This window comes from Epibacterium ulvae (assembly GCF_018678075.1).
Taxonomy (GTDB): domain Bacteria; phylum Pseudomonadota; class Alphaproteobacteria; order Rhodobacterales; family Rhodobacteraceae; genus Epibacterium; species Epibacterium ulvae_A.
In genome coordinates this window covers 1-180,953 of the sequence record NZ_JAHHIR010000025.1, presented here as the reverse complement: position 1 = coordinate 180,953, position 180,953 = coordinate 1, and the positions used below count along the sequence as shown (strand labels likewise).

Genomic DNA, 180,953 nt, shown 5'->3' with positions numbered 1-180,953 from the left:
GTGACCCACATCTAAACCGATCCCTTTCAGCTCTTCTGTCATGCGTGGGCGGCCATAGCTGCCCAAGCTCAGGCGCGATTGTTCTTTAATGTGCGCCAACGTCACCATATCGGACCGCTGCCTGCGGCTGGCAGGACGGTGGCGAAATGCTCGCAAGCCGCGTAGCCTTTTTAAGCACTTCCCTTTCCTCCTTGCGAATGCGGTTCTCACGCCGAAGCCGGTCATTCTCTTGGGTGAGGCATAAATCCTCTTTCGACACCACATCCGTGTCTCGCTGCGCCGTAATCCATTTGTTCAGCGTCGACATGCCAACACCCAGATCATCAGCAACCTGCTTGCGTGTCAGCCCACTCGTCAGCGCGATCCGCACTGCATCTTGGCGGAATTCGCCCGTCCGTTTCAGTCCCATAGTCAGTCTCCTTTGCTGAAACAAATGCTATCAAAGGAGCGGCATCAAACCGCGACAGGTCCAGGTTGCGTCGTTTAAGAAAGCTCTCTTTGGTGCCAAGTCCGAGAAGATCGACACTGCCCAATACGAGCTGGAACTCGAAGACATCGAGACCGCCATCGCGCAGGTGGAAGCCGAGGTCGACGCCGATGAACGCACAGCGCCCATGCGGTCTCCAAAACCTCACCAAACCAATCGCGGATCATTGCCCAAACATCTGGAGCGGGTGGAAGTGGTCATTGAACCCGAGCCCTCCTGCGCCTGCGGAACTGAGCGTCATGTCATTGGCGAAGATGTCAGCGAACGGCTGGATATCATCCCCGCCCAGTTCCGCGTGATTGTCACCTGTCGCCCCAAATACGCTTGTCGATCCTGCGAGGCGGGATTGCCCAAGCTCCTGCAGCGCACACATCATTGCGGGCGGCGTGCCAACCGAAGCAACGCTCGCCCATGTGCTCGTCTCATAATATGCGGATCATCTGCCGCTATATAGGCAGGTGAAAATCTACAGCCGCCAAGGGATTGTTCTGGACCGTTCAACCCTGATCGAGACCTGCAAAATCAACGGCATCTAGCCACACGCTTATCCGTGCGGCGTGCTCACAGCCATCGACGCGGGGCACAAACAGAAACGATATCGAGCAGCTACCCTGGAACTACGCAAAAACCGTATGCACTGCGAACCGCTTAAGCCCAAGGGTGCGGAACCGGCAATTGTTGCGGGACGGTCGACGCAATTTAGCAACGCTGCCCCATCAAATTGGCAGTCCCCTGGTCCTAGCCAGTGTTTTCTGTGAGTCGTAGGTGCGCGCAGACATTGGCCACTCGCTCCTACGCATTGGTTTAGTTGGCTTCTTTGATGGGTTCGCCAATCTCTTCGGGAACGATTTCAACTACTTCGGCGGTTCCCTCTTCGACCGTTTCAACCTCGGCCTCTTTGGACTTACCCTCCAAAGAACCAACAATCAGCGGCAACATATGCGTAGCCGTCGCACTTGTGATCTCAGGCGTGTCAGGCGTTTTCCAACTGAGCGTGTCAAAGCTTGAACAGTTTTCGCAGACCGGCACCCATTCGGCGTGGATGTGGTTACAATTTTCACAAACCCATTGGGGCCCACGCGGAGCGCTCAACGCACGTGCGAGCCACCCTTTGACGAGGCTGTCATCCGCACCTTCGCCACGTTCGATCGCAGCCATCAAGGTCAGAGCCCGCGCATCAGGCGCCCGTTCCGCCAAATCACCAAGAGCGCGACGCGCAGAAGGGAAATCCTCAGCCACGATCTGCAGCTCAGCCATAACAAGGCGCGTTTCATCATGTTTGGGGTTCAAACGCGCAAGCTGGTCAAACCGTTTGATACGAGCGGCCGGGGTTTCATTTGGCTCGATTTCCGCAAAAACATGGGCCAGATCCGGGTGCGGCTGTGCTTCCCAGGTTTTCTTAATGATACGCGCGGCCTGACGTTTCTTGTCCTTGGCGATATAGGCACGTGCGGCCAAAACCGCGGCCGGCACCAGATCCGGGGACAGACGGTTCGCTTCAATCGCCTGATCACGCTGCGCTGGCGTGGTCTCTTCATCCAGCAGCGTTTTTGAGGACGACAGAGCCAGAACAGCATCGCGACGTTTGAACACTTCGCGTGGCAAGGTGCCCGTCTTCAGCTTGGTCGACAAGGTCTTGCGAGCGCCAGCCCAATCTTGCGCCTGAGCTTGCAACTGCAGCAGCGTGTCTTGCACTTCTTCATGTTTCGGACGCAACGCCAGCGCTTTTTCCGCCAGAGCCAAAGCCGTCTCGGAATCACCTTCCGACAGTTTTTGCTTCATGATGCCGCGCACACCGACAAACCGCGTGGCCTGACCTGACAGAAGTCGCTTGTAGGCTTCGGCGGCTTTTTTGGTGTCGCCCGCCATCTCAGCCGCTTGTGCGGTGATCAGATCGGTAAGTTCAGGCTTTTCCAGGTAGCGTTCAGCACGTGCCGCTTTGGCCATGGCCTGGCGACCTTCGCCGGCGGCCAAGGCCATCAGACCATCTGCAAGCGCTTGATACCCTTTGCGTTCGCGCCCTTTGTCGAAGAAACGCGACAGCGCAGTTTCATCCCCATTGAGGAAGCGAATGGTGGCAACCAGAAGCGACGCGAGCTTCAAGACCAGCCACAAAACGACCAGCAGAACGCTCAGCGCCAGAACCGATTGCAACGCGCCAAGGGTATATTCAGTACCAGCAACGGTAATTTGCACCCCGCCGGAGGTTTCCAGCAGAAGACCAGCGCCATAAGCCAGCGCCGCCGCAATCGCTACAAAGATAAGATATTTGAAAAGAGACCATAGCATGCGGAAATGTCCTTAATTGGCGTTCAAGCTTTGGGAGAGTGTTTCGGCGGCAGTGAGCGTCTCTTGACGCGCAACAACGGCACCGATCCAATCCGCCATGGCAGAAGCGGCAGCTTCCGGGAGGGATGACGTTTCTTGCAAAGCAACCTCCAGATCGCCTGCGCGAACAGCCGCTTCGACACGGGACAAAATAGCGTCCGCGTCATCACCGTCACGTGGTGCAACCGAACGTGCACCCAAATGGCGGTTCACATAGTCCAGCAACCCGCCGCCAGCTTTATTTTCGTCCCGAACGGTTGCCAGCGCGTCGCGAGCAGAAGGCGCGAAACCCTCAGTCAGCGCGCTCAGCGTAAGGACACCATCCGCCGCGCGATCGGCCAGATCGGCGGGAACATCAACGCCCAGCGCCGACAATTCTTCGATCATCCCGCCAAAGGGTTGGCCGGAATCCAAGGCTGCTCGCAAGCGTGCAAGAACGGTTTGGGCACTGGCGATTTTGGCAGCGGCTGCACTGGCTTCTTCCAGCGCGTGTGCCTCAGCAAACATCGCCTCAACGTCACTGCGTTGCTGGGTAAAGCTTTCTTGCAGCTTCGCCATTTCGGCTTCGAAGGCCGCTGTCGCCTCAGGCGAGGCGGCGCTGGTGATCGGGCGGGCTTGCAGTTCCGTCAGTTTCGCTTCGAGCTCGGCCAATTTTGCCTCGATCGGAGCCAGATCGACGACTGTATTGCTCGTATCATTCGCAACCGCTTCCAGCGCATCAATCCGAATGCTCAACGGGTCCAAGTCAGGGATGACAATACCGTCGACCTGTGAACCGATCTCGCCCAGGCTGGACTGCATTTCAGATTGCGCGGCCTCAACCGCTTCAATCCGATCGTTTCCACCGCCGAGGATCGAGCCCAAGGCATCGGTCTGCGCCAGGCCAAATCCAATCCCGGCAGCCAAAATACCGCCCAGGACCGTCGGAACAAAACCGCCACGTTTTTCAATCACGCGTTCGATCTGAACCGGCGCTTCTTCCAGCGTGTCAAATGACACGCCTTCTGCGGGTGCTTCTGCCGCATCCAGCTCGGTCTCGGTCTCGGTCTCGGTCTCGGTCTCGGTCTCGGTAGACAGGCTCTCCGGGGCGTCGTCTTTGTCAACCGCAGGAGTTTCTACCGCATCAACAATATTGGACTCATCAGTCGTGTTGATTTCGGCTTCTCCCACCCCTGGCGTCGGCTCCGCCACTTCCTCCGGGTTTTTTTTGTTTACCACGCCGATTTCCCTTCGAATCTCAAAATCTTTTGGTTGAACGTCTGCGCGACACTACTGCGCACATCCGCCTGTCTCAAGCTATGCTAAGCGATCTGCGGCATTGCGAACCAGTTCCGCCATAGAAGCTGCATCAGGTGCCTGAGATATTTGCAACTCCATATAGTCCAAAGACTTCAACGGTTCCGCAACAGCTTCGCTCATCGCAATAAAAAAGATGTTTTCCGCTGTTTCGCATTCATAAGCAAATTGCTGCGCAGTGCGCGGGGAAAAAAGCGGCACTATGTGTCGTTTATTGTTTGAAAGACTGGTCCTAGCGTCCGCAGTCAGCGGCTGGAGGATCTGATCGTAAACAACATAGTGATCACAGCGGATCCCATTGTTCATCAATTGACCGGCGATGTCGCCGCGTGTGTGCTGACCGTGCAAGTGAACCAAGGGGCCGGTCACGCCATCGTCGCACAACAAAGTTTGAACCAATTGCCCCGCCGTTTGCCCCGCGCATGTGGCGCGCCAGCCGTGTTGGGTCGCGATCTCAGTTGTTCGGGCGCCGACGCAAAATGCATCCAACCGCGTGGGGTGTTCTAAGGCCTGGATCACGCCATTGGCCGACGAAAAGACCACGCCCCTGTATTTGGACCAGTCTGCGTCAAACGCCACCGGCACAATTTGAAGCAGTGGAGAGACAACAAGCTGCAGATCCGCGCGCAGATCTTCGGGCAGATCGTTCCAAAACTGCTCGGACGCAGCGATAGATCGGGTCATCAACAGGCAAACCATGCGCGTCCCCCGGGATTGTTCCAACGCGCCTAAGGTGGTAGCCCCCAATACAAATGGACGCAATGGTAGGGCGATGACTGAAACACTGACCGTTCTGGGAATCGAAAGCAGCTGTGACGACACGGCCGCCGCTGTTTTACGTGAAACAAAGGACAGGCGGGTCGAGATTTTGTCCTCGGTTGTGTTTGGACAGACCGAGCTGCACAGCGCATTTGGCGGCGTGGTTCCCGAGATCGCAGCGCGCGCGCATGCGGAAAAGCTTGATCATTGTGTGCAAGATGCGATGGCAACAGCATCAGTCACGTTTGCGGATCTGGACGTTGTTGCGGTGACGGCAGGACCCGGACTGATTGGCGGCGTCATCTCTGGCGTGATGTGTGCCAAAGGGATCGCGGCAGCAACAGGTCTGCCGTTGGTTGGTGTCAATCATCTGGCCGGGCACGCGTTGACACCACGTTTGACGGATCAGGTGCCTTATCCCTATTTGATGCTGCTTGTCTCAGGCGGTCATTGCCAGTTCCTGATTGCACGGGGCCCAGATGAGTTCACCCGGCTCGGCGGAACGATTGATGACGCCCCAGGGGAAGCATTCGACAAGACCGCGCGCTTGTTGGGTCTGCCACAACCCGGCGGTCCCTCCGTTCAGGCCGAGGCAGAAAACGGCGATCCAAAACGGTTCCGCTTTCCCCGCCCATTGATGGATCGCGCCGATTGCAACATGTCGTATTCCGGCCTCAAAACCGCATTGATGCGCGTGCGCGACCAGATCGTGTCAGAAAAAGGCGGTCTGTCCCGACAGGACCGCGCAGACCTTTGCGCCGGATTTCAGGCCGCCGTTGTGGACGTCGTCGTGGCCAAAGCAAAACGCGCGTTGGAGCAATACATGGCCGAAGCCCCCACCCAACCCACAATTGCGGTGGCTGGCGGCGTTGCGGCCAATACCGCCATTCGTGCAGGGCTTCAGACACTTTGTGCGGAGTTTCAGACAGCTTTTGTCGCGCCGCCCTTGCGCCTGTGCACGGATAACGCTGCGATGATTGCCTATGCCGGGCTTGAACGGTTCAAAACAGGCGCACGCGACGACATGTCATTGTCCGCACGACCGCGTTGGCCGCTGGACAAGACCAGCCCCGTCTTGATCGGGAGCGGGAAAAAGGGAGCCAAAGCGTGAGCATCTCTGTCTTGGGTGCCGGTGCATTTGGCACCGCGCTTGCGATCAGCCTGAGCCAAAAAAGCGACGTCACCCTGTGGTCCCGGGATGCCGAACACGTGCGTCACATGAACGCCACGCGTTTTAATGCGCGACGCCTGCAAGATGTGCCGCTCTCTGAGGCCATCACAATCACCGGCGACCTGGACTTGGCCTGCCAAAACCCCGTCTTGTTGCTGGCTGTGCCGATGCAACGCCTACGCGGTTTCCTTGAACAATCGCCGTCGCATTTTGCCAATAAGACCCTGGTTGCGTGCTGCAAAGGGGTCGAGCTTTCGTCCGGTCTGGGTCCCATTGGCGTTTTATCCCAGGCTGCGCCAACTGCGGTCCCTGCGCTTTTGACTGGTCCCAGTTTTGCGGCAGATATTGCACGGGGCTTGCCCACGGCTTTGACGCTCGCCTGCGCGGATTCGCACAACAGCAACACGCTGCAATCGGCGTTGACGACACCAAACCTGCGCCTTTACCGGACGACCGATACCATCGGGGCCGAATTGGGCGGTGCGTTGAAAAATGTCTTTGCCATTGCCTGTGGCGCGGTCATTGGGGCGGGCCTTGGCGAAAGCGCCCGCGCCGCGCTGATGACCCGTGGATTTGCAGAGATGCAGCGGATGGCCATAACGCTTGGCGCGCGGCCAGAAACGCTATCAGGCCTGTCGGGATTTGGTGATCTGACCCTCACGTGCAGTTCGTCGCTTTCGCGCAATTTTGGCCTGGGACTGTCGTTGGGACGTGGAGAATCATTTGATCCCTCCGTCACCGTCGAAGGTGCTGCGACCGCACATGCCGCGTTGGAAAAGGCAAAATCTTTGGGGATTGATATGCCGATTGCCCAAACTGTGGTGGCATTGCTCGATCAACGCTTGACGATAGCTGATGCGGCGGCGCAATTACTTACAAGACCGCTAAAAGAGGAATAAAATGCTAGTTGCTTTGATCGCCCGCGACAAACCCGGAAACCTTCAGGTCCGTCTGGACAACCGTGACGCGCATTTAGCGTATATCAAAGAGACCGGTGTTGTTGCCCAGGCCGGGCCATTGCTGGATCAAGACGGTGAAATGGTCGGCTCCCTCATTATTCTGGATGTTGAAGATATGGTCGCCGCGCAAGGTTGGGCTGACAATGATCCCTACGCCAAGGCAGACCTTTTCGAAGCCGTCGATCTGATCACATGGAAAAAGGTCATCGGTTAATGCGCTACTGGCTGTTCAAGTCTGAACCTTCGACCTGGAGCTGGGATGACCAGATTGCCAAAGGGGACGCGGGTGAAGAATGGGACGGCGTGCGCAACTATCAGGCCCGCAATTTCATGCGCGACATGAAACTGGGCGACCGTGGTTTTTTCTATCACTCACAAAAAGAGAAATCCGTGGTTGGAATCGTCGAGGTCTGCGCCGAGATCCACCCCGACAGCACGGCAGATGACCCACGTTGGGAATGCGTCGACATCAAAGCTCTGCGCAACTTCACCATGCCGGTGACTTTGGATCAGATCAAACACCATGAACTTTTGGCGGATATGATTCTTGTGAAGAATTCCCGCCTGTCTGTTCAACCTGTTTCACCAGAAGAATGGGCTGCCGTCTGTGCGCTCGGAGACACCGATCCCGCATAACGGCCCCGTAAAGAGGAGACACGTCTTTGGAATTGCTAAGCGTATTTATTGCCGCAGCTGTTGGTTTTGTCCTGGGAGCGGTTTGGTATGGGGCGCTGTCCAAACCTTGGATCCAGGCGTCCGGCGTAGAAATTGATGCCGATGGAAAACCCAAAGGCGGCATGTCACCGGTGATCTTTGCAATCAGTTTTGTGATTCAGTTGATCGTCGCAGGTATGATGCGGCACGTTTTCTCGCTTTCGGGGATCGAAAACGCCGGCGCGGGCCTGATTGCCGGAATTGGTGTGGGGTTGTTCTTCATCTCGCCCTGGATTGCGCTGAACAACATGTACGCAATGCGACCCAAAGCTTTGACTATCATCGACGGCGGTTATGCAACGGTTGCATGCGGCGCGATGGGTCTGGTGCTCGCGCTTTTGTAGCGTCGGGATTGGAGCAGCCAATCCTAAAAGCTTCGACCAAATAAAAAAGGGAAGGTTCCGGGACGAACAGAACCTTCCCTTCCACCCCGCGTGTCCCGTATCCACCACACGCGTATGAAATATTTGGCCTGCCATCCTGGCTGTACTTAAACCTACTCTCATGTGCCTTGATTCCGCAAAGCAATAGCATGGAGAATAAGTTTCAAATTCAGATGACAATCTGATGTCAAATCAACCGCCCAGCGCCGGTGCCCAGCCCGGGCGGTCGAGGTGCAGTAAGGCTTAGCTGTAGACAGCCTCTTTGCCGAAATGTTTGGTCAGCATGTAATAGACAACGGCGCGATATTTGTTGCGCTCAGATTTGCCATACGTCTCAACTACGGAATTGATCGCATCCATCAGCTCTGGACCATCGGCCAGGCCAAGCTTTTTGACCAGGAAGTTGGTTTTGACGGTTTCCAGCTCACTGTCCTGGCTGGATGCCACGGTAGAGGCGTCTGCATTGTAGATCGCCGGGCCGCATCCGATCGTTACCTTTGTCAGCAGATCCATGTCTGGTTCCATGCCGCATTTGTTTTTCAGATCGTCCGCATACTGCGCAATCAGATCGTCTCTCTTACCCATGTCTTTCTCCCAACCTTTTAATCGGTGCCTAACAATTGGCGATGGGCAAACATTAGGCGCAAATTTTTCAACAACAAAGGAAAAGATTTCACAGTATTTCCCCCAAGATTTGCACCGCAAAACGCATGGAGAGACATTGGAATGCAAAGGCGCCGCCCCTCGGTTTCGAAGGACGGCGCTTTGTTTGGAGCGATTTGTCTTTAGTAGCGGTAGTGCTCAGGCTTGAACGGACCTTCCGGCTTCACGCCGATATAGGCCGCCTGTTCCGGAGTCAGTTTCGTCAGCTTGGCGCCAACGCGACCCAGGTGCAGAGCTGCAACTTTTTCATCCAGATGTTTCGGCAGGATGTAGACTTCGTTCTTGTAGTTATCACCGCGCTGGAACAACTCGATCTGTGCCAGAACCTGGTTGGTGAAAGACGCAGACATCACAAAAGAGGGGTGACCGGTCGCATTGCCAAGGTTCAGCAGGCGACCTTCGGACAACAGGATCAAACGGCTGCCAGACGGCATCTCGATCATGTCGACCTGTTCTTTGATGTTGGTCCATTTGTGGTTCTTCAACGCAGCGACCTGGATCTCATTGTCGAAGTGGCCGATGTTGCCAACGATCGCCATGTCCTTCATCTCACGCATGTGTTCGATGCGCAGGATGTCTTTGTTACCGGTGGTGGTGATAAAGATGTCGGCGTCCAGCGCCTCTTCCAGCAGAACCACTTCAAAGCCGTCCATCGCGGCTTGCAGCGCGCAGATCGGGTCCGCTTCGGTCACTTTGACACGTGCACCCGCACCTGCAAGCGACGCCGCAGAGCCTTTGCCAACATCGCCGTAACCACAGACAACGGCAACCTTGCCGGCCATCATAGTGTCGGTGGCGCGACGGATGCCGTCGACCAGCGATTCTTTACAGCCGTACTTGTTGTCGAACTTCGACTTGGTGACTGAGTCATTCACGTTGATCGCAGGGAACGGCAGCTGGCCGTTTTTCTGCAATTCATACAGACGGTGAACACCTGTTGTGGTTTCCTCGGACACGCCCATGATCGCATCGCGGGTTTTGGTGAACCAGCCGGGGCTTTGCTCCATCCGCTTTTTGATCTGCGCTTTGATCACAGTCTCTTCTTCGGACTCGGGCACCGGAATGATGTCCTCACCCGCTTCGGCACGTGCGCCAAGCAGAACATAAAGCGTCGCGTCGCCGCCGTCGTCGAGGATCAGGTTTGGGCCGTCTTCGAACATGAAGGATTTGTCGAGGTAGTCCCAATGCTCTTCCAGCGATTGTCCTTTAATCGCAAATACTGGGATATCGGCCGCAGCAATGGCAGCCGCCGCGTGGTCCTGGGTTGAGAAGATGTTGCACGATGCCCAGCGCACATCAGCGCCAAGATCGACCAATGTTTCGATCAAAACAGCTGTCTGGATCGTCATGTGAAGCGAGCCGACGATACGCGCGCCTTTCAGCGGTTTGCTCTCGCCATATTCTTCACGCAGAGACATCAGACCTGGCATTTCGGTTTCCGCGATATTGAGTTCTTTGCGGCCAAATTCTGCCAGCGCGATGTCCTTGACGATGTAGTCCCCGGCCATAGTCAGCTCCATTCTGGTTTGGGTTTGCTAAGCAGGGCCTAGCACCCGAATGGTTTACAAGCAACGAACATGGCCTGAGTAAGCGCGAGATCTGGTCAGCCAGGAGTTCCAAGTGGCATTTTTGCAGGTAACGTATCAAAAAAGTCAGTTCCGGCCGCCACAACGCAGCTCACACCGTTTGGATATGTAACAAGAAGAGTGAAGGTCCCGGTCTCCTGTGAGGACCAAATCTCAAACAGGGCGTTTCCTTTTCGTCCACTGCGTATTCCCCCCGCCGTTAGATTTTCGGCATATTTGTCAAACAATCTCTCAATAAGTTTGGATCGTTCTGTACAGGTTCCAGCCGTCGCAGGCGGAGCAGTGGCCGCCATGCCAAAGATCATACATACACTTAACAAACGCTTGAACATAACAAGCTCCTTTCGCTAGAGGTCAGTCTTTAGAGAGGGCCTGAGTGAGAGGTCACACGGCTCCTCTCCCATTAAGTATTATGTGTCTTTTGAGCGTATCTTTCAATCACGCTGAGGTCACCTTTGTGTGGAACGCAGCGTCTCAGAATTAAAGCAGCGTTGTATTTCAACGCGTTATTGAAAAGGAATTGGCCAATGGCAAAAGCTCCGCGAGCCTGGCAAAGAATGCTGTCTGGGCGCCGATTGGACCTTTTAGACCCCACCCCGGTTGATATTGAAATAGAAGACATCGCCCATGGGTTGGCATTTGTTGCCCGATGGAATGGTCAGACTCAGGGCGATTTTGCCTATTCTGTGGCTGAGCATTCCCTGCTGGTGGAGCGGATTTACACACGACTTTGCCCCAAGGCGCCGGTGAAATGGCAACTGGCGGCCCTGCTGCATGACGCGCCTGAATATGTAATCGGTGACATGATTTCGCCGGTCAAAGCTGCCGTTGGTCCGGGCTATGGCGCGCTTGATGAACGTTTGACGGCCGCTATTCACATCCGGTTCGGCCTGCCGGCGCTTCTACCAAAAACGATCAAAGCCCAGATCAAACGCGCGGACAAAGTCAGCGCCTGGATGGAAGCGGTTCAGATCGCCAGTTTTTCCGAGAAGGAAGCCAACAAATTCTTTGGTCGGCCAAACCCTGATGTCATTGCAGATTTAAACATCGACCTTCGTCCGCCTGTTGAGGTGCGCGCCGACTTTGTCAAACGTCACGAAGAGCTGTTGGCCGCTCTCTAAGACTGGGAGTCCTGTGCAGCGCGTTCCGCGCGACGTTGGCGTCGCAAGTCACGAATGCGCTGCTGTTTGAACTTGGGCGATTCAACGTAGTTTTTGTCCTCGCGGATGCCTTTTTGGCGCAGCATGATACGCCGTTTTCGGCCTGTAACCGGCTCCCAACTTGCATCCTTGCTGATGAAACCTTCCCGCGCCAGTTCTTCCCCGATCACCTGGTGATCCAGCTCGCCGTGGCTCTCGCGGCTGGACCTTTGCTTGTTGACCGGCAGCCATTCTGTACGCAGCGCATTGATCACCAAGGGATCGCATTTGCAGAACGATTGGACGTTCTTCACCAATTGCAAGTTTGCGCCAGACTCGCGGCGCAGGATCATCGCGACCTGCTGATCCGGTCGACCAACCATCGCATAAAGATGCAGCGCCGAACCATCCGCGCCAATCACCTGACGTGCAGCTTTGTAACGTGCAAGCTGCACATCTAGACTGTGATCTTGGGGATGAAAAATCTCATACCCTTCGGCGCGCAGGCGGTCTTCCAGCTCTTCCTCACCAAGGAGCCCGCCTTTGCTCAGTCCAAGTTTAGAGCGCGATAAGTATATCCGGTCTGGTCCGTCTGGTTTGATATCACGGGCAAATCGGGCGTGGATCGCGTTGCGAAACTTTGGCGTTCCGGACACGATAGAGCCCAGCCCGAACCCCTGCCCCGGTACAACCAGCTCCTCAACCTGCATGGCGGACGTGGCCAATTTGATCGGTAGATCCGGCGAAAAACAGTGAATGAAATCCGTTTGAAACCCGCGGATGGCGACATCAGGATCGGGGCGTTTGGGGATAAACAGAACCCCATCAACAGGACGGTGCAATTCCGCCAAGGCCCAAAGGCGTGCTGCGCTTTCAACCAGGAAATGTCCGAAATGCGCCCATAGAACTCCGCCCCAGAGCCACCGCCCTTCGAGCATCGGACCCGACGGATTTGGCATTTCCGGCTGCGTGGTGATTGGACGATACCGGCGCCACAAGGCCCCTTGGGGACAATAGGTTCCGTCCTGATACAGAACACCGGCAGGCTGAACCAACGCGCTGATGGTCGGTGGTACAACATGTGCCTGTGCGAGCGTGATCATCGCCTCGGACCACCCCCCCTCAGGAGAGGGTTCTTGCAATGCATCACTCGTCACCATGGGAACCTTTATCGGGGGCTGCGTTTGGCCAGAATCCGCTGCAGAGTCCGGCGGTGCATATTCAAGCGCCGCGCGGTTTCAGAAACGTTACGATCACACAGCTCATAGACACGCTGAATATGCTCCCAACGCACGCGATCAGCGCTCATTGGGTTTTCCGGCGGAGGCGGCAGTTCATCGTCACTCGCCAGCAAAGCGTTCATGATGTCGGACGCATCGGCCGGTTTCGACAAATAATCCGTCGCGCCGATTTTCACCGCAGCCACCGCCGTTGCAATCGCACCATATCCGGTCAAAACCACAACCCGGCTGTCGGGGCGTTTTTCACGCAGGACTTCGACCACATCCAACCCGTTGCCGTCTTCCAATCGCAAGTCAACAACAGCAAACGCCGGCGGGCGGGCTGTGGCAATGGCTGAACCGGCTGCAACAGATCCCGCGGTCTCAACCTCAAATCCACGCTTTTCCATGGCCTTGGCCAATCGCCGCAGAAACGGCTCGTCGTCGTCCACCAACAACAGCGAATTGTCGGTCCCAATCAGTTCTGGGTCAGTTTCGGCCATATGCTCATTTCTCCCAACCGGTCAGTCACGGATGCTGACCACGATATTACGTAGCGCTTTCAAAGGTCAAACCCAACGCGGCCTTTAGGCGCTTTCGACAAAACAGCTCACACGTTCTGCCATGTCTTCCGCTGGCGCGTCCCGTTTGAAAAACTCAACAAAGCCGTGTTCAGGTAGAACCAAATAGGTGTAGGTTGAGTGGTTCACCAAATAATATTCAGGATCGCCATCCTGTTTTTGGTAGAATGTCTTGTACGCGCGGCTCGCGGCTTTGACTTGTTCGGGTGAACCCGTCAAACCGATCATCTTCTCATGCAGGTTAAATGCAAAGTCGCCGACCACCTCGGGTGTGTCCCGTTCGGGGTCGATCGAGATGAAAACCGGCGTGGTGGAGATACCGCCATCTGCCAAGAGATCCACCGCCTCGGCGTTGCGCGATACATCCAAGGGGCAGACGTCCGGGCAGTAGGTATAGCCAAAGTAGACCAGGGTCGGCTCGGTGATCACGTCGGTATCGGTGACGGTCTCCCCTTGGGCGTTCAACAGCTCAAACGCACCCCCAATCGCTCCGGCCCCGCCGGCAACTGCGCTGGCGCGACAGTTTTCAAACAGCTCAGTTGTCTGCTTTTGAGTGACCAACCATGCGGCCCCAAGCCCACCAACCGCGACAGTTGCGGCCAAAACGGCAAAAATACGAGTCATAGAACCCTCTTTCAATAAACGGCACGGGTCGATTGAACGTTTCCCTCGTGAGACCTATCAGTATTTGCAACAGTTTCAAGCGGAGCACTTGGTCACATGTCTGATACAAATATCGGCCTGATGCGCGGGCAGGAACGCAGCCATTGGATCCGCCTGCGGACGTTGATCATCCTCAGATGGGTTGCGATCTTTGGCCAGATCACCGCGTTGTTCGCCGCGCAATGGATCTTTGGCTTCAAGTTTCATATCGAGCTGACCTACATCACCGTCTGCATCTCGGTGCTGAGCAATCTGATCGCAACCTTTGCCTTCCCCGAGAACAAGCGGCTTTCTGAGTTTGAAAACCTGCTGATGATCCTCTTTGATCTGCTGCAGTTGGGGATCTTGTTGTATCTGACCGGTGGGTTGAACAACCCCTTTGCGCTGCTGGTGCTGGGTCCGGTGACCATTTCTGCCGCGATGATGCGGCTGCGTTCGGCGATCATTGTGGGTGTTACGGCCATTTTTCTGGTGACGGTGATGTCGGAAATCTACCGGCCTCTGCTGACCGCTTCGGGTGCGGAAATGCAGATGCCCGGCATTTTCATCTTTGGCAATTGGGCGGCGATTGTCATCGCGATCCTGTTTATCGGCGCCTATTCATACCGGATCAGTTCGGAAATTCGGTCCATGTCCGACGCGCTTGCCGCCACCCATATGGCGCTGTCGCGGGAACAGAAATTGACCGATCTCGGCGGCGTGGTTGCGGCGGCTGCGCATGAACTTGGCACGCCATTGGCCACCATTAAATTGGCCAGCGCCGAGCTGGTGGATGAGTTGGAAGACCAGCCAGCTCTGCGCGAAGATGCAGAGCTGATCCGCGACCAAGCTGACCGCTGTCGTGATATCCTGCGCAGTATGGGGCGCGCTGGGAAATCGGATTTGCACATGCGCCAAGCCCCCCTGTCCACGGTCATAAATGAGGCCGTGGAGCCCCATTCCAATCGCGGAAAGATGCTGCACATCGATGCGGAACCCATTGAAGGCGCAGATCTTTTACACCCCAAGATCCTGCGCAAACCAGAGATCATCCATGGGCTGCGCAACCTGGTTCAAAATGGCGTTGATTTTGCCGCCGCCAACGTTTGGATCGACGCGAGTTGGGATGACACCACCATCACGGTTACGATCAGTGACGATGGAAAAGGTTACCCTCCGCATCTGTTGGGACGGATTGGGGATCCTTTTGTGCGCCGCAAACGACAGGAGGGCGAACGAAAGGAACGTCCGGGTTATGAAGGCATGGGGCTTGGGTTGTTCATCGCCAAAACGCTTTTGGAACGCACGGGTGCAGATCTGAAATTTGCAAACGGCAGCGACCCTTACCAGGATTTTCTCGACCCTGCGTTGGCCCGGGGTGCTATTGTACAAGTCAAATGGCCGCGCAACAAAGTCGACTCCGAATGGGGCGGAACCTCGCCATCCGTCGGCAAGAACATACCGATAGAATTTTGATGCGTTCACTTTTAATCAACCGATTAAACTTCATTTAACCATTATGAAGAACGATGTAAGACAGATGAACAAATCGAGGCATAAACATGCAAGACATCGTTTCGGTTGAATGGCTGGCGCTCTTCGCGCTTTGTGCTGCAACTGCTACAATTGCGGTCTGGTGGTTATCACCGGGCACATATGCGAAACGTATGGAACATGACCTCTTGGTGGGTGATGGCAGAACTGACGCGGTTTTCTTATTCGACAACAACGCCTTGATCGGCTGGTCGTCAGGCGCAAGTAAATTCATTGGCGAAAATGCTGAGGAATTCAGCTGGTCCAACCTGCGCGATCAACTCTCCCGCAGCTACCCCGGTCTCCCCCAGTCCCCGACCTTCCTAAAAGATGTCGGTCCTTTGGTTCTGTCTGGCACGGCCGGCGCGGACAGTCGTGAGGCGCACTGCGAATGGATCGACGGTGTGACCCGCGTCCAATTGCGCCGCAGCACGCTGGAAGAACAGAATAAATCCCTGGACCAGGAGCTTACGACCCTGCGGGCGGCGGTGCATCAAGCGCCCTACCCCGTCTGGCTTCAGTCTGAAGAAGGCGACGTGACCTGGACCAATCTGGCATATGACGACCTCAGCCGCAAAATTCGCGGTCGCAACGCAGATTTTTCCAAGCCGATGTTCACCGACCTTGATGAACCCAAGGCAAGCGGCCGTCCGGAGCGGATTTCGATCACCCTTCCCGAAAGCGAAAAGAAACTGTGGTACAACCTGTCCACAACCGAGACCGAGGCCGGCTGGCTGTGTCATGCGGTTGATGTGAACGCCGTGGTCGATGCCGAGGTTGCACAGCGTAACTTTGTGCAAACACTGGCAAAAACCTTTGCCCAATTGTCCATCGGTCTAGCGATTTTCGACCGCAACCAACAGCTGGTCCTGTTTAACCCTGTCCTTATCGATCTGACGGCGCTGCCGGCAAATTTCCTCAGCTCTCGTCCGGATATGATGACGTTTTTTGACCGCCTGCGCGATCAACGCATGATGCCCGAACCCAAAAGCTATTCCAGCTGGCGCCACCAGATGGCCGACCTTTTGGAAGCCGCAGCCGAAGGGCGCTATCAGGAAACATGGTCGATGCCGTCTGGATCGGTCTATTCAGTCTCTGGTCGCCCCCACCCAGATGGCGCAATCGCGTTCTTGTTCGAGGACATCACCGCCGAGATCACGCTCACCCGCCAATTCCGGACCGAGCTGGAAGTCGGGCAATCCATCATGGATCAAATGGACGAAGCCATCGCAGTGTTCAACAAAGATGGCACCATGTCGTTCTCCAACGAATCCTATCACGCGCTATGGAATGTCGACCCCGACGCAAGCTTTGCCAAAGTGTCGATCATTGACGCCTGCAAGATCTGGCAGGATTTTACGGCGGCCACATCCGCCTGGGGCGCTGTGCGCGACTTTGTGCTTGGCACCGAAAGCCGCGATCCCTGGTGGTGCACGGTGAGTTTGCGGTCAGGCGAGAGCTTAACCTGCCGGGTCACAGCATTGTCGAACGGAACCACCCTAGTGCGGTTCCACGCATCCGAGCCGACCGCACTGCCCCCAGTTCAGCAACGCTTTCTGTCTTCCAACGCACACGAGTGACGGAACGCGCTTGCAGCGACAAGCGGACATGGCCATTTTAGCGCCATGACCGCTTTTTCCGTTTCTAAAGACATTCAAAGCCCCGATGACATGGCCGACATGGCCCGCAAAATCGCCGCGCATCTGAGCGCTGGCGATTGCTTGTTGCTGGAAGGCATAATCGGCGCCGGCAAAAGCCATTTTGCCCGCAACCTCATTCAAAGCCTCCTGCCCCAGCCCGAGGACATCCCCTCGCCCACCTTCACGCTGGTGCAAACCTACGACGGACCCGATTGTGAGATCTGGCACAGTGACCTTTACCGCCTGTCGTCCCTGGATGAAGTGTTTGAATTGGGTCTGGTAGAGGCCTTCGACAGTGAAATCACCTTGGTCGAATGGCCGGAAAAACTGGAAGACGTCGCCCCACCCCATGCTTTGCGTTTGAAAATCGACCTGAACGACACTGTTGAGGACGTGCGAACCGTCACATTTGAATGGAGCGACCCAAAGTGGACTCCCCTGTTGGAAAACCTATCCCATGACTGATCGTGTCGCATTAAAACGTAGCTTTCTGGACGCCACACCCTGGTCCGCCGCCAAAGTCGTCTCAATGACCGGTGACGCCTCCAACCGCCGTTACGATCGTCTTTATCTGGGTGGGGATACGGCCATCTTGATGGATGCTGCGCCAGAACGTGGTGAGAATGTTCGCCCTTTTATCCGCATCGGTGAACACCTGCGCACCCAAGGCTTCAGCGCTCCTGAGATCCTGGCGCGCGATGTTGAAAACGGGTTTTTACTGCTCGAAGATTTGGGTGATGACCGTTTCAAGGAGGTCTTGGAAGACGCGCCTCACCGCGAAAAAGAGCTGTATCGCGACGCAACCGATGCTCTGATCGCGCTCCATCAATGTCCATTGCTGCCGGATCTTCCTGCGTACGGCCCACAAAAAATGGTTGAGGTCTGTGAGCCTGTTTTCACGTCCTACTGTTTACATTTGACGGGCGATGTATCGACCGAGCATCAGACACGTTTCAACACGGCACTTTTTGAGCTGCTCACTCAATGCACGGGCGGGCCCGAAGTTTTGGTAGAACGGGATTTTCACGCAGAAAACCTGTTGTGGTTGCCCAACCGCGATGGTGTGGCGCGTGTTGGCATGTTGGATTACCAAGACGCAGCCTCGGGCCACCCGAGCTATGATCTGGTTTCGATGTTGCAAGACGCACGCCGCGACGTCTCCGAAGAAGTTGAGACCGCGATGATTGCCCATTACATCGACAAAACCTCAGTCGATCCCACCGCATTTACCACGGCCTATTGGGCGCTTGGCCTGCAACGCAACCTGCGGATCGTCGGTGTCTTTGCACGATTGGCGACGCAGATGGGAAAACCACACTACGTGGACTTTATCCCGCGCGTTTGGGCCCATATCGAACGCGCGTTACTGCGGCCGGAATTGGCCAAGATTGAACCCATCATTCGCGAAACCGTGCCAACGCCGACCACTGAAAACCTACGAAAGTTGAAAGCATGAGCGATCAAACCTTTCCGGTCATGATTTTTGCCGCCGGGTTTGGCACGCGCATGGGTCCGCTGACGGCCGATCGACCAAAACCAATGATAGAGGTGGCAGGTAGACCGCTGATCGACCACGCGTTGGATCTGGTGAACGCTATAGACGCTCCCACAATTGTGGCCAACACACATTATCTGGGGGATCAGGTCCGCACACATGTGGAGCCACAAGGCGTCCTGATTAGCCACGAAGAGCCGGACGTTCTGGATACTGGCGGTGGGCTGAAACAGGCGTTGCCTCTTCTTGGCGACGGCCCTGTTTTGACCCTCAATCCGGATGTCATTTGGTCAGGTCCCAACCCGTTGGAAACAGTAATCAACGCTTGGGATCCGTCCCAAATGGATGCGTTGCTGTTGTGTATTCCGTTGAAACGCACCATCGGACGCATTGGCTCTGGTGACTTCACCATTTCAGACACAGGCCGCCCGTCTCGTGGTGGCAATATGGTCTATGGCGGCGTTCAAATCATCAAGACGGACAGTCTACGAGATATCCAGGACGACGCGTTCTCGCTCAACGTTGTTTGGGATCGAATGAACAGTGAAAACAGGCTCTATTGTGCGGAGTACCCCGGAAAATGGTGCGATGTTGGTCGTGCGGAGTGCATTCCTTTGGCGGAAAATCTGATTGCATCTGATGTTTGAACCGAGTTCCGAGCCACGCATTTTTGCAGTTCCCTGCGGCGTTGATTTTCCCAAGGCGCTTGTTGACGGGCTGCTGGCCCGAAGCAATGGATTGCCACCGGAATCCCTGGCCAAGGCCCAGGTCATTTTGAACACAACCCGCATGGCCCGACGCGTGCGGCAACTGTTTGACACAGGTCCAGCGCTCTTGCTGCCGCAATTGGTCATGCTTGGTGATCTGACAGCAGCGGTTCCCCTGCCCGCCGCAGTGCCACCGCTGCGCCGCAGGCTTGAGCTTACGCAATTGGTCAGCAAATTGCTGGATGCGCAACCCGACTTAGCCTCCCGCGCGTCGCTCTATGATCTGTCCGACAGCCTTGCCACCTTGATCGACGAAATGCAGGGCGAAGGCGTGTCGACCGACGTGATCCGTGATCTGGATGTGTCTGATCAATCCGGTCATTGGGCACGCGCGCAAAGCTTTATTGGCATCGCTGACCAGTTGGTCGACCAGCACGATGGTTTATTGGACAAAGAAGCGCGGCAACGGTTGCTGGTCACCGAACTCATCACATCTTGGGAGATTGCGCCGCCACAACACCCCGTGATCCTTGCCGGCTCAACCGGGTCGCGCGGTACAACCTTGATGTTGATGGAAGCCATCGCGCGCCTCCCCCAAGGTGCCGTGATTTTGCCGGGGTTTGACTTTGACCAACCCCAAGACGTGTGGTCAGAGCTCGACAATCCATTGTCGTCCGAAGATCACCCTCAATACAGGTTTCACAAGCTTCTGCGGGATCTCGATTTGGCAGCGACCGACGTGCGCCCCTGGTCCGCAGAAATACCCGCCACTGTGGGCCGCAACCAGATGGTGTCTTTAGCGTTGCGCCCGGCTCCGGTGACGGACGCTTGGATGCGAGAAGGGCCAAAGCTGAAGGATCTTGACGCAGCCACCCGCGATCTCACCCTGGTGGAAGCAGAAAGCCCCCGCGGCGAAGCCCTGGCCATCGCATTGCGTTTACGACAAGCGGCGGAGGACGGGCAAACGGCGGCGCTGATCACACCAGATCGGATGCTCACGCGGCAGGTGTCGTCTGCCTTGGACCGCTGGGACATTCTGCCAGATGATTCTGCAGGGCTGCCGCTGCAATTGTCACCACCCGGTCGGTTTCTGCGACATGTGGCTGCGCTGTTCTCAAAACGGCTCACCTCGGACAAACTGCTGACATTGCTCAAACATCCGTTGACCCATAGCGGCGCTGAACGCGGGTTGCATCTGTTACACACCCGCGATCTGGAGCTGCATATTCGTCGCAATGGACCACCCTTCCCGGACCGGTTGAGTTTTGAAGCATTTGCTACGGGACGTGAGCTGACGGAGGGTTGGCTGGATTGGCTGGGTCACTGTTTTGCTGTAGTGGAAGTGGCCGAAGATTTACCTCTCACCCATTGGTTGGAACGTCTACGTGAACTGGCCGAGTTGATCGCGTGTGGCAGCCAGACCACCGGCAGCGGCGGGTTGTGGGAACAAAAAGCCGGCCGTGAAGCGCTGGCCGTGATCGAGAAACTCGAAGCTGAGGCGCATGTCGCAGGCGCATTGTCCGCACATGATTTTGCCGATCTTCTGGGGGCACTTCTGTCCCAAGGTGAGGTGCGCGACCGCGACGCGCCCTATGGGTCCAGCATGATCTGGGGCACGTTGGAAGCCAGAGTCCAAGGCGCGGATCTTGTGATCTTGGGCGGGCTGAACGAAGGCAGCTGGCCCGAATCCGCCAGTCCCGATCCCTGGTTGAACCGTCAAATGCGCAGCCAAGCGGGGCTGTTGTTGCCGGAACGTCGGATCGGATTGGCCGCCCATGATTTTCAGCAAGCGATCGCCGGGCGTGAAGTCTGGCTGACCCGCGCGCATCGAACGGATGAAGCCGACACAGTGCCGTCGCGATGGCTGAACCGGATCACAAACCTATTGTCCGGCCTACCCGATCAAGGCGGACCTGAGCATCTGAAACAAATGCGCGCCAGAGGTCATCAATGGCTCGACTGGGCGCGCGCATTGGAGAAACCAACACCGATTGCAGCAGCTGTCCGCCCCTCTCCACGCCCACCGGTGGCCGCACGCCCGCGCAAGCTCTCCGTGACAGAAATCCCGCGCCTGATCCGTGACCCTTATGCGATCTATGCGAAACATGTGCTACGGCTGAAGCCATTGAACAGCCTTGTGCAGGAACCCGATGCCTTGTTGCGGGGCATCGTTTTGCACCGGGTGTTTGAAGTGTTCATCAAAGATACCCTGAACGACGCCGATACGCTGACCACCGAACATTTGCTGGAACTCACGGCACGCGAATTGGCGCAGGATGTTCCATGGCCCGTCGCACGTAGCCTCTGGCAGTCGCGTATTCGACGCATTGCCCGGGATTTTGTCGAGGGCGAACGGATGCGACAAGACCGCGCCAAACCCATTTCGTTTGAGGCTCTGGGCCAAGCGCGGCTCGACCCGCTGGATTTCACCCTCACCTGTCGGGCGGACCGCATAGATGCCGATGAACGCGGGTTCTTGCACCTCTATGATTATAAGACTGGAACGCCGCCCACAGTTGCGCAGCAAAAGAAGTTTGAAAAGCAGCTCTTGATCGAAGCCGCGCTTGTGGAACAAGGCGGGTTCTCTGACCTCGGCGTAGGAGAGGTCCATAGCGCGACATTCTTGGGGTTAGGTTCAACACTGAAAGAGGTCGCCGCACCGCTCGACAACGATCCGCCTGCACAGGTTTGGGAAGAATTGCAGGCTCTGATTGCCGCGTATTTCGATCCTAACCAAGGGTTTTCGAGCCGTAGCATGGTGCACAAGGACGATATGATCGGGGATTACGACCACCTCGCCCGGTTTGGTGAATGGGATCGCAGTACGGATCCCACGCCGGAGGATCTGACATGAATACCCGCAACGCCGCATCCGAAGCGCAGTTTCGTGCCGCGCGACCTGATGCCTCCACCTGGCTTTCGGCCAATGCCGGCTCGGGAAAGACCAAGGTTCTGACAGACCGGGTTGCGCGCCTGTTGCTCAAAGGGGTGCAGCCGCAACACATCCTGTGCCTCACGTATACCAAGGCCGCAGCCAGCGAGATGCAGAACCGTCTGTTCCAGCGCTTGGGGGAATGGGCCATGTTGCCCGACGCGGCGCTGCTCGACGCTTTGCTTGATCTTGGTGTGGAGTTGGGCGACCAGGACCGCGAACTGGCGCAAGCCCGCACTCTGTTTGCGCGCGCAATTGAGACGCCGGGTGGTTTGAAAATTCAGACGATCCACTCGTTCTGTGCGGCGCTCCTGCGCCGTTTTCCGCTGGAGGCAAATGTAAGCCCGCAGTTTAGTGAAATGGACGACCGCTCCATCGCGCTGTTGCAGGGCGAAATTGCCGAGGACTTGGCCGAAGCAGAACCAGAATTGATGGATGCGCTGGCCAATCACGTCTCTGACAGCGACTTCTCAACGCTGACGGGCGCCATTGCCCAACGTCGGGAACACTTCAAAGGTGAGAACGACCGAGCCACACTTTGCGCCTTGTTCGAACTACCCGAAGATTTTGACCGCCTGGATTTGAAATCGCAGGTGTTTCTGGGTGACGAAGCGGATTTGTTGGAGCGGTTGCGGACCGTCTTGGCCTCTGGCGGTGCAAACGATCAAAAGGCTGCGGTCAAGCTGAAGGCCATTTCTGACCCTAATTTGACGGATTTACCGATTTTGGAGTCCGTTTTCCTGACGGGTTCTGGGGCAAAATCGCCGTTTACCGCAAAGATCGGCAGCTTTCCGACCAAAAAATTACGCACCGACAATCCCGATCTGATGGCCAAGATCGAGCCCTTTATGACCCGGGTCGAGGATGCGCGCACCAAACGTCTGGCGCTGGCCGCCGTCGAAAAATCAACGCTCCTCCACCGGTTCGCGGCGAAGTTTCTGCCCGAATATGAGCGGCGCAAACAGCTTCGCGGGTGGTTGGACTTTGACGATCTGGTTCTCAAGGCGCGGCAATTGCTGAACGATTCCGCCGTGGCGTCGTGGATTCTGTATCGGCTGGATGGCGGTATCGACCATATTCTGGTCGACGAGGCACAAGATACCAGTCCGGTGCAATGGGATGTGGTTGAGAAACTGACCCAAGAATTCACCGCTGGCGAGGGTGCGCGTTCGCAAATTGAGCGGACCATTTTTGTCGTCGGCGATATGAAGCAATCGATCTATTCCTTCCAGGGCGCCGACCCAGATGCGTTTCTTCGGATGCAGGCTGAATTCGGTCATCGTCTGTCCGAGGTTGGCTCGCAGCTGCAGACCACATCGCTTGAATATTCGTTTCGCTCTTCTGCGGCCATTCTCGGTCTGGTGGACGAAATTTTCAAAGACAGCCCCAATGCGGGATTTCACAAGGACGCGCTGCATCGGGCGTTCAAATCGGACCTTCCCGGTCGGGTCGACATTTGGCCTGCGGTTGAAAAGGTGGAAGAGGACGACGACAGGCATTGGACCGACCCCGTGGATCGCCCGGGCAAACGCCATCACACCGTGATCCTTGCGGAAAACATTGCGCAGGAAATCAAGCGCATGATTGACGCCGGTGAGACCATTCCCTGCGATGGGCCGGAACGCGGCACGTTCCAGCGGCGTCCGGTTCAACCCGGTGACTTCTTGATCCTGGTTCAACGCCGGTCCGAGCTGTTTTCCGAGATCATTCGCGCCTGCAAAGCCGCGCGCCTGCCAATCGCCGGCGCGGACCGTTTGAAAGTTGGAGCGGAACTGGCGGTCAAAGATATCGCTGCGCTGTTGTCGTTCCTTGCAACACCAGAGGACTCGCTTTCGCTTGCGGCCGCTTTGAAGTCGCCCTTGTTTGGCTGGTCCGAACAGGAGCTGTTTGACCTCGCCCACCGACGCGGCTCACCCTATCTGTGGACTGCGCTGCGCGACCGTGCAGAGGCCTTCCCTGATACAATGGCGGTTTTGAACGACCTGCGCGACAACACGGATTTTCTGCGCCCCTTTGATCTGATCGAACGCATTTTGACCCGGCACGATGGGCGCCGTCGCCTGTTGGGACGCCTGGGAGCCGAGGCCGAGGATGGGATCAACGCGCTGCTTTCACAGGCGCTGGCCTATGAACGGTCGGAAATTCCCAGCCTGACCGGGTTTTTAGTGTGGATGCAGGCCGATGATCTGGAAATCAAACGCCAGATGGGGGCTGCCGGCAATATGATCCGGGTGATGTCGGTGCATGGCTCCAAGGGTTTGGAAGCGCCGATTGTGATCCTGCCTGACACCGCAAAACGCCGCGCGCCTCGTGATGAAGAGATCATGGTGGCCGAGTCCACCCCGCTTTGGAAAATGCCGAAGGAACAGATGCCGCCGGTCATGCAGGCCGCGCGTGAGCATTCGCTGGAGAAACTCAACAACGAACGGCTGCGTCTGTTGTATGTGGCGCTGACGCGGGCCGAGAAATGGCTGATTGTGGCCACGGCGGGTGAACTGTCTTCTGAGGGGGACAGCTGGTATCAAATGGTGGAACAAGCCGCTCTTGCCCGTGGCGCAACTCCGCGCGACAACAAAGATCAGGGGCTGCGCCTAACCCATGGTGATTGGGATGGTCTCGATTTTGTTGAGGTCGCGCAGGACATCAAGGAAGAGGTGACGTTGCCGGCCCTCTTCACCCGTACAGCGCCTGAATTTGTCGCCCCTGCCCCAACGCTCAGCCCGTCGGAATTGGGTGGTGCCAAAGCGTTGAGTGGTGAACAGGGCTTGAGTGAGGAAGCAGCAAAGGCGCGTGGGACCAAGGTGCATCTGTTGCTCGAACATCTGCCCAAACATCCGCAACCCGAATGGCCGAATATTGCCAAACGTCTTGACATTGATACCACGACAGAGGCGGAGATTTACGCCGAGGCTGTGGGTGTTCTGGAAGCTGAGGATTTAAAACGCGTGTTTTCACCTGCTGCGCTGGCAGAAGTGCCAATTTCCGCGACTTTGGACGGTCAGCGTTTGCATGGGGTGATCGATAGGTTGATCGTTGCCCCCAATCGCGTTCTCGCCGTGGATTTCAAATCCAATGCCGTTGTGCCGGACAGCGCTGAGCGCTGCCCAGATGGGTTATTGCGCCAGATGGGGGCCTATGCGCTGGCGCTTTCGCAAATCTATCCCGAGCGAAAAATCGAAACCGCAATCATTTGGACACGCACTGCGACCATTATGGAATTACCACACGAACTTGTGTCGCGGGCATACTTCCAGCGTCTGGAACCTTGACGATCGGTTAAGCGCTACCTAGGTTCCGACTTCAGTTGCCAAACACTCAGGAGACAGTCTCATGTCCACCGTTGCCGTTACCGACGAGACCTTTGACGCAGAGGTCAAGAACTCGGATGTACCCGTTGTTGTAGATTTTTGGGCCGAATGGTGCGGTCCATGTAAACAAATTGGCCCGGCTCTCGAAGAGTTGGCTGCCGAATATGGTGACAAACTGAAAGTTGCCAAAGTTGACGTCGACAGCAACCCGAATGCGGCAGCTGCAATGGGCGTTCGCGGCATCCCTGCCCTGTTTATCTTCAAAGACGGCCAGGTGATTTCAAACCGCGCCGGCGCTGCACCAAAGGCAGCTCTGCAAAGCTGGATCGACGAATCCATCTGATCCAAGCGAGATCAACAAAACGAACGAAGGGCGCCAACTGAGCGCCCTTTTTTTTCATGCCTGAGACACAGAAAGCCCCGGCCTTTTCACTCGACAGCTGGCAAACAAAAAGCCGCCGGAAACCGGCGGCTGGATGTCGTCAATGCTGTTGCAAGCATTAGAACTGGTGATCGACGTCGTAAACCGTCAGCCCGATATCGTCGAGTTGTGTTGCTGTCAGGCGAGACAGTTCTTTGCGAGTCAGGCGCTTGTCGTTCCAGCGCGAGATTGCTTTCGTTGCAGAAATTACGGTGTCCACCACACGGAGAATAGAGACTGCTCCGAGCGGCGCGTGGGTGTTTGCAGTGGCTGCCATTGCGCAGATCCTTAAATGAAACAGCCGACCCCATGTCGGTTGTGGGCTCTGTGTACGCCTGGCAAGTGAGTCTCACAATTGCCCGTTTTTCAGGCCGGATCTGCGCTGAGCGCATAGCAAATGACCAGTTTGTAAACTTTGCGCAGCGCGCGGCTGCCACAGCCATCAATGCGGCGATAAATTCAGCCTCCCTTGTGCCCACGCCCATGTGAATCCATATAGAGACCAAGAAAAGCGGAGGAACAGATGGCAGACACGCAATTTCCAGGCTGGCACGGAACAACCATCATCGGTGTCAAGAAAGACGGCGAAATTGTCATTGCTGGGGACGGCCAAGTGTCCTTGGGCCAAACCGTCATCAAAGGCAGCGCCCGCAAGGTGCGGCGTTTGTCGCCCGGCGGCTATGATGTTGTTGCAGGCTTTGCGGGTTCAACAGCGGATGCGTTCACATTGCTGGAACGGCTTGAAGTTAAACTGGAAGCAACACCGGGGCAATTGGCGCGAGCCAGCGTCGAACTGGCAAAAGACTGGCGCACCGATAAATACCTGCAAAAGCTGGAGGCCATGTTGATCGTGACCGACGGCGAAGATCTGTTTGTGATCACCGGGGCCGGCGATGTTCTGGAACCGGAACACAATGTGGCAGCGATTGGATCCGGCGGCAACTTTGCCTTGGCCGCAGCCCGTGCCATGATGGACAGCGACAAAACGGCAGAAGATGTCGCCCGGTCCGCAATGGCAATCGCGGCGGACATCTGTGTGTACACGAATGGAAACCTAACGGTCGAAAGCATTGGCAAATGATCGGTCCTGATGATCTGCGCGCGGCAGTTGGATCTGGCCTGATCAGCGAAGCGCAAGCCGCATCGCTGAAAGCTTTGGCAGACACCCGCAACGGTGCTCGCAAAGATCTGGCAGAAGGCGATGAACCTTTTGAGCTGTTCAAAGGCTTCAATGAGATTTTCATTGTGATCGGCCTATGCATCCTGGCTTCTGGCTGGATCGGGGTGAATAGCATTGCGATGATTGGCCAGATCGGGGACGTGTCCGGACGGGTTGTCATTTCGGCTATCATCGCCGGCCTGATCTTGTGGGGGCTGTCGGAATACTTCATCCGCAGACGACGCATGGTTGCACCTGCAATCGCGCTCGCGGTTCTCTTTGCGGTGAATTCTGGAGCAGGTCTGAACGCATGGTTGGCAGCACCATTTATGGTGGCGCAAAACGACTATAGCAGCCTTGTTCTACCGCTCGCCCTATCGACGCTTGCAATTTTTGTCTTTTGGCTGCGGTTCAAAGTCCCCTTTGCCATGGCGTTGATTGCGTTTGGCGTGTTCAGCTTGGCCATATTGACCGGCGGCATCCAAGCAGGGGTCCCGGCCGAGTTCACGGATCTGTTCTTGCTCTCTGCAAACGGACCCTTTGCCTGGATCACGCTTTTGGTGGGATTGGCCGTGTTCTGCGTCGCGATGTGGTTTGATCTTAGCGATCCACACCGAGTGACACGCCGATCGGCACAAGGATTCTGGCTGCATGTGGTTGCAGCACCCGCTTTGGTGAACACAATTGCCCTGTCGTTGCTGGAACATGACACCGCAATATCGAACATCCTGTTGCTGTGCATTCTGCTACTGTTTGCATTTGTCGCGATAATCATCGACCGCCGATCCTTCTTGATTGCCGCTATCGGCTATATCGTCACCCTGGCAGCCACCGTTTTCGACGGAGAAGGGGCTGCGATGACAATCCTGGTTCTTGGCATTTTCCTGGTTTTCCTGGGGGCGTTTTGGACCAAGATCCGGGCGACACTTCTTTCACTTGTATCTGGCGTGCTACCGGTTCACCGGCTGCCGCCGTCACACTGACCAAGGTAAATCATGACAGACCTTACCCCACGTGAAATCGTATCCGAACTGGACCGGTTCATCATTGGCCAGAACGAGGCCAAGCGCGCCGTAGCCGTTGCCCTGCGCAATCGCTGGCGCCGCAAACAGCTGCCGGACGACATTCGCGACGAAGTCTACCCCAAGAACATCCTGATGATTGGCCCCACTGGCGTTGGTAAAACCGAGATCTCGCGCCGGCTTGCGAAACTGGCCCGTGCGCCCTTTATCAAAGTTGAAGCCACCAAATTCACCGAAGTTGGGTATGTGGGCCGCGACGTAGAACAGATCGTGCGTGATCTGGTGGATGCGGCGATTTTGCAAACCCGTGAATTCATGCGGGAAGATGTCCGGGCCAAGGCCCGCAAATCCGCCGAAAGCCGGGTTCTGGCCGCGATTGCCGGCGATGGTGCGCGTGAAGCCACCCTGAACATGTTCCGCAAAAAGCTGATCGCAGGTGAGCTGGACGACACCGTGATCGAGCTGGAAGTGGCCGATACGTCAAATCCAATGGGCGGCATGTTCGAAATTCCCGGCCAACCGGGCGCGGGTGCGGGCATGATGAACCTTGGCGATCTGTTTGGCAAAGCGATGGGCGGGCGCACCGTTCGCAAAAAACTGACCGTCTCCGAAAGCTATGACGTGCTGATTGAGGAAGAAGCCGACAAACTGTTGGACGACGAGCTCGTGGCGCGCACCGCATTGGAAACCGTTGAACAAAACGGCATCGTGTTCCTGGATGAAATCGACAAGGTCTGCGCCCGATCTGATGCGCGTGGCGGTGATGTCAGTCGCGAAGGGGTGCAGCGCGATTTGCTGCCCTTGATCGAAGGCACAACCGTCAGCACCAAACATGGCCCCGTGAAAACCGACCATATCCTATTTATCGCGTCGGGCGCGTTTCACATCGCCAAACCCTCGGATCTGTTGCCGGAACTGCAGGGTCGTTTGCCGATCCGGGTGAACCTGCGTGCGCTGACAGAGGCCGACTTTGTGCGCATTCTGACCGAAACCGACAATGCGCTGACTCGGCAGTACACCGCTTTGATGAACACCGAAAAAGTCGATGTCACCTTTAGCGAGGACGGGATCGCGGCCCTTGCCAAGATGGCCGCCGAGGTCAATCAATCGGTGGAAAACATCGGTGCGCGGCGCCTTTACACGGTTATGGAGCGGGTGTTCGAGGAGCTTTCGTTCACCGCGCCTGATCGTGGTGGTGATGCGGTGGTCATCAATGCCAAATTTGTTGCCGACAACCTCGCCGAGCTGAGCAAATCGAGCGATTTGAGCCGTTACGTGCTCTGACCCTGTACGGGTCGCACGTAGCACTGGACTTTGGCGGCGAGGCAGGTAGCCTCCCGCCAAAGGCCTTTAATTGGTGAGACGCATGCCACGAGTCGCCTCCGTTTTCGTTTGTCTATGTTTTGCGATCTTGTCGGCCTGTGCCCACGACAGGGGCGCCGCACCCATTATCCCAGCCGCCGCAGGGGTGGGGCAGCAAGAAATGATTTTCGGGGCAACAAGTCGCAAAGCCGAGGGTTCAGGGTTTGGGTCTGAGCGTTCTGCGACGTTGAGCCTGTTGGAAATGGAAATCTCCATCCCGCCTGAGCGTGAACGCGGAACCCTCAACCTTGGTGGGGCGGATCCGGATCCAAGAACCGATTTCGTGATTTCCGCGCAAACCCTTCACGACGAAGGTAGTTTTCGACGGCGTATCAAAAGCCATTTGAACAAGATCCCAGCGTATCAACGCGAGGTCACGATTTTTGTCCATGGTTTCAACAACACACATGCCGAGGCGGCCTTTCGCACCGCGCAGTTAAAACGCGACATCGAAATTCCCGGCGCGACGATTTTTTATTCTTGGCCCAGCCGCGGTGCGACGCTTGGCTATGCCTATGATGAAGACAGCGCGCTGTTTGCACGTGACGGATTGGAAAACCTGCTACGCGCCACCCATAACGCAACCGGGCTGCCGGTGATTATCGTGGCGCATTCTCTGGGCTCACAATTGACGATGGAAGCCCTGCGCCAGATTGAGATCAGCTCGCCCGGGTGGTCCAAACGCAATCTGTCCGGCGTGATTTTGATGTCGCCTGATTTGGATGTGGATTTGTTCAAAAGCCAGATCGCGCGGTTTCAATCGGTGCCGCAACCCTTTGTCATCTTTGCCAACAGCCGAGACCGCGCGTTGGGTATTTCACAGCGTATCCGTGGTACAAATACGCGAGCGCGTTTGGGCAATATCAGCTCGCTTGAGCAACTTTCGGATCTACCGGTCCAAGTTGTCGACACGTCGAATTTGAAACGCAGCCGCGATCTGAACCATTTTCCCGCCGCAAATTCACCAACCCTGATTGCGCTTCTGAGACGGCTCCGAGATCAGGCTGACGCGCAGGAACGTCGGCGCATTGAATTGGCGCGTCTGCTGCCGGGTGATGTCAGTCAACTGGGCGGCGCGGTGCGGGTCGAGCTTGATGAGGAGGCGGTGGAACAATAGCCTATCGATTGCGCCGCAGATACACGTAATAGGCCCCATCGCCACCGTGTGACAAATGCGCTGGCGTGACTTGCAAAACGGCCTGTGCCAGTGGGGGAAGTGCCAGCCACTGCGGAACTTTATGACGCAAAACACCGCGTGGAACCGGCATCGGGCCGGGCTCATCGCGGTCTTTGCCTTTGCCAGTGATCACCAAAACCAGGCGTTTTCCCGAAGCCTGCGCGGATAAAATAAACCGTGTCAGTGAAGGGTGGGCGGTGTCGATCCGCATCCCGTGCAGATCCAGCTTCCCCTCGGGCTTCAACTTGCCACGTTTCATACGGCGATAGGATTTTTCGTCCATCTGGACACCGCGGCTTGCCAGTGTGGTGGCAATTGCAGGCTTGATGTTGTTACTTTTGGCGCCCGACTTGGCTTTGGCCCCAATTTCAAACGGCTCCGCGCGAAACTGAACCTGCTTTTTGGGTTTTGGCTTTGGCAAAGGGGTAGGGTGCGGGCTTTGCGCAACCTCTGGATGCAGCCGCTCGGCCTGTTTAACGACCTTTTTCCAAAGGTCGATTTCTTCGTCAGTCAACTTCCGCCGGGTCATCAGAGATCTTCCGGCAAAAGCGCATATGCACGCTGAATTGGTAACAGGATGTACATGCGACCGGGATCGCGCAGCTTGCCGGCGGCCTGACCTGCCGCATCGCCAGTACCAAAGAAAATATCGGCCCGCTGCGCGCCTTTGATCGCGGATCCGGTGTCCTGGGCAATCATCAGGCGGCGCATCTTGTTCTCACCGTCTTTTTCCACCCAAACCGGAGCGCCCAGTGGCGTGTAGGACGGATCCACAGCAATACTGCGCAACGGCGTGACCGAGCGATTCATCGCCCCCAGCGGCCCTTTGGAGGTCCGCACTTGGTTTACTTCCCGAAAGAACACGTATGACGGATTGTGAAACAAAAGCTCCCGACCCGCAGACGGGTTTCGCCGAACCCAGTTTTTGATCACCTGCGCGCTGACTTGATGCGCCTTATAGACCCCTCGCCGCACCAGTTCCTGCCCAATAGAGCGGTATTCATGCCCGTTCGCACCACCATAACCGACGCGGGTAACGGATCCATTTTGCAGGCGAATACGGCCGGATCCCTGAATTTGCAGAAAAAACAGCTCAACCGGGTCATCGACCCAGGCAATTTCGAGGCCACGCCCATCCATAACACCGCTGGTCAAAATATCACGGCGCGGATACCACAGATTGGTCTGTCGGGATTCAGGCGGCTGGCGATAGACCGGATAGCGAAAGCGGTCAGTCTTGTACTTCGATCCGTTCAATTCAGGTTCAAAATATCCGGTGAACAGCGCGTTTTTGCCGTCCTCGACAATGACTGGACGAAAGAAGAGTTCGAAAAAGGCCCGCGCTGATCCAGCGGTTTGGGACTGCGCAACCGCGCATAATGTGCTCCAGTCGGGATCATCCAAATCGGGGCAGGTTTCCAAAAACGCTTCAAACGCGCGTTCATGGTCATCTGCGGCCCAACCATCCAGCTGGGCAAAATCCATCAGTTGAACGGTGGTCTCAGACGAGGCTCCGGTGGCGCTGAGGGCAGCGCCGCAAAGGGCCGAAAGGCCCAATGCTTTTCGGAGCGTCGAGATCATGCGTCTGTTGCAACCAACTGCCAGTTCGGATCATCTGCACCCATTGTACGGGCAAAGACCCAAGTGTCTTTTTGCTTTTTGACCGTTTTGGCATCGCCTTCGACAACGGCACCTTCGCCGTCACGGACCACTGATGTCAATTCACCCACAAACCGCATGGTGATTTCCGCCATAGAGGAGCCTTCGTCGAATGTCGCGTTCACCAACGCGGTTTCGCGAACACCAATAAAGCTTGCCTCGATCGTCAAACCTTGATCCTCACGCGCAGAGACCGCGTCAACAAAGCTGTCGTACAGCTCTTCTGCAAGGAAGGGTTGAATGTCGGCCAGATCACCGTTTTCAAAACCCATCAGGATCATTTCATATGCGCCGCGGCCACCTTGGACAAATTCGCTTACGCTGAAGCTGGGCTCAATGCGCTTCATCGCGGCCAATGCGCGTGCTTCTGGGCTGTCCGCTTCGACGTGATCGGTAATGTCACTGTCGGGGCCGCCTTCAATAACTTCAAGGTCTTGCGGCATGCGTCGTGTCGACTGAGACGGTGCGCGCGGCTTTTCAAATCCATCGCGTGTACCCAGAACACTTTTTAAACGCAGGATCAGAAAAATGGCAATTCCTGCCAGAATCAAAAGATTAATCACCGGATTGTCCATCTAAACCTCATGCGGGGCGTTCGTGCTTTGTTTGAAACCTTGCGGTTCTGATCCTATGTAGGTGACCGTGGGAGGCAAGTCTACCATCCCAAGTACGATACAAGGAAAGCGTGATGTATCTCTTATTGGCTTTTGTTTTGGTGCCGATCATCGAAATCGCCCTGTTTATTCAGGTTGGCGGGGCCATCGGCCTGTTGCCAACCCTGTTGATTGTGGTTGTGACCGCTGTTCTGGGCACCTGGTTGGTACGTAACCAAGGACAGCTAGCCATGGGACAGTTGCGCAATTCATTCCAGCGTTTGTCGGACCCGACCGAGCCGTTGGCCCACGGGGCCATGATCCTATTTGCCGGCGCGCTTTTGCTGACGCCGGGCTTCTTTACCGACGCGGTTGGCTTTGCCCTTTTGATACCACGCGTTCGCATTACGGTTTTCAACTACCTGCGGACCAAGATCACGATGGCGCAGTTTCACATGGGACCAGACCCACAAGGGTTTCAAAAACCCCAGGGCTTTCACCCCCAACGCGGGGCAGACGGTGACACCATCGATGGTGATTTTCGCGAGGTGGATCCAGAGCGCACACCCAGTGAACCGTCCAAATGGGTTCGCGGTCCAGGTAACGAATGAATGACAAATAGCCCAACCCGTTGTGATAGCGGGGGCAAGCTGCTAAGCACGTTCCGATCGTATTTCTAGGAGACTACCCATGGCTGAAAATGGCGCTGCAGAAGCCCCTCAGCAACCGCAGGTCCAAATGAAGATTTTGGGCCAGTTCATCCGCGACCTGTCGTTTGAAAACGTCATGGCGCAAAAGGGTGTTGTCGGTGAGGTTCAACCCGATGTGAACGTACAAGTCGCGCTGGACGCCAAAAAGCGTTCTGTGGACGATCAGTACGAAGTCATCACCAAGCTGACCGTTGAATCCAAGAACAAGGGCGGCGAAGGCACGTTGTTCGTTCTGGAACTGGAATACGTTGGTATTTTCAACATTTCCGGCATCCCAGAAGATCAGCTGCACCCGTTCCTTTTGATCGAATGCCCGCGCATGCTGTTCCCGTTCCTGCGTCGTATCGTATCTGATGTGACCCGCGATGGCGGCTTCCCGCCGCTGAACCTGGACAACATCGACTTTGTTGCGATCTATCGCAACGAGCTGGCGCGTCGTCAGGCAACATCCGAAGCTCAAGCACCTGTTGGCCAAGCCTAAGCCAGGTCGCAATTGAGTTTGAAAGCGCCGTCAGATCTATGGCGGCGTTTTTAGTTTAAGGTCTTCCACAAAGCCTCATCGCCCATCTTCTCGACAAAGGCGTCATGCGCTTCTTTTTCTGCGGCCGTCAGTCGCGGGGGCAGGGGAGTTGGACGTGCCGTTGGGCGCCAATCGTCGTCCATTTGGGCAGTCCCTTTTTGCTGCTCGGACGATGCAAGTCCAAAGTCAGGCTGGCGTCCTCCGATGAGCTCCAGATAGACCTCAGCCAGAATTTCGGAGTCCAAAAGAGCCCCGTGTAGGGTCCGGTTGGAGTTGTCGATCCCAAACCGACGACATAGCGCATCCAGCGTCGCTGGCGAGCCCGGGAATTTGCGACGCGCCATGGTCAGCGTATCAACTGCCTGATCGTTGGGAAGCTGACGTAATCCCATCCAACGCAGTTCGGCGTTCAGAAACTTCATATCAAAGCTGGCGTTGTGAATGACCATTTTGGAATCGCGGATGAAATCTAAAAACTGTTGTCCCACTTTTGCAAAAACCGGCTTGTCCCGCAGGATGACTTGGCCTGGTTGGGGTTGTTGCGGAGGCTCCAAAAGGTCGGGCCCGATACCATGCACGCCGAACGCCTCAGCCGGCATCGAGCGTTCGGGATTGATGTAGACGTGAAATGTCTCACCGGTAGGCATGTGATTGAACAGCTCAACCGCCCCGATTTCGACGATCCGGTCGCCGGATTCAGGGTCAAAACCGGTTGTTTCAGTGTCGAGTACGATCTCACGCATGGTTTTGGCCTTCCCGGATCTCCGTCAGGATCGCGCGCACTTGCTGTGCTGCGTGATCCTTTGTATCAGTCTCAATTTTGTAGTCCGCGCGGGCAAGCTTGTCAGCAATTGGCATCTGTTTCGCCAAGATCTGTTCAAATTGCACGGCCGTCATAGTTCCGCGCGCCAACACGCGGCGACGCTGTTCTTTGGCGTCGATAAAGACGCAGGCGACGGCGTTCATTTCGACCTCTGCTCCGGTTTCAAACAAGAGCGGGATATCAAAAACCAGAACGTCCGCCTTGGACATTTGTTTGAAATATTCGCGATTTTCACGAACCAATGGATGCACGATGGCTTCAATACGGGGCAGGGCGGTTGGATCGGCTGCAATAATGTGCCGCAGGGCTGCGCGATCAACAGCATCTGACTGGATCGCGTCAGGGAAAAGCTGTCTGAGCGGCGCAACAGCAGCCCCGTCTTGTGCATAGAGCCGATGAACGGCTGCGTCTGCATTCCAAATGTCACAGCCATGATCGGCAAAGATCGACGCTGTGGTGCTTTTGCCCATGCCGATCGAACCGGTAAGACCCAGAAGAAAGCTCATCCCAATATCGCAGCGCGCGATTCTGCGGTCACCTCGGGGCGCGTTCCGAACCAACGTTCAAATCCTGGCACAGCCTGATGCAGCAACATGCCAAGCCCATCAACCGCGACGCATCCAATGCTTTCCGCGTATTCAAGCAGCTCGGTCTTGAGCGGCGTATAGACGAGGTCAGTCACAACAGCGTCCAGGCGCAAACCGTCGAGGGGCATGCGAAGCCGCGACTTTCCTGTCATGCCCAGTGATGTTGTGTTCACCACCAGCTTGCCTTCTTCCAGCACATTGGGCGCTTTGATCCAGTCCACAACGCGGATCTTCTGGCCAAAGTCGCCCCGCATCTGTTCAGCGCGGTCGCGGGTCCGGTTGGTGAGGATGATGTCGTCTACGCCGGCCTCCAACAAAGAGGCGATGACAGCCCGGCTGGCACCGCCGGCGCCAAGAACCACAGCCGGGCCGGCCTTTGGATCCCAATCCGGCGCACCGTCTTTTAGGTTTGCAATGAAACCATAGCCGTCAGTGTTGTCCGCCAGGATTTTGCCGTCCGGTCGGAAGGTCAGCGTGTTCGCCGCCCCGATCAAGGTCGCGCGGTCGGTAATCTGATCTGCGATGTCAAACACGGCCTCTTTATGGGGGAGGGTCACGTTTGCGCCCACAAATCCCATTTTGGGCATCATGCGGATGACGTCTTCCAGATCGGAGGTCTCCACATGCAGATGCACATAATGACCGTCTATTCCGTATGTCTTCAGCCAGTGGCCATGCAGGAGAGGAGACTTTGAATGGGCAATCGGGCAACCAATCACACCGGCCAAAGGTACTTTTGAAACGCTCATTGCTCGATCACTCCCTGCAGTCCGAGGTAGTTGATAAGTTCGATCAGCGGCAAACCCAAGACATTAAAGTAGTTGCCTTCGACGTTGGTAAAGAGCCGCACGCCTTCTTCTTCCAGCTTATAGGCACCGACAGAATGTCTGATACTGTCCCAGTTGCGCGCAACATACCCCTGAAGGTAGGCATCAGAGCTCATCCGCATATACATCCGAACCTGACCCACATGGCGCCAAATAGGCTCGCCGCCGCGATAGATAACCGCGGCGGACAACAGCGTATGGCGTTTGCCCCGCAATTGGATCAGCTGGGCCAGCGCATCCTCGGGTGAGGTGGGTTTGGACAGGATTGTTCGATCAAAGTCCAACACCTGATCACATCCCAAAACAAGGGAATGAGGCTCTTTCCCACTTACCTTTCGCGCTTTAGCCTCGGCTAGGGCATCGGCAATGTCTCGTGGCGCGGCGTTTTCTGCCAGAAGCGCGTGTTTGATACTCTCTTCATCAACACGAGGGCGGACGACAGACAGCTCCAGACCCGCATTGCGCAGAAGTTGGGCTCTTATTTCTGAACCAGAGGCGAGGACGATGTGGGTAGACATGTGGAAAACCCCAAGCAAAAGACGGAGATGAATTTAGAATGGTTTGTATGGAATTCCCAGCTTGCCGCAAGTGGTGAGTAAAGTCGGAAATCTCACGCTTTCGCCGGCAGATTCGCCCCACGTGGACGAGGATAACTCAAATTCGGTGGATATGTAGGTTGCCGGCGATTCCTCCAAGAATTATCCCCATAGTAACCTTAGTAAACGGAACGTTAATATCGTTATATCTAAAGGGTTAAGAAAGGATTCACAGTTGGACAACCTGTCACGCTGTCATTTTATCCCACCTGAGGATAATCCGGTGTGAGACTCGATAATCCACGGAAATCGACCTGCCCTACAAAAACATCATCTCTCTTAAATATACTTATTTATTTAAGGGGGTCCGATCTCGGAAGGAAAAGACATGGATCTGACTGATCTAATGTTCACGCTCTACCCATATGCCAAATCGCTTCACATCATGGCAGTGATCAGTTGGATGGCAGGTCTTTTCTATCTTCCACGTCTTTTTGTGTATCACACCGAGCAGGCTGAGAAGGTGCAAGAATGCAAACCTGTATTTCTGATCATGGAAGAGAAGCTTCTGAAGGTGATCATGGGCCCAGCAAGCGTCGTGACATGGGTCGCAGGGCTATTTATGGTGTTAACCCCCGGGATCGTCGATTGGAGCTCTGTGTGGCCTTATACGAAGGGAATTAGCGTTATTGCCATGACGTGGTTCCATCACTTGCTTCTCCATCGCCATCGCGACTTCAAAGCTGAGAAAAACACGCTCACCGGGCGGCAGTATCGCATGATGAACGAGGTACCCACGCTGTTGATGGTGGTGATCGTGGTCTCAGTGATCTTCAAATTCTAACGGTTCGTTTGACTCGCCGCCGGCAAGCCCCTATGTAAGGCCCACGCGGGCCCGTCCGGGATTCCGTTTTTCCTATGTCTTCACATGAACGTCCCATATCGCATGGGCAAAGAGGCCGTGTATTTATGACCGTGCAAGCTCTTAATCTGTCCGATCTCAAGGCGAAAAGCCCCAAAGACCTTCTGTCGATGGCCGAAGAGCTTGAGATCGAAAACGCCTCGACCATGCGCAAAGGTGAGATGATGTTCCAGATTCTGCGTGAACGCGCAGATGAAGGTTGGGACATTGGTGGTGACGGTGTGCTGGAAGTCATGCAGGACGGGTTTGGCTTCCTGCGCTCGCCTGAGGCAAACTATCTTGCGGGTCCTGATGACATCTATGTCTCCCCGGATATGATCCGCCAGTATTCGCTGCGCACCGGTGACACAGTCGAAGGCCAGATCAAAGCTCCGTTGGAAAACGAACGCTATTTTGCATTGACCAACGTCACCAAGATCAACTTTGAAGAGCCTGAAAAAGCCCGTCACAAGATCGCCTTTGACAACCTGACACCGCTCTATCCGGATGAGCGCCTGAATATGGAAATCGAAGATCCAACCGTCAAAGATCGCTCTGCTCGTGTGATCGACCTGGTTGCGCCGATCGGTAAAGGTCAGCGTTCGTTGATTGTGGCGCCGCCACGGACCGGTAAAACGGTTCTGCTACAAAATATCGCGCATTCCATCGAACAGAACCATCCCGAGTGCTATTTGATCGTTCTGCTGATCGATGAACGCCCTGAAGAGGTGACCGATATGCAACGCTCTGTGAAGGGTGAGGTTGTGTCCTCGACCTTTGATGAGCCGGCAACACGTCACGTCGCAGTTTCGGAAATGGTCATCGAAAAGGCTAAGCGTTTGGTTGAGCATAAGCGAGATGTTGTAATCTTACTCGATTCGATCACAAGACTTGGTAGAGCATTCAACACCGTGGTGCCGTCTTCGGGTAAGGTTTTGACGGGTGGTGTTGATGCAAACGCCCTGCAACGTCCAAAACGTTTCTTTGGTGCGGCGCGAAACATCGAAGAAGGCGGCTCCCTGACCATCATCGCGACCGCCCTAATCGATACGGGCTCGCGGATGGACGAAGTTATCTTCGAGGAGTTCAAGGGCACAGGTAACTCTGAAATCGTTCTGGATCGTAAGATTGCAGACAAGCGTGTGTTCCCAGCCATCGACATCCTCAAATCAGGCACTCGGAAAGAGGAGCTTTTGGTTGACAAGGGCGATCTGGCCAAGACCTTTGTGTTGCGCCGGATCTTGAACCCGATGGGTACCACGGATGCGATTGAGTTCCTGCTTGGAAAGCTCAAACAGACGAAGTCCAACGGTGATTTCTTCGACTCGATGAACACCTAAAACCACGCCGGCAACAGGAGAAGCCGACAGATGGATACGATCTTTGCTCTGGCCTCCGCCCAGGGAAAGGCCGGGGTTGCGGTTATCCGTATCTCTGGCCCTTCTGCTTTTGCAGCCGGCACGCAATTGTGTGGATCCCTGCCGACCAGCGGAAAGACCTTGCGCCGTGTGCGCGACGTTACCGGCGATGCGCTGGATGACGCGTTGGTGCTGACCTTTGCCGGTCCAAACAGCTTCACTGGTGATGATGTTGTCGAACTTCACACGCATGGCAGCACTGCGGTGGTTTCTTCCGTCATGAACGCGTTGGATGGTATCGACGGCGTTCGCCTGGCTGAGGCCGGCGAGTTTACACGTCGCGCGCTGGAAAATGGACGCATGGACCTGACCCAGGTGGAAGGTCTTGCCGATCTGATTGATGCGGAAACCGAGGCGCAGCGAAAACAAGCGCATGTCATCTTATCTGGTGGCTTGGGACAGCTTGCAGAACGCTGGCGTGCGGATCTGATCCGCGCAGCATCTTTGATCGAGGTCACGATTGACTTTGCCGACGAAGAGGTCCCGGTGGATGTGACCCCAGAGGTCAAAACACTGCTAGTCGGCGTGGCTTGTGATCTGAAGCGAGAAACCTCAGGCGTGAAAATCGCAGAACGCATTCGGCAGGGATTTGAGGTGGCAATTGTCGGTGCGCCGAACGTTGGAAAATCGACCTTGTTGAACGCTCTTGCCGGCCGAGAGGCTGCGATCACTTCGGAGTTTGCCGGCACGACACGAGACGTGATTGAGGTTCGGATGGACTTGGCGGGATTGCCAGTCACACTTCTGGACACGGCCGGCTTGCGTGAGACCGAAGATCATGTCGAAGGCATCGGGATCGAACGGGCGAAACAACGCGCCGAGGATGCAGACCTTCGGGTATTTATCGCGGAATCCGACGAAGTTTTGGATGTTGCGATGCAAGCCGATGATATTCGCCTGCTGCCCAAGGCGGATCTGCGCGAGGATTTGACAGGTGCAATCTCAGGCCAAACCGGCGCTGGTTTGGATGACTTGGTGCAACAGATCTCGTCGGTTCTTTCTACACGGTCCGAGAACGCAGGGATCGCGACGCGCCGGCGACACCAAACGGCGATGGCATCTTCATTGGATAGATTGGAACGCGCCGATCAAATTTTGGACTCTGGCCCGGAGTTCTATGATATAGCCGCAGAAGAAATGCGATCTGCAATTCGTCATTTGGAAGCTCTTGTCGGTCGCATCGGCGTTGAGAATCTTCTGGACGAAATCTTCTCGAGTTTTTGCCTTGGAAAGTGAGAGGTGTTTCACGTGAAACATTCGAGCTATGACGTAATCGTTGTTGGCGGCGGCCACGCCGGCACAGAAGCCGCACATGCAGCCGCCCGAACTGGTGCGAAAACTGCATTGGTGACGCTGAAACGGTCCGGCATTGGTGTGATGTCCTGTAATCCGGCCATTGGCGGATTGGGAAAAGGGCATTTAGTTCGCGAAATTGACGCATTAGATGGCGTGATGGGTCGCGTTGCTGATCTTGCGGGTATCCAATTCAGGCTTTTGAATCGCCGAAAAGGGCCTGCCGTTCAGGGTCCGCGCGCGCAATCCGATCGGGCGATTTACCGAACTGAGATGTTGAAACTCACTGAGGGACAAAAAAACCTTGATATCGTCGAAGGTGAAGTGGTCGGGTTCCTCATGGATGGATCGGGCGTTTGTGGTGTTGAGCTGGTGGACGGGGTGGAGATTCCTGCCCACGCCGTGGTCCTGACGTCGGGAACATTCCTTCGTGGGGTTATCCATATTGGCGACGTGTCGCGGCCAGGTGGCAGAATGGGGGACAAGCCCTCCGTCAAGCTTGCCAACCAGCTATCGGAATTTGACTTACCTCTGGGGCGCCTCAAAACCGGCACTCCACCACGCTTGGACGGTCGGACCATCAAGTGGGATCTTTTGTCGGATCAACCGGGTGACGATGATCCAACTTTCTTTTCCTTCATGACGACCAAGCTCCATGCCAAGCAAGTGTCATGCGGGATTACCCATACGAACGAAAAGACGCATGAAATCATACGCGACAACTTGGAACGGTCCGCAATGTACGGCGGACATATCGAGGGGATCGGTCCACGTTATTGCCCATCGATTGAAGACAAGGTTGTTCGCTTTGCTGATAAGGACTCGCATCAGATCTTCCTTGAGCCTGAAGGGGTAGAAGATCACACGGTTTACCCCAACGGTATTTCCACAAGCCTCCCACAGGATGTGCAGGACGACTATGTTCATTCTATATATGGACTGGAGGATGCGGTGATCCTGCAACCCGGGTATGCGATTGAATATGACTATGTGGATCCGCGAGCGTTGAATTTGGAACTTCAGGTAAAGGACATTCCTGGTCTTTATCTTGCAGGTCAGATCAATGGGACCACCGGATATGAAGAAGCCGCCGCGCAGGGGCTTGTTGCCGGCGTCAATGCTGCGCGTGCTAGCTTGAAAGCAGATCCGATCCACTTCCTGCGGTCCAACAGCTACATCGGCGTGATGATCGACGATCTTACGACCAATGGTGTTGCGGAACCCTATCGCATGTTTACTTCGCGGGCCGAGTTCCGTTTATCCTTGCGCGCTGACAATGCGGACCAACGACTAACGCCGATGGGGCAGGAGATTGGATGTGTTGGCGAAACGCGTTCAGCGATGTTTGCGCAAAAGATGGAAAAGATCGGCAAGGCGCGCGACGTTCTGGACACGAGCTTCTTTACGCCAAAACAGGTTTCGACCGCAGGTATAAAGATCAATCAGGATGGAAAGCGCCGGTCCGGGCTGGACGTGTTGGCATTTCCGGATGTCTCTTTTGGCGATGTTGTTCCATTGATGGAAGAATTGGCCGGAACGGACGCGGAAATCCGTCTGCAAATTGAACGCGATGCGCTCTACGCGAACTACATTACGCGTCAGGAAAAAGAAATTTCGGCGATGAAGCGGGATGAGAGTTACCTTATCCCAAGAAGCTTTTCCTACGATGCGCTGGAAGGGCTTTCAAACGAATTGAAGCTCAAGCTGAATAACGCGCGTCCTCAGAACCTTGCGCAAGCCGCACGTATCGAGGGTATGACGCCGGCCGCATTGGCGTTGTTGCTCGCGCGTTTGCGGAAGTCGTCTGTGTTCAAGGAAAAGTCCGCATGAGTAAGTCGCGTGACCTGCTGGGTTTGAGTGTTTCACGTGAAACAATGGATCGATTGGAAGTTTTCTCGGACGTCCTGGTAAAGTGGAACCCGAAAATAAACCTTGTCTCGCGCCGCAGTCTTGAGGATTTGTGGGTTCGACATATCGTCGATTCGGTGCAAGTGTTCAAAACGGCGCCAGCTAAATGTAAAAGCTGGGTCGATATTGGCTCCGGCGGAGGCTTTCCGGGTGTTATCGCCGCGATTGTTGCGGCTGACGAAAGCCCCGAAACTCAGTTCACTTTGATTGAGAGCGATCAACGAAAAAGTGCCTTCCTGCGTAATGCCGCCCGTGAGTGCGACGTGCCCTTGAAAGTGATCAGTAAACGCATCGAACAGGTTGAGCCGCAAAACGCGGATGTTCTGTCTGCACGCGCATTGGCCGATCTGTCTGATCTGATGCTATTTGCTGAGCAACATCTCGCCCACGATGGTGTCGCGCTCTTCCCAAAAGGGGAGAACTGGAAAAAAGAAGTGGATAAATCCAAGAGCGAATGGCGCTTCGATGTGGATCCGGTTAAAAGTCTTACTGAATCCAATGCAGTCATCTTGAAAATCAGGGGAATCGTACGTGTCTGATCTCAGCCGCCCAATGGGGCCTCGGATAATCGCGGTAGCCAATCAAAAAGGTGGGGTAGGGAAGACAACGACGACGATCAACTTGGCCGCCGCAATGGTCGAATGTGGTATGCGCGTCCTGGTGGTTGACCTTGATCCGCAGGGAAATGCGTCCACTGGGCTCGGGATCGAGTTGGAAGAACGGGAACGGACCTCCTATGATCTTTTGGTGGAAGACGCGCCTTTGGCTGACGTGATCCGCGAAACTGATTTTGAGGATCTGTGCATCATTCCATCCACCGTGGATTTGAGCTCAGCTGATATCGAGCTGTTCACCAATGAAAAGCGGTCCTTCCTACTTCATGACGCGTTACGTCAGACGGCGATGGATGAATATGATTGGGATTATGTCCTGATCGATTGCCCGCCATCGCTCAACTTGCTAACAGTCAATGCGATGGTTGCGGCGCATTCTGTGTTGATCCCGCTGCAAAGTGAGTTCTTTGCCCTGGAAGGTGTGTCACAGTTGATGATGACAATCCGGGATGTGCGGCAATCGGCAAACCCCAGCTTGCGTATCGAAGGCGTGGTCTTGACGATGTTTGATCGCCGGAACAACCTGTCGCTGCAAGTCGAGCAAGATGCACGTGACAATCTGGGTGATCTGGTATTTGAAACAAAAATCCCGCGAAATGTTCGGGTCAGCGAGGCGCCTTCGTTTGCTTTGCCGGTTCTGAACTATGATACCAACTCCCTCGGCGCTAGAGCGTATCGTGCTTTGGCAGAGGAGATGTTGGGTAAACATCAAAATGTAGCGGCATAACGAGGCGGAGGCACAATAATGGCAAAAGAAAAAGGAAAACCCCGCGGTCTAGGTCGCGGACTATCGGCACTGATGGCAGATGTAAATCCAGAACCTGTGAGCACTGAAACACAGGCACCGCGGAACGCGGAAGTTCTCGTTCCTATTGAAAAAGTACAAGCAAACCCGGACCAGCCGCGTCGCCAGTTCCTGCAAGACGATTTGGATGACCTGACGGCGTCGATCAAAGAGAAAGGCGTTCTTCAGCCGTTGATCGTGCGTCCCCGTGGCGGCGGGTATGAAATCGTCGCGGGGGAACGCCGTTGGCGGGCCGCCCAAGCGGCGCAGCTGCATGAAGTCCCAGTATTGGTCCGCGACTATTCCGATCTTGAGATGATGGAAGTTGCCATTATAGAAAACATTCAGCGTGCAGACCTGAATGCGATGGAAGAGGCGCTGAGCTATAAACAGTTGATGGAAAAGTTCGGCCACACCCAGGAAAAGATGGCGGATGCGTTGGGCAAAAGCCGCAGCTATATCGCCAACCTTGTGCGTCTGCTACATTTGCCCAATGATGTGCAGCAGCTGGTCCATGAGCGCCAATTGTCTGCTGGGCATGCGCGCGCCTTGATCACCACCGACAATGCGTCCGATCTTGCGAAGAAGATTGTAAAGGGTGGCCTGTCTGTACGTGCAACCGAGGCGTTGGTCAAAAAGGCTGCTAGCGGTGACAGACCAGTTGTGGCACGTAAGCCCAAGAACTCGACTGGTGAAAAGGACGCGGACACCCGTGCCTTGGAGGATGATCTGTCTGCGGCTTTACGGATGAAGGTCTCAATCGATCACAAATCCGGTGGCGAAGCGGGCTCAATCACCATCTCTTATGCGAACCTGGATCAGTTGGATGATCTGTGCAACATGCTCAGCCGTTAGGCCGGGTCCAGATAAACAGCATGACCAAGCTCAGCGTGACGGCTTGAATGAGCAGGATATGCGTGGCCAAGTCTGCGACAACTGAAATGGAAAAGACGGCGGCGACTGATGCAGTGGCCGCCTTTTTTGCTCCGGGTCGAATGGCACCGCTTTCGTTCCAATCCACAATCATCGGCCCAAAGGTGTTGTGGTTGAGGATCCAAGCGTGAAGCTTGTCGGAAGATCGCGCAAAGAAAAACGCGGCCAACAACAGAAAGGGCACGGTTGGGAGGAGGGGCAGCACGACACCGATCGCGGCGAGCGCAACGCAGAGAATACCAAGGCCTGCAAATAAAATTCTCATATCAATCCACCAACAATTCCCGCAGAACAGCATTCAAAACCGCACGCCCTTGGTCCGTGGCTGCTAGCCGTCCATCTGAAATAATCACCATGCCGATTTCTGCAAGGTGATCGATGCGATCTTGGGGCAGGGCGTTGCCGCTAATGCGTGCAAACCGTGCGATGTTGATACCTTCGCGCAGGCGCATGCCCATCATCAGAAATTCAATTGCGGCGTCGTCGGCCGTTAAATGATCCTTGGCTGTGAAGCCGGACCCATCGAAAACTGATTTGAGCCATTCCCCCGGAGCGCGGAAGCTTTCGGTTGCGATGCGGTTCGCGCCGACAGTTACGCGGCCATGGGCACCGGGGCCGATGCCTACATAGTCGCCGTACCGCCAATAGATTTGATTGTGTTTGGATTCGGCGCCAGGGCGTGCGTGATTGGAAATTTCATACCCGGGCAGGCCGAAGTCGGCGCAAATATCCTGGGTGGCTTGATACATGTCGGCGGCCTTGTCATCGGTTGGAAGGTCGCGCAGTCTACCAACGGCGTAACGGTCGCCAAAGGCGGTGCCGTCCTCGATTGTTAGTTGATACAGCGAAAGGTGATCGATCGCCATGGCCAAGGCTTCCTTGAGTTCCGCTTGCCAAAGGTCCAGTGTTTGCCCTTGCCGGGCGTAGATCATATCGAAACTGACCCGGTCAAAACACCCACGCGCGATATCAAAAGCTTTTCGGGCCTCGGCGACTGAATGGATGCGACCAAGGCGACGGAGATCAAGATCGTTCAGGGCCTGAACACCCATCGAAATTCGGTTCACTCCGGCGTCACGATATCCCGCAAACCGTCCGGCTTCGACTGAACCGGGGTTGGCCTCCAGTGAGATTTCAATGTCATTGGCAAAGGGCCAGATCGCGCGCGCTTTTTCGATGACGCCTGCGACGGTATCTGGGTGCATCAGGCTTGGCGTTCCGCCACCAAAGAAGATGGAATTCAGTACCCGACCCTGGGTTCCTATGGCATTTTGATCCAGCTCAGCTTCGTAAGCGTGTAGCCAGACCTGTTGATCAATGTTTTTGGTAACGTGGCTGTTGAAGTCACAATAGGGGCATTTGGCCTGACAAAACGGCCAGTGCACATACAGGCCAAAGCCCCCGTTGCGCCAATCATCCACCGAAACAGCCCTGAATGAACTGGGTCACAGCGCGACCCCGATGGCTGATTCTGTTTTTCTCATCCTTGGACATCTGGGCGCAGGTCAAATCCAGACCTTCGGGAATGAACATGGGGTCATAGCCAAACCCATCAGCGCCGCGGATGGGCCAAGTCAATGAGCCCGGCATAACCCCTTCGAACACTTCGTCATGTCCGTCGGGCCAGGCGATCACAAGGGTGCAACGGAATTGAGCGGTGCGTGGGGCATCAGGACCCTTGTCGTTGATCTCATCGTTTGCACGAGCCATCGCCATCATAAAGTCACGGCCATTTCCGGTTTCGGCCCAATCCGCAGTATACACACCGGGTGCCCCATCCAAGGCATCGATGGTGATGCCGCTGTCGTCGGACAAGGCCGGCAGCCCAGTTGCCTGCGCTGCCGCATGGGCCTTGATCCGGGCGTTGCCGACAAATGTATCCTCGGTCTCATCCGGTTCAGGCAAATCCATCTCGGCGGCCCCAACGACGGAAACGCCAAAGGGGGCTATGATGTCAGAGATCTCTGACAGTTTGCCCTTGTTGTGGGTGGCGACCAAAAGACGGTCGCCTTCGAATTTGCGGGTCATAGGCATGCGGCCTTTTGCAATTTAGCCAGATCTGCGGTGCCCTTTGTCGCCAGATCCATCAACTTGTCCATCTGTTCACGCGAGAAAACAGAGCCTTCGGCGGACATCTGAACTTCGATCAATTTGCCGGTCCCGGTCATGATGAAATTCCCGTCTACACCGGCCTCAGAGTCTTCTGGATAGTCTAGATCCAGCACTGGCTGGCCTGCGTAGATCCCACATGAGACCGCGGCGACCGGGTCAACCAGCGGGTCGATGGTGACATCGCCGGCTTTCATCAGCTTGTTCACGGCAAGGCGCAGCGCAACCCAGCCACCGGTGATCGAGGCGCAGCGGGTGCCACCGTCGGCCTGCAGAACATCACAGTCGACGGTGATCTGGCGCTCACCCAAGGCCACGCGGTCAACGCCGGCCCGAAGGGCGCGTCCGATAAGACGTTGGATCTCAACCGTACGGCCACCTTGTTTACCGCTTGCAGCTTCGCGGCGCATCCGCGTGTTGGTCGCACGGGGCAGCATGCCGTATTCGGCAGTGACCCAACCTAGGCCGGACCCCTTGATAAAAGGGGGCACGCGTTCGTCGATTGTTGCGGTACACAGGACGTGGGTATCACCGACTTTGATCAGGCAGGAGCCCTCGGCGTGTTTGGTAAAACCCGTCTCAATGGTGATGGGGCGCATTTCGTCAAGCTGTCGTCCGGAGGGTCGCATAGGTCATCCTTTATCTGTTGCTGTTGGGATAGCCTTCGGACCCCTAGATATGCAAGGCAGATTGGTCATTTGCGTGGCGAAGGAGATGACAAGCCGGTGCAATCCGCCTATTTGTTTTTGAGATTAACGAAGACTACGGCCAAACTGTTTGCATGAGCGAAGAACAAAACATTCTTTCTGACCTGAATGACCGCTCGCGCGAAGTGTTCCGCACGGTGGTCGAGGCGTATATCGACAGCGGTGAACCTGTCGGCAGCCGCACGTTGACGCGATCCTTAAGCGAAAAAATCAGCGCCGCGACAGTGCGAAACGTCATGCAAGATTTGGAATATCTTGGACTGCTCGACAGCCCGCATATTTCTGCCGGCCGTATTCCCACGCAATTGGGGCTGCGCATGTTTGTCGATGGTCTGCTGGAAGTCGGTGACCTTGGCACTGATGACCGAGAGAAGATCGATGCAACTATGGCGCGGGACTCTGGCGATGTTGACAAGATGCTGGACCGGGTGGGGTCGGCGTTGTCCGGGGTCACACAGGGCGCATCGCTGGTTCTGACGCCCAAGCAAGAGGCCGAGATCCGGCACATCGAGTTTGTCTCCCTCGCACCGGATCGAACACTGGTGGTTTTGGTGTTCTCAGACGGGCATGTGGAGAACCGACTGTTTACCCCGCCGCCTGGGCAAACCCCGAGCTCGATGCGTGAAGCTGCGAATTTTCTGAATGCGCTGATCGAAGGGCGAACGCTCAGCGATATTCGCCACGACATTCAGGGACAGATCGACAGTCGAAAGCAACAGATCGACGTCCTGGCGCGTGATTTGATCGAAGGTGGTCTGGCGCAATGGGACAGCGCAGGGTCCGACAGCGAACGTTTGATTGTGCGGGGTCGGTCGAATCTTTTGGCGGAAGGTGGCGCCGAGGATGAGTTCGAACGGATGCGCAGCCTGTTTGATGATCTTGAACGTAAGCGTGACATCGCCGATTTCCTGCAATTGACCGAAGAAGGCGACGGCGTGCGCATTTTTATCGGTTCTGAGAACAAACTTTTTTCACTTTCGGGTTCCTCTTTGGTGGTCTCTCCCTATATGAACGCGGATCGAAAGATCATTGGTGCGGTGGGGGTCATCGGCCCGACGCGCCTGAACTACGGACGAATTGTGCCCATCGTGGATTACACGGCACAACTGGTCGGCAAAATCTTGTCCGACCGGAGTTAGAGGTGAAACATGGCAGAGCCGAAGAACGACGACTTTCTGGATGACATTGACGCAGCCGAAGCGGAAGAGCTGGCGAATGAAATCGAAGAGATCGATGATGAAGCGCTGGAGCTGGACTCGCTGCGTGCTGAACGCGACGAGCTGAAAGACCGCTTTATGCGGGCGCTGGCAGATGCTGAGAACTCCCGCAAACGCGGCGACAAAGCGCGCCGTGAAGCCGAGCAATATGGCGGCTCGAAACTGGCACGCGATCTGCTGCCGGTGTTCGACAATATGAAACGCGCGGTTGAATCAGCGACGGACGAGCAGAAAGAAGTCTCTGCCGCGTTGATCGAGGGTGTTGAACTGACCATGCGCACATTGCTGGATGTCTTTGGCAAACACGGTGTGCGGGTTGTGACACCCGAAGTGGGTGACCGCTTTGATCCGCAAGTACATGAAGCCATGTTCGAGGCACCCGTGCCTGGAACCAAAGCCGGCGATATTATTCAGGTCTCGGCTCAGGGCTTCATGTTGCACGATCGCTTGCTGCGACCGGCCCAAGTGGGTGTTTCCTCCACATCGGGCTAAGTCGCGCCTTGGGCGCGATGCCTTCGGCGAAAGTATTTTTGAAAAGATGAAAAGGCGGCGGGTCAATTTGCCCGCCGTTTTCCTATGTGGCGTTTGATGCGTCTTTGAGTTTGTAGAGAGCCTCAAGCGCTTCGCGCGGAGTTAGGTCGTCTGGATTGATATCTTCGAGCAGAAGATCGATGGTCGAGGGACCAGCCGCTGGTTTGGGTTGCGGTGCAGGGGCTGCGGCAAAGAGCGGGAGATCGTCGATCTGAATGGAGCCTTTTCCACCCTCGCGGCTGCTTTTTTCCAGCATGTCCAATACATCACGCGCACGTGCAACGACGGATTGGGGAAGGCCTGCAAGTTGTGCCACTTGAACGCCATAAGATCGGTCTGCGGCTCCTTTGCGCACCTCGTGGAGAAAGATAACCTCACCTTCCCATTCCTTGACCGAGACGGTGGCATTGTCGACGCCGGGGAGCTTTGAGGCGAGCTGGGTCAATTCATGGTAATGGGTCGCAAAAAGCGCGCGGGAGCGGTTGGTTTCATGCAAATGTTCCAGCGTGGCCCAGGCGATTGACAGCCCATCATAAGTCGCCGTCCCGCGTCCGATTTCATCTAGGATTACCAGCGCCTTGTCGTCGGCCTGATTGAGGATCGCGGCGGTTTCCACCATTTCAACCATAAACGTAGAACGGCCACGCGCCAGATCGTCAGAGGCCCCAACGCGGCTGAACAATTGACTGATCAGACCGATATGCGCACGTTCGGCAGGAACATAGCTGCCCATTTGCGCCAACAGCGCGATCAAGGCGTTCTGGCGCAAGAAGGTCGACTTACCCGCCATGTTCGGGCCCGTTAGTAGCCAGACCGCAGCCGTGTCCTCTGCCGAAAGATCACAGTCATTGGCCACAAAAGGATCGCCCCCTTGTTGACGCAAGGCGTGTTCCACAACCGGATGGCGGCCACCTGCAATGTCAAAGGCTCGGGTGGTATCAACCTTTGGCCGTGACCAGTTTTCTGCACGTGCGAGGTCTGTCAAAGCGGTGACCAAGTCGAATTCTGCCAAGCCACGGGCGGCTTGGTTCAACAGCGCGGCCTGGTCTAGAATTGCACCAGAAAGCACGGCATAGAGCCGCTTTTCACTCTCTAACGCCAGATTTCCGGCATTCAGAATGCGGGTCTCAAGCTCTGATAGCTCGACAGTTGTGAACCGCACTTGATTGGCGGTTGTCTGGCGGTGGATATAGGTTTCAGACAGCGGCGCGGACAGCATTTTGTCAGCGTGGGTCGCGGTTGTCTCAATGAAGTAGCCCAGCACATTGTTGTGCTTGATCTTGAGCGCGTTGATGCCTGTGTGTTCCGAATATTTCTGTTGCAGCGCTGCAATGACACTGCGCCCTTCGTCACGCAGGGTGCGGGCCTCATCCAACTCGGGATCATAGCCCGGCGCAATGAAACCACCATCACGCGCCATCAAGGGCGGCTCCGCGACCAAAGCCGCATCCAACAAGGCGAGCAAATCATCAAACCCCAGCAGTGCTTCACGCGCTTGGGCCATAAGGGACGGCAGGTCGAGGGATGCGCAAAACGCGGCAATGTCTTCGGCCTGGGTCAAACCATTGCGAATGGCGGCCAAGTCCCGTGGGCCTCCGCGCTCCAATGCCAGACGAGACAGGGCCCGGTCCAGATCCGGTGTCTTGCGCAAAGCATCCCGCAGGTCCTGGCCAAGGCCGGGTTGGTCCACCGTGAAATCCAGCGCCGCAAGTCGGGCGCTGATCGTGTCCAGATTGCGGGAGGGGCTAGACAGGCGCTGTTCCAACAAACGTCCACCGCCGGGAGTGACGGTTCGATCTACGACGGACAAAAGCGATCCGGCGCGCCCACCAGACAGCGAACGGGTGAGTTCCAAATTGCGCCGGGTCGAGGCATCGATTTGCACCACCCGGTCTTCGGCTTCCTGAACCGGGTGCTGCATCAGTGGCAGCTTGCCCTTTTGCGTGATCTCCAGGTAATCGATCAACGCCCCCATCGCCGAAACCTCGGCCCGCGAGAAGGTGCCAAACCCGTCCAATGCTCCCACGTTGAACAAAGCGCACAGACGTTTTTCTGCCGCCGTGCTGTCAAAGCTTGCTTTGCCTAACGGGGTGAGGGGGATCTTGTATTCTTCGGTCAGTGGCAGGCAGTGGTCATAGACCGGACCATCCGCGACAATCAGTTCTGACGGGGCCAGGCGGGCCAGTTCAGGTGACAGGCGCACACGTGGGATTGGCATCACGTGAAATGCACCGGTTGAGATATCAGCCCACGCCAATGCCGCCTCGTCCCGCAGTTCGGTATAGGACACCAGGAAATTGTGGCGACGTGCTTCCAGCAGGGAGTCTTCGGTCAACGTACCAGGTGTCACCAACCGCACGACGTCACGTTTTACAACCGCCTTGTAGCCACGTTTCTTGGCTTCGGCCGGGCTTTCGAGCTGTTCGCCAACGGCAACGCGAAACCCTTTGCGGATCAATGACAGCAGATACCCTTCGGCGGCGTGCACAGGCACACCGCACATGGGAATGTCCTTACCGTCGTGTTTGCCGCGTTTGGTGAGGGCAATGTCTAGCGCTTCGGCGGCGTTGACCGCGTCTTCAAAGAACATCTCGTAAAAATCGCCCATCCGATAGAACAGAAGAGCGTCAGGGTACTGCGCCTTGATGTCGAGATATTGAGCCATCATTGGCGTCACAGTCATACGAGTGTCCCCCGGAGTTTCGTTCCCCGAGATCTACAATGCGCGGAGTCCGAGGGAAACCCGTATGTGTGTCTGTGGTCGTTCGCTTAGTAAAGTCCCAGCAGGGACTGTGGCGCAGCATTGGCGATGGAGAGCGAGTTGTACCCCAGTTGTTGCTGCACTTGAAAGGATTTCAACTTGACGGCGGCTTCTTCTATATTCGTTTCGATCAGCGCGCTCAGGCCTTCTTTTGTGGCGTCAGCTTGCTTGGACAAGAACTCTTGTTGTCCTCCGATCCGAGAAGCGGCTGCACCCAGTCGTGCCGCGCCGTCCACGGCAAATTGAAAAAAGCCCTCAATCTCGCCGATGGCGGCCTGCGCGCTGGAGGCATCTGTGACGGCTGTTCGCCCATCAAGGTCAAAACTCGCACTGCCTTCCAAATCCAGAGTGTCGACGTCAATACTGCTGAGGGATGCGGGGCCACTGCCGGTTTGGCTCTGCGAGGAAGCGATCGAGAACGTGGTCCCCCCTGAGCCATTGATGTCGGATTTCAAAAGGTTAACACCGTTGAATTGAGATCCGGAGATGATTGATTCTATCTGGTCCGTCTTCTGCGACAGCTGGGCCTCTATCTTGGAGAAATCGGCCCCGCTGGTTGCGCCCAAAATTGCCAGCTGTTTCATTTCAATCAGGGTGTCCGAAATGAACTCGGCTCCTGCTGAAGCAACACTTAAAGTGGCCTCCCCCAAAGCCAGCGTATCCGACAAGGCGTCATATGTGCTGAGGTCAGCTTTCTGCAGTTCTGAAATCGCCCAAAGCGCGGCGTTGTCCTGTGGGCCGTTTACCTCTCGCCCGGTCGAAATCTGCGTCTGAGTGGTCTCAAGATTTTGGCTTGTCCCACCTAGCATCTGGAGCGCAGTCAAGGCGCCAGTATTTGTTTGAAAACTGATCACGGTTCATATCTCTCCAATTCGGAAGCTTTGGTAAAATGGTCCCTTTTTCGGACCATTTCCGGATAGTGAGAGCCGTTCTAGCTCGACCAGCGGACGTACTCACCGCATGGGCTACGTGTTAACTGGTTAATCGACCCGTTAAGGATTAATTTTGGATTGCAGCGCTGGGGTGTTTGAATTGTGGCAGCATTATGTCCAATAGTTCAAATGCAGAAATACATACTGTTACCGGTAACGTGCGTTGTAGCTGAGGCACTGATTCACTAAACCGTCTGGGACAAGAAGAGGAACGCCGCACGATGCCCAAAGCCAAGATCACCCGCGAAGAAGCGCTTGCCTTTCACCTGGAACCGACACCTGGCAAATGGGAAGTGCAGGCCACCGTGCCTATGACCACCCAACGCGACTTGTCGCTGGCCTATAGCCCCGGCGTGGCAGTTCCTTGCGAGGACATCGCGGAAAACCCAGAACTGGCGTATGACTATACTAACAAGGGCAACCTAGTTGCGGTGATCTCAAACGGGACCGCGGTATTGGGACTTGGCAACCTTGGCGCGCTAGGGTCCAAACCGGTGATGGAAGGAAAATCCGTTCTCTTCAAACGGTTCGCGGATGTGAATTCAATCGACATCGAATTGGACACCGAGGACCCGGATGAGTTCATCAACGCGGTGAGATTGATGGGACCGACGTTCGGCGGCATTAACCTCGAAGACATCAAAGCGCCCGAGTGTTTCATCATTGAGCAGAAGCTCAAAGAAGAGATGGACATCCCGGTTTTCCACGATGACCAACATGGCACGGCGGTGATCTGTGCGGCTGGCCTTTTGAATGCGTTGCATCTGTCGGGTAAGAAGATCGAAGACGTCAAAATCGTTCTGAACGGTGCTGGCGCGGCGGGCATTGCCTGTATCGAACTGCTGAAATCCATGGGCGCGCGGCACGAAAACTGCATCGTCTGCGACACCAAAGGCGTAATTTATCAGGGCCGTACCGAAGGTATGAACCAGTGGAAATCGGCCCATGCGGTGACCACTGATCTGCGGACGCTGGAAGAGGCGATGAACGGCGCTGACGTCTTCCTTGGCGTTTCGGTCAAAGGCGCTGTGACCCAAGATATGGTCAAATCCATGGCCGACAATCCGGTCATCTTTGCCATGGCCAACCCGGATCCGGAAATCACCCCCGAAGAAGCGCATGAAGTCCGCGTTGATGCCATCGTCGCCACGGGCCGTTCGGATTACCCGAACCAGGTCAACAACGTGCTCGGCTTCCCCTATCTGTTCCGGGGTGCGCTCGATATTCACGCCCGTGCCATCAATGATGAGATGAAGATCGCTTGCGCCCATGCGCTTGCCGCCTTGGCGCGCGAAGACGTGCCGGATGAGGTGGCGCTTGCTTACGGAAAATCACTGACCTTTGGGCGTGACTACATCATTCCAACACCGTTTGACCCGCGTCTGATCCACCGTATCCCGCCCGCCGTCGCACGTGCCGGCATCGAGACAGGCGTGTCGCGTCGTCCGATCGTGGACATGGATGCCTATGAGCTCAGCCTGAAAAGCCGCATGGACCCAACCGCATCGATCCTGCGCAGCCTGAACGCACGCGCGCGGTCGGCCCAATCGCGGATGATCTTTGCCGAAGGGGATGATCCACGCGTTTTGCGTGCTGCTGTAAACTACCAACGCTCCGGATTTGGCAAGGCACTGGTTGTGGGACGCTCGGACGAAGTCAAAGACAAACTTGAAGCTGCAGGCATGGGGGACGCCGTGCGCGAATTGGAGGTTATCAACGCCGCCAACTCCCCGCATTTCGAAACTTACAAAGAGTTCCTTTATGGCCGTTTGCAGCGCAAAGGTTTCGACCAGAAGGACATTCACCGTCTTGCGGGTCGTGATCGGCACGTATTCTCAGCCCTGATGCTGGCGCATGGTCACGGCGATGGCTTGGTCACTGGGGCAACCCGTAAGTCCGCTTATATCCTGGATCGTATCAACCACGTGTTTGATTCAGATGAAAATCAGGGCTCTGCCGGCGTGACGGCCTTGTTGCACAAGGGGCGTATTGTCTTGATTGGCGACACGTTGGTGCATGAATGGCCAAACGAAGAAGATCTGGCCAATATCGCTGAACGTGCGGCCGGTGTTGCGCGCCATATGGGCCTTGAACCGCGTGTCGCATTTGTCAGCTTCTCGACATTTGGCTATCCGGTGTCCGAACGGGCCGAGAAAATGCATCTGGCACCGGCTGTTCTGGACAAACGTGGTGTGGATTTCGAATACGAAGGCGAAATGACCGTTGATGTCGCGCTCAACAGCCGCGCGCAAGAGGCCTATCCCTTCCAACGTCTGACCGGGCCTGCAAACATCCTGATCGTACCAGCGCGCCATTCGGCGTCGATCTCGGTCAAATTGATGCAGGAAATGGGTGGGGCGACCGTGATTGGCCCGATCCTGTCCGGTGTGGACAAGCCTATTCAGATCTGTTCCACCACCTCGACTGCCAATGATGTTTTGAACATGGCGATCCTTGCTGCCAGCAACGTGGGGTAAACGCCTATGGCCATCTGGAATCTCGGGTCGATCAATCTGGATCTCGTCTACACCCTGTCGCGTTTTCCCGCGCCCGGTGAAACGCTTGCGGCAGACCAGGTCGACAGATTTCTGGGTGGTAAGGGCGCAAATATGTCTGTTGCGGCCGCTCGGGCTGGCGCGACAGTGCATCACATCGGTGCTGTTGGTCCCGATGGGGCGGAGATGGTTCAGAAGCTATCTGATTTTGGCGTTGATACCGCCAAGGTCGCGGCTGCGAACAGCCCAACAGGCCACGCGGTGATCTATGTCGTGGCGAACAAGGACAGCAAGGAGAAGGGCGAAAACCAGATCGTCCTTTTCCCCGGTGCAAATCAGGACCTAACGTCCGAACATGTCGAAAACGCCATGGCTGGCGCGACGGTCGGCGATATTTTTGTCACGCAAAATGAGACGAATATGCAGGTAGAGGCCTGCCGGCTGGCCGCGGCCAAGGGGTTGCGGGTCTGCTACGCGGCCGCACCGTTTGACGCCGGTGCTGTTGCCGCTGTGCTGCCGTATCTGGATTTTCTGATCCTGAACCAGGTCGAGGCGGAACAGCTGTTTGAGGCAACCGGGAAACGGGCCGAGGAGCTGGGGATCAAAGACGTGATCGTGACCCTTGGCGGAGACGGCGCACGTCACATTGATGGTTCAACCGGCAAGGTCTCCACATTCGACGCATTTGATGTGGAGGTCGTGGATACCACGGGCGCCGGCGATACGTTTACCGGCTATGTCTTAGCGGGGCTAGATGCGGGGCAGTCGATGGACGTTGCAATCAAAATGGCAAGCCGCGCCGCAGCCGTCATGGTTACACGGCGCGGTACTGCAGATGTCATTCCAACCTTGGCCGAGGCCAAGAGCGCAGACCTGAAATGAAAAAGGGGCCAAACGGCCCCTTTGACGTTAGTGATGATCAGCAAAAGGTGCCGCGTCACCCCAAAGCTGTTTCACACGGGCATCGCGACCACAGGCGGTGCGGTAGCGTTTGTAAGCCTCTGCCTGGCGTTTGGGGCCAAAACGGGTGATGATCAACTTGCTGCCTTTGTAGTAATCTTGGTGGTAGGCGTCAGCCGGGAAAAATGCGCCCTTGTCCAAAATGGGCGTTACAATAGTCTGCCCCAGTTCGGATTGCGCATTGGATTTTGCCGCGCTCGCCAGTGACTTTTCGCCATTTGATCCGACAAAGATCGCTGATCTATAGCTGTCGCCGCGATCGCAAAATTGCCCGCCAGCATCCGTTGGATCGATGGAGCGAAAGAACATATCCAGGAGGGAACGACGCGAGACCTGGTCGGGATCAAAGGTGATCTGCACCGCTTCATAGTGACCCGTGCCGCCGGCGGTGACCTGTTTGTAGTTCGGGTTTGACGCCTTGCCACCGGTGAAACCTGATACAGCTTCCAAAACGCCGGGCACGCTTTCGAAATCACTTTCGACGCACCAGAAACACCCGCCAGCCACGGTCAGTGTTTCGGGCTCAGCCGCGTGACTTTTACCCGTCCCCGCGACAGTGGCGACTGATACGGCAAGTGCCAAAGCAGCGAGTTTGATTTTTTCGAATGCGGTCATAGGAGCCTCCTGTTTCCTTTGCCTAAATGTGCAGCAGATGCAGGCAACGGCAACTCACAGCGGCGCGATGTCACGCACAGGTGAGAACGGGTCGAAAATGTCAGGAGTTCCAAAAGAAAAAGCCCGGCGCTTGGCCGGGCTTTGACAGGATTATTTCAGGCGATTGTTGCGCGCTGCCAAAAGTTTCAAGCGCAGCGCGTTCAACTGGATGAAGCCATCTGCATCTTTTTGGTCATAGGCGCCGGCGTCTTCTTCGAAGGTCACATGCGCCTCGGAATACAAGCTGTGATCCGACCAGCGGCCCACGGTTTTTGCCGACCCTTTATAGAGTTTCAGACGAACGGTGCCGGAGACATGTTCCTGGCTCTTGTCGATCAGCGCTTGCAGCATCTCACGTTCGGGCGAGTACCAGAAGCCGTTGTAGATCAGCTCAGCATAGCGCGGCATGATCGAGTCCTTCAGGTGACCCGCGCCAGAATCCAGGGTGATCTGTTCGATACCGCGGTGCGCTTCCAGCAGGACGTCGCCGCCCGGTGTTTCATAGATGCCTCGCGATTTCATGCCGACGAAACGGTTTTCCACGAAATCCAGACGACCGATACCATGCTTGCCGCCATATTCGTTCAGCTTGGTCAGGATGGTTGCCGGCGACATCGCCTCACCGTTGATGGCAACTGCGTCGCCTTTTTCAAAGGTGATTTCGATGAATTCAGGCGTATCAGGCGCATCTTCGGGGTGAACCGAGCGCTGATAGACGTAATCGGGCGCCATTTGCGCCGGATCTTCCAGAACCTTACCTTCGGACGAAGTATGCAGCAGGTTCGCATCGACCGAGAACGGCGCTTCGCCGCGTTTGTCTTTGGCGATCGGGATCTGGTTCGCTTCGGCGAATTCCAACAGTTTGGTGCGCGAGGACAGATCCCATTCACGCCAAGGTGCGATCACCTTGATCTCAGGGTTCAGCGCATAGGCCGACAGTTCAAACCGAACCTGGTCGTTGCCTTTGCCGGTGGCACCGTGGGATACCGCATCGGCACCGGTCTCTGCCGCGATCTCAACCAGACGTTTGGAGATCAGCGGGCGTGCGATTGACGTGCCCAGCAGATATAGCCCTTCGTAAACCGCATTGGCGCGGAACATCGGGAAGACAAAGTCACGCACGAACTCTTCGCGGATGTCTTCGATGTAGATGTTTTCCGGTTTGATACCGAGCAGCTCAGCCTTTTGGCGGGCCGGCTCCAACTCTTCGCCCTGACCAAGGTCAGCAGTGAAGGTGACAACCTCGCAGCCGTATTCGGTCTGCAGCCATTTCAGGATGATCGATGTATCAAGGCCGCCGGAGTAGGCCAGCACAACTTTCTTGGGCGCGGACATGGGTTTTCCTCTTGATCAGAACGAAAGCGCCCTACCGCTTTTTTGAACCAAGGGCAAGGTTTTCAGGGGTTGCAGCCAAATCGAGTTGCGGTAGACGGTTACTCGCATTCAACTTAAACAATACTGAAAGACATATTATGGCAAGTTTTGCGATATCCTGGCGGATCCTAATGCATTCACTAATGATGTTGATCCGAAACGCCGGCACCATGTTCAAGATTTTCACAGTGCCTTTTTTGCTCACCATCGTGTTGGTGATCGCGATTTTTGTACAAGTCCAAGGGGACGCGATGTTCCAGCTTTACCTTGGCAATTTTGGCGCGGCGATCGGGCCCATCCTGATGATCTTACTGTTCATCATCTTGATCAACTTGGTTTTGATCTGGCCAATTGTCACATGGCACCGTTTCGTGCTGCTTGAGACCCCGGTTGATTGGATCAACAAGGTCGAGATCTCGAGCATCTTTATGTACTTCTTTGGGTATTTGGGGGTGATGATTTTGGTTTTGATCCCAACCCTTTCCCTTTACTGGTTCCTCGGGGCGAACGCGACAGTGCTGTTATCCGCTTTTGGTTTTTTCCTAAATTTTGGCGTTTCAACCGTGATGACATGGATCATCTACCGAATGACACCATTGTTTCCAGGGATCGCATTGAGGCGTGAAGGCAATGGTCTTGCCGTGGCCTGGGCTGCGACGAGACCCGGTTCGGGCGCTTTGTTTGGTTTGGCATTGATCTTCGCCGTTTTCGGCCTGTTGCAAACCGGAGTTGCGCTGGTCCTTCCCGAGGGGGTATTCAGTGCGTTGAGCGTAGGGATTACGATCCTTTCATCCTTCCTGCATGTCAGTATCGCAACAACTATCTACGGCGTGTATGTCGAAGGTCGCGAAATCTAAAGCGGTCTTGCATTTTGCCTTACGCCTGCCCCTTGTCATAGGGGCAGGCATGCGCCAACAAAGGGCATGAGTGATTTTCGATCAGATGCCCGCACCGCAACCCAAGCCATGCGCGATGTATTTCCCGCAACGCCGCTTCAACGCAACGTTTTGCTGTCTGAACGGTTTGGGGCAGACATCTACCTCAAGCGCGAAGACCTAAGCCCGGTTCGATCCTACAAGATCCGGGGTGCTTTCAACGCCATGCGCAAACAACCCGACCAGGATTTGTTTGTCTGTGCGTCAGCCGGCAACCATGCCCAGGGCGTGGCGTTTATGTGCAAGCAGTTGGGGAAACGTGGTGTGATCTTCATGCCCGTGACCACGCCGCAGCAGAAAATTCAGAAAACCCGGATGTTTGGTGGATCCCAAATCGAGATCCATCTGACCGGTGACTATTTTGATGACACGCTCGCGGCGGCACAGGATTGGTGCGCAAGCCAGGGTGGACATTTTCTATCTCCGTTTGACGATGACGATGTGATCGAAGGCCAGGCCTCCATCGCGGTTGAAATCCAGGAACAGCTTGGGCGTGCGCCTGATCACGTTATCCTGCCCGTTGGTGGCGGTGGCATGTCGTCGGGGGTTGCCACATGGTTTGGCGATGACGTGCATTGTCTGTTTACCGAACCCCAGGGCGGTGCGTGTTTGAAAGCCGCGCTGTCTGCGGGCCGGCCGGTTGCGCTAGATCGTGTTGATACTTTTGTCGATGGCGCAGCAGTGGGCAAAATCGGGGAAAAGCCGTTCTCGCTGTTGCAGAATACACCTGCGCCGGATGTGCTGACATTGTCCGAAGACCGTATCTGCACAACCATCATCGAAATGCTGAACGTCGAAGGGATTGTATTGGAGCCAGCGGGCGCGCTTGCAGTCGAAGCGCTGGGCGATGTGCTGAGCTGGATTCGCGGCAAGACGGTTGTCTGCGTCACCTCTGGCGGGAATTTTGATTTCGAACGTCTACCTGAGGTCAAGGAACGCGCGCAGCGGTACTCGGGAATCAAAAAATATTTATTGCTTCGTCTGCCTCAGCGTCCTGGTGCGTTGAAGGAGTTTCTGAACATTCTGGGGCCGGAGGACGATATCGCTAGATTTGAATATTTGAAAAAGTCCGCCCGGAACTTCGGAACAGTCCTCATTGGGATCGAAACCAAAAAACCTGAGAATTTTCGCCGCATTTTTGACCGCCTCGACAGCAGCGGCATGGCGTTCACCGACATCACCAATGATGAGACATTGGCGCAGTTTCTGATCTGATGACTTCGGCGCGTGGCCTTAGCAATGAGAGGGAAGTTCCTCCAGAAAGACGGCTTTGGATTCGTCATAAAGCTTTAGAATAATTCCCAAATCCACACTGGCGCTGTCCCCTTGAGAAGACGCGCGTTCGCCCTCTTGGCAGAGGTTCGAAAATTGACGGAAGCCCAAATTCAGCGCAGAGCCTTTCAAAAAGTGTAAGTCCTGCTCCAGTTGGCTTTTGTCACCGGTGCGCAACTTATCAAGAACGCCCTCGACTTCTTCCAAAAAGATTTCTACGACTTCTTCAAAGTCGTCTGCGCCGATTTCCTCGCGCAGTTCCATTGCTCTAGACCAGTCAATCATGTCGGTTTCCCGTTCTATATCATCCGAATTCAGGACGGTGGTAATTTGACATCGGTAAAATTACAGTGAAAGTGCGATCTTTGATCAATTTTTAGATTTCATGGACTGTTAAAGGTCTACCAGGATAGTGCCAAGTGAGAACAACAGAATTATCCCTTTTTACGAGGTGCCCTCGGTGCTGCCAGACCTTAAAAACGACGAAGCGGAGCCGGTTGAGATGACTGGGTCGATCCGGCGCGTCCTGGTCGTTGACGATAGCCGACTACAGCGACGCATACTCGTAGCCTCCTTGAAAAAATGGGGTTTCGACGTTGTCGAAGCGGACAGCGGCGCGTCGGCGATGGAGATTTGCCAGGAAGAAGCGCCGGATCTGATCCTCAGTGATTGGATGATGCCGGGAATGAACGGTTTGGAGTTTTGTCGTAATCTACGGAAATTAAATACAGACGATTATAGCTATTTTATTCTTCTGACTTCAAAAAGCGAAAAAAATGAAATTGCCGAAGGTTTGCATTCCGGCGCGGATGATTTCCTGACAAAACCCGTAAACTCTGATGAATTGCGCGCACGTATTTCCGCGGGTGAGCGTATTTTGCGAATGCAGCGAGAACTTTCAGAAAAGAATAGAATTGTTTCTGAAACATTGGATGAACTCCAACGCGTATATGACGCAATTGACAAAGACCTGATGCAAGCGCGTAAAATTCAAGAGTCCTTGGTTCCGGAACTCCACGGCACATTTGGATCATCGGATGTCAGCCTGCTTTTGAAACCTTGTGGCCACATCGGTGGTGACTTGGTCGGCATGTTCTCGCCGGGTGTGAACAGACTTGGCTTTTACTCCATCGACGTATCCGGACACGGCATTACGTCTGCCATGATGACGGCGCGTCTGGGCGGATACCTGTCGTCGACGCACTTTGATCAAAACGTCGCGATGGAACAGCGGTTTAATCGATACTACGCGCTGAAATCACCGGAAGAAGTGGCTGGCATCCTAAACGCGCGTTTGATCGCCGACACTGGGATCGAAGAATATTTCACCATGGCGTACTGCACCGTCGATTTGCGCAGTGGGCTTTTGAAAATGGTACAAGCCGGGCACCCGCATCCGCTGCTGATCCGCAAGGACGGAAGCACGGAATTCATTGGACAAGGGGGCGTTCCGGTTGGCCTTGTTCCCGATATCGCCTATTCTCGCGAAGAAGTTGTGTTGGAAAAAGGCGACCGCCTTTTGCTTTATTCGGATGGTTTCACCGAAGCACGCCTTGAAAGCGGAGAGATGCTCGATGACGAGGGGCTCATCGATTTGGTGCGCAAGTGCGATGGCGGTCAATCCGGTCAGGAATTCTTGGACGAGATGTATTGGAACCTGACCGAGGTCATGTCCAAAGAATTCGGAATGGAAGACGACGTATCCGCGACTTTGTTTGAATACAACGGCGCATAAGTCCGGCCTTAGCCGAACAATTCCGCGACAAAGTGGCGATCGCCGTCATTACCCAATTCATGAACCGCGTCCTCAGGGTGCATCCAAAGCGCTTCGTGTCCGGGTTCCAACGGGGGACCAAGACGGCGAACAGGGTGCGCCTTGTAGATATGACAGATCTTTTCAGCCCATAGATCGTATTCCGGCATAAAAACGAACCGCCTGAAAACAGCCAGTTTTTTGGGTGCCGAGATCAGCCAGCCGGTTTCTTCATAAACTTCGCGATGCAGCGCCGGAATCGGTGCCTCGCCGCGTTCAATACCCCCACCAGGCAATTGAAAATCAGGGTCCGGTGCGCGTTGCAGCGTAAGCAATAGACGCCCGTTGTGGGGTAGGATCGCATAGGCGCCGGGGCGCGCACGGTAACGAATTCCCGATTTCGGGGGTTCTCCAAAACGGCGGATCATGGGACTGCCCTCTTCACACTTGGGGTGGTAAGCCTATATAGGCTCGATATGCCAAACTCCGGCGTCTAAGGAAACCCCATGACACTCGCCTCTAAAATCGCGTGGGACGATACAGTCCTGCCTTTCCAACTTGATGCACCTGACATGCGCGGCCGCGTGGCGCGTCTGGACGGTGTCTTGGACGGTATTCTGAAACAGCATGACTATCCGCAAAAGGTCGAGGCGCTTGTGGCAGAGATGGCGCTGCTGACGGCATTGATCGGGCAGACAGTTAAGCTGCAGTGGAAGCTTTCGTTGCAGGTCCAATCAAAAGGCCCGGTTCGCATGATTGCGACGGATTACTATGCGCCCGAAAAAGAGGGCGAGCCCGCCCGTATTCGCGCCTATGCAAGTTTTGATGCTGACCGGCTGACGGACGGCGATCCGTTTGATCAGGTTGGTGACGGCTATTTTGCCATTATGATCGACCAGGGCGAAGGGATGAAACCCTATCAGGGCATCACGCCTTTGGCGGGCGCATCCCTTGCGGCTTGTGCGGAATCCTATTTTGCCCAGTCCGAGCAGCTGCCCACGACGTTTAAACTGGAATTCGGCCTGTCGTCGGAACCCGGTGTGGACGCCCATTGGCGTGCGGGCGGGGTCATGTTGCAACATATGCCAAAAGCGTCTCCCTTTGTGGCAAACGAAGAGGGCTCGGGCGACGTTCTTTCCCCCACGGATCTGGTGTCCGACGATGAAGAAGAGAACTGGAGCCGAGTCAACATTCTTCTCGACACAGTCGAAGAGCTTGAGCTGATCGGCCCGTCGGTTGCGCCAAATGATTTGTTGGTCCGCTTGTTTCATGAAGAACAACCGCGGGTGTATGATGCCCAGATGGTTAAATTTGGCTGTACTTGTTCAGAAGAACGTGTGCGTCAAAGCTTGTCGATCTATTCCGCGCGCGATTTGGAGAAAATGACCAACGAAGCGGGTCGCGTGACGGCCGATTGTCAGTTCTGCAGTTCGCATTACGATATGGATCCCAAGACACTGGGTTTTGATGCGGACAAAAACGCAGGTGCATGAGTTGATCCAACAGGTAAAAGAGGCATTGGGACGGGCCGGTGAAGGCTCGTCCGACTTTGATCTCAATCCTGATGTGAAGTTACCACCAAATCGCAAGCTGCGCCCAGCGGGTGTCTTGATGCCAATTGTCTTGGCGGAATCTGGACCACGTCTCATCCTGACCAAACGATCCTCGGCCCTCAAACATCATCCGGGGCAGATCGCCTTTCCCGGGGGCAAGGTCGAAGACAGCGACAGTGGCGTCATCGCCGCGGCCTTGCGCGAAGCGGATGAGGAAATTGGCCTGCCGCCGCGATCCGTTCGTGTGTTGGGCGACCTTGCGCCACATGAAACGGTTACAAGCTTTCTTGTAACGCCAGTTGTCGCATTGGTGGAGCAACCGTTTCAACCGGTTCCTGAACCCGGCGAAGTGGCCGAAGTGTTTTCCGTGCCTTTGGATCATGTTCTGAATACCAAGAATTTTGTGATCCAGGGACGTCGTTGGCGCGGGCAAAGACGCTATTACTACACCATTCCCTATGGCCCCTATTACATTTGGGGTGCATCCGCCCGCATGTTGCATGCGCTGGCCAGTCGGATGGTTTGATGATGCGGATCGAGCAAGATTGGCTTTCGGTAGATACCACCCAACGGGTCTGCGCCACGTTGCAGGCCGACGGCGCGCAGGTCTATTTTGTGGGGGGCTGCGTGCGCAACGCCTTGCTTGGAGCGCCCGTATCCGACCTTGATATCTCAACCGATGCGCATCCCGATGCGGTTTTAGCACTGGCCCAAAAGGCCGGGATCAAGGCAATTCCAACCGGGATTGATCATGGCACGGTGACATTGGTGGTCGACGGGGTTCCATTCGAAGTGACCACCTTTCGCAAGGATGTCGCCACCGATGGACGTCGCGCGGTTGTGGCCTTTGCGCAGAATATGGAAGATGACGCGCGGCGTCGTGATTTCACGATGAATGCGATTTATGCGGATCCCACGGGTGCGCTTTTTGATCCGCTCGGCGGACTGCCGGACCTGCAGGCCCGCAAGCTGCGTTTTATCGGCACGGCGGCCCACCGCATCCAGGAAGACTTCCTGCGCACGCTACGCTATTTCCGGTTTCATGCCTGGTACGGCGATCCTAACGGCGGCATGGACCCGGACGCGCTGGCGGCGATTGCTGAAAACCTGGACGGGTTGGCACTGCTTTCGCGGGAACGTGTGACGCATGAGATGCTCAAACTTATGGCCGCTCCGGACCCGGCACCGGCAGTTGCGGCAATGCGCCAAACAGGCGTTTTGATGGCGCTTTTCCCGGGGTCGGATGATCGCGCCTTGGCTCCGGTTGTTCATTTGGAGGGCGAAGCCCCTTTTCCAGATGAAAACTGTGATGCCGTTTTGCGCCTCGCGGCATTGGGTGAACCGGATGTGTTTGTCGACTATCTTCGGCTGAGCAAGGTACAGGAAAAACGGCTGACCTTGCTGCGCAACACAGCCACCGGCACCCAAGACGCGGCGGAACTGTCGTATCGCCACGGGGTTCGGAACGCACAAGCAGCGTCCGTTTTGCGTGCCGCATTGCTGGAATCGCCCTTGTCCGTCGATTTGCAAGACGCATTGGTCAAAGGGTCGTCTGCATCCTTTCCGATCCAAGCCAGTGATTTGATGCCCGAAATCACGGGACCTGCGCTGGGCGTTGCGCTGAAAAAGCTTGAAGCCACGTGGATCGACAGCAGGTTCCAAATGGATCGCGACGCTTTGCTTTCGGCCCTCAAATAGCGCGAAATTGTACCGATTCTGCGCCTTTTGGTGACGAAGCAGGTTCTTTCCACTATTTCTGAACCGACCCAGACGTGCCGTCGTATTGTTAAACGGACACGTTAGGCTGATCCCATTCCTGTGCCGTGAAATATTTGGAGCCAGTCATGTTTCGCTTTTTTGAAAACCTGGTGCATCCTTACGGTGCCTATGATGAGACGGCACCCCCCCCTCAGACACTAGGCGCGTTTTTTCGCTACTATGCGGTTCCGTTTCGGAAACTGTTTTGGCTCACGGCGTTTATGTCAGTTGTCGTGGCCGCGATTGAGATTGGTCTGATCTTTTACATGGGGCGTGTGGTCGACATCTTGATCGGCGATCCGGCTGAGGTGTGGGAGACCTACGGGACCGAGCTGTTGCTTGTGGGTGCCTTTATCTTGGTGTTGCGCCCGATCCTGCAGCTTTTTGACGTCTTGTTGTTGAACAACGCGGTCATCCCCAACTTTGGAACCATCATTCGCTGGCGCGCCCATAAACATGTTTTGCGTCAATCGGTTGGCTGGTTCGAAAACGATTTTGCAGGACGTATCGCCAATCGGATAATGCAGACGCCACCCGCCGCGGGTGAGGTCGTTTTTCAAGCCTTTGACGCGATCACCTTTGCCACCGCTTACATCATCGGGGCCGCGATTATGTTGTGGTCTGCCGATGTTCGCCTGTTGGTGCCGCTGGCCGTTTGGTTGGTATTGTATGCTGGTCTTATGCGCTGGACGATGAGGCGGGTTGGTCCTGCAAGCCAGGCCGCATCGGATGCACGTTCCACGGTGACGGGGCGGGTTGTCGACAGCTATGCCAATATTCATTCGGTGAAGATGTTCGCCCATCACGATCGCGAACTGGACTACGCAAAAGAAGCCATCGAGGCGACGCGCACAACCATTCAGGCAGAGATGCGGATCTATACGACGATGGATGCGGTACTGGTCTTTTTGAACGGGCTGTTGATTGTCGGCGTGGTCGGTTGGGGCCTTGCGCTTTGGTTGAATGGGGGGGCGACCACGGGTGTTGTGGCTGCGGCGACGGCGTTGACGTTGCGCTTGAATGCGATGACCGGTTGGATCATGTGGGCACTGACCACGTTTTTCCGCCAATTGGGTGTTGTCGCCGAAGGGATGGAGACCATTTCCCAACCCATTGATCTGATGGACAAGTCAAATGCAAAACCGTTGGACCTGGTCGAGGGCCGTATCGAGATTTCAGATTTGAGCCACCATTATGGACGTGGACAAGGCGGGCTGGACCGGATTTCCCTGTCGATCAATCCGGGTGAGAAGATTGGCCTGGTGGGCAGATCGGGCGCAGGCAAGTCGACTTTGGTGAAATTGCTTCTGCGGTTTTATGAGGCCGAGGATGGCCAGATCAAGATCGACGGTCAGAACATTTGTGATGTGACCCAAGACAGCCTGCGGTGCAACATCGGCATGGTTCAGCAAGATTCGTCGCTGCTACACCGCTCGGTGCGCGACAACATCCTGTACGGCCGACCAGAGGCCAGCGAAAAAGACATGCTGGAGGCCGCGCGACAGGCCGAAGCGGATGAATTCATTGCCGATTTGCAGGATCCGCAGGGGCGCGCTGGCTATGATGCCCATGTGGGCGAACGGGGTGTGAAACTCTCCGGTGGTCAGCGTCAACGTGTGACATTGGCCCGTGTGATCCTGAAAGATGCGCCGATCCTTGTGCTGGACGAGGCGACCTCGGCCCTGGATTCCGAGGTTGAGGCGGCGATCCAGAAAACTCTGTATGGAATGATGGAAGGCAAGACCGTCATCGCAATTGCGCACCGCCTATCCACGATCGCCCAAATGGACCGAATTCTGGTTCTGGATGATGGAAAAATCGTAGAAGAGGGCTCACACACTGAACTTTTGCAGCGTGAAGGCCTATATGCACAGTTCTGGAGCCGACAATCCGGCGGTTTCCTGAACCTTGAGGCCGCGGAATGATATTCGACAACCTAATGAACCCCTTTAAGCCCGCTGACGGACCGCCGCCCCAGAAACTGGGTAAGTTTATGCTGTGGTGCTTGTCCGGGTCTTGGTTGGCGATGGGGGTCGCAACATTGTTTTCTGCGCTTGCGGGGGCCATGGAGGCCGGCACCGCATTCATTTTGGGGATGGTGATCGATCGGGCAATAACGAGCGGGCCGGAGGGGTTCTTTACCACAGCGAACTTCGCCGCGCTGGCTGGCGCGCTGGGTTTTTTCCTGATCCTGCGGCCGGTGCTGTTCGGCCTGTCCTCTGCGTCCAACTCGATCATTGTTGCACCAAATATCAACCCGCTGGTGCTGTCGCGACTCAACCGTTGGACGTTGGGCCAATCGGTCGGCTACTTCGACGATGATTTTGCAGGTCGGATTGCGCAAAAGCAGATGCAGACTGCAAATGCGGTGACTTCTGTCACAACGGAGATGATCAACGTTGTGGCCTTTGCTTTGGCGTCGCTGGCGGGCGCGATGATCTTGTTGGGGACGGTTGATATGCGCATCACCGGCCTGTTTGTGGTTTGGCTGATTGCCTATTTCGCGCTGATCCGCTGGTTCATGCCGCGCATCCGCAAACGCTCTGCCGCACGGGCAGGCGCGCGGGCGACGGTTTCTGGGCAAGTTGTCGATACGCTGACCAATATCCGCACCGTTAAATTGTTTGCGCATGCGTCCCATGAAGAACACAGCGCTCTGGATGCAATGGCCGTGTTCCGTGAGAAGGCCTTGGATTTTGGTTATATGTCGGCCGGGTTCCGTTTCAGCCTGATGGCGCTTGCTGGTGTTTTGCCTGTCTTGTTGATCGGCGCGACGCTGTATCTGTGGCACGTGGGGATCGCGAGTGAGGGCAATATCGTCGCCGCCGGCGCGGTGTCGATCCGTATTGCCCAGATGACCGGTTGGGTCAGTTTCACCCTGATGGCGATCTATTCCAATGTTGGGGAAATTGAAAACGGGATGACCACGCTGGCCGTCCAAAACCGCATCCCCGACACATCCGCCGCTGAGTTGCAGGTCACCAAGGGTGAGATCACCTTTGACAGCGCCAGTTTCGCCTATGGGCGGGATGTTGGCGGTGTGCAAGATTTGGAATTGGTGGTCAAACCGGCCGAAAAGCTCGGCATTGTTGGTGCGTCAGGTGCAGGTAAATCCACTTTGGTTTCGCTGCTTTTGCGTCTGTATGACACCGAAGCTGGGGGCGTTTTGATTGATGATCAGGATATCTCTGACGTCACCCAGGACTCGCTTCGTCGCCATATAGGCATGGTCACGCAGGAAACAGCGATGTTCAATCGCTCGGCGCGGGACAACATCCTGTACGGTCGGCCAGACGCTACCGAAGAAGAGCTGATTGCAGCGGCTGAAAAAGCTGAGGCCCATGGGTTCATTCAAGATCTCAAAGACGGGCAGGGGCGCACCGGGTACGATGCCTATCTTGGCGACCGTGGGGTGAAACTGTCCGGCGGGCAGCGACAACGCATCGCGCTTGCTCGGGCGATTTTGAAGGATGCACCGATTTTGGTGCTGGACGAAGCAACCTCGGCTCTGGATTCCGAAGTCGAAGCGGCGATCCAATCCGCGCTGAGCCGGGTGATGGAGGGTAAAACCGTACTGGCCATCGCGCACCGGCTTTCCACCCTCAGCGAGATGGACCGGATCATTGTGTTGGACGCTGGACGCATTGTCGAAACCGGTACGCATGACGAATTGCTGGCGCTAGGCGGACGCTATGCGCAGTTCTGGGCACGTCAATCGGGTGGTTTTATCGGTGCAGATACTGCGGAAGCCGCCGAATAAGGCTTTTGCGTTGTCGGCGGGTTCGTTATCACCGCGTTTATGACAGGCACAGATAGAACCACGACGACGATTAACCGGCTTGGCCACCAGGGTGATGGTGTGGCTGATGGCCCGATTTTTGCAAGCCGCTGCCTTCCGGGAGAGGTTGTGAGCGGTATTGTAAAGGGCCAGACGCTGACGGAGATCCGGATAGAGGATCCAAGCGCGGACCGGGTTCAGGCACCTTGTCGCCACTACAAGGCCTGCGGTGGATGTAGCGTGCAACATGCCGCGCCAGAGTTTGTTGCCGAGTGGAAGCAGGCATTTGTGCACAACGCTTTGGCCGCGCAAGGGATCGAGGCAGAGTTTCGCCCGATCCATACTTCGCCCGAACGTTCGCGCCGTCGCGCGACCTTTGCGGCGCGTCGCACCAAAAAAGGCGCGCTTGTTGGATTTCACGGCACCGCGTCAGATGTGATAACCGAAATCACAGACTGTATATTGTTAGACCCCGAGTTGATGGCGGCTCTGCCCTTGGCGCGGGAGTTGGCCATATTGGGTGCCAGCCGCAAAACTCCGCTTGCGGTCACGGTGACAACCGCGGGCGCTGGGTTGGACGTGTCAGTTCGAAACGGGAAGCCGCTGGACGCAGATTTGCGCATCGGTTTGGCGCAATTGGTTGGAAAATACGACGTGGCGCGCCTGACCTGGGAAGACGAGCTGATCGCGATGGAGCAACCGCCGACCCAAGTCTTTGGCAAAGCGCAGGTTTGCCCGCCACCGGGTTCGTTTTTGCAAGCCACCAAAGACGGTGAAACGGCACTGCTCAACGCGGTGTTGGAAATCACCAAAGGGTCCAAGCGGATTATGGATCTGTTTGCCGGCTGCGGGACGTTTTCATTGCCCTTGTCCGAGCGATCAGATGTGTATGCGGTCGAGGGTGAGCGGACCATGATCGACGCGCTCGACGCTGGTTGGCGCAAGGCGCAAGGGCTTCACAAAGTAACCTCAGAAGTGCGCGACCTGTTCCGCCGCCCGATGCTGCCGGATGAACTGTCCCCCTTTGGCGCTGTCTATGATGCGGTTGTTATCGACCCGCCACGTGCCGGGGCCGAAGCGCAGACCGTTGAAATCGCACGGGCCAAAACCCCTGTGATTGCCTATGTCTCTTGCAATCCGGTCACATTTGCCCGTGATGCGCGGGTTTTGGTGGATGCGGGGTATCGGCTCAATTGGGTTCAGGTGGTAGATCAGTTCCGTTGGTCGCCCCATGCCGAATTGGCGGCGTCCTTTACATTTGAAAACTGACATTGACAGGGAACCTGAAATCAATGCCCCTTCAACGCCTGTCCAATATCCTTGATAGCGTCGCCTTTGGTCGTTTCATCACCGCAGTTATTCTTATCAACGCTGTGACTTTGGGGATGGAGACATCGCCCGCAATCATGAGCCGGTTTGGCGGTATCATCGGCTCGCTGGACAATCTCTGCCTTATCATTTTTGTGGCCGAGCTTCTGGCGAAACTGGTTGTACGTCGATTGAAGTTCTTCCTGAACGGTTGGAGCATCTTTGACTTTGTAATTGTGAGCATCGCCTTGGTTCCCGGCGCGCAGGGTCTGTCGGTGTTGCGTGCATTGCGCATTTTGCGGGTGTTGCGGGTCATTTCAGTGGCTCCGCGCCTGCGCCGGGTGGTGGAAGGCTTCATTAATGCGCTGCCTGGAATGGCCTCGGTGTTTTTGCTGATGGCGATCATCTTCTACATCGGCTCGGTCATCGCGACGAAGCTTTTTGCTGAACAGTTCCCGGAATGGTTTGGAAACCTTGGGCGATCAGCCTATTCGCTGTTTCAGATCATGACCTTGGAAAGCTGGTCAATGGGCATCGTGCGACCCGTCATGGAGATCTACACCTATGCCTGGATGTTCTTTGTCCCCTTCATCATGGTCACAACCTTTGCCGTTGTTAACCTCCTGGTAGGTCTGATTGTGAACTCTATGCAGGACGCACATGGTGAAGAAGAGACGCAAATTACGGATGCTTACCGCGACGATGTCTTGACCCGACTGGAACGGATAGAGCAAAATCTTGCCAAGTTCTCGGACCAAGACTCAAAGAAGTGATTTGGGAAAGCGGTCAATCTTCTGTATTGGCAACTTGAGGCAAAAAAAAGAGCAGTATGATGGACAGACGCGCATTTGCAGCGAGCGCAGCGGCAAGCCTTGCTTTGGCCGCATGCTCAGATCAGAGCGGAAAGTTTCAAAACTATCACGGCCCACGGGTGACGTCAGTTGTCGTCAACAAAGGCGCCCGTCATATGTATTTGCTGAACAACAACGACATTCTGCGCAAATACAAAGTCGACCTTGGTTTTGCGCCACGGGGGCACAAACGGATCGAAGGGGATGGGAAAACCCCCGAAGGCCAATATTGGATCAATCGTCGTAATCCAAACAGCGCCTTTCACCTGTCCCTTGGGATTTCATACCCAAATGCGCAGGACATTGCCAAAGCACGTGCATTGGGAAAAAGCCCCGGCGGTGAGATTTTCATTCACGGGCAGCCCAATATTCTGCGTGATCGTAAACGCGCAGAGCGGGCAAGCGATTGGACAGCCGGCTGTATCGCCGTCAAGAATGGCGAAATGGAAGAAATCTATGCCATGATCAAAAATGGCATCCCGATCTTCTTGAACGCCTAAATCCGGACAAAAGGCGCGGGCATTCTGTCGCGCGCTCTTTGCGGTTTAGGTACCCATCACCAAAGTCCACCACAGTTTCCCATTTGGTTCCTGGAACCAGAAGAAACCCATATTGGCAGCTGTTGAGTCCAGAACAACCGACCGCGTTGTCGGATCTTCCATCCAAGCTGTCAGGGTTTGCACTTCGCTCTCATATGTTTCCGAGATGGCTTCGCCCACCAGCACGCCTGCAAACCCTGTACGGGCTACGCGGTCCAGCGGTGAAGAACCGTCCGAGCCAAAATGCCAAGGCCGGTTTTGCACCGACATATCGCGAGAATGGGTGGCGGCGGCAGCGTTGAGCTGCGCGTTAAGTTGAACAGGCGGTTGGCCTGCAGCCTCACGCAGGGCATTGACGGAATCCAGCATACGGAACTGGACTTTATCTGCGTTTCGGATGCGGTAAACGCCGCTGTTCGAACTGTCCACCTCTGTGGCCGTCGTACAGGCTGCGGCGATCAGAGAGAAACACAGCGCAAAGATCGAAAGAATTCGGGACATGTCGCACCTTGGATAATCTGCACATATTGCCTTTACCTCTCCTGTGGCGGATGCGCAAATGGGCTGGCGGTATAATGCCTGTCACAGTTCTGTTTGATTTGCGACTGAGGCATTCGCGCCATATTATATGCTCAACACTTCGTTACGACCTTTTGTAGGTAGAAAACACATGACCAAGTCCATCTTTGAGAACTTGAACCGTCGCCGTTTCCTGACGTCCGCAGCCGCGTTTGCAGCGACACCTGTTTTGGCGCAACAAACGGATCCTGCTGCAGAAACTGGCTTTGACCCCCTGCGTCCACCGCCAGAACCAGAGGCCCCGGTGGCACGCAATATCTCCGCGTTTCGTGCGAAAGAATGGCAGCCTTATTTCGACAATCTCAATCGTGGTGCGATTCTCGTGGATATCGACAGCCGCGCGCTTCACTATTGGTCCGAGAATGGGGAAACTTACAAATTATTCCCCTCTTCTGTCCCTTTATCCGACGATTTGACACGCCGAGGGCGAACTCAGGTCATTCGTAAGGTGAACGGTCCGAGCTGGGCGCCAACGCCTAATATGCGCAAACGCAACCCGGAATGGCCCGCCTTTATCCCGCCTGGCCCCGATAACCCCTTGGGAACACACGCTTTGTACCTAAGCTGGAAGTACTATCGTATCCACGGGACCCATGACACGCGCAAAATTGGCCGTAAATCGTCCAATGGGTGTATTGGCCTGTACAACGAGCATATCGCCGAACTGTTCTCACTTACGAAAGTTGGAACGCAAGTGTTGCTAATTTGACGACATAGGCTTTAGGCTGGGAACCCTAAGTGCAACAAGTGTTTGCATTTTCGCGACTGGGGTGATTAGAAAAAATCACGAAGTAAGTCTTGGCTGCGCGCGCTATTCCTGTGCGCATTTACTGGAGGTTAACATGAAGAAACTCGTTCTTGCTGCCGCTCTGACCGTAGCTGCTGGCGCCGCCGTTGCTGGTGGTCTGGCTGAGCCGATCGTTGAAGGACCGGTTATCGTAGAAGCTGCTGAAGGTTCGTCCTCGGGCATTCTGCTGCCGCTGCTGCTGCTGGTTTTGGTTGGCGCTGCTGTTGCATCGAACTAAGTTCGATACGATACATTCAAAAAAAAGGCGGTGGTTTTCCCACCGCCTTTTTTATTGCTCGGATGACCGATGTGGCGGCTGTAATTACTCCAGCCAGCCTTTCAGGTTCTGTTGAATGACATCGCCCAAGGCCGCGATGTGATCGTCGTCGTCGTTGAGGCAGGGGATGTACAAAAACTCTTCTCCGCCTGCATGTTCAAAACTCTCAAAGATCTCTTCGTTGATCTCTTCCAGTGTTTCGATGCAATCGGCTGAGAACGCGGGCGCGATCACCGCAATGTTCTTCTTTCCCTGACGCGCCAGCTCCGCAACATGTTCCACGGTATAGGGGCGTAACCATTCCTCAGGGCCGAAAACGGATTGGAATGTCGTTGTGATCTGCGTGTCGTCCCATCCCAGCCGCTCCTTGAGCAGTCGTGTCGTTTTCTGACATTGGCAATGGTAGGGGTCACCTTCCATCAGATATCGCTTGGGCATGCCGTGATAGGACACCACCAGAATGTCAGGGCGTTTTTCGGCCTTCTCATAGGCTTCTGTCACGGAACGCGCCAAGGCATCGATATAGGCGGGCTGGTCGAAATAGGGCGCAATGGTGCGGGCGGCGGGTTGCTGTTTCTCTTCCATCAGCGCACGAAAGAATTCGTCATTGGCCGTGCCCGACGTGGCACCCGCATATTGCGGATAAAGCGGCACAAAGAGGATCTTTTGGCAGCCAGCTTCAACCATTTTGCGGACTTTGGATTTGGTTGAGGGGTTGCCGTAGCGCATGCAGAAATCGACCATGACCTGATCGCCATAACGGTCCTGCATCGCGGTTGCCATTTTGCTGGTCTGGTCTTTTGTAATGGTCATCAGCGGGCTTTCGCCCTTGTCGTGGTTCCAAATCGACTTGTACGCCTCACCCGAGGAAAACGGGCGTTTGGTCAAAATGATCAATTGCAGCAGCGGCTGCCATTTCCATGCCGGATAGTCGATTACCCGCTGGTCGGACAGAAACTCGCTCAAATAGCGCCGCATCGGCCAGTAGCTGTAATCATCGGGCGTGCCGAGGTTGGCCAATAGGACGCCGACTTTCTCCGCCTTGATCTTGGGGTGATCTGCCGGCGCGTGGGCGGGGCAGGTGGCGGTGTGAGTTTTGTCCAGCATTGTTAAAGTCCTGTGCGGCCGAATTCCGTGTAGCTCGTAGATAAGACGATACTGTCCAAAAAACCAATTGGATCACATTGGCGCAGCGATAGTCTGAATTAATCTTTGTCCAGTGGCTCTTCGGATACTTTCAAGGCATCAGCCAGTCGCATCTTGGCGGATCCGGGGCGCAGAGGCTGTTGTTGAGCGTCCGACGGTGACCACCCGGTCAGGCACACAACCTCAAACGTTGCGGGCAGGCGTCCGGCGTCATTTGCGAAATGCGCACGATAAAACGTATCTGCCTCGTCAAAAACACGACGTGGCGTTGGGCGTCGCAGGCGTTGCGCCATTGCGTTGGTTTCACCCATGTCCCGCAGATCGCGACACAGGTGCCAGATATCGCGGTACTCGGCTGTCAACGGAACCACATCCGCCACCGGCAGGGCAAAGCCCGCGCGTTGCAGCAATCCGCCCAGGTCACGTACTTCTGCCATGGGTGCGATGCGGGGAGACAACCCGCCCATAACGCGCGTTTCAGCCTCGGCCAGAACAGCCCTCAGCTCATGCAGCGTGTGCCCGCCCAAAAGCGTGACCAACAACAATCCGTCTTCTTTCAAAGCGCGGCGACATTGGATCAATTGCCCAACGGGGTCGTTTGCCCAATGCAAGGACATGGCGTGAATGACCAGATCATGGGTGTTGGGTTCTAGGTCCAGAACATCCTCGTCCCGAACGATTGTGGCATTTTTGCTAAAATTTTCCCAAATTTTGACGAAACCACTAACGATCGCCGGCTTTGTAAAGGTCCTGTTAACCATCGTTAGCCGATCCTCAACCTCGTCACGGGCAAGTTGATGCAGGAATAGGGCATCAGGCTTGGTCCGGGCGCGATGGGCATCCAGGGCTTGGCGGTCGAACAGATCGGGCTGGTTTTGCGATGTTTCACTCATGAGGAATGTTTAGGATGTTGCACGCCCAGATTCAAACAGCTGTTTCGCTGGTCTACCCACCGCAGTGCTCGTGCTGCGATGCGATGGTCGAGAGCGACTTTGGTCTGTGTGGAACATGCTGGAAAGAGATGAATTTCATTTCCGGCACCGTCTGCGATGGTTGCGGATGTGCCTTGCCTGGCGAAAGCGACGGGTTTCGTCTGGAATGTGACCGATGCCTGTCGCACGCGCACCCTTGGAGCCAAGGCCGGGCAGCGCTTGAATACGCAGGCAAAGCCAAGGATCTGGTGCTGGGCTTGAAATACGCCGACCGCACCGATGTGGCCCGGATGGCAGCGGGATGGATGCTGCGCGCCTCTGCGCCCCTGTTGCAGGACAACCCGATCGTGACCCCGGTGCCGCTTCATTGGACCCGGATGCTGCGGCGCAAGTACAATCAATCGGCGCTATTGGCCGAAGCATTTGCTGAACATGGGCGGCTGGACTATTGGCCGGATCTTTTGAAACGGACCAAGATTACACCGTCGTTGGATCACAAATCAAAAGAACAGCGGTTCAAGACGCTGAAGAACGCAATCGCTCCGCATCCAAGGCATATGGAATTGATGCGCGGGCGGGTCGTTGTATTGATTGATGACGTTATGACGTCCGGCGCCACTTTGGCCGCTTGTACCGAGGCCTGTATGCGGGCAGGCGCGGCTGATGTGCGTGTTTCCGTGCTGGCGCGCGTCACGCAACAGTGATCACGGCAGTTTCCATCTAGAAATTACATTGGCGGCATCCCAAATTGGCTTGTAAAGACATGCCTATTCCAAATTGGAGCCACGAATGAAAGCCGTTGAGATCTACACATCGCCATTGTGCGGTTACTGCCATCAGGCAAAACGCTTGCTGAAACAAAAAGGCGTCAAGTTTTCCGAAGTCGACGTCCTGACCAGCCCAAAGCGCAAACAGGAAATGATCAAACGCGCCAATGGCGGACGCACTGTGCCACAGATCTTTATTGGTACAACGCATGTGGGTGGCTGCGATGAGCTCTACGCGTTGGAGCGTGAAGGCAAGCTAGACCCCTTGCTGGCGGCATAAGGGTAAAACATTTGCGTACTGCTCTGCTGCAGATGAAATCCTCTGATCAGCCCGAGGAAAATCTTCGGACTGCTCTAGGGATGATTGACGCCGCTGTGGATGGCGGTGCGCACTATGTTCTGACCCCGGAAGTGACAAATTGCATTTCCGGCAGTCGGACCCATCAAAAATCCGTTTTGCAGAGACAAGCGGATGACACATCGTTGCCTGCGTTGTGTGACGCGGCACAACAACACGGCATCTGGCTCACCATTGGGTCGCTCGCTGTGAAAACCGGTGATCCGGACGGAAGGTTTGCCAATCGACAGTTCTTGATTTCACCACAGGGTGAGATCACTGCGACCTACGATAAAATCCATATGTTTGATGTGGATGTCTCAGCCGAGGAACGCTACCGCGAATCTGATGGCTACCGTCCTGGCCAACGCGCTGTGATGGCCGATGCCGGGTTCGCTCATATCGGTATGACCATATGCTATGATCTGCGGTTCCCGTATCTCTATCGGACATTGGCGCAGGCGGGCGCGCAGATCCTGGTTGTGCCTTCGGCGTTTTCCACGGTGACCGGCGCCGTGCATTGGCATGCGCTGCTGCAAGCGCGCGCCATTGAAACCGGATGTTTCGTTCTGGCCCCGGCGCAGACCGGTCATCACGCGGCATCACGCGGGCCGCGTCGCAAAACCTACGGTCATTCGCTGGTGGTCGCGCCCTGGGGTGAAGTTTTATTGGACGCAGGCGTTGATCCAGGTGTGAGTTTCGTTGATCTCGACATGAAAAGTGTAGAAGAAGCACGTAGACGTGTGCCGTCCCTGACCCATGATAGAGAGTTCGACGAACCCTAATGGAAGAAACCACACCACTTGCCGTTGCGCTGTTCAGTGAAATCCTCATGGCGGACCAGTTGGCACGCGCGCGGTTGAGCCGCGCCTTGCCAAAAGGAATGGAGCTGTCACATTTCTCGGTGCTCAATCACCTTGCGGGGGTTGGGATGGAGCGTACGCCTGCACAATTGGCGAAATTGTTTCACGTGACACGTGGAGCGATGACCAACACGTTGAACAAATTGGAAGTCGCAGGCTACATCCATATCCGTCCGGATTGGGACGATGCGCGTCGGAAATTTGTGGCCATCAGTCCGGCGGGCCGACAAGCTCGTGATTCTGCCCTGGCTGGTATTGTTCCGATTATTTCCGAAGTGGTGAATGAATTGGGGGATGAACGTGTCCGGGCGACCCTACCGATTTTGCGGGAATTGCGCGCCAAACTGGACGCCGCGACCTAAGCAAAGGAAAGGGCGCTTTTGGGGAAGCGCCTTTGCGGATTGCTCCGCTAGTCAATTTTGTTGAGTTTGCCCGCTTCGCCGCGATCTTGTCCTCTCCCATCAAGAGTACAAGACCGCTTTGCGAGTGGTGGTCTTGGATCTCAAACCCCTGAATAAGAAACTAACCTTTCAAAACGTCATTGAAAATGGCGCAGATGTGACAATGCCTACCCAAAAGGATAGGCATTCAATTATAAATGCGCGTAAATTATTGAACTAATGCGATTAAATCACACTGCAGGCTTGGTGCTTGCCGTCGCGTAATTCACACTAAGATCTCGTTCAGAAAGGCTCCAACTCCACAAAATCGGGTTGAAAACGAACCCTTTTCTGTCCACCGGAGTCATCCCTGACTGGGCCAGTAGATCAAAAAGCTCATCCGGAGTGATGAATTTCGACCATTCATGCGTGCCACGGGGCAGCCAGCGCATGATGACTTCAGCGCCCACGATGGCCATCGCAAAGCTTTTGGGGTTTCTGTTGATGGTTGAGCAAATCTGCAGACCGCCAGGGCGCAGCAATTGCTGAATGGCGGTCAGATAGCTCAGCGGATCCGCGACGTGTTCGACCACTTCCATATTCATGACAACGTCAAAGTGCTCACCTGCTTCGGCCATGGCCTCGGCGGTGGTGTGGCGATAGTCGATGTCGAGCCCGGATTGCTCTGCATGCAGACGCGCGACCGGAAGGTTCTTTTCCGCAGCATCTGCGCCAATCACCTCAGCACCCAGCCGGGCGATCGGTTCGCTCAGCAATCCGCCGCCACAGCCGATATCCAGAACACGAAGCCCTTTCAAAGGGGAGGGATCATTCAGATTGCGACCAAATTCAGCGGCGATCTGGCTGGTGATATAGTCCAGCCGGCAGGGGTTAAGCATATGCAGAGGCTTAAATTTCCCGTTCGGATCCCACCATTCGGCGGCCATGGCCTCAAATTTTGCGATCTCAGACGGATCTACGGTCGTGTGAGGCGCTTGCATTCCTGTCTCCGTATGTTCTTTTAGCTAGTAGACGTTATATAGGCCTGTAATGGACAAATACCCTGACCAAAAGCGCGCAGTGCAATTTCTCTACCCGCCGATCGAACCTTTTGATCAGCGGATCATAGATGTTGGCCAAGGGCACCGCGTATATTTTGAACAATCGGGCAATCCGAATGGAATTCCGGTTATCGTTTGTCATGGCGGTCCCGGCGGTGGCAGCAGTCCCGCAATGCGCCGCTATTTTGACCCGCATGTCTACCGTGTGATTCTGTTTGACCAACGCGGATGTGGGCGTTCGCGCCCCTATGCGTCCTGCGAGGCAAACACCACCTGGCACCTTGTGGCAGATATGGAAGAGATCCGGCGCACCTTGGGGATCGAGCAATGGGTGCTGTTTGGCGGTAGTTGGGGCGCGACGCTTGCCTTGATCTATGCGCAGTCGCACCCAGAGCGGGTCACCCATATCGTATTGCGCGGCGTGTTCTTGATGACCCAGTCCGAGCTGGATTGGTTCTACAACGGCGGCGCTGGGCGATTCTGGCCCGAGACCTGGTCACGGTTCATCGGTCTTGTGCCTGAAAACGAACGTGGCGATCTGATCAAAGCCTACCACAAGCGGCTTTTCTCCGGGAATCGGAACGAAGAAGTGCGATTTGGCAGAGCTTGGTCCGCCTGGGAAAATGCATTGGCATCCATTGCCTCCAACGGTGTGTCTGGCGACCCACCCAGCGAATACGCCCGCGCCTTTGCGCGATTGGAAAACCATTACTTCATCAACAACGGGTTCCTCGATTTCGACGGGCAGATTCTGGCCAACATGGGTCGGATTTCGCATTTGCCGGGCAAGATCGTTCAAGGACGCTATGACATGATCTGCCCACCACAATCCGCATGGCGGCTAAGCGAATTGTGGCCCAACGCGGATCTTGTGATGGTGCGCAACGCCGGTCATGCTTTGTCAGAGCCGGGAATCAGTCAGGAACTGGTTCGGGCCATGGATAGTATCGCTGAGGAACAGCAAGAATGAACCGAATGGACCGCCGTGCCCTTTTTACGTCTGGTGCAGCAGCCGCGCTTTTGGCCGCGACTGGGACCTCGGTTCATGGCGCGCCACAACGTGGCGGTCTGTTGCGATTGGCGATTCCGCGCGACCCGGAGCTGATGCGCAACCTCGCGCTGCGCGCAAGCCACGACACGCTGGTGGAAATCGGACCTGACGGGGTGCTTCGCGGTGAGCTGGCTTCGGGATGGCGTAGTGATGCGCGCGCGCTGCGGTGGGAGTTCGATCTACGCCGTGATGCGCGATTCCAATCTGGTGCGCCAGTTGCGGTCAGTGATGTCATCGACAGCCTGACACAGGTGATAGAAGATATCTGGTCGATCCAGGCCGCGGGTCCAAATCGGGTCATCATTGAACTCAGCTCGCCAAATCCACATCTGCCCTATGTTCTGTCTGCGTCGGGCTGCGTGATCTCGCAGCGTGGTGCGACGGTTGATACGCTCGACCAAGGGGCCGGCAGCGGGTGTTACGCCATTACGCGCGCGAATGAAGGCCGTGATTTCAGGGCAGAGCGCATCGCCCATCATTACAAAGACCACCTTGCAGGATGGCTCGACACTGTCGAGGTCGCGGTGATCCCGGATCCCGCCATCCGCGCAGAAGCGCTGCGGGACGGATATGTTGATGTCGCGGCCTTCCCGGCGCAACAAATCTTGCGAGACCGCCGCGATTTGACCTTTCACCCTTCTGTCGAAGACATGCAAATCGTGGCCCATCACGGCGTCGGGGTTCCGCGTCAGGTTGGCAAGGTTTCCGCACTGGATGATGCGCGTTTGCTTGAACGCTGGTGGAAGATCTAGTCATATTCTGAGTTGAATAGGATTTAAAACCAGTGGCTTAGCGCTGCAATTGACGCAGGTTGAGGTTTTCCTTGCAGACTCAGGGGCAACCGCATATACACCTCTCCAACAGCGGCGCGTCGAACTTGGTTCGAAGCTCCACCGGGTAAGTTTAACGGGCCGCGCGCCCGTTTTTTTGTGTTTGGACCGCATATGACCAACGACCTGATCGCCAAAGCTGCCATAGACCGGCGCCTGGCTGAGATCATCTCTCCGGTGATCGAGGACCTGGGCTATGAGCTTGTGCGTATTCGCCTGATGTCTGGCAAGACCACGACATTGCAAATTATGGCTGACAAGCCGGATGGAGGCATCGAAGTTGATGGTTGCGCGGAGATTTCCAACGCAATCAGCGCAACCTTGGATGTTGAAGATCCTATTCTGGACGCTTATGCGCTTGAAGTATCGAGCCCCGGGATTGACCGGCCTCTAACCCGTCTCAAAGATTTCGACATGTTCGAAGGCTATGAGGCAAAAATTGAGACCACGGAACTGATCGACGGCCGTCGTCGCTTTAAGGGTGAGCTGGCCGGGATCGAAGAAAACGAAGTCCTGATCAATATTCAGGAACACGGCGAGACGGTTACAATTGGGTTGGATTTCGACTGGTTGAGCGATGCCAAACTGGTTCTGACCGACGATCTGATCAGCGAAATGTTGCGCCAGCGTAAGGCAACCGGTGCATTGAACGAAGACGCATTCGACGAGATAGAGACCGAAGAAGGGTCCGAAGAGGAGACGAAGTAATGGCGATTACCTCTGCAAACCAGCTGGAGCTGTTGCAAACCGCTGAGGCCGTGGCACGTGAGAAAATGATCGACCCCGGTTTGGTGGTCGAAGCCATGGAAGAGAGCCTAGCGCGGGCTGCCAAAAGCCGTTACGGCTCTGAGATGGACATCCGTGTTTCTATCGACCGCAAAACCGGTCGCGCCACATTTACCCGTGTGCGTACCGTTGTGGATGCGGACGAGCTGGAAAACTATCAGTCGGAAATGACGGTCGAGCAGGCCAAGCAATACATGTCTGAGCCTGAGATTGGCGCGACCTATGTGGAAGAAATTCCACCGGTGGAAATGGGCCGTATCGCGGCGCAATCTGCCAAACAGGTTATCCTGCAGAAGGTACGCGAAGCCGAACGTGACCGTCAGTACAACGAATTCAAAGATCGCGCAGGCACCATCATCAATGGTCTGGTAAAGCGCGAAGAATATGGCAATGTGATCGTGGACGTGGGTGCTGGCGAAGCCATCCTGCGCCGCAACGAAAAGATTGGCCGCGAAGCCTATCGCCCGAACGACCGTATTCGCTGCTTTATCAAAGACGTGCGCCGCGAACAGCGCGGCCCGCAGATCTTCCTGTCTCGGACAGCCCCTGAATTCATGGCCGAATTGTTCAAGATGGAAGTGCCTGAAATCTATGATGGCGTGATCGAGATTAGAGCCGTTGCTCGCGATCCGGGTTCCCGCGCGAAAATCGCTGTTCAGTCATTTGACAACTCCATCGATCCGGTTGGTGCCTGTGTGGGTATGCGCGGCTCGCGGGTTCAGGCGGTTGTCAACGAACTGCAGGGTGAAAAGATCGACATCATCCCGTGGAACGAAGATCAGCCTACATTCCTGGTGAACGCGCTGCAGCCGGCCGAAGTGTCCAAAGTTGTTCTGGACGAAGAAGCGGGCAAGATCGAAGTTGTTGTTCCAGAAGAGCAGCTGAGCCTGGCAATTGGTCGTCGTGGTCAAAACGTACGCCTCGCGTCGCAGCTGACCAGCCTAGACATCGACATCATGACCGAAGCAGAAGAATCGGCGCGTCGTCAGAAAGAATTCGAAGCCCGCACCGGCCTGTTCATGGCCACGCTGGATCTGGATGAGTTCTTCGCACAGCTGCTGGTTTCTGAAGGGTTCACCAACCTCGAAGAAGTTGCCTATGTGGAACTGGACGAACTGCTGGTCATCGACGGTGTTGACGATGGTACCGCGCAAGAGCTGCAAGCACGTGCGCGCGACTACCTTGAAGCGCAAGCAAAAGCCGCACTGGATGCTGCACGTGCCTTGGGTGTCGAAGACAGCCTTATTGAATTCGAAGGCCTGACACCCCAGATGGTGGAAGCTTTGGCCAAGGATGACGTGAAGTCGCTGGAAGATTTCGCTACCTGCGCCGATTGGGAATTGGCTGGTGGCTGGACCACAGTGGATGGTCAACGCGTCAAGGACGACGGTATCCTGGAAAGCCACGGCGTCAGCCTCGAGGATGCGCAGGATCTGGTTATGACCGCGCGCGTCATGTTGGGCTGGGTTGATCCGGCTGAGCTGGAAGCCGCCAAAGAAGATGCTGAAGAAACAGAAGCCGAAGACGGCGAAGCCTGATCTCAGGTTTTAGGAGAGTTTGAATGGGCCGTGCTGGTGCCACAACTGACCGAAGCGACGGGGCTGAGCGTAAATGCTTGGCAACGGGAGAGATTCAACCCAAACACGGGTTGATCCGCTTTGTTCTGAGTCCTGACGATGAGGTTTTTCCGGATGTGATGGGAAAACTTCCAGGCCGTGGTGTCTATGTCGCGTCCGAACGCTCTGCGCTGGAAGAGGCAATCAAAAAGAAACTCTTTGCACGTGGCTTCAAGTCTCAGGTAAAGATGCGCGGCGATCTTATTGACGAGATTGAAACGCAGATCGCACGGCGGTTGGTGGACCTAATCAGCCTTGCCCGGAAGTCTGGTCAAGCCATTGCGGGTTACGAAAAGGTCAAAGACTGGCTGATCAAAGAAGAAGCAAGGATCCTTTTGCAAGCGTCTGATGGATCCGCGCGCGGAAAGTCCAAACTGAGCACACCCTATAAGGGAAAATTTGTTGGTTGTATGACCGCAAACGAGCTCGGGATGGCATTTGGACGCGAAACTGTCATACATGCGGCCCTCGCCTCTGGTGGACTCAGCAAACGTGTTGTAGAGGAAGCGCAACGACTGCAAGGTTTGCGCGAATTGAAGGGCGGCAACGGCCGCACGGAAGGATAAAGAGCTTTATGAGCGATAATGACGGCAAAAAGACATTGGGTTTGCGTGGTTCCCGTCCTGGGAACGTGAAACAGAGTTTCAGCCACGGGCGGACCAAAAATGTCGTGGTGGAAACCAAACGCAAGCGCGTTGTGGTTCCCAAGCCGGGCGCCGGAAAGCCAGGTGGCGGAGTCGGCGGCTCGGGTGATGCATCGCGTCGCCCCGCAGGCATTTCTGATGCGGAAATGGCACGCCGTCTGAAAGCTCTGCAAGCAGCCAAAGCACGCGAAGTCGAAGAAGCAGCCGAACGCGCTGCCGCAGAGAAAGCGCGCGCCGAAGATCGTGAGCGTCGCCGCGCAGAGCTGGAAGCCAAAGAGCGCGAACAGCGTGAAGCTGAAGAACGCGCGCGCCAAAAGGCCGAAGAAGAAGAGCGCAAGCGCGCCGAAGCTGCCGAAGCAAAAAAACGCGCAGCTGACCAAGCGACCGCAGCCGCCGAAAAGAAAAAAGCGCCTGCCGCCGCCGCCCCAGCTCCTGCTTCCGCCCGTCCTGGACCATCGTTCAAGCCGGCCGGTGCCGCGACGCCGCGCAAATCTGACCGTGAGCGCGAAGAGCGTGGTCGTAACAAGAACCAAGACGGAGGCCGCCGTTCAGGTAAACTGACGCTGAGCCAGGCAACCGGTGGTGCCGGTGGACGTCAACGTTCTGTTGCATCCATGCGTCGTAAGCAAGAACGTGCCCGTCAAAAAGCCATGGGGACGGTTGAGCGCGAAAAGGTAGTTCGTGACGTTCAGCTGCCAGAAGCCATCGTGGTTTCTGAGCTTGCGAACCGTATGGCCGAACGCGTTGGTGATGTTGTCAAATCGCTCATGAATATGGGCATGATGGTGACACAGAACCAAACCGTCGACGCTGATACTGCCGAACTGATCATCGAAGAATTCGGCCACAAAGTTGTTCGTGTCTCGGATGCTGACGTTGAAGACGTGATCCAGGACATCGAAGAAAACGAAGGCGACCTGCAGTCACGTCCACCTGTGATCACCATCATGGGCCACGTTGACCACGGTAAGACATCGCTCTTGGACGCCATCCGTGACGCCAAAGTTGTGTCTGGCGAAGCTGGCGGTATCACACAGCACATCGGCGCCTATCAGGTGAAAACAGAAGGTGGCACCACGCTGTCCTTCCTCGACACACCTGGCCACGCGGCCTTTACGTCGATGCGGTCTCGCGGTGCTCAGGTCACGGATGTCGTGGTTCTGGTTGTCGCCGCCGACGATTCGGTGATGCCACAGACCGTCGAAGCGATTGCCCACGCAAAAGCGGCCCAGGTGCCGATGATCGTCGCGATCAACAAGATCGACAAACCTGCGGCCGATGCAAACAAAGTACGTGCCGAGCTTCTGCAACACGAAGTGATCGTGGAAGCCATGTCCGGTGAAGTGCAAGACGTCGAAGTCTCTGCGCACACAGGTCAGGGTCTGGATGAACTGCTGGAAGCCATTGCGCTGCAGTCCGAAATCCTTGAACTGAAAGCCAACCCAGATCGCGCCGCCCAAGGTGCCGTGATCGAGGCGCAGCTTGATGTGGGTCGCGGTCCTGTTGCAACCGTTCTGGTTCAAAAAGGCACTTTGCGCCAAGGTGACATCTTTGTTGTGGGTGAGCAGTACGGTAAAGTCCGTGCGTTGATCAACGACAAGGGCGAGCGCGTCAAAGAAGCAGGCCCCTCCGTTCCAGTTGAGGTTCTGGGTCTGAATGGTACACCAGAAGCTGGTGACGTTTTGAACGTGACAGATACCGAAGCACAAGCGCGTGAAATCGCTGAATATCGCGCAAACGCAGCCAAGGACAAACGGGCCGCAGCTGGTGCCGCGACGACCTTGGAACAGTTAATGCAGAAGGCAAAAGACGACGAGAACGTCTCTGAACTGCCGATCCTGGTCAAAGCTGACGTTCAGGGTTCTGCCGAAGCGATCGTTCAGGCGATGGAAAAAATCGGCAACGATGAAGTCCGAGTCCGTGTTCTGCACTCCGGTGTGGGCGCGATCACGGAAACGGACATCGGTCTGGCCGAAGCATCCGGCGCGCCGGTCATGGGCTTTAACGTCCGTGCCAATACGTCTGCGCGAAATACAGCGAACCAAAAAGGCGTCGAGATCCGCTATTACTCGGTGATCTATGACCTCGTTGATGATGTAAAAGCAGCGGCTTCTGGCCTGTTGTCGGCGGAAATCAAGGAGAACTTTATCGGTTACGCGACCATCAAGGATGTCTTTAAGGTATCCAACGTTGGTAAGGTTGCAGGCTGTCTGGTGACCGAAGGCGTTGCACGCCGCTCTGCAGGTGTACGTCTGCTGCGCGACAACGTGGTGATCCACGAAGGCACGCTGAAAACGCTGAAGCGCTTCAAGGACGAAGTGGCCGAGGTTCAGTCTGGTCAAGAATGCGGTATGGCGTTCGAGAACTATGATGACATCCGCGCCAATGACGTTATTGAGATCTTCGAGCGCGAAGAAGTTACACGTACGCTTGACTAAGACGTCATGTGAATATGTAGTAAAAAAACCCGGCCACTGGCCGGGTTTTTTGTCTTTGGGGACATGGTCGCGACGGCGAAATCCCCCAAAAAAGAAGGCGACCAGAGGCCGCCTTCGATATTCCGTGTGAGTGGTAGTTCGTATCGCCAGTTAGACTGGCTTGCCTTCGTAAACCTTTTTGCCCACTTTAACAGCAATCTTGCCGTTGGGCAGAGAGTGTGAAAATACACCCTGAACAGACACATAAGTACCCATAGTGATAGTCCGGATCATGAAACGCCCTCCCGTTAAGATCCAAAATGGAGAAGTATGACCTTGCAGTGTCATCCTTTAGGGTAGATCTTAACAAAAAGTTCACAAAGTAAGCTAGCGAAACTTGTTTCTGATCAAGAAAAAGTCACTTTAAAAACGTACTCTTTTCCAAAATATCGAAACAAAAACCTATAGCCAGTCTCGAAGTATAGGAATCAGCGGAATATCTGCCGGGGGCATGTCATAGTTTCGCAAATCTTGGGGAATCACCCATTTGAGCGTCTGACCCTCTTTCCCTTGCGGAATGCCCTCCCACTTTCGGCAGGCGAAAAGCGGCATCAGTAGGTGAAAGTCTTCATAACTATGGCTGGCGAATGTCAGCGGAGCCAAGCAGGATTTCCAAGTGTTGATGCCCAGCTCTTCCTGCAATTCCCGAACCAAAGCCGCCTCGGGTGTTTCACCAGGTTCGATTTTGCCACCGGGAAATTCCCACATACCGGCCATCGATTTCCCTTCGGGGCGCTGCGCCAAAAGGATACGCCCGTCGGGATCAATCAAGGCGACCGCTGAAACAAGGACCGTCTTCATGAGCGGTAGTCTGCATTGATCGTGATGTATTGGTGGGTCAAATCACACGTCCAAACGGTCGCTTTGCCCGAACCAAGCCCAAGGTCGACGTGCATTGTGATGTCCTGTTTCTTCATCTCAGCCGCGCCGAGCTCTTCGCGGTAGGTGTCCGCGACCCAGCCCTTTTCAGCCACCAGAACATCGCCAAAGGAGATCGACAACCGATCGCGGTCGGCCTCGGCTCCGGACTTGCCAATCGCCATGACCACACGTCCCCAGTTGGGATCTTCGCCCGCAATCGCGGTCTTCACCAAAGGTGAATTTGCAATCGCCAGCCCGTGTGTCTTGGCTTCACCGTTGGAAACCGCGCCGGTGATTTGGATTTCGATGAATTTGGTCGCACCCTCACCATCGCGGACAACCTGATGGGCCAAGTCCAGCATGACGGAATTGAGCGCCGCTGCAAAGTCAGCATTGCCGGTTGCGTCAACACCAGATGCGCCCGTCGCACACAGCAACAAACTGTCCGAGGTTGAGGTATCGCTGTCGACCGTTATTGCGTTAAAGCTTGTTTCGTTCAGACCGGACAGCAACGCTTGTAACGCGGATTGTTCGTATATGGCGTCGGTAAAGATATAGACCAGCATCGTCGCCATGTCCGGCGCGATCATGCCAGAGCCCTTGGCGATGCCTGCGATCTGGACCTCTTGACTGTCGATGGTGATCGTCGCGCCTGACCCCTTCGCAAAAGTATCCGTGGTCATGATCGCCTTAGCGGCGTCTTCGATACCCTTCTTAGATAAGGTGCCGCCCAGCTCACCAATCTTGGCCGTGATCCGATCATGAGGCAGTGGTTCACCAATGACACCGGTCGAAGAGGTGAACACGCGTTCCTCAGGAACGTTAAGGGACGCGGAAACTGCTGACGTAATCTCTTTGACCGAGGCTTGGCCGAATTGTCCGGTGAACGCATTTGCATTGCCCGAGTTAACCAGTATAGCCGCGCCGTCGGAATTCGCGCCGCCAAGTTTCGCCTGACAATCCAGTACGGGTGCTGCACGGGTCTTGGATTTGGTGAATACCCCAGCGACCGCGCTTCCGGGCTGCAGAACGGCCAACATCACATCATCGCGCCCTTGGTACTTTACCCCCGCAGATGCGCTTGCAAAAGTTACGCCACTAATAACAGGAAGCGTGGGGAATTTTTCTGGTGCCAATGGGGACACCGGAAGCGAACCAGCCATTCTTTAGTTCCCTATCAAGCTCAGATCTTTGATGATTTCAGGCGTGAAGTCTTCGATCTCCGGGCGGGTGATATCGGCCCGAGTCGTCAGGGTGTCAACATGGGCTTCGACGGCGGTTTGGCGCAAAGTATTGGCAAGTTGCTCGCGGACCACTTCGAATTCGGGCGCTTCGGCCTTGCGGCGTTCTGTCAAAAGGATGACATGCCAGCCAAATTGGGTCTGAATGGGGGTGGATACGTCGCCATTGCTCAGCGATAGGACAGCGGTTTCGAATTCGGGCACCATTTGGCCAAGGCCGAACCATCCCAATTGACCGCCATTGGGACCGGATGGACCGGTGGAGCGCGCCTTGGCGAGCGTTGCGAAATCCGCGCCAGCGTCTAGCTCGCTCTTGATGTCCAGTGCTTCGGCTTCGCTTTCCACGAGAATGTGAGAAGCATTGAACTCATCCCCGCCATCGCCGGTGGAATAGGTCGCATCGTAGGCTGCGCGAATATTTTCTTCGGTCGCGGCTTTCTCCATGACGTTCTGCACAACTTCCTGCGCCAAAAGCGTGCGCATCTCATTGTCGATGGTCAGTTGAACATAGGCCGGGACTTCACCATGCAATTGTTGCTTAAGCGCGGTTTGTTGGATCAACTGGTCCAGAATAGCCTTGTAAAGTACGTCGGCTGGCAGCTGCTTGTACTGTTCGGGCAGCTCTTTGTGGGCGATGACCATGTGGCCTACGGTGATGTCTTCACCGTTTACAGTAGCGACCACCGTATTGGCGTGAGGAGCAGCTGTTGCAACGCCCGGCAATGCTAATGCGGCTGCCAGAGCGAGAGCTGGCAGAAAAGTGAGACCTTTACGCATGGAAATCTTCCTATTCTGTTCTGACCACGGGCCGTGGCGTTGACACTCAAATACCTGACCCTTACATCGCCATAGGGCCGATGGCAGGACCGTCTAATCCACCTTTATCTATGGGTTGTGAGCAGGGCGGGCAAGTCCGGCTTTTGACACGACCAATGACAGACACGTTGGAGAACACATGCTGGGTATCGGAACTCTCGCCAAAAAGGTCTTCGGCACGCCGAACGACCGGAAAGTTAAGGCGACGCGGCCGCTGATTGCCAAGATCAATGCGCTGGAACCCGAGTTTGAGAAGCTCAGCGACCAAGGCCTGATTGAAAAGACAGACGAGCTGCGCAAACGCGCGCTTGATGGTGAAAGCCTTGAGAGCATTTTGCCCGAGGCTTTTGCGAACGTGCGCGAAGGGGCCAGACGTGCCCTGGGCCTGCGCGCCTTTGATACGCAGCTGATGGGGGGTGTATTCCTCCACCAGGGCAATATCTCTGAGATGAAGACCGGTGAGGGTAAAACCCTTGTCGCGACCTTCCCGGCGTATCTGAACGCGCTGACGGGCAAAGGCGTGCACGTTGTGACCGTGAACGAATATTTGGCCAAACGTGACAGCGAGTGGATGGGCAAGGTCTTTGCGGCGCTTGGCATGACCACCGGCGTGATTTGGTCCGGACAGCCGGATCCCGAAAAGCAGGCCGCCTATGCCTCGGACGTGACATATGCCACCAACAACGAGCTGGGTTTTGATTATCTGCGCGATAACATGAAACCGAGCCTGGATCAGGTTTTCCAAAAGCACCACAACTTTGCGATTGTGGATGAGGTCGACTCGATCCTGATTGACGAAGCGCGGACGCCGCTGATTATCTCGGGCCCGGCGGAAGACCGTTCAGAGCTTTATACAACGATCGACCAGTTGATCCCTGAGTTGAACGAAGACCACTATGAGATTGACGAAAAGACGCGCGGCGTAACCTTTACTGAAGAGGGCAACGAAGCGCTGGAGCAGATCCTGCAGCAACGTGGTTTGCTGGAAGCGGACGCCTCGCTCTATGACCCTGAAAGCACCACGATTGTTCACCACGTGAACCAGGCGTTGCGGGCGCACAAATTGTTCCAGCGGGACAAAGAATACATCGTCCGCAGCGGCGAAGTGATCCTGATTGACGAGTTTACCGGTCGTATGATGCCAGGGCGTCGCCTGTCCGATGGCTTGCACCAGGCGCTGGAAGCTAAGGAAAACGCAACGATCCAGCCAGAAAACACCACGTTGGCCTCGGTGACCTTCCAGAACTACTTCCGTCTTTATGACACGCTGTCTGGCATGACCGGCACCGCGATGACCGAAGCGGACGAGTTCATGGAGATCTACGGCCTTGGTGTGGTTGAGGTCCCGACCAACAGACCGATCGCCCGGAAAGACGAAGACGACCAAGTCTACCGCACCGCGGTTGAGAAATATCAGGCCATGATCGATGACGCCAAAGCGGCGTATGAAAAAGGTCAGCCGGTTCTCTTAGGGACAACTTCGATTGAGAAGTCCGAACTGCTGAGCCACATGCTTGAGAAGGAAGGCATCGAACACAACGTTCTGAACGCCCGCCATCACGAGCAAGAAGCGCAGATCGTTGGCGACGCCGGCCGTCTGGGCGCCGTAACCATTGCAACCAACATGGCCGGTCGTGGGACCGACATTCAGCTTGGCGGTAACGTCGAGATCAAGGTGATGACCGCCTTGGAAGCCAAACCCGATGCTGATCCGGCAGAACTGCGTGCGGCTGAAGAAGCCAAACACGCCGAAGAAAAATCGAAGGTTCTGGAGGCTGGTGGCCTGTGCGTTCTGGCCTCAGAACGTCACGAAAGCCGCCGTATCGACAACCAGCTGCGGGGTCGTTCCGGTCGCCAGGGTGATCCGGGTCTGACGCGCTTCTACCTAAGCCTCGAAGACGATCTGATGCGTATCTTTGGATCCGAACGTTTGGACAAGATGCTGTCGACTCTGGGCATGAAAGAGGGTGAGGCGATTATTCACCCGTGGGTGAACAAGTCTTTGGAACGCGCACAAGCAAAGGTCGAAGGCCGTAACTTCGATATGCGTAAGAACGTTCTGAAGTTTGACGACGTGATGAATGACCAGCGAAAGGTTATCTTTAACCAGCGCCGTGAAATCATGGCGGCGGAAAACTTGTCCGATGTCGTAACTGATATGCGGGACGAAGTTGTCGATGATCTGTTGGACAGCTTCATGCCGCCCAAAACCTATGCGGATCAATGGGACACCGAAGGTCTGCAAGAGGCGGTCAAAGAAAAGCTTGGTCTTGATGTGCCTGTTGCCGATTGGGCTGCCGAAGAAGGTGTCGACGACGAGCAAGTGCGCGAACGTCTGTTGGAAGCTTCTGACGCGAAGATGGCAGAAAAAATCGAAGCCTTTGGCGATGAAGGTATGCGCAACATCGAAAAACAGGTGTTGTTGCAAACCATCGATGCAAAGTGGCGTGAACATCTGCTGACCTTGGAGCATCTGCGCTCGGTTGTTGGTTTCCGTGGCTACGCGCAACGCGACCCGTTGAACGAGTACAAAAACGAGAGCTTCCAGCTGTTTGAAAACATGTTGGACAGCCTGCGGGAAGATGTGACCAAACAGATCAGCCATGTGCGTCCGATTTCCGAGGACGAACAGCGGCAAATGTTGATGGAAATGGCCGCACGTCAGGCCGCTCTGCAACCCGCAGCGCCTGAACCGGTAGAGCTGGTCGAGGAGCCGTTGGAAGGCTTTGACGAAAATGATCCGTCGACCTGGGGCAACCCATCGCGCAACGACAAATGCCCCTGCGGTTCAGGCAAGAAGTTCAAACATTGCCACGGGCGATTGACCTAAAAGCCGCAACATTCGTCTAAAATCTGCATTATTTTGCCGAAAGGTGGCCACGAGTTGGCCACCTTTTTCAGTCATGCTTCCTTAACCTTATGAGTCCGGGAGGCCAGAATGGTAAATCCACGTGCTTTAATGCTTACCGGCGCGACCCTGTGCGGCGCCGTTGCAATTGGCGTGGCAATGCAGCCGCAACTCTTGTCCAATGCTAAATCCTTGGTCTTTGGAGCAGCGCAGGATGCCGTGCAGGAAACGGTTGACGCCCAAGACTCGCAAGCGGCCGTTTTGCCGAATGACCCCGATGTGCCTTTGATCTTGGAAAACATTACCCTGACAGCGGCGCATCCGACCTTGCCGGAAACGGCTGCTTCGGATCGCTCTCCGGTATCGGAATGCGGGCTCAGCCTTGGTGCTGTTTTGCACGCTGCCGCGATGGTTAGCCTATCCGTTGAGACGGCCTGCACACCGTATTCTGTCGTGAAAATCCACCACAATGGCATGATCTTTGCCACTAGCGTGGATGGCGCAGGTCAGGCAGAGGTGCTGTTGCCTGCGTTGAACGAAACCAGCGTGTTCATCGCCGAAACGGAAAGCGGCTACCACGGTACTGTTTCGATGACAGTGCCCGAAGTCGCCAACTATGACCGGGTGGTTTTGCAGTGGGGCGGATATGGGGGATTTGAACTTCACGCGCGCGAATTCGGTGCGAACTACGGTGAAGAAGGACATGTTTGGACTGGCGCAGCCCAAGGCGGCGTTGGCACCGTATATCGCCTAGGAGACGTGGATGCGATTTCACCGCTCCTGGCGGACGTGTACAGCTTGCCCCGAGATGCAGACGGTGCGAATGGACGCGTCGAACTCACGGTGGAGGCCGAGGTCTCAGAACTCAATTGCAACCAAACAGTGGCCGCTCAAACGCTCGATTTGCGGCAAGGGACGCTGCGTGGTCGTGATCTTGTGCTCAACATGCCCACTTGCGACGCCATAGGGGACTTTCTGGTGTTGAATAATCTGGTCGAAAACCTGACAATCGCGGCGAATTAGAACGCGATTTATCAGGGCTTCTCATGGTTAATTTTCGTGCGGTGGTTTCCGCTGCACTCCTCCTATTGTGCGGCCTGCAACCTGTCGCGGCACAAGATGTCACGCTGTCTTCTCCTGATGGAGCCGTTGAAATCACCGGGAATCTTTTGGGGTTCGATGGTGAATTTTATCGCGTTGATACCAAATTTGGCGAACTGACGGTCGACGGCTCTGGCGTCAGCTGCGAGGGTCCGGGATGTCCGAGCCTGTCTGATTTCGTGGCCGAGATCACGCTGTCTGGTTCCGCGGCAATGGCGGAAATTCTCCTGCCGGCCCTGATCGAAGGCTACGCGCTGCGCAATGGTTACCAGACACACCGCAATAAACTGTCCGGCCAGGATTTTGAGTATCTCTTGCGCAAGGCGGGCGGTGGGACGGCTGCGAGATTCGTTTTTGCCGTAAGTGACACGGATCAAGGATTCGCTGACCTGTTGGACGATGCGGCGGATATCGTCATGGCGCAACGTGAAGTGCGCGACACGGAATTGTCGGCTGCCCGGTCGCTTGGGCTTGGTGATCTCACGCAGCCTGCACGCAGCCGAGTTTTGGCGCTGGATGCATTGGTTCCCATCGTGGCGCCGGACAATCCCGTTCAGAATATCGACCTGCCAAGTTTGATCGCTGTGTTGCGTGGAGAAATCGACAATTGGTCCGTCTTGGGGGGACCGGATGCGCCGATTTCAACCCATGTACCGCTAGAGGGTGTTGGCGTCGCGCAACTGATCGAGGATGAATTTGACCTTACGGGGCTGCCGTCGCGGGCGCAGCAACACGAGCGATTGGATGCCTTGGCGCGCTACGTCGCCATTGATCCGTTTGCCCTGGGTTTGGGGCTTTATTCTCAGATTGGCACGGCGCGTGCGCTGCAACTTGGCGGCAACTGCGGGTTTGGGTTGGAAGTTGGACGCCAGGCGGTCAAAACCGAAGATTACCCTATAACCGCGCCCCTGTTTCTATACCTCCCTGCACGACGACTGCCCAAGATCGGACGAGAGTTTCTGTCCTATGTACGCGGTCCTGCGGCACAAATTGTCATTCGTCGGGCTGGTTTTGTCGACCAAGCCCCCGAACGGATCGCGCTCAACCGGCAAGGAAACCGGCTGGCAAATGCGATTTCGTCCGCCGGTGATGAAGTCGGGCTCAGCGAGCTTGCCCGGCTGGTTGATGGGGTGAAGGAGATGGATCGCCTGACAACCACATTCAGGTTCGAGACAGGCTCAGCACGCCCCGATGCACAATCGCGCGGCAATATCGAACAGCTAGCACGGGACCTAGAGGCGGGCGTATATGACGGGCGCAAATTGATGTTTGTTGGCTTTTCAGATGGAGAGGGGCCGGCAGCCGCAAACCGCGACATCGCTTTGAAGCGGGCCACGGCAGTCCGGGATGCTGTTATCGAAACCAGTGAGACGGCAAATTTGTCTTTGGTGAACTTGTCCGTTGAGGCTTTTGGAGAGGCAATGCCAATGGCTTGTGACGATAGCGCATGGGGTCGCAAAGTAAACCGCAGGGTGGAAATTTGGGTGCGCTGAGGGTCACAGGTATCCCTGCGCCCGAAAGCTGAGTTCACGTGATTTTCCAATAATAAGATGGTCGTGAACCACAATGCTGAGTGGTGTCAGAGCATTGGAAATCTGCTCTGTCATAGAGATATCGGCGTCCGACGGCGTCGGGTCGCCGGAGGGATGATTGTGGACCAGGATAATGGCGCTGGCGTTATGTTCCAGCGCACGTTTGGCCACTTCGCGGGGATAAACTGGCACGTGATCCACCGTGCCTTCGGCCTGGGCTTCGTCCGCGATCAACACGTTTTTGCGGTCGAGATACAGCACCCGGAACTGCTCTGTCTCAAGATGCGCCATGCTGGTGTGGCAGTAATCCAGAAGCGCATCCCAGCTGGAAATGACGTGGCGCTGAAGGATACGTGCGCGTGCCAGACGCTGTGCGGCGGCTTCCAGGATCTTGAAGTCAGTGATAACGGCGTCACCCACGTCTTTGACTTCGGCGAGGCGCTCTGGATTGGCGGTGATAACACGATTGATGTCGCCAAAATGGTCCAGCAGGCGGCGCGCCAACGGTTTGACGTCTTTGCGTGGGATCGACCGAAACAAGATCAGTTCAAGCAGTTCGTAGTCGGGAACAGCTTTTGAGCCGCCTTCCATGAAACGAGACCGCAGCCGCGCGCGATGATCCCGGATATAGGAGGGCTGCTTGGATGATGGCTTGGGTACAGGTGAACTGGCCTCTGAAAAGAGGGGGAGTGCTGCGTCCTGAAAGCTACCCGGCGTTTTCATGCGGACATGATTTGGCCGCAAGCCTTTACAGAAGGTTAAGGACGTTCTGTGTGGCTCTGGATTGACGTACTATTTGCGAAAGCCAAAAAAACGCCCCCCGAAGGGAGCGTTTCACTTAACCTTTCATCCCGTCCCAGAAGCTCTTGACCGAAGAAAAGAAGCTGCCGCTTTCGGGATTGTTGTTTTCCTGCGAGATATCTTCGAATTCACGCAGAAGTTCCTTTTGTTTTGGGGTCAGATTGACCGGCGTTTCGACCGCAAGCTCGATGAACATGTCACCAACGCCGCCGCCACGCAGCGCAGGCATGCCTTTGCCACGCAGGCGCATCTGGCGACCGGATTGGCTGCCTTCGGGGATCTGAACGCGACCGCGGCCACCATCGATCGTTGGAACCTCAATCGCGCCACCCAGAGCTGCCTTGGACATGGCGACCGGAACGCGGCAATAGAGATTGTCCGCCTCACGCTCAAACAGATCATGCGCGGCCACTTCGACAAAGATATAAAGATCGCCCGGAGGGCCACCCCGCAAACCAGCCTCGCCTTCGCCAGCAAGGCGAATACGTGTCCCCGTTTCCACACCCGCCGGAATGTTGACCGATAGCGAGCGGTCTTTTTCGATACGGCCATGGCCATGACATGTTTTACAGGGGTTCTTGATGATCTGGCCCAGGCCAGAACAGGTTGGACAGCTGCGTTCGACAGTGAAGAAACCCTGTTGCGCGCGGACCTTGCCCATGCCGGAACATGTGGGACAGGTGGTGGGCTCTGCGCCACCTTCGGACCCGGTTCCATCGCAGGACGAACATCCAACGGCGGTGGGGACTTTGATCGTTTTCTGGATACCCGCAAAGGCGTCTTCCAGTGTGACGCGCAGGTTATATCGCAGGTCCGCACCGCGTGACGCACGTTGACGGCCACCGCCAGCACCGCCACGGGCACCGCCCATGAAGTCGCCAAACAGATCGTCAAATACGTCTGAGAACGCAGAAGAGAAATCGCCGCCGCCGCCGCCGAAACCGGGGCCTCCGCGTTGCCCGCCTGCGCTGGGGCCACCCATGCCGTTTTCAAAAGCGGCATGCCCAAAGCGGTCATAAGCTGCTTTTTTCTCGTCGTTCTTCAGGACCTCATAGGCCTCGTTGACTTCCTTGAACTGCGCTTCCGCGTCAGGATTGTCAGAGTTGCGGTCCGGGTGCAGTTCTTTGGCCTTCTTGCGAAAACCCTTCTTGATCTCATCGGCGCTGGCGCCTTTTACCACTCCGAGAGTTTCATAATAGTCACGTTTTGACATCGGTCTGTTCCTTCTGCCTCAACGAAAGCGGGCCGATCCGGGGTGCGGACCGGCCCGTCTTGGACAAAACCAAGAGGATTAGCGCTTATCGTCGTCCAGGTCTTCGAATTCAGCGTCAACGATATCGTCGGCGCCTGGAGCGGCAGATTCGTCGGCAGCAGCAGGTGCCTCTTCGCCGGCGTCTTCTTGTTGCGACTTATAGATCGCTTCACCCAGACGCATTGCAACCTCGGTGACGTTCTGGATACCGGCCTTGATCTTTTCGGCGGTCGATTTCTCGTTCTCCAGATCGTCTTTCAGCGCAGCAACAGCCAGCTCGATCGCTTCAACAGTTGACGGGTCAACTTTGTCGCCGTGTTCTTCAACCGACTTCTCGGTCGAATGCACGAGGCTTTCAGCTTGGTTCTTGGCTTCGATCAGTTCGCGGCGTTCTTTATCCGCTTCCGCATTGTCTTCGGCATCCTTGACCATCTGGTCGATGTCGGCATCGGACAGTCCGCCAGAGGCCTGAATGGTGATCTGCTGTTCTTTGTTGGTGGCTTTGTCTTTTGCACCTACGGACACAATGCCGTTGGCGTCGATGTCAAAAGTCACTTCAATTTGCGGCATGCCACGTGGGGCAGGCGGGATGTCTTCGAGGTTGAACTGACCCAACATCTTGTTGTCCATGGCCATTTCGCGCTCACCCTGGAACACGCGGATGGTTACGGCGTTCTGGTGGTCTTCTGCGGTTGAGAAGACCTGAGACTTTTTGGTCGGGATTGTGGTGTTGCGGTCGATCAAGCGGGTGAAGACGCCGCCCAATGTTTCGATACCCAGCGACAGCGGTGTGACGTCCAGAAGAACAACGTCTTTTACGTCGCCCTGCAGAACGCCGGCTTGGATTGCGGCGCCCATGGCCACAACTTCGTCAGGGTTCACACCTTTGTGCGGCTCTTTGCCAAAGAATTTGGTCACTTCCTCGATGACCTTTGGCATGCGGGTCATACCGCCAACCAGAACTACTTCGTCGATGTCAGATGCGGACAGGCCGGCGTCTTTGAGAGCGGCTGCGCAGGGTTTCATCGAGTTTTTGATCAGGTCCGAAACCAGGCTTTCCAGTTTCGCACGGGTCAGTTTCATAACCATGTGCAAAGGCTGGCCAGAGGATGGGTCCATCGAGATGAACGGTTGGTTGATTTCGGTCTGGCTGGCCGAAGACAGCTCGATCTTGGCTTTTTCTGCAGCTTCTTTCAGACGCTGCAGCGCCATCTTGTCCTTGGACAGATCAACACCGTTGGCCTTTTTGAACTCATCCGACAGGTAGGAGACGATGCGCATGTCAAAGTCTTCACCACCTAGGAAGGTGTCTCCGTTGGTCGATTTTACTTCGAACAGGCCATCGTCGATTTCCAGGATGGTTACGTCGAATGTACCGCCACCAAGGTCATAAACCGCGATGGTTTGTGTGTTCTCTTTGTCCAGACCATAAGCCAACGCAGCCGCGGTCGGCTCGTTGATGATACGCAGAACTTCGAGGCCTGCGATCTTGCCCGCGTCTTTAGTCGCCTGACGCTGTGCGTCGTTGAAGTAGGCCGGAACTGTAATAACAGCCTGGGTCACTTCTTCGCCCATGTAGCTCTCGGCGGTTTCTTTCATCTTGCCGAGAATGAATGCAGAGATCTGCGAGGGGGAGTATTTGTCGCCCTTTGCTTCGACCCATGCATCGCCATTGCCGCCGTTTACGACAGAGAATGGCAGGTGTTTTTTGTCCTTGGCCAGATCCGCGTCATCTGCGCGGCGGCCGATCAGGCGCTTCACACCAAAAATGGTGTTGTCCGGGTTGGTCACGGCCTGACGTTTCGCAGGCTGGCCGACCAGACGTTCTTCGTCGGTAAATGCTACGATCGACGGGGTGGTACGTGCGCCCTCGGCGTTTTCAATAACGCGGGGCTGCGAGCCGTCCATGATGGCCACACAAGAGTTCGTTGTACCCAGGTCGATCCCGATAACTTTGCTCATCTTCGATCCCTTTTTTCCTTTAAGGCGATTACCCGAGGTCCGAACCCGTTGTGGCATCCTGACCCCGATCACGGCGCGTTTGGTTTAAACCATTCCGCGTCGAAGCGTATATAAGGAGCACAATTCGTCCCTGCAACCGCCTCAGCACGCCGCATGTCGCCGTTCTGAACGGTTTTTGCAAGGGGTATGGTTAATAATGGAATAAGACTGATGCCTTTGCTGCGTGTTCGAGGATTTGAAATCCACAAAAATTGCCTTTCGCAGGGCAAACAGCAGGAAATTGTGGAGGCGTTACGCCCGGTCTTGAAGGCGGCGCCTCTTTTTTCACCAACTGTCCCCTCGGGCGGGCAGATGTCCGTGCGCATGACCTCTGCCGGAAAATTCGGCTGGTTTTCGGATGCCTCAGGGTATCGATACGCAGAGACCCACCCCAGAGGGCAAATCTGGCCGGATATTCCTGCGCCGATTCTCACACTGTGGGAGACGCTGGTGAGCCCTGAACGCCCGCCCGAGTGTTGTTTGGTGAACTACTACGGTGAAACCGCGCGCATGGGGATGCATCAGGACAAGGATGAGGCGGACTTTTCCTTTCCGGTTCTGTCGATCAGCCTGGGAGATGACGCCCTGTTTCGCATCGGCAACCCGACGCGCGGTGGCAAAACCGAATCAATCTGGCTCAACTCGGGCGATGTCGTGGTGATGGGCGGAGAGGCGCGGCTGGCCTATCACGGGGTCGACCGCATCCGTTTTAAATCTTCGCGCCTGCTGCCCAAGGGCGGGCGTATCAACCTGACACTGCGGGTGGTGACGTGACCCTAGCGTCGCGCGCTCCAGCTGAGGGAGACTTTGCGGCGGGTATAGAATTCGCCCATCATCCCGATCACCAGCAAGACCAGCGCAACCGTCAGCGCATATTCCCAATTGCTGAAATGCGGGTTGTAATTCTTGAACGTGTAGCCGCGCACTTGGTCGATGCAGTGAAACAGCGGGTTCCAATCGAACATGACCAGCATGGACGTCGGCAGCGTGTTGGCCAGGAACATCTTGCCAGAGGCGATCATATTGGCCCGTTGGTAGATGGTGGAAAAGATACCAACCACCGACGGGGCCCATGGTTTCATGATCAAAAAGACCAGCCCGATGCAGGCGCCAGAAAACCAGGCGATCAACATCATTCCATAGGCTGAGACCGGATCTTCGATCACAACAGGGGTGAACGCGACGTGGTAGCCAAACAAGATGATCACCAGCGCCAGGGTCTGCAGATAAAGCGATCCAAGAGCCGCGGATACAATTGCCACAATGGTGTTCATCGGCGCGTGCTGCATCATCGGACTGCTGGGCCCTTCGGCACCGGCGACAGCGCTGACCGCTTTGGTATGGGTCAGGAACAGAAAGACGCCGGTCATCACATAGATCAGAAAGTCGCCCCGGATCGCGGCCCCTTTGACGCCCAAGATTTCGAACATGGCGAAAAAGATCGCAACAAACATCACCGCCTGAAAAATCGTCAGGCCAAGGGCCATCAAGGCGTTGTTGTGCTTGGACCTCACGCTGCGCACGATGGCATGAAAAATCACCTCACTCATTTCGAGGAAGGCAAAAAATGCAGGAGTGCGGGGCGTATTATGCTGAAACATTGGAACCAATTGCGCTGATTGCTGCCTAAGGTGACACGGAATTCTTGCTGTTCCGTTGTACCGGTACCATAAGGGGTGGAGAGAATGTTTTCAATTTTATCCCGTTATTCGGAGAAATAGTGTGACTTACGACGAACTGATCCCAGTTATCCGCAAACTGGCGATCGAAGCCGGTAACAAAATCATGGAAATCTACAACTCCGATGATTTTGACGTAAAAGTTAAATCCGATGATAGCCCAGTGACCGCCGCCGATGAGGCTGCAGACGCCCTGATCTCTGAGGGGCTGCGCGCAGCCTTCCCAGACATGATGCTGGTCACCGAAGAGCAGTCTGCCTCTCACAAAGAGCGCGGCGAGACATTCTTGATCGTTGATCCCTTGGATGGGACCAAAGAATTCATCAACCGCCGCGGCGATTTTACCGTCAATATTGCCTTGGTGGAAAAGGGCGTTCCGACACGCGGCGTTGTCTATGCGCCCGCGCGTGAACGCATGTTCTTCACTTTGGCCGATGGTTCCACCGTGGAAGAGACCGGCGCATTTGACCCCGACGCATTGGGAGAAACCAAAGCAATCCGGGTGGCCGAAAGCGACAATGCCGCATTGATGGTGGTTGCCTCCAAGTCTCACCGCGATCAAGCAACCGACGACTACATCGGCAAATACAATGTCAAAGACAGCAAGAGCGCCGGTTCATCGCTGAAGTTCTGCCTGGTCGCAACAGGCGAGGCGGATATTTATCCTCGTGTGGGACGTACCATGGAGTGGGACACAGCAGCTGGTCATGCGGTCTTGTTGGGCGCGGGCGGCAAAGTCGTGCGTTTCGACAATCACGAGCCTTTGGTTTATGGCAAGGAAGGGTATGCAAACCCCTTCTTCATCGCATACGCCCCGGGCGTTGAGCTGAAGACTGCGTAAGAGATTTAGCCGGCGCCTTGGGGTTCGAGACAGAATCGTAGGGCGCCTGGTGCACAATGTTCGTTCAATGTTTCCATTTTCAAACGTTAAAATGAGAGTGCTACATGGAACTGTTGTACATGAAGTCTAAAGAGTATGCCGACTTGACCGTTAATGTATCAGGATCGGATATATTTTTCCTATAAATTTATCCGATATCCACATGGATAGGTACAGGACAGCTACGGTTATAGTATCAGTAATGAAGGACGAACAGCTGCCTGATACGCCTCCTCCAAGAAGCAAGAACTGCTTCCCAGGTAGCTAAAAGTGAATATTTGACCCCTCGTCCGAAGACGCGATTACGGTCATTGTGTGAAAAGAGAGAGCGAGTTATGCGTAAAAAAGTTACAAAAGCTATTTTTCCCGTTGCTGGTCTTGGTACTCGGTTCCTACCAGCAACCAAATCTGTCCCAAAAGAAATCATGACCTTGGTGGACCGCCCCTTGGTCCAATACGCGATCGATGAGGCACGCGCTGCCGGTATCAAAGAATTCATCTTTGTAACCTCGCGCGGCAAAGGTGCCCTCGAAGATTACTTCGATCACTCCCCCATCCTTGAGCAGGAACTGCGCAAGAAGGGTAAAACTGAGCTTCTGGAAACATTGAAGCACACGAATATGGATTCGGGCGCGATCGCGTATATCCGCCAGCACCAAGCGCTGGGCTTGGGCCACGCGGTATGGTGCGCACGTCGCCTGATCGGCAACGAGCCTTTTGCGGTTATCCTGCCGGATGACGTGATCGCAGCTGAAACGCCCTGCTTGCAGCAGATGATTGAAGCCTACGAAGAGACCGGCGGCAACATGGTCGCGGCGATGGAAGTCGCACCTGAAAAGGCGTCTGCTTATGGTGTTCTAGATGTAAAGAACGACATGGGTTCTGTGGTCGAAGCCCGCGGCATGGTTGAAAAGCCCAAGCAAGAGGACGCGCCGTCGAACCTGGCTGTTATCGGCCGCTATGTGCTGTCTCCGACCGTGATGAAAAACCTGAACAAGAAAAAGCAGGGCACCGGTGGTGAGATCCAGCTGACCGATGCGATTGCGGAAGACATCGACAATGATGTGCCGGTCTATGGGTATCGTTTCCGCGGTCAGCGTTTTGACTGTGGTTCCAAGGCTGGCTTCCTTCAGGCGACCGTCGCATTTGCCTTGGCGCGCGAAGAGCTACGTGAAGAGCTGATGGGCTACATCCAAGAAGTTGCTCAGATGGACAAGGCTGCGCAATAAGCGCAGCTGGACCACCTGGTAAACTTTGACGAAGGAAAAACGGTTTGAAAACTGTTCTTGTTACTGGCGGTGCGGGCTATATTGGCTCGCACGCTTGCAAAGCGCTCAAGGCTGCGGGCTATACGCCGGTTACCTATGACAACCTGGTGACCGGCTGGCAGGACGCTGTAAAGTTCGGCCCGTTCGAACAAGGTGATCTGACGGATCGTGCCCGTTTGGATGAAGTCTTTGCCAAACATAAACCCATTGCCGTCATGCATTTTGCGGCCCTCAGCCAAGTGGGTGAGGCGATGTCTCAGCCGGGCAAGTATTGGGCGAACAATGTTGGCGGATCCCTCAACCTGATCGAAGCGGCCGTTGCGGCGGATTGCATGGATTTTGTCTTCTCCTCCACATGTGCCACCTATGGCGAGCACGACAATGTTGTGTTGGATGAGAATACATCGCAGCAGCCCTTGAACGCCTATGGGGCCAGCAAACGCGCTGTCGAGGATATTCTGACCGACTTTGAAGCGGCCTATGGTCTGCGGTCAGTGATCTTCCGCTACTTCAATGTCGCGGGTGCCGATCCCGAGGCCGAAGTTGGTGAGTTCCATCAACCGGAAACCCATCTCATTCCGCTGATGATCCAGGCGATCAAAGGGGAACGGGATGCGTTGACCGTCTTTGGCACCGATTACGACACACCTGATGGCACCTGCATTCGTGACTATGTGCACGTGTGCGATTTGGTCGATGCGCATGTTCTTGGTCTGAAATGGCTGGAAGACGGAAAAGGCAGCCAGGTGTTCAACCTGGGAACCGGCTCCGGCTTTTCGGTTATGGATGTGATCGAGCATTCGCGCAGCGTCACCAACCAGGAAGTGCCGCATAACATTGGCGAACGTCGCGCTGGTGACTGTACCAAACTGGTCTCAGGCTCCACCCGTGCGATCCAAGACCTGGGATGGGAGCCGTCCCGCTCAAACATGAGTGAGATGATCGCAGATGCTTGGCCTTGGCATCAAAGCGGCAACTACGAGAAATAATGGACGCAGAGGTCTCTGACCTGTCTATGCCGCGTGTCTCTTGGCGCGCGGCATATCTATTGCGGCTCAAGCGGAAGCGGCTGTTGTGGCGTGCGTTTCGTGCGCGCCGTCAACTCACCCCCGTCAAACTCCCCAAAACCTACTTCCGCTCCGATGAGGTCATCGCGTTTGTCGTGTTGCGCAACGAACGGACGCGACTGCCCTATTTTCTTGAACACTACCGACGCCTTGGTGTGTCTCAGTTCTGTGTGGTCGACAATGACAGCACAGATGGCAGCGATAGCTATTTGCACGAGCAAGAGGACGTGGCGCTTTGGCATGCGAGCCATGGCTATCGCGCGTCCCGATTTGGGCTGGATTGGATCACCTGGTTGCAACGCAGCTACGGCCACGATCGTTGGTGTTTGACCGTCGATGCGGATGAACTGCTGACCTTTGACGGAAGCGCGGAACACGGGCTGCCGCAGCTTACGGCTTGGCTGGATCAGCGCGGGCTGCGTGGGTTTGGTGCCATGATGTTGGATCTCTACCCCAAAGGCTCGCTGGCTGATTGCACATATACGGCAGGTCAGAACCCGTGTGAGGTGTTGAACTGGTTTGATCCATCGCCGTACCGCGCCGTGCGTCAGGCCCCTTTTGGGAACTTATGGCTGCAAGGCGGCGCGCGGGAGCGGGTGTTTTTCGCGGACCGGCCCGAGCGGTCGCCGACGTTGAACAAGATCCCATTGGTGAAGTGGGACAAATCCTATGTCTATGTAAACTCGACCCATTCCATTTTGCCACGTGCGTTGAATGAGCTGTATGACGGTCCAGCGGGCCCCAAACCTCGCGGTGTGTTGCTTCACACCAAGTTTCTGCCAGAGATTGTTGCCAAATCGGAAACTGAAAAATCGCGCCAACAGCATTTCCACACGCCACCCGACTTTGATCGCTATTACGAAGAGATCATGGCAGCACCCGACATGTGGCACGCTGGTTCCTGTCAGCTGCGCGACCACCAGCAATTGATCGACTTGGGTCTGATGTCCACGATCCAATGGGGCGATGATTTGCCACAGACAAATTCCAACAATTTGTAACGCTTTCTAAATGCATTGAATCCCATGGTTTACCCATGACATATTGGCGAAAATAGGGATCTTGGCCGTACTGATTTGCGTTTGGTGCAGGCACCCGTTTTGCAAAAGTGGACAGATCATTGGGCCTTTGGGATTCTTATCGCATGCGATTGCGGCGCAAACGCCGGATTATTCGGGCCATGCGCAAATCCCGTGAGCTAACCTCTGTCCAAGACAATACGAACCGGATTAAAGAGGGCGATATTTTGTTGGTGTCGACCATGCGAAATGAGCACGTCCGGCTGCCGTATTTTCTGCAATACTACCGAAACCTGGGCGTTAATCATTTCCTGTTCGTGGACAATGACTCCAGCGACGGCACGCAGGCCTATTTGCAGGGAATGGAGGATGTGTCCCTGTGGCACACACAAGCCAGCTATAAGCGCGCGACATTTGGTGTGGATTGGATGAACCATATCAAACGCCGCTATGCGCATGGCCATTGGGTGGTCGTCGCGGATCCGGACGAGCTGTTTGTCTATCCGTTCTGCGATACGCGCCCGCTGCGCGCCTTGACCGACTGGCTGGATGAGTCCTCCATCAGAAGTTTTTCGGCGATGCTGTTGGACGTCTATCCCAAAGGGGCGTTAGACGCAGAACCCTACCGCGCCGGTCAGGACCCGCTGGAAATTTCGAACTGGTTTGACAGCGGAAACTACACGGTCAAACGCAATGGAACCTATGGAAACCTTTGGATCCAGGGCGGGGTAAGGTCCCGCGTGTTTTTCAAAGACAAGCCAAAGAAGTCTCCTGCGCTCAATAAAATTCCCTTGGTCAAATGGGACCGCCGTTACGCTTATGTCAGTTCCACGCATATGTTATTGCCGCGCGGTTTGAACCGAGTGTTCGAAACGGATGGGGGAGAGAAGGCCAGCGGTGTTTTGTTGCATACAAAATTCCTGCACACATTCTCGGAAAAAGCCGCCGAGGAAATGACCCGCGAGCAGCATTATGCCACTTCTGCGGAATACCAAGCCTATATGCAAAGACTAAAGGAACACCCGGAACTCTGGTGCAAGTGGAGCGAAAAATACATTAATTGGCGCCAGTTAGAGATCCTGGGGCTGATGTCCAAAGGGAACTGGGCATGAGCACTGTTGGCATCGTGATGATGGTGCACACGGCCTTGTGGCGGGCGGCCCAGGTTGCGCGCCACTGGGCAAAAGCCGGGTGCCCGGTTGTGATCCATGTGGACTCCAAAGTTGCCAAGTCAGAATACCATGAGTTTTCAGAGTCGCTCAAATCCTACCCTCTGATCAGCTTTTCCAAACGCCACCGGTGCGAATGGGGGACTTGGGGTATCGTTGCCGGGTCTCAAGCTGCCGCTAGCCAGATGCTGCAGTCGCATCCTGGCGTTGAACATGTCTACCTCACCTCGGGGTCCTGTCTGCCGCTACGACCCGTCAGCGAACTGGTTGGCTATCTGTCAGACCGGTCGGACACGGATTTTATTGAAAGCGCCACAACGGCGGATGTACCATGGATTGTTGGCGGCTTGAGTTTTGAACGCTTTACGCTGCGCTTTCCCTTTTCGTGGAAAAAGCACCGCGGGCTGTTTGATGGTTATGTCGCCCTTCAACGAAAGCTCCGGCTGAAACGCAAAGTCCCGGATGGCCTTGTGCCTCATATGGGCAGCCAGTGGTGGTGCCTGACGCGCAAAACCCTGGCGGCGATTTTGGATGACCCTGATCGACCAACCTATGATCAATATTTCAAACGTGTTTGGATCCCGGACGAAAGCTATTACCAGACGTTGGTTCGACTGCATTCAGCGAAGATCGAAAGCCGTTCGCTGACCCTGTCCAAATTCGACTATCAGGGCAAACCGCATATCTTTTACGACGACCACTTGCATTTGTTGCGACGCTCAGACTGTTTTGTCGCGCGCAAGATCTGGTTGCATGCGCATCGCCTGTATCATTCCTTTCTGACGCCGCCTGATGGTGCGTCCAGCCGAACGGAACCCAACCCTCGTAAAATAGACCGAATCTTTTCCAAAGCCGTGGAACGACGGATGCGCGGGCGTCCGGGGCTTTATATGCAAAGCCGGCTGCCTTGGCATGGGCGTGAAAATGGGATCACCTCTGGCGAATATTCGGTTCTTCAGGGGTTTAGTGAGCTGTTTGTCGATTTCGAAGACTGGCTCGCCAAGACGACGCAGACTCGCGTTCATGGACATCTGTTCTCACCCGATAGGGTGGAGTTTGTGGATAGCCAGACCTCATACAATGGGGCGCTTTGTGACAGTGCCGCGCAGCGGGACTATGATCCGGAACGCTTTTTGACCAATCTTCTGTGGAACACGCGGGGCGAACGTCAGTGTTTTCAATTTGGTCCCAACGATACGCAGGACGCGGTTGAACTTATGGCGCGTGACACTCATGCGCAGATCTCGGTAATCTCTGGCGCATGGGCCGTTGATCTGTTCAAATCGGGGAAAGGTTTTGATGAACTGCGCCGGGAAGCCGCACGTTTGCAGCAGATCGAGGCGGAGCAATTGAAAATCCTGCGGGATCAATGGCTGAAGGCGCGCGTGCGGATCTGGACGATGGCGGAATTTATCGAAACACCCATGGAGCATCTGCAAACCATCGTCGATGAGATCACCAAAGGAAATCACCGTCATCTGGCCGATACACCGCAAATGGTGGATCTAACAGGCTTTGGTCAATTTTTGCAGAGCCTCAAGAACCAGGGAATGCATCCATATTTGATGGGGGATTTCCCACTGGAACCGATTCAAAGAACGGCACCGTCACTGCCGCGTAAACCCTATCTGGTGCGTTGAAAATGCAGGCTTCTTTCGACTATTTTGTCATCTTTGCTGAGATGCGAACAGGCTCCAACTTTTTGGAAAGCAACCTCAGCAATGCAGGAGCCTTCACCAGTTTTGGCGAAGCGTTTAACCCCCATTTTATTGGGTATCCGAACCAGGCGGATGTATTGGGCGTGACGCAGGCGCAGCGTGACAGCGAACCGATGCAGTTGTTAGACGCCGTCAGAGAGTATGATGGCTTTGGCGGATTTCGCTATTTCCACGACCATGACCCACGCGTGCTGGACGCCATTTTGAACGACCCGCGCTGTGCCAAAATCATCCTGACACGCAACCCGCTCGACAGCTATATCTCGTTGAAAATCGCGAAAGAGACCGGACAGTGGAAGTTGACAAATGTCAAAAAGCGCAAGGATGCGCAGGTTGCCTTTGACACGGCCGAGTTTGACGCGCATTTGGCTGACCTGCAGCAATTTCAGCTGGTTTTGATGCAGGGTTTGCAGAAACGTGGCCAAACTCCGTTCTACATTGCGTACGAAGATCTGCAGAATGTGGATGTGTTGAACGGCCTTTTGCAGTGGCTCGGCTTCGATGAGCGCCTTCCGGGGCTAGATGATAAGTTGAAACGGCAAAACCCTGAACCGGCCATTTCAAAAGTATCTAATCCTACGGAAATGGCGGAAAACCTGACCAAGATCGACACATTCGACTTGTCCCGCACCCCTAACTTTGAACCCCGCCGCGGGCCGAATGTCCGCAGTTACGTGACCGCACCGCAAACTGCGTTGCTGTTCATGCCGATCAAGGGCGGTCCCGAGGATGAGATCTGCCGATGGCTGGCAGATCTCGATAGCAGCACGGTGGATGCGCTCCAGATTATGGACGGGCAAAAACAGCTGCGGGAATGGATGAGTGCAAACCCTGGCCACCGGAGTTTCACTGTTTTACGGCATCCGCTGGCACGGGCGCACAAGGCCTTTTGCGACGTGGCTTTAACGGGGAAATCTCAATTTTCTCAGAAACTACGATCGCTCCTTAAGGGTCACTTTCAAGTGGAACTTCCAAAAGGCAAGGCGATCGATCACGCACAACATCGCGTGGCATTTCAGGGATTTCTGGAGTTTCTAAAGCAGAACTTGAACGGGCAATCCGTATTGCGGGTCGATGCGCGTTGGGTCAGCCAATCGACCATCCTGTCTGGGTTTGAAGAATTCTGTGCCCCGGATCTGGTGTTGCGAGAGCATGAGCTTGAGGCCGATCTTTTGTTCCTTGGGCAAAAGTTCGGACGCTCTGAGGCCCGGACGTTCCAACTCGCGCCCGACCCTGGCGACTTGCAGCTAGCCGATATATATGACGCGGAGCTTGAAGCACAGGCGCAGGTGATTTACCGGCGCGATTACATGCTCTTTGGGTTCGAGCCGTGGCGCCCGACGTCCAAGTCGTAACGTCTAAAACTAGGCGACTTGAGCGGACTGGTTCTCGGTCAAAATCGTATAGAGCGTGTTTGCATCAGGGTTCGAACGCAGCTTGGTGCAATAGCTCTGTTCACGCAACGTACGCGACACCAAGGCGAGCGCCTTGAGGTGGTCAACACCGGCGCTTTCAGGCGCGAACAGTGCAAAGACGATGTCGACAGGCTGGCGATCCACCGCGCCAAAATCGAGCGGCTTTTCTAAAATCATAAACACGCCAACCACATCAGTCAGGCCATCCAGACGAGCATGTGGCAAGGCAACGCCGTGTCCGACACCGGTTGGGCCGAGGCTTTCACGTTCCAGCAACGCCTCGACCGTTTTTTCAGCAGGCAAGCCATAGTTTGTATGCGCGACGTCCGCGATTTCCTGAAACAAACGCTTCTTGCTTGAGGTGGAGCCAATAACCCGCACCGCCTCTTGTCTGAGGATCTTGGAAATTTGCATTTGGCTTGCTCCGCTCAGGTGCCTAATTCGGCCCGTTTAGCCGTTTTTACGGGTCGATCCAGCCGATATTGCCGTCTTCGCGGCGGTACACAACGTTTAGACCGTCTTTGTTTTCGTTTCGGAAAATCAACACAGGCGAACCCGTAAGCTCCATTTGCATCACCGCTTCACCAACAGACAAAGACTGAATCTTGGTCTCCATCTCCGCAACGATAATGGGTTGCAAAGATTCTGGTTCCGCTTCATGCTCAGCCGATTCCGAAGCCAAGATATATGACGCGGCTCCCGAAAGTTCAACTGGTTCGCTTCTTTCGCGATGATGGTCTTTGAGGCGGCGCTTGTACCGGCGCAGCTGTTTTTCCATCTTCTCATTGCATTTATCAAAAGCGCTATAGATTTCAGTGGCATGCGCCTTGGCCTGTGCGGTCAGCCCGGTCGAAAGATGCACAGTGGCCTCGCACACATATTCATGCGCAGAACGTGAAAACACCACTGATGCGTCCGTAGGTCGCTCAGCATACTTGGCAACAACTTCACCTAACTCAGACTGCACGTGAAATTGCAGAGCTTCGCCGATGTCGATCTGTTTTCCGCTGATTTTGTAACGCATGGGATCTCCTTGCTCATTGCTCGTCAGAACGGCCCGGTCGCGTGCGCAACCAGAGATTTGAACCGAACTTTAGATTGGTGTGTACGACCAGATATCGGATTGCAGAAGATCAGGCCCTGGGAACAAGGCTGTCCGATTTGCTGCAAAGGATTGCATCTGTGCCATGAAACAATTCGATGACAAAGGCGGTGGAGAGTCAATGGCAAACCTAAAATCGCCCAGACCTAGGCGGCGATCTTGCGGGTAGTTGCGTCGATTTGCCGAAGTCTTTGCGGTTAGGAGATGCGAAAGCTGTCGCCCAGGTAAACGCGGCGGACGTTTTCGTTTTCGACAACTTCTTCAGGGCTGCCGGACATCAAAACCCGACCATCATGCAAGATGTAGGCGCGATCCACAATTTCCAACGTTTCCCGCACGTTATGGTCGGTAATCAAAACGCCAATACCACGTTTTTTGAGATCGGCAACCAGGTGGCGAATATCGCCAACGCTGATCGGGTCCACCCCGGCAAAGGGCTCGTCGAGCAATAGATAACTTGGATTGGCGGCAAGGCAGCGCGCGATCTCAACCCGGCGGCGTTCCCCGCCGGACAAGGCCAACGCAGGCGCGCGACGCAGATGTTCGATCGAGAAATCTGACAACAGCTCTTCTAGGCGTTCGCGTCGTTTGTGGGTGTGTTTTTCCGAAATATCGAGCACGGCCAAGATGTTGTCTTCAACGGAAAGCCCGCGAAAGATCGACATCTCTTGTGGCAAATACCCAATACCCAGCCGGGCGCGGCGGTACATGGGCAGTGACGTTACGTTCTGACCGTCGATAGACACAGCCCCGCCTTCTGGAAAGACAAGACCGGCAATCGAATAGAAAGTGGTTGTCTTGCCCGAACCGTTTGGTCCCAAGAGCGCAACCACTTCGCCACGATCTAACGACAGGGTGACGTCGCGAATGACAACCCGGTTGCGGTAGGATTTACGTAGCTTTTCAATTCGCAGCCCAGACGAGCCTTCGGTCACAGTCAGTTCGGGGCGTGCCATCAGTTTCCGTTCGGGTTCAAAATTGTTTTTACACGACCCGCCATTTCGGCCGTGCCACTGGTAAGATTCACCACCATTTTGTTTGAGGTCAGCACCGCAGCGCCCTGGGTCAACAAGACGTTGCCCGTCATAGTGATCGTGCCGGAATCAATATTGTATTCGGCCGTGTTAGCCTCAGCCGCGTCGGGTCCGTTGACCAAAATCACGTCACCAGAAGCATTCAGGCTTTCAATGCCAGTCTTTTGCTGATCATCACCGGTTTTGTAGGTCACATGCACGATGTCAGCCGACAGACGCATGACGCCTTGGATGATCACGACGTTGCCGGTGAAGCGGGCAGAACCATCGGTCTGATTGACCTCGAGGTTTTCTGCCGAGACCTCAACCGGTGCGCCGGGGTCGGTTTTGACAGAGCCAAATGCAATTGTTCCCTGCGCCGCAGCAAATGTGGGCAGAGTTATGACCATCAAGGCGATGAAAAAGTGGCGCAGGAACATATTGAGTTATCTTTCTGAAGTCTGGGGCTCGTATACCAATTTTACGCCCTTGTTGAACAGTATATGAACCTCACTGCCTTGCGATTCCGTTTTTATGTGCATTGAACCTGCGATTAAATGACCAAGAGGGCTGGTGGCTTCAACCGTCTCGGGCGCCTCGGCAGCGATTGCGTTCAGATGCGCATCCAGCAGCTCCGTTTCAACCCTCAGGCCATCATCCGTTTCCACAACGACCTTTTGTCGAAAATGGGCGATTTCCATATCGGAGCTGAGTGAGCCGGTTTCAGATTTGAGCGAGATATGGCCACCATCGGCGAGGCGCATGATACCCGACAAGGCTTGGGTCGTCGGGCCTGTCTCGGAATCTTCAACGCGCGCTTTGTCAGCGCTTACCAGAATCTCGTCACCGTTTGGGGTGCTACCCGCAAAGAACGGGCGCGTGACTTGCTGGCCGCGCATCCGCTCCTCGATTTCTTTTTGCGCAAAGGGAATAGCAGCATCCTGCTCGCTTCCACGCGAGACGAGAAACACGGTCGATAGAAGGGCGAGCGCAGTCAGAGGCAAGATGACCTTGAGCAGCGCAATAATCCGTGTGTGGCGGTCCATGAGGGCTCACAATTTTTTAGGAATGCGCAAAAATATCAGTATCAGGCCAGCCTGCCAAATCCAGTTTGGCCCGTGTTGGCAAGAATTCAAAGCAAGATTTTGCCAAATCGCAACGCCCTTCGCGCTCCAGCCGCAGATCTAGTGCAGATTTCAACTTATGTAGGTACAACACGTCTGATGCAGCGTAATCTAGCTGCGCTTTTGTGAGTGTTTCGGCGCCCCAATCGCTCATCTGTTGTTGTTTCGAGATGTCGATCCCGAGGAGCTCTTGGGTCAGGTTCTTAAGCCCGTGACGGTCGGTGTAGGTGCGCACTAGACGGCTGGCGATCTTTGTGCAGTAGACTGGCGCGGCAAGAACACCAAAGGCGTTAAGCAACGCCGCAATGTCAAAACGCCCAAAGTGAAAGAGTTTCAGCACATCGTCATCTGCCAATACCCGGGCGATGTTCGGGGCCTCGTGCTGACCCTTTTGGATTTGAATGACATGTGCGTTGCCGTCGCCTCCGGACAACTGAACCACGCAAAGGCGATCACGCAGCGGATTGAGGCCCATTGTTTCGCAATCAATGGCAACCACGGGGCCAAGGTCGAGATCATCGGGAAGATCGTTTTTGTATAGAAAATTTGCCAAATGATCTGTCCTCGTGCGTGCCAATCTATTCACCAAGGACCGACATAGGCATTTCTTCTGTTGAACTCAACAAAAGCAGAAATAGAACAAATTTTGAGGGGTAAATGGTGCCCAGAAGAGGACTCGAACCTCCACGTCCATAAGGACACTAGCACCTGAAGCTAGCGCGTCTACCAATTCCGCCATCTGGGCACAGATGTCGTGAGGAGGGCGTATACGGCGAGTCTGGAGGCTCTGCAAGGGCAAAAGCATCATGAGAATGCTTTTATGTCGATTGCGGAAAGCAGAAGAAATGCAACCTGTTGCCTTGGCTTTTATACTCGGCTGCCTGCGCAAGCGGATCTTTGCGGGAACATCTCGACTGAATTGATGTTTTGACCGGGCTCTTGGATCAAATGAACCCCAAGTGCCCGGTCAAAACAGGAAGCTGTCTACGTCAGCTCGGAAATCGAAACCGCGCGGCCCTCTTTCATGGATGTTTGGGCCGCCATCCCCATGAGAACGGCCAATTTCCCATCATGCAGGCTGACCTCGGGGGCATTCCGTTCACCACGAACCAGTTCGAGGAACTTTTGGTGCTGATAGAACGTCGATCCATTGTGATCACCGGCTTCCAGTAGTTCTGGATCAACCGGGATTTCGCGCAGTTCGGGTCCTTTGGCGTGACGTGGGCTGACAATCAATTGGGGCACGGGCGGCGCGCCCAGATGTTCGGGCCAAAACCGACCGGGGCCAGGCACCAGCGCTTCTACTTTGCCAGTTGGTCCAACGGCGGAAATCTCTTCCTGATACCGCGCCCCTTCGGCGAACATGCACAGTTCGAGCATCGCGCGGGTGCCATTGTCGAAATCCACAATCACATAACCATTGTCGAGGATATCTGGTGTGTCGCCCTGGTAGGTTTCGTCAAGGTGGTTCGCATCCTGACCGCCCGATGCCATGACACGCACCGGCTCGGTTCCAATGGCCAGACGCATCAAATCGAAGAAGTGGCAGCATTTCTCGACAAACGTGCCGCCGGTGTAGCGGTTGAACCGGTTCCAGTCGCCGACCTTTTCCAAGAAGGGGAACCGATGTTCGCGGATGGTCAGCATCTTGATCCCGCCTGTTGCCGCCTCGACGCACTCGAGCATCGCAGCCACGGGGGGCATGTAACGGTACTCCATCGCGACCCAGACCGGGGCCGGGTAGGTTTTGATAAACGCATCCAGCTCAGTGAGCTGTTCGATGTCGGTGAACAGCGGTTTTTCCACCAAGATCGGCACAGGGCGTTTTTTTGCAATGGTTTGAAGCTGTTCTATGTGCCGGAAATTGGGGCTGGCGATCAGGATGCAGTCTAGATCTGGCACCGCAAGCAGTGCATCGATGCTGTCCACAAATTTGGCGGCGGCGGCGAAATTTGCGGACGTCGCGCGCATTTCTGCATTGGGTTCAAAGATGGCCGAGACGCAGGTACTTGGCAGCAAAGCGATATTGCGCAGGTGCTCTTGTCCCATCATGCCGCAGCCGATGATACCGTAATGGGTGGTGGTTGACATGCTCTCTCCCTATTTTAGCCGCTGGACGTAGCGCGTTGATGTGTGGTCAAACCAGGTTTTAGAATATTCAACAGTGCCGACCTGATCCGAGTGGCTGAACCGCTCGATGTAGCCGACAGGTGTATGTGCGGGGGGAGGGAAATCGTCGGGCGCCCATTCGGGCACGCCGTCAACGCCAACGGAATCTTCGGCACGTGAGATCCAGAATCCCAACTGCATTTTGTAGTAGCGATAAAGCGAATCCGACAACGTGTTTGGATCGATTCGACCAACTGATTCGTCGAGCCAGATCTCTTCGACCGCGATTGGAATCCGATTGAGATACCTGAGACGGCGAATGCGCGTACCTCGGTTTGAGGTGCCGAATTCTGGCAGCGTGCTGGGTTTTTCCAACGCGTCGACCGAAAGGACATGCGCCGTCGGCAGACCGCCACCGGTTGTGAGTTCCAGACGGAACATCGAATAGATGCTCTCGACTGCAGTGCTTGAACGGACGTAGTTTCCCGAGCCGTGAACACGTTCGATCAGGCCTTTTTCTTCTACGATTTCGAGCGCTTTTCGCAGGGTTCGAACGGTTGTGAAATGCTGTTTCGCCAGCTCACGTTCCGGAGGCAAACAGGTGCCATCAATCAGACGGCCAGACGCAATCTCGCGGATCAGAACTTCGCTGATTTGTACGTAGATGGGCAAAGCCGAAGTCGTTGAACGTCTTTCGTAGATGGTTTGTGACATTGCGTTTTCTATGTGCTTTCCGGTAAATTGATGCACTATTGATCCATATGGAAGACACTGTTACCGATAGAGAAAGTCAAGCGGTTTCTAGGGGGAGAGCCGCACCGGACGTCGAGCAAACAGGAGGAATTGGTCATGGGTGTCGTACCTATTACATCCGAGGGATTGGACGCAGTAGAGGTCTCGTGGTTCGCCGCGCTTTGCTCCGATGACTACCAGTTCCTGGGCGTACCCGATGGAAAGCTGCGGTCATCGTGGGAGCATTGCTCGCAAATCGTAAAAACCGCCGAAGCGCAGGGGTTTCGCAACATCCTGTGCCCATCGTCTTATCAGGTGGGACAAGACACGCTGAGCTTTGTGGCCGGCTGTGCGCCGATCACATCCGACATCAACATGCTGGCGGCCGTGCGCTGTGGTGAGATGCAGCCGATCATGTTGGCGCGTACCATTTCAACGCTGGATCACATGCTGAACGGGCGCTTGACGGTCAACATCATCTCGTCTGATTTTCCAGGTGAAAAGGCTGAGAGCAGTTTCCGATATCAACGGTCTCGCGAAGTGGTGGAGATCCTAAAACAGGCCTGGACCAAGGATGAGATCAATCATTCCGGCGAGGTTTATAACTTCACCGGCCTGACAACGGATCCCGTACGCCCGTATCAAACCGGCGGGCCGTTGTTGTATTTTGGTGGCTACTCGCCAGACGCGTTGGAGCTGTGCGGCGAACATTGCGATGTCTACCTGATGTGGCCGGAAAAGATGGACGAGCTGGAAGGCCGGATGAAGGCAGTGAACGCTGTGGCCGAGCGGCATAACCGCACGCTGGATTATGGCCTGCGGGTTCACGTGATTGTACGCGACACCGAGGCCGAGGCCCGTGAATACGCCGACTATATCGTCTCTAAACTGGATGATGGCCAGGGCGATGCCATCCGCAATCGCGCGTTGGATGCAAAATCGCTGGGGGTGAGCCATCAGGCCAAGAACCGCGATATCGCTGATGACGACGGCTATATCGAACCAAACCTGTGGACCGGTGTTGGTCGTGCGCGGTCCGGATGTGGGGCTGCCTTGGTTGGATCGACTGATCAGGTCCTCAGCAAATTGGAGGCCTACAAAAAGATGGGCATTCGCGCCTTTATCTTGTCCGGCTATCCACATCTGGACGAGGCAGAACATTTCGGCCAACGTGTCCTTCCGCAGATGAACACATGCTCGTTGCCGCATGCCTACGGCCGGGTGCCCACATCAACGCCTGCTACACCTCTTGGAAACGGAGAACGTCGCTAATGATGCCGCGTGTCACACTCACCCCGGACCTGTCTTTTAGCCGCTTGATCTATGGCATGTGGCGTTTGGCTGACGATAAAGATACATCGCCTGCCCATGTTGAGGCCAAAATCAACACCTGCCTGGAACAGGGGATCACCACCTTTGACCAGGCGGATATCTATGGCGATTATGGGGCCGAGGCCGTTCTGGGTGCTGCGCTGGGCGCAAATCCTGCACTGCGCGACCGGATTGAGGTTGTCACCAAATGTGACATCGTTGCGCCATGTGGACGTTATGCGGATGCGCCGGTGAAGTATTACGACACCTCACGCGCGCATATTTTCAAATCTGTAGACCTGTCTTTGCAGGCAATGCAGATCGATCACGTCGACCTTTTGCTGATCCACCGTCCCGACCCCTTGATGGATCACGCAGAGACCGGCAAAGCGCTGGACGATGTGATTGCCAGCGGTAAGGTCCGCGCGGTTGGCGTCTCCAATTTCCGCCCCTGGGATTGGCAATTGCTGCAATCAGGGATGTCGTCGAAACTGGTCACCAACCAGATGGAAGTTTCGCTGTCGGAAATCACCCCGTTTACCAATGGTGATGTGGCTTTTCACCAACATCACCGCCAGCCGATCATGGCGTGGTCACCGCTGGGTGGTGGATCGCTGATGACCGGCAACGGGCAGTTGGCGCAGCATTTGGACAAGATCGCGACCGAACAAGGTGTTGATCGCGCGGCCGTTGCCGTGGCTTTTTTGTTGCGACACCCGGCGCATATCTTGCCGGTGATGGGCACCAATAACCTCGACCGAATTGCCTCCATTTCGGATGCACTGCGGGTTGAGCTGGACCGGCCAACCTGGTTCTCGCTCTATGAAGCGGCACTTGGTCATGAGGTTGCATAGGGATGCTGGCCTCATTGGATAACATGCAGCAATTCGAGCCTGATGCGAGCAATGCGCGCAACCTGCGCGATGCTTTTGGTCGGTTTGCAACGGGTGTCACCGTCGTGACCGTAGGGTCCAATGAGGGCCCCGTCGCAATCACCGCCAATAGTTTTTCGTCAGTCTCCATCGATCCGCCATTGGTTCTGTGGTCACCGCAAAAGGCCTCGCGTCGATTCCCATATTTTGTCGAGGCAGAGTATTTCGCGGTTCACGTGCTTTCGACGGAACAAAGTGATCTGTGCTGGGATGTGGCCAAGGACATGTCAGCCCTGTCCAAATTGGACGTGGCCCAAAACGCCGAGGGCGTGCCGGTTCTGGAGGGATGTCTGGCCCGTTTCGAATGTAGTCGCCATGCAATTTATGACGGAGGAGACCACGAAATAGTTGTCGGACGCGTTTTACGTGTCACCATGCGGGATACCGGTGACGCGCTTGGCTTCTTCAAAGGAAAGATGAGTACGTTTCAGGCCCAATAAGCCCAGTGGAGGGGGCAGGTGTTCTGAACGGTAATATGTGACGGGTCATGTGGGGCCCGGTTAAGATTCAAGGGAGGAAAATATGAAACAACTGTTCACGTCGACAGGTCTGTTGATTGTGCTGATGGCGGGTGCTTATTCCGCGTCAGCGGATGAGGTGAATTTCCTGTGTTATCAGGATGCAACCGAATGCGATGTCATCGCAGAGATGCTGCCTGCATTTACCGAGGCAACGGGCCATACCGTCAAACTGCAGACCGTTGGTTATGACGTCATTCGCGACCAGCTGGAAAATCAGCTGCAAACGGACGCAGCCCCCGATGTGGCACGGGTCACCAATCTGGGTGGTTTGAACCAATATTATCTTGATCTGACTCCCTATGTGGATGCTGACACTTGGAATGCATCCTATGGCGCGACCTTGCCATGGTTCCGCGCACCCGGTGGTGACGATCAGGGGATCTATGGCTGGATGACTCAGCTGACCGTGACCGGTCCTTATGTAAACGTCTCACTGTTTGAAGACGCAGGCGTGGATATGCCCGGCGATGGCGCGACCTGGGACGACTGGGCGACGGCGTTGCTGGAGGTCAAAGACAACACTGGTATTACTGCCGGTTTGGCGATGGACCGCACTGCGCACCGTTGGGCGGGCCCGGCGTTTAGCTATGGTGCAAAATTCTTTGATGACGCGGGCAATCCGATCCTGGTCGACGACGGGTTCCGCAACTTTGCCGAAGTCTTTGTTGGATGGCACGAAAGCGGGCTGATGCCGGCCGAGGGCTGGCCAGCGGGTGAGGGCACCCAGTATCGCAACGCAGCGCCTCTGTTCCAATCGGGCGAAGTGGCCATGCATATGTCCGGCTCGTGGATGATCAACAGCTACGCGGACAACATCACCGATTTTGACTGGAAAGCCGTCCCCGCGCCCTGTGGCGATGGTGGCTGCGGCGCGATGCCCGGCGGTGCTGCGGTTGTGGCGTTCAAATCAACCAAATCACCGGAAGCCGCAGCAGCGTTGATCGATTTCCTGGCGGCGGCTGAAAACGCCGCGACCTTTGCGGCGCAGACCAAGAACATCACTGCGCATCAGGCCTTGCAGGAATCTGGCATCGATTATGCGGATGCATCCCCGGCGGTAGCAGCAGCTCTGTCTGTGTTTGCGGCCAATGCAGGCACCGCGGCGCGTACCACATCGCAAGCCTACACGTTCCAAGGTTATGCCAAGAACTTTGTCATCTATGGCGTGGTGCCGGACTACATCACCAAAGCTATCACCGGTGAGATGTCACTTGATGACGCGCTTGCAGCAATCGACGCGGATGTTGCCGCGAAAATTGCAGAATAAAACGCCGGAGGCATTCGTATGACTGAGGCGCTTAACGCCGCTTTTGCGGGTGCTCCCTGGCCGCTTTATCTGCTGGTCTATCTGACAATCGGCTGGGCGCTTTTGCGCCCGACCGGCCCCCTGTGGGATCGCGTTGTAAGCGTGGTGGGATGGCCGATTGAACTGACACAACGGCTGAGCGGCTCCACGGGGCTTCCCTATCTCTTTCTCTTGCCCAACATCTTGATCTTTGGCGCGTTTACCTTTGCGCCCATGTTCATCAACTTTGGGTTTTCCGTCACCGAAGGGCAGTCGATCCTGTTCAGCGATCGGGGTTGGGCAGGGCTTGATAACCTGCACCGTTTGCTGGCTGAGACGCAGATCGACACCGGTGCACCAAACCTAGAGGACGACAAGTTCCTCGCGTCCGTCTATAGCACCGCGACTTTTGTGGTGTTCCAGGTCCCGGTTATGATCGCGCTCGCGTTGATCTCGGCCCTTGCGCTGAACCGAAAAATCGTGGCGCGTGGGTTTTGGCGGGCAGTGTTCTTTTACCCCGTTATGCTGTCGCCCGTTGTGGTTGGGTTTCTTTGGTCGCTTATTCTGAAACGTCAGGGTGTCTTATCACAGACGTTGCTCAGCTGGGGCTGGATACAAGAGCCGATCCAATGGCTGACTGATCCGTCCTGGACCATGTTCTGGTCGGTCTTTGTCTACACCTGGGCGCACCTTGGGTTCTACATGCTGATCCTGTTGGCCGGATTGCAGGCCATTCCACGTGATGTTTACGAGGCGGCGGAAATGGATGGCACACCTGCGTGGCGACAGTTGACGCGGATCACCATTCCATTGTTGGCGCCGACCCTGTTGGTGGTCACTGTTTTGTCCCTAATCAAGGCGTTTCAAGCGTTTGAAGAGCTTTATGCAATGTCGGTGCGCTGGTCGTCGCTGGTTGCCTATATTTTTGAAACCTCGGGCCTGCGCGGACAACCGACTGCAAATGGGTTGGGCATTGCGGCGATGGCGTCGCTGTTGGTCGCCGTTGTGCTGATCTTCCTGTCGTTGATGCAGGTCTACTTTTCTTCGAAATCGAGCAAACCATGAACGCAGTAACAACCTTTCTAACCCGCAAAGCAGGAGGGCAGCGGGCGAATTGGCTCGACTATCTGACCTATGCTTATCTGCTGACCGGCGTATTGCTGATCTTGTTGCCCGTCTCTTGGCTGGCGCTCAATTCGCTCAAATCGTCGTCGCAACTGGAAAAACAAGACCTCTCCCTGTTGCCGTCCTCTTTTGAACAAGTGGCCCGTGCAACCGTGTCCTCCCCGGACGGTAAACAGATCTTCTTTATCCCGGATCTGCCGCAATGGGTTCTGGGCTGGGATGATCTGTCGGATGCGGAGAAAGCCGAACAGGATCTACCTGGTTTCCTGAGCCAACACGAGGGGCGTGATCTCTACGCTCTGCGCTCGCATCTTAATCAAGTGCCACAGCTGGTGCGCGACTTGATAGCCGAACAAGGCCTGCCCGAGTGGTTGCTGCGATATCCGTCCATGTCCGTCAGCGCAAAGGCTGAAAATGATGTGGAAGGCGTTCTGGCCCAGTTGGACGATGAACAGGCACGTCTGCTGTCGGAATACTTGAACCTGGCGCCTTATGAACCTGCGCGCGTGTCGCTGCAGATCCAGGTCACCGCGCCGGATCCTGTGACGGGGGACGAAACGCTGTTTGGGATTTCAAATTTCAAAGCAACGCGTGACTTCACGCCCGCACGCTACGTCGACAATCGCACCGACAAGGTGGTGCGTCTGGATACCAATTCGGTGACCATGCGCCGCATCTTTGACCCGTCCTGGGAGAACTTTACCGATCCAATCACGGGCCAGGCCTTTGGCTTGAACGTGAATTTTGCGACTTGCTTTACCAACTCGGTTCTCGTGACAGTCATCGCAACGGTTTTGACGCTGCTCGTGAACTCAATGGCCGCGTTTTCACTGGCCAAATACAAATTCCGCGGTCAGGTGGCATTTTTCATCGTGATCCTTGCGACGCTAATGGTGCCGCCCACCATCACCTTGGTCGGGGTGTTCAAAGCGGTCTATGCCACGGGCCTGTCGGGGTCGATTTGGGGGGTCATCATCCCCGGCGCGGCGACGCCAACCGGTGTGTTCCTGTTGCGCCAATATATGTTGTCGATCCCTGATGAGCTGATCGAAGCCGCGCGTATGGATGCGGCAAGCGAGTGGAAAGTGTACTGGAGGATTGTGCTTCCGCTGGCGCTGCCCGCCATCGCTGCATTGGCCATCCTGTCGGTGATCTGGCGTTGGAACGACTTGATCCTACCACTGGTGGCTATCGCTACCACAAAAGATGCCTATACGATCCAGCTTTGCCTGCTGGAATTCCGCGGCGAACATCTGAGCCAGGAACATTATCGGCTTGCGATGACAATGGTCAGCTTGGTTCCATCCACGCTCGTCTTTGTGTTCTTGCAGAAGTACATCACCACCGGCATCGCCAATACGGGGCTAAAATAATGACAAATCTTGTCCTCTCAAAAGTTGTAAAACACTACGGTGCGGTCGAAGTGGTCCATGGGATCGACATGGAAATCGCCTCGGGTGAGTTTTGTGTCTTTGTGGGCCCATCGGGGTGCGGAAAATCGACCCTATTGCGGATGATTTCCGGTCTGGAATCCATCACTGACGGCGATGTCTGCATTGATGGTGAGGTGGTTAACCACGTGCCTGCCGCGCAGCGCGGGTTGGCGATGGTGTTCCAATCCTACGCGCTTTATCCGCATATGTCGGTGCGCAAAAACCTCAGCTTTGGGCTCGAGAACCTCAACACCCCAAAGGCAGAGATCGACAAACGCGTCACCGAAGCGGCGCGGATGCTGCAGATCGAAGATTACCTGGATCGCCGTCCTGGCCAACTGTCAGGTGGGCAACGACAACGGGTGGCCATCGGGCGTGCGGTTGTGCGCGAGCCAAAGGTCTTTTTGTTTGATGAACCTTTGTCCAATTTGGATGCTGAACTGCGGGTCAACATGCGTCGTGAGATTGCGAACCTGCACCGGCGCCTGGGCAATACCATGATCTATGTGACCCATGATCAGGTTGAAGCAATGACAATGGCAGACAAGATCGCAGTTCTGCGGGCGGGCAAAGTCGAACAATTCGGCACCCCGCTGGATCTGTTCAATGCGCCCAAGAACCGCTTTGTAGCGGGTTTTATCGGCTCGCCTGCGATGAATTTTGTCGACGGTGTGATCGCCGACAACGGGGTGCGCTTAAGCGACGATACTTTGATCGCGCTCGATGGGCCGCGTGCCGGTGTTGCCACTGGCGATGCCGTGGAACTGGGGGTGCGTCCCCGTGATTTGGTGATTGACCAGAATGGCGTTTTGAAGATGACTGTCGCCGAAGTCGAGCAACTGGGATCCGAAAGCTATATGTTTGGGAGTTTGGGGAATGGTCAGTCAGTCACCGTGCATCAAGCCGGACAGACGGACACCCGTATTGGGGACACCATTCGCCTGTCCGTTGCTCCATCCGCCACCTATCTTTTCCGCAAGGACAATGGACTAGCATGCTACTAACCATGAACCAGGTCCGAGAGATCGGGCCGGGCCTTTTCATGGCGGCCTTGGTCGCCATGGCCGCGCAATTTCTGTCGGATCATTACGGCGCGCCTGTGATGTTGATGGCGATCTTGCTGGGTATCCCGTTCCAATTTCTCTCATCTGAGCAGAAAACATCCGTTGGCATCAACTATGCGTCCCGCACGGTGTTGCGAGTCGGTGTTGCCCTGCTTGGCGTGCGGGTGAGCCTTGATCTGTTGATTGGGATGGGGCCGACATATGCCGTTTTGATCACCATTGGCGTGGCTGCGACCATCTTGCTTGGCATTGCGCTGTCGTCGGTTTTTTCGCGCAGCCGGGCCTTTGGGTTTCTTGCAGGCGGCGCGGTTGCCATCTGTGGCGCCTCAGCGGCGATGGCGATCGCGAGCTTGCTGCCCAAACATGACAAAAGCGAGTCGGACCTGACCTTTACCGTGGTCTGCGTCACTGTCGCCTCAACCGTTGCAATGATCGTCTACCCCGTGATTGCGACCGCCTTGGGATTTGATACCAATCAGGCTGGTGTTTTCCTCGGCGGGACAATTCATGACGTCGCCCAGGTGGTTGGCGCTGGGTTTTCCATGTCTGATGCGACCGGCGACGCCGCGACCTTGGTCAAACTGTTCCGAGTGACGATGCTGGCGCCCGTTGTTTTCATCGGCGCGCTCTTGTTGCGCAATGAGACGGAGATCGGTGAAAAACCGCCGCTAGTTCCGGGGTTTATCCTGGCGTTTCTGGCCCTGGCCGCATTGAATTCTGCACATCTGTTGCCCGAGGTCGTGGCGAACGTCGCCGATCAGATCTCCCGCGCCTGTCTGGTGACTGCGGTTGCGGCCGTGGGCATGAAGACATCCATACAAGAGCTGCGCACCGTCGGCGGTTCATCCGTTGGGCTGATTGTGACGCTGACCGTGTTCCTAGCCGTGTTCATTGCGCTGGGCATTTGGGTTCTGTCACACTGATCTGCCTAGACACGCGGTATTGACCGAGCTGTTCCAGTTAGGTGCAGCTCGGTTCTGACAGAGGAACCACATAGGCTTCCACAGATTTTCCGACATTGTGGAGCACCAGATCCCCCAAGGAATGCGCAGTGCAGGTGTGGCACAGGCTGTTGCGGCTCACGACGATCTGCGCGCCGATTGTTTTGCCATAGTCACCCAAACGCGCGGCAATATTGGCGGCCTGTCCAACAACGGTGAAATCCAACCGCTCGCGTGAGCCTATATTGCCATAGGTGACTGAACCAAAGGCGACGCCAATGGCACAGTCCAGATCGGCAACTTCAACCTCATCGCGCATATCGGTTAAGGCCAGCGTGCTTTCACGGGCGGCAATGATTGCCTGTTTTCGGGCGTGATCGGCATCATCGCCAGCGGGAAAGACCGCCAGAACAGCGTCGCCGATGAATTTCAGCACTTCGCCACCATGGGCGTGCACAATATCAGAGGTACTCTCAAAGAAACGGTTGAGCAGTTTGATATAGGCTTTGCGGCCCAGCGTTTCCTGCAATCGAGTTGAGCGGCGCAGGTCGCAGAACATAATGGCCGCGTCGATTTCATCCCCGTCGCCACGGCGTATTTCGCCGCCCAGCACGCGTGATCCTGATCGTTTCCCGACATATGTTTCCAGCAGCGATTTTGCGTTGTCGCGTTGGGCGAACACCTCGTAGTATCGCGCGATGACGGCGGAGCATTCAAAGATCAGACCCAAATCAGACGTACTGAACCCATCCGGGTGGTCGGTCGCCACGGTCATCACGTTGATACGCCCATCTGAAAACGGCAGCGGCATCGCAACATAGTCGGTCGCGCCCGCGCGTTGCAGATCTTCGAGGATGGGGAAGGCCGCGATATCGGAATCTTCGTTCAGCCTATGACGCACGCCACCCAGCCCTTTGGACACATGCCGGATCGGGCTGTTGTGATAGGCGGGTTCATCGTAGATCTCATAGGATGGCGTGTGCACCTTCACTTCGTCTTCGGCCTTGGACCAGATGAAGTTCTTACCGGCGATCATCGGATGCAGAGACCACGCCATCACAGACAGGCGCGACAGGGCCACACCTTGGCTGATCAGCTTATGTGAAAAGGCGCGGGTGAATTCTTCGGGCGAGGGGATGAACGAAGCCTCGCGCAGCAACCAATCCACCAGCGGGCCCGAGATGTTGGCGTAGGACGGCGCCAGAATCTCATTCTTGCCGGAGTCAATTTCCAGACCTTCGTTTTGGCCAAAGCTGACAAACCGTTCGATCCCCTCAACCTCGGGGAAGGGGCAATCATAGGTCCAAGCGACATTATCCAGCGAGCCGTTGCGCGTATCCAGATCGTAATACCGCGCGGTGCCTTTAAACGGGCAAAAGGTGCGCAGACCGTCATTTTGAACCAGCGACGCCTTCAGATCATCGACCGGTAAATAGATCGACGGCGCGTTGCGGGTTTCAAACATCACCTTGGCGCGGCCGCTTTGCGCAAGCAGCTCACCTTCGTATCGGACATAGACGGGATGGGGGAGGTCTTCGACAAGAATACCATAACCGCCCCTATCGGGTTGGACGTGCACGTTCATCGGCCGTTTCCTTTGCTGCAGCGCCATAGGCGAGATATGGGTGCACCTTAGCGCATTTTCCAGCCTTGTAGTGCGAATTGCGATGCAATTTTACGGTCAGACCATCCGGATCACATCTTTGCTAATGGCCAGTACATAGCCGCGTTTGGCGATGTTCTTTACCAGTAGCCCGCTGACCATCTGATTTCCCAATGTATCGCGCAGCCGTTTGATCCTGGTGGCACCGGCGGCCTCCTCGCAATCGGCACTGTCGCGCCCTGAAATCACGGATTCGATTTCAACGCCGGACAGAACGTCGCCGTCCAGACGCGCCTCGGCGAGGACGGCCAATGTCTCCATCGCGGCGGGGGTCAGTTTGAAGCCCATATTGTTCAGGTAGACCATATTTTCGTCTCTGCTGATCAGCAGTTCGCTGACCTGAATACCATCACGCTCGATCTGGGCCATGCGCCGGTTCAGGGTGACCAGCATCGCCAGAACAACCAACGCGGCGATCATCATGGCGGTGGCAAAGACCAACAGCACAAAGATCACCATGCGGTAACTGCCAAGCGTGTCTGCGAATGCGGTTCCGGACTGGGCCAGGATTTCCAGCAGCTTGATCTCTGCCTGCGACGTCATATCGCTTTCGACAAACAGGCGTTCGACCTGGGTGTTAAACGCATTTGCGTCGGGCAGGGTTAGCAACAGCAACGTGCCTGCAACCGCGAGCAGAGCAACAATGGAGACAATGCCAACCGCGATGATGCGGCTGCCAACGCTGCGAACCTCAGAAACGGAGATAGAAGGAGCCTGCATTGCCTTTCCTTTGTTGCAAACCGTCCGGCCCAAACACCGACAGAACGTTCAGAAGTGTCCAGCCATCAGAGGCAATTCGCGATGCGATTTCATTTTTTGCGGGACCTTTCTTACAGGGTCCTTTCAACTGCACCACACCATAGTGCAATCGCAGCGGGCTGTCTTTTTTGGCCTTGTAGTCAGCATAGCACTCCGCGGCTGACACCGGGGAGGCCAATGTGAGTGCAAGCGCTGCACTAATGGGGATCAGGGTTTTCTGCAACATAGGCTCACAATGCGCGGAGCGTCGCTGATATTCAATAACCTCAAAGGCTTGAATGCGCTGATATTCGATATCAAAGGGTCGATATTGCCTGTCTTTGCTGGGTGCATCCATCGTGGGTTCAGCAACAGGGCACATGCCTTGGCCTCAACCTAGAAAAGGTCTGAACCTATGAAACCTATTTTCCGTCCCCAACCACATCGCAAATTTATTGCATTGATCCTTGGCCTTTCACTGGTTGTCAGCGGATTTTCCGCAGCCCCCGCACGTGCTGATGGAGACGTTGCGAAGTTCATCGCAGGCGCGGTTGTGCTGGGTCTGATTGGCGCGGCTGTTAACGACGCACGCAAAGATCGCAATCGTGGCCAATACAGCTATTCACAAGGAAGCCGTAGCAATACGCACACCCGCCATGACAAGCACAACAACCGTGTGCGCCCCTTGCCGTCGTCGGTGGCTAGATATGACTTACCAGCGCATTGCGCCAAAGTTGTTTCGCAAAACAACCGCAACCGCACGGTGGTTTCGCAACGATGCCTGTCACGCAACTATGGCTACGTGAACAGCCTGCCGGGTCAGTGCCGCTTGTCCATACGCGATGGCTATAAGCAGCGCACAGCCTATAGAACCCGGTGCCTGCAAAAACATGGTTACCGTTTGGTGAACCGTTGATCTCTACCAGCCATTGAGGTTCATCAAGACTTGGATTTGAGCAGTGGAAAGAGTGGGTGTGCACCCCGCTCTTTCCTTCTGTGTTGCGAGGCGTGCAAATTCGCGGCATCCAAGGGGGATGGATTACCCTGATTTCACATTGGAAGAGGCCGCCCAGGCGCGTGGCTATCTTCGGATCGCTGGCGTTGACGAAGTGGGCCGTGGCCCGTTGGCGGGACCGGTCACTGCAGCCGCCGTGGTGCTCGATTTTGAAGACCTACCCCAAGGGCTGAACGACTCCAAAAAGCTGACGCCCAAGCGTCGCGCAGCAATTGAAACGCAGATCTTGCAAAAAGCTGAGGTTTCTATCGCCCATGCAACTGTCGAAGAAATTGATAATTTGAATATTCTGCGCGCCTCGCATCTGGCGATGGAACGTGCAGTTGCCGGTCTTGATCTGGCGCCGGACTATCTGCTGATTGATGGAAATCTGATCCCTAAGGAATTGAATTTGCCCGCAGAAGCGGTGGTGAAAGGGGATGCAAAGTCCTTGTCCATCGCGGCCGCGTCCATCGTCGCCAAAGAAGAACGCGATCGGATCATGGGGGATTTGGCGCAACAGTTTCCAGGATATGGATGGGAGAAGAATGCAGGGTACCCGTCCCAACAACACCGTGATGCATTAAAGACACTGGGTGTGACACCACATCATCGGCGTAGTTTTAAACCCGTACACAAGATCTTGTATCAAGAGTAAAGCCTGACCCCTGTTGATAAAAAACAAATTGACCTCGAATCTTTGTTCAATCATCTTATGAGCAACCAAAATGAGCGCAAAAATGCGCCGTGGTTTGAGGCAGAAAAAATGACAAATACCATCGAAAAGGGCGCGGCAGCGCTCCCTTTAAACACGATTATTGGTGGTGACTGTATCGACGTTATGAACAGTCTCCCGGCGAACTCGGTGGATCTGATTTTTGCAGATCCGCCCTATAACTTGCAGCTCAAAGGTCAGCTTCATCGCCCGGACAACAGCAAAGTTGATGCGGTAGATGATCACTGGGACCAATTTTCCAGCTTTGCGGCCTATGATCAATTCACCAAAGCCTGGTTGAAAGCGGCGCGTCGCCTGCTAAAGCCCAATGGCTCGATCTGGGTGATTGGCTCCTACCACAATATTTTCCGTGTCGGTTCTGCGATGCAGGACGCCGGCTATTGGATCCTGAATGATGTGGTCTGGCGCAAGTCGAACCCGATGCCGAATTTCCGCGGCAAACGGTTCACCAACGCGCATGAGACGATGATCTGGGCGTCCAAGAAGGAAGGTGCGAAATACACCTTTAACTATGAAGCGCTGAAAGCCCTGAACGAAGGCATTCAGATGCGCTCAGATTGGGTGCTGCCGATCTGCACCGGCCATGAACGGCTCAAGGACGCAAACGGCGACAAAGCGCACCCAACTCAGAAACCGGAATCCCTGCTGCATCGTGTTTTGATTGGTGCCACCAATCCTGGCGACGTGGTGCTGGATCCCTTCTTTGGCACCGGTACAACGGGCGCCGTGGCCAAGATGCTGGGACGTGAGTTCATCGGCATCGAGCGTGAAGAGAACTACCGCGAAGTTGCGGGCAAACGCATCGAGAGCGTGCGGAAATTTGACCGCGATGCGCTGCAAGTCACCGCGTCCAAACGTGCCGAGCCACGTGTTCCCTTTGGCCAGCTGGTCGAACGTGGTCTGCTGCGCCCCGGTGAGGAACTCTATTCAATGAACCGCCGCCACAAGGCAAAGGTCCGCGCGGACGGCACATTGGTTGGTGACAACGTCAAAGGGTCGATCCACCAGGTCGGTGCGCATCTTGAAAACGCGCCAAGCTGTAACGGCTGGACCTACTGGTGTTTCAAACGCGAAGGCAAAACGGTTCCGATCGATGTCCTGCGCCAGCAAATTCGGGCTGAGCTGCAAAACTGATCCTTTTCTCAGATAAAGAATACCGCCGGTGCCCCTTCTTGAAGGGAGCACCACACCTGACCCCGCCTCTTCGGCGGGGTTTTTTTGCCTTCATGGGTTCATGATCACAGACAAAGGCTTAAGTTGAGCGCTGAGGGAATGGTGATTTCATGGTAGATGTTTCAATTGATGGGTCCGACGCCGCGCCCAAGATCGACGTAACGTCCAATACGTCAACCGGTGGCGGACAGGCCTATGCGCGCTCTGCGTTGGAAGAACACAAAAGGCGTGGATTAGAGCTGGCCGTCAAAGCGCGATGGATTGCGATGGCTGCCACGGCGCTCTTCCTGTTCTTTATCTATCCTGATTGGGGCGTTCTTTATTATCACGCGTTGCTTGGCCTTTTGTGCCTGAACGGCCTGTTGATCCGCCGGTTCGGACGGGTTGGGCAGTCACGGATTGAGCTGCTTTTGATCCTTGCCGATCTTGCGGTGATGACCATTGCGATGATTTTCCCAAACCCGTTTGGTCCCGCAGAGCTGCCCATTGCGTTCAGCTACCGCTTCGACAATTTCCTGTATTTCTTCATCATTCTCGCCGCCGGGACGATGGCCTATTCCTGGCGCACCGTGGTGGCAATTGGCACGTGGACAAGCGCGCTGTGGTTCCTGGCGCTGGCGTTGGCCTGGTACTTCTCTGAACCATCGTCGCAGTTTCAGGATGTGGTGTTTGCGGCATTCGCGAACTATCCGCGGATGCTGGAGTTGATGGACCCCAACAGTTTCATGCTTTCACTGCGGATACAGGAGGTCATGGTCTTTTTGCTGACCGCGATCATACTGGGATATTCGATCCGCAGATTTGACGCCTTGTTGCTGTCCAATGCGTCGCTGGAACGCGAACGGGCCAACCTGTCGCGCTATTTCTCACCCAACGTAGTAGCACAGTTGTCGCAAAACGATGATCCGTTGAAAGAGGTCAAACGCCAGAACACCGCGATCTTGTTTGTGGATATTGTCGGCTTTACCGGCATGTCCGAAGCGATGCGGCCTTTTGATGTGATCACTCTGCTGCGCGAATTTCACGGACGCATGGAGCGCGAGGTTTTTCGCCACAATGGGACACTGGACAAATATCTGGGTGACGGTTTAATGGCGACCTTTGGCACGCCGGTCGCCGGAGCGCGTGATGCCAGTGACGCAATCGCCTGTGCGCGGGCGATGCAGGACAATATTTCCGAGTGGAACAGCGATCGTAAACGGCGCGGCGAAGCGCCAATTGTGATTGGTGTCGGCGTGCATTTTGGGGAGACTTTGCTGGGTGACATTGGGGCAAACCGATTGGAATATGCGGTCATCGGAACGGCCGTGAATGTCGCCTCTCGGTTAGAGGGACTCACGCGGGTGTTGAAGGCGAGGATCGTGATCAGCGATGACGCCTATGCAACCTCTGTTACAGAGATCGGTGCCACCGATATTTTGGATGGGTTCACGCGCATTGAACACCAGACTGTGCGTGGAATACGTGAGCCCATCACCATCTGGTCCTATTCATAACGCAGGATCACCGGGGTTTAGGGTTCGAAGCTTTGTTGTAGGGCGACCAGTCAGCAATGTCGGGATAGAACTGCTGCCGCCATGCGCGCACCTGCGGGTTCATCATGCGTCGCCAGACCGGGGGCACCATCGCCGCCATCGCCATAATCGGATAGCCATAAGGCAGTTGCGGCGCTTCTTCGGTGTCATAGGTCTGCAGCAAAGGGAAACGCCGATCGGGTTTGTAATGGTGGTCCGAGTGGCGTTGCAAGTTGATCAACAACCAGTTTGACGCTTTGTGCGACGCATTCCACGAATGACGTGGTTTGACATGTTCGTATTTCCCATCGCCCAGATGTTCGCGGGTCAGACCATAGTGTTCGACGTAGTTGATGACCTCAAGCTGCCAGATGGCCACGCCCGCTTGGATCAAAAAGAACACGACGCCGATCCAGCCACCACAGAGGAAGGCGAGGGCCAGCATCAGTAGCTGCAGCGCCCAATAGCGGAAGAACGGATTGCGTGGATGTGTCCACGGCAGAGCCTTACGTGCCAGCATGTCGCGTTCAGCTGAAAACGCAGAGCGCCAGCATTGGATCAGGACACGCGGGTAAAACCTGTGGAACCCTTCGTTGTATCGCGCCGTCACCGGGTCGCGTGGCGTGCCCACATAGCGATGATGCACCAACAGATGTTCAGACCGGAAATGCGAATAAAGCACCATCGACAACAGTGCATCGCCGAGCCAACGTTCCGCCTTGTTTTTCTGATGCATCAGCTCGTGGCTGTAGTTGATGCCAATTGTACCGCTCAGGATGCCCATTCCAAAGAAGACGCCAAATTTCTCCCAATTGCCCAGATGGTCCGAGCCTGAGACATAGGCGATCAAGCCAAACAACGTCAGAAACTGCGCGGGCGGCCAAGCCAGTGTCAGACGACGATACCAGCCCAGATCGGTGTCCTCTGTTTTTGGGTCTGCATTGTTGGTGTTCAGTCCCAAAACCGCATCCAGAACCGCAAAGAGATACCAGGTGACCAGCGGAGGCAGCAGAACCCAGAGCCCGCCTGCATAGGCAGAGACCCAGATCAGCGGGATCAGCAGGAACGACAACCAGAACGGCAGGGCGCTTCGCCAATGAGACAGGGGCAGGTTGGATGACATGTGACACTCATCGATATTGGGCACGCGTTCGACGGCGAGCTTAGACCGGATTTGTTATGATCCCAATACCTCGGACGTGCGGCAAATTTTGAAGGCTTTGCGCATGACAGTGGGCAAATCGGTTGGATTGAACTGGTGGCGTTCAACCAGTCTTTGGTGATCTTGCAGGTTGAACCCATCGGGAACGCTCGCGACGTAGACTTGCAGGATCAAATGGAAATGGGTGAATGTATGGCGCACCTCACCGCTGCAATGTTGCCAGTCACCGTCAAACGGCGGCGCGGACTCCGGCGCATCCGCCCAATCGGACCCGGGCCAGCCCATCATGCCGCCCAGCAACCCTTTTTCCGGGCGACGCTCCAACAGCCACCTGCCATCGGAGGTACAGGCCACATAGATATGACCATGCCGGGTGGGTTTGGGCGTTTTGGGCGTCTTCTTGGGAAGCTCTGCTGCGGTGCCCATCACACGTGCGCGGCAAGGGGCGCGCCAGGGACAAATCCCGCAGGCCGGTGATTTTGGTGTGCAGATCGTCGCGCCAAGGTCCATCACCGCCTGCGCGTAGTCCCCCGGGCGCATCGCAGGCGTCAGTGCCGCAGCCTGTGATTTCAATTCTGGTTTTGAACCGGGAAGAGGCGCGTGAATATCATACATCCTCGCCATGACGCGTTCGACATTGCCATCCAACACGGTTTCTTGGGCGTCAAATGCGATGGATGAAATTGCCGCCGCCGTATAGGGGCCAATGCCGGGCAAGGTCAGCAAGGCGTCATATGTGTCCGGAAAGCGCCCCTCGTGATCCGCGACAACTGCGCGTGCGCATTTCAGCAAATTGCGCGCCCGAGCGTAATACCCCAACCCCGCCCATTCAGCCATGACATCGTCATCTTGAGCCGCCGCCAGATCGGCGACCGTGGGCCAGCGGGTGGTAAAACGTTGAAAATAGTCGACGACAGCGGCAACGGTGGTCTGTTGCAGCATCACCTCGCTCAACCAAACGCGATAGGGATCCGGCACGACCCCTGCGGCGCGGTCAGCGGGTGCAGTCCTCCAGGGCATCGCGCGGGCGTGGACATCATACCACGCCAGCAGGATATCGCTCAGCACGCCAGAGTCCGGTTTTTCATCACGCATAGTTTATACCTCGTCGCGCCGAAGGGGTGGTTCTTGTTTGATGGCTCTTTACATTAGGGGGGAGGGTCAAGCAAAACCACTGTCATGTCATTTAGACGATCATCCACGCGCGGGTTCAAGCGCACCGGCTCGGTTTTGAACGAGCAGATCCGCAAGGCGGGTGAAACGCGTGGCTTTGCCGTATCGCGCCTGCTGACCCATTGGGAAGAGACGGTAGGCAGCGATATCGCTGCCATCGCGCGGCCGGTGAACGTCGGATATGGACGCGGCTCGTTTGGGGCGACGTTGACAGTACTTACAACCGGCGCGCAGGCCCCGATGTTAGAGATGCAGAAGGAGCAGCTGCGTGCGCGGGTGAATGCGGTTTACGGCTATAACGCCATTTCAAAAATTCGTATCACCCAGACGGCGCCAACCGGGTTTGCTGATGGGCATGTGTCGTTTGAGACCAAAGCCTCCAAACCTGCGGCGCGTCCTGCCGACCCAAAGGTTGTGACCGAAGCCCAAGATGTGGCGGATGGCGCCCAAAGCGATGAGTTACGCGTGGCCCTGGAAAACCTGGCGCGCAATTTTTTGACCAAACAGAAATCACAAGGGAAAGGGTAAATATGTCCCGTCTTATGTCTGGAGTCCTGACCGCGGCAGCGTTGACTGTTGCTTCTATTGGGATCAACACTGTTGCGGGCCAGTCTGCCCTGCCGTTTGTCAGCGCGGCCTATGCGCAAGACGCAGCCGAGGTCGACACCTCAACCATCGTTGAAATGGTTCAGGGCGCCGAAGATGCTCCGATCACCATGATCGAATACGCGTCCTATACCTGCCCGCATTGCGCACGGTTTCACGCCGGTGGGTACAAGCAGCTCAAGGAAGACTACATCGACACCGGCAAGGTGAAATTCGTCTACCGTGAGGTCTTTTTTGACCGCTACGGCCTGTGGGCGTCGATGATGGCGCGTTGTGCGGGTCCCGAGAAGTTCTTTGGCATCACCGATCTGTTGTTCCAGGGTCAATCAGAATGGGCCCGCGCTGGCGGCCCGAATGAGATCGTAGCGGAGCTGCGTAAAATCGGTCTTCTGGCCGGTATCGAAGGTGAACAGCTGGACGCCTGCCTTCAGGACGGAGCCAAGGCGCAGACGCTGGTGACCTGGTATCAGGAAAACGCGACCGCCGACAAAGTCGAAGCCACTCCAAGCTTTGTGTTGAACGGCACTGCAATTCGCAATCAGCCCTATGACGATCTCAAAGCGCTGATCGAGGCTGAGCTGGAAGGCTAAGCCTTCCTTTTTACGAACAAGCCGCCGCCCGTTTTAAGCGGGGGGCGGCGCTGCTTTTTTCACTTGTTTGCTGAGCGCGTCGCCCTTTGTAATCGACAGGCGCACGGGCAAGGTGATCACCTTCATCCGAAAGCTATCTGGCAGACGTATGGCGTCTTTTTCCGTTGTCACCAATTGGGCGTTCAACAGCTTGGCTTCATGCTCCAGACGTGCCATCAGCGCATTGGACAGCGGTTGATGGTCATCCAACGCTTCGCTGCGCAGGATTTTGGCCCCAAGTGAGCGCAGAGTGGCAAAGAACTTTTCCGGATGTCCGATCCCGGCAAAGGCCAGAACGGGCGTATCTTGCCAGATCATTCCGGTTTGTAGCGGTTCCAGATGCCCGGTGACATGAGGCAGGGTGATCTGTTCGCCCCATTGATCGACAAATGCAGCCTGCGCGCAGTCGTCCCCCAAGGAAAGCACTAGATCCGCACGCGCGAGCCCTGCGTCCACAGGTTCGCGCAACGGGCCGGCCGGAAGGCAACGTCCATTGCCAAAGCCCTTGGCCGCATCAACAACGATGATCGACATATCCTTGTGAAGCGCGGGGTTCTGGAAACCGTCATCCATAATCAGCACGCTTGCCCTAGATTGCACGATCAGCTCCGCCCCGGCGCTGCGGTCCTTGGCAACACAGACCTGTGCAAAGGCGGAAATCAAAAGCGGTTCATCGCCAACATCATCAGAGACATGGTGTTTCGGATCGACAATCACAGGACCCGCCAACGCGCCGCCATAACCCCGGCTCAACACGATGGGCGTATGGCCAAGGCTTTGCAGATATTGCACCAACCAGATCACAGTTGGCGTTTTGCCGGTGCCGCCTGCGTTCAGATTGCCCACACAGATGACGGGAATACCTAGGCGTTTCGGCTCTGCCTTTTCCAGACGCTTGCGTGTAGCGCGTGCATAAAGCGCCCCCAAGGGAGACAACACCATACGGCGCAGATCAAGCGACTGCGGTGATTTGTTCCAAAATTCAGGTGGTCTCATCACCGATATCCGGCATATCCAACAAATCCTGTGCGATTTCCAAAAGGCGATCGGTGGTGCGCGATCCTTGGGTTACATAGTTCCATCCTGCAAGGGCCATTTCAGCCGCCGCATCCGGAGAGGACAGGCGAATAACCTCATCCGCCAATTCTCCCATCGATCGCACCTGTGCCGCCGCGCCGCTTTCGCGCAGCGCGCGGTAGACGCCAACGTGGTCGGAAATCCCCTTGCCGTATAGAACCGCAGAGCCGAGGGCCGCTGCATCCAACGGCGTGTTTCCGGTGAACTTTCGCTCCAGCGACCCCCCGATCAAGGTCACAGGCGACACCCGATACCACAATCCGATGTCGTCGCGATCGCTCAGCAGAACCTGTTGGGTTTCGACCGGCTCTTCACCGGTGTCCCAATCGGCAAAGTTCAAACCGGTCCCCCGGATGATGGCACGCGCGGCCTCCAGGTCGGCCCAATTCTCGAGAGAGACAATCAACAAAAGCCGGTGCAACAGTTTGAGCGCTTTGCGGTGTGCGTTCAAAATGGTGGTGAGCTCTTCGAGCTTTACATGCGACGCAAGCCAGACCGGTCGGCCGGACAGAACAGCTTGCATCTCGTTCAGGTTTTCATGCGAACAGGTGGGTGGCAGCGGCGACTGGCTTAATGGGCCTGTCACGGTAATGCGATGGGCCGGGATGCCCGTGCGTTGCAACGTCTCGGACACCTGTTTTGAGGGTGACAGGATGGCGGAGAAACTGTTCAACAGCCGCGTTCGGTGATCAGGCCACCAACGTGAGGCGCGGCTTGGCAATTCATCGACCTCAATATCCGTCAACAATGTCGGGACATCGGCTTCGGCCAAATAGCGCGTCAACGTGCGCCGCAGGTTGCCCCCGGCCCAGATACACAGATCTGGCGCCCAGGTGTCCAGAAAGAGCCGCATCTCAGACGGGAGATCTTCGGCAAGGACACCAATCAGAATTTCACGAGGATTGGGCGACTTAAGCGCACCAACGCCCGGCTCCCAGGTGCTGATCACCGAAAGATCCGGATAAAGACCACACAACCGGGTGGCCACGTCGCGCAAAGCAATCAACCGCTGTGTTGAGGTCGCGTGCAGCCACAACAGTTTGCCATCCGGGCGTACCGACACATGTGGTGGGTTATTTGCAACGCGGCGCAGGGACATTGCGCGAAAATCCTTGTTTCAAATATCTTTTACGGACGCGGCGGACACGTTTGATGCTCAAAGCGGCGCCAATCCGGGCCCTTCAGGATTGAGATCGGCCAGCAGCTTTTGGTGCAGCTGAGGGTTTGCACCCAGAACTCCATTTAGCTTTGGCGTTGGATTGTTAAAGCGCAACATCTGGCCGGTGCGGTCGCTGCAGTGGCCATCTGCTTCGCGGATCAGCAAATCACCGGCGGCAATGTCCCATTCCCAACTCGGGCGTAACGTCAGCATAGCGTCAAACCGACCCTGGGCGACGCTGGCCAACCGATAGGCAAGGGACGGGCGATATTCGCGGGTAAATACAGGCGTTTGGCCGTTCTTCCAATGTTTGGGATCCATCGCCGGGCGGGCCGTCAAAACACGTGCCGCGGCAACGTCGGTTTCACATGAAACCGAAACCGGGTTGCCGTTCAATGTGGCTCCGCAGCCCTTGGCAGCGGCAAACATCAAATCCCGTTGCGGTAGGAAAACAGCCGCCGCCGTAATCTCTCCATCTGTTGCGACCGCCAGCGAGTGCGCCCAGCTGCGTGAGCCTTCCGCAAAACTACGGGTGCCGTCGATCGGGTCTACGATAAAGACATGGGTTTTGCCGAGCCGTGCATCGTTGTCCTCGGTCTCTTCCGACAGCCAGCCATAGTCGGGCCGCGCCTCTTGTAGAAAACCACTCAGAAAGGCATCAACCTCAAGGTCGGCCTCGGTCACTGGACCTGAACCATCGGGTTTGTCCCAACGTTTGGCATCCGGCCCATGGTATCGATTTGCGATGTCGCCGGCCTTTTCAGCGGCTTCGATCAGCAAAGACAGATCAGTTGCCGGCAATGGTCATCCCTTCGATCAGAAGCGACGGCACAACGCGGGACAAATAACTGCGCCCGTCGTTGCCGGCGATCATATTGCGCAACATGTCTTTGAGGTTTCCGGCAATGGTGCATTCGTTGACCGGATATTGAATCTCGCCGTTTTCCACCCAAAACCCAGAGGCCCCACGGGAATAGTCGCCATTGTTGGGGTTGATCGTGGAGCCAATCATTGACGTGACCAAAAGCCCGGTGCCCATGTTGCGCAGCAGATCAGCGTGGCTGTATTCACCAGGCGTCAGGGAAATGTTCCAGTTCGCAGGCGAGGGCACCGATCCGATGCCACGGGCGGCGTTGCCCGTGCTGGTGAGGTCCAACTTGCGTGCCGACGCCAGATCCATGGTCCAGCCGGTCAGCACGCCATCTTTGATAATCTCACGCCGTTGCGTCGCCAAACCCTCCCCATCAAACGGGCGAGAGCCGGCCATCCGGGGGCGAAACGGGTCTTCGATGACCGACAGATTGGCCGGCAAGAGCTGCTCACCAAGGCAATCTTTGAGCCAGGACGCTCCACGTGCAATGGCCGCACCGTTTGAGGCGGACAAGAGATGCCCAATTAGGGACGACGAAATGCGTTCATCAAACAGGATCGGAAAACTGCCGGTTTCTGGGCGTCTGGCGTTCACATGCGAAATCGCGCGTTCGCCAGCGGTACGCCCGATTTCCTCGGCGTTGCGCAGATCTGATTGAAAAGTGCGCGAGTCGCCATCGTAGTCACGCTCCATCTGCGTGCCTGTTCCGGCAATCGCCGTACAAGACAGCGACCGAGTGGTGCGGGAATATCCGCCGGAAAACCCATTGCTGGTAAGTAGATGCACCTTGTGGCGTCCATATCCGGCCCCTGCTGACTGAACCTGGCTCACACCGTGGACGGCAAGCCCTGCCGCTTCCGCTGTCAGCGCGTCCATTTTCAACGCTGCGGGTGCAGGTTCCGGGCTGTCATCGGCAAGTTCCAGCGCATCCAGATCCCAGGATTGGATCAGCTCCGATGTATCTGCCAGTCCGGTATAGGGATCTTCGGGTGCCTCGCGCGCCATGGCAACCGCACGTTCAGCCATGGTTTGAATGGTATCCGGCCGCATGTCAGAAGACGAAACCAAAGCCTGCTGTTGCCCGATCAAGACACGAAGCCCAAGGTCAACGCCTTCGGAGCGTTCGGCATGTTCCAATTTGCCGCCATGCACTTCGATTGAAAGGGACTGACCTTCGGCAACGATCGCATCAGCTGATTCTGCCCCGGCCGCTTTTGCAGCGTCGATCAGGGCGTGGCACAAGGCTTCGGGCGTTTGGGTCATGATGTCCTGCACTTTTTGTTCCTGTATCAGAGCTATCCAGCCACACCGCAGCCTGCAAGGGCGCAAACGTGAAAAAGGGCCGCCAATATGGCGACCCTATCGGTTTCATCGGTAAAAAGTGGTTATTTCAGCCGCTGTCCGTTGGCGCTGATTGTGCCACCTTCACCAAACTCGATTTCGGATTTCAGCGAGTCCTCACCGTCGCCCGGAACCGCCAACAAGCCCATCATCAGACGGGCGCCGCTGGCATCACTGTCGCTCACCAGACCCATCTTGATCAGATTGTCGATCAGACCATTGGCACCGATCAGAGACAAGTTCGCGATGCCCACAGGCGCCGGTACGCCGTCAAAGGACTCCAGATCGTTGTAATCCAGTTCAAACGCACCGGTTCCGGTCAATTCAGCACCCGCAGCGCGCAGCAACAGTTGGTTGACCACAACCGAGTTCAACAAGGCCGGAGTTTCACCTTCGAGTTCTGCATTTGCGGTGGCTTCCGGATCAAAAATGTCGATCAACAAACGTCCCTTGCCCGACAGGTCTAAAATGATCGAGGCAGGATCATGTGGCAGGATGCCAGCGGGATCTGCGATGGCCCATAGAGCTTCGGGGACATTGAAGTCACGCAATGTGACACCCAATGCCATATCGCGGTCATTGTCGGTTATGGTCGGGGGCGTTTGAAGCTTCATGCCAATTTCCGCGGCCGAGAAGGCGATGGGGAATGGCAGGTCTGAGGCCAGAACCGAAAGCTCGGTCGCTTTTTGCAGAAGGTCATACTTCAGCTCATCTGCATTCATGGTGATCTCAAAGGTGCCCCCTTGGGAGGAGCTGTCGAATGCAAACTCGTCGCCACCATCGGTGCCGGACGCAGAAGACTTCCCTGCACCAAAGGAGAAGATACCGTCAAACGCGGTGCCTGCTGCCAACATGGACCCGAGGTCGGCTGCGTCGAATTCGATAGGCAGCACGCCAGAACCGGCAAAGGTCAACGCTTCCAGATCACCTTTCATGGTGCCTGTTGATGTTGCATCGGTGGGGTCTTGAAAGCTGAAGCTGTAGCTCAGCGCGCCAAGGTCATAGGTCTGCTCGTAGCTGCGCAATTCACCGCGCTTCATATGGGTCGAGCTGTTCAGGTCAGTCATCGTAATAACCGCACTAAACACTTCCGGTGGCAGCCCTTCGTCTCCGATCGTGAAAGAACCCAAGGCGACTTCAAACAGGTCCGGATTGTAGACATAGGTCATGTCGTCAGGATCGCCAGTGAACACAGCAGCAGTGCCATCGGACCGCAGCGTGATCTCACCCTTCACTTCTTCGGGGCCGCCCAAAACCTCAAAACCGATCGCCGCAGCAGCAGGGAACGATGCGTTGACCGATCCGTCGCCGTTGTCGACAAATGTCAGCGTCGGCATTTGCACCTGAACAGATGTCTCTTCCTCAGGGATCGGGATGGACATGGTTAGGTCGGAAATCGTCAGCGTGTCACCGCTTTGCGCCTCGCTGGAGGTGACGGCATATCCGCTTCCTTCGAGATAGGCTTTCCATTCCGCCCAAACATCTTGGGCACTGACATCGGCCCATGCGCTTTGCGCTGAGAAAATCGTAAGAGCAGCGATACTGCAGTTACGCAGAAAAGAGACGGACATTAGAAAACCTTTCGTTTTGACCTTCAATGATCAAGATTAAAGACGGTGATAAGGTCCGCAAGGTGCCAAAGGCTGGACCGCTCCCCGTTTGAGGACTACCACAGATTAATACCAAAGAATTGGAGAAGCTGGGTATGGATTTCAACGACAAAACCGTGATCATTACCGGGGCAAGCCGTGGAATTGGTGCCGCAGCTGCGCGAATTTTCGCTGATGCCGGTGCAAAGGTGGCCCTATTGGCCCGTGATGAGGCCGCGTTGCGGGCCCTTTCTGATGAAATCGGCGCCTCTGCCCTGTCGTTTCCCTGTGATGTTTCGAATTTTTCAAATGTCTCTGCGGCTGTTTCGCAAGTGTGTGAAACCTGGGGCAAAATCGATGTATTGATCAACAACGCTGGCATGATCGAGCCGATCTCGCGTTTGGCCGATGCGGATCCGGCGGATTGGGCCAAGCTGATTGATGTCAACGTCACCGGCGTTTTCAACGGAATGCGCGCAGTGCTTCCTCAGATGAAGAAATCTGGCGGCGGGACGATCATTACCGTCTCTTCCGGTGCGGCGCATCGTCCGCTGGAAGGGTGGAGCGCGTATTGCACCTCCAAAGCGGGCGCAGCGATGCTCACCCGCGCGCTGGATCTGGAAGAGCGGGCAAACGGCATCCGGGCGATGGGGCTTTCGCCGGGAACCGTGGCAACACAGATGCAACGTGAGATCAAAGCCAGCGGTGTAAATGCCGTCAGTCAGTTGGATTGGGAGGAGCATATCTCTGCGGAATGGCCGGCCCGGACGTTGAAATGGATGTGCACGGCGGATGCGGATGCTTTTGTCGGCGAAGAAGTCTCACTGCGCGACGAAGAGATCCGCCGCCGAGTAGGTTTGGCATGATTGACGTTCAAAAAAGCGATCATGGCGTCTGGACCGTCACACTGAACCGACCAAACAAGGCCAATGCGCTGACCGCAGGAATGCTCGGGCAATTGGTTGAGATCATGACAGCGGCCCAATCTGCGCGCGGTCTGATCCTGACTGGACGTGGCAAAGTGTTCAGCGCCGGTGCCGATCTGGACGAGGCCCGCGCCGGGCTTGCGGTCTCTCCCCTGTGGGAGGAGTTGTCCGCAGCCGTTGCCGCACTGCCCTGTATGACGGTGGTGGCGCTCAACGGAACCTTGGCGGGCGGTGCCAATGGAATGGCGCTGGCCTGCGATATTCGGATCGCGGTGCCAACCGCCAAAGTCTTCTATCCGGTGATGAAGCTGGGATACCTGCCGCAGCCGTCAGATGTGACGCGAATGAAGACCCTAATTGGGCCATCCCGCACCAAAATGGTCATTGCGGCGGGCCAGAAAATCACCGCAGAGGAAGCGCTGTCGTGGGGGTTGTTGGATCGCATTGTAGCAGATGACGCGTTGATTGCCTCGGCGGAAGAGCTGTTGGAACACGCGGTAGCTGCGGAACCGTCATTGGCAGCCCAGATCCTGGCCGGATGCAATTAACGTTTGCGCGGCTTGCCCGGCACTTATGAGCAAAGCTCGGGCCATCGTTGGGCCACCTAAGATATGCACTTGGCCAACCTTGGATGGTCTGTGAGGTCTCGTAAAACAGGGACCTCTGTATTACACGCAAAGCCTATTACGGCTAACAAGAGAAACACATGACCGTACATTGGGATGCAGCAGTCATTGGCGCAGGGCCTGCAGGTTTGATAGCCGCAGAAGAAATCGCACGCGCCGGATTTCGTGTTGTTGTTCTGGACGCCAAGCCCTCGGTTGCGCGTAAATTTCTGATGGCGGGCAAATCTGGTCTGAACCTGACGAAGGATGAACCGTTGGAGGTGATGCTGCCCAACTACGGCGCGGCACTGGATTGGCTCGCGCCTATGCTGGGTGAATGTGATGCCAATTGGGTGCAGCGCTGGGCGCGGGACCTGGGGCAGGAGCTGTTTGCCGGATCCACGGGCCGCGTGTTTCCCAAGGAAATGAAGGCATCCCCGCTGTTGCGGGCGTGGTTGGCGCGACTAGATGGTTTGGGCGTGGAACGCCGACTGCGGCATCACTGGACCGGATGGAACGACGGCGCGCTGACCTTTGACACAGTGAACGGACCGCTAAACATCAAAGCCACCGCAACGGTTCTTGCCCTCGGCGGCGCCAGCTGGGCACGGTTGGGATCAGACGGCGTTTGGGTCAATACGTTGCGCGCACAGGACGTCGCGCTTGCGCCCTTTGCGCCCTCCAACGCAGCGCTGACCGTCCCTTGGAGCGCCTATATGGCCGGGCATTTCGGCAGTGCTCTCAAGTCTGTGCGTTGGGCTGCAGGCGATCTCTCCAGTCGTGGCGAGGCTGTTTTGTCGACACGCGGGTTAGAAGGCGGCGGCCTTTATGGACTGACGCCGGCCCTACGTGAAGGGGCTAAACTTTATGTGGATCTGGTGCCGGATCGCAGCGCAGATGCATTGGCAAAGACCCTGCCAAAAGACCCTAAAAAAGCGCGATTGGCGCATTGGTTGAAAAACACGCTGCGGCTGCCACCGGTGAAAGTGGCGCTGATCAATGAGATGATTACCGACCGCACGGCCCCACCATCGGCCTGGGTTGACTTGGTCAAAGGTCTTGAGATCACTGGTTACAGCCTGCGCTCCATGGACGAAGCGATTTCGACGGCGGGCGGTGTGCGACACGCCGCCGTGAATGATGACCTGATGCTGACCGCACGCCCTGGAACGTTTTGCGCCGGTGAAATGTTGGATTGGGAGGCTCCGACCGGTGGATATCTTTTGACGGCATGTTTCGCCACGGGACGTTGGGCCGGTCGGGGCGCGGTGTGTTACTTGAAGAGTGGCAACAACCGCTGAAACGCAGGCCGCGCGCGCATTTCTTTGGCATGAGACAGGATCGATTTGTTTGTGATCTCAATCTTCACGTTTTTGGCCCAACCGACGCAGTGGGACAGGATGATATCCGCGACACCAAACTGTTCGCCGACCAAATAGGGACCTGTCAGATCCGCATCCAATCGATCAAAATTGCGATTGAGCTCCCATGCGGCGCTTGGTCGAATGTCTGACACGCGGTGTTCTTTTGGCAGCACAAAGGTGTGGCGCGCGTTCATCCACAACAGCGCATCCAGCTCATCCAGCAGACGGAAGGTCATCGCGTCCTGCTGTGCGCGCAGCTGCGTTCCTGCCTTGGCCAAAAGCCCACCGTGTTTATCGGCCAGGTAATGCATAATCGCGGTAGAATCGGTCAGTTTGAAGTCACCCTCGATCAGGATGGGGACTTTGCCTGAGGGATTGATCTCTTTGGTCTCGTCCGATCCTGGAAGAACGGGGTTCAATTCATAGTCTAACCCAAGCTCTTCGAGCGCCCATAGAACCCGGATTGTCCGGGTCACTGGGTATCCAATAACCGTATACATCTATGGCCTCCCTTTTAGACGCAGGTTCAAAATGGGAAGCCGAGTGATCCGACACAAGAGGTCCGTGGCGTCACCGAGCGCGGCTTAACATCGCCAATCGGATCAAGGCACGTTCGACCAAAGCCAAGGCAGGGGCCGTTTGCCCGGCAGAGCGCAGCAGCAGATCAGTGTCGGTCAAAACCGTAAGTGCGGTTTCCAGCCGATGTGCGCCCCATCCCTGTGCCTGACGCAACACGCGGTCGCGCCGTTTGCCATAAAGCGGCGGGCGGACGCGGCCAATGCCCTGCGCCGGGCCGCCGGGGTCCGAGGCAACGGCGTAAAGCCTGCGGAAATGCCGTGTCGCGCCAATACATAGGCCCACGGCCTGGGTTCCTTGGGCCTGAAGGCGGCTCAGCACGGGACCGATTTCAGTGGTGCGCCCTTCGGCCACGATGTTTAGCAGATCGTCCAATGCCGCTTCGGTGGATTGCGGTGCAACGGCCTCAATATCATCCAAGCCCAACGGCGCGCTGTCCTGGTGTTTGTACAGAGACAGCTTTTCCACCATCCGAGCAAAGTCGCCGGGGCCGATGTCGTTGGCGATATCAACCAGTGCCGACATGCTGTCGTTGGGCACGTCGCGAATGTCGGCCTCTCCCAACAAACGTTCGATCTCACCGCGCGAAGGCGGGTCATCGTAAATCCCAACCGCATAGGCGTTGCGGTGCCCTTCAAAAGCTTTGCGCAGTTTGGAGGAGGCCTTGAGCTGCCCGGCAGTGATCACAAGCTGCGCGTCACCGGGCTCCCATTCTTCCAACGCGGACAGAATCGCGGGCGCCGCGGAATCATTGGCGCTGTCGACAAAGACGGCGCGTTGGCCTGGGAAAAACCCCACAGATTTGATTGCATCCAGAACTTGGGCCGGGTCTTTGCGCAGATCCGCACCAGACAGGCGAGACAGGCGCATTTCTTCCTCGGCTGCGGGGCCAAGCAGGGCGGCCAAAAGCTGTTGACGTTTTAACGCCACGCGCATGGCATCGCCGCCATAGATCAAGATACCGGTTTTTGCGGCATCTGGTCGGGCGAAATACCCATCGGCCTCGCGCGTGTTCAGCTTCATTCAGAACCGGCGTCGAGCTTGGCCGACGTATAAAGGCGCGTGACGATCTGGTCGGCCAGAATTTCCATCAACCGTTCCTCGGCGTCGCGTTCGCTGGCCAATGTATCGATGGTGGAGCCGGTCGCGGAATATCCGGTAAAGTTATTCACGGTCCCGCTAGCCATCACCGCACCATCTGACAGGCGGCGCAGCGTGTAACTCGCAGTGCCTTGAACCGAATATCGGGTGATTTCATTATCAGCGGTAATCGCCTGACCTTCGACGTCCTGATTGACCCGCAGATCCAGCGCGTATGTACCGCCACCGCCGCGACCCAGATCATCTTCTAGCGCGCGGACCAGGAAATAGGCCGCGACATTGCTGTTTGATGGAACTTCTTCGGGAGCCTGAACCAATACTTGATCATGCAACAGCGCGCCGGTGCCACCGGGCGCATGTACCGGTGTAAAGCCGCAGGCCGCGGCCCCCATCAAGAGGGCCAGCGGTGCGATAAGTAAAACTCTGCGTTTAAGCCACGACATTGACGATACGACCCGGAACCACGATCACCTTTTTCGGCGCTTTGCCATCCAGCGCCTTTTGCACAGCTTCGTGGGCAAGGGCAATTTTTTCAACCTCGGATTTACCAAGATCCTTGGCCACTTCAATCTCACCACGGCGTTTTCCGTTGATCTGGATCGGCAAGGTCACCGAACCCTCGACCAACATGGCCTCATCTGCAACGGGCCAGGGCGCATTGGCGATCAAACCTTCGCCGCCCAGCATCTCCCAGATCGCTTCCGACAGGTGGGGCGTCATGGGGGACATCAGCTGTGCCAGAACCTTGGCCGCTTGCTGTTTGGCACCGGCGCCGGCTTTGGATTTGGCAACCGTATTGGTGAACCCATAGAGTTTCGCGATGGATGCGTTAAAGCCAAAGCTTTCGACGCCCAGGGTCACATCACGGATGGCTTTGTGCATCTCGCGCAAGAGGCTTGCGTCATCCTTGCCTTCGCCATCTTCCATCGCGGCGGCTTCGGCGGCGATACGATAAACACGTGAAAGGTGTTTGTGCGCGGCTTCGGCGCCGGATGCGGTCCATTCCACGTCGCGCTCGGGCGGGGAATCAGACAGCACAAACCAGCGCGCGGTGTCGGCACCATAGGCAGAGATGATCGCCAGCGGATCCACCACGTTGTTTTTGGACTTCGACATCTTGGCCGAAGGGATCACTTTGATCTTCTCGCCGGTCTCTTTCACAACGGTTGCGCCGTCACGCTCTTCGACCTCAGCCGGGTAATGATACACGGTGCGCCCGTTCTCATCCTTACGCTCGGCGTTTTCATAGATCGCGTGGGTCACCATGCCTTGGGTAAACAGCGCGTCAAACGGCTCCACCGATTTTTCGGGCAGATGACCGCAGATCTGCATGGCACGGGCAAAGAAGCGCGAATACAGCAGGTGTAGAATCGCGTGTTCAATGCCGCCGATGTATTGATCGACGTTCATCCAATATTCGGCCTCGGCCATATCGGTGGGCGTATCGGCACGTGGAGCGGTGAAACGCGCAAAATACCAGGACGAATCGACAAAGGTGTCCATCGTGTCGGTTTCGCGTAGCGCGGGTTTGCCACAGTTCGGACAGGCACAGTTGCGCCAGGTCGGATGACGGTCCAACGGATTGCCGGGCTTGTCGAACGACACATCATCCGGCAGCTCGATCGGCAGGTTCTCTTTCTTCTCGGGGACCACACCACAGTCGTCGCAATGGACAACCGGGATCGGGCATCCCCAATAGCGCTGGCGCGACAGGCCCCAATCCCGCAGGCGGTATTTGGTGACGCCTTCACCCCAACCTTGGGCTTCCGCCAGATCAACGGCCGTGTTCACACCATCTTCGCCGGTCTGTTCACTGTCACCGGCGAATCCTTTTACGTAATTCACCTTCTCGGCTTTGGTCGGAACATAGGCTTCGGACAAAGCGTCCGCGCCCGCAGGATCCTCAAAGACCGGAATGATCGGCAGGTCGTATTTTGTGGCAAATTCAAAATCGCGCTGATCATGCGCCGGGCAGGCAAAGATCGCGCCGGTGCCGTAATCCATCAAAATGAAGTTCGCGATCCAAACCGGCAGCTCCCAATTGGGATCCAACGGGTGACGCACGCGAATACCGGTGTCCATGCCCAGCTTTTCGCCGGTCTCAATCGCTTCCTCGGTGGTGCCACCCTTGCGACATTCCGCAACAAAGGCTGCGACTTCTTCCGATTCGCTCTCCAATTGCTTGGCAATCGGGTGATCGGGCGAAATCCCGACAAAGGACGCGCCCATCAACGTATCGGGGCGCGTTGTATAAACAGTGATGGGGTCCGCGCCGTCCAAGCGTTCAAAACCAAACTGCAATCCGCGCGATTTGCCGATCCAGTTTTCCTGCATCAAACGCACCTTGGCTGGCCAGTTTTCAAGGTTATCCAGCGCCGAAAGCAGCTCCTCGGAGTAATCCGAGATCTTAAAGAACCACTGTGTCAGCTCGCGACGTTCCACCAAAGCGCCAGACCGCCAGCCACGTCCGCCTTCGACCTGTTCATTGGCCAGAACGGTCATGTCGACGGGATCCCAGTTCACCACCGCGTTTTTGCGGTAAACCAGCCCTTTTTCCAGAAAATCCAGGAACAGCGCCTGTTGCTGGCCATAGTATTCCGGATCACAGGTGGCAAACATGCGCGACCAGTCAAGCGAAAGCCCTAGCGGCTTCATCTGCTCAACCATCGTGTCGATGTTGTCATAGGTCCAGGTTTTCGGGTGCCCGCCAATGGCCATCGCGGCGTTTTCCGCTGGCATGCCAAAGGCGTCAAACCCCATCGGGTGCAGTACATTATGACCGGTCGACAGTTTATACCGCGCGATCACGTCGCCCATGGTGTAGTTGCGCACGTGGCCCATGTGCAGTTTCCCCGACGGATAGGGGAACATCTCCAGCACATAGTATTTGGGCTTGTCGGCCGTGCGCTTGGCTTCAAAAGTCGAGGCCGCTTCCCAGGCCTCCTGCCATTTCGCTTCGATCTGCGAGGCTTCGTAACGCGACATCTAGAGCGGTCCTTTGCATGAAAACGCCGGGTGCATGACCCGGCGCTGTAATACGTGTGTTTTCTTGGTGATTCCAGTGCCGAGCTGAGCTGAGCCGAAATCAGAGCTTTTTGTCGGCGATCCGCAGCTGGCGAGCCCGCGACAGGATCGCGTCTTCAACTGCGCGCGCGGTTGCGGCGCTTACGGCGCGACCATTGCGAGACTGGAGCGCAACATTCAAAGAGCGGGCGTCCAGCGCAGGGTCTTTAATGTGCACTGTAGCACGATAAGACTGTCCACCACCGGGCGGCGTGCCATAATTGGTGATTATAACTCCGGTGAACGGGTCAACGGATTGTACAGGCAGGAACTTCAGTACATCCAGCGAGGCTGTCCAAAGGTAGCGGTTCACTTGAACCGTTTGTTCCGACTTGGTGGGGCCAAAGGCATCAAAGATCGTGGTGCGATTCGATCCCGGCAGGCCTTCTTCAGCCGCGCGATCCGAATCCAGGAATTCTTCTGCGTTTGAGACAGGTCTTTGCCGGTCTTTACCGCGGCCAAAGGCGCCGCAGCTGGCCATGAGTGTCAAAGCAGCGATCAAAGTAACATTCAAAAACCAACGCATTTTCGGCAGCTTCCGTTCATCATTGGGAGTCCGGGACAGTCCTAGACAACTCGACGGCGCGCAACAAGCCCATTCTTTATGGGTCCCGGAAACGGCTGATATTAGATCATTAACATAACATGTAATATGTGTCTTTTGGGTTTCACCGGTACCCGCCAAGCGAAAAGTTCATCAAAAATAGTTGATGCACAAAACTTTCGCATTATCAATCGATGTCCATCTCTATTTGAATTCTAGCATGCCAGAGTAGTATGGCAGACTAGTAGTCAAGGAGGGACTCATAAAGGGAGCATGAGGGTAATAATGAAGAAGGTACTATTCGCAACCACCGCACTGATCGCCACTGCCGGCGTTGCAGCGGCTGACATCACGTTTGGCGGTTTCGGCCGTTTCGGTCTGTTCTACGACGAAGGTGCCACCGGCACCGCTAAAGAGACACGCCTGGAGCAGCGCTTCCGTTTGACCATCACTGGCTTGACCGAAAGCGACGCGGGCGTAAAATTCGAAGGCCGCTTTCGGCTTGAGTCGAACGAAAACGCCGATGGCGGCGCAGGCGGTGCTGGCCCAGGTGCGGCTGGCTTTGCGGTTAGCTCAGGCGGATTCCGTTTGGACGTAGGTCATGTTTCTGACGTCGTGGATTCAGGTGATGTCGTATCGCTGAACGGCATCAGCGTCGGTCTGACAGGTTTCATCGAAACCAACGATGCGGCAACCGGGTTCGACAAGAACGGTTTTGGTGTGGGCGATGTAACACGTCAAACCGTCAAGGCGCGCTACCAAGTTGGCGACTTCACAGTTGCTGCGTCCTACACCGAAGAGAACGAAGCAACCGCCGAAGATTCCTACGTTCAGTTCGGTCTGGGCTACGACTTCGCTAACGGCATGCGTGTCGGTGCCGCTTATGGTCAGCGTGATAACGCTGCCGAGGAAGATTACTGGGCAGCAAGCCTGCGTGGTTCTGCGGGTGCCTTGGCATATCACGCGGTTGTGGGTGATTCCGACGCACAGGACGATCTGTTCTACGGTCTGTCATTCTCATATGACGTTTCGAGCGCGACTCAACTTCGTGCCGTTATCGCTGACGGCGGTGCAGACGCTGATGGCGACGAAACCGTCTTCGGTGTTGGCTTTAAGCACAGCTTGGGCGGCGGCGTTTCCCTGCAGGGTGGTGTAGGTCAAGAAGACGACGGCGATACGCAAGCTGACTTGGGTGTACGTTTCGACTTCTAAGTTTGCCGATGCATTCGGGGCTGAGGGGAAACCCTCAGCCCTACTTGGGTCGTAAGTGTTTCGCGACCCTTGTTAAAAAGTAAAATGTTTCGGGGGGAATCTCACCCGCGCTGCCATTTGCGGATGTGAAACCGAACTACAAAAAAACCTACTTCGAGAAGCGAATTTAATCATTCGCCTAGGTCATCACAGAGGTGTGGCGGTGACAGCACCGACTGTTGCGTGCTTGCATCATCTATCTCAGATAGAATTGTGAATCTAACTCACGTCATTGTGCGAAAATAGCGAAACTGCGATACGGATCCCGTACTCGGGCATCCACGGCAGGTGGTGCTTGGGATTGGAAATCTAAATTCGAGGGATAATCATGAAAAAGATTCTCTTTGCTTCGACCGCTCTGATCGCAACAGCTGGCGTTGCAGCTGCAGAAGTAAGCTTTGGTGGTTACGGCCGCTTTGGTCTGCAATACAACGAAGGTGCAACCGGCACCGAAAAAGAAACGCGTCTTGAGCAGCGTTTCCGTCTGAACATCACCGCAAGTGCTGAAACCGATGCTGGGGTTGTGTTTGGTGGGCGTATTCGTTTGCAGACGGGCGAAGAAAATGAAGGTGGTGCTGGTGGTGATGGCCCGGGCGCAGCTGAATTCAACGTAACTTACGGTGGCTTCCGTTTGGATGTTGGTGGTACCGCTGACCTGTTGGACTCGGGTGACGTAGTTAAGTTCTACGGTTACGGTGTGGGTCTCACGGCCATTGTTGAGCAAGCCAACGCATTTGAAGGTTTTGATGCGAGCGGCTTTGCTGGTTCCAGTGATACTACTGCTCAAAAGGTAAAAGTGGTCTATTCTGTTGGCGACTTTACCGTTGGTGCATCTTACACCGAAGACAACGAAGCGGCTTCGGTGGATTCCTACTACCAAATCGGCTTTGGCTATGATTTCGGTGCGGTCGCAGCTGGCGCATTGTACGGTGAGCGTGACAATGCAGCTTCCGAAAGCTACTGGATCCTCGGTCTGTCCGGCGATCTGGGTCCCGTTCAGTATAACCTGACAGTTGGTGAGAGCGATGGCCAGGATGAGGTTGCATACGGCCTTTCCGCTGCCTACGCGGTGTCTTCCGCGACCACTCTGACAGCAGTCGTTGCTGACAGCGGTGACGATGCAGCCGACACCGTATTCGGTCTTGGCTTCAACCACGGCCTTGGCGGCGGTGTATCTCTGCGCGGCGGTGTTGGTCAAAACACCGGCGGCGACACCGAAGCGGATCTGGGTGTTCGCTTCGACTTCTAAGTCTAGCTGACATTTTATCTATTATTGAGGCCTCCATTTGGGGGCCTCTTTTTTATAACGAACTTGTGAAATTAAATGTTGAGCGACCCATTTTTTAACTGTAATCTACATCACATAGATTAGAGGTGACCCAGTTATCTAGCTACACCTCTCAAAATGGATGTTCAGGAACTGCGTTTTTGGACGACCCAGGTTTTAACGATGACCCATGCGCTTCGGCGCGCTTAACCAGTGAAAAGGTGAGAGACGAAGAGATCAGATAAGAACGCATCGAGGAACGAGCCTGATCGGCCTGAATGAGTCCCACTGAGAGGACGCGCAGCGCGAACGGGTATATAGGGACAGTTTCTCCCCACAGTTCAGAAGAAGAGTAATTCTCTACTGCGTGACCGCAATTAGCGGTGGCGTAATTCACTGTGGCATTGATGCATCATGTTTTCGGGAATGGAAGTGGTCGGTTTAGGCCACGCTTGCGCACGCCCTCTGAAAAGAGCGAAACGGGGTGCGTACTCAAACTTGTGCGTGCTGCCTTGTTTGGGAAGAAAATCTAAACCCGAGGGAAAATCATGAAAAAGATTCTCTTCGCGACTTCCGCGCTGATCGCAACTGCAGGTATGGCTGCAGCTGAAGCTGAACTCACCTTTGGCGGTTACGGCCGTTTTGGTCTGGTCTACAACGAAGGTGCAGAAGGCGACGACAAAAGGACAGCTCTCGAGCAGCGCTTCCGCCTGAACATCGGCGCAAACGTAACTCTGGACTCCGGTGTTAAACTGGAAGGTCGCTTCCAGGTGGAAGCCAACGACGAATCTGAAGGCGGTGCTGCTGGTAACGGCCCTGGTGCAGCAGAATTCTCCGTTTCGACCGGTAGTTTCCGCTTGGACCTGGGTAACACCGGTGACCTTCTGGACACTGCGGCCATCGTTGACACCTATGGTGTTGGTACCGGTCAAGTCGTACAGATTGAAGCGCAAAACACCTTTGCTGACCTGATCGACACAAACGGTTATGGCGAAGGCGACATCACCCGCAACACCGTTCGCGCGTCATACTCTGTTGGTGACTTCGACGTTTCGGCCTCTTACACCGAAGACAACACCGCAGTAGACTTGCCTTCCTACTACCAAGTTGGTGCACGCTACGACTTCGGTCCGGTTGCATTTGGTGCGGTCTACGGTGAGCGCGACGACGATTTCGACACCGACTATTGGGTTGCAAACCTGTCCGGTACCTTCGGTGATCTGAGCGCCTCGCTCCTGTTTGCAGATGGTGAGTTCTTTGACGAAGCTGGATACTCTTTGAACGTAGTCTATGACGTTTCCAGCTCCACACGTATCACGGCTATTCTTGCCGGCGGCGGCGACAGCATCAATGCAGAGACTGCTGCAGTTACCGAAAAAGAAACCGTTTACGCTCTCGGCTTCCAGCACAGCCTGGGCAACGGCGTATCTCTGCGCGGTGGTGCCGGTGAGAACGCAAGCGGCAACGTAGTTGGTGACTTGGGTGTTCGCTTCGACTTCTAAGTCGACCGAAACCTCATGATTTTGGGCGGGCTCTTGCGAGCTCGCCCTTTTCTTTTTTGGTGAAACCGTGTTTGTCTGCACCCGTCAAACAGGGAGCTGAACATGTCGCTCGTCGAAATCAAAACACGCATCTCGGAAGCTGAAACGGCAGCAGGCCGCCCCAAGGGGTCTGTCAAATTGATCGCTGTGTCCAAAGTGCAGCCAAATGACCGGGTGCGCACGGTTCTGGACGCAGGCCACCGGTGCTTCGGCGAAAACAGGGTTCAGGAAGCCGCTGGAAAATGGCCCGACTTCGCAAATGATTTCAGAGATTTAGATCTGCACCTCATCGGTCCGTTGCAAACCAATAAAGCGCGGCAGGCGATGGAATTGTTTGGCAACATTCACTCAATCGACCGCCCGAAACTGGCCAAAACCATTGCGCGTTTGGCGCAGGAGATCGGCGCCTGTCCCGATCTTTTTGTGCAGGTCAACACCGGGGTCGAAGAGCAGAAGGCGGGCATTCTTCCAGCAGAAGCTGATGCGTTTATCGCAGACTGCCTGTCGATGGATCTGCCGATCAAAGGTCTGATGTGCATTCCGCCGGTTGATGAAGAGGCGAGCCTGCATTTTGCCTTGCTGGCAAAAATCGCCAAAAGAAACGGCCTGGCGGGACTGTCCATGGGGATGAGCAGCGATTTTGAAAAGGCGATTGCCCTTGGTGCGACCCATGTCAGGGTTGGATCGGCGATCTTTGGCGCGCGGGTTAAGCCCCAGGAATGATCAATCGGCTGCCGGGTTGAAGATGGCGCGCGATCCAATGCAGGTCTGGGCGTGAAAATGCAACACACCCTTCGGTTGCATATCCCGGCCGACGCCATTGGTGGATGAAAATGGCGGAGCCTTTGCCGGGCTCTGCATTTGCCCAGTTCCAATCGGTCACGATGACAAGGTCATACAGGGGGTCCGCACGGAGCAACCTCTCATGACTGAAGTGATGTGGCACCTTGACCAATTGGTTGTAGTCAGGGTCCGAGGTGTCATCAGACCAAAGGTCACCGGGTCCAATCGGTTCTGCCCATGACGCAGGTTTCGCAATCCTATCAGGACGATAGAGCATTCCGACCAGCTCGTGGACCCCCGCAGGTGAGGCGCCATCCCCCTCTCGTTTCGACGTCGAGATGCCGGTTTTGCCGATGGTACACGGGAAGCGTCGACCCATGAACCGAACGCCTTTTGGGGTGAGAACCAGGTCCTGCGGGGTCACAGCATATGTCCGGATTTGCTGGCCTTGGTCGCCAGATATTGAGTGTTGAACGGGTTCTCACCAACCTTCAGCGGGACGTGTTCGGCGACTGTAATGCCAGTGCTCTCCATCATTGAGATCTTCTTTGGGTTGTTTGTCATCAATCGTACCGAGGAAAACCCAAGCTCTTTGAGAATGGCTGAACCCAGTCGAAAATCACGCTCGTCATCTTCAAATCCAAGCCTGTGATTGGCCTCAACCGTATCAAAGCCCTGATCCTGAAGAGAGTAGGCGCGCATTTTGTTGGTGAGGCCGATCCCGCGTCCTTCTTGGTTGAGGTACAGCAGGACACCCGCGCCATGTTCACCCATTTGTGCCAGAGCGCCACGTAGCTGGGGGCCGCAATCGCATTTGAGCGATCCCAACACATCCCCGGTAAAGCAGGCCGAATGCAAGCGGGCCAAAACCGGGGCGCTGCGATCGGGGCGACCAATTTCAATCGCGTAATGTTCTTCGTTGCCATCTTCGGGACGGAAGATATGCAATCGCCCGGCTTCGGCGGCTTCGATCGGCAGACGTGCGGCTGCGACCGGGTGCAGTGGTGAGCTTTGATCCAGAAGCGGGCTGGCAATATCCAAATCCAACAGCGTGAGGCCGTTTGTCATGGCAAAGGCGGCCCCATCATCAACGGTGACCAAAAGAGCCGCCGGAAGCAGGCGCGCGGATTTCGATAGTGCAATGGCCAGCCGCGCAAATCCGGCATCGTTGCACCGCAGACTGTCCAGCGGCCCCTTCATGGGCGTGCGCAGATCATCGACGGGATTGGCCAGCGCGTGGACCCAGTCCAGCCGCGCTTCCTTTGGCACATGCACGCGACAGACATCGTCATTGTAGACTCGTGCCTTTAACGTTTCAGCCCGCCGCGCCGTCAGAGCGAGGGAGACGGCACCCAAATCCAAAATGTCCTGAAGACGTTCAGCCGAGAGGGTTTCAGCGGAAATCGCAAGCGATGTGCGGTCGCCATCTTTTAGTACAACCGGCAGTCCCATACGCAGATCGACTCGCCCACGGGCCAGCAATTCTATCATGGTGGGCAACAAGCTCATTCGCTTACTCCGTATGCAACTAGTGAAACGTTAGCTGGTTGTGCTTACGATGATTTGCAAGGAAAGTGAAATATTTACCGTGCCTTGGACACGTCGACGTGAGGGTCATGACAGAAGACTTGTCGATCACGAGCCAGCTGCGCATGTGTGAACGAAAAGGAGGTTCGCCTATGGCACAATTGAAAAAAATCCTGCTGGTCGACGATGATGAAGACCTGCGCGAAGCGCTGAGTGAACAGTTGATCATGACCGAAGACTTTGATGTCTTTGACGCGGATTCTGGTCACACGGCAATGGAGCGCGTCAAAGAAGCGCTTTATGATCTGATTATTCTGGACGTTGGTCTGCCTGACACCGACGGGCGCGAGCTGTGCCGTCTGATGCGCAAGCAGGGCGTCAAAGCTCCTGTTCTGATGCTGACGGGTCATAACAGCGATGCAGATACCATTCTGGGTCTGGATGCGGGCGCCAACGATTACGTGACCAAGCCGTTCAAATTCCCGGTCCTGCTCGCCCGCATTCGCGCACAATTGCGTCAGCACGAGCAATCTGAGGACGCGGTATTTGCGCTTGGCCCGTACACGTTCAAACCTGCGATGAAGCTCTTGGTGACCGAAGATGATCGCAAGATCCGTCTGACCGAAAAAGAGACCAACATCCTCAAATTCCTCTACCGGTCCACAGATGGCGTGGTGCCACGTGACGTGCTGTTGCACGAGGTCTGGGGCTACAATGCTGGTGTGACCACGCACACGTTGGAAACACACATCTATCGCCTGCGTCAGAAGATCGAGCCCGATCCCTCGAACGCGCGTCTGTTGGTGACCGAATCCGGTGGCTATCGCTTGGTGTCTTAAGCACCGCACCAAAAGAAGAAGAATTACCCTTCCTCAAATGGCGAACCTTTTTGACTATTGGGCCGGGCCCTGTCCCGGCCATTTTTCCAGTAAGACATATTTTAAGTAGATCTCACGTGCGACTTGGGCTGGCGCGTGAGGTGATCTGCGGGCAATATCGCGGCGAAAAATCTGTTCAAGAATTGGAACTGTCATGGGATTTACGCTGGCCACTTGGAATATCAACTCGGTCCGTTTGCGCGCGCCAATCGTGCAAAAGCTGTTGCAGGAGGAAGCGCCGGACGTTTTGTGCCTGCAAGAGACCAAATCCCCGGTCGATAAGATCCCGTTGGAAGAGTTCGCGGCAATTGGTTACGGCCACATGGTTGCGCGCGGGCAAAAAGGATACAATGGCGTGGCCATCCTATCACGCCTGCCGATCAAGGAAGTTGCCAGCGAAGATTTCGCCTCCCTTGGGCATGCGCGCCATATCGCGGGGCAGCTGGAAAACGGGGTGACCATCCACAATTTTTACGTCCCTGCAGGCGGCGATGTGCCGGATCGTGAGAAGAACGAGAAGTTTGGTCAAAAGCTCGACTACTTGGCCGAGATGCGAGATTGGTTTTTGAAAGAGCAGCCAGAGAAGTCGATCCTTGTGGGGGATCTGAACATCGCTCCGCGCGAAGATGATGTTTGGGACCACAAGAAGCTTTTGAAAGTTGTCAGCCACACGCCGATCGAGGTGGAGAAGCTTGCGGAAGTTCAGGAGTCTGGCGCTTGGGTTGATGTGACCCGCAATGATATTTCTGACGGGCAGCTTTATTCCTGGTGGAGTTACCGCGCCAAGGATTGGGATGCGGCCGACAAAGGGCGTCGGTTGGATCACGTCTGGGCGACCAAGGATATTGCCGCCGCAGGTCATTCCAGCCGGGTTCTGAGGGACGCGCGGGGTTGGGAAAAACCCAGCGACCACGCGCCGGTTTTTGCCACATTCGATCTGTGATCCCGTGATGCACGCGGGGGCGTCGTGCTCCCGCCCGTTGCGCAACAATCAAAGATTACCGCGCGCCCGTTGGGCCAAGCGCCGCGCAGATGCGCGGCGCGTCACCGTTCCCATCCAGCGTAGGTGGGAGAAGCGGACTTCATATCTTGATACAGCCACACCATGCGGTCCACGAACCAGATCTTGCCTCCCATGGTCACGGCAAGCCCCAACAAGATGAACCCGAAATCCAGCTGCCACAGGCCGTAGACCCAAGGAATTATCCCGACACCGGCCAGCGCGGCGAGTGCGCGTGCCCAGGACATGTGATGGTCCGGCACCGGGATTTCCGCGTGGTTGAGCATGACACGTTCGCCAAAGGTGCCATGCGCGGCCCAGCTTTTGGTTGTTTTCGGAGCAGAAAAGGCGCGCGGGTTCCACCAGGTCCAAACCGCGACCAGGGCAATCGGCACCAAGGCCCCCCAGCCCAACCATGCCCGTGAGAGCACTGCCAGTGTCAGCAAGGGTAGGATCGACATGCGGCTGTAAACGCTGAGCGGGTTGGCATGGCGCTGCCAGCTGTCTTCGGTCATCGACATGCTGTGCGCGCTCGCCTGCAGTATTTTCGACCAAGTTGTCGACATCGGGCAACTCCCCCTTGGTTTCTGGCGCTTCTGCTTTCATATAGGGGGCAAGTTCCAAATGGAGAACATACAGATGATGGATATTCTTGGCAATACAGCCCCCGCCGCCGATCTGATCAAAGATGTGAGCGAAGCCACATTCATGCAGGATGTGGTTGATGCGTCGATGACGACGCCTGTTGTCGTTGATTTCTGGGCCCCGTGGTGCGGCCCCTGTAAAACTCTGGGCCCGATGTTGGAAGCCGCCGTCACCAAGGCGAACGGCGCCGTCACAATGGCCAAGATCAATGTGGATGAGAACCAGCAGCTGGCCTCAATGCTGGCCCAGCAAGGGCTGCCGCTGCAATCCATTCCAACCGTTGTAGGGTTCTACCAAGGTCGCCCGGTTGACATGTTCCAGGGTGCGGTTCCGCAGTCCGAGCTTGAAGCCTTTGTTCAGCGTCTTGCCGAGGCCGGTGGCGGCACCGCAGATGGCGGTTTGGCAGATGCGCTGGAAGCCGCTGAGCAGATGTTGGAAGAAGGTGCAGCCGAAGATGCGGCGCAGACCTTTGCCGCGATCATTGGCGAGGATGATAAATCAGCCGCCGCTTATGCGGGTCTTGCCCGTTCCCATATCGCATTGGAGGATCTGGATCAGGCCGAAGCGGTTCTGAACGGTGCTCCGGCTGAAATTTCTGAGGCCAGCGAGATCGAAGCGGTGCGTGCCCAGATCGAATTGGCGCGGCAGGCTGAAAATTCCGGTCCGCTTGGAGAATTGCAGGCCGCGGTTGACGCAGATCCCACAGACCATCAGGCGCGGTTCGACCTGGCGCAGGCCATGCATGCCGCAGGCGACGCAGACGCCGCAGTCAACGAATTGCTGGAGTTGTTCCGTCGCGATCGCGAGTGGAATGACGGCGCGGCCAAGGCACAGCTTTTCACCATTTTTGAAGCGCTCAAGCCCAATGACCCAGTTGTTTTGAATGGCCGCCGTAAACTGAGCTCGCTTATATTTGCCTAATTGCTTTGACGCGCTACTGTTGATGGCATCATGATCCAGGCTGCTGACCTTCCAGATACTCTTGCCATCTTTCCCTTGCCCGGGGCGCTGTTGCTGCCTCGGGCTCGGCTGCCGCTGCATATCTTTGAACCGCGCTACCTGCAGATGTTGGAAGACGCGCTTAAAACAAGGGAACGTCTTATCGGCATGGTGCAGCCCTGTCCAAAACGAGGCGAGACTGAGGCGCTGCATTCCATTGGCTGTGCGGGGCGTATCACCCAGTTTTCCGAAACCGAAGACGGGCGTTATATGATCACCCTGTCCGGGGTATCGCGCTTTCGGATCGAGGCTGAAGTTAGCGGTTTCAGCCCCTATCGGCGCTGTCGCGTCAATTGGCAGAGCTTTGACCGGGATCTGGGGCGCTGTGAACCGGATGCGCTGTTTGACCGGGAGCAGTTTTTGAACCTACTTGAACGTTTCTTGAACTTTCGCGACCTGTCTGCAGATTGGGAGGCGCTCAAGGATGCCAAAGAAGAGCTGTTGATCAATTCACTGTCGATGATGCTTGATTTCGAGCTCGAAGAAAAACAGGCCTTGCTAGAGGCGCCGTGCCTTGCCACAAGGCGCGAGACCCTGACCACTTTGATAGAATTCGCCCTGCGTGGCGGCTCCCAAGAAGAGATGCTGCAATGAACGAGCAATCCCCTCCCGCCTTTGACCGCCGCATGTTGGAAGTGCTTGTGTGCCCGCAAACGCAAGGGTTGCTGGAGTATGACGCGCAAGCTCAGGAACTGGTGTCCAAAGCCGCCAATCTGGCATTCCCAATCCGCAATAGCATCCCGGTGATGCTGGTAGATGAGGCGCGCGCGCTGGATTAATCCAGTCGCGCTGCCCAACAGATCAGATTGGTTTGCCTTGCAGCAGCCGCGGCAGATCTCCGGTCAAGCCCGCGGCTTCGCGCATGAAGTTGCGCCGCAGGCCAGGGACAGAATTGATTAGACCCATTCCCAGATCGCGCCCCAAACGCAACAGCGGGTTGTCGTTGGAAAACAGCCGGTTGAATACATCCGTGGCGGACACCAGCGTCGCGGTGTCAAACCGGCGCCATTGTTGGTAGCGCTCCAACACCAGCGGGCTTGCGATATCCTCACCGCGGCGCCTGGCTTCGGTAAGAACTTCCGCCAATGCGGCGATATCGCGTAGACCGGCATTCAAACCCTGTCCCGCGATAGGGTGCATCCCATGTGCAGCGTCGCCCACAAGCGCCATCCTTGGCGCGATGAAGCTGTTGGCAATGGTCAGGTTCAGCGGATAAGTAAAGCGTTTGCCAACCAAACGGATATCACCCAGGAAATCGCCAAAGACCGGGCGCAAAGCGTCCAGAAACCCGTCATCATCCAAAGCGTGGATGCGATGGGCGCGTTCTGTCTTTTCGCTCCAAACGATGGACGACTGATTGCCCGGTAGCGGCAGGATGGCAAGCGGTCCGGACGGCATGAAGTGCTGATGCGCGATCCCTGCGTGCGGCAGATCATGGTCCAGCGCACAGACCAGAGCGATCTGCCCATAATCCCACCCGGTGCGTTTGATGCCCGCGCGCTGACAGGTGCCGCTGGAGCGTCCATCCGCCCCCACCAGCAACCTTGCGCAAAGCGTCTCGCCCGTGTCCAGGTGGACCGTCACCACGTCTGCGGACGTCTCTTGTGCCACGACGCGACAGTCGTTGCGCATGTCGATTGACGGATCTTGTTCGATTGCATCCATCAGCGCCCGGCGCAAGAAGCGGTCTTCGACCATGTACCCCATCGGCCCGTCTTCGATTTCGGCATGATCAAAGTGCAGGAAAAACGGAGAGGCCGTGCGACCGGGTGCACCGTCGCTCACCTTGATCTCATTCATCGGCTGGCTGTGCGCGGCGACCTCGGCCCAGATACCGATCTGGGTCAGCAGTTTCTGTGAGGCAAGCGCCAAAGCATAACCGCGCCCGTCAAAACCCGCGTCCTGGCGCTGCTCAAACGGCAACGCGTCGATGATAGTGACGGTATGACCCGTTTGCGCCAGTGCCAGCGCCAGTGCAGGGCCATTTAATCCACCACCTACGATGATGATATCGGTTCTATTGCTCATGCTGTGCAATATGCGCTTGTGGAGCCATTTGTCCATGAGCCAAGGTGACGCTTGCGACGCATCGTCCACAAAAATTCTCGACTAAAAAAGCACATAGAAGGCATTTGAAATGAACGACTGGCTTAGAATGACTGCCGGCGCGCTTGGCCGCGGGATTGCAGCAGGTGAGATTTCGCCACTGGCGTTGACCCAAACCTATTTGGATGCGATTGCCGCGCATCCGCTCAAAGACAAGATTTATACCGTTGTCACCGCTGACCGCGCCTTGGCCGAGGCTGAGGCCGCCGACAAACGCGCCAAGCAAGGCGTGCGGCGCTCGCTGATTGATGGGGTGCCGATCAGCTGGAAAGACCTGTTCGACAGCGCAGGCGATGTGACCGAGTCGGGCTCGGATCTGTTAAAGGGGCGCGTGGCCGATCAGGATGCGGTTGTGTTGCAGCGCGCCACCGCGATGGGGGCCGTGTGCCTTGGCAAAACCCATATGAGTGAGCTGGCATTTTCTGGCCTGGGGCACAATCCGATCAAAGAGACCCCGCCTTGTATCAATGACCCCGAAGCGGTGCCGGGGGGATCCTCGTCAGGTGCCGCAGCTTCCGTGGCGCATGATTTGGCCGTATGTGGCATTGGCTCCGATACGGGCGGATCTGTGCGTATTCCATCGGCCTGGAACGATCTTGTTGGGTTGAAGACAACCTCTGGACGCCTGACGCTGGAGGGTGTGATCCCCCTGTGTCTGGAGCTTGATACGATTGGCCCATTGGCCCGCTCGGTCGAAGATACGGCCCTGTACCTGGGCGCGATGGAAAACGGCGCGGTGCCGGATCTGAAGGGTGCGGATATCAAAGGGTTGCGGTTTGGCGATCTTCAAAGCGTGGCACAGGACGATCTAGCACCCGAAGTTGCCAGCGCCTACCAAACGTCTCTGGACCGTTTGCGCGACGCAGGCGCGACCATTTTCCCGATTGAATTCCCTGCCGTCACAGAAGCGCTGTCGCTGTCGGCCATCCTGTTTACCACCGAGGCCTATGGCCTGTGGAAGGACAAGATCGAAGCCGCACCTCAGGTGATGTATGCGGAAATCCTGGAACGGTTCCGGGCAGGGGCGCAGTTTTCCGGCGCGGATTATGTCGCCGCTTGGGCGCGCCTACGGGAGATTCGCAAAAGCTGGGACGCGGCGGTTGCAGGGTTTGACGGCGTGCTGACCCCAACCTCACCGGTTTTGCCACCCAATTTGAAACGTCTCACCGAGGACCATGACTATTACGTGAGATCAAACCTTCTGGCCTTGCGCAACACCCGCATCGGCAATCTTTTAGGGTTGAGCGCGCTCTCGCTTCCGACCGGCACGCCAAGCTGCGGATTGCAGATTTTGGGTAAACCCTTTGGCGAAGAAGCGCTCTTGCGTGTAGGTGCAGCAGCAGAAGCTGTGCTTGCCTGAATGCCACATCTCCAGTGCCCAAAACATGGGCGCTGGATTTTTTGGTCTTGCCTCTGTAACCTGCGGGAAAACGGGGCGAGATGATCCCGGACCTGAGGCCATTGAAATGATAACTCCAGAGCGGTTTGCCAACCTGCCGAACTATGCGTTTCCGCGTTTGCGGGAGCTTTTGGACCATCACGAGCCCGGCGGCGACGTGGTGCATATGACCATTGGCGCGCCCAAACATGACTTCCCCAAATGGGTGACTGACGTCATCGTTGAAAACGCAGCCGGGTTTCAGGGCTATCCGCCAAACGAAGGCTCCGCCGAGCTGCGCGGTGCGATCAGCAGCTGGATCGACCGCCGCTATGGCGTGAAATCGGATCCAGAAACCCAGATCATGGCGCTAAACGGCACCCGCGAAGGGCTGTATAACGCCACCATGGCGCTGTGCCCGGAAGAGAAGAACGGCCAAAAACCCGTCGTTCTGATCCCCAACCCGTTTTATCAGGTCTATATGGTCGCGACATTGGCGATCGGTGCCGAACCGGTGTTTGTCCCCGCGACCGAAGCAACCGGCCATCTGCCGGATTACGCGAGCCTGCCGCCAGAGATTTTGAACCGCACCGTTGCGGCCTATCTGTGTTCCCCCGCAAACCCCCAAGGGGCAGTGGCGAGCGAGGCTTACTGGAAAGAGCTGTTCGCGCTGGCTGAGAGATACGATTTCCGCGTCTTTGCTGATGAATGCTATTCCGAGATCTACCGCGATACTGCGCCACTAGGTGCGTTGACGGTTGCCCAACAGGCCGGTGTGAACCCTGAACGCGTGACCCTGTTCAATTCCCTTTCAAAACGGTCGAACCTCGCCGGACTGCGCTCTGGCTTCATCGCGGGCGGGACGGATACGATCCAGCGGGTGAAAAAACTGCGCTCCTATGCGGGATCCCCCCTGCCGGAACCGCTGCAGGCGGCAGCCGCGCGTGTGTGGGCGGATGAGGATCACGTCGTCGAGAACCGCGCGCTTTACCGTGAAAAATACAAGATCGCGGATGAGGTCTTTGCCAACGTTGCGGGCTACAAATCGCCCGACGCCGGGTTCTTCTTGTGGTTGCCAGTTGCGGATGGTGAGGCCACAACGTTGAAAGTCTGGCAAGAAACCGGGATCCGGGTCATGCCGGGCGCGTATTTTGCCCAAGGTGAAAAAGGCCAGAATCCGGGCGAAGGTTTTATACGGGTGGCTCTGGTCGCCCCTGCTGAACAGACAAAACAAGCGCTGATCACATTGCGCGATTGCCTGTACACATAAGTTACGACCCCCGTCTGCTATCAGGCACAAGCGGGCGGGGGTTTGGAAAAATTGACAAAGGCTTGCAAAAACCTGCGATACAGCAGGAGAGCCAGTGAATGAGGAACCGAGGTAGGCATGGCATTTCAAACCAGAAGCCGGGACCCGCTGTTAGATAGCGAGATGCAGGCGGCGGTCGAAAAACGGGGCAAGGAGCTGTTTGGCTTGTTGTTGGTGGGCTTTGGCCTGGCAGTAGCGGCGATGATTGGTTCTTATACGCCGGATGATCCCAACTGGTATGTGTCCACAGATGCGCCGGCACAGAACCTGCTTGGCGATCTGGGCGCATCGATTGCGCATATTCTCTACCTTGGTCTTGGTTTTGGGTCTTGGGCTATCGCCGTGACGCCAATGGTTTGGGGCCTGCGTTTTGTCCTGCACCGGGGTGAAGAACGTGCGATCCCCTGGATGTTGATTTCATTGCTGATGCCAATTGTGCTGGCGGTCTATGTCTCAACCCTGCCGCCCGGCCCGATCTGGAGCGAGAACCACAACAGTGGCCTGGGTGGTCTGTTGGGTGACTTCTTCCTGGCGATGATGCTGCTGTTGCTGCCGATCACGCCGGTGCTTGGCGTGAAACTCCTGTCTTTGACCCTGGCGCTGTTCCTGGCGGCGTTTTCGGCCTTCACCCTTGGCTTTACCCGCGGCGAGCTTGGCCGCCTTGGCCGGTTCTTGGTGATCGGTATCATCATGAGCTATGGTGCGCTGGCAACCTTGCTGGGCCGTGGTGCATCCTCTAGCGTGCAGGCCGCGATGGCCTATGGCGCGCGCCGCAAGGCACAGAACGCCGCCCGAGATGCCGAAATGCAATCGGCAGAATACGCGGCTGCGGATGCTGTTTTGGATGATGAACCCTATGTGGATGACGCCCCAGCGGTGCTAGAAGAGGAACCCGCGACCAAAGGTGGGCTATTCTCCCGTGTGCCCAGCCTGATGCGCCGCGCCGAGCCGCAGGTTGAGATGCCAGAGCCGGAACTGGTCGAACACGAAACCAATTTCCACTTGGATGACGAGCTCGATGACATGCCGGGTGACGAACGGATCTCGGCCAAGATCGCAAAAGCGGTGCAAATTCGCCGCGCCGCAAATGTCAAACCCGAGGACGATCCAAACCTCCCCCTGACCAAAGGGCGGGGCAAACGGCCGGAGCCTTTGATCGTGGCACCGGCAAATGCTGCCGAAAACCGGGTCGAGCCGCCGTTGACCGCACAAAGCACCACGGCGCATCCCATTCCGTCTGCACCTGAGGTCCCGGAATTCGACGTTGATCCTGCGACTTTTGATGCGGAACAGGCTTTTGTGTCCGAGGATGATCCCTATTTTGCGGCACCCGAACCGGCGCCCGCAGAAGAGACACCGCCTCAACACACGGCTGAGATTGTCGAGCTGCCGCGTGCAGAACCCCCACGCAAGGTTGTCGTGGAAAAGCCCGCACGCAAGGCACCGGAACCATCCGTTCGTGCCAAGGCAGAGGCGCAGCCGCGTCTTGCCTTTGACAGCTCCAACAGTGATTTCGAATTGCCGCCACTGAACCTGTTGGCCAATCCGACCACGATAGAACGTCATGTCCTTAGCGATGAAGCGTTGGAAGAAAACGCGCGCATGCTGGAATCAGTTCTGGATGACTATGGCGTCAAAGGGGAGATCGTCTCGGTCCGCCCCGGCCCCGTGGTCACCATGTATGAGCTAGAACCTGCACCGGGTCTCAAGGCCAGCCGGGTGATCGGGCTTGCAGACGACATTGCCCGCTCCATGTCGGCCCTGTCCGCACGTGTGTCGACCGTTCCGGGACGCTCTGTGATTGGTATCGAACTGCCCAACGAACACCGCGAAATGGTGAGTTTCCGCGAGATTCTGTCGAGCCGGGATTACGGCGATGGCAATCAATCGCTGCCGCTGGCGTTGGGCAAGGACATCGGTGGTGATGCTGTGGTCGCCAACCTCGCCAAGATGCCGCACCTGTTGATTGCGGGGACCACGGGGTCCGGTAAATCAGTTGCGATCAACACCATGATCCTGTCGCTGCTGTACAAGCTGACGCCGGACGAATGCCGCCTGATCATGATCGACCCCAAGATGCTGGAACTCAGCGTCTATGACGGGATCCCGCATTTGTTGTCGCCAGTTGTGACCGACCCGAAAAAGGCGGTTGTTGCCCTGAAATGGGTGGTTGGCGAGATGGAAGATCGCTACCGCAAAATGTCCAAAATGGGCGTGCGCAATATCTCAGGCTATAACGGACGCGTTCAGGATGCGCTCTCCAAAGGGGAGATGTTCAGCCGCACGGTGCAGACCGGATTTGACGACGACACGGGCGAGCCGGTGTTTGAAACCGACGAATTCGAGCCCAAGAAATTGCCCTATATCGTTGTCATCGTGGATGAGATGGCCGACCTAATGATGGTTGCCGGCAAAGAGATCGAGGCCTGTATCCAGCGACTGGCGCAGATGGCGCGGGCCTCGGGTATTCACCTTGTGATGGCCACCCAACGTCCGTCCGTGGACGTGATCACCGGTACGATCAAAGCGAACTTCCCCACCCGGATTTCCTTCCAGGTGACGTCGAAAATCGACAGCCGCACCATTCTTGGTGAAATGGGGGCGGAACAGCTGCTGGGCATGGGCGATATGCTTTATATGGCGGGTGGGTCGAAAATCACCCGGTGCCACGGTCCGTTCGTGTCTGATGAGGAAGTCGAAGAGGTCGTAAACCACCTCAAACAATTCGGCCCGCCCGATTACGTGGGAGGCGTTGTCGAAGGCCCGGATGACGAGAAGGCCGACAATATCGACGCGGTCCTTGGCCTCAATACCGGTGGAAACACCGGCGGCGAAGACGCGCTTTATGATCAAGCGGTGGCCATTGTGATCAAGGATCGCAAATGCTCGACCTCTTACATCCAACGCAAACTGGCGATCGGCTACAACAAAGCCGCGCGTCTGGTGGAGCAAATGGAAGACAACGGACTGGTCACGCCCGCAAACCATGTGGGCAAACGCGATATCTTGGTGCCTGAGCAGGAATGAGCCGACCCCCTTTGAATTTCAAAGGGGAGGCATATCTTAGATGACATGAAACACATTGCACTCGCACTCGCATTTGTTGCCTGCAGCCCCGCGGCTTGGGCAGCAGAGAAGCTCAGCCTGGATGATATTTCGGGCTATCTGAACACGTTGAAAACGGCTGCGGCCAGTTTCACCCAGGTCAACGACGACGGCAGCCTGTCGACCGGCAAGCTGTATCTGCATCGCCCTGGCCGGATGCGGTTTGAATACTCAGGCCCGGATGCCCCGATTGTGGTCGCCAGCGCGGGCGCGGTGATGATCCAGGACCCAAAGTCGAACCAACCGCCCGAGACCTATCCGCTGCGCCGCACGCCCTTGTCGGTGATCCTTGCGCGAACCGTGGATTTGAGCCGGGCCAATATGGTTGTTGGACATAGTTTCGATGGCACCGCGACGGTTGTACGTGCCCAGGACCCGGAACATCCCGAATATGGCAGCATCGATCTGATGTTTACGGGCGAGCCGGTGCAGCTGCGCAAATGGGTGATCAATGATGATGCGGGCGGGCAGACCACTGTCGTGCTTGGTGCGTTGGAAACCGGAGTAAAGCTGAGCTCGAAGCTTTTTAACGTTGAACGCGGCTCCGATCGTTAAGCCCAAACCTGCTGATCTAAAAAGCCCGCCTGATGCATTCGGCGGGCTTTTTTGTTGCGATGTCGTTACCGAAAGCGTCGGCAGGCGGCCAGCTGCGCTTGGTAGTCGCGTGATCGTGCCTCTACGTTACCGGCAACCCGTACCAGCCAGGCTTTGCTGCGATAAGACCCACGCGCGTAACCGGTGTGCCCTTCGTGGTAAGCTAGATACTGATTGCGCGCATCCCAGAGCGAGATCCCGTTCTTTTTCTGCGTTTGATTCATGTACCAGCCCATGAAATCGGTGGCGTCCTGAATGCGATCACGGCGCGCGAAACGGCGTCCGGTGGCATCGCGGTAATCATCCCAGGTGCCGTCCAAAGCTTGGCTGTAACCATAGGCACTGGATTGCCGACCCGCCGGGATCACGCCCAGAATATACTGATGCGGCGTGCGTGCCTTGGCTCGAAATTTGCTTTCCTGGTGGATAGTTGCCATCTGAACGTGAACAGGCACACCCCATTTGCGTTCGGTGGCTTTGAATGCTCTCAGATAGTCCGGTTTCTGCGATATGATGCTGCACGCGTTGTCCAAATTGCGCGGCGGCGTGTTTCCGCCGCCACAGGACGCCACAAGCAACACCAAAAATATGGCGCATATCAGTCTGCTCATTTGCCTGTCTTTCGTTGTTTTGCCCTTATTTTACAGGATCTGCGGGCAATAGAAACCACTTTCACAAAGTGGTGGCAGAGCTGTGAACACGCGCCCTGCGCCGCACTGTATTGCAGCGCGTCACAAACTGTTTCCCCGATTCAATGTGGCAAAAGTTGGACAAAATCTTAATTTTTAAGATAGAACGGATGTACAAAAGGCAGAGAGCAATGTTGAGTACACACGCAAAATATAAGCTGGGTCAGGTCGTCCGACACCGCAAGCACCCGTTTCGGGGCGTGGTTTTTGATGTAGATCCGCAGTTTTCCAATACTGAAGAATGGTATCAGGCTATCCCGGAAGGTAGCCGCCCCTCCAAAGAACAACCTTTCTACCATCTGCTCGCTGAAAACGATCAGAGCTTTTACGTCGCCTATGTATCCGAGCAGAATTTGGTTGCCGACTATTCCGGTGACCCGATTGAACATCCGGATGTGCCAGACATGTTTGGCAACTTTGATGGCGCGGCCTATGCACTGCATTATCAAATGAACTGAACCACCTATGATGGCCGGGACAAGCAAGGGGGCAGAAGGCCCCCTTTTGTTCGCGAGTTAATAGCCGATTGCACAGCCATCTTTACGCGGATCGCTGGCCCCTTCTAAAACGCCACTTTGATGAATACGGATCGCTTGCGAGCCGCCCAATGGCGTGTCGGGCACCTCAACCCTGTGTCCAAGATCGCTGAGCTCCTGCAAAACATCGACGCTGTATCCTCGTTCGATTTTTAACACGCCCCCGTCCGAAAAGGCGCGCGGGGCCTCCATCGCGGCCTGGGGGTCCATCCCGAAATCCGTCAGGTTCGACACAAAGCGCGCGTGCCCCGTTGGCTGATAGGCACCGCCCATCACCCCAAACGGCATCGCAACCTTGCCGTTTTTGCACAACATGCCGGGGATGATCGTATGCATCGGGCGTTTACCCCCAGCCAGCTCATTTGGATGACCGGCGATCAGGTTGAACCCTGCGCCGCGGTTCTGCAGCAGAATGCCGAACTTCTCGGACGCGATGCCAGAACCAAAACCGTGGTAAATCGAATAGATCAGCGACACTGCCATCCGGTCGCGATCCACCACCGTGATATAGACCGTGTCTTTGTGAACCGCCTCGCTCAACGGAGCAGGGGCGGTGATGGCGGATTTCGTGTCGATCAAAGCGGCCAATTGCCGCGCGGTCTCGGGCGACAGAATATGATCCAGGCGACTGGTATGATCGGGATCCGCGATAAATCGATTGCGGGCGTCATAGGCCAGTTTCGTTGCTTCGGCCTCAATATGAATGCGCTGCGCCCCCCAGGGATCCATTCCGGCCAAATCAAAGTGTTTGAGAATATTCAGCAACAAAATCGCCGTCGCGCCCTGACCATTGGGCGGATGCTCCACGATATCCATGTCATTGTAGGTGCCGCTCACCGGAGTTGTGGCTGTTGCCTTAGCTTCGGCAAAATCATGGGCGCTGTGGACGCCGCCCAGAGCATTCAATGCGGCCAGCATGTCATCGGCCACTTCGCCCGTGTAAAATGCGTCACGCCCGTCGCGGGCAATGCGACGCAAGACTTCGGCCTGACCCGATGCGCGAAAGATCTGTCCAACCTTGGGAGTGTGGCCATCAAACAGGTAGGCCTGACTGGCGGCGCCTTGCAGCTTGGCCGCGTCTTTGGCCCAGTCAAAGGCGACACGCGGAGCGACCGGTACGCCAGTTTCCGCATAGTGGATGGCAGGCGCCAGAACCGAGCCAAGGTCCATGCGCCCTTCTGTGCTGTTGAGGTGGTAAAACGCGTCGATTGCCCCCGGGACCGTGACGGCCTCAGCGCTGTAAACCGGCACCTGCGTCATGCCTTGCGCACGTAGGTCGGCGGCATTTGCAGCGACCGGCGCACGACCAGAGCCGTTTAAGGCGCGGATCTGATCCTCACCCGCGCGATTATAAAGGACAAAACAATCACCACCGATGCCCGTCATCTGAGGTTCGCAAATACCAAGGAGAACCGCGCCGGCAATCGCCGCGTCCATCGCATTGCCACCCTGTTTCAGAATGTCGACAGCGGCCTGTGCGGCAAGCGGATGGGACGTGGCACAGATGCCATTTTGCGCCCAAACGGCCGATCGTTGTGGTTGGTGAAAATCGCGCATGCCTCAGTCTCCCTGTCTGGCTCGCCTACATGACAATCCAACGTGGTCTACTGTCGACAGTGACGCAAGGTCAGTGAACATGGGAAATGTTCACGTCTGGGTTTGTGCCAATCGGTTTCGCAAATCTATTTGCAAAACGAAGGGCAACAGGCGTGTTTGTGCGAAATCCCGGGTGGTTAAGCCGATCTCATCTGGATTTCAAAGCTGAGCTGAAGGTTGTTTTCCCCTTCGCTGCGTTCATACTGGATGTCGCTTGTCAGCTCACGGATCAAGAACCAGCCAAACCCACCTTCGGGCAGATCTTCCATAGGACCTTCCAACGACTGGGCTTCTCCGGCAGGTAATTGCTCGTTGGGAATCGGAGCGCCCGCATCCCGGATCAGGATCGAGAGCTTTTCTTCTTCCAGCTGGCAGCGAATGTTGACGTCGCCGGGAGCATTGCCTGCGTAAGCATGCTCCACAACGTTATTGACGGCTTCGGCCAAGGCTATTTGAACCTCGCCGATGCGAGTTTCTGGAATCCCACGATCACGCAGCTGGTCCACGACCGAGTTGATGCCAGTGCGTGCCTCCAACTCAGTTGCCGCGAACGAGCAGGCAAAGGATTCTTCCATTGATGATACTCTTTGAGACAAAACTATACGCCGAACTTATGTTTCTGCTGCAACGCCGCCTGTGGCTTCTTCGAGCGTGGCATACAGATTGAACACTGTATCCATGCGAGTCAGTCTGAAGACTTTATCCACAACAGGTGTTAATCCTGCCAAATCCAGCTTGCGCGCACCGCCGAGTTGTTTCATCGCCGCAACAATCGCGCCGAGCCCGCTGGAATCAATGAATTTCACTTCGGAAAGATCAAGGACCACGCGGTCTGGCCCGTTGTCAGTCTGGCTGCGCATATCTTCTTTGAATTGAATCGCCATGGCGGCGTCGATACGCTCAGCATTGACAGATACTACCTGAGTGCCGTCAATTATTGTACTGGTCAGAGTCATAGTGTTTCCCGGTAGAAGCAGTCTTTGGAGATAATCTATCCGCTAAACCTTTCGATCAGGTAAGAGTTTCATGTAAAATTGGAGGAGTTTGAATGGGATATGTATATATATGCGGCGCCAGGCGCACACCTATGGGAGGATTTCAGGGCATTTTCACGGATGTGACGGCTCAGGAACTTGGTGGTGTTGCGATCAATGGCGCATTGCAGGACGCCAAGATCGAAAGCGTCGATGAAGTGCTGATGGGCTGTGTGTTGTCTGCGGGCCTTGGCCAGGCGCCGGCGCGCCAAGCGGCTTTCAACGGTGGATTGGGAGAGGAGGTCCCAGCGACAACGTTGAACAAGATGTGTGGTTCCGGCATGAAGACGACCATGATGGCCTTTGACCAGATCGCGCTGGGACATGCGGACACATTGGTCGCAGGCGGCATGGAGAGTATGACAAATGCGCCGTATCTTTTGCCGAATATGCGTGGCGGTGCGCGTATCGGGCACGGACAAACCCAAGATCACATGTTTCTGGATGGGCTCGAAGACGCCTATGACAAGGGGCGCTTGATGGGGACCTTTGCCGAGGATTGCGCCGAGAAATACCAATTCACCCGCGAGGCCCAGGATGAATATGCGCTGCAATCCCTGTCAAACGCATTGCGGGCCCAGGCAGAAGGCGCTTTTGTCGACGAGGTTTCACCGTTGACCGTCACGTCGCGCAAAGGTGAGGCGGTGTTTGACACGGACGAACAGCCACAAAACGCCCGGCCAGAGAAGATCCCGACCCTACGCCCGGCCTTCCGCAAGGAGGGCACCGTGACTGCGGCAAATGCCTCTTCGATATCAGATGGGGCTGCGGCCTTGGTGCTTGCGTCCGAGGAGGCCGCCAACGCCCGTGACCTACCCGTGCGTGCGCGCATCATGGGCCATGCCAGCCATGCACAAGCCCCCGGATGGTTTACCACCGCCCCGGTTCCCGCCGCGCAAAAACTGCTCAAACAGATAGGCTGGTCCGTAGACGATGTGGATCTGTGGGAAGTGAACGAAGCCTTTGCCGTGGTGCCCATGGCCTTCATGCATGAGATGGGCATTGCCCGTGAAAAGATCAATGTAAACGGAGGAGCCTGCGCTTTGGGGCATCCCATCGGCGCCTCTGGGGCACGTATAATTGTCACGCTTTTGAATGCTTTGGAAAAACGCGGACTGAACCGTGGAATCGCGGCGATCTGCATCGGTGGCGGTGAAGGCACAGCGATCGCTATTGAACGCAGCTAACCGCAAGTCGCGCTGAAATTCTATGCAAACACCAAGCGCGCTCCGCGGAGCGCGCTTTTTTGTGAGCCGCTGTCGTGAAAAAATGGTTGCTAATTTCACGCAACTCAGGAATCAGTGAAAAACAGATCAATAATTTCACGAGAGCCTGCGGTGAACGACCTGACACAAACCAAAGAGACATTGGGCGCCGACCTGCGTGCGTTGCGCAAAGCCCGTGGCCTGACCCTTACAGATCTGTCAGAACGGCTGGGGCGTTCGGTGGGATGGCTAAGCCAGGTTGAACGCGACATGTCAGAACCCACCATCTCTGACCTGCGCCAGATCGCCAGCTGCCTTGATGTTCCGATGTCGATGCTCTTTTCCCATTCCGCCTCCCCGGTTGAGGAGCAGGGTTATATCGTGCGTGCGGGTGCGCGTCGCCCTATGGGTGCCGGTGAAGAAGGTCTGGTCGAAGAGCTTTTGTCGCCCGATCTCACCGATGACTTTGAAATGGTGCATTCAACCTTTGCGGCCCATTCGCGGATGCAGGTTCCAGCCCATCGTCCGACACAGGAAGTCGGCTACATGATCTCTGGCCGTCTGGAGCTGCAAATCGGTGACCGCCAGTTCTCGGTCGGGCCCGGTGACAGTTTCCGCATCCGCCATGAACCCTATCAATGGTCCAACCCCTATGACGAAGTTGCCGTGGCCATCTGGGTCATTGCACCTCCGGTCTATTGAGCGCGTGAAAGGGACATCATCATGATCACTGGAAGCTGCCTGTGTGGACAGATCACCTTTGCAACCGAGGCAGAACCGGCATCCGCCAGCATGTGTCACTGCGCCCAATGCAGCAAACAGTCCGGTGGCGTTTGGGCGTCTGCGCAGGTGCACCAGGACGCGTTGACCATCACCGGTCCGGTCAGCTGGTTCGAGGCTTCGGCGATGGCAAAACGGGGCTTTTGTGCAACCTGCGGATCGTCCCTGTTTTGGCAAGCGCATGACGAAAATCAGATCAGCTTTGCGCTGGGGGCCGTGAACACGCCTACCGGTATCACACTGGAAAAACACATCTTTACGGCAGAAAAGAGCGATTACTACACCATCGCCGACAGTCTGCCGCAAAAACCTTAAACCTCCACTCCTTCAACTGGAATGCAGACCATGTCCAATTTTCCGACAACCGCACGCGTTGTAATCATCGGCGGCGGCGCCATTGGCGTTTCAACGCTCTTTCATCTGGCCAAGGCTGGCTGGACCGACTGTGTCCTGCTGGAAAAGAACGAGCTGACCGCTGGTTCGACCTGGCACGCGGCTGGTAACTGCCCGAACTTCTCGGCATCCTGGGCGGTGATGAACATGCAGCGGTACTCGCTGGAAATGTATCGCACGCTGGCCGACGACGTTGACTATCCGATGAACTATCACGTCACCGGTGCGCTACGTCTGGGCCATACCAAGGAGCGCATGCAGGAGTTCGAGCGCGTAGCGTCGATGGCGCGGTATCAGGGTCTGGAAATGGACATGCTGACCCCGAAAGAGGCGCTGGATTACTATCCGTTTATGGAAACCCAGGATCTGGCGGGTGTTCTATGGGATCCACTGGACGGCGACATTGACCCAGCCCAGTTGACCCAAGCGATGGCCAAAGGCGCGCGTGATCTTGGAGCCAATATCCAACGGTTCTGCCCAGCCACTGGCGTCAGCCGCGATGGCGACGAATGGATTGTCCATACGGACAAAGGCGACATCAAATGTGAGTTCGTGGTGAACTGCGCAGGCTACTATGCCAAACGTGTGGGCGAGTGGTTCAAACCCTTTGGCGGACGCGATGTGCCGCTGACTGTGATGTCGCACCAGTATTTCCTGACCGAAGAAATCCCCGAGATCGAAGTCTGGACCAAGGAGAACGGTAAGAAACTGCCGATGATCCGCGACGTCGACAGCTCGTATTACCTGCGTCAGGACAAACATGGTCTGAACCTCGGCCCTTATGAGCGCAACTGTAAAGCCCATTGGGTCACCGAGCAGGACCCGATGCCCGAGGATTTCTCCTTCCAGCTTTATCCGGACGATCTGGACCGTTTGGAGTGGTATATTGAGGATGCAATGGGCCGTGTGCCGCTTTTGGGCACCTCTGGTGTGGGGCGCGTGATCAACGGGCCGATCCCCTATGCACCCGATGGTCTGCCGTTGATGGGCCCGATGCCGGGTGTGAAAAACGCCTTTGAAGCGCACAGCTTCACCTTTGGCATCGTACAGGCCGGTGGCGCGGGCAAGGTCATGGCCGAGTGGATCACCGAAGGTGAGACCGAGTGGGACATGTGGGCGGTCGACGCACGCCGTTACACCGAACACGCCGATTTCGACTTTACCATGAAGAAAGCGATGGAGACCTATGGCCACGAATACGCCATGCATTTCCCGCACCATGAATGGCCCGCTGCCCGCAACAAGAAACTGTCGCCCAACCATGACCGTTTGATCGCCGATGGCGGCCAGATGGGCGCCTATAACGGGTGGGAGCGCGCCAATTGGTTTGCCAAGGACGGCGACGACACGTCTGAGGCCGCAACCGAAAGCTGGAACCGCAACGGCCCCTGGGCCAAACGCGTTCAGGAAGAATGCGAAGCGGTGCGCGATGCAACAGGCGTTGTCGACATGTGCGGCTTCTCGCGTTTCACACTGTCAGGTGTAGGTGCCGCAGAATGGCTGCGCAGCCAGATCACCGGCGCGTTGCCCAAAATCGGCCGTATGAACCTGGCCTATTTTGCCGACAGCCGTGGCCGGATCGTGACCGAGATGTCGGTGATCCGCAAAGGCGAAGACGACTTCATGCTGATGACCGCCGCCGTGGCGCAATGGCATGATTTTGAACTTCTGTGGCGCAACCTGCCCAAAGGTCTTGAGCTGGCTGATATCTCCGACACGGTATGCACCTTGTTGGTAACAGGCCCCACCGCACGCGATGTCTTGGCACCGCTGACAGAAGGCGATCTGCAATCGGGTTGGCTGACCCATCAGACCGCCACGGTTGCCGGACATCAGGTTATGCTGGCGCGGGTTTCTTTTGTTGGTGAACTGGGCTGGGAAGTCCATTGCCCGGCAGAGGCCGCAGCAGAGGTCTACGCCGCCATCCGTACCCAAGGCGCGACACCGTTTGGCATGTATGCGCTCAACGCGCTGCGTATCGAAAAAGGCTACCGCACCTGGAAAGGCGATCTGTCGACAGATTACTCCATGCTGGAAGCCGGTCTCGACCGCTTTGTCAAATTGGACAAACCGCGGGACTTCCCCGGCAAGGATGCTTTGATCGCTGAGAGTGAAACAGGGTCTAAGAAGGGGTTCGTTACCTTGGTCGTCGACGCAAAAGACGCCGATGCGCCTTACATGTCCTGCATCTACAGCGGTGATGAAATCGTGGGTGAAACGACATCGGGCGATTGGGGATACCGCGTAAACGCCTCCCTCGCGCTGGGCATGGTGCGGGCCGACCTCGCCACACCGGGAACCGAGCTGATGGTTGAGATCTACGGCGAAAAGCTTCGCGCGGTCGTCCAGGACACCACCAGCCTGTGGGATCCTGAAAACGCGCGTCTGCGCGCATAAAACCACGGAGAGCTCGGACATGAGAGAAACGCCAAACACCGAAACCTGGCATTTTGATATCATCCTGTGTGATGGTTTTGTTCTGTCCGAGCTTTCCGCCATTACAGACACGCTGCGGATCTGTAACCGCACCCTGGCGCATAAAGCCTTCTCTTGGTCCTTCCACTCAGATGGGGGTGGGATCCGGCGCAACCCGTGTGGCGTCATGGTCGAAACACAGGACATTGCACAAAAACCGGAGGCGCAATTCCTGTTTGTCTTGGGCAATGCGGATCCTGACGCGCCGGGCTTGTCACTGCGCCCGATGCTCAGCCGTTACTTCTATGCGGGGACGCGCACCTATCTGCTGGCCGAGGCCGCCGCGCGGTTCATTCAGGAAGATGGCTCAGCCGGGCATATGACCACCCATTGGGAAAACTCGACCCTGCTGCGCGAACGGCACGGGTATTTTGAGGCCGGCACGCAATTTGTCTGCGACGCAGGCCAAGTTGTCACCTGCGCCGGGCTGGAAGCCACCGTGGATGTGGTTCTTGCCCTCATCGGCAAGCTGATTTCGTCGGCCGCGCAGACAACAGTGGCCAATATTCTGTTGCATGACACGGTGCGCGATCCGGGCACCCTGCAACCGGTCAACGGCGGTGCCATCGCCCATACCGGGGACCGTGATCTGGATCATTGTATTCGCCTGATGCAGGAAAACATCGAAGAACCACTGCCGATTTCGACCCTGGTGGATGATCTGGGCATCTCTCCCCGGTCGCTGGAGCGCCGTTTTAAAACCCGGCTTGGCGTGACACCTAACACATTTTATCGCAAGATCCGGATGCACCGGGCCAACAACCTGCTTCTGAACACCACAATGTGCGTGCGCGATGTGGGTCTGGCCTGCGGGTTCCCAAACGGATTTTCGACCCTCTACAAAAGCTTTTTTGGGGTGACCCCTGCGGCGCTGCGCAAGGCGCGACGACTGGAAACAGCTGCCGAATAGACCCTGTTTTTGTCGGTTTTGAAACGTCCCATCTGACGCAAATCAGGCATTCAATAAAAAACGACTATTGGAGTTATGGACATGGTGGATCTTCCAAACAAGGCCCGTGTGGTCATTATCGGCGGTGGTGTGATTGGCTGTTCTGTGGCCTATCACCTGACCAAAAAGGGTTGGAAGGACGTGGTCCTTCTGGAACGCAAACAGCTGACCAGCGGCACCACTTGGCATGCAGCCGGATTGATCGCACAGCTGCGCGCGACCGCGAATATGACCAAACTGGCGAAATACAGTCAGGAACTTTATGGCGCGCTCGAGGAAGAGACTGGCGTGGCCACCGGCTTCAAACGTGTCGGCTCGATCACGGTCGCCCTGACTGAGGAACGCAAGGAAGAGATCTATCGCCAGGCCGCCATGGCGCGCGCCTTTGGGGTCGAGGTGGAAGAGATCTCCAACGAACGCGTGCAGGAGCTTTATCCGCATGTGAACCTCGAAGGGGTCAAAGGCGCGGTTTACCTGCCACTGGACGGGCAGGGCGATCCCGCCAATATCGCGCTGGCGCTGGCCAAAGGGGCCCGTCAAGGCGGCGCGATTGTCAAAGAACGCGTGCAAGTCGCCGACATTGTCAAGCAGGGTCGCAAGGTCACCGGTGTGGATTGGGTTGCGGATGATGGCTCTGCGTCCGGACATATCGAATGCGATATGGTGGTGAACTGCGCGGGCATGTGGGGCCATGAGGTCGGTCGGATGGCGGGCACCAATGTGCCGCTTCATGCCTGCGAACACTTCTATATCGTGACCGAAAACATTGATGGAATGACTCAACTGCCGGTGTTGCGGGTGCCGGATGAGTTTGCCTACTACAAAGAAGATGCGGGCAAAATCCTGCTCGGCGCGTTTGAGCCGGACGCCAAACCTTGGGCGATGGATGGCATCCCCGAGACCTTTGAATTCGACCAGCTGCAAGAAGACTTTGACCACTTTGAGCCCATCCTGGAACGTGCAGTCGAACGTGTGCCGTTGCTGGCCGAAGCGGGCATCCATACCTTCTTTAACGGACCCGAATCTTTTACTCCCGATGACGCCTATCATCTGGGCCTCGCGCCCGAGATGGACAACGTCTGGGTCGCGGCGGGCTTTAACTCGATCGGGATCCAATCCGCAGGTGGCGCCGGGATGGCGCTGGCCGAATGGATGGACACCGGCGAGAAACCCTTTGATCTGGGCGATGTGGACATTTCCCGCATGCAGCCGTTCCAAGGGAACAAGAAATACCTCTTTGAACGCTCCAAAGAGACGCTGGGCCTGCTTTATGCCGACCACTTCCCCTATCGACAAAAAGCAACCGCACGTGGGGTGCGCCGCACGCCGTTCCATCACCATCTCAAGGAACAGGGCGCAGTCTTTGGCGAACTTGCTGGCTGGGAACGCGCCAACTGGTTTGCCAACGACGGGCAGGAGCGGGAATACCAATACAGCTGGAAGCGTCAGAACTGGTTCGAAAACTCTGCCGCCGAACACCGCGCAGTGCGTGAAAACGTCGGCATGTACGATATGTCGTCGTTTGGTAAAATCCGTGTCGAAGGCCCCGATGCGCAGGCGTTTATGAACTATGTCGGCGGCGGCGATTACAACGTCCCCGTGGGCAAGATCGTCTATACCCAGTTCCTGAACCGCACCGGCGGGATCGAAGCGGATGTGACTGTCACCCGCCTGTCCGAACTGGCCTATCTGGTGGTCACACCTGCCGCGACCCGACTGGCGGATCAGACCTGGATGGCACGTCACAAGGGCGACTTCAACGTGGTGATCACGGATGTGACCGCCGGTGAAGGTGTTCTAGCGATCATGGGCCCCAATGCGCGCAAACTGCTGCAAGCGGCGTCACCTGCGGATTTCTCGAACGAGGCCAACCCCTTTGCCACCGCCCAAGAGATCGAGATCGGCATGGGCCTCGCCCGCGCGCATCGCGTCACCTATGTGGGTGAACTGGGGTGGGAGATCTACATGTCCTCGGATATGGCCGGTCATGTCTTTGAAACCCTGCATGAGGCCGGACAGGACATGGGGCTGAAACTGTGTGGCATGCATATGATGGACAGCTGCCGGATTGAGAAAGGCTATCGTCACTTTGGCCATGACATCACCTGCGAGGATCACGTGGTCGACGCGGGCCTGGGTTTCGCGGTCAAGGTCGACAAAGGATGCGATTTCATCGGACGTGATGCCGTGATCGCGCGCAAGGAAATGGGGCCAAAAAACCGTCTGTTGCAGTTCAAACTGACGGACGCGGAACCGCTGTTGTTCCACAATGAACCAATCCTGCGTGATGGGGTGAACGTGGGCTATCTGTCGTCCGGCAACTATGGTCACACGCTGGGGGCCGCTGTGGGTCTGGGCTACGTACCCTGCGAAGGCGAAAAAGCCGCCGATGTCCTCGCCTCCACCTATGAGATCGACGTCTGCGGCACCAAAGTGAAAGCCGAAGCCTCGCTCAAGCCGATGTATGATCCCAAATCGGAACGCGTGAAGGTCTGACGCCACCCAATACAAAATACGAGTGCCCGCCATCGTGCGGGCAATTGATCATTTTCCGTGATGCGCCCCTGCACAAACGGTTGTTTTTCACCGCTTGGCTGCTGACCTAGTTTCTCGTTTACAAGGAGCGCGCCATGGTAAAATCAGAAAACCGGGATACTCCGGCAGGGCTGGGGTTTGCCCTAACTGCCTATTTCATGTGGGGATTTCTGCCCCTGTACATGAAACTCGTGGCGCATATTCCACCAGCCGAAGTGGTCGCCCATCGGGTCCTATGGTCGGTTCCACTTGCCGGGCTGTTGTTGATCATTTTGGGCCGCACCAAAGAGCTGATGCAGGCGCTGCGCACGCCCCGTAGCCTGATGATGGGCGCGGTGACGGCGGGGTTGGTCTCAGTAAACTGGGGTATTTACGTCTGGGCTGTTGGAGCGGGTTACGCCATCGACGCAGCCTTGGGATACTACATAAACCCGCTGTTTAGTGTCGCCATGGGGGCGATCTTCCTGGGCGAACGTATGAACAAAGCGCAGATGGCGGCCATTGCGCTGGCGGCTTTGGCGGTTGTGATCCTGACGATCCAGGCGGGATCCTTGCCTTGGGTCGCCATTGGCCTGACCCTATCATGGGGGTTTTACGCCTATTTCAAGAAATCACTCCCCATTGGCCCAAACCAAGGGTTCATGTTGGAAGTGCTGATCCTAACTCCATTCGCGCTCGCCTATCTGACGTATGTCACACTCTATGGCACGGGTCACTTTGCGCTCAGCTGGATGGATAGTTTTCTGTTGATGGGATGCGGCGTGGTGACGGCGGTGCCGTTGACCATCTACGCCAACGGTGCCAAGTTGCTGCGCCTGACTACAATGGGCATCCTGCAGTACATCGCGCCCACGATAATCTTTCTGGTTGCGGTCTTTGTCTTTGGGGAAGAATTCGATAAGGCCCGCCAGATCGCATTCCCACTGATCTGGGCCGCGTTGGTGATCTATTCCGTGTCGCTGCTCCGGCAGATGCGCGCCACTGCTTAAGTCGATTTTGCGCTCCGAACGTCCGCTGAAAAATTGGCGGCGTTCTGACGGTGAAACGCGCTCTCGTCTTGATCCGTATCCCAAAAGTAAGGCCGCGCATGAGGCAGGGTCAGCGCCTTTTGCACGGCGGGCCTCGCATCCATTCGGTCAAACCAGGCCTGTAAATGCTCTAGCCCATCGACTTGCACCTTGGCCCAGGGATAGGCCCGCGCCCAAGGATAGAGCGCCATATCGGCAATGGACATCGCATCGCCTGCCACCCATTCCCGCCCTGCAAGGCGCGTGTCGAGCACCTGCAACAGACGGCGGCTTTCGGTGACAAGGACGAAGCCGCTGGCGCGGCAATGGCGCTTGCTGCGGTTGTTGTGCGCTGACTTTGGCGGTGTGGATTTTGAGATCTAGCGAACTTGTCTGACGATTGAGCCTTCTCAATCAACGGACAGGAGAGTTTCCATGACACATGAGAAGACAACCCCGCTGCGTGAGCGGATGATCGAAGACATGCGCATCCATGAGATGGGCGATAAAGCGCAAAAGGCCCATATCCGGTCGATCAAGGATTTTGCCGGGTTTCTGAAGAGGTCACCGGACACGGCCACGCCTGACGATCTGCGT

At 55.9% G+C, this 180,953-nt stretch carries 174 protein-coding genes, 1 tRNA gene and 2 pseudogenes; 105 read left to right on the top strand and 72 right to left on the bottom strand.

Features of this window, described 5'->3' with window-relative positions:
• A pseudogene (locus KMP13_RS06950) lies at positions 1-409 on the bottom strand (transposase); the annotation flags it as partial.
• 64 nt (positions 410-473) lie between these two features.
• Here KMP13_RS06950 and KMP13_RS06945 point away from each other — a divergent pair.
• Positions 474-999 (top strand): annotated as a pseudogene (locus tag KMP13_RS06945) (transposase); the annotation flags it as partial.
• 292 nt (positions 1,000-1,291) lie between these two features.
• Here the strand turns inward: KMP13_RS06945 and KMP13_RS06940 are convergent.
• The 3 genes from KMP13_RS06940 to KMP13_RS06930 all read right to left on the bottom strand — a co-directional run bounded on the left by KMP13_RS06940 (position 1,292) and on the right by KMP13_RS06930 (position 4,795).
• Complete coding sequence (locus tag KMP13_RS06940) at positions 1,292-2,776, bottom strand: heme biosynthesis protein HemY (RefSeq protein ID WP_215265050.1); 1,485 nt, start codon at positions 2,774-2,776, stop codon at positions 1,292-1,294.
• Between the two features lie 12 nt (positions 2,777-2,788).
• Positions 2,789-4,033 (bottom strand): COG4223 family protein, encoded by a 1,245-nt coding sequence (locus tag KMP13_RS20905; RefSeq protein ID WP_215265048.1) that lies wholly within the window; start codon positions 4,031-4,033, stop codon positions 2,789-2,791.
• Positions 4,034-4,111: 78 nt separating this feature from the next.
• Positions 4,112-4,795 carry a uroporphyrinogen-III synthase gene (locus tag KMP13_RS06930; protein WP_251363709.1) on the bottom strand — a complete coding sequence of 228 codons (684 nt, stop codon included), beginning with the start codon at positions 4,793-4,795 and terminating at the stop codon, positions 4,112-4,114.
• A gap of 88 nt (positions 4,796-4,883) precedes the next feature.
• Here KMP13_RS06930 and tsaD point away from each other — a divergent pair, with 88 nt between their 5' ends.
• From tsaD to KMP13_RS06905, 5 genes are read left to right on the top strand one after another with little or no spacing between them, the layout of a single operon-like run.
• On the top strand, positions 4,884-5,981 hold the full coding sequence (gene tsaD, locus KMP13_RS06925; RefSeq protein WP_215265044.1) for a tRNA (adenosine(37)-N6)-threonylcarbamoyltransferase complex transferase subunit TsaD: 1,098 nt from the start codon (positions 4,884-4,886) through the stop codon (positions 5,979-5,981).
• Positions 5,978-6,940, top strand: a complete 963-nt coding sequence (locus KMP13_RS06920; RefSeq protein ID WP_215265042.1) for an NAD(P)H-dependent glycerol-3-phosphate dehydrogenase — start codon at positions 5,978-5,980, stop codon at positions 6,938-6,940. Before tsaD ends, KMP13_RS06920 begins: the two co-directional genes overlap by 4 nt.
• 1 nt (position 6,941) lies before the next feature.
• Positions 6,942-7,214 (top strand): YciI family protein, encoded by a 273-nt coding sequence (locus KMP13_RS06915; RefSeq protein WP_215265040.1) that lies wholly within the window; start codon positions 6,942-6,944, stop codon positions 7,212-7,214.
• Complete coding sequence (locus KMP13_RS06910) at positions 7,214-7,636, top strand: EVE domain-containing protein (protein WP_215265038.1); 423 nt, start codon at positions 7,214-7,216, stop codon at positions 7,634-7,636. The genes KMP13_RS06915 and KMP13_RS06910 overlap by 1 nt, the downstream gene beginning before the upstream one ends.
• A gap of 26 nt (positions 7,637-7,662) precedes the next feature.
• Entirely contained in the window at positions 7,663-8,058 is a 396-nt protein-coding gene (locus KMP13_RS06905) for a DUF1761 domain-containing protein (protein ID WP_215265037.1), read from the top strand.
• Positions 8,059-8,340: 282 nt separating this feature from the next.
• Here KMP13_RS06905 and KMP13_RS06900 read toward each other — a convergent pair whose 3' ends face one another.
• From KMP13_RS06900 to KMP13_RS06890, 3 genes are all read right to left on the bottom strand, one after another.
• Entirely contained in the window at positions 8,341-8,682 is a 342-nt protein-coding gene (locus tag KMP13_RS06900; protein WP_215265035.1) for a DUF2853 family protein, read from the bottom strand.
• Between the two features lie 200 nt (positions 8,683-8,882).
• Positions 8,883-10,268 (bottom strand): adenosylhomocysteinase, encoded by a 1,386-nt coding sequence (gene ahcY, locus KMP13_RS06895; protein WP_215265033.1) that lies wholly within the window; start codon positions 10,266-10,268, stop codon positions 8,883-8,885.
• Positions 10,269-10,363: 95 nt separating this feature from the next.
• Entirely contained in the window at positions 10,364-10,678 is a 315-nt protein-coding gene (locus KMP13_RS06890) for a hypothetical protein (protein WP_215265031.1), read from the bottom strand.
• Between the two features lie 195 nt (positions 10,679-10,873).
• Between KMP13_RS06890 and KMP13_RS06885 the strand changes: the two genes are divergently transcribed.
• Positions 10,874-11,467: an HD domain-containing protein gene (locus tag KMP13_RS06885; protein ID WP_215265029.1), complete on the top strand. Its 594-nt coding sequence runs from the start codon at positions 10,874-10,876 to the stop codon at positions 11,465-11,467.
• On the opposite strand, the gene KMP13_RS06880 is transcribed toward KMP13_RS06885, so the two are convergent.
• The 3 genes from KMP13_RS06880 to KMP13_RS06870 all read right to left on the bottom strand — a co-directional run bounded on the left by KMP13_RS06880 (position 11,464) and on the right by KMP13_RS06870 (position 13,910).
• Entirely contained in the window at positions 11,464-12,645 is a 1,182-nt protein-coding gene (locus KMP13_RS06880) for a glycosyltransferase 61 family protein (protein WP_215265027.1), read from the bottom strand. The genes KMP13_RS06885 and KMP13_RS06880 overlap by 4 nt on opposite strands.
• A gap of 8 nt (positions 12,646-12,653) precedes the next feature.
• Positions 12,654-13,208: an ActR/PrrA/RegA family redox response regulator transcription factor gene (locus tag KMP13_RS06875; protein ID WP_215265025.1), complete on the bottom strand. Its 555-nt coding sequence runs from the start codon at positions 13,206-13,208 to the stop codon at positions 12,654-12,656.
• 84 nt (positions 13,209-13,292) lie between these two features.
• Complete coding sequence (locus tag KMP13_RS06870) at positions 13,293-13,910, bottom strand: SCO family protein (RefSeq protein ID WP_215265023.1); 618 nt, start codon at positions 13,908-13,910, stop codon at positions 13,293-13,295.
• A gap of 96 nt (positions 13,911-14,006) precedes the next feature.
• Between KMP13_RS06870 and regB the strand changes: the two genes are divergently transcribed.
• The 8 genes from regB (at position 14,007) to trxA (ending at position 25,886) form a co-directional block, all read left to right on the top strand.
• Entirely contained in the window at positions 14,007-15,404 is a 1,398-nt protein-coding gene (gene regB, locus KMP13_RS06865) for a sensor histidine kinase RegB (protein ID WP_215265021.1), read from the top strand.
• Between the two features lie 86 nt (positions 15,405-15,490).
• The gene (locus tag KMP13_RS06860; protein WP_215265019.1) at positions 15,491-17,041 is read left to right on the top strand and encodes a PAS-domain containing protein; all 1,551 of its coding nucleotides are present in this window, start codon (positions 15,491-15,493) and stop codon (positions 17,039-17,041) included.
• A 45-nt stretch (positions 17,042-17,086) separates the two neighbouring features.
• The gene (gene tsaE / locus KMP13_RS06855; RefSeq protein WP_215265017.1) at positions 17,087-17,566 is read left to right on the top strand and encodes a tRNA (adenosine(37)-N6)-threonylcarbamoyltransferase complex ATPase subunit type 1 TsaE; all 480 of its coding nucleotides are present in this window, start codon (positions 17,087-17,089) and stop codon (positions 17,564-17,566) included.
• Positions 17,559-18,557: an aminoglycoside phosphotransferase family protein gene (locus KMP13_RS06850; protein WP_215265015.1), complete on the top strand. Its 999-nt coding sequence runs from the start codon at positions 17,559-17,561 to the stop codon at positions 18,555-18,557. The genes tsaE and KMP13_RS06850 overlap by 8 nt, the downstream gene beginning before the upstream one ends.
• Entirely contained in the window at positions 18,554-19,243 is a 690-nt protein-coding gene (locus KMP13_RS06845; RefSeq protein ID WP_251363708.1) for a nucleotidyltransferase family protein, read from the top strand. The genes KMP13_RS06850 and KMP13_RS06845 overlap by 4 nt, the downstream gene beginning before the upstream one ends.
• Positions 19,236-22,157: a double-strand break repair protein AddB gene (addB, locus tag KMP13_RS06840; RefSeq protein WP_215265014.1), complete on the top strand. Its 2,922-nt coding sequence runs from the start codon at positions 19,236-19,238 to the stop codon at positions 22,155-22,157. Before KMP13_RS06845 ends, addB begins: the two co-directional genes overlap by 8 nt.
• Positions 22,154-25,504: a double-strand break repair helicase AddA gene (gene addA / locus KMP13_RS06835; RefSeq protein WP_215265012.1), complete on the top strand. Its 3,351-nt coding sequence runs from the start codon at positions 22,154-22,156 to the stop codon at positions 25,502-25,504. Before addB ends, addA begins: the two co-directional genes overlap by 4 nt.
• Positions 25,505-25,565: 61 nt before the next feature.
• On the top strand, positions 25,566-25,886 hold the full coding sequence (gene trxA / locus KMP13_RS06830) for a thioredoxin (protein ID WP_215265010.1): 321 nt from the start codon (positions 25,566-25,568) through the stop codon (positions 25,884-25,886).
• Positions 25,887-26,043: 157 nt separating this feature from the next.
• Here the strand turns inward: trxA and KMP13_RS06825 are convergent, their stop codons facing one another.
• A complete protein-coding gene (locus KMP13_RS06825; RefSeq protein ID WP_215265009.1) occupies positions 26,044-26,241 on the bottom strand; it encodes a DUF1127 domain-containing protein in 198 nt (65 codons plus the stop codon).
• A gap of 246 nt (positions 26,242-26,487) precedes the next feature.
• Here KMP13_RS06825 and hslV point away from each other — a divergent pair, with 246 nt between their 5' ends.
• The 4 genes from hslV (at position 26,488) to KMP13_RS06805 (ending at position 30,624) form a co-directional block, all read left to right on the top strand.
• The gene (gene hslV / locus KMP13_RS06820) at positions 26,488-27,045 is read left to right on the top strand and encodes an ATP-dependent protease subunit HslV (RefSeq protein WP_215265007.1); all 558 of its coding nucleotides are present in this window, start codon (positions 26,488-26,490) and stop codon (positions 27,043-27,045) included.
• The gene (locus KMP13_RS06815; RefSeq protein WP_215265005.1) at positions 27,042-28,106 is read left to right on the top strand and encodes a hypothetical protein; all 1,065 of its coding nucleotides are present in this window, start codon (positions 27,042-27,044) and stop codon (positions 28,104-28,106) included. The genes hslV and KMP13_RS06815 overlap by 4 nt, the downstream gene beginning before the upstream one ends.
• Before the next feature lie 12 nt (positions 28,107-28,118).
• Positions 28,119-29,429 carry an ATP-dependent protease ATPase subunit HslU gene (gene hslU / locus KMP13_RS06810; RefSeq protein WP_215265003.1) on the top strand — a complete coding sequence of 437 codons (1,311 nt, stop codon included), beginning with the start codon at positions 28,119-28,121 and terminating at the stop codon, positions 29,427-29,429.
• 82 nt (positions 29,430-29,511) lie between these two features.
• Positions 29,512-30,624 carry an alpha/beta hydrolase gene (locus KMP13_RS06805; protein ID WP_215265002.1) on the top strand — a complete coding sequence of 371 codons (1,113 nt, stop codon included), beginning with the start codon at positions 29,512-29,514 and terminating at the stop codon, positions 30,622-30,624.
• Between the two features lies 1 nt (position 30,625).
• Here KMP13_RS06805 and KMP13_RS06800 read toward each other — a convergent pair whose 3' ends face one another.
• From KMP13_RS06800 to KMP13_RS06790, 3 genes are read right to left on the bottom strand one after another with little or no spacing between them, the layout of a single operon-like run.
• Positions 30,626-31,213 carry a Smr/MutS family protein gene (locus tag KMP13_RS06800; protein ID WP_215265000.1) on the bottom strand — a complete coding sequence of 196 codons (588 nt, stop codon included), beginning with the start codon at positions 31,211-31,213 and terminating at the stop codon, positions 30,626-30,628.
• A complete protein-coding gene (gene mltA / locus KMP13_RS06795; RefSeq protein WP_215264998.1) occupies positions 31,213-32,265 on the bottom strand; it encodes a murein transglycosylase A in 1,053 nt (350 codons plus the stop codon). Before mltA ends, KMP13_RS06800 begins: the two co-directional genes overlap by 1 nt.
• Positions 32,262-32,918 carry a Tim44/TimA family putative adaptor protein gene (locus KMP13_RS06790; protein ID WP_215264996.1) on the bottom strand — a complete coding sequence of 219 codons (657 nt, stop codon included), beginning with the start codon at positions 32,916-32,918 and terminating at the stop codon, positions 32,262-32,264. Before KMP13_RS06790 ends, mltA begins: the two co-directional genes overlap by 4 nt.
• A 113-nt stretch (positions 32,919-33,031) precedes the next feature.
• Here KMP13_RS06790 and KMP13_RS06785 point away from each other — a divergent pair, with 113 nt between their 5' ends.
• The gene (locus KMP13_RS06785; protein ID WP_215264995.1) at positions 33,032-33,547 is read left to right on the top strand and encodes an FxsA family protein; all 516 of its coding nucleotides are present in this window, start codon (positions 33,032-33,034) and stop codon (positions 33,545-33,547) included.
• A 79-nt stretch (positions 33,548-33,626) separates the two neighbouring features.
• Complete coding sequence (gene secB / locus KMP13_RS06780; RefSeq protein ID WP_215264993.1) at positions 33,627-34,127, top strand: protein-export chaperone SecB; 501 nt, start codon at positions 33,627-33,629, stop codon at positions 34,125-34,127.
• Between the two features lie 50 nt (positions 34,128-34,177).
• Here secB and dnaQ read toward each other — a convergent pair whose 3' ends face one another.
• The 4 genes from dnaQ to KMP13_RS06760 are packed head-to-tail and all read right to left on the bottom strand — an operon-like array spanning position 34,178 to position 36,921.
• Positions 34,178-34,909 carry a DNA polymerase III subunit epsilon gene (gene dnaQ / locus KMP13_RS06775; RefSeq protein WP_215264992.1) on the bottom strand — a complete coding sequence of 244 codons (732 nt, stop codon included), beginning with the start codon at positions 34,907-34,909 and terminating at the stop codon, positions 34,178-34,180.
• On the bottom strand, positions 34,902-35,495 hold the full coding sequence (gene coaE / locus KMP13_RS06770; RefSeq protein WP_215264990.1) for a dephospho-CoA kinase: 594 nt from the start codon (positions 35,493-35,495) through the stop codon (positions 34,902-34,904). Before coaE ends, dnaQ begins: the two co-directional genes overlap by 8 nt.
• A complete protein-coding gene (locus KMP13_RS06765; RefSeq protein WP_215264988.1) occupies positions 35,492-36,325 on the bottom strand; it encodes a shikimate dehydrogenase in 834 nt (277 codons plus the stop codon). The genes coaE and KMP13_RS06765 overlap by 4 nt, the downstream gene beginning before the upstream one ends.
• Positions 36,322-36,921 carry a Maf family protein gene (locus KMP13_RS06760; RefSeq protein WP_215264986.1) on the bottom strand — a complete coding sequence of 200 codons (600 nt, stop codon included), beginning with the start codon at positions 36,919-36,921 and terminating at the stop codon, positions 36,322-36,324. The genes KMP13_RS06765 and KMP13_RS06760 overlap by 4 nt, the downstream gene beginning before the upstream one ends.
• A 406-nt stretch (positions 36,922-37,327) precedes the next feature.
• Between KMP13_RS06760 and KMP13_RS06755 the strand changes: the two genes are divergently transcribed.
• The 7 genes from KMP13_RS06755 (at position 37,328) to KMP13_RS06725 (ending at position 44,712) form a co-directional block, all read left to right on the top strand.
• Entirely contained in the window at positions 37,328-37,783 is a 456-nt protein-coding gene (locus KMP13_RS06755; protein WP_215264984.1) for a CopD family protein, read from the top strand.
• A gap of 125 nt (positions 37,784-37,908) precedes the next feature.
• A complete protein-coding gene (gene rho / locus KMP13_RS06750; RefSeq protein ID WP_215264982.1) occupies positions 37,909-39,180 on the top strand; it encodes a transcription termination factor Rho in 1,272 nt (423 codons plus the stop codon).
• Between the two features lie 30 nt (positions 39,181-39,210).
• Positions 39,211-40,494, top strand: a complete 1,284-nt coding sequence (mnmE, locus tag KMP13_RS06745; RefSeq protein WP_215264980.1) for a tRNA uridine-5-carboxymethylaminomethyl(34) synthesis GTPase MnmE — start codon at positions 39,211-39,213, stop codon at positions 40,492-40,494.
• A gap of 12 nt (positions 40,495-40,506) precedes the next feature.
• Entirely contained in the window at positions 40,507-42,381 is a 1,875-nt protein-coding gene (gene mnmG / locus KMP13_RS06740) for a tRNA uridine-5-carboxymethylaminomethyl(34) synthesis enzyme MnmG (protein WP_215264978.1), read from the top strand.
• Complete coding sequence (gene rsmG, locus KMP13_RS06735) at positions 42,378-42,998, top strand: 16S rRNA (guanine(527)-N(7))-methyltransferase RsmG (protein WP_215264976.1); 621 nt, start codon at positions 42,378-42,380, stop codon at positions 42,996-42,998. The genes mnmG and rsmG overlap by 4 nt, the downstream gene beginning before the upstream one ends.
• The gene (locus tag KMP13_RS06730; protein ID WP_353055685.1) at positions 42,991-43,800 is read left to right on the top strand and encodes a ParA family protein; all 810 of its coding nucleotides are present in this window, start codon (positions 42,991-42,993) and stop codon (positions 43,798-43,800) included. Before rsmG ends, KMP13_RS06730 begins: the two co-directional genes overlap by 8 nt.
• 18 nt (positions 43,801-43,818) lie before the next feature.
• Entirely contained in the window at positions 43,819-44,712 is an 894-nt protein-coding gene (locus tag KMP13_RS06725) for a ParB/RepB/Spo0J family partition protein (RefSeq protein ID WP_215264974.1), read from the top strand.
• Here the strand turns inward: KMP13_RS06725 and KMP13_RS06720 are convergent.
• From KMP13_RS06720 to rph, 4 genes are read right to left on the bottom strand one after another with little or no spacing between them, the layout of a single operon-like run.
• A complete protein-coding gene (locus KMP13_RS06720) occupies positions 44,702-45,055 on the bottom strand; it encodes a YbaN family protein (RefSeq protein WP_215264972.1) in 354 nt (117 codons plus the stop codon). The genes KMP13_RS06725 and KMP13_RS06720 overlap by 11 nt on opposite strands.
• Before the next feature lies 1 nt (position 45,056).
• Entirely contained in the window at positions 45,057-46,211 is a 1,155-nt protein-coding gene (hemW, locus tag KMP13_RS06715; protein ID WP_215264970.1) for a radical SAM family heme chaperone HemW, read from the bottom strand.
• The gene (gene rdgB, locus KMP13_RS06710) at positions 46,204-46,818 is read right to left on the bottom strand and encodes an RdgB/HAM1 family non-canonical purine NTP pyrophosphatase (RefSeq protein WP_215264968.1); all 615 of its coding nucleotides are present in this window, start codon (positions 46,816-46,818) and stop codon (positions 46,204-46,206) included. Before rdgB ends, hemW begins: the two co-directional genes overlap by 8 nt.
• Positions 46,815-47,528: a ribonuclease PH gene (gene rph, locus KMP13_RS06705; RefSeq protein ID WP_215264967.1), complete on the bottom strand. Its 714-nt coding sequence runs from the start codon at positions 47,526-47,528 to the stop codon at positions 46,815-46,817. Before rph ends, rdgB begins: the two co-directional genes overlap by 4 nt.
• Before the next feature lie 152 nt (positions 47,529-47,680).
• Between rph and hrcA the strand changes: the two genes are divergently transcribed.
• Complete coding sequence (hrcA, locus tag KMP13_RS06700; RefSeq protein WP_215264965.1) at positions 47,681-48,745, top strand: heat-inducible transcriptional repressor HrcA; 1,065 nt, start codon at positions 47,681-47,683, stop codon at positions 48,743-48,745.
• Positions 48,746-48,754: 9 nt separating this feature from the next.
• A complete protein-coding gene (locus tag KMP13_RS06695; RefSeq protein WP_215264963.1) occupies positions 48,755-49,315 on the top strand; it encodes a nucleotide exchange factor GrpE in 561 nt (186 codons plus the stop codon).
• Positions 49,316-49,397: 82 nt separating this feature from the next.
• On the opposite strand, the gene mutS is transcribed toward KMP13_RS06695, so the two are convergent.
• Both mutS and KMP13_RS20900 read right to left on the bottom strand, forming a co-directional pair.
• The gene (gene mutS, locus KMP13_RS06690) at positions 49,398-52,037 is read right to left on the bottom strand and encodes a DNA mismatch repair protein MutS (RefSeq protein WP_215264961.1); all 2,640 of its coding nucleotides are present in this window, start codon (positions 52,035-52,037) and stop codon (positions 49,398-49,400) included.
• A gap of 86 nt (positions 52,038-52,123) precedes the next feature.
• Positions 52,124-52,969 carry a flagellin gene (locus tag KMP13_RS20900; RefSeq protein ID WP_215264959.1) on the bottom strand — a complete coding sequence of 282 codons (846 nt, stop codon included), beginning with the start codon at positions 52,967-52,969 and terminating at the stop codon, positions 52,124-52,126.
• A gap of 299 nt (positions 52,970-53,268) precedes the next feature.
• Here KMP13_RS20900 and KMP13_RS06680 point away from each other — a divergent pair, with 299 nt between their 5' ends.
• Both KMP13_RS06680 and KMP13_RS06675 read left to right on the top strand, forming a co-directional pair.
• Positions 53,269-55,524 carry an NADP-dependent malic enzyme gene (locus KMP13_RS06680; RefSeq protein WP_215264957.1) on the top strand — a complete coding sequence of 752 codons (2,256 nt, stop codon included), beginning with the start codon at positions 53,269-53,271 and terminating at the stop codon, positions 55,522-55,524.
• A gap of 6 nt (positions 55,525-55,530) precedes the next feature.
• Complete coding sequence (locus KMP13_RS06675; RefSeq protein WP_215264955.1) at positions 55,531-56,424, top strand: ribokinase; 894 nt, start codon at positions 55,531-55,533, stop codon at positions 56,422-56,424.
• Between the two features lie 27 nt (positions 56,425-56,451).
• Here KMP13_RS06675 and msrA read toward each other — a convergent pair whose 3' ends face one another.
• Together msrA and KMP13_RS06665 are read right to left on the bottom strand one after the other, a co-directional pair.
• The gene (msrA, locus tag KMP13_RS06670; RefSeq protein WP_215264953.1) at positions 56,452-57,117 is read right to left on the bottom strand and encodes a peptide-methionine (S)-S-oxide reductase MsrA; all 666 of its coding nucleotides are present in this window, start codon (positions 57,115-57,117) and stop codon (positions 56,452-56,454) included.
• A 150-nt stretch (positions 57,118-57,267) separates the two neighbouring features.
• The gene (locus tag KMP13_RS06665; protein WP_215264951.1) at positions 57,268-58,491 is read right to left on the bottom strand and encodes an argininosuccinate synthase; all 1,224 of its coding nucleotides are present in this window, start codon (positions 58,489-58,491) and stop codon (positions 57,268-57,270) included.
• 11 nt (positions 58,492-58,502) lie between these two features.
• On the opposite strand from KMP13_RS06665, the gene KMP13_RS06660 reads away from it, so the two are divergent.
• Positions 58,503-59,387: a hypothetical protein gene (locus KMP13_RS06660; RefSeq protein WP_215264949.1), complete on the top strand. Its 885-nt coding sequence runs from the start codon at positions 58,503-58,505 to the stop codon at positions 59,385-59,387.
• Between the two features lie 66 nt (positions 59,388-59,453).
• Entirely contained in the window at positions 59,454-60,680 is a 1,227-nt protein-coding gene (gene ilvA, locus KMP13_RS06655) for a threonine ammonia-lyase IlvA (protein ID WP_215264947.1), read from the top strand.
• Between the two features lie 18 nt (positions 60,681-60,698).
• On the opposite strand, the gene KMP13_RS06650 is transcribed toward ilvA, so the two are convergent.
• Positions 60,699-61,022: an Hpt domain-containing protein gene (locus tag KMP13_RS06650; RefSeq protein ID WP_215264945.1), complete on the bottom strand. Its 324-nt coding sequence runs from the start codon at positions 61,020-61,022 to the stop codon at positions 60,699-60,701.
• Between the two features lie 217 nt (positions 61,023-61,239).
• On the opposite strand from KMP13_RS06650, the gene KMP13_RS06645 reads away from it, so the two are divergent.
• Positions 61,240-62,472 carry a PP2C family protein-serine/threonine phosphatase gene (locus tag KMP13_RS06645; RefSeq protein ID WP_215265064.1) on the top strand — a complete coding sequence of 411 codons (1,233 nt, stop codon included), beginning with the start codon at positions 61,240-61,242 and terminating at the stop codon, positions 62,470-62,472.
• An 8-nt stretch (positions 62,473-62,480) separates the two neighbouring features.
• Here KMP13_RS06645 and KMP13_RS06640 read toward each other — a convergent pair whose 3' ends face one another.
• A complete protein-coding gene (locus KMP13_RS06640; RefSeq protein WP_215264943.1) occupies positions 62,481-62,918 on the bottom strand; it encodes an NUDIX hydrolase in 438 nt (145 codons plus the stop codon).
• A 78-nt stretch (positions 62,919-62,996) separates the two neighbouring features.
• Here KMP13_RS06640 and KMP13_RS06635 point away from each other — a divergent pair, with 78 nt between their 5' ends.
• The 8 genes from KMP13_RS06635 (at position 62,997) to KMP13_RS06600 (ending at position 72,238) form a co-directional block, all read left to right on the top strand.
• Entirely contained in the window at positions 62,997-63,983 is a 987-nt protein-coding gene (locus KMP13_RS06635) for an Hsp33 family molecular chaperone HslO (protein ID WP_215264941.1), read from the top strand.
• Positions 63,958-64,569, top strand: a complete 612-nt coding sequence (locus KMP13_RS06630) for a CoA pyrophosphatase (protein ID WP_215264939.1) — start codon at positions 63,958-63,960, stop codon at positions 64,567-64,569. Before KMP13_RS06635 ends, KMP13_RS06630 begins: the two co-directional genes overlap by 26 nt.
• A complete protein-coding gene (locus KMP13_RS06625) occupies positions 64,569-65,741 on the top strand; it encodes a CCA tRNA nucleotidyltransferase (protein ID WP_435370342.1) in 1,173 nt (390 codons plus the stop codon). Before KMP13_RS06630 ends, KMP13_RS06625 begins: the two co-directional genes overlap by 1 nt.
• 146 nt (positions 65,742-65,887) lie before the next feature.
• On the top strand, positions 65,888-67,726 hold the full coding sequence (locus KMP13_RS06620) for an ABC transporter ATP-binding protein (RefSeq protein WP_215264937.1): 1,839 nt from the start codon (positions 65,888-65,890) through the stop codon (positions 67,724-67,726).
• Positions 67,723-69,561 (top strand): ABC transporter ATP-binding protein, encoded by a 1,839-nt coding sequence (locus tag KMP13_RS06615; RefSeq protein WP_215264935.1) that lies wholly within the window; start codon positions 67,723-67,725, stop codon positions 69,559-69,561. The genes KMP13_RS06620 and KMP13_RS06615 overlap by 4 nt, the downstream gene beginning before the upstream one ends.
• A gap of 39 nt (positions 69,562-69,600) precedes the next feature.
• A complete protein-coding gene (locus KMP13_RS06610; protein WP_215264933.1) occupies positions 69,601-70,848 on the top strand; it encodes a class I SAM-dependent RNA methyltransferase in 1,248 nt (415 codons plus the stop codon).
• Positions 70,849-70,871: 23 nt separating this feature from the next.
• A complete protein-coding gene (locus KMP13_RS06605; RefSeq protein WP_215264932.1) occupies positions 70,872-71,660 on the top strand; it encodes an ion transporter in 789 nt (262 codons plus the stop codon).
• Positions 71,661-71,719: 59 nt separating this feature from the next.
• Positions 71,720-72,238, top strand: a complete 519-nt coding sequence (locus KMP13_RS06600; protein WP_215264931.1) for a L,D-transpeptidase family protein — start codon at positions 71,720-71,722, stop codon at positions 72,236-72,238.
• 45 nt (positions 72,239-72,283) lie between these two features.
• On the opposite strand, the gene KMP13_RS06595 is transcribed toward KMP13_RS06600, so the two are convergent.
• Positions 72,284-72,778 (bottom strand): CAP domain-containing protein, encoded by a 495-nt coding sequence (locus KMP13_RS06595; protein ID WP_215264929.1) that lies wholly within the window; start codon positions 72,776-72,778, stop codon positions 72,284-72,286.
• Positions 72,779-72,947: 169 nt separating this feature from the next.
• Here KMP13_RS06595 and KMP13_RS06590 point away from each other — a divergent pair, with 169 nt between their 5' ends.
• Both KMP13_RS06590 and KMP13_RS06585 read left to right on the top strand, forming a co-directional pair.
• Positions 72,948-73,565 carry a L,D-transpeptidase gene (locus KMP13_RS06590; RefSeq protein WP_215264927.1) on the top strand — a complete coding sequence of 206 codons (618 nt, stop codon included), beginning with the start codon at positions 72,948-72,950 and terminating at the stop codon, positions 73,563-73,565.
• Positions 73,566-73,698: 133 nt separating this feature from the next.
• Positions 73,699-73,881, top strand: coding sequence for a hypothetical protein (locus KMP13_RS06585; protein WP_215264925.1), 183 nt, complete (start codon positions 73,699-73,701; stop codon positions 73,879-73,881).
• 84 nt (positions 73,882-73,965) lie between these two features.
• Here the strand turns inward: KMP13_RS06585 and hemH are convergent, their stop codons facing one another.
• The gene (gene hemH, locus KMP13_RS06580) at positions 73,966-75,027 is read right to left on the bottom strand and encodes a ferrochelatase (protein WP_215264924.1); all 1,062 of its coding nucleotides are present in this window, start codon (positions 75,025-75,027) and stop codon (positions 73,966-73,968) included.
• A 98-nt stretch (positions 75,028-75,125) separates the two neighbouring features.
• Positions 75,126-75,959 (bottom strand): methyltransferase domain-containing protein, encoded by an 834-nt coding sequence (locus KMP13_RS06575; protein WP_215264922.1) that lies wholly within the window; start codon positions 75,957-75,959, stop codon positions 75,126-75,128.
• 14 nt (positions 75,960-75,973) lie between these two features.
• Here KMP13_RS06575 and KMP13_RS06570 point away from each other — a divergent pair, with 14 nt between their 5' ends.
• From KMP13_RS06570 to KMP13_RS06555, 4 genes are all read left to right on the top strand, one after another.
• Positions 75,974-76,702 (top strand): ComF family protein, encoded by a 729-nt coding sequence (locus KMP13_RS06570; RefSeq protein WP_215264920.1) that lies wholly within the window; start codon positions 75,974-75,976, stop codon positions 76,700-76,702.
• A gap of 85 nt (positions 76,703-76,787) precedes the next feature.
• Positions 76,788-77,045 (top strand): glutaredoxin 3, encoded by a 258-nt coding sequence (gene grxC / locus KMP13_RS06565; protein ID WP_215264918.1) that lies wholly within the window; start codon positions 76,788-76,790, stop codon positions 77,043-77,045.
• Between the two features lie 11 nt (positions 77,046-77,056).
• A complete protein-coding gene (locus KMP13_RS06560) occupies positions 77,057-77,887 on the top strand; it encodes a carbon-nitrogen hydrolase family protein (protein WP_215264915.1) in 831 nt (276 codons plus the stop codon).
• A complete protein-coding gene (locus KMP13_RS06555) occupies positions 77,887-78,327 on the top strand; it encodes a MarR family winged helix-turn-helix transcriptional regulator (protein ID WP_215264914.1) in 441 nt (146 codons plus the stop codon). The genes KMP13_RS06560 and KMP13_RS06555 overlap by 1 nt, the downstream gene beginning before the upstream one ends.
• 269 nt (positions 78,328-78,596) lie before the next feature.
• On the opposite strand, the gene ubiG is transcribed toward KMP13_RS06555, so the two are convergent.
• Positions 78,597-79,346 (bottom strand): bifunctional 2-polyprenyl-6-hydroxyphenol methylase/3-demethylubiquinol 3-O-methyltransferase UbiG, encoded by a 750-nt coding sequence (ubiG, locus tag KMP13_RS06550; protein WP_215264912.1) that lies wholly within the window; start codon positions 79,344-79,346, stop codon positions 78,597-78,599.
• A 49-nt stretch (positions 79,347-79,395) separates the two neighbouring features.
• Here ubiG and pip point away from each other — a divergent pair, with 49 nt between their 5' ends.
• The 6 genes from pip (at position 79,396) to infB (ending at position 86,771) form a co-directional block, all read left to right on the top strand.
• Positions 79,396-80,376 carry a prolyl aminopeptidase gene (pip, locus tag KMP13_RS06545; protein ID WP_215264910.1) on the top strand — a complete coding sequence of 327 codons (981 nt, stop codon included), beginning with the start codon at positions 79,396-79,398 and terminating at the stop codon, positions 80,374-80,376.
• Positions 80,373-81,209 carry an ABC transporter substrate-binding protein gene (locus tag KMP13_RS06540; RefSeq protein ID WP_215264909.1) on the top strand — a complete coding sequence of 279 codons (837 nt, stop codon included), beginning with the start codon at positions 80,373-80,375 and terminating at the stop codon, positions 81,207-81,209. Before pip ends, KMP13_RS06540 begins: the two co-directional genes overlap by 4 nt.
• A gap of 192 nt (positions 81,210-81,401) precedes the next feature.
• Complete coding sequence (gene rimP / locus KMP13_RS06535; protein WP_215264907.1) at positions 81,402-81,995, top strand: ribosome maturation factor RimP; 594 nt, start codon at positions 81,402-81,404, stop codon at positions 81,993-81,995.
• Complete coding sequence (gene nusA, locus KMP13_RS06530; RefSeq protein WP_215264906.1) at positions 81,995-83,611, top strand: transcription termination factor NusA; 1,617 nt, start codon at positions 81,995-81,997, stop codon at positions 83,609-83,611. Before rimP ends, nusA begins: the two co-directional genes overlap by 1 nt.
• A 23-nt stretch (positions 83,612-83,634) precedes the next feature.
• Positions 83,635-84,255: an RNA-binding protein gene (locus KMP13_RS06525; protein WP_215264904.1), complete on the top strand. Its 621-nt coding sequence runs from the start codon at positions 83,635-83,637 to the stop codon at positions 84,253-84,255.
• 8 nt (positions 84,256-84,263) lie between these two features.
• Positions 84,264-86,771 (top strand): translation initiation factor IF-2, encoded by a 2,508-nt coding sequence (gene infB / locus KMP13_RS06520; RefSeq protein ID WP_215264903.1) that lies wholly within the window; start codon positions 84,264-84,266, stop codon positions 86,769-86,771.
• A 441-nt stretch (positions 86,772-87,212) separates the two neighbouring features.
• Here infB and mutT read toward each other — a convergent pair whose 3' ends face one another.
• From mutT to KMP13_RS06505, 3 genes are read right to left on the bottom strand one after another with little or no spacing between them, the layout of a single operon-like run.
• A complete protein-coding gene (mutT, locus tag KMP13_RS06515) occupies positions 87,213-87,611 on the bottom strand; it encodes an 8-oxo-dGTP diphosphatase MutT (protein WP_215264901.1) in 399 nt (132 codons plus the stop codon).
• Entirely contained in the window at positions 87,608-88,834 is a 1,227-nt protein-coding gene (gene argJ / locus KMP13_RS06510; protein ID WP_215264899.1) for a bifunctional glutamate N-acetyltransferase/amino-acid acetyltransferase ArgJ, read from the bottom strand. The genes mutT and argJ overlap by 4 nt, the downstream gene beginning before the upstream one ends.
• A 3-nt stretch (positions 88,835-88,837) precedes the next feature.
• The gene (locus KMP13_RS06505) at positions 88,838-89,689 is read right to left on the bottom strand and encodes a peptidylprolyl isomerase (RefSeq protein WP_215264897.1); all 852 of its coding nucleotides are present in this window, start codon (positions 89,687-89,689) and stop codon (positions 88,838-88,840) included.
• Between the two features lie 178 nt (positions 89,690-89,867).
• Between KMP13_RS06505 and secA the strand changes: the two genes are divergently transcribed.
• The 3 genes from secA (at position 89,868) to KMP13_RS06490 (ending at position 95,170) form a co-directional block, all read left to right on the top strand.
• On the top strand, positions 89,868-92,558 hold the full coding sequence (gene secA / locus KMP13_RS06500) for a preprotein translocase subunit SecA (protein ID WP_215264895.1): 2,691 nt from the start codon (positions 89,868-89,870) through the stop codon (positions 92,556-92,558).
• Between the two features lie 108 nt (positions 92,559-92,666).
• Entirely contained in the window at positions 92,667-93,599 is a 933-nt protein-coding gene (locus tag KMP13_RS06495) for a hypothetical protein (RefSeq protein WP_215264893.1), read from the top strand.
• Positions 93,600-93,622: 23 nt separating this feature from the next.
• On the top strand, positions 93,623-95,170 hold the full coding sequence (locus KMP13_RS06490) for a phosphate ABC transporter substrate-binding/OmpA family protein (RefSeq protein ID WP_215264891.1): 1,548 nt from the start codon (positions 93,623-93,625) through the stop codon (positions 95,168-95,170).
• 3 nt (positions 95,171-95,173) lie between these two features.
• Here KMP13_RS06490 and radC read toward each other — a convergent pair whose 3' ends face one another.
• The 3 genes from radC to dnaK all read right to left on the bottom strand — a co-directional run bounded on the left by radC (position 95,174) and on the right by dnaK (position 99,224).
• Complete coding sequence (radC, locus tag KMP13_RS06485; protein ID WP_215264889.1) at positions 95,174-95,932, bottom strand: RadC family protein; 759 nt, start codon at positions 95,930-95,932, stop codon at positions 95,174-95,176.
• A gap of 115 nt (positions 95,933-96,047) precedes the next feature.
• Positions 96,048-97,223: a molecular chaperone DnaJ gene (gene dnaJ / locus KMP13_RS06480; protein ID WP_215264888.1), complete on the bottom strand. Its 1,176-nt coding sequence runs from the start codon at positions 97,221-97,223 to the stop codon at positions 96,048-96,050.
• A 78-nt stretch (positions 97,224-97,301) separates the two neighbouring features.
• A complete protein-coding gene (gene dnaK / locus KMP13_RS06475) occupies positions 97,302-99,224 on the bottom strand; it encodes a molecular chaperone DnaK (protein WP_215264886.1) in 1,923 nt (640 codons plus the stop codon).
• A 210-nt stretch (positions 99,225-99,434) separates the two neighbouring features.
• Between dnaK and KMP13_RS06470 the strand changes: the two genes are divergently transcribed.
• Positions 99,435-100,037, top strand: coding sequence for an alpha-ketoglutarate-dependent dioxygenase AlkB family protein (locus KMP13_RS06470; RefSeq protein ID WP_215264884.1), 603 nt, complete (start codon positions 99,435-99,437; stop codon positions 100,035-100,037).
• 2 nt (positions 100,038-100,039) lie between these two features.
• On the opposite strand, the gene KMP13_RS06465 is transcribed toward KMP13_RS06470, so the two are convergent.
• Complete coding sequence (locus tag KMP13_RS06465) at positions 100,040-100,864, bottom strand: ABC transporter permease (protein WP_215264882.1); 825 nt, start codon at positions 100,862-100,864, stop codon at positions 100,040-100,042.
• 121 nt (positions 100,865-100,985) lie between these two features.
• Here KMP13_RS06465 and cysQ point away from each other — a divergent pair, with 121 nt between their 5' ends.
• From cysQ to KMP13_RS06430, 7 genes are all read left to right on the top strand, one after another.
• Positions 100,986-101,783: a 3'(2'),5'-bisphosphate nucleotidase CysQ gene (gene cysQ / locus KMP13_RS06460; RefSeq protein WP_215264881.1), complete on the top strand. Its 798-nt coding sequence runs from the start codon at positions 100,986-100,988 to the stop codon at positions 101,781-101,783.
• A 374-nt stretch (positions 101,784-102,157) separates the two neighbouring features.
• Positions 102,158-103,051: a UTP--glucose-1-phosphate uridylyltransferase GalU gene (galU, locus tag KMP13_RS06455; protein ID WP_215264879.1), complete on the top strand. Its 894-nt coding sequence runs from the start codon at positions 102,158-102,160 to the stop codon at positions 103,049-103,051.
• Positions 103,052-103,095: 44 nt separating this feature from the next.
• Entirely contained in the window at positions 103,096-104,079 is a 984-nt protein-coding gene (galE, locus tag KMP13_RS06450; RefSeq protein WP_215264878.1) for a UDP-glucose 4-epimerase GalE, read from the top strand.
• Entirely contained in the window at positions 104,079-105,158 is a 1,080-nt protein-coding gene (locus KMP13_RS06445; protein WP_215264876.1) for a glycosyltransferase family 2 protein, read from the top strand. The genes galE and KMP13_RS06445 overlap by 1 nt, the downstream gene beginning before the upstream one ends.
• A gap of 143 nt (positions 105,159-105,301) precedes the next feature.
• Positions 105,302-106,288, top strand: coding sequence for a glycosyltransferase family 2 protein (locus KMP13_RS06440; RefSeq protein WP_215264874.1), 987 nt, complete (start codon positions 105,302-105,304; stop codon positions 106,286-106,288).
• On the top strand, positions 106,285-107,985 hold the full coding sequence (locus tag KMP13_RS06435) for a beta-1,6-N-acetylglucosaminyltransferase (protein ID WP_215264872.1): 1,701 nt from the start codon (positions 106,285-106,287) through the stop codon (positions 107,983-107,985). The genes KMP13_RS06440 and KMP13_RS06435 overlap by 4 nt, the downstream gene beginning before the upstream one ends.
• A 2-nt stretch (positions 107,986-107,987) precedes the next feature.
• Positions 107,988-109,418 (top strand): nodulation protein NodH, encoded by a 1,431-nt coding sequence (locus KMP13_RS06430; protein ID WP_215264871.1) that lies wholly within the window; start codon positions 107,988-107,990, stop codon positions 109,416-109,418.
• 9 nt (positions 109,419-109,427) lie between these two features.
• On the opposite strand, the gene KMP13_RS06425 is transcribed toward KMP13_RS06430, so the two are convergent.
• The 9 genes from KMP13_RS06425 to KMP13_RS06385 all read right to left on the bottom strand — a co-directional run bounded on the left by KMP13_RS06425 (position 109,428) and on the right by KMP13_RS06385 (position 115,540).
• Entirely contained in the window at positions 109,428-109,892 is a 465-nt protein-coding gene (locus KMP13_RS06425) for a PTS sugar transporter subunit IIA (RefSeq protein WP_215264870.1), read from the bottom strand.
• A 46-nt stretch (positions 109,893-109,938) separates the two neighbouring features.
• Positions 109,939-110,502, bottom strand: coding sequence for a ribosome hibernation-promoting factor, HPF/YfiA family (hpf, locus tag KMP13_RS06420; protein WP_215264867.1), 564 nt, complete (start codon positions 110,500-110,502; stop codon positions 109,939-109,941).
• 275 nt (positions 110,503-110,777) lie between these two features.
• Positions 110,778-111,536 carry an LPS export ABC transporter ATP-binding protein gene (gene lptB, locus KMP13_RS06415; protein WP_215264866.1) on the bottom strand — a complete coding sequence of 253 codons (759 nt, stop codon included), beginning with the start codon at positions 111,534-111,536 and terminating at the stop codon, positions 110,778-110,780.
• Positions 111,536-112,033, bottom strand: coding sequence for an LptA/OstA family protein (locus KMP13_RS06410; RefSeq protein ID WP_215264864.1), 498 nt, complete (start codon positions 112,031-112,033; stop codon positions 111,536-111,538). The genes lptB and KMP13_RS06410 overlap by 1 nt, the downstream gene beginning before the upstream one ends.
• A 6-nt stretch (positions 112,034-112,039) precedes the next feature.
• On the bottom strand, positions 112,040-112,639 hold the full coding sequence (locus KMP13_RS06405; protein ID WP_215264863.1) for a hypothetical protein: 600 nt from the start codon (positions 112,637-112,639) through the stop codon (positions 112,040-112,042).
• A 16-nt stretch (positions 112,640-112,655) separates the two neighbouring features.
• The gene (locus KMP13_RS06400) at positions 112,656-113,270 is read right to left on the bottom strand and encodes a ribonuclease D (RefSeq protein WP_215264862.1); all 615 of its coding nucleotides are present in this window, start codon (positions 113,268-113,270) and stop codon (positions 112,656-112,658) included.
• Positions 113,271-113,375: 105 nt separating this feature from the next.
• Positions 113,376-113,462 (bottom strand) — tRNA-Leu (locus tag KMP13_RS06395).
• Between the two features lie 239 nt (positions 113,463-113,701).
• Positions 113,702-114,808: a Gfo/Idh/MocA family protein gene (locus tag KMP13_RS06390; protein WP_215264860.1), complete on the bottom strand. Its 1,107-nt coding sequence runs from the start codon at positions 114,806-114,808 to the stop codon at positions 113,702-113,704.
• 9 nt (positions 114,809-114,817) lie between these two features.
• Positions 114,818-115,540, bottom strand: a complete 723-nt coding sequence (locus KMP13_RS06385) for a GntR family transcriptional regulator (protein ID WP_215264859.1) — start codon at positions 115,538-115,540, stop codon at positions 114,818-114,820.
• Between the two features lie 135 nt (positions 115,541-115,675).
• Between KMP13_RS06385 and KMP13_RS06380 the strand changes: the two genes are divergently transcribed.
• The 8 genes from KMP13_RS06380 (at position 115,676) to KMP13_RS06345 (ending at position 124,152) form a co-directional block, all read left to right on the top strand.
• Complete coding sequence (locus tag KMP13_RS06380) at positions 115,676-116,830, top strand: LLM class flavin-dependent oxidoreductase (protein WP_215264857.1); 1,155 nt, start codon at positions 115,676-115,678, stop codon at positions 116,828-116,830.
• A 2-nt stretch (positions 116,831-116,832) separates the two neighbouring features.
• Positions 116,833-117,723, top strand: a complete 891-nt coding sequence (locus tag KMP13_RS06375; protein ID WP_215265060.1) for an aldo/keto reductase — start codon at positions 116,833-116,835, stop codon at positions 117,721-117,723.
• Between the two features lie 2 nt (positions 117,724-117,725).
• Entirely contained in the window at positions 117,726-118,241 is a 516-nt protein-coding gene (locus KMP13_RS06370) for a flavin reductase family protein (RefSeq protein WP_251363707.1), read from the top strand.
• A gap of 82 nt (positions 118,242-118,323) precedes the next feature.
• Positions 118,324-119,589 (top strand): ABC transporter substrate-binding protein, encoded by a 1,266-nt coding sequence (locus tag KMP13_RS06365; protein WP_215264855.1) that lies wholly within the window; start codon positions 118,324-118,326, stop codon positions 119,587-119,589.
• Between the two features lie 18 nt (positions 119,590-119,607).
• A complete protein-coding gene (locus KMP13_RS06360) occupies positions 119,608-120,672 on the top strand; it encodes a carbohydrate ABC transporter permease (protein ID WP_215264854.1) in 1,065 nt (354 codons plus the stop codon).
• Positions 120,669-122,105, top strand: coding sequence for a carbohydrate ABC transporter permease (locus KMP13_RS06355; protein ID WP_215264853.1), 1,437 nt, complete (start codon positions 120,669-120,671; stop codon positions 122,103-122,105). The genes KMP13_RS06360 and KMP13_RS06355 overlap by 4 nt, the downstream gene beginning before the upstream one ends.
• Positions 122,105-123,169, top strand: a complete 1,065-nt coding sequence (locus tag KMP13_RS06350) for an ABC transporter ATP-binding protein (protein WP_215264851.1) — start codon at positions 122,105-122,107, stop codon at positions 123,167-123,169. The genes KMP13_RS06355 and KMP13_RS06350 overlap by 1 nt, the downstream gene beginning before the upstream one ends.
• Positions 123,160-124,152: a YeiH family protein gene (locus tag KMP13_RS06345; RefSeq protein ID WP_215264849.1), complete on the top strand. Its 993-nt coding sequence runs from the start codon at positions 123,160-123,162 to the stop codon at positions 124,150-124,152. Before KMP13_RS06350 ends, KMP13_RS06345 begins: the two co-directional genes overlap by 10 nt.
• Positions 124,153-124,189: 37 nt before the next feature.
• On the opposite strand, the gene KMP13_RS06340 is transcribed toward KMP13_RS06345, so the two are convergent.
• The 3 genes from KMP13_RS06340 to KMP13_RS06330 all read right to left on the bottom strand — a co-directional run bounded on the left by KMP13_RS06340 (position 124,190) and on the right by KMP13_RS06330 (position 126,953).
• A complete protein-coding gene (locus tag KMP13_RS06340; protein WP_215264847.1) occupies positions 124,190-125,755 on the bottom strand; it encodes a DUF427 domain-containing protein in 1,566 nt (521 codons plus the stop codon).
• 96 nt (positions 125,756-125,851) lie between these two features.
• Positions 125,852-126,553: a winged helix-turn-helix domain-containing protein gene (locus KMP13_RS06335; RefSeq protein ID WP_215264846.1), complete on the bottom strand. Its 702-nt coding sequence runs from the start codon at positions 126,551-126,553 to the stop codon at positions 125,852-125,854.
• A complete protein-coding gene (locus tag KMP13_RS06330) occupies positions 126,525-126,953 on the bottom strand; it encodes a hypothetical protein (protein WP_435370341.1) in 429 nt (142 codons plus the stop codon). The genes KMP13_RS06335 and KMP13_RS06330 overlap by 29 nt, the downstream gene beginning before the upstream one ends.
• 33 nt (positions 126,954-126,986) lie before the next feature.
• Here KMP13_RS06330 and KMP13_RS06325 point away from each other — a divergent pair, with 33 nt between their 5' ends.
• The 4 genes from KMP13_RS06325 (at position 126,987) to KMP13_RS06310 (ending at position 130,970) form a co-directional block, all read left to right on the top strand.
• Positions 126,987-127,487 carry a hypothetical protein gene (locus KMP13_RS06325; RefSeq protein WP_215264845.1) on the top strand — a complete coding sequence of 167 codons (501 nt, stop codon included), beginning with the start codon at positions 126,987-126,989 and terminating at the stop codon, positions 127,485-127,487.
• A gap of 118 nt (positions 127,488-127,605) precedes the next feature.
• Positions 127,606-128,223 (top strand): ribonuclease HII, encoded by a 618-nt coding sequence (locus KMP13_RS06320; RefSeq protein ID WP_215264843.1) that lies wholly within the window; start codon positions 127,606-127,608, stop codon positions 128,221-128,223.
• Between the two features lie 108 nt (positions 128,224-128,331).
• Positions 128,332-129,435 (top strand): site-specific DNA-methyltransferase, encoded by a 1,104-nt coding sequence (locus KMP13_RS06315; protein ID WP_215264841.1) that lies wholly within the window; start codon positions 128,332-128,334, stop codon positions 129,433-129,435.
• Between the two features lie 149 nt (positions 129,436-129,584).
• Complete coding sequence (locus tag KMP13_RS06310; RefSeq protein WP_215264839.1) at positions 129,585-130,970, top strand: adenylate/guanylate cyclase domain-containing protein; 1,386 nt, start codon at positions 129,585-129,587, stop codon at positions 130,968-130,970.
• A 7-nt stretch (positions 130,971-130,977) separates the two neighbouring features.
• Here the strand turns inward: KMP13_RS06310 and KMP13_RS06305 are convergent, their stop codons facing one another.
• Both KMP13_RS06305 and mutY read right to left on the bottom strand, forming a co-directional pair.
• Entirely contained in the window at positions 130,978-132,111 is a 1,134-nt protein-coding gene (locus KMP13_RS06305; RefSeq protein ID WP_215264837.1) for an alkane 1-monooxygenase, read from the bottom strand.
• A gap of 54 nt (positions 132,112-132,165) precedes the next feature.
• Positions 132,166-133,245: an A/G-specific adenine glycosylase gene (gene mutY, locus KMP13_RS06300; RefSeq protein WP_215264836.1), complete on the bottom strand. Its 1,080-nt coding sequence runs from the start codon at positions 133,243-133,245 to the stop codon at positions 132,166-132,168.
• 84 nt (positions 133,246-133,329) lie between these two features.
• On the opposite strand from mutY, the gene KMP13_RS06295 reads away from it, so the two are divergent.
• Positions 133,330-133,851: a DUF721 domain-containing protein gene (locus KMP13_RS06295; protein ID WP_215264835.1), complete on the top strand. Its 522-nt coding sequence runs from the start codon at positions 133,330-133,332 to the stop codon at positions 133,849-133,851.
• Between the two features lie 2 nt (positions 133,852-133,853).
• Positions 133,854-134,519, top strand: coding sequence for a DsbA family protein (locus KMP13_RS06290; protein WP_215264833.1), 666 nt, complete (start codon positions 133,854-133,856; stop codon positions 134,517-134,519).
• A 33-nt stretch (positions 134,520-134,552) separates the two neighbouring features.
• Here KMP13_RS06290 and lpxK read toward each other — a convergent pair whose 3' ends face one another.
• From lpxK to KMP13_RS06265, 5 genes are all read right to left on the bottom strand, one after another.
• On the bottom strand, positions 134,553-135,554 hold the full coding sequence (gene lpxK, locus KMP13_RS06285; RefSeq protein ID WP_215264831.1) for a tetraacyldisaccharide 4'-kinase: 1,002 nt from the start codon (positions 135,552-135,554) through the stop codon (positions 134,553-134,555).
• Positions 135,541-136,734, bottom strand: coding sequence for a 3-deoxy-D-manno-octulosonic acid transferase (locus KMP13_RS06280; protein WP_215264829.1), 1,194 nt, complete (start codon positions 136,732-136,734; stop codon positions 135,541-135,543). The genes lpxK and KMP13_RS06280 overlap by 14 nt, the downstream gene beginning before the upstream one ends.
• Before the next feature lie 57 nt (positions 136,735-136,791).
• Entirely contained in the window at positions 136,792-137,595 is an 804-nt protein-coding gene (locus KMP13_RS06275; protein ID WP_215264827.1) for an inositol monophosphatase family protein, read from the bottom strand.
• Positions 137,582-138,928: a TldD/PmbA family protein gene (locus KMP13_RS06270; RefSeq protein ID WP_215265054.1), complete on the bottom strand. Its 1,347-nt coding sequence runs from the start codon at positions 138,926-138,928 to the stop codon at positions 137,582-137,584. Before KMP13_RS06270 ends, KMP13_RS06275 begins: the two co-directional genes overlap by 14 nt.
• 122 nt (positions 138,929-139,050) lie before the next feature.
• Positions 139,051-140,577 (bottom strand): DUF2125 domain-containing protein, encoded by a 1,527-nt coding sequence (locus KMP13_RS06265; RefSeq protein WP_215264826.1) that lies wholly within the window; start codon positions 140,575-140,577, stop codon positions 139,051-139,053.
• A gap of 134 nt (positions 140,578-140,711) precedes the next feature.
• On the opposite strand from KMP13_RS06265, the gene KMP13_RS06260 reads away from it, so the two are divergent.
• The 3 genes from KMP13_RS06260 to KMP13_RS06250 all read left to right on the top strand — a co-directional run bounded on the left by KMP13_RS06260 (position 140,712) and on the right by KMP13_RS06250 (position 143,427).
• Entirely contained in the window at positions 140,712-141,461 is a 750-nt protein-coding gene (locus KMP13_RS06260) for an SDR family oxidoreductase (protein WP_215264824.1), read from the top strand.
• Positions 141,458-142,069, top strand: coding sequence for an enoyl-CoA hydratase/isomerase family protein (locus tag KMP13_RS06255; RefSeq protein WP_215264822.1), 612 nt, complete (start codon positions 141,458-141,460; stop codon positions 142,067-142,069). The genes KMP13_RS06260 and KMP13_RS06255 overlap by 4 nt, the downstream gene beginning before the upstream one ends.
• 158 nt (positions 142,070-142,227) lie before the next feature.
• The gene (locus tag KMP13_RS06250; RefSeq protein ID WP_215264821.1) at positions 142,228-143,427 is read left to right on the top strand and encodes a TIGR03862 family flavoprotein; all 1,200 of its coding nucleotides are present in this window, start codon (positions 142,228-142,230) and stop codon (positions 143,425-143,427) included.
• Here KMP13_RS06250 and KMP13_RS06245 read toward each other — a convergent pair.
• The 5 genes from KMP13_RS06245 to KMP13_RS06225 form a co-directional block, all read right to left on the bottom strand.
• Positions 143,400-143,990, bottom strand: coding sequence for a glutathione S-transferase family protein (locus tag KMP13_RS06245; protein WP_215264819.1), 591 nt, complete (start codon positions 143,988-143,990; stop codon positions 143,400-143,402). The genes KMP13_RS06250 and KMP13_RS06245 overlap by 28 nt on opposite strands.
• A gap of 70 nt (positions 143,991-144,060) precedes the next feature.
• Entirely contained in the window at positions 144,061-145,089 is a 1,029-nt protein-coding gene (gene holA, locus KMP13_RS06240; protein ID WP_215264818.1) for a DNA polymerase III subunit delta, read from the bottom strand.
• Complete coding sequence (gene lptE, locus KMP13_RS06235) at positions 145,086-145,610, bottom strand: LPS assembly lipoprotein LptE (protein WP_215264817.1); 525 nt, start codon at positions 145,608-145,610, stop codon at positions 145,086-145,088. Before lptE ends, holA begins: the two co-directional genes overlap by 4 nt.
• Positions 145,597-148,152, bottom strand: coding sequence for a leucine--tRNA ligase (leuS, locus tag KMP13_RS06230; protein ID WP_215264816.1), 2,556 nt, complete (start codon positions 148,150-148,152; stop codon positions 145,597-145,599). Before leuS ends, lptE begins: the two co-directional genes overlap by 14 nt.
• A 100-nt stretch (positions 148,153-148,252) precedes the next feature.
• Positions 148,253-148,756 carry a DUF3576 domain-containing protein gene (locus tag KMP13_RS06225; RefSeq protein ID WP_215264814.1) on the bottom strand — a complete coding sequence of 168 codons (504 nt, stop codon included), beginning with the start codon at positions 148,754-148,756 and terminating at the stop codon, positions 148,253-148,255.
• Between the two features lie 303 nt (positions 148,757-149,059).
• Between KMP13_RS06225 and KMP13_RS06220 the strand changes: the two genes are divergently transcribed.
• The 4 genes from KMP13_RS06220 to KMP13_RS06205 all read left to right on the top strand — a co-directional run bounded on the left by KMP13_RS06220 (position 149,060) and on the right by KMP13_RS06205 (position 153,556).
• Positions 149,060-149,986 carry a porin gene (locus KMP13_RS06220; protein ID WP_215264812.1) on the top strand — a complete coding sequence of 309 codons (927 nt, stop codon included), beginning with the start codon at positions 149,060-149,062 and terminating at the stop codon, positions 149,984-149,986.
• Between the two features lie 367 nt (positions 149,987-150,353).
• Positions 150,354-151,274 (top strand): porin, encoded by a 921-nt coding sequence (locus KMP13_RS06215; RefSeq protein ID WP_215264811.1) that lies wholly within the window; start codon positions 150,354-150,356, stop codon positions 151,272-151,274.
• A 566-nt stretch (positions 151,275-151,840) separates the two neighbouring features.
• Positions 151,841-152,794, top strand: coding sequence for a porin (locus tag KMP13_RS06210; protein WP_215264810.1), 954 nt, complete (start codon positions 151,841-151,843; stop codon positions 152,792-152,794).
• Positions 152,795-152,896: 102 nt separating this feature from the next.
• Positions 152,897-153,556: a YggS family pyridoxal phosphate-dependent enzyme gene (locus KMP13_RS06205; RefSeq protein WP_215264809.1), complete on the top strand. Its 660-nt coding sequence runs from the start codon at positions 152,897-152,899 to the stop codon at positions 153,554-153,556.
• On the opposite strand, the gene KMP13_RS06200 is transcribed toward KMP13_RS06205, so the two are convergent.
• Positions 153,540-154,040, bottom strand: coding sequence for a L,D-transpeptidase family protein (locus KMP13_RS06200; RefSeq protein ID WP_215264807.1), 501 nt, complete (start codon positions 154,038-154,040; stop codon positions 153,540-153,542). The two genes, KMP13_RS06205 and KMP13_RS06200, sit on opposite strands and share 17 nt — an antisense overlap.
• Positions 154,037-155,125 carry a GTP cyclohydrolase II gene (gene ribA / locus KMP13_RS06195; RefSeq protein ID WP_215264805.1) on the bottom strand — a complete coding sequence of 363 codons (1,089 nt, stop codon included), beginning with the start codon at positions 155,123-155,125 and terminating at the stop codon, positions 154,037-154,039. The genes KMP13_RS06200 and ribA overlap by 4 nt, the downstream gene beginning before the upstream one ends.
• A 170-nt stretch (positions 155,126-155,295) precedes the next feature.
• Between ribA and KMP13_RS06190 the strand changes: the two genes are divergently transcribed.
• Entirely contained in the window at positions 155,296-155,982 is a 687-nt protein-coding gene (locus KMP13_RS06190) for a response regulator transcription factor (protein WP_215264804.1), read from the top strand.
• Between the two features lie 193 nt (positions 155,983-156,175).
• The gene (xth, locus tag KMP13_RS06185; protein WP_215264802.1) at positions 156,176-156,964 is read left to right on the top strand and encodes an exodeoxyribonuclease III; all 789 of its coding nucleotides are present in this window, start codon (positions 156,176-156,178) and stop codon (positions 156,962-156,964) included.
• Positions 156,965-157,065: 101 nt separating this feature from the next.
• On the opposite strand, the gene KMP13_RS06180 is transcribed toward xth, so the two are convergent.
• Positions 157,066-157,587: a DUF6653 family protein gene (locus KMP13_RS06180; protein WP_215264800.1), complete on the bottom strand. Its 522-nt coding sequence runs from the start codon at positions 157,585-157,587 to the stop codon at positions 157,066-157,068.
• Positions 157,588-157,660: 73 nt separating this feature from the next.
• Here KMP13_RS06180 and KMP13_RS06175 point away from each other — a divergent pair, with 73 nt between their 5' ends.
• Genes KMP13_RS06175 through KMP13_RS06165 form a run of 3 tightly spaced genes read left to right on the top strand, consistent with a single transcriptional unit; the run spans position 157,661 to position 159,444 of the window.
• Entirely contained in the window at positions 157,661-158,587 is a 927-nt protein-coding gene (locus KMP13_RS06175; protein WP_215264799.1) for a tetratricopeptide repeat protein, read from the top strand.
• Between the two features lie 30 nt (positions 158,588-158,617).
• Complete coding sequence (locus KMP13_RS06170; protein ID WP_215264797.1) at positions 158,618-159,259, top strand: LON peptidase substrate-binding domain-containing protein; 642 nt, start codon at positions 158,618-158,620, stop codon at positions 159,257-159,259.
• Positions 159,256-159,444 carry a Trm112 family protein gene (locus KMP13_RS06165; protein WP_215264796.1) on the top strand — a complete coding sequence of 63 codons (189 nt, stop codon included), beginning with the start codon at positions 159,256-159,258 and terminating at the stop codon, positions 159,442-159,444. The genes KMP13_RS06170 and KMP13_RS06165 overlap by 4 nt, the downstream gene beginning before the upstream one ends.
• Positions 159,445-159,466: 22 nt before the next feature.
• Here the strand turns inward: KMP13_RS06165 and KMP13_RS06160 are convergent, their stop codons facing one another.
• On the bottom strand, positions 159,467-160,693 hold the full coding sequence (locus KMP13_RS06160) for a UbiH/UbiF/VisC/COQ6 family ubiquinone biosynthesis hydroxylase (protein ID WP_215264794.1): 1,227 nt from the start codon (positions 160,691-160,693) through the stop codon (positions 159,467-159,469).
• Between the two features lie 109 nt (positions 160,694-160,802).
• On the opposite strand from KMP13_RS06160, the gene KMP13_RS06155 reads away from it, so the two are divergent.
• The 4 genes from KMP13_RS06155 to KMP13_RS06140 all read left to right on the top strand — a co-directional run bounded on the left by KMP13_RS06155 (position 160,803) and on the right by KMP13_RS06140 (position 167,118).
• Complete coding sequence (locus KMP13_RS06155; protein ID WP_215264793.1) at positions 160,803-162,131, top strand: amidase; 1,329 nt, start codon at positions 160,803-160,805, stop codon at positions 162,129-162,131.
• A 106-nt stretch (positions 162,132-162,237) separates the two neighbouring features.
• A complete protein-coding gene (locus KMP13_RS06150) occupies positions 162,238-163,419 on the top strand; it encodes an aminotransferase class I/II-fold pyridoxal phosphate-dependent enzyme (protein WP_215264792.1) in 1,182 nt (393 codons plus the stop codon).
• A 117-nt stretch (positions 163,420-163,536) separates the two neighbouring features.
• Positions 163,537-166,485 (top strand): DNA translocase FtsK, encoded by a 2,949-nt coding sequence (locus tag KMP13_RS06145; protein WP_215264790.1) that lies wholly within the window; start codon positions 163,537-163,539, stop codon positions 166,483-166,485.
• 45 nt (positions 166,486-166,530) lie between these two features.
• Positions 166,531-167,118 (top strand): LolA family protein, encoded by a 588-nt coding sequence (locus KMP13_RS06140; protein WP_215264788.1) that lies wholly within the window; start codon positions 166,531-166,533, stop codon positions 167,116-167,118.
• Between the two features lie 65 nt (positions 167,119-167,183).
• Here KMP13_RS06140 and KMP13_RS06135 read toward each other — a convergent pair whose 3' ends face one another.
• A complete protein-coding gene (locus KMP13_RS06135; protein WP_215264786.1) occupies positions 167,184-167,768 on the bottom strand; it encodes a lytic transglycosylase in 585 nt (194 codons plus the stop codon).
• 209 nt (positions 167,769-167,977) lie between these two features.
• Here KMP13_RS06135 and hspQ point away from each other — a divergent pair, with 209 nt between their 5' ends.
• Complete coding sequence (gene hspQ, locus KMP13_RS06130; RefSeq protein WP_215264785.1) at positions 167,978-168,304, top strand: heat shock protein HspQ; 327 nt, start codon at positions 167,978-167,980, stop codon at positions 168,302-168,304.
• 57 nt (positions 168,305-168,361) lie between these two features.
• On the opposite strand, the gene KMP13_RS06125 is transcribed toward hspQ, so the two are convergent.
• From KMP13_RS06125 to KMP13_RS06115, 3 genes are all read right to left on the bottom strand, one after another.
• Complete coding sequence (locus KMP13_RS06125; protein ID WP_215264784.1) at positions 168,362-169,939, bottom strand: gamma-glutamyltransferase family protein; 1,578 nt, start codon at positions 169,937-169,939, stop codon at positions 168,362-168,364.
• Positions 169,940-170,115: 176 nt separating this feature from the next.
• Complete coding sequence (locus tag KMP13_RS06120; RefSeq protein WP_215264783.1) at positions 170,116-170,553, bottom strand: ATP-binding protein; 438 nt, start codon at positions 170,551-170,553, stop codon at positions 170,116-170,118.
• Between the two features lie 36 nt (positions 170,554-170,589).
• Positions 170,590-170,934: an STAS domain-containing protein gene (locus KMP13_RS06115; protein ID WP_215264782.1), complete on the bottom strand. Its 345-nt coding sequence runs from the start codon at positions 170,932-170,934 to the stop codon at positions 170,590-170,592.
• Positions 170,935-171,026: 92 nt separating this feature from the next.
• Here KMP13_RS06115 and KMP13_RS06110 point away from each other — a divergent pair, with 92 nt between their 5' ends.
• The 7 genes from KMP13_RS06110 (at position 171,027) to rarD (ending at position 180,338) form a co-directional block, all read left to right on the top strand.
• On the top strand, positions 171,027-172,199 hold the full coding sequence (locus KMP13_RS06110; RefSeq protein ID WP_215264780.1) for a thiolase family protein: 1,173 nt from the start codon (positions 171,027-171,029) through the stop codon (positions 172,197-172,199).
• 150 nt (positions 172,200-172,349) lie between these two features.
• On the top strand, positions 172,350-172,919 hold the full coding sequence (locus KMP13_RS06105) for a helix-turn-helix domain-containing protein (protein WP_215264778.1): 570 nt from the start codon (positions 172,350-172,352) through the stop codon (positions 172,917-172,919).
• Between the two features lie 21 nt (positions 172,920-172,940).
• Positions 172,941-173,312 carry a GFA family protein gene (locus tag KMP13_RS06100; RefSeq protein WP_215264777.1) on the top strand — a complete coding sequence of 124 codons (372 nt, stop codon included), beginning with the start codon at positions 172,941-172,943 and terminating at the stop codon, positions 173,310-173,312.
• Positions 173,313-173,342: 30 nt separating this feature from the next.
• On the top strand, positions 173,343-175,787 hold the full coding sequence (locus KMP13_RS06095) for a GcvT family protein (protein ID WP_215264775.1): 2,445 nt from the start codon (positions 173,343-173,345) through the stop codon (positions 175,785-175,787).
• A gap of 19 nt (positions 175,788-175,806) precedes the next feature.
• Positions 175,807-176,775 (top strand): GlxA family transcriptional regulator, encoded by a 969-nt coding sequence (locus KMP13_RS06090; protein ID WP_215264774.1) that lies wholly within the window; start codon positions 175,807-175,809, stop codon positions 176,773-176,775.
• Between the two features lie 81 nt (positions 176,776-176,856).
• Positions 176,857-179,310, top strand: a complete 2,454-nt coding sequence (locus KMP13_RS06085) for a GcvT family protein (protein WP_215264773.1) — start codon at positions 176,857-176,859, stop codon at positions 179,308-179,310.
• A 134-nt stretch (positions 179,311-179,444) separates the two neighbouring features.
• Positions 179,445-180,338, top strand: a complete 894-nt coding sequence (rarD, locus tag KMP13_RS06080) for an EamA family transporter RarD (protein ID WP_215264772.1) — start codon at positions 179,445-179,447, stop codon at positions 180,336-180,338.
• Here the strand turns inward: rarD and KMP13_RS06075 are convergent.
• On the bottom strand, positions 180,335-180,736 hold the full coding sequence (locus KMP13_RS06075) for a glutathione binding-like protein (RefSeq protein WP_215265052.1): 402 nt from the start codon (positions 180,734-180,736) through the stop codon (positions 180,335-180,337). The genes rarD and KMP13_RS06075 overlap by 4 nt on opposite strands.
• A 55-nt stretch (positions 180,737-180,791) precedes the next feature.
• Between KMP13_RS06075 and KMP13_RS20410 the strand changes: the two genes are divergently transcribed.
• The coding region (locus KMP13_RS20410) for a phage integrase N-terminal SAM-like domain-containing protein (protein ID WP_251363710.1) at positions 180,792-180,953 on the top strand (162 nt) is incomplete at its 3' end.

Coding starts and splice junctions, on each gene's coding strand:
- KMP13_RS06940 (WP_215265050.1), bottom strand. CDS start 2,776: ATGCTATGGTCTCTTTTCAAATATCTTATCTTTGTAGCGATTGCGGCG.
- KMP13_RS06930 (WP_251363709.1), bottom strand. CDS start 4,795: ATGACCCGATCTATCGCTGCGTCCGAGCAGTTTTGGAACGATCTGCCC.
- tsaD (WP_215265044.1), top strand. CDS start 4,884: ATGACTGAAACACTGACCGTTCTGGGAATCGAAAGCAGCTGTGACGAC.
- KMP13_RS06915 (WP_215265040.1), top strand. CDS start 6,942: ATGCTAGTTGCTTTGATCGCCCGCGACAAACCCGGAAACCTTCAGGTC.
- KMP13_RS06910 (WP_215265038.1), top strand. CDS start 7,214: ATGCGCTACTGGCTGTTCAAGTCTGAACCTTCGACCTGGAGCTGGGAT.
- KMP13_RS06900 (WP_215265035.1), bottom strand. CDS start 8,682: ATGGGTAAGAGAGACGATCTGATTGCGCAGTATGCGGACGATCTGAAA.
- ahcY (WP_215265033.1), bottom strand. CDS start 10,268: ATGGCCGGGGACTACATCGTCAAGGACATCGCGCTGGCAGAATTTGGC.
- KMP13_RS06890 (WP_215265031.1), bottom strand. CDS start 10,678: ATGTTCAAGCGTTTGTTAAGTGTATGTATGATCTTTGGCATGGCGGCC.
- KMP13_RS06885 (WP_215265029.1), top strand. CDS start 10,874: ATGGCAAAAGCTCCGCGAGCCTGGCAAAGAATGCTGTCTGGGCGCCGA.
- KMP13_RS06880 (WP_215265027.1), bottom strand. CDS start 12,645: ATGGTGACGAGTGATGCATTGCAAGAACCCTCTCCTGAGGGGGGGTGG.
- KMP13_RS06875 (WP_215265025.1), bottom strand. CDS start 13,208: ATGGCCGAAACTGACCCAGAACTGATTGGGACCGACAATTCGCTGTTG.
- KMP13_RS06870 (WP_215265023.1), bottom strand. CDS start 13,910: ATGACTCGTATTTTTGCCGTTTTGGCCGCAACTGTCGCGGTTGGTGGG.
- regB (WP_215265021.1), top strand. CDS start 14,007: ATGTCTGATACAAATATCGGCCTGATGCGCGGGCAGGAACGCAGCCAT.
- KMP13_RS06860 (WP_215265019.1), top strand. CDS start 15,491: ATGCAAGACATCGTTTCGGTTGAATGGCTGGCGCTCTTCGCGCTTTGT.
- tsaE (WP_215265017.1), top strand. CDS start 17,087: ATGACCGCTTTTTCCGTTTCTAAAGACATTCAAAGCCCCGATGACATG.
- KMP13_RS06850 (WP_215265015.1), top strand. CDS start 17,559: ATGACTGATCGTGTCGCATTAAAACGTAGCTTTCTGGACGCCACACCC.
- KMP13_RS06845 (WP_251363708.1), top strand. CDS start 18,554: ATGAGCGATCAAACCTTTCCGGTCATGATTTTTGCCGCCGGGTTTGGC.
- addB (WP_215265014.1), top strand. CDS start 19,236: ATGTTTGAACCGAGTTCCGAGCCACGCATTTTTGCAGTTCCCTGCGGC.
- addA (WP_215265012.1), top strand. CDS start 22,154: ATGAATACCCGCAACGCCGCATCCGAAGCGCAGTTTCGTGCCGCGCGA.
- trxA (WP_215265010.1), top strand. CDS start 25,566: ATGTCCACCGTTGCCGTTACCGACGAGACCTTTGACGCAGAGGTCAAG.
- KMP13_RS06825 (WP_215265009.1), bottom strand. CDS start 26,241: ATGGCAGCCACTGCAAACACCCACGCGCCGCTCGGAGCAGTCTCTATT.
- hslV (WP_215265007.1), top strand. CDS start 26,488: ATGGCAGACACGCAATTTCCAGGCTGGCACGGAACAACCATCATCGGT.
- KMP13_RS06815 (WP_215265005.1), top strand. CDS start 27,042: ATGATCGGTCCTGATGATCTGCGCGCGGCAGTTGGATCTGGCCTGATC.
- hslU (WP_215265003.1), top strand. CDS start 28,119: ATGACAGACCTTACCCCACGTGAAATCGTATCCGAACTGGACCGGTTC.
- KMP13_RS06805 (WP_215265002.1), top strand. CDS start 29,512: ATGCCACGAGTCGCCTCCGTTTTCGTTTGTCTATGTTTTGCGATCTTG.
- KMP13_RS06800 (WP_215265000.1), bottom strand. CDS start 31,213: ATGACCCGGCGGAAGTTGACTGACGAAGAAATCGACCTTTGGAAAAAG.
- mltA (WP_215264998.1), bottom strand. CDS start 32,265: ATGATCTCGACGCTCCGAAAAGCATTGGGCCTTTCGGCCCTTTGCGGC.
- KMP13_RS06790 (WP_215264996.1), bottom strand. CDS start 32,918: ATGGACAATCCGGTGATTAATCTTTTGATTCTGGCAGGAATTGCCATT.
- KMP13_RS06785 (WP_215264995.1), top strand. CDS start 33,032: ATGTATCTCTTATTGGCTTTTGTTTTGGTGCCGATCATCGAAATCGCC.
- secB (WP_215264993.1), top strand. CDS start 33,627: ATGGCTGAAAATGGCGCTGCAGAAGCCCCTCAGCAACCGCAGGTCCAA.
- dnaQ (WP_215264992.1), bottom strand. CDS start 34,909: ATGCGTGAGATCGTACTCGACACTGAAACAACCGGTTTTGACCCTGAA.
- coaE (WP_215264990.1), bottom strand. CDS start 35,495: ATGAGCTTTCTTCTGGGTCTTACCGGTTCGATCGGCATGGGCAAAAGC.
- KMP13_RS06765 (WP_215264988.1), bottom strand. CDS start 36,325: ATGAGCGTTTCAAAAGTACCTTTGGCCGGTGTGATTGGTTGCCCGATT.
- KMP13_RS06760 (WP_215264986.1), bottom strand. CDS start 36,921: ATGTCTACCCACATCGTCCTCGCCTCTGGTTCAGAAATAAGAGCCCAA.
- KMP13_RS06755 (WP_215264984.1), top strand. CDS start 37,328: ATGGATCTGACTGATCTAATGTTCACGCTCTACCCATATGCCAAATCG.
- rho (WP_215264982.1), top strand. CDS start 37,909: ATGACCGTGCAAGCTCTTAATCTGTCCGATCTCAAGGCGAAAAGCCCC.
- mnmE (WP_215264980.1), top strand. CDS start 39,211: ATGGATACGATCTTTGCTCTGGCCTCCGCCCAGGGAAAGGCCGGGGTT.
- rsmG (WP_215264976.1), top strand. CDS start 42,378: ATGAGTAAGTCGCGTGACCTGCTGGGTTTGAGTGTTTCACGTGAAACA.
- KMP13_RS06725 (WP_215264974.1), top strand. CDS start 43,819: ATGGCAAAAGAAAAAGGAAAACCCCGCGGTCTAGGTCGCGGACTATCG.
- KMP13_RS06720 (WP_215264972.1), bottom strand. CDS start 45,055: ATGAGAATTTTATTTGCAGGCCTTGGTATTCTCTGCGTTGCGCTCGCC.
- rdgB (WP_215264968.1), bottom strand. CDS start 46,818: ATGACCCGCAAATTCGAAGGCGACCGTCTTTTGGTCGCCACCCACAAC.
- rph (WP_215264967.1), bottom strand. CDS start 47,528: ATGCGACCCTCCGGACGACAGCTTGACGAAATGCGCCCCATCACCATT.
- hrcA (WP_215264965.1), top strand. CDS start 47,681: ATGAGCGAAGAACAAAACATTCTTTCTGACCTGAATGACCGCTCGCGC.
- KMP13_RS06695 (WP_215264963.1), top strand. CDS start 48,755: ATGGCAGAGCCGAAGAACGACGACTTTCTGGATGACATTGACGCAGCC.
- mutS (WP_215264961.1), bottom strand. CDS start 52,037: ATGACTGTGACGCCAATGATGGCTCAATATCTCGACATCAAGGCGCAG.
- KMP13_RS06680 (WP_215264957.1), top strand. CDS start 53,269: ATGCCCAAAGCCAAGATCACCCGCGAAGAAGCGCTTGCCTTTCACCTG.
- KMP13_RS06675 (WP_215264955.1), top strand. CDS start 55,531: ATGGCCATCTGGAATCTCGGGTCGATCAATCTGGATCTCGTCTACACC.
- msrA (WP_215264953.1), bottom strand. CDS start 57,117: ATGACCGCATTCGAAAAAATCAAACTCGCTGCTTTGGCACTTGCCGTA.
- KMP13_RS06665 (WP_215264951.1), bottom strand. CDS start 58,491: ATGTCCGCGCCCAAGAAAGTTGTGCTGGCCTACTCCGGCGGCCTTGAT.
- ilvA (WP_215264947.1), top strand. CDS start 59,454: ATGAGTGATTTTCGATCAGATGCCCGCACCGCAACCCAAGCCATGCGC.
- KMP13_RS06650 (WP_215264945.1), bottom strand. CDS start 61,022: ATGATTGACTGGTCTAGAGCAATGGAACTGCGCGAGGAAATCGGCGCA.
- KMP13_RS06645 (WP_215265064.1), top strand. CDS start 61,240: ATGACTGGGTCGATCCGGCGCGTCCTGGTCGTTGACGATAGCCGACTA.
- KMP13_RS06640 (WP_215264943.1), bottom strand. CDS start 62,918: ATGATCCGCCGTTTTGGAGAACCCCCGAAATCGGGAATTCGTTACCGT.
- KMP13_RS06635 (WP_215264941.1), top strand. CDS start 62,997: ATGACACTCGCCTCTAAAATCGCGTGGGACGATACAGTCCTGCCTTTC.
- KMP13_RS06630 (WP_215264939.1), top strand. CDS start 63,958: ATGCGGACAAAAACGCAGGTGCATGAGTTGATCCAACAGGTAAAAGAG.
- KMP13_RS06625 (WP_435370342.1), top strand. CDS start 64,569: ATGATGCGGATCGAGCAAGATTGGCTTTCGGTAGATACCACCCAACGG.
- KMP13_RS06620 (WP_215264937.1), top strand. CDS start 65,888: ATGTTTCGCTTTTTTGAAAACCTGGTGCATCCTTACGGTGCCTATGAT.
- KMP13_RS06615 (WP_215264935.1), top strand. CDS start 67,723: ATGATATTCGACAACCTAATGAACCCCTTTAAGCCCGCTGACGGACCG.
- KMP13_RS06610 (WP_215264933.1), top strand. CDS start 69,601: ATGACAGGCACAGATAGAACCACGACGACGATTAACCGGCTTGGCCAC.
- KMP13_RS06605 (WP_215264932.1), top strand. CDS start 70,872: ATGCCCCTTCAACGCCTGTCCAATATCCTTGATAGCGTCGCCTTTGGT.
- KMP13_RS06600 (WP_215264931.1), top strand. CDS start 71,720: ATGGACAGACGCGCATTTGCAGCGAGCGCAGCGGCAAGCCTTGCTTTG.
- KMP13_RS06595 (WP_215264929.1), bottom strand. CDS start 72,778: ATGTCCCGAATTCTTTCGATCTTTGCGCTGTGTTTCTCTCTGATCGCC.
- KMP13_RS06590 (WP_215264927.1), top strand. CDS start 72,948: ATGACCAAGTCCATCTTTGAGAACTTGAACCGTCGCCGTTTCCTGACG.
- KMP13_RS06585 (WP_215264925.1), top strand. CDS start 73,699: ATGAAGAAACTCGTTCTTGCTGCCGCTCTGACCGTAGCTGCTGGCGCC.
- hemH (WP_215264924.1), bottom strand. CDS start 75,027: ATGCTGGACAAAACTCACACCGCCACCTGCCCCGCCCACGCGCCGGCA.
- KMP13_RS06575 (WP_215264922.1), bottom strand. CDS start 75,959: ATGAGTGAAACATCGCAAAACCAGCCCGATCTGTTCGACCGCCAAGCC.
- KMP13_RS06570 (WP_215264920.1), top strand. CDS start 75,974: ATGTTGCACGCCCAGATTCAAACAGCTGTTTCGCTGGTCTACCCACCG.
- grxC (WP_215264918.1), top strand. CDS start 76,788: ATGAAAGCCGTTGAGATCTACACATCGCCATTGTGCGGTTACTGCCAT.
- KMP13_RS06555 (WP_215264914.1), top strand. CDS start 77,887: ATGGAAGAAACCACACCACTTGCCGTTGCGCTGTTCAGTGAAATCCTC.
- ubiG (WP_215264912.1), bottom strand. CDS start 79,346: ATGCAAGCGCCTCACACGACCGTAGATCCGTCTGAGATCGCAAAATTT.
- pip (WP_215264910.1), top strand. CDS start 79,396: ATGGACAAATACCCTGACCAAAAGCGCGCAGTGCAATTTCTCTACCCG.
- KMP13_RS06540 (WP_215264909.1), top strand. CDS start 80,373: ATGAACCGAATGGACCGCCGTGCCCTTTTTACGTCTGGTGCAGCAGCC.
- rimP (WP_215264907.1), top strand. CDS start 81,402: ATGACCAACGACCTGATCGCCAAAGCTGCCATAGACCGGCGCCTGGCT.
- nusA (WP_215264906.1), top strand. CDS start 81,995: ATGGCGATTACCTCTGCAAACCAGCTGGAGCTGTTGCAAACCGCTGAG.
- KMP13_RS06525 (WP_215264904.1), top strand. CDS start 83,635: ATGGGCCGTGCTGGTGCCACAACTGACCGAAGCGACGGGGCTGAGCGT.
- infB (WP_215264903.1), top strand. CDS start 84,264: ATGAGCGATAATGACGGCAAAAAGACATTGGGTTTGCGTGGTTCCCGT.
- mutT (WP_215264901.1), bottom strand. CDS start 87,611: ATGAAGACGGTCCTTGTTTCAGCGGTCGCCTTGATTGATCCCGACGGG.
- argJ (WP_215264899.1), bottom strand. CDS start 88,834: ATGGCTGGTTCGCTTCCGGTGTCCCCATTGGCACCAGAAAAATTCCCC.
- KMP13_RS06505 (WP_215264897.1), bottom strand. CDS start 89,689: ATGCGTAAAGGTCTCACTTTTCTGCCAGCTCTCGCTCTGGCAGCCGCA.
- secA (WP_215264895.1), top strand. CDS start 89,868: ATGCTGGGTATCGGAACTCTCGCCAAAAAGGTCTTCGGCACGCCGAAC.
- KMP13_RS06495 (WP_215264893.1), top strand. CDS start 92,667: ATGGTAAATCCACGTGCTTTAATGCTTACCGGCGCGACCCTGTGCGGC.
- KMP13_RS06490 (WP_215264891.1), top strand. CDS start 93,623: ATGGTTAATTTTCGTGCGGTGGTTTCCGCTGCACTCCTCCTATTGTGC.
- radC (WP_215264889.1), bottom strand. CDS start 95,932: ATGAAAACGCCGGGTAGCTTTCAGGACGCAGCACTCCCCCTCTTTTCA.
- dnaJ (WP_215264888.1), bottom strand. CDS start 97,223: ATGTCAAAACGTGACTATTATGAAACTCTCGGAGTGGTAAAAGGCGCC.
- dnaK (WP_215264886.1), bottom strand. CDS start 99,224: ATGAGCAAAGTTATCGGGATCGACCTGGGTACAACGAACTCTTGTGTG.
- KMP13_RS06470 (WP_215264884.1), top strand. CDS start 99,435: ATGCCTTTGCTGCGTGTTCGAGGATTTGAAATCCACAAAAATTGCCTT.
- KMP13_RS06465 (WP_215264882.1), bottom strand. CDS start 100,864: ATGTTTCAGCATAATACGCCCCGCACTCCTGCATTTTTTGCCTTCCTC.
- galU (WP_215264879.1), top strand. CDS start 102,158: ATGCGTAAAAAAGTTACAAAAGCTATTTTTCCCGTTGCTGGTCTTGGT.
- KMP13_RS06445 (WP_215264876.1), top strand. CDS start 104,079: ATGGACGCAGAGGTCTCTGACCTGTCTATGCCGCGTGTCTCTTGGCGC.
- KMP13_RS06440 (WP_215264874.1), top strand. CDS start 105,302: ATGCGATTGCGGCGCAAACGCCGGATTATTCGGGCCATGCGCAAATCC.
- KMP13_RS06435 (WP_215264872.1), top strand. CDS start 106,285: ATGAGCACTGTTGGCATCGTGATGATGGTGCACACGGCCTTGTGGCGG.
- KMP13_RS06430 (WP_215264871.1), top strand. CDS start 107,988: ATGCAGGCTTCTTTCGACTATTTTGTCATCTTTGCTGAGATGCGAACA.
- KMP13_RS06425 (WP_215264870.1), bottom strand. CDS start 109,892: ATGCAAATTTCCAAGATCCTCAGACAAGAGGCGGTGCGGGTTATTGGC.
- hpf (WP_215264867.1), bottom strand. CDS start 110,502: ATGCGTTACAAAATCAGCGGAAAACAGATCGACATCGGCGAAGCTCTG.
- lptB (WP_215264866.1), bottom strand. CDS start 111,536: ATGGCACGCCCCGAACTGACTGTGACCGAAGGCTCGTCTGGGCTGCGA.
- KMP13_RS06410 (WP_215264864.1), bottom strand. CDS start 112,033: ATGTTCCTGCGCCACTTTTTCATCGCCTTGATGGTCATAACTCTGCCC.
- KMP13_RS06405 (WP_215264863.1), bottom strand. CDS start 112,639: ATGGACCGCCACACACGGATTATTGCGCTGCTCAAGGTCATCTTGCCT.
- KMP13_RS06390 (WP_215264860.1), bottom strand. CDS start 114,808: ATGTCAACCACCACCCATTACGGTATCATCGGCTGCGGCATGATGGGA.
- KMP13_RS06385 (WP_215264859.1), bottom strand. CDS start 115,540: ATGTCACAAACCATCTACGAAAGACGTTCAACGACTTCGGCTTTGCCC.
- KMP13_RS06380 (WP_215264857.1), top strand. CDS start 115,676: ATGGGTGTCGTACCTATTACATCCGAGGGATTGGACGCAGTAGAGGTC.
- KMP13_RS06375 (WP_215265060.1), top strand. CDS start 116,833: ATGCCGCGTGTCACACTCACCCCGGACCTGTCTTTTAGCCGCTTGATC.
- KMP13_RS06370 (WP_251363707.1), top strand. CDS start 117,726: ATGCTGGCCTCATTGGATAACATGCAGCAATTCGAGCCTGATGCGAGC.
- KMP13_RS06365 (WP_215264855.1), top strand. CDS start 118,324: ATGAAACAACTGTTCACGTCGACAGGTCTGTTGATTGTGCTGATGGCG.
- KMP13_RS06360 (WP_215264854.1), top strand. CDS start 119,608: ATGACTGAGGCGCTTAACGCCGCTTTTGCGGGTGCTCCCTGGCCGCTT.
- KMP13_RS06355 (WP_215264853.1), top strand. CDS start 120,669: ATGAACGCAGTAACAACCTTTCTAACCCGCAAAGCAGGAGGGCAGCGG.
- KMP13_RS06350 (WP_215264851.1), top strand. CDS start 122,105: ATGACAAATCTTGTCCTCTCAAAAGTTGTAAAACACTACGGTGCGGTC.
- KMP13_RS06345 (WP_215264849.1), top strand. CDS start 123,160: ATGCTACTAACCATGAACCAGGTCCGAGAGATCGGGCCGGGCCTTTTC.
- KMP13_RS06340 (WP_215264847.1), bottom strand. CDS start 125,755: ATGAACGTGCACGTCCAACCCGATAGGGGCGGTTATGGTATTCTTGTC.
- KMP13_RS06335 (WP_215264846.1), bottom strand. CDS start 126,553: ATGCAGGCTCCTTCTATCTCCGTTTCTGAGGTTCGCAGCGTTGGCAGC.
- KMP13_RS06330 (WP_435370341.1), bottom strand. CDS start 126,953: ATGTGCCCTGTTGCTGAACCCACGATGGATGCACCCAGCAAAGACAGG.
- KMP13_RS06325 (WP_215264845.1), top strand. CDS start 126,987: ATGAAACCTATTTTCCGTCCCCAACCACATCGCAAATTTATTGCATTG.
- KMP13_RS06320 (WP_215264843.1), top strand. CDS start 127,606: ATGGATTACCCTGATTTCACATTGGAAGAGGCCGCCCAGGCGCGTGGC.
- KMP13_RS06315 (WP_215264841.1), top strand. CDS start 128,332: ATGACAAATACCATCGAAAAGGGCGCGGCAGCGCTCCCTTTAAACACG.
- KMP13_RS06310 (WP_215264839.1), top strand. CDS start 129,585: ATGGTAGATGTTTCAATTGATGGGTCCGACGCCGCGCCCAAGATCGAC.
- KMP13_RS06305 (WP_215264837.1), bottom strand. CDS start 132,111: ATGTCATCCAACCTGCCCCTGTCTCATTGGCGAAGCGCCCTGCCGTTC.
- mutY (WP_215264836.1), bottom strand. CDS start 133,245: ATGCGTGATGAAAAACCGGACTCTGGCGTGCTGAGCGATATCCTGCTG.
- KMP13_RS06295 (WP_215264835.1), top strand. CDS start 133,330: ATGTCATTTAGACGATCATCCACGCGCGGGTTCAAGCGCACCGGCTCG.
- KMP13_RS06290 (WP_215264833.1), top strand. CDS start 133,854: ATGTCCCGTCTTATGTCTGGAGTCCTGACCGCGGCAGCGTTGACTGTT.
- lpxK (WP_215264831.1), bottom strand. CDS start 135,554: ATGAGACCACCTGAATTTTGGAACAAATCACCGCAGTCGCTTGATCTG.
- KMP13_RS06280 (WP_215264829.1), bottom strand. CDS start 136,734: ATGTCCCTGCGCCGCGTTGCAAATAACCCACCACATGTGTCGGTACGC.
- KMP13_RS06270 (WP_215265054.1), bottom strand. CDS start 138,928: ATGACCCAAACGCCCGAAGCCTTGTGCCACGCCCTGATCGACGCTGCA.
- KMP13_RS06265 (WP_215264826.1), bottom strand. CDS start 140,577: ATGTCCGTCTCTTTTCTGCGTAACTGCAGTATCGCTGCTCTTACGATT.
- KMP13_RS06260 (WP_215264824.1), top strand. CDS start 140,712: ATGGATTTCAACGACAAAACCGTGATCATTACCGGGGCAAGCCGTGGA.
- KMP13_RS06255 (WP_215264822.1), top strand. CDS start 141,458: ATGATTGACGTTCAAAAAAGCGATCATGGCGTCTGGACCGTCACACTG.
- KMP13_RS06250 (WP_215264821.1), top strand. CDS start 142,228: ATGACCGTACATTGGGATGCAGCAGTCATTGGCGCAGGGCCTGCAGGT.
- KMP13_RS06245 (WP_215264819.1), bottom strand. CDS start 143,990: ATGTATACGGTTATTGGATACCCAGTGACCCGGACAATCCGGGTTCTA.
- holA (WP_215264818.1), bottom strand. CDS start 145,089: ATGAAGCTGAACACGCGCGAGGCCGATGGGTATTTCGCCCGACCAGAT.
- lptE (WP_215264817.1), bottom strand. CDS start 145,610: ATGTCGTGGCTTAAACGCAGAGTTTTACTTATCGCACCGCTGGCCCTC.
- leuS (WP_215264816.1), bottom strand. CDS start 148,152: ATGTCGCGTTACGAAGCCTCGCAGATCGAAGCGAAATGGCAGGAGGCC.
- KMP13_RS06225 (WP_215264814.1), bottom strand. CDS start 148,756: ATGCGTTGGTTTTTGAATGTTACTTTGATCGCTGCTTTGACACTCATG.
- KMP13_RS06220 (WP_215264812.1), top strand. CDS start 149,060: ATGAAGAAGGTACTATTCGCAACCACCGCACTGATCGCCACTGCCGGC.
- KMP13_RS06215 (WP_215264811.1), top strand. CDS start 150,354: ATGAAAAAGATTCTCTTTGCTTCGACCGCTCTGATCGCAACAGCTGGC.
- KMP13_RS06210 (WP_215264810.1), top strand. CDS start 151,841: ATGAAAAAGATTCTCTTCGCGACTTCCGCGCTGATCGCAACTGCAGGT.
- KMP13_RS06205 (WP_215264809.1), top strand. CDS start 152,897: ATGTCGCTCGTCGAAATCAAAACACGCATCTCGGAAGCTGAAACGGCA.
- ribA (WP_215264805.1), bottom strand. CDS start 155,125: ATGAGCTTGTTGCCCACCATGATAGAATTGCTGGCCCGTGGGCGAGTC.
- KMP13_RS06190 (WP_215264804.1), top strand. CDS start 155,296: ATGGCACAATTGAAAAAAATCCTGCTGGTCGACGATGATGAAGACCTG.
- xth (WP_215264802.1), top strand. CDS start 156,176: ATGGGATTTACGCTGGCCACTTGGAATATCAACTCGGTCCGTTTGCGC.
- KMP13_RS06180 (WP_215264800.1), bottom strand. CDS start 157,587: ATGTCGACAACTTGGTCGAAAATACTGCAGGCGAGCGCGCACAGCATG.
- KMP13_RS06175 (WP_215264799.1), top strand. CDS start 157,661: ATGATGGATATTCTTGGCAATACAGCCCCCGCCGCCGATCTGATCAAA.
- KMP13_RS06170 (WP_215264797.1), top strand. CDS start 158,618: ATGATCCAGGCTGCTGACCTTCCAGATACTCTTGCCATCTTTCCCTTG.
- KMP13_RS06165 (WP_215264796.1), top strand. CDS start 159,256: ATGAACGAGCAATCCCCTCCCGCCTTTGACCGCCGCATGTTGGAAGTG.
- KMP13_RS06160 (WP_215264794.1), bottom strand. CDS start 160,693: ATGAGCAATAGAACCGATATCATCATCGTAGGTGGTGGATTAAATGGC.
- KMP13_RS06155 (WP_215264793.1), top strand. CDS start 160,803: ATGAACGACTGGCTTAGAATGACTGCCGGCGCGCTTGGCCGCGGGATT.
- KMP13_RS06150 (WP_215264792.1), top strand. CDS start 162,238: ATGATAACTCCAGAGCGGTTTGCCAACCTGCCGAACTATGCGTTTCCG.
- KMP13_RS06145 (WP_215264790.1), top strand. CDS start 163,537: ATGGCATTTCAAACCAGAAGCCGGGACCCGCTGTTAGATAGCGAGATG.
- KMP13_RS06140 (WP_215264788.1), top strand. CDS start 166,531: ATGAAACACATTGCACTCGCACTCGCATTTGTTGCCTGCAGCCCCGCG.
- KMP13_RS06135 (WP_215264786.1), bottom strand. CDS start 167,768: ATGAGCAGACTGATATGCGCCATATTTTTGGTGTTGCTTGTGGCGTCC.
- hspQ (WP_215264785.1), top strand. CDS start 167,978: ATGTTGAGTACACACGCAAAATATAAGCTGGGTCAGGTCGTCCGACAC.
- KMP13_RS06125 (WP_215264784.1), bottom strand. CDS start 169,939: ATGCGCGATTTTCACCAACCACAACGATCGGCCGTTTGGGCGCAAAAT.
- KMP13_RS06120 (WP_215264783.1), bottom strand. CDS start 170,553: ATGGAAGAATCCTTTGCCTGCTCGTTCGCGGCAACTGAGTTGGAGGCA.
- KMP13_RS06115 (WP_215264782.1), bottom strand. CDS start 170,934: ATGACTCTGACCAGTACAATAATTGACGGCACTCAGGTAGTATCTGTC.
- KMP13_RS06110 (WP_215264780.1), top strand. CDS start 171,027: ATGGGATATGTATATATATGCGGCGCCAGGCGCACACCTATGGGAGGA.
- KMP13_RS06100 (WP_215264777.1), top strand. CDS start 172,941: ATGATCACTGGAAGCTGCCTGTGTGGACAGATCACCTTTGCAACCGAG.
- KMP13_RS06095 (WP_215264775.1), top strand. CDS start 173,343: ATGTCCAATTTTCCGACAACCGCACGCGTTGTAATCATCGGCGGCGGC.
- KMP13_RS06090 (WP_215264774.1), top strand. CDS start 175,807: ATGAGAGAAACGCCAAACACCGAAACCTGGCATTTTGATATCATCCTG.
- KMP13_RS06085 (WP_215264773.1), top strand. CDS start 176,857: ATGGTGGATCTTCCAAACAAGGCCCGTGTGGTCATTATCGGCGGTGGT.
- rarD (WP_215264772.1), top strand. CDS start 179,445: ATGGTAAAATCAGAAAACCGGGATACTCCGGCAGGGCTGGGGTTTGCC.